Source organism: Chitinophaga eiseniae (genome assembly GCF_012641265.1).
Taxonomy (GTDB): Bacteria; Bacteroidota; Bacteroidia; order Chitinophagales; family Chitinophagaceae; genus Chitinophaga; species Chitinophaga eiseniae_A.
On the sequence record NZ_JABAHZ010000005.1, the window covers coordinates 173,015 to 403,700 of the forward strand.

Below are 230,686 nucleotides of genomic sequence, written 5' to 3' on the forward strand. Positions count from 1 at the left end.
GACCTGAAAAATATTAACCTGGGTATCAGCGGCGCCACGGAAAACGCCAGCTACCGCCTGGGAGTTGATTACTATAATGAAAAGGGCATCGTACTTGGTTCCGGATTTACCAGGTTTTCACTCACCTATAACGGTGTTTTTAAACCTACTTCCAAGCTCACCATCACCGGCCGGGCAAATTTAAGCCAGACCGATGCCAGCAAGAAAAGGGGCGACACCTATAATGCCGCAGTGGTAGGTAATAATTTTTCCTCCTCTTTCCGTCCCGGACCCGCCAGCGGCTTCTATGATGCTTTCCTCGCATCCTATAGCAAAGGTGTAAATATCGATCTGACCAGGAGAGCGTTGGCCCAACTGGAACTCAGCTACGATCTTACTCCATTTCTGAACCTTACTTCCAGGGCATCCGGTAACTATGAGTTTTATCGTACCCGTAGTTTCGAACCATCAGCCACCAGAACAGATCAGAAAGCGGCGGCTTCCTATTACTCACAGGAAAAGGTAAACCTCCTGAGTGAAACCTTCCTTCGTTTATACCACACGTTTGCATCGAAGCACTCTTTCGACCTGGTAGTAGGTAATACCATCAACACCAGCGAAAATAACAGCATATTCGGCGGTGCATATGGCGGTCCCAGTGATGCACAACAGGTGATCCTGGGATACCCACAGGCCAACCTGCAACTGGAAACACATAATATCAAGTATGGTCTGTTATCCTACTACTCAAGGTTGTCGTATAACTTCAATAAAAAATACCTGCTCCAGGGCGTAATACGTGCAGATGGATCTTCTAAATTTGGTAAAGACAATCAATGGGGTTATTTCCCGTCGATGTCTGCCGGATGGGTATTCACCGAAGAGAAGTTTATCCGTAACAACATAGGCCGCTGGCTGAACTTCGGAAAGATCCGGGCGAGCACCGGTAAATCGGGTACCCAATACGAAGACAACTATCTCGCCGTGGGCGCTTATCAAACCAAGAGTGGCGACAATGCCACCTATAACGGAGTACCACTGTTGGCCCCCAATTATGCCGGCGGTAACGGTATGGCATTACCCAACCTCACCTGGCAAACCACAAAAGACCAGGGCGTAGGGCTGGACCTCGAATTTTTTAACAGCCGCCTGACCATGGCGCTTGACTACTACAATAAAAATACAGATGGTTTCCTGTTTCCGGATGCACTGAATGGCACCAGCGGATATACTTCCCGTTATATTAACAGCGGCGCCGTACGCAATCATGGCTACGAAGCCGCCATTACCGGTTATATCACAAAGCCAGGTAAAAACTTTCAGTACTCCGTTACATTCATCGGCGCCATCAACCGTAATGAACTGACCAAGCTGCCCGATTTTGGCAGAAGCGTTTCCAGGAGCGGTTATGCAGTAGGACAGCCTTACCTGCAGATTGGTCGTCCGCTCAACGGCTTTTACCTGATGAAGTATCTCGGCGTATACCCGACAGATGAATCTGTTCCGGTAAATAAATACACCGGTAAACGACTTTACCCCAATACCAGTGGGTTCACGTCCCAGGATCCATACAGGGCTGGCGATATTATGCTGCTGGATGTAAACGGCGATGGCCGCATTGGCGTAATCGACAATACCGACAGGGTGTATTGCGGTGATCCTAATCCTAAATTTACCGGAAGTATTTCCCATTCCTTTAGCTACCGGTTTAAAAACAACGCTACACTACAATTGGACCTGTTCTTTAACTACTCCATTGGAAATAAGGTGATGAATAAAGTGCTGGCAGACCGTATCAAAGGTGTAAGCTGGACGGCCAGCGAAAATGTGAACTATCCCGGCGGACAAAGAAACCTCCTGGATGTATCTGACCTGGATTTCTGGACGCCAACACATACCAACGCCAAATACCCTGTGCTTAATCCATGGAGATATTACGGCACTTCCAGCTATGATTTTATTGGTAACTATGAAACCAATACAGATCTCTTCCTGGAAAATGGCAGCTTTATCAGGTTAAACAACGTGAACCTGAGTTACGATTTTTCACCGGCTGGACTTAACCGTTACCACATCAGGAAACTCAGGGTGTATGCAGGTATGAGTAATGTGTTTATCCTTACCAAATACACTGGTGTAGATCCCGAAAACGTGGACTCTTACGGTTATGACCTGGGTAATGGGTATCCCATCCCCTATAAATTTAACTGCGGCTTTAACTTTGAATTCTAAGATTATGAAGATAATAACTGATTGGAAAAGCAAAATGTGCCTCCTGCTGGTATGCAGTACATTATTATTTTCCTGTAAAAAAATACTGGATCCTGAAATTATTGAGCTGCCAACTGCTGATAATGCCTTCTCCACATCTGCCGACATAGAAAAAGGGGTGGCCGCTGCATACTCGTACCTGCGGGCAGTAGTGCCGGATAAAGTGTTCCTGATGGGAGATGTCCGGGCAGACGTGTTTTCCAGCTACTCCCAGAGCTCCAATGTTCGTCCTGAAACCCCTATTGCTACCAATACGGCGCCAGCATTGATCAGAAACGGAGGTGGCAACTGGAACCAGTTTTATACGGTTATCGCCCAGTGTAACCTGGTACTCGAAAAAATTCCATCTATTCCTAATTATGATGAAACGCTCAAAAAACGGCATATCGGGGAAGCCAGCTTTATCAGGGCGCTTACCTATTTTTACCTGGTGCGTTTCTGGGGTGATGTACCGATGAATTTGAAGAGCGTAAATATTGATAACCTGTCAAGGACACCACAGGCAGATGTTTTTAACCAGATTAAAGCCGACCTGGACGTAGCGATTGCAGATTTGCAAACAGATTACGGTGATGGCGACAAAGCGGTAAGAGCCACCAAAGGGGCGGCATGGGCTATCAAAGCGCATGTGTTAGGATGGCTACAGGATTACGCCGGATGCGAAAAATTGTGCGACAGCGTGATTACCCGTGGACCCTATAGTCTTGTTACAGATACTTTAAACCTTATCAGCATCTTTGTAGGAAAATCCAATGAAGGCATTTTTGAACTTAATTTTGATGCCAACTTAAGAGAAGTACAGAAGAACCTTGTTTATAACAGAACACTGGGCCGGCCCTGGTATAAAGACCAGTCAGACGGTGGCGGCGGTACAGAAAAGTTCTTAATGTGTCCTACCCGGCAACAGCTGAACAATATGTTTCCGCCAAGTGCCGTAGATGCCCGTTTGTTTACCTGGTTTGACCGCACCACCTATCTGAAGGGCGTATATGACGATCGTATCTACTTTGGGAAATACAAAACACTCCAGCTGAAAGGAGATACCTCTTCCCAGAATATCAATGAATCAAACATCATTATCACCCGTCTTGCAGATATCATGCTGCTAAGAGCAGAAGCATTGGCCAGTACTTCCGTAGGCAGAGCCGGAGAAGCAGCTGTATTACTAAACAAAGTAAGAGCACGTGCATTTGCCACTCCATATACCGGTGGCGGAAATATACAGGACACCATTTTACTTGAGCGTAGAAAAGAACTGATCGGGGAAGGACAATACTTCTTTGACCTGGTAAGAACCAGGAAACTGGACAAAGATTCAAAAATTACCCAGGCCGATTGGTATGAAAAAGGAGCATGGTTACTTCCAATAGACCAGGCTATTATCGCGAAAAGCAATTTCTTGATCACCCAGAATGAATACTGGAAATAATTTATTGTATGCGTAAGAATATTTCACTGAAGAATACAGCGCTCCTCGCAGCAGTTGGTATGCTGATATTTTCAGCCTGCAGGAAAAACGATTACTACATGGACGGCGGCCTGTCTAAACAATCAGAAGAGGAAAAAAGGATGACGGTATATGATTTCCTGAAGAGCAGGCCCAATCATATGTTCGACTCCCTGGTAAAGATCATTGACCTAACAAACACCCAAGCCGCTGTCAATGCCGCTAACATCACTTTCTTTGCAGCCCCGAATAATGCGGTACTGCGGCTCCAGATGAATTATAACCCGGATGACCGACAAACACCGAAGCCGCTGTCCGACATAGGAAAAGATACGCTGACAGCCCTGCTTAGTCGCTTTATAGTGCCCAATGCCAAAGTAGATCTGGAAACAGCGGTGAAGAATAAGCAACGGTACTACCCCGCTGCCAATGGCGATTCCCTGTTACTTAGTGGCGTAGACGGTGGTACCAGCGCAAGCAGCTCATTGCAAACATCTGCCTATAGAATGGTATATACACATTTAAAAATACCGGGAGTGGATACCGTAATGTATTCCGCCAGCATTCAGACACATAACCTGGTTACTGCCAACGCTATTGTGCACGTATTAACCAATGGCTCCAGTTTTGCAGCAGGGTTGAAACAAAAATATAACAGATAGTCTAAATCATTTTACCATGAAAAAAACATTGACCATAAAATGGATGTCATGGCTGTCCCTGACGCTGTTTATGTTTTCGTGTAAGAAAGACAGCACCGACGGCTTTTTAAGCCCGGCGCTCAAATATACCAATCCATCTATTAAGATAGCAGTGGGGGCTTCTCTGATCCAATCCGGTGCAATGGTAACCGATGAATCCACAAAACCATTGGTATTTACCATCGACGCCATACATTATGAAGATGGAAAAATCGCCGATAAGCTGATGAATTATAAGGTAGATACTTATTTCTGGAAGGCAGAATATACCGGAAAAGAAAAAACAGTAGAGGAACTTAACAAAAAACGCACAAAAGTAAATCGCCCGGCGGTTGATATCAATCCTGATAACGGGAATATAGTGATTTACCCGGAAGCTACTGACACCACCTTATTTACCAAGGGTAAATATATCATTGATGTAAGAGTAAAAAACAGTGGAGGCGAACGGGTGCTAAAGGGAGCATTGACTATTGACGTAAGTTATGCACTACCTTATACCTACAGACTTTCAGGTTTGGACGGCAATATAACGGGTATTGACGTAACCTTCGACAGGCAGGAAAATACCGGTAACAAGATCCTGGTATACGTACTGAAAAAAGATGGATCACCGGTAGATCCGAAAACACTGTTCGGATATGATTATTCCAATACACCCGGTGTGACCGATCTGAAAGACTGGCACAATCTCGGGCTGAACAACCCGACCAAGTATACCGAATTTCCTGACCACCTGGAACTGGAGATAGCCGGCTTCCCACTACCGTTTGTTTCCGGGCAGGTGCTGCGAATTGATATGTATAATAACGGGGATATTAATGGAGGCTACTTCAACTATTGGTTCGACATGTCGATTCTCAAAGAGGGTATCTGGAAAATTACCATCCAACTGAAATATAATTAGCCATAAGATTGGCTATATAAAACGTTTCAGGAAAAAAGGGAGGGCGTTTCATAAATGAAACGCCCTCCTTTGTATATTTTACGACTAGTTAATATCTAAATCAAACTCATCGCTGCCTTCATATAACCCAATGTATAAGCCATACCTGCATACCACGGGGCATCACAGCTCATTTGAGGAGTATGGTCCGGGATAAATACCCCGTCAAATTTCTTCTCTTTCAATATTCTCAAAATCCGTATCAAATCAATGTCCCCTTCATCTACAAACACCTCTTTATAATGGGGAACTTTGCCTTTTACATTCCTGAAATGTACATAAGCAATATCTGATGCGTATTGCTCCGTAGCCTCATAAACATCTCCTTCGGTCATTTCTGCTATAGAGCCAAGACAAAACTCCAGCATATTGCTCCTGCTGGGTTTAATATCCAGTAATTTCCGGTACAATTGAGGTTGATACACCAACCGGGGGGTCTTTCTTATAAACGGCATTGGCGGATCATCGGGATGCGCTGCGAGCTTTACCCCGGCTTGTTCTGCAACAGGAACTAATTCATTTAAAAACCATGTAAGCCTTTCCCACAACTGCTCGTGCGTAATTTCAGGAATAAATCCCGCCGGCGCATTTCTGTCATACACCATATTCCAAACCATACCATTCGCGATAGGTCTTTGGTCTACACCATCCATACCAACGGAGCGCGCCCCGCCACGGGCAAAATTGCCGGTAATACGACTGCTTACGCCGGCGAGACTAAAATTGTATCCAAAGACTGGAATCCCTGCTTCGCCAACATTGCGGATGATCTGTTTCAGCTTTTCAATCTGCGCTTCTTTTTGGGGACCGTCCAGTAATATATCGTGCCAGTGAGCCGGGTCAAAATTTTCAATGGCCTCCAGTTCTAAACCGGCCTCATTAATTTCCCTCTTCAATTGCACCAGTTCCTCCACCGTCCATATTTTTCCCGGGTCGCCTGCAAATCCCCACCCGGAGCCATCGCCGATGGGTTGATCATTTTTATTTTCCTGGTTCCCCTGGTTGAAATAATCGACCAGGTGCACTACCAGATGCGTACAACCACATTGCCTTGCAAAATCATAATGCTGCCTGTTGAGCATGTGACGGTAAAGCCCCAAACCTAATTTCATCTATATTAAATTTTACCTTTTTTAAAGAATGCCATATTTCTTAAACGCATCCGTACTACTCATACCATTTTCAATTTCCTTACGAACTACTTTTTCTCCCCTGGCTTTTTCAAGCGCTTTAATGATCACTTCCTCCTCATACTTTTTGGGAATCACTAAAACCCCATCCAAATCACCGAATACCAGGTCTCCCGGTTCTATCCAAACATCACCCACCTGTATGTCGCAACGGAAGTCGGCCACCTGCGTACGCACCGAAGAATCCTGACCATACCTACCCCTGCTGAATACTGGCCAATTTTGTGCAACTACCTGGTGGGTATCCCGGTGAAATCCATTGATTACCGCACCAGCTGCTCCTCTTACCCGCGCCGTTGCCGTAAGCAACTCCCCCCAATATGCACAGCGCATTTCTCCACCGCTGGCTATATACACTTCACCCTGCTGCAATTGGTCTAGTGCCTCTGTTAACAGGCCAAACGGTTTTTTCTGCGGCCCATACACATCTATCATTAATACCGGCATAGCTCTCCCCACAATAACATCAGATGTATGCATAGGCTGGATAGGATAAGGAAGGAACTGGTGGTAGCACCCAAATCCATCCAATATATCTCCCACAACCGGGGTGTATAGTTCTTTTCTAAAAAGATCAAAAAGCTCGATATCGTTCGCCCAGGATTTCATGAAAATATTTTTTATATGCTTTGATTTAAAGTATCCTGTATTTGCTTGTTCAATTCAGATTTTTCCTGCTGAGATAATGGCTTATATACAAAATCGCCAAGATGGGTATTGCTCTTTTCTACGATAATCACCTCCGCATCTTGCTTCATTGCGATGTTATGCCACATATTTACAGGGATATTGTAGGTAATGCCTGGCTTCATATCAATGCACTGAAATACGAAACCCGTTATCTGTTCCTCCGCGGCAATAAGCACTGCTGTACCTCTCAGCAGAATAAACACTTCATCCGTTTGCTCGTGTTTATCCATTTTTTCAATACCAAAAATATCCTGGTCAGGCATGTAGTTCAATTGCGCCACCTGCCAGCTATCTTTTATAAAGAATGGGTTATAGCCTTCCCCCGGATGCGTATAAATCTCTATTAATGATGGATTCATCTGTTTTATAGTTAAGAGCGTGGATCATAAGGAATGGTACTTTCTTTATAGGCGCCATCGATATATATTTCCGTTGCTGTGAGGTATGCTGCCATATCGCTGGCAAGGAACGCACAGGTCCAGGCCACATCATCAACAACACCGAGCCTTCCCGACGGAATCCATTTATCGAATTTCTCCCTCCCAAATTTTTCAATTTCCGACCTATTCATTTCTGTTTCAATGGCGCCGGGAGAGACCGTCATTACACGGATATTGTTTTCGGCAAGCTCCAATGCCAGGCATTTGGTCATCATATTCATCCCTGCTTTAGAAGCACAATAATGCACTAATCCTTTCCTGGGCACCTTATCATGAATAGAGGAAATATTAATGATGACGCCACTATTCTGTTTCACCATTCTTTTTCCTGCCTCCTGGGCGCAAATAAAAGCGCCTTTCAGGTTTACATTAAAGATTAGATCCCACTCTTCTAAGCTCAGGTTAATGGCATGCCCGATGGTTTCGCAACCGGCATTATTTACCAATATGTCTATTGAGCCGAGGCTGTTATCCATGAATTCAAACATTTGTATAACCGCCTTCTGGTCAGCGATATCTGCCTGAAATATCAGTACCTTAACACCGTATTCCCGTTGAAGATCAGCCGCCAATATTTCCGCACTTTGTTTATTATCAAGATAATTAACAACTACATTAGCGCCGCAGGAAGCCATTGCCCGGCATATAGCTGCCCCAATCCCCTGGCCTCCACCGGTAACCAATACGTTTTTATTTTTCAGATCGATAGAATTTTTCATAGCATGTCGATTTAGACTTCTTTAATGGTCAACAACCTGGGATAGTCGGATAGTATTTCAAATCCATCTTTCGTAATCAATATATTGTCTTCAATCCTGACTCCACAGCCGATTTCTTCACCATAAATCCCGGGCTCAACAGTTAACAGCATCCCCTCTTTCAGCACTCCTGCTGATCCCGGCGAAAGCGACGGCCCAATATCGTGGTACCTGAAACCCACATGATGACCCAATGCATGATTAAAATAGGGGCCCAATCCGGCATCTTCGATATGTTGCCGTGCAGCAGCATCAATATCTGCCATCAATGCGCCAGGTTTCATCATAGCGATGGCTTTCTGTTGCGCCTCCAGTACTGTATTGAAAATCCTGTTTTGTTGTTCAGGTACTTCGCTTGTTTGACCGGTACGTGTAATATCGGCCCAATAGCCGTTTACGCAAATGGCCATTTCCAGCATGACCATTTCACCCGCCTGCAATTTTTTCCCGGTCGACCTGTTATACTTTCCGCCTGCGATCGCATTTCTGCCCGATAAAATCATTGGCCATGCTTTTGAAAAATATATCTCTTCGCTGCCGGTCATGCACTGCACTGCGTATTCAATCAAACCGGCCAATGCTGCTTCGGAAATACCAGGCCTTAAATTTTCATAAAACGTTTCGACTGCAATGGCGGCTACTTTATGTGTACAACGGAGACATTGCACGTCTGCTTCCGTTTTGTAGGCGTACAGATGAAGAAGGTCCTGTGTGGCATCTTTAAACCCACTTTCCGTCAAGGCAGAAAGCCTGTCGATCAGATCAGCAGGCAAAGGAGGCTGCTCCCCCGACATCATACAAGGCGCTGTTCCTCCAATACTTTTAATAAATGAAACCGGAAGATGCTGAACATTTTTTTTGGCCAGCATTGTTTTTATCCTATTGACTAAAATCCCCCAGGGATCTGCACAGTCCATTAGCCCCCAGGGATATTTTTCCACCTTAATGTCCTTTGGCAAAATATCATCCGGCTCCAGCTCAGGTACGAATAGTACCGGTGCCTCATCTTCCGTGTAAACCAAAAACGACAGCCCCCATAAAGGAAAATAGCCACAAGTGATCACCAGCTCATCCGGCCGCCAGAAAACCAGTGCGCCCAGGTTATGTTGCCGGATAATATTTTTAAGCATTTGCTCCCGCTGTAAATTCATAGCCTATTTACTTTTTCCAGAAATGTTCAATTGCCTCCAGTGATTTGCCCTTTGTTTCGGGTACAAGCTTCCGGACAAAATAAGCAGCTGGCAACATCACGAATGCATATAATAAAAAAACATATCCTATTCCAATCGTTTCACGCAAAATGGGATACGTCTGTGTTACAAATGTAGAACCCAGGAATAAAGAAAGTGTTGCTACCGACATAGCCCTCCCTCTTATTTTTGTAGGGTAAATTTCAGAGATCACCACCCATACGCCAGGCCCCAGTGTGGAGGCAAATACGGCTATATAGTAGATAAATGAACCCAGTAAAAAGTTGCCGGTAGTATTTCCTTTTATGAACGCGATGCCGATAAGGAACAATGCAAGGCCAAGACCGGCAAACCCCCAGATCAATACCGGCTTTCTTCCCCATTTATCAATTTTCCAGATGGCCACAAACGTAAATATCATATTAAAGAAACCTATAACAGTAGCGCTCCCCATAGCTGATCCTGCTTGTCCCCCCGCCTGTTCAAAAATTGCAGGAGCGTAATACATTACTGTAGTAATTCCGGAGAGTTGGCTTAAAAAAGGCAGGGATATTCCAATGATCAGGGCCAGGCGGATCCCCGGGGCAAGCAATTGTCTGAAGCTTCCCGACTCTTCAGAAATACTCATTTCAATGGCGCTTAATTCAGATACTGCCATTTCTTTGCCATTAACGCGTTCAAGCACCCTTTCTGCTTCCGCTATATGGCCTTCCTTCACCAGCCATCTCGGGCTTTCCGGTACAAAAAGCAGGAAGATAAAAAAGAATAATGCCGGGATCATATTGGAGCCAAGCATACCACGCCATACTTCAGCGACCAGGTAATAATGCAGGAGGCCTGTTGAGTTACCCGTTATGTGATGATCAGCATATTGCAAAAGAAAAGCGTTGGAGAGATAAGAACATAAAATACCCAGCGTGATGGCCAGTTGATAAAATGAAACCAGCCTGCCCCTTAGGGCAGCAGGCGATAATTCGGAGATAAACATGGGAGCAACCATTGCCGCAAAACCAACGCCTACGCCCCCGATAATCCGCGCTCCAACAAGAATGGACGGCGTTTGCGCGATGGCACACCCAATGGCTGATACTATAAATAAAATGGCAGATAACAATAGTATTTTTCTACGGCCATATTTATCGGATAAATAACCGGCAATGGCGGCCCCGATTACACAGCCCAGCAATGCAGAGCTCATGAGCCAGCCTTCCATGGCGGGAGATAAATGAAACTGTACCCTTAGAAAATTTATAGCTCCTGATATTACCGCCGTATCGAAGCCAAATAAAAAGCCGCCGAAACCGGCCGTAAAGCAAATTAATATCACGTAAGCATTTCCATGCAATTTCATATAGCCGCTTTAATCGTTATAAATATTGATTGGTCTACATAAGCCGGAGCGTTGCGCCTAATGCATCAAGTCCTATAGATTGACAAACACCAATCCTTTGCTGTAGGTTCGATTTTGCTATATCCCATTTTAAGATATCATCTGCAAGTCCCCACTGGTTCCGGAATTGCTGAATATACAATTTATCATTTTCAGCACTTGTATATTCAGGCTGAAACTGGTTACTGGAGGTATCACGGGTTTGCCATATGGCGTTTGCAGTTGCTTTAATATTATTCCTGAAATCAACTCCTGTAATACTTTTATCAAGTGTTCCCAGGTAGCGCATCATGATCCCACGGCCGGCGAGATAATCGCTGCCAAACTCGGGGCCCATATTTGCCAGAAGGGGCGCTTCACGAATGATATGATCCTTGTCGCTAACCAACGTGGTTTTTATGCCCTTGCTTATTAATGATATATAATGATGCACCTTTCCAGTAAAAACATTGATATCGAAGTGCGCTTCTTTTTTATGCGCCGATATCCATGTAGCAAGATTATTTTTAATTGCCAGTATATCGGAAAGTGCGGCCAGTAACATCCCCTGATCGCCCGTCCACACCCACCCTTTATGCCAGGTTGGATGCGTGATTTCCGTATAATCAGATCCCTCAAAAAAAGCTGTTGGCCGCTCCTGCACCAGTGCGCCACCAGAAGCTGTTTTTTTCAGGTATTCATATTTATTTAATTGAAACCAGCTGTCAAACCATGTCCATTGGTTGTAAGCCATGTCAAGGTATTTTTCATTGTCACTGATGTGCTCTGCCAACGTTAAACGATAAATGCGGGTAGACAGCAGGAAGAACAAAACGTTGGTGACGGTATTCTTTGCACCTTTATGATTACCCCTGGCATCTCCATTTGTAAAACCATGTGGAACCGGGTTGGCCGATGATAAAGCGTCATAGGCATGATCTTTTGCCTGCTTCCAGCAGAAATCGGTGGAGAGTTGCAGGTATTTATCTGCTAATTCCTTATTACCTGTACGCAATAAATGCCTTCTTGCATTAAGCCCCATCAGGCCCCACCAGCCAAAATCATCTGTCCACATGCCGCTGGGGTCAATACTTTTGAAATAGGCAAAATCTCTCTCCAGCATCGTACTTACCTTTTGCTGTATAGATTTTATGTCCTTATCATCCGCCCATCTTTGGTGCAGTGCATCTGCAAAATTCAGACACGCATCGAAGGTGTTACCTCTCCTCCAGAAATCATTAAAATCCCAAACCTCCTCAAACCTGTTAAAAGCCGCGATACATTTCGTTTTAAGCTCAGTGTCCTTATCGAAATCAATATTGGCAAAAGATTTCATCAAGGGAAATAACAGGACATACCCTCCCGCCGTTTTTACAAAATTCCTTCTTTTCATGGGCGATTTCAGTGTGAGGTCAAAACTAATTTCAATCGGATATTATTCCTACAAGTCTATAAATCGTTACTTAAACTATTTTAACCGATTCAAGATTAAATACATAAATATGATTAATGTAGATAAAAAGACCGGAGCGCCTATATCGGGGAAGTGAGAAGGCGCCCACATTTAGTAAAACTCTATTAATTATTATTAAAACTTTTTTAATCAAAAAACAATCCACCTAGTAATAAAATTAGTAAAATTCTTTTATAAATACTAACTTTAGGTATACAAAATGAATGGCGATGAAGGCAAATCTAATTGAAGTAGGAGCCCTGAACATGCAGGCTATTTTTGTAAAAAAAGTCAACAAGAGTAATTTCAACTCTCTTTTTCATTTTCATGAAGTATGCGAATTAAATTATATCGTTGAAGGTACCGGGAAAAGCATTGTTGGCGACTGCATCAGGAATTATTCCGCCGGAGACCTGGTTTTGCTGGGTCCTAATCTTCCTCATATCTGGTACGGAGACCCTTCTGAATGTGACTCAGGCGGCAGCCAGACAGGGAAGGCAATTGTTGTTTATTTCCCTGCAAACTATATGAAGATGTTGGGCCTTGAAGAGCCTTTTATACAGAAAGTGGAAAGCCTCATCGAAAAATCAAAAGCGGGCGTCAATTTCCCGTTAAAAACAAGACAAAAAGTAACTGCTTTATTAGACGAGATGGTGAATGCTGCCGGCATCACAAAAATAATCCTGTTCCTGGAAATAATGAATGTCCTGATAAACACAAAAAAGTATCAACAGCTATCTTCCCTTGCATTCAGGTTTTCGTTAAATGAAAAAGATACAGAAAGAATGAATAATGTTTACCGGTACACTTTGGAGAATTTTAGAGAACCTATTGATTTGCCCACCATTGCAAAAATAGCGAACATGACTCCGCCTGCTTTCTGCGGCTTTTTCAAGAAACGAACAGGGAAATCCTTTACCGGGTTTCTAAATGAATTGCGAATAGGGCATGCCTGTAAATTATTGGGCAATCTGGATTTTACCATAGCAGATATCTGCTATAACTCAGGATATCGGAACTTCACCCATTTTAATGATTTCTTTAAAAAAATAACCGCAAAAACGCCTTCTGAATATAGAAAGGAATTGATGTCTATTGAGCAAACAGTACAGGCTCTTACATAAAGAGCCTGTACTGATTAATCAATGGGTATGACCTTCTGCTGAATGTTTATCGTATCCGTATCGTTTCAATGGAATAGGGTGGTACCGTTAACATAATTCCAGCCGCTGCCTTTTTCATAGGCTGATCCTCTTCTTCGATAATATTCGTCCTGGTCACACCATTAATGGCGCCGAACCAATCGATCTTTGCATCCGTCTTCTTCCCCTGCATATCTACCAACCGCATGACGATGCTGTTTTCATCTTCTGATTTTTTGATCGTCGTAATAAGTACATTATCTGAATTAGTGCCGGCGAAGCTATAACTCAACGGAAGACCACTGCGCGCCTGTGGCACATCTATAACCAGGGCGCGTAAGGGCTGGTTTTGCTGCTTGCCGGTGTTTGCAGTGGTTTTCCAATCCCCCGGTGAAGAAGTCAGGCTAAACTCGAAGTGATGGTTGCCCGGCTGGAGATAATAATTACCTTCCCCATGACAGCTTTTCCGGCTGGCAAATAAAATAGGTTGCAATACTGTTTGCCTGTTATTGGCGTCGGAGGCATCCACCCAGTCGAATACGGCTACAGAACTACTAACCGTGACTGAAACACTGTCTTTGCTGGCGTTAAACCAATCCTGCACTTCCCGGGGATGCACCTTGCTGCAGGTGGCTGAATAATCTTGTACACCGTAGGAAAAGCCTGCTGCACCCTTTATCTCGTCTTTGCCAACTTCCACCACTCCCATGGGCACCTCATAAGCGACCCTGGAATCCGTTTGATTCAGCGGGAAAGCCATCCTGTATTCCCGGTAACGCTCACCAGAAAACCCAAGAATGTCTGCTTTGAAATCTACCTGTTTCAACGATTCATATAAAGTGACGGTTTCCCGGATCGTCGCAAACTGTGTCTGCTGCACCAACTCCCAGGTTTTCCGGACAGGTCCGAATTCTATACAATTCCATTTAGGCGCATATTGGCTTACTTTTTCAAACCCCTCCATGGTCACCGGTTGTACATCGGTGAATTCACCGGCACCATTGCCTACAGATTGTAACTGAAAGATCTCGCCTCCCAACAGCTTATCTGTCTTCAGCAGTTCAGTATGCAGTTCCTTATCAAAGATGCTTTTCACTCCTCCAGCGCCCAATTCGATCTTATAAAACTTATTTTCATACACGGGGGCCGTCGCCTCTGCTGTTACCGGGGAGGGTTGTGTAGGCGCTACGGGCACGCCTTTACTGAAGCCTGCCACATAAGGTTGCAGGGTATAGGTTTTATAACCCAGGGAAGGAACTTTCTCTGCCACAAAACAAAGGGTGATAGTCTCGTCGGAGCCGCCGGCCGGGCGACTTTCTATGCGCTGGCTGGGCACCTCTTTACCTGAAACGGCATCGACTACTTTATAGGACAATGTATCCTGCCCATATACTTTAACGCTGACTTCCACTTTATCCGTCCTTTCTTTGGATAAGGGATTGAATATAACCAGCGATCTGCCTTTTTTATCGAAACCAATCTGTTGGACGATATCCTCCAGGCTGCGTTGTAATACTTTATCGGAAATACTGTAAGCCTCTTCAAACTTTGTTCTGAATGTCAGATCCGTCATATCCCCATGCTTACCACCCCAGCCATGATCGGCGTAGATGGCTTTTTCCCAGGCAGTGGTCAGCTCCGATTGGGGATAATGGGTAAAATCTTTTCGGAGGGTGGCATCCACTGCCGAAAAGATCTCTGCGGCAACGAGCGTCCGGTTGGCTTTGCGTGATGCTGTCAATGCCCGCTCGTGCGTTGGACCGTGTATATACAGCCAAACGTTGGGTCGTTCACCTCTCAAAGTTTCGTAGGTAGCGCGGGGCGCATCCAGCTTTTTGAATACATCTGCTGCAATCGCATATTTAAGGGAAGGCAGGCCCTGCGTCCCGGCTTTTTGGTTCCAGCCCTGGAAGAGCGCGCGATAATCACTGGGCTTATTCCAGTCTGCATCGATGAGGATCGGCAGCGCCGGCCGGAATTTATTAGCCCCGTAGTAAACACTCCAGGCCTTGATATAATCCAGCACCATTCGTTCTCTCGCAGTATCACTTTTAGTTGCCCGGAAATTGTAACTCGATGCATCATAATGCCCGGGTGTGAACATCAGTACATTACTGCCATCGGGACTATACCAGCGATAAATACCTGCCTCATGCCGGGAGATATAAAGATATTTTATACCCGCCTTCGACAGGATCTGGGACATCTGTAATGCCTTACCTGGCACGTCTTCGTTCCAGTCGGTGAGAAAATCGCAGCCAGGCAGGATCTTCTTTAACCATTTTTTCCCCAGGTAAGTTTGGCGGATGAGGGCTTCTCCATCATACATCGATTCATAGGGCATATTATAGGTTGCTCCCCATTCCAACCTGCCTTCTTTGGTATATTTCAGGATGTCGTCATACCGGTCCGGATGACGGGCCAGGTATTCGCGCAGGCTCAAGGCGTCTTCCACGCTGAAACAATAATCAGGATTGCTTTTCATCAACGCCAGCGCAGGTGTGATCATATTTTCGTCCCTCCACACCTCGCAGGCGCCGATGGAATCCATCCAGGCGATGTCCTGGTGACTTGAATTGATAAAATTGACAGTGCCGTTTTTAAAATAAGCAGTGCTGGTATTTTTCGAGCCATGCGGCCGGTAATTGGTCTGTGCATACAGAAAGCCGCTGTGGCACGAAAAAACCAGCAACAGGAATAAAAAGTTTCTTTTGAAAAATGACATGAAAATGAATTTATAAAAAACTACCTATAGACTTAATACCCGGGATTATTCGGCGCCAACTTCGGGTTGACATCCATCTCCGACTGGGGAATAGGGAACAACAGGTGTTTAGTCTGTAAGGTCCGTGTTCCGCCACTACCGGGAAAGCTATATCCTACCATCGGTACAAACTGATCGTTCTTCGTATCATACACCATCCGTGTGCGCACCATATCGAACCAGGTTTGGTTCTCAAAACAAAGCTCATGATTACGTTCTCTCCAAACGGCTATCCTGAACTGGTCGTGTGTAAGCCCCGACAGCGGCGCGAGACCGGCACGGGTCCGGATAGCGTTCAGGTAGGTATAAGCATCTGTACCGGGTGTTCCGTCGGCCTCATTCTGAGCTTCAGCATACAGCAAATAAATATCGGAAAGCCGGATAATAGGAAAACATTTACTCGAAGGAAGCCCGCTTTGCTGGGCAGCGTCATCAAAATATTTGAAGATATGCTGTCCATTCAAGAACACCACATTCGCCCCTGTTGCAAAATTAGGATAATGGGAATAAAAGAACTGTTTCTCCTGTATCCTTTTATCTCCGGGTGCATATGACTTATAAAAGGTGGTATCCGGCAGTAGTGCGCCAATCTCTCCCTGCCCATTAGAAATATAGCTAAAACTGGGCAATGTAAAGGAGAACATAGGACTGGAAGCGATAGCGGAAGAAAACTGTGCCATGAAGATGTTTTCCATTCTGTTATCGTTGGCCGGATCGCGGAATTGATCATAGTTCTGGTACAGTGTATATTTATTGGATGTGATCACTTCCAGCGCCTTCTGTTTGGCCAATGCATATTTATCGGCTTGTTGCAGGGGATAGCCGGCCATCGTTTCATACACCTTGGCCAGCAATGATTTTACGGCGCCGGTGGATACCCTTCCGGTATTATCTACAAAGGGAAGACCGCTCTTTTCGGCTGCCAGCAAATCGGGAATGATCTCCTTTTCATAAATATCCTTGACCGTCGCTCTGCTCACCAGGAGGTTGTCTGCCGTAACGGTTGGCTCGGTAACAAGTGGTACATCCCCAAAAATCCTTGTCAGGTTGAAATAAAACCAGGCCCTTAAAAATTGTGCCTGACCAAGCAATTGCGCCTTTTGCGCATCGGGTACAATAGCCGAAGACATGAGCGGAATATTCTTTATTGCCAGGTTAGCGGCGTCGATGCCTTTATAGGAGCTTCGCCACCATTGCGTGAAATATAGGTCAGTCGGAGTCATGGTCAGGTTCAACAGGTTAGCATTGTTGTTTGACTGGTTGATCTCCGTTCTTGCCTGGCCCGTAGGCATTTCCAGCATGAACATGGCGTCTTCACTATAGAGCCCGATGCTGGCATAAAAATCCCGTGTGAAGGCATAGATACCGTTGACTGCATTCTGCGCCTGTACCAGGCTGGTATAATAGTTATCCGGCGTATAAAAGCTTTTAGGATCTTCCTGCAGGAACTTCTTACAGGAGAAGTTCATCGAGAGAGAGAGGAGCAATATGCCGTGAAATATCTTTATTCTTTTCATAAAAGAAAATGGATTTAATAATTAAAAACCAACGTTTACACCAAAATTGAAGGTCCGGGCCTTGGGCAAGGCATAAAATTCGATACCATAGGCAAAAGCCTGCGGATAGGTGGACACTTCCGGATCGTAACCGTTCTTATATTTCGTGATCAGGAAAGCATTCTGGACACCAGCATATAGACGTAGGCTGTGGAGATGAATGCCTTCTACCAGCCTGCTGGAAAAGTTATAACCCAGCGATATATTCTTCCCCCTGATGAAAGATCCATCGTCCAGGTAGTGATCGTCCTGTCGCAAAGATGGCCCATCAGAGTTGAGTCGTACTTTGGCGATATAAGTATTCTCATTCGCCGGCGTCCAGGCATTGAGCACAGTTGTATAGCTATTGGCCAGTGTTTGCCGGTCTTCCGAAGTAGCATAAGCAAGGTTCAATACTTTATTGCCCTGGCTCACCTGCAGGTCAATCAGCAGATCAAGGTTTTTGTAAGAGAATTTATTAATCAGCTCCATGGTGTAAGTCGGATAGGCATATCCAAGGATTGTCCGGTCTTTGCCGTCGATTTTACCATCACCATTGAGATCTTTTTCTTTCAGGTCGCCCGGCTTAGCATTATAGGTAGCTGCTTTCGCCGCTTCCGCAGCGCTCCATACCCCTTCTCTTACCAGGCCGAAGAAAGTGCCCACCTGTTGACCTACCCGCAGAATATTTGTCTGGTCAAGGAAGCCCGGGCCAGGGAATATGTCTTCATTATGTGTTCCAAGCGCCAGGATCTTGTTGCGGTTCACGGTAAAATTAATGGTCGTATTCCATTTGAAAGCGCCTGTCAGGTTATTGGTCATTAGTCCCACCTCGATCCCCCTGTTACGCACGGAACCGATGTTCTTCAGGATATTATCAAAACCGGAAGTCAATGGAACCGGAGCTGATAGCAGGAGATTCTTCGTTACCTTGTCGTATATGTCTGCCACAATGTTGATTCGGTTGCCGAATAAACCCATATCCACACCGAAATCAAACTGGTTGGTCTTCTCCCATTGGAGGTCCGGGTTGGGCATGGTACCCTGCACTTCACCGGTGGCTCTCGCGCCGTTGAAGATGGCGGTATTCGAAGTCAATGAGCTGATAGACTGGTACTGCCCTATCTCGGAATTACCGGTGCTGCCGTAACTAACCCTTAATTTAAGATCATTGATTACCCGGCTTCCCTTCAGGAAAGGCTCTTCTGAAGCGCGCCATGCAAAAGCCGCCGATGGGAAGAAGGCGTATTTGTGATTGGCACCGAACTTTGAAGAACCGTCATACCTGCCGGTGGCAGTAAAAAGGTACTTGTCTTTCAGCGAATAAATTGCCCTGCCGAAATAAGAATTGATCTGCCAGTCATAGGCACTCGACGTAGGCGGATTGGGGACGGTAGCGGCGCCCAGGTTATTCCACAGGTAAAAATCACCATCAAAGTTGGACGCTGATGCACTCACAATTTCGTAGCTGTTTTTTGCCCATTCGGCGCCTAATACGAGATTCAGGTTATTGTCGCGATTGAACGCTTTTTTGTAAGTAAAATAACTGGAACTCTGCCAGTATACAGCTTTATCTGCATTGACGCCTGCGCTGATCCTTTGATAAAGCCCCCGCTGAACGGCCGACCCGCTGGCAGCATTATCATTCTTATTCGTATTGATCTGACCGGAAAAGCTGGTCCGGAAATCAAGGTCGTGGGTCAGATGGATATTGAAGTAGGTATTGCCAAGCACCACTGTCCTATTGTTGATATTGTATTTTGTCCGTAAGATATTCACGGGATTGTCGGCGCCTTCAGAGGCGAGATGCATCCAGTTACCTCCCCAGGTGCCGTCAGGCATTTTTACAGGGATCATCGGCAGCGCTTCCAGTACTTCACGGGTGGCAGTAAGGCCACCGACCCCGTCGTCCTGTATTCTTTCCTGGAAATAGGTACCAGACAGGTTCAATCCTGTGCTCAACCAATTATTGACTTTGCCATCAACATTGATCCGCATTGAATATTTTTTGTTATAGGTTAAAAGTAACAGGGCTTCATCATCCTGGTAGCCATAATTCATACTGTACCGGAGGTCTTCATTCCCTCCCGTCACCGACAAATTGTGGTTTTGAGAGAAGGTAGGCTTATATACTTCCTTCTGCCAGTCCGTGTTATACTTGGGTGTCCCATCAGGATTATATAAGGCTGGTTCCAGCTTTGCAAAATCCGGGTAAGCCCTGCCTGGTACAAATGCATATGCAGCCTTTTCAATAGCCTGGTATTCGGTGGAGTTAAGCACTGGTATTTCACGGGGCAACACGTTATAGCCACCTACAAAGCTATAGTTCACCGTCGGTTTGGCATTGAATCCGTGTTTTGTTGTAATGATGATAACGCCGCCGGAACCCCTCGCCCCGTAGATGGAAGTAGAAGACGCATCTTTCAATACATCGATACTTGCGATATCATTAGGATTGATCGTTGTATAATCAACGCCAATGACGCCATCTACTACAAACAAAGGATTATTGGAGGCATTGATAGAGTTGAACCCCCGGATATTAATGCGGTAGTCGCCGGGCCTTCCGGAATTGGTGGTAATATTCAACCCCGGCACCTGGCCTGCGAGTGCGCCCAGCGCATTGGGAGACGGGCGCTCCCTGATCACGGCGGTGTTGACGGAAGCCACCGATCCGGTTACATCCACCTTCCGTTGTGTTCCATAACCGATCACCACAACGTCTCCCAGCGATTTGCTGCTAAGCTTCATTTGTACAGTAAGAACGGTTTGATCCCCAACGGGTATCTCCAGGGATTGATAGCCGATATAGCTCACGAGCAGCACGGCCTGTGGCTGGACATGAATTTTGAAAAATCCTTTGTCGTTGGTAGTAACGGCATTCCGGGTCCCTTTTGCAAGAATAGTTACTCCGACAAGAGGCGCCTTGTTTTCATCCAGTACAGTTCCGGATATTTCTTTTGGTTGAGTCTGACCATATACAGTCGTAAATGAAATGAGAATAGTTAGACAACAACAGAAAAGTAGTTGTTTAAATTGAATTACATGTAAGAGCCGATTCATAAAGGGAATTAATTTAGTTGTGTAACGCGGAAAGGATAAGAATATAACGTGATCCAAAAATAGATATAGGTTGTGGGTTCTTCTACAATCGGTTTAATGGATACTTAAAGTATATTACTGTCTTTACACTGTTATCTGCCGTTTTTTTGGAAATTGCACCTTAACTATATAAACCATTGTCTGCCAAATATTCTTTTTTGCAACTGGAAGCGCGGCATAAGCCGCCATCATCGAACCTTACCTCTCATTATTAATTTTATTTAATAATTTTAAATAAATTGAATCAATTACTGTTATTTTGCTTTTTCAATGTTCGCATAAGAACGTGTATACCAGGACAGTGATCACCATGCCTCACTTTTTTGAGAAGATGCCATGAAGATGATTAAAACAACCAAAATCTACTGTTGCATTCATTCAGGGTACTGTATTATTATGCTGATGAAATGAATCGCAGGAAATATTAAATAAGCTCGAAGTGTCGCCAGAATCTTTACATACGGATGAAACTGCGCTCCTGCAACGTATAGCGGAAGGTGACGAGCAGGCTTTTTCCGCCTTATTTGTTACGTGGGCCACCCCGCTCGCGGCTATCGCCATGAAGATATTGAAGAACGAATATGCCCGGCAGGAAGTCGTGCAGGAAGTATTTATTAAAGTATGGCTTCATCGCGATAAGCTGGACAAAGTAACGCACCTGGGCGCCTGGCTTAGGAAAATCACTATCAACCAGAGCCTGCTGGCCCTGCAGCGGCACGCAGCAAATGATAAACGGCTGGAGGCGCTCCAAATAACATTGAATCCCGTTGATAACACCAGCACCCTGGAGCTGAAGGAAATCCACCGGCTGGTACATGAAGCCATTGAATCACTTCCTCCACAAAGGAAAACCATCTACCACCTGAATCGCGTGGAAGGAAAGACCACCCGGGAGATTGCAGAAAACCTGCAATTGTCCCATGGCTATGTACGCAATGCGCTCAGCGCGGCCCTGGCTCTCATCAGGGAGCGGCTCACCTCTTCCGGGTTCCTGATGCTGATGCTCTTACTGCACCGCTAAAAAAAAATTTTTTGTCCGATGATGACAAAACGTGCTTTACCCTGATCTTATATTATGAACACCATGAAAAATACCCGATTACATATACTGGCACAGGATTTCCTGGACAACAAGCTGGATACAGCTGGTCAGCAGGAATTTTATGCCCTGCTGGGTGATCCTGATCAACGGGAAGCCCTGACGGAAATATTCATGGAGCTGACCGGGGCGCCTGATATGGACCTCGAATTTGACCTATCCCTGCAACCCTTGCTGGACAAGGCGAAATCGGTAGACCTACCCCGTCACACACCAGTCAGACGTATGCACTACTGGCGCTGGGCGGCGGCTGCTGTAGCGCTGCTGCTGCTGGCAGGCAGTATCTACCGGGTAACGGAGCAGCATAAACGCACCCCACCAACGGTTGTTGCACACAATGGTGCGGTTGCGCCAGGAAAACAAGGCGCCGTACTCATGCTGGCAGACGGTTCCACCGTACTGCTGGATAGTATGAAGAACGGCGTGGTAGCCAGCCAGGCAGGGACCAATGTAGTACTCAACAACGGGCAGGTAGTATATGATGCTAAAACAACCAGCGCTGCTGCCACAGCATATAATACTATTTCGACACCAAGAGGCCGGCAGTTCAGCGTGGTGCTCCCCGATGGCACCAGGGTTTGGCTGAATGCCGCATCATCTTTACGATACCCGGTTGCTTTTTCGGGTAATACCCGCGAGGTAAGGATTACGGGAGAAGTATATTTCGAAGTGGCTGCAGACGCCGCCAAACCATTCTCCGTACACTTCAATGAAAAAGGTGTGGTGGAAGTGCTGGGCACTGCCTTTAACATCAACGCCTATACGGATGAACCAACGATAAAAACTACCCTGTTACAAGGCAGCATCCGGGTGAATAAACAACAGGTGCTTCAACCGGGAGAACAGGCAAATATTGATAACAATGGTAGCATCACGGTAGACAACAACGCGGAAACAGAAAATGCAATAGCATGGAAGAAAGGGCTGTTCGTGATGAGCAGTACAGATCTGCCGGCATTGTTCCGCCAGATATCAAGATGGTATGACATAGAAGTAGACATGAAGGGACAACTGCCTAAACGCTCCTTCGGCGGGACTATCGACAGGGACGTAAATCTCTCTGATATTATTGAGGCGCTAAATATATATGGCGTGAATTGTAAACTGGAAAATGGTAAACTGATCGTACAACCATAAAGACATTAGCCTGGAAAGCAAAAAACCGCCCCGTCTGACTCACGGAGCGGCTATTAAGGTCGGGCTAATAAACTAAATACAGGTTCTGTTTTATTTATCAACCAAAAACCACCCAAATGTATGCAATTAATTGCGTTTTTGGTCCGGCATTTCTATGCCCTTGCCGGACTATTGATGAAACTGCAAAAGCGCGCGAAAGCCGCTGCTATTCTTCTCTTGATCGTATATCTCCAGACCGGTACAGCCGCTGCACAAAAGATTAATCTCCACCTGAAACAGGCTTCCCTGAAAGAGATATTCGGGAAGCTGGAAGCACAAACAGGTTTGTCATTTATGTGGGATGAACATGTGCTGAAAATGGCCTCCCCACAGGACATACAGGTAACCAATGCCACGCTGCCGGAAACTATGGACATCGTGTTGAACAACCAACCACTCACCTACCGTATCGTCAACAAAATGGTGGTGATCAATGAAAAAACATTCACGCCCGTCAGAACAATTTTCCAGGAGATATCCGGCTACGTGCGTGATGAAGCAGGTGTGGCCATTCCTTTTGCCACCATACGCGTAAAAGGCGCTAACACCGGCGCGGTATCCTCGCCAGATGGAAGATTCAGATTAGCCGTCCAGGTATTCCCCGTCATGTTACAGGTAAGCTGCCAGGGATATGCGCCCAGGGAAATAAAAGTGGCAGGTGCCGGCACCCTGAATATCATGTTGGGCAAATCGCAACAACAGATTAATGAAGTAGTGGTGACCACTGGTATCTTTAACCGGAAAAAAGAAAGCTTTACCGGCGCTGTAACGACTGTTACCGCAGAGCAACTGGCTGCATTCGGCAACCGCAACCTGATCACTTCCCTGCGCAACATCGACCCTTCTTTTAATATTGTGGAGAGCAATACGTTTGGCTCCAATCCCAACAGGTTGCCGGAAATCCAGATCCGCGGCAATTCCAGCCTGCCTAATGTAAATGAACTGCAGGATGAAACACGCGTAGGTATGAATACACCGCTGGTGATCCTGGATGGATTTGAATCTTCGCTGCAAAAGCTGCTGGACATTAATCAGAACGAAGTAGCGTCCATCACCATGCTGAAGGATGCATCCGCCACCGCCATTTATGGTTCCCGCGGTGCTAATGGCGTAATCGTGATCACCACCAGGGCGCCACAACCAGGCAGGCTGCGGCTGTCGTACCGCGGCGATGTTAATATCGAAATGCCGGACCTCACCGCCTATCACGTACTCAACGCACGCGACAAACTGGAGCTGGAAAACAAAGTGGGACTATATGACAATGCCCGCGCGGAAAATGATGTACCACTCAAACAATATTACAACTACCTGATGAGTGAAGTGAACCGGGGCGTGGAAACAGATTGGCTGTCCAAGCCCGTCCGCACTGGCATCGGCCAACGCCATAACGTGCGAATGGAAGGTGGCGACAATGCATTCCGTTATTCTATTTCAGCCCAGGTAAATGATATACAGGGTGTCATGAAAGGCTCTTCCCGCCGCACGTTCAACGGTACCATCAATCTCAGTTATTACTACAAGAACATCCGTTTCACGAACAACCTGATGATCGGGTTGGGCGAAAGCGCAGAATCTCCCTACGGATCATTTTCCGATTATGTGAAGATGAACCCTTACTGGGCACCCTATGATGAAAATGGCCGTGTAATAAAGCTGCTGGGCAACCCTGGCTCCAATATTTACACGAACCGCTGGAATACTCTGCCCACTAACCCGCTGTATGATGCTACCCTGAATACTTTTCAGAAATATAAAACGACAGACATCACCAACAATCTTTCCGTAGAGTGGCGTATACAGCCTGATCTCCTCTTCCGGGCAAGACTGGGCCTTACCAAAATGAACTCCGATTCGGACTATTTCCGGCCGGCAGACCATACGGCATTTGCCACTACGGAAGACATTCTCCGCAGGGGGTCTTATCAATATGGGGTGAACAAAGGCTTTCGTTATGATGCGAGCGCCAACCTCAGCTATACCCGTCAATTTGGCGCCCATGCTATATTTGCGGGGTTAGACTATAACATCCGCGAGTCTAAAACCTCTGGCTACAGCTTCGTTGCGGAAGGCTTTACCAATCCTAAATTCGACTTCATTTCCATGGCGCTGCAATATGCGCAAGGTGGTAAACCGGGTGGTGCGGAAAGCCTTACCCGCTCCGTGGGCCTTACCGGAAGCGTGAACTATACCTATGATGAACGGTATTTCATGGACCTCTCCCTTCGCTCAGATGGCGCGTCCCAGTTTGGAAAGCTCAATCGCTTTGCACCTTTCTGGTCTGCCGGCCTCGGCTGGAACCTGCATAAGGAAGCCATGTTCAAACAGTTGACATTCATCAATAGGTTGAAATTACGTGGCTCCCTGGGCGTTACCGGTTCGCAGAACTTCAACGCCTACCAGGCTTTGTCGACCTACGGGTATTATACAGACGACCGTTATTACAGCTGGACAGGCGCCTACCTCCTGGGCCTCGGCAATGAGTCGCTGAAATGGCAACAGAAAATGAACTATGACGTAGGTTTGGAAGCCGACCTTTTCAACCGCCGCCTGAGCCTTGTTGCCGACTATTACATTGAGACTACCAACGGTCTTATATCATCTGTAGACCTTCCTGCCTCCAACGGCTTTGCCAACTATATCGAAAACATCGGTAAGCTGGAAAACCGCGGCATCGAGATAAAAGCCACCGCCTTTCTCGTACGCAACCTGCGGCAAGGGATCACCTGGAGTGTCAGCGGCGCATTGGTGCATAATAAGAACAAGATCCTGATGATTTCCGATGCGCTGAAAGCAGCACAGAAAAGCAGTGAGAATGCTACCGGCGCCGTACCTGGCATGCTTTACAAAGAAGGATATTCTACCAACACCATCTGGGTAGTGCCTTCACTGGGTATAGATCCCAGCACCGGCAAGGAGTTGTACTTAAACAGGAACGGGGAGCCTACCTATATCTGGAACTCGCTGGACCTGCGCGCCAGCGGTATCAGCGAACCTGCGTACTTCGGCAACTTCAGCACCTTGTTGCGGTATAAGAATCTCTCCATGAACCTGTCCTTCGGTTACCGCTTTGGCGGCCAGCTGTATAATCAAACACTGATCAACAAAGTGGAGAATGCAGACTACCGTTACAATGTGGATGCCCGCGTATACGACAACCGCTGGCAAAAGCCGGGCGACAATGCCGCTTTCAAAGGCTTGCTGGTAACAGCATCTACCAACAGGACTTCCCGCTTTGTGCAGGATGAAAAGACACTCACTATGCAGAATGCCAACTTCCAGTATGATGTAAAAAGCTCCTTCGCGAAAAAATTAAAAATGCAGGCGCTGTCTTTCTCCGCCAACATGGCCGATCTCTTTTACCTGTCTACCGTACGCCGGGAAAGAGGTACTACCTATCCTTTTTCCAGGCAGCTGTCGCTTACTGTAAACGCTTTATTCTAACCAGAAAATTAGTGTTCCATGACACCGATGAAATATATCATCACAGGGCTGCTGGGAATGGCCATCTGCACTACCTCCTGCAAAAAATGGCTCACCGTTCAGCCTAAAACCCAGATGCCATCCGACGTACTTTTCACCACGGAAAGCGGCTTCCAGGATGCGCTTACCGGGGTGTACATCCAGATGAAGTCTGCAAACGCCTATGGCCAGGATATGACCTTTGGTACCATAGAAAGGTTGACTTCTTCCTGGGATGTAACCACCAATACCACCGAGCAACGCCTCGGGCTGTTCAATTATGCCGATGATGGCGTGCAACGCGCGCTGTCGGCCATGTATGCACAGGAATACAAGATCATTGCCAGCATCAACGCTATTCTCGCAGAGGTGGATGTCCGCAAAGACGTGTTTCTTTCCACAGGTTCCTATGGCATGATGAAAGGCGAGTGCCTGGCGCTCCGTGCCTATTGCCACCTGGACCTGCTGCGGCTTTTTGGTCCCGTACCAGGCAATATACAGACCGGCACCGTGTTGCCCTATGTGAAAAAGATCTCCCGGGAACCAAACCAACACCTGGCCTACGATCAGTATAAAACGGAGCTGCTGAACGATCTTACCGAGGCAGCCGTTTTGCTGAAAGACGTAGATCCTTTCACCCGGTATTCACAAGCAGACCTCTCCAATCCCGGCAGCGTGAGCTCTCCTTTCAAGCCGGAGAATACTTACTCCGCTTTCCGCTTCCTTCGCATGAACTACTATGCGGTGAAAGCACTGCAGGCCCGCGCCTATCTCTGGTTCCAGGACAACAGGTCCGCTTATACCTGCGCCAAAGAAGTGATCGATGCGAAGAACCCTGACGGCAGTACGAAATTCCGCCTTGGAGTGCTAAGCGATATGTCTGGCGGTAATTTCAATCTCTCTATGGAACATATCTTCGGGCTCTATGATTTCCAGCTGGCCAAAAAATACGAGCAACAGTTTACCTCCGGTACGCTGAAAAAAGGCAGTGGCATAACTACCGTCAACAACCAGTTATACGGCAATACGGGCACGGATATACGGGAAACTAACCTCTGGACGCTGATCACGCTGGCTAATGGTTCCAAATGTAACATCCTGAAAAAATATATGGGGGCTACCACCACTACTGCCATCGCTCCTTTCCAGATACCTATGCTGCGTGTCAGCGAAATGTACCTGGTAGCCGCGGAAACGGCTCCGACAGGCGAAGGGCAGCCTTACTGGGAAGCTTTCCGTAACGCCCGCAATGTGGCCGTTACCACGCTACCCGCCGACCCCGCCCAGGTACAACTGGAACTGGTGAAGGAATACAGGAAAGAATTATTTGCAGAAGGACAGGCATTTTTTGCGTATAAACGCATCAACGCACCCAAGGCCAGCTTCCTATGGGCGCCTGCTGCGGCCACCATCAATTACCTGGTACCATTACCACTAAACGAATTTGTTCAATAACACAAGCGCAAAGAATGAAACAGATACTCACTGTAGCCATGCTGACCGCTTTACTGGCTGCCTGCAAAAAAGATCAGTATTATCTCTACAACGATATTGCCCGGCTTCAGTTTGGCCCTACGCCCGACCGGATCTATACGGCCTCCTTCGAAATGGCCGATACCGTAAAGCCGTTCACTTTTTATTACGAACCGGCTACGACCACGCAAGACACCGTGTTCTTCGATATCTATGCCATCGGTGGGATAAGTAGCAACGACCGCCCTTTTACCCTTGAACAGGTAAATCTCCCGGGAGAAGCCAACGCAATACCTGGCACTCATTACAAGGCTTTTTCCGACGCCTCCCTGAAAGATGCGTATGTGATCAAAGCGGGACAGGTACATGCCACTATACCGGTGATCGTGCTTCGCGATGCCTCGCTGAAAAAAGGAACCGTAAAGCTGCAGATACAGGTGAAGGCGAATGAACAATTCCAGCCAGGGGAAATTAAAAAATTGTGGAGAAGGGTAGAATTTACGGACATGCTTAGTCAGCCGGCCGCCTGGAATGCTTCTGCCGTGCAATACTATTGGGGCAAATACAGCCAGGTGAAACACTCGTTCATGATCAACCAAACGGGCGAAAAGTGGGACCAGGATTTCCTGACTTTCGTGAACACCGATTATGCGCTGCTCTCCTTCTGGCGACTGAAGCTAAAAACGTTGCTCACAGACTACAATAACGCTCATCCCGGCGCGCCGCTTACCGATGAGATGGGTGAAACAATCGTATTCCCTTAATCTTCAAAACAGCCTTTCATGAAATTGACCTATCAAATCCTGGTCGCCTGCAGCGTACTGCTAACGGCCTCCTGTTACAAGGACCAGGGTAATTATAATTATAAATCACCGGAAGACATCACCATCAGCGGCGTGGAAGCGGCTTATGATAAGGTGTCGCTGGTAGACAAGATTACCATCGATCCGAAAGTCAGCTCTACAGATCCTGAGGCGCAATTCTCCTACTGGTGGGGAATATATGAAACCAATGTGCAGGGCTCAGCGCCTAAAGTAGATACGATCGGCCACACTAAAACGCTGGATTACCTGGTAACACAACCGGCTAAAGGCTGGGTGCTGGTGTTCGGCGCAAAGAACGAACATACAGGATTCAGCAGGATAGTAACCGCCAACGTTAATGTGGTTACCCAGTTCACCCGGGGCTGGTATATCATGAAGAGCGATGGTGGTAAAACCGATGTAGACCTCTTCCTGACGCCCACAGGTATTGCTCCCCCATCCAGGATGGAAAATGTATTCTCGCTGGTAAACGGGAAAAAACTCGACGGCGACGCCAGCCTTTTCGGATTCTATACAAACTATAAATCCAATGTAACCGGCGCCTATGCCAACACCAGGGCGTTGTTCATCTTGTCGGACAAAGATGCCAGTGTTGTCAACGTCAATACTTTTAAAGAGATACATGGGCTCAATGATCTTTTCTATGAAACACCTTCCGTGAAAAGGCCTGGTAGTATCAGCGAAAGTTCACAGGCCAACTATTTTGTAAACGACGGGCACCTGCATAGTATTTATTCCATGTCGGCCAACATTGGCCTGTTTGGCGGCAAACAGCTGCGCGATGATAACAACAGTCCGTATAGTCTTTCAAAATATTTCATGGCATATCCCTTCGAAAACCCTTTCTTTTTCGATGAAACCACCAGCTCTTTTGTTTCCGCTACCGGTACAGGGTCCGTACTTTCGGCTACAACAGACGCGCCTGGAACAGAAATGCCTGCCAACAGGATGAACAAAGACCTGCTGTTCATGGGTGTAAAATCCACCAGTCCATACGTAGGTATCGCCCTGTTCAGGGATAAAACAGCTCCTGCCCTGAAGATAGTTTCCACCATCACCCCCTCCAACTATGCGTTGAAGATCGTGAATGATACCCTGGCGCCAACAGACAAGCTGAATCAGGCAGAACGTTTCGGGCTGATCGTGGCAGATGAAAACATCCTGTATTTTTCTGTCGGGCAGGAAGTATGGTCCTGGAACCTGAGCAATGGCGCTGAGCAGCTGCAATTCACCGTACCGGCAGGAGAGAAAATAACGTGTATCCGTCATCGTAAATACGCCGGCTCCACTAACGCTGAACAGCCTTTCTATCACAACTATATGCTGATAGGCACTACCAGTGGCGGCAACTATAAAGTGTACGCATTTCGGAAAACCTCCGGCAACCTCGCCAACACCCCCGACTTCACTATGGAAGGTAAGGGAAGCGTGGGAGATGTGATCTACATTGCGCCGCCGGTTAACAATTATACATATCCAAACAGCTATTAAACAACCTGACTACAAATGAAAAAATTACTTTTGGGTGTAACCGCCCTGCTTTGCCTGCCCGCCTCTATGAAAGCGCAGGTAACCATCTCCGGCGAATGGATGCGCCGGAACGACGGGAATGTACATCTCTACCGGGTAGAACATGGAAGACTGGAAGAAGTGGCTACGTCCAAACCAGGCGCCGATTCCTCTTTCGGATTTTATTTCCACCCGGAACGCGAAGGGTTTTATGTGATCGGTACCGGTAATAGCCAGACTCCCATAGACAAATACACCTTCTATTTTAAAAAGAATGACCAGCTGAACGTAAAGATCACGGATACTGCCTATGTGCTCACTGGTAAGAACTCTCCTGAGAACCAGGCCGTGGCCAAATGGCACCATACTATGCTGCCGCTGGAAAGGAAAGGTGTTTATTTCAGTACGTCCAGGAGTACGTACGTGGATTTCTTCCCGTTGCTGGAAACACTTCACAGACAGGCGTTGGAAACGAAATTCGCTTCCACCGGCAACAAGCAGTTTGACACTGAGTTTGCAAAGTTTCGTGAGCTGGATATGTTGCACTATGCCGCCGAATTGCTGAGCACTCCCCGCTCCGCCCATCCTTCCGAAAAAGACTACACGCCCTATTTCAAAAGCATCACTGTACCGTATTTCACGACGGATACACGCCTGCTTCGCTATCCTTACGGCATGCGTGTGATGAGCACCCTGCAAAGGCTGCCAGCCAGGATGGGTAACGGCGATGTAAAGGACTACAGCATCGAGGCCAGGATGAAAGGCATCGAAAACGATACCCTGAAAGGCGAAGTAGTACTGCAACAAGCTGCTTCCCTGAAAACATACCTCGGCTACCTTGACCTCGACAAGCAGTATGGCAAATACCTGCTTACTTCCGACCAGGCCCAGCGCGCCAGCAGCATAAAAACAGAACTGGCGAAGAAAGCCACTGCCGCCGGCGGCCAGGCAGTAAACTTCACCTACCCCGACTTGAACGGTAAACAGACATCGCTCACCGATTTCAAAGGTAAAGTGGTATTGGTAGATGTATGGGCCACCTGGTGCGGGCCCTGTAAAGGGGAACTTCCCTACCTTAAAAAACTGGAGGAAGAAATGCACGGACAGGATGTACTGTTCCTCAGCGTATCGGTAGACGAACAAAAAGATCATCAGAAATGGAAGGATTTTGTTGCCAGCGAGCAGCTGGGTGGCGTACAACTGTTTGCCAGCGGATGGAGCGACATTGCCAAATTCTATAACATTAAAGGAATACCGCGCTTTATGGTGTTTGATAAGAACGGAAATATCGTTTCCACAGACGCGCCAAGACCATCTAGTAAGGAGTTGAAGCTGTTGCTGGAGAGCGAGGCGAAGAAATAAGTTTTTCCAATAACCAACCATATATGCGAAGAGGCCGCCCAGGGGTGGCCTCTTCTTTATTACTACCGCGTATCATTATTAAAATTTAACGCCAACCCAATCCCGGCGCCACATGTTCTAAAATAGCAGACAATACATGCAGGTTGTAATCAACGCCCAATGTATTGGGTATGGTCAAAAGGATCGTATCTGCTTCCTGGATGGCTTCATCCTTAGCCAACTCCCTGATGAGCTGATCTGGCTCAGCAGCATAGCTCCTCCCGAAAATAGCGCGTTTGTCCGCTTCAATCATCCCGATTTTATCGACCCGGTTGGTTTCCTGTCCAAATAAATAGCGATCCTGGTCATTTACCAATGCGAAAATAGACCGGCTTACAGAAACCCTTGGTTCGCGGGTATGCCCTGCTTTTTTCCAGGCTTCTTTGTACAACCTGATCTGTTCGGCTTGCTGTATATGAAAAGGTTTACCGCTTTCGTCGTACTTCAGGGTAGAGCTTTGAAGATGCATACCGTTTTCGGCAGCCCACACAGCGGTAGCATTAGAAGCGGCACCCCACCAGATGCGTTCCCGCAGACCTTCTGAGTATGGCTCCAAACGCAGCAAGCCCGGTGGATTCGGAAACATCGGGTACGGGTTAGGCTCAGCAAAGCCGACACCTTTCAGTTTGTCCAGGAATTCCAATGCTTTACGGCGCCCCATATCGGCGTCCGTTTCTCCTTCGGCCGGCTCATATCCAAAGTAGCGCCATCCATCAATGACCTGCTCCGGCGATCCTCTGCTGATTCCCAACTGTAATCGCCCCTCTGAAATTAAATCCGCCGCCCCGGCATCTTCTATCATATACAGCGGGTTTTCGTAACGCATATCAATTACGCCCGTTCCAATCTCTATTTTGCTTGTTTTGGCGCCGATAGCCGAAAGCAACGGAAATGGGGATCCTAACTGGGCAGCAAAATGATGTACCCGAAAATAGGCGCCGTCTAAACCAATTTCTTCGGCAGCAACCGCCAGATCGATGGATTGAAGCAATGTGTCGCTGGCTGTACGGGTGTTATAGGCCGGATGGTTAGACCAGTGCCCGAACGATAAAAATCCTATTTTCTTCATAAATCTGGTTTCGCGGGAAAAATAACCCAATATTATCTCATTTTCATTTGTTGTAACAAATTCTTTCGTCCTACTTGCTCCCAAAGGAGTACCACGTCGGTACTGCTTTCATAGTATTGACAATAGTGTCATTATTTTGTGATCCTCCTGAGAGGATGTGTATTCTGATAATATAAGGAGTAATTGGCTTTAGTTGATTACCAAAAACCTCCGGATGCTCTCCTGCCCATGTATAGTATTCCATTTTCCCTTTAATCTTAGAATACCAAACCTTTCCAACAGCGTCGTAGGTGATGGTATCCGGCCTGGTTATCTTCCTGAAATGTTTCAGCTTCTCTGCATCTAACGCGATGACCGTCGTGTAAGGTATTTTCTGGTCACAGGCTACCGGCTCATAATGATCTTCATGCCAGTACATGCATCCTCCGGAGGTCAGCTTATCCTTCCACCACCACATGCCGCTTGTTCCCAATACCAGCGATACCATTACCGCAGCCGCCAGCGTTTTTGCTGACTTCCCTCCTAGCTGCTTTTGATTACTTTCCTTTTCCTGTCTGTTATCCATCAAGGTCTGAATTGTCGGTTTTTCAGGAATTATCGGATTTTCGACTGGTTTACCAGTTTCGACTACCGGTGGGTTGTCCTTGATATCCGGTACTCTAACCGGGGTTTCCCCTGTCTCGCTGGTATTATCTAACATCGGGACTTTCTTTGTACCGTCGCCGTTGGAAATCGTTTTCCATATTTCCCAGGGCCTGCCAGGAAAGTCAAGTAGCCAGGCCAGCAGCTCAATATTCTTCTCATCTGTCTTGTCAGACTTCCCTCTCAGATAGTTCACCAACGGCCTGAACTTATCCGTATCACATCGCTGAAGGATAACCTGACAGCTTTTCGATTCACTCAAATCCCCACAGAAATCCCTGATCACCTTTTGATCCCGCCTGCTCACCTCCCTGGTGCATTTTTTCACACATTCCTCTTTGAGGTTCCCAGGTGTAAGGTGCATCAAGCCGTGGGGTAGCGTATTGTTTGCCTGCTGTTGTTCATAGGCCTGCATGATCAGCCGCTGGTAGTCGATAAAAAACGTCTCCATAAATGAAAGTATAGAACTGAATAATCGGAATTAAACCCACATTCCCGGAATTATAAATGGAATACCAGGAATTACCGGAATTATCGGAATTGTTTGTAAATCAACCTCTTACCTCAACCTACCTTTGTTTTGCAATCGGGTAAATGCCTCCCTAGCTAAGAGGCTCTCTGTACAGAACCGATGCACCCCGGGCAAAGAAAGCGGAAGCCGGTTACCGGCTTGGGAAGCGATGATCAGCTTCCGTAATCCACGCCCACTCCTTCCCAAAAAGCAAGAAGCGCTTCTTCACTGACTCAAAACTCCGCTGCCGGCTGCCCGGCAACCGGCAGCCTATTTCCTAAACACTTAAAAAACTAAAACAATGTTTCACATTATATTAAGTTTCTTACTGGCACTCTTGAGCCCAAACCATTCCAACAACGGCAACCATAATAATGATCCACAGGTCACTGTTCTTGATGATACCGGTGGCGAAACAGGGACCATTCCTCCAAGAAAACCCTGATATATTATCTCCGTGAGGCAAGCAATGTCTTGCCTCACTTTTTTTAGTAGCGGTTAATAATAATTTCCCAAAATGCAGAAATTCAATACTTTTAAGAGAAATAATCCCTGGTGCGCCCCTCAAACATCATCCTGACCTTATTCCTTGGCTGTTTTTTAGCCTGTACCTCCAATCGGGAGGCCCCGCAACCGATTCCTACACCTACGTTGAAAAAAGGAGAAACCTTTTTCAACAAGAATAACGACTCTGCCTTCTATTATTTTAACCTGGTGGCAACAGGAGCTACCGACAGCCTGGATATTGCCATGGCCTATACTTATATGGGCATCATCCAGGCATATGAGGGCGACCATTACGGAGGACAGGAAAGCCTGCTGAAATCCCTTAATTATCTTGATGAATACAAAAAAGAAGACCAGGGATGCCTAAGCTCCGACTACCACGAACTAGGCAATGTTTGTCTTAATCTTAAAAATTATGATGCCGCGATCGACTACTACCGGAAAGCGCTTAAATACATAAAAGACCCGGACTTCGAAGCTGTTGCCCTCAACAGTATAGCCCTTACTTACCAGAAAAAAGGCGACTATGACCAGGCGATTGATTTATACAAATCCCTGCTGCTGAGGAGTAAGGACAAGCAAAAAGAATATGCCCGCGTACTTTCCAACTATGCCAGGACCAAATGGCTGAAAGATTCCGCTTATCCAGCCGGGACAGAGCTGCAACGCGCATTACAAATCCGTAAAGATTCCAACGATATCAGGGGGCTCAATGCCAGCTACGCCCATCTGTCGGACTATTATACCATCTCCTTACCCGATTCAGCACTCTATTATGCCGGGAAAAGGTATGAAATGGCCAGGGAAATGAAAAGTCCGGACGACGAAGTCGAGGCATTGTCAAAACTTATTACACTTAGCCCCACCAATTTGTTGAAATCTTATTTTGCCCGTTATCAATACCTGACAGATAGCATCCAAACGGCAAAGAACGCAGCCAAGAACCAATTTGCCTTAATCCGGTATGAAGCCGCAAAAAATAAGGCCGATAACCTTCAGCTGCAAAAGGACAATGCCCAAAAGAAAACCCAGCTCGTGGTACAGCGATTCATATTGGCACTAACTATCCTGTTCTTCATCATCGCCGGGATTGTGCTAATCCTTCGATACCGCAGGCGCCGGCAACAGATAGAATTTGCCTCCCGGCAGGCGATACAGGAACATCAGCTTAAAACCTCGCAGAAAGTGCACGACGTGGTGGCCAATGGCCTGTACCGCATCATGACAGACCTGGAGTATAAAGCGCCTGTAGACAAAGAGGAATTGATAGATAAGATTGAAGTACTGTATGAACGCTCCCGCGATATCTCGTACGAGAAACCCACCACCTCAAAGATTCCTTTTCATGCCAAGATTGATGATTTGCTGGAGTCCTTCGGCTCCGAACATATCAAGGTCCTGATCGTCGGCAACGGCCCGCTGCTCTGGAGCCGGACCAATGCGCAGATACAGCATGAGGTTGAACATATTCTACAGGAATTGATGATTAATATGAAAAAACATAGCCAGGCTAATTCCGTGATGATAAAATTTGGATCTCAGAATGACCAGGTTCAAATTCTCTATACCGATGATGGCATCGGTATTTCCCCGCAAGTTAAGTACGGGAACGGACTCCAGAATACGGGAAACCGTATTAAAAGAATTGGCGGGAAATATACATTTGAACATCCTGCTAAAGGATTAAAAATTCACATTTCCTTTCCAATAGCTCAACCCACATGATTACAAAAGTACTTATTGCTGAAGATCACCAAAGCGTCAATATTTCCGTACAGAAAATACTGGAAGAACTGGCCATCATGAATACCGCATATGCCTATTATTGCGATGACGCGTTGAATATGATAGCACAGGCGGTTAGAGCCAACAGCTCGTTCGATCTCCTTATTACAGATTTGTCTTTCCTTCCGGATGGTCATAAACAGGTACTGTCTGACGGCATGGAGCTGATTACGGCCGCCAGGGAAGTACAGCCTGACCTGAATATCCTGGTCTTCACGGCAGAAAACAGGCCAGCTATTATTGACCAGCTTTACAATAAGTATGACATAGACGGTTTTGTACCCAAAGCCCGGAACGACGCCCGGGCGCTGAAAGAGGCCATTAACGAAATAGCCCTCCACCGGCGCTATTTTCCCCGCCATATCAGGCAGCTGATCGATAAAAAGAACGCCTACTCTTTTTCAGAATTTGATATCACCATCATCACACTGCTGGCGCAGGGAATGCTGCAGAAAGACATACCTGCGCACCTGCAACGTAATGGTATAAAACCTTCCGGCCTAAGCAGCGTAGAAAAAAAACTCAACCAGATGAAAGATGCCCTCGGTTTTACCAAGAATGAGCAACTGGTGGCCCACTGCAAAGATTTAGGCGCTATATAAGCATCTCCAAAAAAATATACGATTACGGTTTCCCATAAAAAAAGGAGGTGGACGACATCTATTTTTGTTTCATAAAATAACCAACACCATGAAACGAAAATATTACGTAAACAACAACGTCCAGTATAACGGCGACTATGAAGTGCACGTTAGCACCTGTGAGTATTTTTCCATGATGTTTAACCGGACAGAGATCGGCGAATTTGACACCTGCCAGGAAGCCGTCCGTAAAGCAAAGAAACTATATCCAAAGGCGAATGGCTGTTTTACCTGTTGTAGACCCTGCCATACGAGTTAAACAACACCGCCAGTTCTTTTGTAACCCCTTGTCTCCGAATCCATCAATCCATGAAACGCTTATACGCCTGGCTGCTTATAAGCTGTGTTCACTGCAAACCAGTAAACGTGTATATCTGCGATAGCAAATATGCCACCAGGTATCATTATAATGCGAATTGCCGTGGACTAAGCAACTGTAAGCATCAAATCATCAGTATTCCCCTCGAGAAAGCAATGGCCTCCCGGACGCTTTGCAAGTGGGAACAATGACCTGGCCGCGACCGGAACTATATTTAAATACACTCCAATTGTTGTTATTATGACCACTCCAGGCAACGCACCGTATAGATATCTGCAGTTTAAAGGAGATCAATCGTATACCAGGTATATCCAGGAAGATATTCCTGCAACAGCTCCCCCGGCAAGACCTCCGGACCAGGGCTTCCTCAACGGAAAATCTCATGGCAGCTATGGCGCACTTTTATTTCACCCTAACTGGAAGGCGAAACGAAAGGAAATATTACAACGCGATATGCATCGTTGTGTGCACTGCCGTAGCGACAAAGACTTGCAGGTACACCACCGGCAATACCATTTTATAGCAAGCGAGCAACAATTCCGCCTTCCCTGGGAGTACCCCGGTCACCTGCTCATCACGCTTTGTGAATCCTGTCACAATAAAGGGCATAATAAATACAAAGTACCCACCATCACTATTTAATAACACAGATATGAGCTTATTTGATATTTTCAACCGGCAACGCCAGAATGGGCACACCCACACCATGGCCATTGAAACTGCTATACCGGATATCCCGGAAACAACTTTCATCGAGAAAGCACCACCGGAAAAAGAGCCTGCCGAAGAAAAAACCGTTGCGCCGTTTAACGGCGGCATACATCTCTTATACGATTTCCTCGACAAGAATTATGAATCTAAAGGGTATAACGACGCATTGATCAATCCGGATACAACGCACCTGGAGCAAAATGTGATTGCCTTGAAGAATGACCTGGAAAGATCCATCCGAAAAGTAAAAACGTTTTACGAAGACTTTATCCGGCAAATCAATTTCCACATTTCGAGCAGGAGCAGAAGTGGCATGATCGATACGGTGGAAGAGCTTACCATCAAGAAGGAAATTGCCGAAAGCCACATCGGCCAGGTCAAAGAAATTGAAGCCCAGGCAAAGCTCAACGAGGGCGTCGGGCATGGTATCATTATCAGCTATAGCCGGGGATTCAGGAATGGTCTTGCCGCCATTTCCAGTCACATTATCCTGAACAAAAACTTTTAAAATCGGACGTTATGAAACATCTATGGATTCGCTTCGGCTGCTTCATGACCGGATACAACTACAATATTTTGCGAAACTGCAGCGAAGCTGCTTTTAAATCCGTGAAGAAATATACGGCAGCCATACTGATTGTTTGCATCCTGTGGTTCTTTATTGGTTTTGCTTTTGCACACCGGTACCTGTCACTTAGCCTGCCAGGTTGCCTGCTGGCAGGCATGCTTTCCACCCTGATCATTGTACAGGTAGAAAAGCAGATTGTGCTATCCATCCATCCCAGTCGGTGGCTGCTTATCCTCAGGGGCTGCCTGGCCTTTATCATGTCTAACCTGGGCGCGGTAATCATCGACCAGATATTGTTCGAGAAAGATATTGAGATTGAAAAGATTTCCTACATCTCGGAAAAAGTAAACAAGATACTGCCCCTGAAAACAGAGGAACTACGTAAGCAGATGGCCGCACTGGATACGACAATCAGTAAAAAGGAGCAGGAAAAGGATAATTACGTCGAGGATATCAGTAAACATCCCACCACCACCGTCACCACTGTGCAAACTACCACCAGGCGGGTGCCTGTACAAACAGTGACGTCTTCAGGAAAGGATATGGAAACCTGGAAGACGCAAACTGATCGTACCGTTGCATCTATGCTGGTACCCAATCCCAAAATAGGATTGATTCCATCTCTCGACTCTACCATTAGCGCAATGCGGCAACAAAAAGCGCAGAAGGAAAACGAACTGCTCCACATCAGGCCCGCCCTTGAAGCGGAAATGAAAGCACATACGGGATTCCTGGATGATTTAACGATCATGATCCAAATGCTATCTGCCTCTCACGTTGCCCTGGCTTTCTGGTGCCTGTGGATCCTCTTTTTCCTGTTTATCGAGATGCTGGTACTATTCAGTAAGATGGGCGACAAGTCAAACGATTACGAAAAGGTGGTAATGCACCATATGACCTTGCAGATACGGCGGCTCGATGCCCTTGGAAAAGGATTTGAACAATAAAATTCCTGACAACATCAATATCGAAAAAAATTTACGATGGATTTTAAAGATGAAATCAAACTCTTCGGCGACAAAGTCGAAAAGCTTAAAAACCAGATTCAAACAGAAGAAGCTACCAAGAATGCTTTTATCATGCCCTTCATTAAGGTGCTCGGCTACGATGTGTTTGACCCGTTTGAAGTAATGCCTGAATTCATCGCGGATATCGGGATCAAAAAGGGGGAAAAAGTAGACTATGCGATCCTGAAAGAAGGAAAGCCTTCTATACTCATAGAATGTAAACACTGGGGAGAAAGCCTGGATCCTCACAATTCCCAGCTTTTCCGGTACTTCCATACTACCAGCGCCAAGTTCGGTCTCTTGTCCAATGGCATTATTTACCGGTTCTATACAGATCTTGCGGAGCAGAATAAAATGGATGACAAACCATTCTTTGAGTTTAATGTGACAGATATAAAAGACAACCAGATCGAAGAACTCAAAAAATTCCACAAATCGTATTTCAACCTGGAGAGCATTCAAACAACGGCGAGCGAGCTAAAATATATGAATGAACTCAAAACGCTGATCAATGCTGAATTCCAAAATCCGTCTGAGGGTCTGGTTAAATTCTTTGCCAAACAGATATACAGGGGGATGTTAACTTCTAAAGTGGTGGAGCAGTTGGGCGCTCTTACGAAGAAGTCGATACAGCAATACATCAATGACCTGATAACTGAAAGGCTTAAATCAGCGCTAAAAAAGGAAAATGATGTAGAGCCAGCTGAGGCCGAAAAGGAAATAACAACAGCAGCTACTGCCATCGAAGAGAAAGCGGCAGTGATTGAAACCACCGAAGAGGAAAAGGAAGGCTACATGATTGTGAAGACCATTCTCCGTCAAAAGACAAAGCCTGCCAGGATAGCCTACCGGGATGCACAGTCCTATTTTGCCATACTACTGGACGACAATAACCGGAAAACGATATGCCGATTGTATTTTAACAGCTCCCGAAAATATATCGGCACTTTTGACGAACAAAAGAAAGAGACAAAGACAGAACTTATGACGATCGATGACCTATTTAAATTCGAAGAGGTACTTCATAAGACGGTTGAATGGTATGACGCAGAAAAAGTTCCGGCAAGTTAATAACATCCGCCACATATAAAACCAAAAAAGGAGTTATTTCAATAAGAAATAGCTCCTTCAATTCCGATTTGCGTAGCGTCAGGGATTACAATCGAACCCCGGATTCCACCCTTATACTAATTAAAATTAATCAATGCTGATACTGTCTATTGCCTTCTCCATAGCATATTCCATTACGCCCGGCACTTTTAATCCTTCGGCACGAACTACCGTCAAATCTTTCATACCTAAAAAGCCAAGGAAAGCATTCAGGTAGGGAGCAACAAAGTCGTTGGCTTTACCCGGACCATCTGAATAAACGCCCCCGGAAGACATGGCGACGTACACTTTTTTCCCCGTTACCTTCCCAACAGGACCATTTTCACCATATCCAAAAGTGATGCCTGCTCTCGTGATATGATCAATCCAGGCCTTTAATGAGGAATGAATCGTAAAGTTGTAAAGCGGAGCGCCCATCACAATGATGTCTGCGGCCAACAACTGTGCAACCATCTCGTCAGAAAAACGTATAGATACTTTATCTTCTTCCGTGAGCTGGTCTCCGGGAATAAAGAACGTACGAAGAACAGCAGGATTAAGATGAGGAATGTCAATATCGACCAGGTTTAATTCTTCCAATATACTGCCTGGATACTTCTCCTGAATTCTTCCGACGATAGCCCGACCCAGCTGAATGCTATGCGATCCATTCTCTTGTATACTTGACATTAAATGAAGGATACGTTTCATAAAAATTTACCTGTTTAATAATTTTATCAATTTTAAATTCCGGGGTGGTCCGATTTCTTTTTTGTTTAAAGATGAAAGGACGATGTCCGAATTATCAACAACAAAATTACAGTTGCCAGGTAGGCAAAAGGGGCTACTTACACAAAGGAAAGCGGTTACATTTATGTAATACAATTACATTTGTGTTTATGAGAACGACTATAAACGAGCCTCTTCCAGACAAGGAAGAATGTACAAGTTCGCTTAAAAATGCCCTTGATGCACTGTCTGTCATTAACGGAAGATGGAAGCTGGCTTTGATCCTTTGTTTAATGCAATCCTCAAAGCGCTTCAGTGAGATTCAGCATGAAATGACGGGTATATCCTCCAGGATACTCGCTAAAGAGTTAAAAGACCTGGAATTGAATGACTTTATCAAACGTCATGTATATCCGACCACGCCGGTAACCATTATTTACGAAGCAACCGGGTATAGCCGGTCTTTAAAAAGTCTGATAGGAGAACTGAGTGCATGGGGTGGACAACACCGGGAAAAAATTAAAGAAAGTATACGGAACCAATCCTGATACACTTTTCAAGAATAGTTAACCAGCTCATTGCTATTCCATTATTTACATACGCATTTACATCTGTATGATACCCGTACCCGCATACCGGTTAACCAGTTAAAACGGTTTGTCCAGGGATATGGACCGAATGGCCAGGCCCAAAATCGCCCATCCTACGTCTTAAAAACGAAAATGTGATACAAAAATCCATCGCTGAATTTTGTATCACATTTTGCCGGCTGAAAGGGGCACAATCGACCCTCAAATTATCGGCTATACACGTTATTTCTGACCCTTTTTACCTTTAAAGTCAGTGATGGTGTTTCCATCATAACGATACGAGGATTTACGCTACCTGTAAGTATTTTCGGCATAAGGCATACAATACGTATTTCATAATTTATTTGCTCAGCAACCGCCTTTGCGAGGAACACGTTTAAAAATTAACTTACCATCTCGTTCTACATATTCGCCCGATACTATTGGGTATGCATACTTGGGTGCGTATGATACGTTATGGCTTCTTATAATTATCTTGTCGTCAACTTTCAGGCTATGCAATTGCTCAAGTTGCGGCTTTTCCGGCTCAAATTTTACAATGTAATCGACACCATTAATCCTGGCCATCACTCCGAAACCTAATCTTGATCCTGGCGGAAGAGAAAGAGAGGTTATAACAGCCTCCATATTAGTAAAATCACTTATATGCTTACTTATTTTAGCAATACCGTCAAGCACTTTTTTACCTGCGGGAGACGCTTCCCACTCTTTGAACTTTATACCTTCAGGGGTAGCCTCCCATTTTTTCCTTTCGGCTTCCCTTTCAGCAGCAGAGAGGGGTTTTGGGGCTGGCCTTTTAGAAGGTTCATTTTTAATCTGGAGATTAGCAAATACTAGTCCGCTTACCACAACCAGCGGTAAGATCAACGCATAAATAACTTTTTTCATATTTTTTATAGGTTTAATTAACATAGATCTATCTGCTGATAAATCAGATTCGTTTAAGGCATTTTTTTTATTTTTCATATCCTTTTAAAGTTTGTGTCACAAAAATACTGTGATACATTTCAGCCTGGGGAACTTGCATTGTAAATTAAAATGTAACCTTTGTAAATACATTGTAAATGGCATGTTTGACGGCCGAAATTTACTTTCCGGGGGAGAATTTCAGATTAGTTTTTAAAAAATAGCCTGCTAAAAACCAATGTTTTAGCAGGCTATTGTATGATAGGGCGGGGTGTCGGGGGACAACAATCGCCCCCCTGATACCGCTTTTAACCTTTTTCAGAGATATAGCAATATGGTCGTCATTGATAAACAGTCATTTCTTCGCACCTTACCATATCTTGATCCGCTTATCCTCATCCAGGAACATCCGCTCTCCGGGTCGTACATTAAACGCTGAGTAAAAAGCGGGGATGTTCATTAGTGGTCCATTTACACGCCATATTGGTGGAGAATGGGGATCGTTGTTAACCCAGTAGCGCAGGTATGCGTCTTTCATTTTCACCCGCCAGATCCTGGCCACTGAAAAGAAGAATCGCTGATCAGGCGTAAAGCCTCCGATTTTGGTTGTATCCTGTCCTTGTTTGGTCATTTTAAAAGCATCATATGCTACGGCGATTCCGCTGATATCCGCTGTGTTTTCTCCTACTGTAAGCGCGCCCTTTATATGAATGCTATCTAATACGGTGAACGTACTGTACAGGTCAATGACCTGCTGTGTTTTGGCCTTAAACTTTTTATAGTCCTCAGGTGTCCACCAATTTTTTACGTTACCATCTTTATCAAACTGGGCCCCCTGATCGTCAAACGTATGCGTCATTTCATGTCCGATCACCATGCCAATGCCGCCATAGTTAAGCGCGTCATCAGCGTTGTTGTCAAAGTAGGGAGGCTGCAGAATTCCGGCGGGGAACACAATCTCATTGGCGGAAGGATTGTTATAAGCTGTAACTGTGGAAGGCGTAGTGAACCACTCGGTCTTGTCAACTGGCTTCCCCAATTTGGCAAAGTTGTATTGGAAGTTGTTCGCCGCCGCCGATACCACATTCTCAAAATATTTATTCCTCACAATATTTACCTTACTGTATTCGCGCCACTTATCCGGGTATCCAATCTTTTTGGTGATAGCAAATAATTTCACCTTGGCTTTTTGCTTAGTGCTGTCACTCATCCAATCCAGCTTGTCCACCCTATTGGAGAACGCCTTCTGCAGGTTATTCACCAGCTCCAGCATCCGCGTTTTGGCCGACTCCGGGAAATATAGTTTCGTATATAATTGTCCCAATGCCTGACCAAGATAAGTATCTACCATGCCAGACATGGTTTCACCGCGTGTTTTTTGCATGGTCTGTCCCGTGAGGACTTTACTATATTCAAAGGATGAATTCACAAAAGGCTTGCTGAGGTAGTCTGCATAGGTACTAATATAATTTCCTCTCAGGTATACTTTCCAATCCTCGAGTGGGATCGATTTGAGGAGCGTGTTCAATTTATCATAATAACCCGGTTGGGCTATATCCAGTGAATCTATGGTAGCACCCAGGTGTTGGAAGAAAGTTGTCCAGCCTATATTGGGTTGTTGCTTATTCAAAGCGGCCAGCCCCACTTTATGGAAATTGGCTTTTACATCCCGTAGCTCAACATTGGTTTTATGTGATGCTGCCAGCTGCTTTTGGATATTGTAAACAAGTACTGCATTTTTTTGCGCTAACGCAGTATCGCTTCCTGTGAGCGTAAAAAGATCTGCGAGGTATTTTTTATATGCCTGCTGTATAGCGACGGTGGCCGTGTCGGTCTTGAAGTAATAATCTCTGTCAGGCATGCCGATACCACTTTGATAAATATGCCCCATATTCATGCTACTGTTTTCCTGATCAGGCGAAACTTGAAAATCAATAAGGGAAACGTTTGACAATTTGGTTTCTTCTGCCAGGAGTGTAAGCATATCAGCCGTACTAGTGATGGCATTGATGCGCTCCAACCCGGTTTTGAGTGGCTCAAATCCACGCTGATTGATCATATTGGTATCCATTCCGGAAGCATAGAAATCACCGATCTTTTGTTCAAGGCTGCCGGCGGGATTATTACTTTTTGACACGCTATCAAGGATACCCTGTAACTTGAGACGTTGCTGATAATTCATAAATCGGTATGCACCTACACCCGACTGACTGGGTGGTATTTGTGCGGTATCATACCATTTTAAATTTACATAATTATAAAAATTATCGCCCGGCTGAATAGTCGGGTCGAGTCCTTCAATAGCAATGAAGGGTTTTTCATTTGTTTGCTGTTGGCAGGCAACAAAAGCAACTAAGAAAACGGATAGTAAAAACCAGCTTTTCATATAGATTAGATTGGTTGCGAAATGATGTTGAATTAATTGAGCATTTGAATGAGCTAAAAGTGGCGACATTTATATGGACCCAAAAAACATGTTTGCAGTTCTTTTCTGAAAAAAAACCAGGTAAAAGCTACCAGATAAATAAAAACACCTGACATTTCCAGCAGTGACATATCCTCATAGATGCTTACCTTTAGTAAAATAGTTTCCAACAAAAGTAAGCCAACCCAGTATCCTGCATTAATCAGGTGCATCCCATCCCCTTTAAAGCGCTTCAAAAAGCAAACATAAGGCCAGGCAAAAAGCAACCCATTCAAAATAGTCAGTGGCAGGATATAAAATATGCCAGCAGCCAGCAAGGTTGATTTAAACAGATTTACAATATAGTCTATCAACGGCACTTCCCCCATTAATCCAAATACAACAAGCAGGAGGGGAATATCCCTAAGTAAGAAATAAACCAGGAACTTTTTTATGATTGCTTTATTCATTTTGGATCTCGTATTAAAACCTGGGTACGGGTCTGTTAAATAATGAATACGTTGCCCTGAATGAGGGTTGTTTATAATCAAATATAATGGTATTATTTATACTGAATCTGGGAGATGGGAATATATCTGTGAATATGGTCTCCTGGTACCAGGAAGTCCCTGAGCAGTAACCATATAGGTTTGCAACAACCCCAAAAGCAAAAAAGCCTCTGGTCTATAACCAAAGGCGTCTTTAATTTTTGCGGAGAGTCAGGGATTCGAACCCCGGGACCTGTTACAGTCAACAGTTTTCAAGACTGCCGCAATCGACCGCTCTGCCAACTCTCCATGCCGCGAAAGTATAAAACGTATTGATCCAAAAAAAATTTATTTTACTAAAAAAAATCGTTAAAATAGCCCACCCTGGCAGGTATACACCGGTGGCTGCTGCCAACGTATAGCCGTTATAGATAGCTATCCCCTCCTATCCTTTTTTTTCCGTAAATTTAAAGATGAATGTATTTTTTGAAGGACCCGTACTATGGTCACAGATTGATGCAAATATGCATCTGCGGCATTCGGCCTATGCCGATTTTGCGGCGCAAGCCCGGCTTAGGCTGTTGGAGTGGGCAGGACTGGATGCCCGTCAGTTCTTAAGCCTTGGAATAGGACCTATCCTTTTCCGGGAAGAATTACTGTATCACCGGGAAATAAATCCCAACGATACCGTGAAGGTTACCTGCGAAATGACCCGATGCAAATCTGACGCTTCGCGCTGGTCTATCAAACACGAAATTTTCAGGGGCGATGGTACCAAATCCGCTACGGTGCTGGTCGACGGCGCCTGGATAGATACCCGCAAACGTAAGCTGACAGGACTTACGTCAGATTTGCTCGAGAAATTTAATGCCATTCCGCGTAGTGAGGACTTCGTGGAAGAAAAAGTCTGATTTATCTCCTGGTAAACGGCTTGGCCTCATGTGTATACTCCTGCCGGTCGGACTCCAGCTCCTTGATAAAAGGCAGCTTGTGCTGCAGGTATACCCTCGATGATTGCTCCAGGTAGTTGTCCAACTGGAAGAAGGCCGCGGCACGGGTAGCTCCCAGCAGTTTGTTCATACGACGGAAATAGCGCATCTGCAAACGACCAAATTCCAGGTCGTTGTTAATCAACTGCTTGGTCAATGAATTCAATTTCTTTTCGTCCAGGGAAGCAAATTCTTCATTGTACATTTTTAACAACGCAATACGCTCCGATAACCAGGGACTCTTTTCTGTTTCATATTCCAGGAACGCCTCCTGGAAAGCCCGCTCTTCTACCGGAGAAATTTTGAGGAATTCGCTGAACAGTGATTCCTTGTTCTTACCAAAGATCTGTGTTACCAGGTCGTCTTCCTTTACCACGGCTGCTGTAGTAGTAACGGCGGTAGTAGTTTGAGCAGACAGCCCAACGCCCGCTGCCAGCAGCAGCAACAAACAAATAAAATTTTTCATGTGTCGAAGTTTTAGGATTAATGGCAGGTTCAGCCACTGGTCCCATGCATTAGAGGGTATAGAACACCAGCTCAAAAGGGCGGTGACGCTCGCGTAAAAACAGATCATTAAGCAGGTGTAGTGCCCACTACATAAATGGCAGTGAATCCACCGTAATCAATAAAACAATTTTATGCTTTAAATAGTTGCACTATTGAAAAAAATAGGCCCGGTACCGTAGTACCGGGCCTATCGCAACAATACGAAAGAATATTAATTCATCGTTTGTCCATTGGCACGCATAAAAATATCATAGGCTTCACTGGTCCAGTGCTGGTAGTCTTCCAATCCTATTCCTAAACGCTCGTCCCGTTCTACTTCTTTATACTCCCTGCTGTCCCAGTAGCCCCGGGCCAGCGATTGAATATTCTGCGAAACCGCTACCGGACCTGTCTCATAATCGGCAGGATAACTCTTGTAGTTGCCAATCGCTAATTCCTGGATCTCATGCTTTACTGCATCCTTGCTTTGTTTTGCCATGGTTAAAATTTTTTAGTTACCATCACCAAAACAAAAATGAGTCCCTTTTAGCCCAAGGCCAACCGATTTTAAGATTTCATTATCTTAAAGAAATGTTAACGAACTATGGCTGTGAATAAGTTACAATATCGATGCCTACGCCGTTAGGATCTGCAATAGCGAAATGCCGGTCGCCCCAGGGCTCATTACGGATGGGGATTTTAATCACCGCCCCCTTCGCTTTGATACGCTCATACACCTCATCTACCTTTTCCACTTCTATTGTCAAATACACACCTTTACCCTCAAAAGCCGGCCGGAATAAGGGTTGTTGAGACGCGTGTTCCGGCAATAAAAAACTGATCTCCGATTGCTTGTCCGGGGTATGCAACAACAGATAAAAATCGTTTTCAAAAGTCACCCCAAAGCCTAATATCTCTGTGTAAAACCGCTTACTCTCCGCTATTTTGGAAGTAATAATACCTGCATTCAATTTCATTTTTCCTGGTTTTGTCTGTGAATAAATGGGCCCTGCAAAGCAGCATAATAATACCCATAACAAGCCTTGCCTCATATCTCTTTAGCTAGATGACGGCAAAATTAGGCTACCCGGGAAGACAAACATTGTAAAAATCGGACAAATTAAAGCAGGACTTTCGAAGGAGTGAGACCGTATAATTGCTTAAACGATTTGATAAAATGAGCCTGATCATAATAACCGGCGTCCAGGTAAGCATGCTGTTTCCGACCATGCGTCATGCGCTGCAATGTTTTCTGGAACCGGATTACTTCGCTGAAAGCTTTAGGCGTATCGCCAACGTAAAATTGAAATAAACGACGCAACTGCCGCGGACTGATACCTACTGCTAACTCCTTTTCGATACCAATCATTCCTCTTGTGTCAAGGATCATCGCAATAGCCTCATATAAGCGGCTATCGGCGGTAACGATACCCTTACCCGCCAATCCAAGCAAATACACATCCAGCAAAGCTTTCATCTCTCCCAAAGTTAAACCGGGATGAAAACGCGCTGCCAAAAAAGTAGCCAGTGGACGGCAAATAGCATCCAGCGGCGCCGACTGGTCGGTCAGTTCTGCGGCATTTAACCGGTACAACAAAGGCAACATACCCGGCAAGAAACGGATGCCCACAAAATGGAAATCTCCATACAGCGGAAACGCTGTATAGGAATTGCTAAACCCCATCAGGTAACTTTCTGTTGGCTGATGGGGTTCAAAATAAATATCTATGCATCCATCTGCTATCACCCGGTAATGGTAAGGCGCCGTTAAACGCTCTGTGGATTTGAGTTCCCAGTAACAGTATACATATGCCAACAATCCGGTATGTGGCAATAATTCGCGATACAACACAGGCCCCTTTTCCCGTTCTGCTGCGGGCTGAACGGGCTGATAAAGCTGCCGGAAATGTTGTAATGCCTCCATAATACCAGTGGTTTGTACTGCAATTATAAAGAAATTGACCGTAGATAGAGCGGACCAAATCCGCCCCACTTCCCGATAGTTCTGTTAAGGCTTTCCCGCAGGGCTTTATTGTTCACCACCTTTCCCTTAGCGGGGGGCAACAGGGTGCCTTCCTTTATATCATCTACCAATACCTTGGTAGCAAACCAGGAAGTATGCTCATGAGGTAAAGCTACTCCCAATATCATTCCCGGTAAACCGGCAAAAGATTCCGGGCCTCCCGGCGTTACAATGGCATCGGTATAAAATGCCACCACGTATACAGAGTCCATGATGATGGCGTTGGCCCGGCGACAATCAAAACCGGCAATTTTGCGCGTTTCGTCGGTAATCTTCCAATGGACAGGCCGGATACTGTCTTTTACCAGGAATAGCTGCTCAAACACTTTCTTTTGCGATACCGACTGCATACTGTCCAGCTTCGAATACACCACATTCGCGCTCGCAGGCGCCTCCCCCATAAATGGGTTCTTATTTTCAGTATTTTCTCTCCCCGGTTTATATAAACTGGTATTACCCGCAAAGGAGTAGTCAAAATAAGTGACCTGGAACTGGGATGCACTCTTTTTAATGGATTCATACCAGGAATGATCCTGTTCCCCCTTTAAAGCCTCATCCATCTGGGCATGCAGGTTTACCCGCTTTTCAAATTCAATGCGCCCCTGCAACAGGAAAGGCGATACTTGCGCCTGCAATGACAAAGCGCATAATATCACTAAAACGGTTAAACGTAATTTTAATCGGATGTTATTCATGGTCACTTATTGTTTCGGGGCGCCCGGACCCAGTTTATTAAAATTCCAGATAAAAGACAATAACGCATACCGGCCAATAGTACTGTAGCGCGTTTGCGTAATGGTATTGGTTTGCACAGACCTGTCGAACCCTATATTCTGATTGAATATATCATTCATAGAAAAATTCACCTGCATCAGCTCTTTCTTTCCAAATTTCTTGGCAAGAAATGCATTCACGATCACCGCATTGTTATTACCGGTAAACACGGCCGTGCGCTGGCGGATCGCATAACTCATATCTCCATGCAGCTGCAGCTTCCAGGGCAGGTATACATCTGCATTGGGCTCTATATAATACGACCAGTAATCGGTACGGAAAGTGCTCTGCACAGAAGATACACCTACGTTATAGTTAGCGCTGGCAGTAAAATAAAACTGGTACTTCTTCTCTACTTCTTTTTGCATGTTAAAGCTGATAGAAGTACGGCTGGAGTTGGTAATATTCAACAGCGAGTTGACATAGTTCACATTCCGGGAAAAATCGCCTCCTATACTGCCACCAATCCTTAGGTCCCATGGGCTTATCTTCCAGCCCATGTCCAGGTCGTACCGGATGCTCCGGTTACCATTCACGTTCACTGCCTGCGACGTTCTTTTGCCGGAAGTATCCAGATCGCTCCGGCTGCTGATAGCATCCGAAACAAAATTATAACTGGCAGAAGCCCAGATACTCCGGCCACTCATTACCTTGAAATCTGAATAACCCAAGCGGAAGCTATTATTGAAAGATGGCTGCAGATTGGGATTTCCGATGACGATATTCAAAGGGTCATCGTTGGTGCGGATGGGTTGTAACTGGTTGATATCCGGTTGCTGCGTATACCCCTGGTAGAAAAAGTTAAGACGGCGCTGCTGGGTAAAGCTATACCGCACCGATGCGTTGGGATACCAATTCACAAAACTCCGCTCCTGCACGTGGTCCCGGAACATGTCCTTTTGATTAAAATTGGTGAATCCAACGTTACCGCCCAGGTTCATCCTCAATTTATTATTTAACGTATACGCGTAGCTGATACCACCCCGATGCGTGAGTATATTAAAGGCGTAGTCATTGCTGTATAGCGAATCCAGCAGGCTATATTTACCGCCATTGTTTTTATTAAACGAGTTACGGTTCGAATGACTATTGCTTACATTAATGCCATAATTAAAAACGAGCGACGATTTTTTTGAAAGCGGCTCTGTATAGGTAATATTCGTATTAATGTTGAGCTGCTCGTTATTAACGGTCTTCAGCTGATCAATACGCTGGGTAGAATCTACCTGTCCTTTCTGATAAAACTCGGTCAACGCATCCAGGGTACCTTCCCCATTGGTACGGCTGTAATTTTCAGCAATATTCAGGGAAACAGTACGTCCTTTCTTCTTTAATTTTTTACGCCAAAGCAAATTCGTATTGAGTTTGCCGGCATCAGACGTGTTGTTGGTAATACGATACCCGTTGTTAATCAGCATATCATTCTTCTGCATCTCAGAAGTATTGCGCATGCTGGTAATTTTATGATCGAGCCCTCCATCTACCAATAATTTAATGGATGAAGTAGAATCTACCTGCAATTCATAAAGACCATTGATCCGGTTTCTCATGATACTGTTTTTCGATTGCTCCGCTGAGTTACTGGAATAGATGGTATCTTTCAATATATTCTGGGTAGATACGGTTTTATCAGCATCTACATACAGCTTCATGAATTTATAGTTCATATTCAGGTTCTTCCGGTCCTGGTCCCACTTATCACCGTAGTGCAGTCCACCGGTCTGCACCAGCGGATACCCGTTATCTTCATACCGGCCACTCCAGTTATCGAGGTCATCACCGCCGGCGCCAAAAAACTCCATGTTACCCTGGTCGTCTACGGAAATGGAACTGGCACCAAACTTTTCCCGGTCCTCCCAGTTGAGGCCAATCTTTCCCGTATTAGACATAATGCCGTAGGCCGCAATTTTCTTCTTTCCCCGGAATAAATTAAATAGCCCTTCTGTGTTATGAAAGCCATGATCGCCGGCGCCTACAGCCAGTTTTCCGAAGTAGCCCCTTTTCTTGTCTTCCTTCAACTGGATATTAATGGTTTTTGATTTTTCGCCATCGTCTACTCCCGTAAAGGTGGCCTGGTCGCTCTTTTTATCGTATAGCTGTACTTTATCCACCATATCGGCGCGGAGATTTTTGGTCACCAGCGTCGGATCATCTCCAAAAAATTCTTCCCCATCTACCAGTACTTTCTTTACCGTTTCCCCCTGGGCGGTAATCTGGCCTTTACTATTGACCTGGATACCCGGTAATTTCTTCAACAGGTCTTCCACAGAGGCATTGGCCGCAGTTTTGAAACTTTCCGCATTGAACTCTGTAGTATCTCCCTTCATTTTGATGGCGGCTACTTTTTGTTGTATCACTACTTCTTTCAGGAGGCGGGATTTCTGTATCAGGATAATCTTGTTGAGATGAATATGAGAAGTATCCGTTAGCGTCAATGATTCCACATAATCGGCGTAGGTGGGGTAAGTGACCAGCAGGACATAGTTACCGGCAGGAATATTTTTAATGTCGAAGTGACCTTTATCATCGGCTCTGACAAATTTATATAATATGGAGTCTTTAGCGTGTAGCAATGCTACTACCGTGTTGGATAATTTGACGCCATTTAGTGTATCCGACACATTTCCGTTGATGGTAGCCTGTTGGGCAGCACAGCACAAACTCACAACAATGTACAGGACAGTGATTAGAATTTTTTTCATTGTAGGATTTACAGGTTGTTAATGACAGACGCAACAACGGCGAAATTCCATAATTTATTTTGAGCTTATATTACCGTGTGTGATAAACATCTGTTAAATAATAGCCTATTTATCATGTAGGGAAAGGAGATTATTTCACCTGATAATTTTAGGGTTGCATACCACTTCCAAAATCCGTAAATTTCAACATCTGTAACAAAGTACACTATATCCATTCCCGTTATGCAGCAGGAACATTCACTTAGAAGTAGTCACTGGTTTGCCCGTGGAGGCAAAGATGGTTTTATTTACCGCGCCTGGCTGAAGAAGCAGGGCATTCCTGCCTATGAGCTGGAAGGCAAGCCTATTATCGGCATTTGTAATACCTGGTCAGAACTTACGCCCTGCAACTCTCATTTCCGGGAATTGGCCGAAGCGGTAAAAAGGGGCATACTGGAGGCCGGCGGTTACCCGTTGGAATTCCCGGTGATGTCGTTGGGGGAAACCCTCATAAAGCCCACCGCTATGTTATACCGCAACCTGGTGAGTATGGATGTGGAAGAATCGATCCGCGCCAATCCACTGGATGGGGTGGTATTATTATGCGGGTGCGACAAAACCACGCCGGCGCTGGTCATGGGCGCCTGTAGCGTGAATATCCCCACCATTGTAGTATCGGGAGGCGCTATGCTCACCGGTAGGCATAAAGGCCGTGCCATTGGCACCAGCGATATATGGCGGTTCAGCGAAGAAGTAAGAGCAGGGCGCATGACACAGGAAGAGCTGGCCCTGGCCGAAGCAGGGATGTGCCGGAGCGACGGGCATTGCGCGGTAATGGGCACCGCTTCCACCATGGCTTGCATGGTAGAATCTCTGGGACTATCGCTGCCGCAAAACGCCGCCATTCCAGCACCTGATGCCGCCAGGAAAGTACTGGCGCAATTGTCCGGTACGGAGATCGTGAAAATGGTAAAGGAAAACAGGCGGTTGTCTGATATCCTCACCAGGGAAGCCTTTGAAAACGCCATCCGGGTAAATGCCGCCATTGGCGGGTCTACCAACTTCGTGATACACCTGCTGGCCATCGCCGGCCGCATAGGCGTTCCACTGAACCTGGAAGATATGGACACTTTTTCGGCGAATATCCCCCTGATCGCCAACCTGCAGCCTTCGGGCAGTCATTTTATGGAAGATCTTTATTATGCCGGAGGACTACCGGCAGTGATCAATGCTTTGCTCGGTCATTTACACAAGGACTGTATCACGGCCAATGGCAAATCCATCGGCGCCAACTACGCGCATGCTGTCAGCTATAACCCCGACGTGATCACTGGCATGGATACCCCCTTTAACCCGGTATCAGGTATCGTGGTGCTGAAAGGCAATATCTGTGAAAACGGCGCTGTGATCAAACCTTCTGCCGCCAGCCCCCATCTCATGCAGCATACCGGCAAAGCCGTAGTATTTGAAGATATTGACGACTATAAAAAACGTATCGATGACCCGGCGCTGGAAGTAGATGAAAACAGTATACTGGTGCTTAAAAACGCAGGCCCCATAGGATATCCCGGCATGCCGGAAGTAGGTAACCTGGGACTGCCGGCGAAGCTGCTGGCAAAAGGTATCACCGATATGGTGCGTATTTCCGACGGACGGATGAGCGGTACCGGCTTCGGCACCGTAGTGCTGCACGTATCGCCAGAAGCCGCTGCCGGCGGCACGCTGGCCATTCTCCGCGACGGCGACATCATTACCCTGGATGTGCATGAGCGCCGCCTGCATGCAGCACTCTCCGATGCGGAAATCGCTAAGCGAAAAGCTGCGTGGCAACCGGTATACACACAGTCGACCCGCGGATACGTACAACTATACCAGCAGCATGTGGAACAAGCCCATCTCGGCGCCGACCTCGACTTCCTCAAAGGCAGCTCCGGCAGCGAGGTAACCCGCGATTCTCATTAACTACGCTGATCACACTTAAAGAACTGTTATGAATTTCGAAAATAAAGTAGCCATCGTTACCGGAGCCGGCCAGGGTATTGGATTTGAAATATGCAAACAGCTGGTCACACGGGGCGCCATTGTTATACTCAATGATATCGATGATGCCCTGGCCCGCAGCGCCGCCGATGAAATTACGTCCGACAAAGGTATTTGCATTGCCATGCCTGGCGATTCCAGTGATGTAACCTTTCTTCAACAAATGGTCAACACGGTGGTAAGTCGCTACGGCAGCCTGGATATCGTGATTGCCAATGCCGGCATCACTTTGTTTGGCGATTTCTTTACGTATAGTCCCACGGCATTTAACCGGGTCATGCAGGTGAATTTGGGCGGTACCTTTTTCCTGGCCCAGGCGGCGGCCAATCAAATGAAGCGACAGGAACAGGGAGGCGCCATCCTGTTTACCTCCTCTGTAACCGGCCACCAGGCGCATAAAGACCTGGCAGCTTACGGCATGAGTAAAGCCGCCCTGGAAATGCTGGCTAAAAACCTGGTAATAGAACTGTCTCCTTTTAAAATTACGGTCAACACAATTGCTCCCGGCGCCACCCTCACCGAACGTACGCAAGACGATCCTTCCTACGAAAAAACCTGGTCGGCCATTACACCAATGGGACGGCCGGCCCACACGCTGGACATTGCCCAGGCAGCGCTATTCTTCGTATCAGATTACGCCCGGCATATCACCGGGCAAAGCCTGGTGATTGATGGAGGATGGACAAGTATCAGTCCTTCTCCTTTTTGAGCAAAGCGAAAAGCAGAAAGCTATTATCGCGATTCACTTATACCTCATGCTCCGCTGCAATCAACGCCAGCAGCTCTTTTGCAGTAAGACGGCCCGACTGGTCGCTGCCCTCCAGCAACTGGTCGGCCAGGTCTCTCTTACTATTGTGCAGGGCAATAATCTTTTCTTCAATAGTATGCTGCGTTACCAGGCGATAAATGGTAACGGGCCTGGTTTGCCCGATACGATAGGCCCTGTCGGAGGCCTGCTCTTCGATAGCCGGATTCCACCAGGGGTCCAGGTGAATCACGTAATCGGCCGCGGTAAGATTCAGTCCGAGCCCGCCTGCTTTGAGGCTGATCAGGAATAACTGGCCCTTACCCGACTGGAAATCTTTTACCAGTTTATCACGCTGTGAAATGGGCGTACTACCATCGAGGTACAGGTAAGTAATGCCTTGTGCCTGCAATGCTTCCCTCACCAGGTCGAGGTGTTTTACAAACTGGCTGAACACCAGCGCGCGGTGGTTGTTGGATACCAGCTCTTCCACTATTTCCTGGAATACCTGCAATTTGGAAGATGCGATATCAGTTTCTGCATCCACCAGCTGCGGACTACAGGCCGCCATGCGCAGACGGCTGATTTCAGCCAGCGCACGGATATGTTGCTGGGCCATACTTCCCTCCTGCGCTTTGATATTTTCCAGCGCCTTCCTGCGCACCGCTTCATAAAAGGCCGCTTCATCGGGCGATAAAGGCACCATTTTCAGGATCTCTGTTTTCTGTGGCAGCTCATCCAGCACCGCCGTTTTGGTACGCCGCAGGATAAAAGGTGCAATCAGTTTCTTCAGATGCAGCTTCACGGTGCTTTCCGGGTTACGGACAGAAGGGAATACAAATTGTTTATTGAAATGATCCAGGGTACCCAACAGGCCAGGGTTAAGGAAGTTAAAGAGGTTCCAGATCTCTCCCATATGATTTTGTATAGGCGTGCCCGTTAGCATCAGTTTAAATCCTGCCTGCAGCGACATGGCCGCTTTGGATGTTTTGGTCTGGAAGTTTTTAATGGTATGCGCTTCATCCAGTACAACGGTAGGCCATTTGACGGTCGACAGCAATTTCTCTTCCGCCTGTAGCAATCCATACGTAGTAATGACCACATCGAGTGGACCGGCTTTTTTGATCATGGCGCTACGGCGGCTGTTCGCCAACAACAGTATATTCAGGGAGGGTGCAAAGCGGCGGATTTCATTGCTCCAGTTGCTCACCACCGAGGCGGGGCAAATAACCAGTGCAGCCCCTTCCGTGGCCCGGTGCAGCAGCAGGGCGATGGCCTGGATGGTTTTACCGAGGCCCATATCGTCCGCCAGGCAGGCGCCGGCTCCCCAGGCCGCCAGGTGGGTCATCCAATGAAACCCCTCTTCCTGGTAGGGGCGCAGGGTAGTTTGCAGCGTAAGCGGCACAGGAACGCTAAGTTCCATCGCCGTTGCCCGTTTACGGGCAAAGTCTTTCCAGGCGGCATCGGTACTGACTTCCCCTGCCTGTTCCAGCCACTCCTCCAATACAGGTGCGGCAAAAGCAGGGACACTGATACCCTGGCGATCGATGCCGGCAAAACTCGACATTTCGTTTAGCCGTTTGCGTAAGTCGCCCGTCAATGCCAGGTATTCGCCATTCTGCAGTGCAATAAATCGCTTCTTCACGGTGAGCGACGTATCCAGCAAGTCTTTCAGCGACAATACGGTAGTTTCATCTACTTTCAGCTCACCTTCGCACATAAACCAGTGATTCTTTTCCCGGATACCGATGCTGAGTTGCGCAAATCCTGCCTGTTGTTTTATTTTATACCGCTCTCCTTCCGGCCATTCCGCCCTTACCAGATCAGGGTGTTGGCGGATCACCTCCAGCAGCTGGAGGCAGTCCAGCGGATCTTCAAAAATGATGGTATCATCGGAGATATCCGGTAGGATGGCTCCTTGCAGGAGGTTCATCAACGCGTGCAGGTTGGCCTGTTCCCGGGGCAGGTCCCGGATAGCCTGCCAGCGTTCACCATTGCTGACGCCGATGATATTGTGTGCGCCGGTGCCGGGTTTACAATAAGGCGGGTCCATTGTAAAGGGCTTTACATACAGGCCGGCTTTTAATCCTTCGCCCAGCGGTAGCAGCTGAATCACAATGCGGCTGTCGGCCGGCCGTTTGTTGATATTGGCCGTCATATCGCCCATATCGGCATGGATGGTGAGGTGCGCGCCTATTCCTTTCAGCACCTGTAGCAGCTTATCTTTCCCTGCATGGGGTACTATGCGTACCTGTTGCAGGGTTTGCAGCAGTCGCCGTTGCTGGGCAGTCAGGGAGATGACCTTCAGCCGGGTACTGGTTTCTTTTACAAACACCGTTTCGCTGACATAGTCCTCCATATTGGCGCTGAAGGTATATCCCTGGCGGGTATTGTTGATGCTCAGTTCCGGCGGCGCTTTTATGATTTCCACAGGGATAGTGGGATCATCGGCGGCAAACAGGTACGGGTGACCGGCAATTTCCTGCCAGACGGTTTCTGCGAAAGAGTAGGATTCCCCATCATAGTTATAGTAGTGATCCTTTTGAACGGTATTGCCTATACGAAAATCCTGGGGCGTCATGGCTTCGGCCTTTCCTTCTTTCAGCTTTTTCAGCGCCACATTCCTGCCGGCGCTCCAGCTATTATTTCCCTGGGAAGACTGAAGCACCGGCTGTATTTTGTAGTGGTCGAAGTCTACCAGGTAAATTAACCGGGAAGCCGTTACATTTTTCTCTTTTTTACTAAGATGACTATCTACGCCCAGCAAAGTGTTCAGCAACCGCTCCCAGTCGGGCGTTTGCTCCATTTGCGAAAATACCGGTGGGTAGCGGGTAATGGCGGCTATCTCCTGAAAAGTGCTTTCATATCCCTGGTAATCATCTCCTTTAAATAAGCTTAAATATTCGTAGGTCAGTAAACGATATTGCCGCTCTATGCCCAGGCTGAGCAGGCGTCCGATCTGCGGGCCAAAGGTGCGGAGCAACCGGCTATTGGGATGCAACAACTGCAAACACAATACCGACAGGTAGCTGAGCAGGGGGCTTTCTCCTCCTTCCAGTAAAATAAGCAGCAGGTTATCTCCTTTTTCCTTACGACCTGCATGAAAGTGCAGCAGGCAAATGGCCGGCGTAATGGCCGGGAATAGTTTCCGTTCGTACGTGGCCGTTATTTTACTGATTTTCGGATTTACCTGGTCCCCCGGCAGGAGTGCCAGCGTAAAAGCGTAATAGAATGCGTATACTGGCGACAGGGGCAGGATATTTTTTTTATCGTGCTGCCGTTGCCGTTTGATTCCTTTCTCAAACAGGGTCAGCGCTTTGCCGGGATCGTTGGCATAGAGCTGTACCACCGCCTGGGCATATATATCGTCTGCGTCATCATCGGTAGCGGGCGGATCGAGGTGTCCCTGCAGCAGGGCAAGCTCGGGGAAGCTCACGGCGTATTGTTGGCGGAACGCTTCCAATACCACCACCGACGGCATTTTTAAAACATTATACTTCAAGGCAAACCTGGCCATTTCCTGCAGGCTGTCCTGGCTAAAGAGTGCGAGCAGCGACGCATAGGCCGGGAAATACAGCAGGTACGACAGATAGGGCTGGTATTCTTCCAGCTCCTGTTCTATTTTCCGGATGGGAAGCGATAATAGTAACCGGTCGCCCGTAAAATAAGCGGTGAGTAATTGCTGCAGGTCTTGCAGGCGGGCGCTTATGCTATAAAAGGCATGTATGGCGCGCCTGGTGCCGGGCAGGAGTTGCTCAAAAGCCGGCCTGGTAATCGTTTGGGGGAACAGCCAAAAGTTCATTTCCGGCGTCAGCGAATAGCTGCCGGTCACATTTTTTATGGCCAGTCCCGCAGTAACCAGGTGTTGCAGGATATCACCGATCCGGGTGCCGTGCACTTCCATGATGCGGTTTACCGCATCTGTGATGGTAAAAGTTTCCAGGGGATACAGGTACACCGACATGACCTCCATCACCAGCCGGGTATCGCTTTCCTGTGATTCGTATTGTTGCAGGTAGTATTGTTCGTTTACCATGGCAACAAATTTAGCAGATTATAGGGAGCGGGACGCATTTTAATCATCGTATTAAACAAGCGCCCCGTAGAAAATATTTTTTCATCGTGGCAACCTTTTCATTGTTTCTTCCGAATAAGTATACGTACCGGATTGCGCTGCCTTGCTGGCCAGCGGCAGGCAGTTGCGTACGTATTTTATTCCCGAAAAAATTTTAATCAGCATGAACTGCGTAACAAACACCTTATTCTCATGGGTAGCTATAGCCGGTATTGTGGCCCTCAGCGCCTGCGGCAGCAAAAATAATAACCCTGATAAGCCTGCACCGAAGCCGGTAGTACAAATCAGCGCCAGCGCCACGGTGGGTAATCATATCACTGATGTAGACGGCAATTCGCTTTATTATTTTTCCAACGACTTTAACGGATCCAACAACTGCAGTGGTGGTTGCGCCGCAGTATGGCCTATTTATTATGCAGGCGACAACCTGGCACAGGCAGCACTGGGCACCGGTCTTGACATCAAGGATTTCGCTACCATTACTACTACCGATGGTAAAAAGCAAACTACCTATAAAGGATGGCCGCTGTATTATTTTGCGCCTAATGTAGGTGGTAGCAATGTGCGGGAAGCAGCAGGAGAAACCAAAGGAGAAGCGGTGAATAATGTATGGTTTGTGGCTAAAACAGACTACACTATACAACTGGTAAATGCGCAGCTGGTGGGCGCTGATGGTAAAAATTACCTGGCTGACCACACCGAAGGTACCGGTAAAACCCTGTACTTCACAGATGCCAAAGGTGTTACACTGTATGCTTTCGCGCCGGATAAGTTTAATGCGAATACTTTTACCAAAGCAGATTTTTCCAACAATGCCATCTGGCCTATCTATGAAACCGACCAGGTGGTAGTACCTTCTATACTGGATAAAACGCTGTTTGGCACCACCACGGTGTTTGGTAAAAAGCAGCTGACCTACAAGGGATGGCCGCTGTATTACTTTGGCCAGGATGCCGGGGTTAGAGGTTCCAACAAAGGCGTGAGTGTGCCAAAACCGGGCGTATGGCCGGTGGTGACCAAAGATGCAGCTGCTGCGCCGCAGCCTTAATACGATAGCGCCGTACCGGCTTATAAAGCTGGTACGGCGCTGTAATATGATCTGTTGATAAGTAGAGTAGTTAGTCTCTCCTGCTTTCCACCGTATATACGAAGCTATCGGCACGGTAGTAGCCAAGGTTATATTCAATAGGGCGCTCGCCCTGGTCGTATACGAAGCGTTTCCTGAACAGGATAGGACTTCCTGGTTCCAGTTCCAGTTTGGATGCAATAAATTTGTCGGCTGTTTTGGCGCTGATCTCTTCTTTGGAGAGCGTTGCCACTGTCATATATTCTTTCTCCAGTATTTCATAGAGCGGGCGTTTAAAATCTTCTTCCCCGGTTAATCCTACCCTGGGGTGGAAATAGGAAATAAAATATACAAAAGGCCCTTCTGCTTTACCTCTGAGGCGCTCCAGTTTCAATACTTTTCTATCGGGGCTGATTTCGAAGAAGTTGGCTACCGTTTCATCGGGTAATACCCAGGTAACATGTAATTCAAAGTTTTTGATGGTGATGCCGCGGGCATTCATTTCCTGCGTGAAGCTCAGCCAGTTCTTGGATTTAGAGCTGATGGCCGTTTCGGCCACTTTGGTACCTACCCCCTTCTTCCGGATGAGCAGTCCTTCGTATACCAGTTTATTGAGTGCATGGCGTAAGGTAGACCGGGAGATAGCCAGTTGCTTTGCCAGTTGGATTTCATTGGGTAAAAATTTTCCGCCGGCATACTGCGGATCCTTGATCATATTCCGTAACAGGTTTTCTGCCTGAACATGAAGGGGTAGTGGATTTTTATGATCTATGCTCAAATTCATGCCGCAAAAAAACTGGAAAATAACAAGAAAACCAATTTTCGACCGCTGATTCTGGCGTGCAGTGGTGGTTTTTCGTACCTGTAAAAGGGTGATCCGGTGTAAACATTAAAAATAACATCTATCCATAACGAGATAATTTAAAATAATTTATTAAAAATCAGCTGGTTAAGGTTTTGTTAAAAACTTTTCTTGCATTAATTCATTAATGTTTCTATGTTTGTACATAATAACCCGGAACCACATGATGAAAAACTTATTCATAGCTCCACTTTCTGCGGAAATCACCATTACAGCTTTCACACCGGAGAGCAGTCAGGTACAGTGTCATCCGAAAGCACAGGCAGCATCGATTCAGGGAAACAAGCCGCTGGCTACCGGCCACCGGTTGATTCTTTTTTTAGCCCTCAGTGATAAAACGATTTTGCAAAGCATGGAGTGGATCTGGAGCAGCCCTGCGTTTACCCGAACGCAGACGATTGAACGTGGTTGGGTATAAGAAGATACAAGCCCTCATTTAGCATGGATATATACCGGAAGTTGTTGCAGCACTAAACCCATGAACCATATCATTGCTCACAACAGCTTCTATGACGAGCACAATGTAAACAGAGAAGACCCGAAGGACCAGCAAATTTCAGGGAAGAAGCCGACCTGTTGTCAGATGCTATTGCCGTTTAAAAAATGGACAGCAAATCAGCACTAAAGCGTAAACAATTTCGGCTGTTCGGTTATTATTATTAATTCATCAACCGAATCTAACTTTCTAACTATGTAATTATCAAACTATCTAACTATGTAAAACTTGTTATTATCATGATTCAACAACACTAAATCGATTTTGTTGCAGTGGGAATCCACGTATGAAAATATTCCCACGTCGCTTATCAACTGGAAGAACAATTTACCGGCTATTATTCCATCATCTCTAAAGACTTGTTATGAAAACAACACTTGTTTATGTGCTTGCATGTATACTGCTCTCCATGCACGCGATGGCCCAAATTAAAGTTAGTGGCAAGGTCACCAATTCGGCAGACGGGACAGCGATCCCTAATACCACGGTGGCCATCAAAGGTACCTCGAGCGGTACCATTGCCAATGAAAATGGCGTGTATTCATTGACGGTACCCAACAGCAATGCAGTGTTGGTATTTTCCTTTACGGGGTTTGCCAACCAGGAAGTAAAGGTAGGTAACCGAACTGTGATCGATGTAGCGCTGGATGTACAGGTAAACACGCTGAACGACCTCGTGGTAATTGGTTATGGTTCCGTCAAGAAATCTGACCTCACCGGCGCCGTAGCTTCCCTGAAAGCGGAAAAGATTATGGACGCTCCTGTACCCAATATCTCCCAGGCCTTACAGGGCAAAATACCCGGCGTGGAAGTCAACATCAACAGCAGCGCACCCGGCCAGGCAGCCAAAGTGCGCATCCGTGGTATTGGCTCCATCAACTCGGCCATAGATCCACTGTATGTGGTAGATGGAATAGCCGGCGTAGATGGAAACGCCATCAACCCGAACGATATCGCCTCCCTGGAAGTATTGAAAGACGCCTCCTCTACCGCTATCTATGGAGCCAGGGGCGCCAACGGCGTTATTATGATCACCACCAAACGTGGTAAAGCCGGCCCTACCGAAGTAAGCTACCAGGGCGATGTGAACGTGAGTACTCTCTCCCGGCACCTGCCTACCCTCAACTCCGACGAGTTCGTAAAAGTATATAATGAAGCTTTTGTGAACGCCACCAAGTTCGACCCGCAACATGGCACCTGGGCGCCTCCAAAAGCACTGAATCATCAGAACTTTCCAAAATTGTTTGATGCCAATGATAAGCCATTGTATAATACCAACTGGGAAAAAGAAACGTATAAACCAGCCATCTCTACCAGTCATCAGCTCAACTTCCAGGGCGGTACCGATAAACTGGTATACAGCGCCTCCCTCGGCTTCCTCGATCAGAACGGTTTAATGACGCAGTCCTGGTTCAGAAGATATTCTGCCCGCCTGACTTTCGACAATGATGTGAAAAAATGGCTGAAAGTAGGTGGTAGCCTGAATATCATTTCCAGCAAACAAAGACTGGTATCTGATGGTAACGGTAGCTTAAACGTACCAAGGATGGTAACAGAAGAAGTGCCGATTGTACCGGTGAGATACCCCGATGGTACCTGGGCCGGCAACAACGACATTGCCGGTCTGGAAGGAGGCCCAAACCCGGTACATATTGCCCAGAGCCGTTATACGCTGAATAACTCCCAGCATACACTGGGTAATGTGTACCTGTTGTTCCATATCACCAAAGACCTCGACTTCAAAACAGACTTCGGTTACGACCTGGTAAGCAACAAGGCTAACTTCTATAGCGGCACCGACCTGCCTCACTTATCGCAGGACCAGGGCGGCGTAGCCAGGATTACAGATGATTACAACAAATATTGGCAGTCAGAAAGCTACCTGACCTATAACAAAGACCTGGGCAACAACAGTACCCTGAATGCCGTGGGCGGTATTTCCTTCCTCAAATATTCAGGAGAAAATGCACTGGTAGAAACACAGAACTTCGTAACCGATTATTTCCAATGGAATAACCTGGGCGCCGGTTCTGTGCGGTCGAACGCTACTTCCCTCACTTCTCCCTGGGATATGAATTCTTACTATGCACGCGTTAACTATAGCCTGCACAGTAAATACCTGTTTACCGCTACCGGCAGATATGATGGTTCTTCCAAGTTCAGCAAGGAAAAACAATTCGCGTTCTTCCCTTCCGTAGCGGCCGCCTGGCGTGTATCTGAAGAAGAATGGCTGAAACACAGCAAATTTGTGAATAACCTGAAAATACGCGCCAGCTATGGTCTCTCCGGTAACCAGGAAATCGGGCAGTTCCAGAACTTTGCCCAGTACAGACCAGATCAAACCGTTATTGGTGGCGCCAACCAGCCTACTTTGGTACCGGGCTATATTGGTAACCCGAACCTGAAATGGGAAAAATCTACCCAGGTAGATGCCGGCGTAGAACTCTCCGTGTTAGAAAGCCGTATCAACCTGACCGTTGACTACTACAACCGTAAAACTACCGACCTGCTGCTGGCAGCCCCCATTCCATGGTCTGCCGGTACCTATAACGGTAATGTGTACAAAAACGTAGGATCCATGAGAAACAAAGGATGGGAAATAGGACTGAGCACGACCAACATCCAAACACCTAATTTCACCTGGACTACCAACTTCCTCTTTACTTCCAACAAAAACACCATCCTGACACTCAACGATGGTAACGCCGATATCTTCCCGGGTCCTAACTTCCTCGGGCAAACGAATGTGCTGAGAGTAGGTGAGCCTATCGGCTCTTTCTATGGCATGACCAGGTTGGGTACTTACAGCACAAACGAAGCCGCCGAAGCCGCGAAACACTCACTGTTGCCGGGCGACAGAAAATATGTGTACGATGCTGCCGGCAACCCTGTGTATAGCATCATTGGCCGCGCCAACCCAAAATGGACAGGTACCTTCAGCACCACACTGAAATATAAAGGCTGGGATCTGACCGCCGATATCCGCTTTGTACAGGGTATGAACACCGCCGCAGCCTTCAAACACTCCACAGAAGACCGTCAAACACTGGCCAACAGTTTGAAAACTGTGCTGGATGGATGGACACCGGATCACCAGAATACTTCCATTGCACAGGTACGCAGCTACAAGTTCACACAGGATTCCCACTTCGATACCTGGTGGGTAGAAGATGGTTCTTATATCCGTGGTCAGAACTTTACACTGGGCTACACTTTCCCGGCTTCCTGGATGCAACGTAGTCACATTAACCGCTTCCGTATTTATGCCAGCGTACAAAACCTGTTCCTGATCACCAAATACACCGGTTATGATCCTGAAGTAGACACATTCAACTTCGGCTATGGTAACAATACAGGGTTTTCACAGGGTATTGACTTCTTCCCTTATCCCCGCCCCCGCGTGTGGAACCTGGGTGTAAACCTTAACTTTTAGGACCGTTTCGTGTAACCGTTGAAGTGACAATCTATTTAGTGAATTAAAAATTCAGAAAATGAAAACGACTAAACATATATTAATAGCGTTGATGGTGTTGCTCAGTTGTTCCTGTAAGAAGTTCCTGGACGAAAAGCCTACCAACTTCCTCACGCCGGATGCTGACCTTACCAGTCCGAAAGTAGCCCGGGCATTTGCCAACGGCTGTTATCAGAACCTGCAGGGCTTTCTGCAAGGCCAACCCTCTTCTTATGGCGGTAACGTGTATAACCTGCTGGAATTTATGACCGGCAAAGCCAATAGCGACCTGGGACAAACAGGCTTCATCAATTTCCAGAACCTGAGTTACAACTTTACTTCTTTTTATGTAGACACCTGGTGGCAACGGATGTACCTGGGTGTGGGCGCCTGTAACCTGGCTATCCAGAACATTCCAAAAGCGGTGCAGGATGCCACCACTACTACCAACGAGCTGGCGGAAGCACACGCATTGCGGGCATTGTTTTATTTTCAGCTGGTAAGATTATACGGTGCCATTCCCAAAGTTACAGAAGTGCCTACCGTTCCTACTGCGCCGAACCTGAATCTGCCGCGTACGCCTGCCAAAGCTATTTACGACAGCATCATCATTCCCGACCTGTTGACTGCGGCTAAATCCAGCCTGCCATGGTCTAACAATACCGGTAATGTAACCATGAGTATGATACAGAGCCTGCTGGCCGATGTATACCTCACGTATGCCGGCGCCGCCATCAATGGCGGTACCCAGTATTATGCACTGTCTGCCGCAGCTTCCAAAGCAGTGATCACCAACAGTGGCGCTTCCCTGTTTAAAAACTATACGGATATGAATAACCCGCTGAACAAAAATACCGGGGAATTCATTTTCCAGGTACAGTATGCCGCCTCTGTTCCGTCTACCAATCCGCTCACAGCACTCACTATTCCGAATTACGCGGGTATCTCCAAATACTCCGACGAGTATGGATCTGTATATCCTACACCACAGTTTATACAGTCATTCGACCCGAAAGATAAACGCATACAGGAACGGCAATTCTTTTATACCAAGTATAGAAAGATAAACAGTACAGATACCGTCACCTTCAGGAACACATATATCTACAAGTTCTTCGATTCGCTGGCCGTGGTAAATACCGCCAAATCTGACCTGAACTACACCTTATACCGGTTGGCCGATGTATACCTGATGTATGCAGAAGCTTCCAACCGTGCAGAAGGTGGCCCAAATGCCGATGCACTCAAATACGTAAAGGCTATCCGTGATCGCGCTACCCTGGGACCGTTACCGGCAGGCATGTCGCAAACAGCGTTTGAACAGGAAGTATGGTTGCAGCGTTACTATGAGCTGTGCTTTGAAAATAAAATGTGGTTTGATATGATCCGGACACGGAAAGTACATAACGATGTAACGGGTAACTGGGACAACTTTGTAGGTCATAAAACAGTGTTCAATGCTACGTTTGCAGAAAAGAACCTGTTGTTCCCTGTGCCGAAGCAGGAAATAGATGTAAACCCTAATCTTTTACCGAATAACCCGGGATTCTAGTTGTCAGCAACCATCCCGAAAAAGGGCGTCTCAAAATTTTGAGATGCCCTTTTTCATTTTCGGGTATTTCCCCTTTTGAAAAGACATTCCCCCTGTGAGTGAATGCCAATAAACTGTTAGTATTAGCCAATATAGTGGCAACACCGAAGGCATCAATAACGTATATTTAGCCGTTCATCATGCATCAAACAAACTAAAGTCATAAAATGAAAAAGCTATTGGGCGCTATTCTGTGTTGTATCTTCTTTTCCCTTTCTATAGTTGTTACAGCCCAGCATGTGAGTGTCGGTACTGGCCACAGTCACCAGCTATGGTATACCCAACCCGCCGAAAAATGGGATGCACAGGCTTTGCCTATCGGCAATGGAAGAATGGGCGCCATGTTATTCGGTGGTATCAAAACGGAAAAGGTACAGTACAACGAACAGAGTTTATGGGGTGGCGACAATAATTGGGATGGAGAATATGAAACAGGGGATCATGGCTTCGGCTCATACCGGAATTTCGGAACATTTGTAATAGATTTCAATCATACGGATACTGTAACAGGGTATTATCGCTCGCTAAATATTCAAACCGGGGTGCATACCACTGCTTTTGAAATAGGCGATACCCGCTATACCCGGGAGGCCTTTGCCAGTCACCCCGACCAGGTAATGGTTTTCCGGTATACTGCCAGTAAAAAGGGAGCTTTATCCGGCAAAATCTCCATGCAGTCTGCACAAGGAGCCATAAGTGTTGCCAACGTAGATGGATTGAGCTTTACGGGTGAAATGCCCAATCACCTGAAGTACGCGGCTAACATGCAAATCGCGCACGAAGGAGGTAATATTTCGGTAGAAGGGAATAACTGGGTATTTCAAAAATGCAATACCATTACCATTTACATTGATGCGCGGACAAACTATAAACCGGATTACCAATCAGGGTGGCGCGGGGCGGATCCGATGCCGCTGGTTAAACAGGAAATCAGTGCTGCCAGGAAAAGTGGTTATCAAACATTGATGAGCCGCCATACGAAAGACCTTACCCGTCTCACCGGGGCAGCGTCTATTGATATCGGGAAAACAGATGCCGACGTGTTACTGTTGCCTACCGATGTTCGTCTGAAAAAATATACAGGAGGCAGTGCGGATCCTGACCTGGAAGAAACCATATTCCAGTATGGCCGTTATTTGCTGGCCAGCTGTTCGCGTATAGGCGGGTTACCAGCTAACCTGCAAGGCTTATGGAATGACAGCAACACACCACCCTGGGCTGGCGATTATCATAATAATATCAACATCCAGATGAACTACTGGGGCGTAGAATCGACAAATTTATCTGAATGCCATTTGCCCCTGATAGACTTTATCAAGGCTGCGGAAGAGCCCTGCCGTATCGCTACCCGGAAGGCATTCGGGGCCAATGTACGCGGATGGACGGCCCGCACCAGCCAGAGTATTTTTGGCGGAAATGGCTGGGAATGGAATATTCCGGCCAGTGCGTGGTATGCACAACATGTTTTCGAACATTGGGCTTTTACCATGGATAAAACCTATTTGCGTACTACGGCCTACCCTATTTTGAAAGAGATCTGCCAGTTTTGGGAGGATCGTTTAAAGAAAACGTCCGATGGCAACCTGATGGTGCCAGATGGATGGTCGCCCGAGCATGGTCCCCGGGAAGATGGCGTCATGCACGATCAGCAATTGGTATGGGACCTTTTTCAAAACTACCTGGAAGCAGCGAAGGCACTGGGCATCGATTCAGCCTACCAGCTGAAAGTAGCAGATATGCAGGCACATCTTGCCCCTAACAAGATCGGTAAATGGGGACAATTACAAGAGTGGCAGGAAGACAGGGATGATCCGGATGATCAGCACCGGCACACTTCCCACCTGTTTGCCGTTTATCCCGGCCGCCAGATCAGTATGACCCTTAACCCGGATTTCGCCAAAGCCGCCGTCATTTCGTTGCGGAGCCGGAGTGGTAATTACGGAAAAAATGAAAACACGCCATTCACCGTCGAATCAACCATAGGCGATAGTCGCCGCTCCTGGACCTGGCCCTGGCGCTGTGCGCTTTGGGCACGCCTTGGCGAAGGTGAAAAGGCCGGCATTATGGTACGCGGGCTACTTACTTATAATACCCTGCCCAATCTTTTTACTACACACCCTCCATTCCAGATAGACGGCAACCTCGGTATCACTGGCGCCATAGCGGAGATGCTGTTGCAAAGCCATGCCGGTGAAATTCATTTGTTGCCGGGAATACCATCCGGCTGGGCGGCCAGCGGATCTTTTAAAGGTCTGAAGGCCCGGGGAGGATACACGGTGGATTGCACCTGGAAAAATGGGCAAGTGACCGGGTACCGCATCAGATCAGCTGAACAAAAGAAAGTATGGGTCCGGGTAAATGATAAGAAGATACAAGTGGTAACGCAGAAAGGTTAACGCGGCAGTCATATCAACTGGCCTGTTTTCCCTGCACCTGTTGTGATGCGGCTGCTTCGAAGTCGAGCATAGTAGTGTTCAATTTTTGCCGCATAAAGGTATATAAAGCGAAAATATTTAAGGGCTGCCTTGTTGCTGAAAGTAGACTTTCAAGCGAGGGAGCGCGAGCCAAACGCTTCGTTGTTGCGGCAGAACTGGCAGACGCTTCTTCCCAGCTACCGCAAAATAGTAATACCGTGACGGCCCTGCCGAATACCGGCATTTATCTGGTCGATTGCCTGCAGAATAGCAGTTCTGCAGGCAGGCGACTCCATCTCATACATACCTTTCAGCAAAGGCCTTGCTTCAGTTACCTGTAATTGTCCCAGGCAACTAATGATATGAATACGCAGTGTTTCTACTGACACCGGCAGTAAACGTAACATCACTTTTACGGCAGTACGTTGCTGGTAGTAGGTAGCCAGCCTGAGTGCGAAGCTAATCACCGTAGGATGGTACCTGGGATCGATCCATTTTTCGAACAGCGGTACGGGAATATCTTCCCTGGCCATGAGCATGCGGGATAACGTGAACTGCTGCCAGGGCAATAGGACTTCATTGGGTTCTTCCAAAAATTCCAGCGGGTGAGCCGGCGCACATTGTACCATATAGCTGCGTGCCAGCCAGCGGGTACGTTCGTTTTTACTTTTTGTGAGCCGGAGAATAAACGGTCCATCTATCCATACACCCATGCCCGATAACTCCCCCAGTGATGCCTGTACCCTGGCAGGTCGCCGGGAGTATAGCCCTGCCATTGCTTCGGTCTGTAATTCCAGCCGCAGGTATACCGTACGCAAAATTGCCGGGATATTGCCGGTAAAACTCTTCCGGTAGGCCATCAGCTGGCGAATGAAAAGTCGTTTGTGCTTCCCGTGCGGGTGCTTAAATAACGGCGCGTGTGCCAGTTGCTTTTCCGGTACAATTCCATAAACCACCGCCGGCCAGATCACCTGGTTCACCAGCCAGTTGTCTGTTGCTTCGCGGAAAATATAAGTTTGCTGTCGCCGCCACCTGTGCATCATCCATCCATAAATGGCTACTGCGCAGATAAGGGCCAACACACCTGTAACCATTGAAATTTTTACGGTTAGCGAAAAACATTCCCAATAACGGGCCGCGTCATCCAACCAGCGCCGGTATAACTGCATACACAACATCATGCGTAAATAATAAATAAAATCAAACAGATAGCTACTGCTTCTTCATAGCGTATGGACCCGGGTGCTTTACACAACAAAATATCCCCAAACACATGCCTGTGATGAGGGTACAAGGCTGAAAAAACACCGGATTAAATAAATGATACCAGGGCTATGCACGTGTGGTTAACACAACAATACTACTTGTTGGCCAATACCGAAAAAACTACTCCCGTCATTCAGATTTATATTGTTCTTCATTGGGTCACTCCTTTTGCCAGTTTGCATATACTATGCCAACCTTGCGGAATCAGCCTTGACAATGCCTATTACCACTACGGTTATACGAACTGTGTATTTCCTTCCACGGGGTGTTGCTATGGCGGCAGGCGAAATAAATGTACCTTGCGCAGGTATTCCCACTAACACCCAAAACATGCAGATACAGATACACGAACAAGGCAGTAAACGGATAGCAGAAATCATTTCCAACAATATTATCCTCCATAGTGCAGAGGATGGGCTGCAACTAATGGCGGACCTTTATTACCAGGATATCGAAAAAATCATTATGCACGAAAAGAACATTACGCCCGCCTTCTTTGACCTGAAAACCCGCCTGGCCGGTGAGGTGTTGCAAAAGTTTTCCAACTATAAAGTACAACTAGCGATAGTGGGCGACTTCAGTCAATACCCCGGGCAATCTATGAAGGATTTTATCTTTGAAAGTAACAAGGGCAGGTTGGTTAATTTTCTCCCTGACGTGGAGGTTGCGAAAGAGCGGCTGTTCCGCTGACGCGTTTTTTTGCTAAAAAAGGATATATAATTATAAATTTTACACATTAAATAATAAGATAATAATACTACGAAAAGTATTTACCACAGCCAATTTACGTAGGGACCCACTAACCTATAAACAGCTCTTTCTACAAAAAACTGAAAAGAAATTTTGCCAGAATGTTTTCGTTTTATACTTTTGCGTCCCTGGAGAGTTGGCAGAGCGGTCGATTGCGGCAGTCTTGAAAACTGTTGACTGTAACAGGTCCCGGGGTTCGAATCCCTGACTCTCCGCTAAGAAAGTCAAAACGCCTTCAAATTGTTGAATTTGAAGGCGTTTTTTTGTTTGAATGATTTTCATGCGATTCCCTCCTTCTTGAATTCAACTTTGACCATCAAATAATTAGTGTGTTCGAAGTATTATAAGTAATAAGCTTTTCTACCCGTCGGGATTTTCGTATCACTCCTGCCAATTATACGATACGACAGGATCATTCTCCGTCTGCCAGACTTTTGCCAATACCGCTGTTGGCGGTTCGTTGTTTTCTTTGCTGTCAGTTTTTATCGTTAAATAATTTTCTTGTTAAGTCAAGGTCGGTCGTGTTGTCGAATTTTATTGTTACGAAATATTTGGTCTGCCAACTTTGAGTTTTCTCTGCTTGTTTATTTGTCACAGTGTCCCATAAGGGATAAACCCTAATTCCACGTTTCCCGTCTTTTCCGTGTTTTGAGATAATTCCTTTGTCAACCAAAACTTCCTTTGGAAAAATAAACTGTCCGATGTTGTCGCCACTTTTTGATGTTATTACAACAAAATCAATGTCGTCCGAAATATCAAAAGGTTCTGTTATTCCATTTTTGTTTCGCTTCCAAATAGTTACAAATTGTCCTGTCTTTGTCGGCGTAATTTTTGAAACTCTATATTCAACTCTGTGTCCATTAAGTTCAAATGAACAAGCACCATATTCAACACTTTCTAAATTGAATTTTACATTTGTCAATTCGAAATCACATTTGTCATAAAGTAATTTTTTCACAATGTTCAGATTGGTATAAAGTGAGTTTTCAGTATTCATAGCTTTACCTCCATTTATTTCCCGTTTGATGTTGCTCCACAATGATCGCCAGCAATATATTTCCGCTATTATACACTACATTTAACTGAAAACAAATTTTTGTAAGATGTTATTTTAAACCTAGCAAAAAAAAAGATAGCAAGGTTAAATCATATATTAACACACCTTCTTCTTTCATTTTTAGATAGCCACGAGAGAAAATATCCATCAGAAAAAATAAAAAATCCGCAGTCTTTGTGCCTGGAAAATATTCCCAGGCACAAAGACTGCGGACAAATTCACCGGTTACCGTTTCTCGTTATAAACGCCAAACTCTGCAATAGCTGGCGTTTCGGAATAATCGTCTATCAGTATCCTTACTTTATTACCCCATACACGCGGAAAACGGTGAATACTCACGCGCCCCGCATGCTCGCCTTCCGATGGCAATGGCTTCCACTCCCCGTTCTCATTATATTCCAGCCGGTACTTTTTAATACGCGCTTTATCTTCGGTCATCACGATCATGTTAAAGCCCTGCTGCCGGTCAAACTCCACTTCAAACCAGGGTTGCTTCACCGCGGGGTTCGACTGCCACGTACTTCTGAAACTATCGTCGTTTGCAAAATCCATGATGTTCATATCATTGCTCCAGCTGGAATTGGCCGGTTGGTGCTTGGCAATGTCAGGTGAAATAATGGGAGATGCATACGCTGGTAATGCCGCTACTGGTCCGTCGTTTTTCCATTGCTTCCCAATCTGCTTTAAGGTTTCCAATGCGTTGTTGTCGATCAGCCCGTCGCGGTTAGGCGCCACGTTCAGAATGAAATTGCACCATGCCTTGTTAAACGGAACAATGTTTTCATTCACCAGCCTGTCCACGCTCTTTACCGGTGTAGCGGGGAAATCCGCTTTCCAGAACCAGGCCGTATTAATTGGCAAACAGGACAGCGCCGGCAAGTGATTATTCTCCGTGGAAATATGCTGCCCTGCACCCTGCTCATACGATTTTATATCTGTATAAAACAATGCCTCTGCGGGGTATTTCGCCGCGTTCAGGTCCATCACCAGGCAATTGGGCTGCAATCTTTTAATCAGGCCATAAATTTCCTCAAAAGGCACATCATCATATGAAATCCTTGACCAGGGAGCATCCCATCCATCGATGATAAGCGCGGTGATTTCGCCGTAGTTGGTAAGCAACTCGGTAAGCTGCGCTTTGATCATTTTAATGTCCTCTTTCGTAATCTGCCCGGGCCTGATCTTATGATGCGTGTCCAGGATAGAGTAATACAACATTACCTTCAGTCCTTTCGAGCGGAAAGCATTGACATACTCTTTCACCACGTCCCTTTTCAATGGGCTGTTCATCACGTTATAAGGAGTGGTTTTGGTATCCCAGATAGCAAAGCCACTATGATGTTTTGTAGTTAAACAACCATAAGCCATGTTCGCCGATTTGGCCGCTGCCGCCCACTGGTTGCAATCCAGTTTCTTCGGGTTGAAGATAGCCGGCGAGGCTTCCGGGTCGGCCCAGTCGTCGTCCATAAAAGTGGGAATATTGAAATGGATGAACATACCGAAACGCAGATCCACAAATTGCTGCTGCAATGTATGCAGCGATGGGTTTTGCTGCGCGCCGGTACTCCCCGTTATTAATAACAGTACTGCCGCCAGAATGCTGATAACCTGATTCTTTTTCACAAGCTGATGAGTTAAAATATAAAGAATAAAAAAATTTACTACTTCCATTCAGGCTGCTGCACCAATTTGCGGCCCTGGTCCAGTATGCCCTGTGGTATGGGCCATACATAGAATTTATCTGTACTGAAGTGACGGTCTTCCAGCTTTGTTTTCGGATACTTGTTGGTTTTTCCGCCGGTGGCAGGAATGTCTGTTAACCCGGCAGAAGCATCCATGGTATAAATAGGTCCGTTCAATACTTGCTGCCCGATCCTCCAGCGCAGGATATCGAAGTAACGGTGCCCTTCGCCCGCCAGCTCTATCCGGCGCTCATGACGGATAAAGGTACGCAGCGTTTCTTTGTTCATACTCCAGCCGTTAAGTGCAAACGTGGCTTCCACACCGGGCATGCCTGCACGGGTCCTGATTTCGTTCAGTGTATTGGTAATTTCTGCAGATGGACCGGTGGCCTCGTTGGCCGCTTCTGCATACGTAAGCAATACTTCTGCATAGCGGAGTATCTTCCAGTCGTTGCCACCATTATCACGGGCTTCCAGTTCTGTTTTATCAAACATCTTCTTAAAAGCATAACCCGTATACGTGGCTTTATCACCACCAATTTTATCCAGCGTGCTGTTAATAGGATCATACATCTTATCATTGGCCAGCATGCTGCCCGGATAGTAAATAGTAGCATTTAAGCGTGGGTCGCGGTTTTTCCATGGCGCATGCACATCATACGCGGGATCTTTGGTATATGGATAATAACCACTGGCACTTTCATAATCATCTACCAATGAAGGCAGAGGATTCAGGTACAATGTACCTCCTGAAACGGAGTTCACACCGGTAATATCACGCAATCCGTTGGCCCGCAATTCCTTTACATGAATATAGCTGATAATGCTTTCGGAGGAGTAATCCCCTTCTTGCTGGAACAGGTTATAATAATTTGCGTAAAGGGAATACACTTTACTGTCAATTACTTTCTTTGCTTCCGCAGCGGCGCCGGCATAATCGCCCGTATACAGCAGCACCCTGGCTTTCAGCCCCCAGGCGGCGCCCTGGGTGAAGCGTCCCTTATCATCGCCGGTGTAAGAAGGCGGCAGATCGGGCGCGGCTTCATCCAGCCATTTGATCACCTGGCTGATGACCACTGCTTTCTTATCCTGCGGCACATCCGATGCTGCCGGTGTGGCAAATACTTTCATCACCAAAGGCACATCCCTGAAAAGTGTAGCCATTATAAAATAGCGGTAAGCCAGCATCACTTTTACTTCTGCCTTTAATCTTTTCTTCAACCCTTCATTCATATCGGGCACTTTATCCACATGATCAAGAAATTCGAGGCAATGCCTTACCTGGCCGTATTGCCATTCATCGCCCAAGTTATCGGTGGTGGCTACAAAGGTGCTGTTGCCTATCAGCTGCGCATTGCGAAGGGTATTGCCCCAGGACGCTGTTTTGGAAAAAGCATTATCGCTCATCCCTTCATAGCAAACAAAAAAATCGGCGGAAGGAAGGAACTCATAAATCCGGGAAGCAAACTTCACGGCATCCGATTCCGTGGTCCAGTAGGTAGCATCAGAGTACTGATCCAGCGGGGCACGGTCCAGGAAGTTTTTTGAGCAGGCAGTTAAAATACTGCAGGCGCATAATATGAAGAAGATAGGTAGTCGTTTCATGTTGTTGTTGTTTTGCAGTGAGAGCGTGATCAGAATTTCAGGTTCAAGCCAAAGGTGTAAGTCTTCATTTGAGGAAAGTTCACACCTGATTGCCAGTTGTCGATTTCCGGATCAAAGCTTTTCGGGAAACGTTTTGATTTCAGTGTCAGCGCATTCTCCATCATGAAATAAAAACGGAGCTGGCCAATCTTCGTACGCTGCAAAATATTGTTGGGCACACTGTATCCCAGTTGCAGGTTCTTCAAACGCACGTATTTTGAGTCATACAACCACCAGTCGGAAAAATCGTAGTTCACGCTGAGGTCCTGCCGCATCAGGGGATAGCGGGCGCCTCTGTTTTCCGGCGTCCAGGAGTCCATCAGGTCGGTGGTGAAGGAACCGCCGTAGTTGAACGGGCTTACGGCATAACCGGTGAGATACGTTTTATTTTTCAGCACGCCCTGGAATAACATACTCAAATCGAACTGTTTCCAGGAGAAATTGGCGTTCACGCCAAACATTATATGCGGATCTGCATCACCCAGTATTACTCGGTCTTCCGGGGTAATCTGCCCATCGCCGTTGATATCCTGGTACTTAATGTCTCCTGCTTTGTTTTGTGGTTTATAAGTGGGTGATGATTTTACTTCTTCATCTGACTGGAACAGCCCAAGCGCTTTATAACCATACCACGTCCAGCGCGACTGCCCTACCATCACCGGGTTTTCCTGTAATACATCTGGCGTACCGCCCAGGTCGAGGATCTTGTTGCGTGAATCGAAGATATTTACCATTATGCCGTACTTCAGCCTATTATCGCGGTTTTGGTAGCCTGCGGATACTTCCCATCCCCAGTTGCTCATGCGGCCCAGGTTCATGACCGGCGCATCGCGGCCAAAGGTAGAGGGCACACTGGGCGTCAGCAATATACCGGTGGTCTTCTCTTTAAACACATCTGCGGTGAGCGTTAATTTCTCCTGGAAAAAGCCGACGTCCACACCAATATTCCCGGTTACTTTTTCTTCCCAGGTAAGATCCGGGTTAGCGGTATTGTTGTAATAGGTAGTGGTTTGCGCTTTATCATTGAAGTAAGAAGCGCCAGTACCAATCAAACTGGCCCAGGAATAAATACCGCGTGTATCCGTTCCCGTTGCATTCTGGTTGCCCACTTTTCCGTAAGAGGCGCGCAGCTTAAGATTGCTGATGGTGCCGGAGCTTTTCAGGAAATCTTCTTCCGAAATCCGCCACCCGGCAGAAACTGAGGGGAAGAATCCCCAGCGGTTGTTTTTGAAACGGGAAGATCCGTCGTACCGCCCGTTCACTTCCAGCAGGTAGCGGTCTTTAAAGCTGTAGGATAACCTTCCAAACATCGACTGGATGGCCCATTCATAAGCGCGGCCGCCGGTACTCCACTGGTCTTTTTTCACGCTGCCCCCGTTGATCACATGGATATCATTATTCAGGAAATCTTGCCGACCCAGGGAATAGGCGTCATACTTCATGCTTTCCTGGCTGTATCCCAGCAATGCTTTAAAATCATGCTGCTTTACCTGCAAGCCATAATTCACTGTACCGATGAACGTTTGGTTAATAGCAGTATTATAATCGTCGTTCAAAGAGTTGGGCGATTGCTGCGTAGTAACGAGGTTCTCCTCATCATCGTACAATTTGTAGGTAGCCCTGAAAATTTTGTGTTTGATATCACGGCTGTTATAGGAATATTGTCCTTTTACCGACAGGTTTTTGGTGATCCCGTAATCTAATGAGAGATTGGTGTTAAAGTAATTGTCCTTGTAGTTTTCAAACCCTCCATGATTGATAATGGCTACCGGCTGGGAACCGCCACGGTAGCTTCTGTCGCGCCCTTGTGGCGTATAAGCCCATTCAGTAGGGTTCAGGATATAGGCCCAGTGCATGGCGGTGGTATAAATACCGGCGCCGGCAAAACTTTTAGGCGCATTCATATACACCGTATTGATCCCGAACTTCAGGTTGTCCAGGATCTGCGTATTTACGTTCACCCGCGAGGTAAAGCGCTCATTCATCACCCCCTGTACCAGTCCTTCCTGTTTGAGGTAACCAAGTGATACAAAGTAATCTGTATTTTTTGTTCCGCCGGAGATGCCCACGTTATGTTGCATCTGGAGGGCGTTCTTTTTGAAGATGGCACTAATCCAGTCGGTGCTGGGCAATTCCCCGCTGGCGTATTTCTGGATATCGGCATCGGAAAAACGTACGGTGGCATCAGGATTATCGTTCAGCTGGGATTCATTCCATTTGCGCATAAAGGATACTGCGTCTACCAGTTTTGGGAGATAGGTAGGCTGTTGTGTGCCGGCGTAGGCATCATACGCCAGCGACGGCTTGCTGTTCAGTTTACCTTTACGGGTAGTTACAAGTATTACCCCGCCGGAGGCGCGGGCGCCATAAATAGCGGTGGCAGAGGCATCTTTCAGGATACTGATGTTATCGATGTCCTGCGGGTTCACTGTTTCCAGCTGACCGGCCACACCGTCTATCAGTACCAGCACCGGGTTGCTCGACAGGGTGCTGATACCGCGGATATTCAGTTTGTTGTTATTGGTTCCGGGCATACCGTCTGTTTGCTGTACAAACAGGCCGGGCACTTGACCCTGCAGGGCGTTCACTACGTTGGGCACGGGCCTTTCCGCTACCGCAGCGCCTTTCACGGAGGCTACCGCGCTGGTAAGACTTGCCTTTTTCTGGGAGCCATACCCTACCACTATAACTTCACCTAGCTTTTTGGTGTCTTCCGTGAGTACGATCCTCAGCTGGGTGTCTTTACCGCTGGCTATCTCCTGGGTATTATATCCCATAAAGGATACAATGAGCACCGCATTTTCAGGGATACCTTTCAGCAGGTACTCTCCTTTTCCATCGGTAACAGTGGCCATAGAAGCGTCTTTCACCCGTATAGACACACCGGGTAAAGGCTCATCTTTTTCATTCACCACTTTTCCGCGGATATCCTTGTACATGAGACCGGCATCTGCGTCCAGCAGCATATTTGCCAGCATTTCATTGCTGCGGCGGATGATCACTTTATCATCTGCTATAAAATATTCCAGGGAAAATGGCGCCAGTAGCTCTTTCAGTACATTGCCTACTTTCTGGTGCTTTGCCCGGATAGTGACTATGCTGTTAAAGATTTCCCGGTTAACGGCATAACTGAAAGAAAGATTGGCGCTGGCGCCTATCTCGTCCAGCGCATCATGCAATGCGCCGCCTTCCACTTTCAGCGTAATCCTTTTCTCAAGCAGCTGGGCTTCGGTGTGCTTGGCCAGCAGTGTTAGTGTGGTACTACATACAACGACTACAATACACAATGACATTTTCATTAACATGCCTATTACAGGTACACATTTTTTCATACTTTTACGTAGATTAAGGTTGAGTAAAAACTAGCTGCCATCGGTTACCAGGCCAGTGTGGCAAACTAGCGTTAGAACTTAACTTTCAGCCTCCCGCAAGGGAGGTTCTTTTTATGTAGGTGCCGCTTCCTTATGCATAGGCGGGTGGTTTATTTCATAACATTTAGCATTCCTTATCCATCCTGATGATATAGGTAGTACCGTTGCTTTCCAAAGTGGCGTTGAGCGACAAGCACAATTGCCGCAACGCTTTGTCTAAAGTGCCGTTGGTATTGAATTCCCCGAAATAGAAACAGTTGGAAATCTTTCCTTTGATCTCAATTTTTACATTGTAATAATACCCCAGTTCCGCCGCCACTTCCGGCAAACCGGCCCTGTCGTACTTCAGGATGCCCTCACGCCTGCTGAGCAGGTTGCCGGCAGCCACCTGGCCCTCCTTCGTGATAACACCCGTGGCCTTACTAAATACAGCCCGCTCACTGGGCGATACATGCACTGCGCTATCTGCATTGCCTACCGACACTTTACCGGTTAACACGGTCACCGATACATCCGGCTGTGCATCAAATGCCTGGATATTAAAAGAGGTGCCCAATACGCGGGTATCTACACGTCCGCTGTGAATAATGAACGGCTGCGCGGCATTAGTGGTTACATCAAAAAAGGCTTCCCCGCTCAGCGTAAGCTCGCGGTTTTCCCTTCCGAAGGCAGCTGTATATGCCAGTGTGGAAGCAGGACTGAGCCAAACGGTCGTGTTGTCGGGCAGCTGTATTTTTTTATGTTCCCCCGCCTTAGTAGCCACCAGCTGTTGCCGGGAATGAACAGGCGTTGGTGCAGCCGGGCGCTGGAAATACCACCAGCCGCTTACCGCCAGTACCAACAGCACCGCTGCCGCTGCGGCCATCTCTGGCCACCAGGTACGTTTTACCGGTACTGTTTCCGGTGCGGCAGTGCGGATGCGGGACAATAACTGTTGCTCCATTTCCGCCTCCAGCAAGGATTTGGCGCCCAGCTTCCTTTCATCCCACTCCTGCGTGGTTTTAAAGCTGTGATAATAGTTCATGAGCAGCTTCACCTCTTCCTCACTTGCCGATCCGTCCATCCATTTATCTATCAATGAATAAAACTCCTGTCTGTTCATACCGGGTATTTTATCACTAGTGACAAAAAAACAGCGCTACCCCCAAGGCAGGTCAAAAAAAAATTTTAGAGAGGGGTCTATTTGTCCATCAACAGGAGCAGCAGTAAGGCATAACCGAGGGCGGAGCGCAGTTTACGGAGGGCAATATTGATCTGGTTTTCAACGGTTTTCACCGAAACGTTCAATTGGGCAGCAATTTCTTTATAAGAGAGGTGTTGGTCCCGGCTCATCCGGAATATCACCCGGCATTTTTCCGGGAGGGTGTCTATCAGGGTATTCAGCAGGGATTGCAGTTCTTTTACGGCCAGCTCACTTTCCGGGGAGGCGGTTCCCATCCGTTCCAGCATATGATCAAACAGTTCTTCCCGCACAGGATTTTGCCTGATATAACGAAACACCTTATAACGGATGCTCGCAGCAAGATACGCCTTCAGGGAGCTATTCAGCCGGATACGATGGGATCGTTGCCACAGTTCTGTAAACAGTTCCTGTACCAGGTCCTTACAGGCTTCCTTGTCTTTCAGCACCTGGTAGGCTGAAAGGAACAGGGGTTCCCAATGCCGCTTGTACAACAGGCTTAAGGCCTTTTCATCACCCGACTGTAACAACAATAGCAATGCTTCATCTGTTTGCCCCTCAATGGCCGGCATGGTTGATTATAATTTTTTTTATAGTGAAGATGGAATACCAGGGGATAAATATAGGCGTTAAATTATTATAGTCGGGGCAAAAAAGATGAACGGTTCAAAGTTGATCCACAGCCACTTTAATTTATGTATACCGATCTACATTGTATCCCAAATGCATGGCGCGCCAAACGCAGGCGACGGCGTATATCCTGCTACGTTACCTGCCCTGGCAGCGGCCACCCAAATAAGCAACATAGCCTGTTATACCGGCTGACCCAGCCCTTCCTCAAAGCTCCGCTTCGTTTACACTTATCCCTCTGTATATGCTTATAACAATTAACAATTATAGTTAATACGAATTTATTTATTAAATAATAATATTTGTTACTAATTTATGCATCAGAATTGATGCCATTGCCTTTGGGAACCTGGCTTTTTTCTAGCCGTATAAATTATATTCCACGATATGATTTATATAAAAGAAGAAATATGAATATACTAGATGCCGAATTGGTAACGCGATTACAAAACCACGAAGTAAGTGCCTTCGATGCCTTGTACTGGAAATATCATCAGGCGGTGTACCGCAATATTTTCAAGTTTGTGAAAGATGAAGTGGTAACAGAAGATATCTTGCAGGACGTATTTGCACGCCTGTGGGAAAAACGACAGGATATACAATCGGACCAATCCGTTAGCGGATGGCTGTTTGTGATCAGCTTTAACATGTGTGTATCTTTTGTAAGAAAAAAGCTGCGTGAACAGGCTTTGCATAAAAACATCTTCCAGGCCGATGCTGATGACCCGGTAGCCATTGAGCGAAAGAACATCGACGAGGAACAGTATCATTTGCTGGAACAGGCCATTTCAAAATTATCTCCTAAAAAAAGAACGATAGTTACCCGCTGTAAACTGGAAGGTAAAACCTATGAAGAAGTAGCCCATGAACTCAATATCTCCCGGAATACAGTAAAAGAACATCTATCGGCCGCCATGATCAAACTAAATGATTATATGCAACGCAACGGGGACCATAAATATATTGTGCTGCTGCTCCTGTTTCTAAACTACCATGATTCCTAATCCAGCCAATGGATTTTATATTATGATTAAATTAATGTTTTTATTTTTAAAAAAAAGTCCGGAAAGGGCCCCCCCTTTTTTATCAACTGCGCGTATTTAGATTAAACCATCACGCTAGTGCCCAACAGAAAGGAATACCTCAAGCAACTGTTAAAGAAAGATATGTGGACTGCCGCAGAGCAGGAGTGGATGGCGGATTACCTGGAGACCAACGATCTTTCAGAGCTGGAAATGGCAGCCACCGAGTATTTTGAAGCCGACCTGCCAACAGTAAAGCAGATATTGGATAAACGCCTGTCTGAACGGATGTTGAAAAACATCCATCAGCGTATAGGCACCAACGATAGTTCTTTTAAAGGTATATTCCGTTTATATAAACAAAAAATTGCCGCAGCAGCCGTGGTATTGCTACTGGCTGGCGCCGCCTGGTATATGCTATGGCAGGAACGGGTGAAACAAAAGGTATTTGCCACAACCACAGAACGACAAACAGTGAAACTGCCGGACGGCTCCGTCGTTCATCTTGAAAAAGCCTCCAGCATCAGCTTTCCGAAGGAATTTGACAGCAGGAACCGGGAGGTAGTTTTAAAAGGAGAAGCCTTTTTTGAAATCAACCATGACGCGAAACACCCTTTTATTATTTCTTCTTCGCTGATAAATACCACCGTATTAGGCACCTCCTTTAATATGGAAGTACACGAGAAAAATATGGCCAGGGTGGTGGTAGTGTCCGGAATGGTACAGGTAAACACATACGGAAACCAGGCCCGCAAAAACGGACAACTGGTACTAACAGCCAACAAAGGCGCGGTGTATAACCCGGTATCGCAAGACTTGCGACTACAGGATGCCAGCGAAGACGCCAGGTTTTTTACGCAGAAAATGAGTGGTAAATTTATTTACAAAGGAGATCCTTTATCTAAAGTTGCCGCCGACCTGCAAAGATATTATAACGTACCCGTAGTAACAGACCAGAAGTCTGCACAGTGCAGGTTTTACGGTTCCTTTAACACAACAGATGATTTGGATAAAGCGCTTGCGCTAATTGCATTTTTATTAGATACCAAAGTCAGGAAAGACAGTGCTGGCAATGGATACATTATCGTTGGCGGTAACTGTAAATAGAAAAAACAACCGAAATATCGTTAACCAAACTATATTCAAGATGAACTGCTATCAACAAAACTGAACCCGATTCTAAGAAAGAAAATACTATAAGTCTGGTATACTATCCTGGTGGCCTTTAGCCTGAATGCACTTCATGCTGGTTAACTGATTGATCAAATGTAACACATTGGATCAGATGACTACCTGTTGCCCATACTTACCGTAGCTATAAACCGTAACATAATTTTCAACCAAAAAAACTACATCGCACATGATACCGATTACTTCTTTATTGTCCGGCTAACAACGGCCATCATATAATTGATTTAAAACACTCCTGCTCATGCAGCAGGCCGTCTATTGCCCGGTTTCAGCCAGAAGCCGGAACGGAGATCCTATGGCCCGAACGAAACCAATAAAACATACTTATGTTCCGCAAAAAAAATTCATTTATTTATTGCTTACTACTCCTGCTTGCAGTAACAAAAACCTATGCCAGAAATGGTTTGCAGGATGCACTTGACAAAAAGATCACCATTGAATTAAGGAATGTTATTCTTAAAGATGCACTGGAAAAAATCGGGAATCTCGCTGAAGTATCCTTTGTATTTGTCAGCAACGAGGTGTTGGATGTTAATAAGGTAAGTGTGAATGCACATAACGAAAAAGTAGGCGATCTGCTCGACAAACTACTTACTCCTTACTCCCTTTCCTATAGTGTGATGTACGACCGCGTAGTCATCAAGCATGACAACAGCAAAAAGCCCGCTTCTTTATCTGTAACAGGTACACCAATGCGTATATCCCTTCCTGTTACAGATGTAAAAGGTATAGTGACCAATGAAAAGAAAGAGCTCCTGCCAGGCGTAAGTATCATGATCAAAGGCACTTCCCGTGGTGTAACCACTAATGAAAAAGGCGTATTTGAACTAAAAAAAGTAGCCAACGACGCCGTCCTGGTATTTAACTATACCGGTTACAAGACAGAAGAAATCAGCGTTGCTTCTTTCAGAAGCGGCGCTCTTACCATTGTACTGAAAGAAAAACCCACCCGCCTCCAGGAAGTGGTAGTCACTGGTTTCCAGAGCATCGATAAAACAAAATTCTCTGGCGCCGCCACCCGGCTGAAAGGCGAAGACGTGAAAATAGACGGACTCACCGACGTAAGCCGCATGCTTGAGGGACGGGTTGCCGGCGTAGCCATCCAAAACGTTTCCGGCACCTTTGGTTCCGCACCTAAAGTACGTATCCGTGGAGCTACTTCTATCAATGGCGATAACAAGCCATTATGGGTAGTAGATGGGGTGGTGCTGGAAGATGTGGTCAATATCTCCAACGACCAGCTCTCCAGCGGAGACCCTACCACCCTGCTGGGCTCTGCAGTGGCCGGCCTTAACTCCAACGACATCGAAAGTTTTGATATCTTAAAAGACGCTGCAGCAGCGGCTTTGTACGGCGCCCGCGCCATGAACGGCGTGGTAGTGATCACTACCAAAAAAGGCCGCGCGGGCAAGCCCGTTATTAATTACAGCGGCAACTTCAGTACACAGCTGAAACCCAACTACAGCAACTTCAATATTATGAACTCCGGACAGCAGATGTCCGTACTGGCTGAACTGGAAAGAAAAGGGATCCTTAATTCGGATATACTCTCCCAGGGCGACATCGGCGTATTTGGTAAATTGTACGAAAAGCTCGACGCTGATAACAACGGAAATTTTCCCGTAGAAAACACCCCTGAACACCGCAAGGCATTTTTATTGCGCTACGCCAAAGCCAACACCGACTGGTTTCGCCTCCTCTTCCGGAATAACTTTGTACAGGAACACTCACTCAGCATTTCATCAGGAACCGATAAAGCGCAATCCTATTTCTCCACCAGCTTTTTTAGTGATAACGGATGGACGCTGGCCGATAAAGTTACCCGTTACACACTAAACTACCGGAACAGCTATAAACTGTCCGACAGACTCTCCGCCGGGTTCTCTACACTCGCCTCTGTTCGCCGCCAGAAAGCACCCGGCGCACTCACCCGCAGCAGTAACCCGGTAGAAGGTCAATACGACCGCGATTTCGATATCAACCCTTTCAGCTACTCCCTCAATACCAGCCGCACACTGACAGCGTATGATGAAAACGGAAAGCTGGAATACTTCAGGCGGAATTATGCGCCGTTCAATATCATCAACGAACTGGAAAATAATTACCTCGACCTTAATATGATGGACCTCCGCCTACAGGGAGACCTGTCGTGGAAACTGACAAAAAATATCCGCTACGAATTTACCGGCGCTATCCGGTATGTGAAATCTTCCAGGGAACACCAGATCACGGAAAATGCCAACATGGCCAACGCCTACCGCGCAGCCGGCAACGCCACTATCGCCGAAAGAAATAAATTTTTATACCGCGATCCGGATCACCCGGACGCTCTGCCGGTAATAGTATTACCCGCCGGCGGTTTCTACAACCGTACCGAAGACCAGCTGCTGAACTACGACTTCCGTAATGGCATCAATTACTCCGATACCTTCGCGCAAAAACATAATCTCAATATACTGGTAGGACAACAAGTAAAATATGCTGACCGTCAGAACGCATCGAACACCGGTTATGGCTATCAATACGACAACGGCGGCGCCACCTTTACCGACTACCGCATCCTCAAACAAACCATTGAAAGTAATTTCCCGTACTTCGGTATGGGCAGAGACTACGACCGTTTCGCCGCATTTTACGCCACCGGCACCTACGCCTACAATAACAAATACAATTTCACGGCTACCGGCCGTTACGATGGCTCCAACCGTCTCGGGCAATCCCGTAAAGCCCGCTGGCTCCCTACCTGGAGCGTGGCCGGCTCCTGGAATATAGACAGGGAAGCTTTTGCTGCAAACATCCGTCAGCTAGACTATCTGACCCTTCGCGCCAGCTACGGCTTAACCGCCAGTATGGGGCCTGCTACCAATTCCAACATAGTCTATCAAACCATTAATACCAACCGTCCGCATCTCACAGAAGTAGAATCTGTTATCCGGTTATCTCATTTACAAAATGATGATCTCACCTGGGAAAAATTATACACCACCAACATCGGGATCGACGGCGGATTTTTTAATAACCGCTTCAACTTCAGCATCGATGCCTATACACGTAAAAGCTTCGACCTGATCAGCCGCATCAAAACTTCCGGCATCGGTGGCGAAATGTTTAAAGCCGCCAACTATGCAGACATGGATTCTAAAGGACTGGAAGTAATGATAGGCGGAGATATCATCCGGGCTAAAGACTGGAACTGGAAATCCAGCGCTACTTTCGGTTACAGCACCAACAAAATTACCAATGCAAAAAATATCCCCGGCATCTTCGACCTCGTGGTAGCTGAAGGTGGTAACACAGAAGGATACCCGGTACACAGTCTTTTCTCCCTCCGATATACCGGTCTTGATCCAAAGTCAGGCGCCCCCTCATTTATTAACCAGAATGGCGCAAATAGTGCTGATGTAGACCTGCAATCACTAAACACCAGTCACCTGGTATACCAGGGACCGGTAGATCCACCCATCACAGGCGGGTTCTCCAATACCTTCCGCTATAAAGCTCTATCATTGAATATATTTTTTACTTACCAGTTTGGCAACAAGATCCGCTTGTATCCTGCCTTCAAAACCAGTTACTCCGACCTCGACGCCATGCCCAAGGAATTCTACGACCGCTGGCTAATGCCGGGTGATGAAGGCACCACACATGTTCCCTCTATACTGGATGCTTTTGAACAAATACTACTCAAAGGCGCCCATCCTTACAACAACTACAACTACTCTACAGAAAGAGTGGCTAAAGGCGATTTTATCCGCCTGAAAACAGTATCGCTGACTTATCAACTGCCCGGAGAGCTCACCAGGCGCGCCGGATTGAGCAACATAGCCGTAAGCGCTGCCGCCATCAATCCATGGCTGATCTATGCAGATAAAAGGCTGCAGGGCCAGGACCCTGAGTTCTTCAACGCCGGTGGTGTAGCCCAGCCTATTCAGAAGCAATTCACATTTTCATTAAAAGTTGGTATTTAAAAAAGTATATATGTCAATCTGCTATATAACGTCAACCACTCAGCGAAAAATAAAGCCCGCCCTTATCGGCATATTTGCGCTCACCACGCTTATCGCCGGCGGATGCAAAAAATACCTGGAACAGGTGCCCGACAGTACCTGGACGGATCTCAGCACACCCGCCAAAGTAAGTAAGCTACTGGGCACTGCGTACCCGCAGGCCAGCTATATCACTATGTGCGAGGCCATGTCTGACAATGTAGGGGATAAAGGCGTAGGCGTGTACTACCGCCCCAACCAGGATGCATATGTATTTAGTGATATCCAGTGGATCGAGGAAGACTCACCCGAGGCCTATTGGAAAGCCTGCTACACTGCAATCGCTGCCGCTAACCAGGCGCTGGCAGCCTGTGAAAAAGCAGCAGATCCCGCCGCCTATACACGTCAGCGGGGCGAAGCTTTGCTGGCAAGGGCCTACGCACATTTTATGCTGGTAAATATCTTTGCCAAAAGCTATGATGCTGCCACCGCCGCCAATGATCCAGGTATCCCCTATGTAACCGTACCCGAAACCGTAGTCATCAAACAGTATGAACGTAAAACGGTAGCCTATGTATACGACATGGTGGAAAAAGACCTGCTATCCGGCCTGCCGCTGATCAACGATGATGCGTATAGCGTTCCCCGTTATCATTTTAACCAGAGCGCAGCCTACGCATTTGCTACCCGTTTTTATCTCTTTAAAAAAGATTATCCTAAAGTAATAGCCTACGCCGACCATACCTTTTCCAATAACGATGTAGCCAACAACATGCGTCAGTGGAACAGCACCTATGGCAGCATGTCGCCCGCACAAATCTTCGACCTCTATGCCAACGCCAACGAAAAAGCCAACCTGCTGATTGCCGAAGCCCCCTCCCTCTGGGGCCGCAATGCAGGCAGGCTGCGGTACGATCTCGACTATGTACATGAGGCGCAGATACTGGGCCGCAATGTAACCGGTGGCGTTTGGTCGTACCCTTTATATTACTATGGCTCCCAGGATTATTTTGTTCCTAAACTATCGGAATACTTCGTTAAAAATTCCGTGAATGCCACCATCGGACAGCCCTATGTGATGACCCCCTTATTTACCACGGAAGAAGTATTGTTTAACCGCGCAGAAGCCAATGCCTGGCTTAACAACACCAACGCCGTACTGGCGGATCTCAACCTGTTTGCCAGCAAACGTATCCGGAATTACAACGCCGCGCAACATATCATCACACTATCGGCCATGCAGCAATTCTATGGTATCACCGATACCAGAAGCGCCTGTATCCGAACCATCCTGGATTTTAAGCGGGCAGAATATGTACAGGAAGGACAACGCTGGTTTGACCTGCAACGCTACAAAATGCCGGTGATACATACCACCAGGGAAGGACAAATACTGGAACTGAAAGCCGACGATAACCGCCGCCTGTTCCAGATCCCGGCTGCTGCCACTACCTCCGGAATAGCATTAAACCCAAGATAATAACATAGCGATACTACCAACATTAATACATCAACAAAATGAAAGCATTATTACTCATCATCCCCCTATGCTTGCTGTTAGCCTGCAGCAAGAAAGATGACCCGGGCCACGTGGAAAATATTCCCGGCCTTGGCGGCGATACCTGGGTGAACTCACCATTGGATAAATGGCTGCACGATACCCTGACGGTGCCTTTCAATATTGCGGTAAAATATAAATGGGACCAGTTCGAATTTGAACTGAACAAGACACTGGTACCGCCCAAAGAAGAAAAGATAATACCGGTAATGTCGGCCATTCAAAAAGTATGGATGAATACCTATATCGCCGAAGCCGGGGCCACCTTCTTCAAAAAATACTGCCCTAAGTATTTTATCCTGTCCGGCAGCGCAAGCTGGAACGAAAACGGCACCATTACCCTAGGAACAGCAGAAGGAGGCCGAAAAGTAGTGCTGTACCTAGTCAACGATTTTCAGATAAAAGGAATGGAAGGATACCGGCCTTCCGATTCTTCCAACGTAAAACAAATGTTCCATGTAATAGAGCATGAGTTTGGCCATATCCTGCATCAGACAGTAATGTACCCCGTTGCTTTTAAACGCATCTGCGCTGGATTTTACACCGGCAACTGGAATAACGTTTCTGACGAGGAGGCCCACCGCGATGGTTTTGTAACACCCTACTCCATGGCCAGTTTTGACGAAGATTTTGTAGAAATGGTATCCACTATGCTGGTAGAAGGAAAAAACGGGTTCGACGCCATCGTCAACAGTATCCCCAACGGTACCAGCATCAATGGTGTATCCAAAGCTGAGGCGCAGTCACGGCTACGGCAAAAGGAAGCGCTCGTGGTCAGCTATTTCTCCATTGTATGGCATATCGACTTCTACAGTCTCCAAACACGCACGCGAAGAGAAATCAATCAGTTACTCTATTAAAAGCAACGCTCCCCAGAGCGTAAAAATAACAGTATGAGAAACAACCTTATCTTTTTATTATTCATCCTGGCCGGTATCTGCTCCTGTAAAAAGGAAACAGATCCCGTTTTTGATAAATCACCGGATGAGCGTATCAATGATACATTGTCACATTACCAGCAGGTGCTCACCGGCGCCCCATACGGCTGGAAGGCATTGGTATACCCGGCAGGCGTTCCCGGAAGCGTATACAGCTTCTATTTCAGTTTCTCCGATGCCAACCGGGTACAAATGTTTTCCGATTTCGATGCTGCCAGTACCAACAACGTACATGAAAGCAGCTGGCGCCTGAAAGCATTACAACAGCCGTCCCTGCTATTCGATACCTATTCTTATCTGCATGTACTCTGTGATCCTGATGCCAGCCACAATGGCGGCGCGTATGGCAACGGTCTTGGCTCTGACTTTGAATTTGCCATCAACGGCGCACAAGGCGACTCCGTTTGGCTCACCGGCCGCTTCCATCGCAGCAAAGCTGTACTGATCAAGGCCACGCAGCAGGACCAGGAAAACTACCTGCAGCATAAGATCAACCGGTCGATCGATAGCATTGGTGCCCTGCTCACCTACTTTCACCGGCTGTCTACCAGCTCTGGCGACTATGATGTAAGCATTAACCAATATCTGCACTGGATCACCTTTACCTGGATAGCAGATGGGAAGCCACAACAGGTAACTACCGGCTACACCTATACGCCAACAGGTATTACCCTTATCCCCGCATTCAAAGCCAATAACACCACCATCAGCAGCCTGGACCAGGTAAAATGGGAAAACGGCGCCATCGCCTTTACCATCAACAGTAAGCCGGCTACCATCACCAATACGGCTACTCCATTGGCCATTGATCCATCAGCAGCCCAACAGTGGTACCGGTACGCCTTACAAAATGAAAAGTACTGGACAACCGTCAACGGGTTTCATGCAGATGGTAAAGATGACGCCTGTCATATCACCGGCTTACCCAACTATGCCTTTCTCACCTATTACCCGCAGATTAATGGCCCCGGCACCTCGCTGGATCTCCTCGGCTTTGTGATAAAGCAGGAGGATGGTAAGAACAGTATCGAGTTTGGTCCGGGTTACAGCGCTCCCTCTTTTACCACAGATGGACGGATCATTTTCAATGACGATGGTTTTTACGGAGATCCTGCCAACTATGTTCCTGCTGTGCAAAAAACAAGGGCACTGATGGCTGACCCGCAGGGCTTCTACCTGGTACAAACCAGCGCATCCACCTTTGATATGGTCAATGCCAGGGATGGCAAATCGTGGATCAACTGGCAGACTTTCTAATTACAACAACCAAAATCAAAATAGCCTCATATGAGAAATTGTACGGTTCGTTATTTATATAAAACAACATTACTTATAGGAGTACTACTAATGCTGGTAGCCCGGCTATCAGCACAAACAGATATCAGCATTGGTAACAGCACTTCGGGTAATACAGACCTGGGATATCCCTGCCCCATGCAGGACTATTACGAGGGCAGCCGCGCGCAGTTCCTTTACCGTGCATCCGAACTGCATAAAGCAGGTATGGCTCCCGGCGTAATCAGCGGCCTGAAATTTAATGTGCTTAATCTCAATGCCACAGATACCGTTGAGCAATACACGATTAAAATTGGCGTCACCAGCGATACCACGCTGAGCAGCACCACCTGGATCACCGTCAGCAACCAGGTGTATGGCCCGGTAGATTACCTGCCCAAAACAGGTATCAATATATTCACCTTCTCTTCTAATTTTTTCTGGAACGGAACTGACAATATCGTGGTAGAAATATGTAACGGCGCCCCCGATTCAGATACGCGCACTACGTATACACACAACCCCGAAATACCTTTTACAACAGGTCTTCCTTTTAATGGCTCGCATACCTACAGAACCGATGGGCTCAACTATTTATGCGGCACCACCAGTACCAGTAATTCCGGCAACATGACTACCCGTCCGGATATTAAATTTTCCTGGACACCTGCGGTTGCGTGCACCGGCACACCTACCCCAGGTACTGCCACTGCCAGCACTTCTACCGTTTGTATGAACGGACAAGTAGTTGTTACCTTATCCGGTACCACAATCGCCTCGGGGCTACATTATCAATGGCAGTCATCTCCCAATAACAGTACCTGGACAGATATCCCCAACGATACCACTAACAGGCTGGAGACCACGCAAATAGTTACCACCTATTACCGTTGTAAAGTAACCTGTACTACCACCAATGCCAGCGCAATTTCCAGCAGTGCAACCGTAACCTCACCACTGGCAGTATCCGGTACTTTTACCATTAATAAGGCATTGCCTACCGGCGGTACCAACTTTGCTTCCTTTAATGACGCCTACAACTCGATCAAATGCGGGATCAATGGTCCCGTTATATTCAACGTAGCGGCAGGCGGCAGCGCCTATAACGAACAACTGCTGATCAGCCCTGTTCCCGGCGCCTCCGCCACCAATACCATTACTTTTAACGGTAACGGGGATACGCTGACCTACAGCGGTACTTCTTCTTCACCGGCGGTCATTAAACTATCTGACGCAGATTACTTCACATTCAATAATCTCGTGATCAAACCCATCGGCACCAACAACGGATGGGGAGTACACCTGACCAATGATGCGGATTATAACAGCATCCGCAACTGTACGTTCTTACTGGATACCACCTCCAGTTCTACCAGCAACGCAGGTATCGTGATCAGCAACTCTACGTCCGCCACCTCTACCGGCGAGGCAAAATGCGATTTCAACACCTTTGCTGACAACAATATCAACGGCGGTTACTATGGCATCGTGTTAACCGGCAGCAATACATTTGCCAACGGTAACAATAAACTCATCAATAATAAAATCAGCAACTTCTACAGCTATGGTATTTATGTAACCGGCTCGTTTAACACACTGATTGAAAACAATATCATCAGCAGGCCTACACGCAGTAATGTTACTTCGTTCTATGGTATCTATTTTACGGACCTGAGTACGAAGGCAAACATTACCCGTAACATTATCCGTAACCCTTTTGGCGGCGCCCCGAACAGTACCAGCACCGCCCATGGCATCTATTTCTCCAGCACCGATGCGCTCTCCCAACTGGAGAATGTGGTAAGCAATAACCTGCTGCATAATTTTACAGGTAAGGGAGATGTGTATGGCATCTATAATTCAGGGTCAGACAACGTTTGGTATTATCACAATACCATTGCACTGGATGGCGCGTCTACGACCTCCGCGACTTATACCACCCGCGGATTTTACCAGACCTCCAAAGCAGATGGCGTTGAATTTGTAAACAACCTCATTTCGGTAACACGCACCGGTGGCGGCAGTAAATATTGTGTTTATTTCTCTGCTACCAATGGTACCATCCACGCCAACAGGAATGACTATTACCTGGCGGCCACCGGCGGCACCAATAACGTCGGTTACTATGGCGCCAACAACGCCAGCCTGCTTGACTGGCAAACTGCGTCCAAACAGGACAGCAACTCCGTAAGTTCCAATCCACTGTTTGTATCTGTTAGTAGCGGCAACTACCAACCTGCCAACGCCTCTATTGATAATAAGGGTACACCGGTAAATATCACGGTGGATATTAACAATGCGACCAGAAGTACTACCACACCGGACATCGGTGCGTATGAATTTACGCCCGGTCCCTGCGTAACGCCACCTTTGGGTGGTAACGCACAGGTGAGTCCCTCTGTGATTTGTGTGAACAGAAAAGTATCCTTAACGCTGACAGACAATACCATCGGGCTGGGACAAACCTACCAATGGCAAAAATCTGCTACGGCTACCGGCACTTATACACCGGTAGGTGGTTTGTTGACCAACCCGGATACTGTGATTACGGCTGTCACCACCTCCTGGTATCGTGTAGCCGTTACCTGCAGTGGCAATACAGCTTACTCACAGCCCATTCTGCTCACCGTAAACCAGGCTTTCCCGGCAGGATCTTATACCATTAATAAAAACATCCCTGCCAGCGCCACCAACTTTATCAGCTTCAATGCGGCTAAAGCAGCAATGGAATGCGGTATTCAGGGGCCCATTGTGTTGAATGTAGCGCCGGCCTCCGGTCCTTACCTCGAACAACTGGTACTGGATTCTATTGCGGGTACCTCTGCTGTCAATACCATTACTTTTAACGGTAACGGCAATACGATAAAATTTGCTCCTGCCGACGGCAATGAAAGAGCGGTCATCAAACTGCACAGCGCCGATCATATCGTATTCGACAGTCTTGTTATCGACGCCACCAACGGCGACTATGGATATGGCGTACAACTGCTGAACAACGCTGATAGCAACAAAATCACCCGTTGTACCATCCTGACAGATACCGAAGGTACCTACTACGAATATGCAGGTATTGTGGTAAATGGCAGTGAATCCAGTCCTAACAGTGGTACCAATAATGGTTGCGATGGTAATATCTTCTCAAAAAATACTATCACCGGTGGATACTATGGCATCACGATCTATGCTGAAACAGCCGCGCCAGCTACCCGCAACAGCATCAGCTACAATACCATCAAAGAGTTTTATGAAACTGGTATCTCTGTAAGCTATACTACGAACACCCTGGTAGATCACAACGATATTTCCAGGCCAGGACGTACCAATAACAGTTATTCTGTATACGGTATCAGCGTAGAAAGTAAATCGGCAGATGTAGTGGTAAGCAATAACCGCATCCACAACATGCTTGGTGGTTCGCCTACTTCCACCTCTTCTGTATACGGGATCGAGTTTTCGTATGCAGATGCCACCGCTACCAATCCTGCCAAAGTTTTCAATAACGTGGTGTATGATTTCCGCGGACAGGGTACACAGTACGGTTTCTCCAACTACAGCGCTGATTACATTTACTACTATCACAACACCATTGTGCTGAACGATAGTAAAAATACGTCTTCCAACACCACCACCGGTTTATATCAGTCAGGTACTGCTACCGGTATACAGTTCTTCGACAATATACTCGACATCAGCAGAGCCGGTAAAGGCAGCAGAACAGGTGTGAGCATTGCCGCCAGCACCGTGATGACCTCCAACTACAATGACATCTTTGTAAAAAGTGATTTCAATACCGCCTATACCGGTGTAGCAGGTTCCAACTATGCTACACTGGCGGCATGGACAGCCGGCACCAAACTGGATAGCAACTCACTGGCCGTTCCGCCTGTATTTGCAGATCCTGTTGCCGGCAACTTTGCCCCGGTAATATCTCCCCTTGACAACACCGGTAAATCAGTAGGCATTACCACAGATATCCTGGGTGCAAGCAGGAGTACTACCAAACCAGATATGGGCGCTTATGAAGTAAGCGTACCTAATTGCAGCAAACCGGTAGTACCGGGAACTTCTACGGTGTTCCCACTTACCCCGGTATGCATGGGCACCGACATTAAACTGGACCTGACAGGCAATAGTACCGGTGGTACCCAAACCTATCAGTGGCAACGTTCCGCATCGGCTTCCGGTCCATGGGTAAACGCCAGCGATACGCAGTATGTAAGTGTATTCAATACTACCATCAGTATCGAAAACTACTATCGCTGCCGGATTATATGCGGAGGTACAGACACGGCCTATTCCACTACGGTAAAGGCTAACCTGAATCCGCCATTGCTGGCTGGTGTGTATACCATTAACCCTGCGTTACCTACCAGTACTACCAACTTCCAGTCGTTCAGCAGCGCTGTTTCCAAACTGGAATGCGGTATAGCCGGTCCCGTTACCTTCCTCGCAAAAGCAGGTACCTATACCGAGCAAATTACCATGCATCATATCCCCGGTGCGTCTGCGGTGAACAGGGTTACCTTTAGCAGCGAAACCGGCAATGCCGCTGCTGTAACGCTGACCTACACCGGTACCAGCGCACTGAACTATGTGCTGAAGCTGGATAGTGTGGACTATGTTACCTGGAAAGCGATCACTGTAAAACCAGCAGGTACCACCAATGCAAGAGGCGTGGTGTATACCAACACGTCCTCCTATGACAGTATCAGCGCCTGTATCATTCCTTTACCGGCTACTACCAGCACAGGAACAACGGTGAGCGGTATATACGGCGACGAATGTACCGGTACGGGCAACGTGATCAGTGGTAATATCATCAGTAACGGATCTAATGGTATCTACTGGTCGGGCGCTTACAGCGCTGTTACGCCAGGCCTGGTACTGGACAGTAACAAACTGGACCAGTCGTATGTAAACGGCATCTATGCAGAATATACCGACAGCCTGATCATTCAGCGCAACCAGGTGAGTATGAGCGGCAACCTCGCGTCCGATGCTTATGGCATCCATGCGGATAACGCCAACGGTTATATTATTTCCGGCAACAAAGTTACTATCAACAATACCGCCGACGACATCCACGGCATCTACCTGGAAAATGCAAATGCTAATGCAGGTATAAAAGGACTGGTATCCGGCAACCGGATCATTACACGAGGAAATATTACCGGGGACGTACGCGGTCTGGAACTTTACCAGGTGGATGCTGCCACGATTTCCAACAACGTGATCAGCGTGAAAGCCAGTGGTACCAATGCCTATGGCATTTACAGCGGAAGCAGTTCCAATCTTAATTACTATAACAACTCGGTGCTGAACAGCGGTGTTACTACGGATGATAACTACGCTGCTTATTTCAGTCATACCTCCACCTATTATGGCAATGTGAAGATTAAGAACAACATCTTCGCATCAGATACCAGCGGTGTGGCGATGTATGTGGCCGACCCGCTTTACCTGAAAAGCGATTACAATACGCTATATACAAAAGGTACCGTACTCGTAAAACAGGAAACGCCCGCCGGCAGCTATGCCACACTGCATGAATATATCAGCGCAGATACCCTTGATATCAACTCGATTGTTTACAAACCTGCTTTTGTAAATGATACCACGCTGCAACCTGCCATTGCCGACCCTGAAGTATGGGCCATCCATGGTCGTGGTGTGCAGATAGAAGGTAACGACAAAGATATCAACGGCGCATTCAGACCGGTTAAGCTGACCGAAGGCGTACCGGATATGGGCGCTTATGAGTTCCTGCCAACAGCTGTACCACCGGTGTTACCCGCCTTCCCCGCCACACCGGCGCCGGGTGTTACACAGACATTTATGTTTGGTACAGATACGGTTACAAAAATCACCTGGAATCCGGGTACTGCTATCCCCACCAACATAGCAGTAAGACGTTACTCCGGTATTAAGCCGCCTAACCTGGCTAACGGTACCGCACATATGTATTTCTATACAGATGTGGATGTAACACCTGCCAACGGCCAATACAATTTTAATATCGATCAGTTCTATCTCGATCCATGGCAGGGATTTATCAGGCGTCAGAAAGACATCAGGATGGGCCGTACTGACAATGCCAATACCTGGATAGTGGATTCGGTGAGCCATGTATACGATATCCCGAACGTGATCAGGGATAGCTCGCTGCACTTCCTGGATAAATTTACCGGGTTGAACGGCGGCGACAACAATACGCAATTGTTACAACCGGCCGACAGTTCCAACAGGGGCACCCGGTTCTGGGTAGGCTATGGCCATCACCAGTTCTTCTCCGGCGATAACTCGCAGAACATGGTATTGTACCTCAATGCGCAGGATTCTGCCAATGTTACCGTTCGTATCAACGGCACCAGCTGGGAACGTGTATATCATATTCCGGCCAATAAAACCATCACTACGGAGATTATACCAAAGAACGGACTGAATGATGCCCGTCTCATAGAAGAAGGCTTGTCCGATAAAGGCATCAGTATAGAAAGTGATGTGCCCATTGTTGCCTATGCGCATATCTATGGCAGCGCTTCTTCCGGCGCCACCATGCTATTGCCGGTAGGCACCTATGGATATGAATATGCCACCATGTCGTCGAGACAGAATTACAGTACCGATACCTATTCCTGGTTCTATGTGATCGCCGACTATGACAACACCAAGGTAGAAATTACACCTTCGGTACCAACATTGGCCGGCAAGCCAGCCAATACAACGTTCACGGTTACACTGAATAAAGGTGAAGTGTACCAGGTACTGGGTGCTATGATGCCAGGCGGCGGCAGTGAAGGATATGATTTGTCGGGCAGCCGTGTAAGATCGGTGCTCAACGAAGATGGCAAATGTTACCCGATGGCCGTATTCTCCGGCAGCAGCCGTACCGGCATTGGTTGTGGCGGATCAACAGGCAGCTCGGGCGACAACCTGATCCAGCAAAACTTCCCATCACAGGCATGGGGTAAAAAGTACCTCACCGCCCCCACTTCCAACAGCAGCGGCGCCAGCTCCTTTATGACCAATATATACCGCGTGCTGGTGAAAGACCCTGCTACCCAGGTAAAAGTAAATGGTATGGTGTTAACAGGTTTGATCAATAACCGGTTCTACCAGTTTGAAAGCAACAGCGCTGACAATATCGAGGCTAATCAGCCTATTATGGTAGCCCAGTATATGTCGTCCAGCGGAGCCTGTACCAATACCAACGGTGATGGCGATCCGGAAATGATCTATCTGAGCCCGGTAGAACAGGGTATCAAAAAAGTAGGGCTGTACCGTAATACACAGGAAGCCATCAACATCAATTACCTGACCCTTATTATACCAACAGCAGGTGTGTCCTCCCTGCTCATCGATGGCAGCGCTACCTTCGACCATAGTTATCCGCATCCTAATGCCACAGGCTATACGGTAGTGGTGAAACGCTGGCCTGCCGCACCGGCACAGTGTACCGTTACCAGCGACTCTGCATTTACTGCTATCACCTATGGCCTCGGAAGCGTAGAAAGCTACGGCTACAACGCCGGTACTTTGGTGAAAAATCTGAACATCCTGCCTTCATTCAACAACGTAATGAATAACAGTGGTCAGAATAACACCTATACCTGTGCTAAAACACCATTCCGGTTCTCTATGCTGATACCGGTGAAACCAACCAGCATCACCTGGAAATTCAGCCAGGTAGCCAGCCTGTCTCCTAAAACAGATATCGTACAGAACAACCCGGTACCGGTAGATTCTATGATCAGCAATGAGCGTAAATACTATCGCTTCACCGTACCTGCAGATTACATTTTCAGTAAACCGGGTATGTACGATGTGCCTATCCTGATTTCACATCCCGATATAGAAAGCTGCAGCAATAGCTTTGAAAGCATCCTGCAGATTAAAGTGATTCCTGCGCCTGTGGTGAACTTCAGCGTTGACTACACCGGCTGCTTAAATGACGGCGCCCTGTTCAAAGGAACCGCCGCTACCAGTAACGGTGTGGCTATCAGTAGCTGGAATTGGAACTTCGGCGACTCTACTCTGGGTACCGCAAAAGACACCCTGAAACACTACAGGTATCCAGGCGTAAAACAGGTAAAACTGAGCATTGTAGCGGCTGAAGGCTGTGTAGGCGACACCACCAAAGAAGTGGAAGTATACGCTCCTGCTATTGCCCGGATCGAAAAAGACTCCATGACGGTTTGCAGTGGCACTAACGTGACCCTGTCTGCCAAAAACCCGGAACCGGGCGTACTGTACAACTGGTACGACGCACCAGTAGCAGGTAACCTGCTATATACCGGAAGCGACTATACGATTAATAATATCGCGGCCGATGGCACCTACTATCTCGAAACACTCACCCACGGATGTCCTGGTGCATTCCGCGCCAAAGCCGTCGTGCATGTGTTGCCGGTACTTGCTACCCCGGTGGTAACGGTAGACAGCGTAGGCGTGAATATGATCCGGTTTAAATGGAAGGCAATAGCCAACGCCACCGGTTATGAGGTATCTGTTGACGGTGGCACCACCTGGACCCTGCCTTCATCCGGCAGAGAAGGACTGGTACACATTATCAGCGGCTTACAACCGGTGCAGACCGTGAAACTGATCGTACGCGCAAAAGGCTGCGAAGATAAGGAATCACTGCCGGCAGAAGGTAAAACGTTACCTGACGGCATCTACATTCCAAATACGTTTACGCCAAACAACGATGGTAAAAATGACGTGCTGCTGGTATATGGCTATATCATCAAACAAATGCACATGGCCATTTTTGACCAGTGGGGCGAAAAAGTCTTCGAGTCCAACAACCAGACAACAGGATGGGATGGCCAATACAAAGGAAAAGCATTGCCTTCCGGCGTGTACATCTATGTATGTCATCTCACCCTTACCGATGGAAGTAAAACAGAAAAGAAAGGAGTTATTAACCTGATCCGTTAAAGCAGTTGTATGAAAAAAATCAGCATAGCAAAACTGTTATTGTTTGCCACCGGATATATGATGTTGCATTGGCCCTGCGCCAATGCAACTACCCCGGTCTTCCGGCAGGAACTGGACACTATATCCATGAACAGCCGGTCAGTACTGGTGTATCCTAACCCGGTGATGGCAGCCCTGAATATACAGTCGCGCAAACCTATTCAGCAACTAATACTCTACGCCATGGATGGCAGAACCATTAAAAAAGTTGCCACGCGCGGTAAACGCAACCAGCTGTATGTGCAGGATATAAAGAGTGGAGCATATATGCTGAACACCATCTTTGAAGATGGTACCAGGACGTCGAAGATGATCATCAAACAGTAGTCATTTCAATATGAAAAATTGAAGCAGATGTCAACCAAGCTAATATATTACAAAGCACATTTGATTGCCATATCCCTCATCCTGTTTGAGTTCGTAGCCAATGTTGCATACGCCCAGAATCTTTCCAACAAAGGGAAAGATTTCTGGGTGGGCTACGGACACCATCAGTTTATGGAAATGGGTCAGAGCAACAGCCAGGAAATGATCCTGTACCTCAGTGCTGAACAGCCGGCTACGGTTACCGTTAGCATCACCGGTACTACCTGGACGCGTACTTACAACATCCCGGCCAATACCGTGATTGCATCGGACCTGATTCCAAAATCAGGCGCCATTGATGCCAGGCTTTATTCCCTCCCGCCTTCTTTTGGCGGCACTGGCGGGGAAGGCATTTTTACCGGTAAGTCTATTCACATACAAAGCAATGTACCCATCGTAGCGTATGCGCATATCTATGGCAGCGCCTCTTCCGGCGCTACCATGCTTATGCCGGAAGAAACCTGGGGCTACTCCTATATTTCAGTCAACAGTATGCAGAACTATGCAGATGATTGTTTTTCCTGGATGTTTGTAATTGCCAACCAGAATAATACCGTGGTGGAAATTACCCCTTCGGTACTTACCCGTAATGGTCGCCCTGCTGGCGTACCTTTTACGGTTACGCTGAACCGTGGCGATATTTACCAGCTGGTAGGCGCCTCACTTGGCGGTGGCGTTGGGCGTCAGTTGACTGGTACCACTATCAAGTCTATCGGCAACCCTATGGGGCAATGTTACCCCGTAGCGGTATTCTCCGGCAGCAGCCGTACCGCCATCACCTGTAACAACACCAGTAGCAGCGGTGATAATAATATCCAGCAGATCTTTCCATTCCAGGCATGGGGTAAACACTATCTGACAGCACCGACTTCAGATGATGCTATACCCGCTACGCTGCAGTTTAACATTTATAAAGTAGCGGTAAAAGATCCTACTACTATTGTAAAACGAAATGGCGTCACTCTCACCGGCCTGATCGCCAATTCATACTATGAGTTTGTCAGCAATACGGCCGATTACATTGAATCTAACAAACCTGTGCTGGTAGCACAGTTCATGTCATCGTCGGGCGCCTGTGGCAATAACAGCGGACTTGGCGATCCGGAGATGGTATACTTAAGCCCGGTGGAACAGGCCATTAAAAGAATAGGCTTTTATCGCAACGACCGGGAGTTTATAGAAGTCAACTATCTCACCATGATCATCCCTACGGCTGGCCTTACCTCTCTGCGGATAGATGGCAGCCCCTTATATGACTTCGCTTATCCGCACCCTAACCTCAACGGGTATACGGTAGTGATAAAGCGATGGCCGGCCGCTCCCGCGCAATGTATTGTAAGCAGCGACTCCGCATTTACCGCCGTTACCTATGGTTTGGGCAGTGTGGAAAGCTACGGTTACAACGCCGGTACGCTGATCAACAACCTCAACGCGGTAGGATCTATCCATAACAGTTATGATACCTCTAAAACATCTAATGACTTCACCTGTACCAATACACCGGTAGAGCTGTCCATTTTAATGGCTTATAAACCCACCAAAATGGTGTGGAAGCTCAGCTCCCTTGGCACTGTTATTACACCGAATGCAGATGTAACGGTGAACGCACCGGTAAGTACCGGCACAGTGCTGATCAATGGTATCACCTACTATAAATACTCCTTGCCCGGCACTTACCAGTTCAGCACTATCGGAGAATATGATATCCCGGTAATGTCAACACATCCCAGCATAGAAAATTGTACGAACACCGAAAAAGTAGGCTTTACTATATTGGTGAAAGGCAAGCCCCGCGCCGTAATGACCTATGCGCATACCGGCTGTACGCTGGACACGGTATATTTTAAGGGAGATACCAGCCTGAAAGATCCGTTGATTGACCGCTGGAACTGGGAATTCCCGGGGGCGGTAAAAGATAGCGGCATAAAGGTAGGCAAAGTATTCCCCGTAGGCACTGCCGCCATAAAGTTGACCGTTATATCAAAAGATGGTTGTGTGGGAGACACCGCCTTCCAGGTGGCTACCGTAGCTAAGCCAGTAGCAACATTCACTACCGATGCAGCTTCGCTCTGCGAAGCCGGCGTGTTAAAAATTACCGACAACTCCACATACGGCGGCACCGCTGCACTGAAATCGTGGTACTGGAACTTTGGTAACGACTCTGTATTAACTGCCACTACCGGCGCCGCACAAACGATTACCTACAAAGATCACAATACCTACACCATAAAGCATGTAGTAAAAGTAAGTGACCTATGTGTAAGCGACACTGTGTCCAAAACCGTAACGGTATACGCCAAGCCCACACCGCTATTCAGCTATCCTGGCGATTGCCTGCCTGTTGGAGGTTTGGTACAGTTTACCAGCGGAGCCACGGTACCGGATGCGCAAACACTGACTGCACATGCATGGAATTTCGGGGACGCCAATGCCACGGGAACAAACCCGAATACGTCTGTACTGAAAGATCCTACGCATGCCTATACGAAGTTTGGCACTTATTCCATTAAATACAGTGTTACTACCGATAAAGGCTGTACGAAAGATACTATGGTAACGGCTATCTTTAAACTAAAACCACAGCTCGCGTACGCGGCACTGACCGGTGTTTGTGTAAATACGCCGGGCACAGTAGCCATTGGTAAAGCCACCATCCAGAACGGCGTAACCGGAAAGGGCTACTACCGCGGACCAGCCACCGATTCAAGTGGCACCTTTACTCCTTCCATGGCAGGCGCGGGTACGCATACCATCTGGTACATATTTAATACCGATAGTGGTTGCGCCGATTCCATCTCCACCACCATGGTAGTATATCCTAAACCTGCTGCGGCCTTTACCGCCGCCGCAGATCTATGCCTGGGTCAAAACACCACCTTCACCGACCAGTCAACTATTTCCACCGGTAGCATTACCAACTGGAAGTGGGACCTGGCAAACGGTACACAACAAAACAACACCAATAACAATCCGTTTACCATCACTTACCAGAAAGACAGCAACTACCTCGTGAAGCTGGTGGCGGTGAGTGATCATAACTGTATCAGTGATACTGCCAAAGTTGCGGTGCTGGTACATCCTTTACCAGTAGCAGATTTTAGCTTACCGGCCAAAGTATGTATGCCGGATGGCAATGCTGCTTTTGTTAATCTCACTACGATAAAAGATAAAACAAGCCTGGCCTATCAATGGAATTTTGGCGACGGCGGTGGCGGCACTGCCACCAAAGATCCTACCTGGCAGTACAAGGCCTTCGGACCGTTTGATGTAAAACTCGTAGCCACCAGTGCATATGGCTGCAAAGATTCAGCTACTAAAACGCTCACCGCTTTCTTCGGACAGCCAACCGCCTCCTTTAAAGTCGCGCCGGACACCCTTTGCCAGGGCACTGATAACGTATTCACAGATCAAAGTACCGACGCCACCGGCACTATCAACAAGTGGCAGTGGAACTTTGGCGATGGCACTGTTTCTACCGATCAAAACCCGGTAAAAAAGTATACGGCGCCCGGTGAATACAATGTACAGTTACAGGTATCCAACCAGTCGGGTTGTGGCTCCTCCGCCTATAGCAGCAAAGTTATTGTTTATCTGCAACCGGTAATTGATGCAGGGCCTTCATTTGTTGTACCACAAGGCACTATCATCAGTTTCAAACCGGTAGCCAACGATTCAGTAAACCTGCAATTCGCCTGGACCCCGGCAGCCGACTTCCCTGATCCAACAGTGTTGTCGCCGGTAATACCTGCTATGCACGATGCCACCTATACGCTGACCGCAATCGGCAAGCATGGTTGCATAGCGCGTGACGGCATGACGGTAAAAGTGCTGAAACCTGTTGCACCACCAAGTGCCTTCTCTCCCAATGGTGATAATATCAACGATACCTGGATCATCACCAACCTGGCTGATTATGCAGAAAGTACCGTGGAAGTATTCAACCGGTATGGAGAAAGAATATACCGTTCGACCGGCTATAACGTACCATGGGACGGCCGCTTCAAGGGCAACGTACTCCCAATGGCCACTTACTATTATGTAATCCGGCTCCGGGCAGGTATTGCACCTATAACAGGTTACGTAACAATTATCAGGTAAAGTAAATCATTCACATAAAATCATATTGTAAATGAGAACAATCATTGCAACCCTAGTCCTCCTTGTTGTGGCCACATGCACCGGCACCCGGCTGATAGCACAAACAGACCCTCACTTTTCGCAGTACTACGTGTACCCGTCCTGGTTAAATCCTGCATTAACCGGTGTATTTGACGGCGACTACCGGGTAGCGGCCATTTACCGCACCCAATGGGGTAACATCAGTCCGTTTAAGACCTATGGCGTGAGTGGCGAAATACCCACCAGCCGTAATATCAACATGGGCGCCAGCGTATTAAACCAAACCGCCGGCGATGGCGGATACAACTATACCACTGCCTATGTGAGCGCAGCTTATACCGGCGTAAAGCTGGATGCATCGCATTATCACCAGCTAAACTTTGGATTGCAGCTGGGTTTTATACAGCGCAGATTTGATCCCTCCAAGCTTACATATGGAGAGCAGTGGAATCCCGTAACCGGCTACAACCCCGGCAACCCGGTGTCCGATGCGCTGACGCGCACTTCGGCGGCTTCCTTTGATGCAGGCGCCGGCGCATTATATTATGATGCCACCCCCGGGAAAAAATTCAATATCTATGGTGGCTTTTCTGTCATGCATCTCACAAAACCACAGGATCAGTTCAGTGCGAAAGGTGATGCCCGTTTCCCGATGCGCTTTAATGTACACGGTGGCGTAAAACTAACGCTATCCGATATACTGAGTATTACGCCCAACTTCCTCTTTATGCAACAGGGACCCGCCCAGGAAAAAATGATCGGCGCCTACGGACAGCTGAATGCCGCTCCCGGAACCGATTTCCTGCTGGGCCTGAATTACAGGTATAAAGATGCCATCACCACGCATGCGGGATTTATTTATAAAAACATGATGCTGGGCGCCAGCTATGATATCAATACTTCTGATCTCAGCAAAATGGCGCATGGCTCCAACAGCTTTGAAATATCACTAACATTCATCGGCCGCAGATCGGTAAGAACACCTGATGTGGAATTCGTTTGTCCAAGATTGTAATCAACTTCTAAAGCAACAGTATCTCATGAAAAAAATATTCTTCACATCAGCAGTGTTGTTATCAGCAATGGTATCGTATGCACAGTTTACGTATAACTACCTTAAAGCAGCGGATCAATACTACAGCAAAGCCGATTATAATTCAGCGGCTACTTACTATGAAAAGTATCTCGGCTCCCGTAACAAAACCGTGAAGCCCGATACCTATAAACCCTATGCAGCCGTATCTGTTACCAAAAATAAAACAGTAAAAGTAAGCAGCGGGCAACAGGCCGTTTATAAGCTGGCCGAGAGTTACCGTAACCTCCATAATTATGGCAAGGCCGCGCCGCATTATGAATCGGTGATGGAATTGGATAAAACCAGTTTCCCGCTGGCCGCCTATTACTATGCCGTATCCCTGCGGGCGCTGGCTAAATATGAAGCAGCAGCCCAGGCATTCCGCAACTTCCTGAACGGTTACGGCGCCAATGATAAATTCAGTGAAGCGGCTAAAAGGGAATTACAAAACCTGGAATTTATCACCGCCCAATTAAATAAAAAAGATCTGTCGGAGTACAAAGTAACAAAAGCGCCGGCGGCTTTAAACACCACCGGCGCCAGTTACGCACCCTTGTGGAGCAACGGCAGCAACCTGATCTTTACTTCTACCCGGCCCGATAGCTCTTTCCAGAAAAATCATACGTATATCAACCGCCTATATACAGCCGATTATGACGCGGGACAGGTGTCCAATATCCGCCTGTTGCGGATGGATCAGCCGGAAGGACTGCACCAGGGCGCGGCCTGTTTGTCGCCCGACGGGCAAATGTTGTTCCTCACCCGCTGGCATATAGATCATGGCAAAAAAATATCATCCATCTACCTCTCCCGCAAAAACGGGGACCACTGGAATGACCCGGTCCCCATGGATGCCATGGTAAACACCACAGGTAATAATACCCAGCAACCATACCTTTTAGGAGATGGCAAAACACTATTGTACGCCAGCGACAGGGCCGATGGATACGGTGGTTTCGACCTGTGGTATGCCACCCTCGACGAAAGTGGCAAGCCACTGCAAACGGCTAACCTGGGCGATGTGATCAACACCGCCGGCAATGAACAGGCGCCATTCTACCACGCAGCCACCGGCACCCTGATCTTTTCGGCGGATAACCGTATCGGCATGGGGGGCTATGATTTCTTTGCTTCCAAAGGAAATATCGGTAGCTGGAAAGCGCCGGTGAACATGGGCTACCCGGTGAACTCAGTAAAAGACGATATCTATTTCACCAGCAGGAGCAATAATAAAAACCTGCTGGATGAAGTGTTGCTGGGTACCGACCGGGCCGCCGAATGCTGCCTGGAATTATTCTTTGTGCATAAAAACCGGCCGTTAAAACAACTTAGCGGCACGGTTGTATCCTGCGACAACCAAACACCGCTGGCCGGCGCTGCCGTTAATATTATAGATACCGTCAGCAATAAAGTGGTATCTACCCAACAAACTGGCCCAGACGGCAGCTACGCTTTCACCATCCCGGACTTTCTGCCCTTAAAAGCAGTGGCTAATGCCGACGGGTATACGACCAACTCACAGCAGATAACCCTTCCGGTTAATGAAGACACTACCGCTATGACGGTGCCGGTATTATGCCTCGCGAAACTCACGAAGCCAGAAGCGCCCGTTGTACTGGAAAATGTATACTACGATTTCAGCAAAGCCACTTTACAGGAAGCCTCCTATGCTTCACTGGATAAACTCGTAGAGCTCCTCAATGCCAATCCAGGGATGTACATAGAGCTGAGTGCGCATACCGACAGCAAAGGCTCTGCTACATTGAACCAACACCTCTCGGAAGCCCGTGCAAAGAGCTGTGTGGATTACCTGGTTAGCAAAGGCATCGACCGGAACAGGCTCACTTACATAGGCTATGGCGCTACACAACCCGTAGCACCTAACACATTGGAAGATGGCAGCGACAACCCGGAAGGAAGACAAAAGAACAGAAGAACTGCTTTTACCATTATCAAAAAGTAACAGCCATGGCTGTTTCACCCAAAATCACTGATCCATGAAAAAGATTGTGCTCTCAGGTTGGTTACTGCTGCTGCTGCATTTTGCGCAGGCACAACAACAGCCACATTATACGCAGTATATCATGAATCCATTTATTATCAATCCGGCTTTGGCAGGTATTGAAAATTACTGGGACCTGCGTTTAAGTCACCGGCATCAGTGGGTAGGCATGAAAGGCTCACCGGTAACTACCTACCTCACCCTCCAGGGGCCTTTGCATAAATCGGATTACAGTACCGCCTCTCCCACCGGCTTCGATCCTGACGGCAATAATCCACGGGGAAAGGCTTACTGGCGGGATTATACTACACCGCCGCCACATCCTGGCGTGGGGCTTACTGTACTGAACGACAGAACTGGACCGCTGAATCGTTTTTCTGTAACAGGCGCTTATGCGCATCATATCAACCTGTCTCCCAGAACCAGCGTGAGTGCCGGCATCGGAATAGGGATGCAGCAGGTTAGTCTTGATGCCAGCAAAGTAGAATTCTTTGATCCTTCCGACCCTGTGCTGGGCAGTAGTTCCGGCGTACTAAATAAATGGAAACCAGAAGTAAACGCCGGACTTTGGCTCTACTCTGCCGATTATTTCGCGGGCCTGTCTGTACAGAATATTATCCCACAGCAAATTGGTTTTGATAACGGCAAAGTAGTAGGCGATTCTGTTTACAGCGGCAAACTGGTGCCACATTTATTCTTTACAACGGGCTATCGCTTATGGTTAAACGACGATCTCAATGTGATGCCGTCCGTAATGCTGAAAATGATTACAGCGATGCCGCTGAGCATAGATATCAACGCCAGGTTTATGTACCGCGACCGGCTCTGGTTGGGTGCTTCCTACCGGCTGCACGATGGTGTGGCAGCTATGTTTGGCGTGAACATCAACTCACAGTTTAACATTGGCTACTCTTACGACTATACAGCGTCTTCGCTAAACACCGTTACAAAAGGCACACATGAAATCATGATCGGTTTCCTGTTGGGCAACAAGTACGGCGACACCTGCCCACGGAACGTATGGTAGCATTATTACTTTTTTTACTCTTTTCATTCATAAATAAAAAACAAACAATTGTCATTATGAAACAGGTTACACGCTTTATGCCCTATGCATTGATCACTGCTATTGTATTATTCTTTGCGGCCTGCTCCAAAGACGGAGCGCAGGGCCCCGCTGGTCCTGCCGGTCCTGCCGGCCCTTCTGGTATTCCCGGCTCCACCGGCCCCAAAGGTGATTCAGGTGTTCCGGGCAGCGCCAACGTTATTTATTCTGCCTGGCAGGATGTAAAGTTTGCGCCGGTAGATACCATCCGCAACCAGGATGGCAGTATTAATACCATCCTGTTCGGATACACGCTCACTGCAGCCAAGCTCAATGCATCAATGCTGGCCAACGCTTCTATCAACGTATATATCAACCTGGGTACAGCAGCCACTCCGTTCGTACAGCCGTTACCGTATGTAGATGAAAATGGCTATCTCGTGAGATTTGTGGCATCCGCCGGTAAAATTGACCTGATTGCCAACGCGCCTATCAGTACCACTGCCACGGATAAACGTTACCAGTACAGATATGTGATTATTCCCGGTGGCGTAAACGCCAGAACAGCGGCGGGGATCGACTGGAATGACTACAACCAGGTGAAAAAATATTTAAATCTTAAGGACTAGGTTGGCTAATACAACCTCCAGTATATACAGGGCTGCCTTATTAAAGGCGGCCCCTTCCCAAAATCTATTGACAACGTTATACGAAACCAGCATGAACCTATATAGTAACCTTACGGACCAGGAGTTAATCCGCCTGTATATTGCAGGAAATAACCCGGCGTTTACCACACTGGTACACCGCCATAAAAACAAGATCTTTACTACTATCGTATTATTGGTCAGAGACCGTAACCTGGCAGAGGATATTTTCCAGGAAGTATTTATAAAAATTGTAAATGCGCTGCAATCCGGTCAGTATACGGATAACAGCCGTTTCCTGGCCTGGGCGGTAAGAATTGCACACAACGCCTGTATCAGCCATTTCAGAAAAACACATACCCGGCCACAGATAGTGACGAGCTACAACGACGACCTGGGCAATAACATGGAACTGTCAGAGCATAGCCAGGAACACCGCATAATCAAAGCAGAGATCACCGAAGAAATCAACGTGATGCTGGATCGCCTGCCCCGCTTGCAACGTGAAGTATTGATACTGCGTTACTATGCCGACCTGAGCTATAAAGAAATAGCGCAAACCATTGGTATCAGCATCAATACAGCTTTGGGCAGGGTACGTTATGCATTAGGGAATTTAAGAAAACAGATGGGCGTAGAAAGCCTGGCATCCGCACAATAGAGAAGAATGCCTGCTTTTTCATTTTGATTTGGACAGCATAAATTTCTGTACATCTTCATCGTAACTATCACGTGGTTCGGAATGATACTTTGCCGGATCTTCTGCTGCTCGCATCTCCATCTCCGCAAAGTGAACATATCCTACCTTCCACACAGCAGGTTTATTAAATTCAGCCTGGGCTGCAGTATGGAATTCGGCTGATCGGTTCATTGATGTTGCGGAAACTAACATACCTGGATCGAGCGCGCGGAACCACTGATCCAGTTCTTGCGGAGGAACTTCACCGGTGAGCAGGAAATTTGCACGCCCCGCCAGGTCTCCTACCCGGGTATGCATATTGTCATCATATTGCGTTAATAATGCAGTCAATTCCTTGAATTGACTGGCGCTTGGGCGGGCCGAGCCCTCCAATCTCTGCTGAAGGTTACCTAAGGCATATCCAGCCAGGTAGGCCCATTTTTTAATGTCATCGCGTATTTTTTTAAAGCTTCCATCCTCCAGGCCAATGTCTTCATTGATTAAAATATACTGAACATCCCCAATGTTTTCTAAAGTCTCTTGTATTTGTATAATTACCTCTGCATCACCGGCAATATCATCCGGGCTATAACTTTTTTTGATTTGTTCGCTAAGAAAGTTTATCAGTTCGTATACTTTAGCAGCCGCAAAAACAACCCTCTTGACAGGATTATCAGCCGGTTTCACTTCCTCTGTCTTTGGATCTTTGTAATGAAATTGATATTCTTCAAAGTATTCCTCTCTGGGCAAACCTAATGATGCGTTGTAATCCTTTTCTTGCTCCCGGATGGGATCAGAGTGTTTATGGTCCTCCTCCACCACATTTAATTTATCACTAGCCAGTTTAAAGCTAATCACATCCTTTTGTGTACCATCCACGCGCTTCAACTGGGAAGTGGATCGATTAACTCCTTTGGTACCATGCCCATTTGAAATATTTTTCATTTCAAGGGCTTTTGTTCCCATCTCATCAGCTTCTTTTTCTAATCCAGCATCATCATTTACATTCACTCCTCGTTTCATCTGGATGGCTTTCCGTGCTTCATGTGCAGGATGATTATAAGCCATTGATTGCAATTGAGCAGCCTGCTTAATCCTTGGGCTATTGTTCGCTATGTGCTGTAGCTTTCTTTGAGCAATGGCTATAGGCCTGTTGTCCACGGACTTAAAGGCATCCCCAACCTTAGGTTGCTTTGGAGCAAACTCCTTTGCCGCCGGTTGGCTTTTACTTCCTTGTATTTTGTCAGCATGCATATTCATATTACCACAGGCCTATTTGACAGTAAAAAATGCTAAAAGTAGCGGGGTTATTAATTACTTTTCTCTCAATACCTTGATCCAGGTTTCAGCAGTCAAACCTTCTTCTTGTAATTCAGGTTCATACTCCTCCAGTTCTTCCGGTGTAATATGTAAATTATGCACCTGCTCCAGGAAGGCTATTTTCATTTTTTTACCACCTTCCCCTTCATTTATTGCTTCCATTGCTTTCAGGAGTGTTACAATCAGAGAAAACCTGGATGTCTTTTCTGCATGTTCGGCGTCCTCGCCGCCCATCATCAATGTGGTATGTTCAGCCAATTCCTGGTCTACATTTCCTTTTTCCTGTGGATCTTTTTCCTTTGCACGGGTCTTGATTAAAACATACATTTGGAGTGCTGGTTGAATATGTAACTCCCACTCGTGCGCAAAAGTGGTCATCATCGCTTCAAAACTTTTTGTCACGCCTTCAACCGGGTTTTGATAAATATTGACAACGATGTCCATCCCAGTTAAATTTTTGTAGTCTTTACTATCCATGGCAGCTTTTAAAAGTGTACCAGGATCGCTTCCCGGCCCCATGTAATAAGTATTACGTCCGCATTTCATAAAGGCTTGCGTCAAGCCATTACTTCCTTTTTCTTTTTCATTTTTAGCTACTCCTGTTTTTAAACTAACGGTTAGGTTAATTTCCGGATTAGTAACCACCATTTTAAAATAAGGGCTTCTCAAAGAGAAATTATCAATCAAATACGGCAGATGCTCAGCTCCCCCACCAGAAAAATGAATTTGACGTTGAATCGTTTTGTTATTCACGGATCTATTAACTACCTCAACATTCTTATTTCCATTCATTTGTTGGAGCACTTTTCCTCCCATCTCATCGGCTTCCTTTTCTAGTCCAGCATCATCATTCACATTAACCCCTTCTTTCATCTGGATGGTAGGCTTCACTCTACCTTGCTTCTGCTGCACAACATGCCATGATTCATGAGGCAGATGCTTTTCCTGCCCGGGTGCTAAATGAATATCCGTACCTTGAGCATAGGCAAGCGCTTGCAGCTGGGCAGGTTTTTCAGAGTTGTAATGGACTTTAACATCATCCATGGAATAACCAGATAAACGCTCAATACCAGACTTTAAGTTATCATGCAACCCGGTATTATTTTCTTTCTTCTGAATGGGAGGCTGTTGCGCCATTGACTGCATTGGAGCCGTTTGCCGGGACCTTGGGCTGTTATTGGCCATTTCCTGAAAGGCTATTAGCTGCGCAACACGAGGGCTATCATTTGCCATTCCCTGATAAGCTTTCGAACCCTCTATACGCGAGCTGCTATTTATAACGTGCTGTATTTTTTTCTGCACCATAACATTGGGGCTGTTATTAACAAATTCAAAAGCTGAAATATTGTAACTTTGCTTTTGAACAGCCGTGTTAGGGGATGCCTGGGTTTTGTTTAGTTGGGTTTTATCGACGTGTGTGTTCATCATGAAATGATAATTAAACAACTATGTACGGATAGTAAATTGTACTTACGTTCGTCATAGTAAATATAAGAAATTCAGACAGTTTTTGAAAGCTTTTTAATAGGTTCCCGGAGCTAATATTGGCTCCTCACATAATACAACAGCGATAGAAGTTCAGTGAGAACTTGTATCGCTGTTTTGTTTTTAGTGGGTTAACTCCCGGCGAAACCGGGCAACTGCGAACAAGACCCGGATAATATTTTAGTAAAAAAGAGATTTTGTTAATCATATCAATGCAAATTGTAAAACCATCATTATGTTAATCAACCAGTCTTTTATTACAGACATCAAATCAATCATTTCAGATGCAAGGGAAAAGGCCATTCGTGCGGTAGACCATCAGCGGACGCTGATGTACTGGCATATTGGTAAACGTATTTTTGAAGAAGAGCAAGCCGGGAAAGACCGGGCAGATTATGGTACCTACCTGATAAAGTATCTTTCTGAGAAAATTCAACCGGAATTTGGCAGCGGTTTTTCGGTCAGGCAACTGGAGCGGTATCGCAAGTTTTATCGCCTGTTCCCAATTGCGTCCGCAGTGCGGTCGCAATTGAGCTGGACCCAGTACAAACTATTATTAAGCGTTGGTAATGAGGACGCTAGAACATTTTATATTGCTGAAACGATCAAGAACAACTGGACTTCGCGACAATTAGAAAGGCAGGTTTACACCAGTTTATATGAGCGACTTTTACTGAGCAATGACAAAGAAAGTGTCCTTGCGGTGGCCAAAAAGGAAAAACTCCCTTCCGATGCCAAAGAAATCATTAAAGACCCTATGTTATTGGAATTCCTGGGCATGAAACGTGAAGCGTCGTATTATGAGAAAGACCTGGAAAGTGCCATTATTACTCACCTACAGGATTTCTTATTGGAATTAGGCAACGGCTTTTCATTTGTGGCAAGGCAAAAACGAATCCATCTTGATGGAGATGAGTTCTATGTAGATTTGGTATGCTATAACCGGTTACTGCAATGTTTTGTAATCATTGAATTAAAAACCAAGGGGCTTAGCCCCCAAGACATCGGACAACTACAGATGTATGTAAATTATTACGACCGGATAGAGAAACTGCCGCACGAAAACGCCACCATAGGTATTTTACTTTGCGTGGATAAAAACGACGCTGTGGTAAAATTTACATTACCGGAAGGACAGAAGCAAATCATTGCCAGTCAATATGAGCTATATCTTCCAACTGAAAAGCAATTGCTGGAGGAGGTAAATAAAGAACTGGTGAATTTCGGGGAGAAAGGAGAATAACGACGGTTTGGTCGCATACAGCTGTTAAAGCAGTCCCTGTAAACACGCAATAGCTATATTTACAGGGACTTATGCTTTCCTACCTAAAAACTTGTTCCAGCTGTGCTGTCAGCTCATTGCTTCCGTCTCCGTTACCGGTATAACGTCCCACGATATTCCCATCTTTATCCAAAAGAATCTTTGTAGGAAATGCATTTACCCTGAAGGCAGTTACTGCATCAAATTGCGTTTGTTGTTCGTTGTTCAGCAACTGGTACCAGGGAAGCTGATCCTGGGCAATAGCCTGCAACCATGTCTTGCGCTGCTGTGCAATGTCTTTGCCTGTTTCATTGGCTACACCTATAATGACCAGTCCTTTCGAATGGTATTTTTCATACAGTTCTTTCAGGTGTGGATGACTGGCCCTGCAGGGGTGGCACCAGCTTCCCCAGAAATCGATCAGCAAATATTTGCCCTGCCAGGCGCCAGGGGTTATCGTTTCGCCATTAGGTTGTTTTTTGCTTGCAGCAAGCATTTTTACCAGGCGGAAATTTTCCCCAATGGCTTCATTTCTCCACTGACGGTACAAAGCACGGCCTTTCGGGACAGTAACGCAAAGCCGGTCAATGTCCGATCGCAACAGGGTATCCTGTTCAACCCCAGCCAGTTCTAAGTTGGTGAGTACTTTCAAGGCCTCTTTTTTATTGCCCGTTGCTTCCAGCGCACAGGCATAGGTATAGGTAAGATTATCCGTTCTGAAGTCATAATGGCCACGGGTAATGTTGATGACAATCTTGTCTTCCGCATCTATGGGAAAGAACTTGCCGGATACAGCATACAACGGGCGCAGGCAGGCTACCACTTTATCGGGCTGCCTGTTGGCGTAAAGCGCCTTGCCCAATACAGATAACAGCTTACCGTATATAGTCAGTACCTGTTTATCGTTTTTATTTTTCAAAAACAGCCGCGAGATACTGTCTGCTTCCGGCTGGAGCAATTTTATAGCATAAGCGGGATTACCTTGCTGGTGCAGGATACCGGCGATATTTTCTGCCACATACAAATGGCCGTCTGGGCTGGTAATCCCGGAAAGCCAGTGGATCGATTTGTCCAGATTTCCGGCCGCAGCATATTCCCTCGCAATATCGCCCTGTAGTATTTCAGTATTGCCGTGAGCAGGGTATTGTTTTATCTGCTCCAGGATCACGATCTTTTTGTCTGGGTTACGTTCGGAAAAAAAGGCTTTGTTAAGCGCCTGTAGGCTAGTATCCATTTGAGCATGGACATTAGTTGCGTAAATAGTAAATAAACAGGCTGTCAGAAATATTTTCTTCATATTGCGTTGATTTATGGGTTATTAATCATGCCGGGGTTCTGGTTTATGACCACCTGTGGCAATCTTAAAGTGAGGCGTTCTGGTTTCAGGATATAACTAGCCACTACTTTCCCGGTGGCATCGTAATAATAGTGGCGGTAGGTGGCCTGGCTGAAGAGGGGATCCGTGGAGAGCCGGCGCATATCGAACCAGCGCTGCCCTTGCAGGGCAAATTCCCGGATACGTTCTTCGATTACAAACTGAATCATAGCAGCCTGGCCCATGCCGGGTGGAAGGGAGGCCTCCGCGGCGCTCATTCTTTTCGTACGCAACATTTCCACATCACTTTCCGCGCCAGGAAGGTCGTTGAGCCTTGCCCTGCATTCGGCGCGAAGCAAGTATAAATCAGGCAGCGTGATGCCGTTATAGCAGGCTATCATACCAAACTTACGTCTGCTTCCGGCAACCGGATACGGAGTGCCGGGAGAAGAAAATGCGGAAAGAAATTTCAGGCGTTGATCAGAGGAAGAATAGCGTTGCACTGTTTCAGGAGTGAGCGCAAACTCCGCACTGCTAAAGGTCCAATAGTTGATAAACTGCCGTGCAAACAGGCTTTCCGTGTTGTTTGATATACTGGGAATACCAAAGGAGAAAGGTGGGAAGGCCATATTATATCCCCATGGACCGCCATCTGCCATGGTAACATTCAGATCGTATAACGCCATATTGCTGGCATTAGTACCGGCGCTTGTAAGCGAAATATTATTCACTGCTGCATCCAACAAAGGAAGTGCCGCTTCAGGATTACCCATGAAAAGATACACTTTGCCAAGCAATGCCTGTGCTGCAGCCTGTCCCATGCGTATCCTGGAGGTGATTTTCACCGGTAGCAGCGGGATAGCATCACTGAGATCTTTGATGATAAAATTATACACGTCCTGTACATTAGCCCGGGTAAAATTGTGCTGCGTAACATCGGAAGTTGTTACTATCGGGAGACCGGGATCATTGGCTGCGGTAGCTTTCTGGTAGGGCTTACCGTAGAAATTGATCAATTGGAAATAACTCCATGCCCGCATCGCTTTAGCTTCTGCAATCAGCGATTGTTGTTGCTGTACTGTGCCATCCGCGGCGCTTCCTGCTTCGTTGATAATTTTGTTGTAAATGTAAATATCTGAGAAGTCCATTTCCGGGGCCTGTTCATTATCATTATAAATCACATCTTCCCAGCGGAAAAGTCTTTGTGCACGAAGGGTAGTGCCTGTAAACATATTATCTACCGCCAATATCTCATCTCCCATGGGTACTGTTACTTCATTGTTTCGCGTGAGTAGCGAAACATTGTTCAACAACAGGTCGTAGTCGTTAATACTGGAGGCGATCAGTTTACCCTTTGGGCGTATATCCAGGAAATCCTTATTACAGGCGCATTGCAGCAGTATCGGCAGCATGGCTATGCGGATCGTATTCTTAAAAGTAACTTTCATAATTGCATCTTTTTAACTACTCAGAACTTTACATGAGCACCTATGGAAAAACTATGCTGATTCACCGGAATGCTCCTGGTTCCCAGTATTACATCCTGAAATTCGGGATCAATACCATAGTGATTTGCTTTCCAGAGCATTACATTGGAGATGCCTGCTCTCAATGTAATATCAGAGGTATTGATCCGGGAAACCAGTGAGGCTGGCAGACTATAGGAGAGGTTAATATCCCTAATCTTGATATAATCTCCTTTGAAGAAATTGATATCTCCGTAGGTATAGTAATCAAGATTGCGCCGCCCATTACTGATAGCGTTGCTGCTCACATAGGAAGGAATATTGGTAAAAGCTTCGTCACCTGGCTTTTTCCAGCGGTTATCGAAGTCGGTGTAGATGTTGCCCTGGAACATGCCGGGATTCGGAATCATTCTTCCGCCAAGCGGCCCCGTAAGTTGCCCTATACCGGGTACGTCTCGCCGCAACACGGCGCCAAAGTTATAAACCATGTTGACGGAGAGCCAATAATTGCGATACCGGAAGCTATTCATAAATCCACCGGTTACGGTAGGCTGGTAGGAACCCATATACCGCATGTCTTTAACCATCGCTGCATCACGTGTTTTAGTAACCCGTTTATCATCCAGGTAGATCTGCGGATCACCGAGGTTGTCTAGTCCGGCAAATTGATAAGCAAATTGTGCAAAAGCTGGATATCCTTCCACAAATTTGGTGTCTTTCAGCATGGAACCAGTAGTGATCGGGTATTGGAGGTTTAGCCTGGTAATGCGGTTATGGTTCCATGCACCGGTTAATATAGTACTCCAGCTAAAATCCCTGTATTCCAGGTTAACGGTTGTTAAAGTGAGTTCTATTCCTTTATTTTTGATATCGCCCATGTTACCGATGATGCTGGAAGCTCCCGAAAAAATATTTACCGGCATGTTTCCTATCAGGTTGCTGGTGTTCCGGAAATAAACATCTATACTACCGTTGATACGGTTTTTGAGAAAGGCGTAATCCACTCCGAAGTTGATAGTTTTAGTGCTTTCCCAGCTGAGTTTCCGGTTGGCGTAAGAAGACAGGTAAAGTCCTGTTCCCCCGGGATAGGCGGTGCTGGTAGTGGCGCCCAGGATGTCAAAGGAAGCGGCAGTACCGGGAAGCGGCTGATTACCTGTGAGTCCATAAGTAGCACGGATAGCGAGGCGATCGAGCCAGGTAAACTGTTCAGCGAAGGATTCGCGATGCAGTAACCAGGCTACTCCAGCGCTCCAGATCGGTTTATTCTGAACAGATTTATCGTTTCCGAACAGGTTGGATTGGTCGTTCCGGAGACTGGCATTAACCGTGTATTTCCGGTTGTAGGTATAGGCGGCATTGCCGTACCAGGAAGTGGTACGTGTTTCAGCTTCATTTTCACTGTAACCATCGTAACCCAGCACGCTTCTGCCGAAACTGTTAGGCATGATCGTATTATAGAGGCCATTCCCCAGTAAAACATAATCCACTGGCAATGCGGTAAGCATATCGGGGTTATAGCCCCTGACGGTAGTGGCAGCGATGTTGAACCGGTTAGCACTGGCTTCTTGCCCTCCCAGCATAACCAGCTGATGGCGTTGATCTGCAGACGCCATGTCATATACAAGCTGATTGCGGACGGTCCAGTTTTGCTGGTTGGAATTACTGGTCGTGAGCCTGCCGCCTTTGCCGGGCAGGTAGTATACAGGCGAGCCTCCCGGTATAGGGGATGCGGCAGTGAACTGCACCAATTCATTCCGAACATCAAATGATGATTGATCGGCGAACGTAGTGTTTTTTCCTGCACCGCGGGTAAAGCCATAAATGCCTTCAAACCGTAGCCCTTTCACCAATTTAATGGTGATCCCTGATGTTAGCATGGCGGTGAAGTTATTTTGCCGTGTATAGCCGGCATTCCAGTCGTTCAGCGGATTATAATCCAGGTTTACACCGCTGAGGGCCTGGTAACGATTGGTGAGTGAATCGGTGCGGTATAACCAGGAAGCGGAGAGATTATTTCCCCTGGCATCCCGGAATAACTGGAAGGGAACAAACTGGTTGGTTACGTTCAGCGATCGTTTACCGGATGAAATGTTGTTGATAAGGTTGGTGATGAGAAAGGCCGTGATCCGCTTGTTGAAGGTAAAATCCTGTCGCACGTTTACTTTATACGTATTGTTCATATCCGGCGTACTGGCCTGGTTCCCTGTATACGCAAGCGAGCCGTAGAAGGCGTAGTTATTGGTACCTCCTCTTAGTGACAATGTATGACTGGAGAGCCAGGCATTCCGGTACAGGAGGTCTTTTATTTGCCCACGGTTATCGTTAGCAGCCAGGCTGTCTAGCTGTGCATTGGCCACACTCGCGGGTATCAGGCCCCGGTACTGATCGTACAATATTTTCTCCACAGGAGTAATTACTGCATTTCCATTTACTGGCGAAGATTGTGTACCATATGGGTTGCTAACAGGGTCAAAGATCTCCCGGATGGTGGCCACATATTGTTTGCTGTGCATGTATGGTATGTAATCCAGGTCAGGTTTCCCACGAAAACTGATAAAGCCATCGTACTCCATTTTCAGAGTTTCATGGCGATTACCTTTTTTAGTAGTGATCACTATCACACCGTTGGAAGCTTTGCTTCCCCATATAGAGGCGGCGGTGGCGTCTTTTAGCACTACTATATCCTGAACATCATTGGGGTTAACCGTAGAAAGATCTGTGATCGCAATACCATCCAGGACATATAACGGAGCTTTTCCCGCATTGATGGATGATAAGCCCCGGATGAGGATATTATTCCCGGAGGCAGGTCCGGATGTACTAAAGCCCGTGGGAGCATTGTTAAGTACCAGCCCCGGAATGAGCCCATCTAACCGTTGTACAATATCCATGCTGGTACTCCGGTTAGCTACTATATTCATATCTGCCCTGGCGAAACTGCCGGCACTCCGGTCTTTCGACAAGGTTTGGTAGCCGGTATTATATACTGTAATGCTTTGCAATGAACTGACAGCCGTGGAAAGCACCAATGAATCTACTACTAACGATTGGCTGGCATTTACAGCAATATATCTGCTGACAGGCAGGTAGCCCACATAAGAGATATCCAGCTGGTAGTAGCCGGGCGCAATACCGGAGAAGTTGAAGTCGCCGGTGGCATTGGTGGTGGTACCCTTGTTGCCAGGTTTCAGTCGCACCGACGCGCCGGCAACGGGCGCTCCGCTCTTATCTTTCACTTTCCCGCTTACAACTTGCAGCTGTTGAACGGGAATTGCGTCTGACCTTATCACCTGTTGCCTGATGAAAATGGTTTTTTCCTCGATGGAATATGCCAGCTGTCTGTCTTTCAGTAATACCTGAAGGAACAAGGGCAACGACATATTATGAGCATCGATGGTTACATTCCCTGCATTTTTTAATATTTCCGGCTCATAAAAAACGACATATCCTGTTTGTTTTTTTATAATGGAGAAAGCATCTTTTAAAGAGATGTTTTCAACAGAACAGGTGACAGTTTGCGACCATCCGCGTGCGCAGATGTGCAGGGAAAAAAAGAGCATAATAATGGCGGTTAATTTCATAACACGCAGTGTTTTGGTTGAGAACCGGCTCCTTACAAGTATATGCCTGATGTTCCGGATCAATATCCGGGCAAATGGCATGGGAATAGCGGACCGGTTACAAAGTGCCTCAAATTGCATACTTTCGTAACGGTTTGGTTGGTAAAAAGAATTGTCGTGCAAAGACTTTACATTTGATCCAACCGGATTACAATCGGGAGTGTGAGCGCACTCCCGGTTTTTTATTCCGGGTCGACCTGCATTCACTTCTAGGTGTTGTCCATTGTCTGTGGTAGCTTTTAGTTAGTTAAGGTAATATAACTACGGTGGTGTTATCGATCCGGTAATGCACTCCCATGGTAGACAATCCTTTTAATACCTGGGATAAATTGAGATCACGCTGCAGCTCTCCCGAGAAGGTTTTGTGGAGAGGAGCGCCTTTTTCGTATACGATATTCACATTGTACCACCTGGATAATTCCTGCATGACGGCACGCATATTCGTTTGTTCGAACCGGAATACGCCGTTCCTCCATGCCATTGCCTGATCGATATCTGCATTGGGAATAAAGTTGATGAAGCCACCGCTGGCGGGGATCTGTGCCTGCTGGCCGGGAGCCAGGCGTTGTTGGTGTTGTCCGGACATTACATTGACAGCGCCTTCCAAAAGGGTGGCCCGTATAGCTTCTTCTTCTCCATAAGCCTTTATATTAAACCGGGTACCTAATACCTGTACCAAGGTGTGTTTATTGACACTAACCTTGAAAGGCCTGCTGGCATCCGGGGCAATTTCAAAATAAGCTTCTCCCTGTAATTCCACCTCCCTGGAAGCATTGCCGAAGCGGGAGGGATAGCGAAGGGAGGAGGCTGTATTGAGCCAAACGGCAGACCCATCTTCCAGCACGAGATGGTATAACCTTCCCCTTGGAGTGGTCAGTGTATTGAAAGTGATCGCTGATGATTGGGCAGTGCTTTCATTGTAAACGAGTCCGCCATTTCCGGCATGTAGTACGTTCCCATTTCCGTCTTTTATGATGCTGTCCCGGAGCTGATCGAGTGCTATGGTGCTACCGTCGCCAAGCGTCAGGATAGCGCCTTCAGAGGCAGGTAATACTTCCTGCTGTGTTTTCGCCATTTGGTGCCTGTTGGAAGTACGGGACCAATTCCGCCACAGCAAGGATAATCCCATGATCAGCAGCACGCAAGCCGCCGCCCGGATCCATCCAGGCAAACGGATAATCAACGATTTTATCGGGTTAGCGCGAGGAGGGACAACACTCAGCCTCGATTGCAGTTCACTGAACAAAACATTAATATCAGTATCTTCTGCTATCGTTTCGCTATGTATGGCCATGAATTGCTGCATCAACCAGGCATCCACCTGTGCTGCATTTTCCGGATTCATCAGCAACTGCCTGAGCTGACTAATATCTTCCCGGGTCAGGGGCTGATCCTGCTGATAGCTTTTTAGTAAGTCCTTTAAAACGGTGTTCTCCATATTATGATACGCATAACAGGAATAAGACGAAGAAATAAACCAAAGGAGAGCATACCCGGCAAAATTATTTCAGGAAAATATAAGAAATCAGGTAAAGTCCCATATCATGGCCATGTTCGGCCATGTATTTACGAATGAACTGCAGGGCTCTTACCATATAATTTTTGGAAGTCATGCGGGTGATGTTCATCTTCTGCCCTATCTCTTCATGGGTAAGCCCCTCCACCCTACTCAGGTAATATACCTGGTAGAGTTGCGGCGGCAGCTGCCGGACAGCCTCCTGCACGGTATTTTCCAGCTCCTTATAGGCCGTCATTAAGTGAGGTGAGTAATTGGACTCATCAAAGTAAGTAACCAGGTATTCTTCGTTGGCAACGCTGAACACTTTTTTACGCAGGTGATCGAGAATCAGATTGCGGGAAACGGTATAGAGGAACGCTTTGAAGTTACGCACTTCCGGCAGGTGCTGTCGCATATCCCATAACCGGGCAAAAATATCCTGTGCGAGATCTTTCGCCTGATCAGGCGATTTGGTAAGCTTTAGTGAAAACAGGTAAATATCCCGCCAATAGTGGGTAAATATCACTTTAAAAGACGCATGGTCACCCGCAGCTACCTGTTCAAGTAAAGCATCCTCATTATTTAATCTATTTCCCAATTTGGAAAGTCTGTCTTTAGCCCCGGCAAATATAAGCAGTTTAGATGATCCCTGTGATTTATTCCCTGGAATCCCGGGCCCCTTGTTTTTTGGGCGCCAATAAAACATTAAACATTATTCAAATATAGGTAGACCAATATTTGATAAACGAAGGCGATGACTGCATGATAATATTACTATATCATTTGCAAAAAAAGAATGGCCTGAAACCCCATTGCACGCGAACACCTGGCGTTTAAGTTTACTTTCCCGGGATAAAAATTACAGAATTTATATATCTTATCAACACATCATTTATTTAGCTTTCCTACGTTATCATGTATATGAAGTCATTTTTCTTTTCTGTTGCTATTGCCCTGGTGAACATCATTAGCATTTCCTGTCCTGGTCAGAGTAAGCCGACCCTTTTTTCACCCGGCCAGCTAAAAGAAGATCTTAATTATCTCCGGCAGCTCATTACCACGGTACATGTGAATCCCAACAGCGAATTATCCCCGGCACAGTATGATCAGCTTTTTGACGACATAACTGCTTCCCTGCAGGATTCCACCAGCGCAACGGAATTCCTGAAAAAGGTCAGGCCAGCAATAGCCTACCTGTCAGATGAACATGCACAGATCAACCTGAAACCCGAATTACTGGACGCCAGGTATAGTAACGATTCTTTCTATCTTCCTTTTACATTGAAAAAGGAAGGCAATAACTATCGCATTGATCAATGCCTGGGCGCTGCGGCGGCCGGCTATAGCGGTCAGGCTATCAGCAGCATCAATGGTGTAACGGTAGATAAGTTGGTACAGGCATGTGCGTTATCCACCACCGGCTTTCCTTTTCAACGGACCGCTACTGCCTTGAGGCAATTTGGATATTTATATCCCTGGGCGAGCCCAACACTGAATAATAGCTTTATCATCCGGACAACCGCCCGCCAAACGATTGAGCTGCCAGGTATAGGCAGGAAAGACTGGGAAACATGGCTGGCGTCGCAGTTCGGCGTGAGTAGCTGCGCGGAGCGACTGTCCTATACCAGGTATGGGAATATTGGCTATATCAACGCCTGTTCATTTGATGTGAAGGCCACAGGAAAGTACTGCCTGGATTCTATTAAAGCGCAGGTAGATCATTTATTCAAAGAGGTACAAACCGACGGTGTTACGAAACTCGTGATTGATGTGAGCCACAATGAAGGTGGTAGCACGGCGGTGGGCGACTACCTGATCAGCTACGTATATCATCAACCCTATTTGGATTACCAGGTCAACTGGAAGAGAAGCGACGAATATTTAAAACTGCTGCGGTCCTGGGGATTCGACAATGCCACTTACGCCGAAGCGCCGGTAGGCAAAGTATTGCATTTCCCTTCGGAGGAGGTGGTTCCGGAGCAGGTGCCCTACCCCTTTAAGGGAAAAACGTTTGTGGTGATAGGTCCTCCTACTTTTTCCAGTGCGATGAACTTCGCTACGTTAATCAAAGATAACCATATGGCCACGTTGATCGGTCAAACACCTGTTAATGGGCATCCTACCGGCTTTGGCGAAATGTTTTATACCAACCTTCCTCATACACAGATCTTCGTGCGCTTTGGCGTAAAAGAGCATATACGGCCGGCGGGGAAGATGACAGACAACCTGTTGCGCCCGGATATTGTTTTAACCGATAAACAGATGAGCGATGTTAATAGGCTGCTCCAACAGGTAAAATAGTCCCTGTTTTCAACCCGACAACGTACCGTTGACCCTGTTATCATCTTTCTCCAAATTGTTTGGATATTGCGAATTTAATTTTATCTTAGCAACTAAGACATTTAGTTAATAAGATAAAAAATGAATACCGATTTAACCAGGCAGATAAGAAAGCTGAACCAGGCCCACGCTTACACCACCATCCACCTGCACGAGGCCGTGGGCCGCAAAGCAGGCCTACCCGGCACCGATCACAAATACCTGGGCTTTTTGCTACAGAAAGGCCCCATGACCGCGGGCGAGTTGTCGGCATTAAGCGGGCTCACCACCGGGGCAGTAACCGGTTTAATAGACCGGTTTGAGAAAAAGCACCTGGTGAAAAGACAGTTCGACAAAACCGACCGGCGGAAAGTGATCATAGCGCCCAACACCCAGAAAATAATGGCATTGCTGGAGCCGCTGTACAAAGAATACCGGCGCCAATCAGAACAGCTCATTGCTTCCTTCTCTGCCCAGGAACTTCACATCATAGAAATGTACCTGTCAAAATCCATTGACATCATGAACGAAACCATGCATACCCTCAACGATAAATAATACGTATATGAATGCTTATGCACTTGACTTGCACGACGTCGATACCAGCAGCCTGGCATTGGTGGGAGGTAAAGGCGCCAACCTGGGCGAGCTGACCGGGATGGGAGATATAGCCGTACCCCGGGGCTTTTGTGTCACCACAGCAGCTTACCAGGCCGTAGTGGAACAAAATAACGCTTTTAATGTATTGCTGCAGCAGTTAACCTACCTGGCTGCCGACCAACGAAAAGATATCAGCGAAGTAAGTAGCAACATCCGCCAACTCATTGCACAAATACCGATTCCCGCAGATATCGTTGCCTCCATCAGACAGCAGTTGACCACCTTTAGGGAAAATACCGCCTTTGCCGTACGTTCCAGCGCTACGGCGGAAGACCTGCCTACCGCCTCTTTTGCAGGCCAGCAGGATAGTTATTTAAACATTACCGGGGAAACAGCCGTTCTCCAACACATTAGCCTGTGCTGGGCATCCTTGTTTACTGAACGGGCCATTATTTACCGTATTCAAAATGGTTTCGATCACCGGAAAATCCAGCTGGCAGTAGTGGTACAACAGATGGTTTTTCCCCAGGCCGCCGGCATCTTATTTACGGCCCACCCGGTAAATGCCAATAGGAAAATATTGTCTATCGATGCCAGCTTTGGATTGGGAGAAGCCATGGTGGCAGGTGTGGTGAATACAGACAACTACCAGGTGAATAATGGCAAGGTTGTCCATCGGCAAATAGCTACCAAACAACAGGCGGTTTATGCAGCGAAAGGTGGCGGTACTGCGCTGCAGGAAATAACGCCGGCCCTACAGCAACAACAGGTGCTCACAGATGAACAGATATTAGCACTGGCGCGCCTGGGCAGAAAAATTGAAGCCCATTTCGGTTGCCCGCAAGACATTGAATGGTGCCTGGCGGATGGTACTTTTTATATTGTTCAAAGCAGACCTATCACTACGTTATACCCCATCCCAGTGGTGAATAACGCTAACAATCATGTATATGTATCCGTTGGCCACCAACAAATGATGACAGACCCCATTAAACCATTGGGGCTGTCATTTTTCCTGTTAACGACACCCCGGCCTATGTTTACTGCCGGCGGAAGATTGTTCGTCGATGTAGCTCCTCTCCTGGCTACCCCTGCAGGCAGGGATATGATGATTAACGTACTGGGACAATCTGATCCGCTGATCAAAGATGCGCTGCTCAACATCCTGGAGCGAAAGGATTTTGCGCTGTCGGTACCAGCCGACGATCCAGCCGCCGGCCAACCTACGATTCCTCCTCCCGGCGCCCGGCCGCCGGTCGACAACGATCCGGCTATTGTGGCTAACCTCGTGAAAGAGGCACAGGCATCCCTCGATACGTTGGCACAGGACATCCAAACAAAATCAGGACCTGCACTATTTGATTTCATACAGGAAGACCTCCATCAACAAAAAACAAGGGCATATGCACCGCAAAGCCTGGCGGTAATCCTGGCCGCGATGGATGCCTACTCCTGGCTTAATGAAAAAATAAATGAATGGCTGGGCGAAAAAAATGTAGCCGATATACTCACACAGTCGGTGCCCAACAATATCACCTCGGAAATGGGATTGGCATTATTGGAGGTAGCAGATGCGATTCGTCCTTATCCTGAAGTGGTAGAATACTTACAACAGGTAAGACATCCTCACTTCCTGGAGCACCTAAGCTCCCTAGAAGGCGGCCGGGAAAGCCGGGAGGCGATAGAAGATTTCCTTACCAAATATGGTATGCGCTGCCCCGGTGAAATTGATATTACGAAAACCCGCTGGAGCGAAAACCCGGCTATACTGATTCCGATTTTATTGAGTCATGTTAAAAACTTCACGCCCAATGCCAGCATCCAGATGTTTGAACAGGGACAACAGGAGGCATTTAAAAAAGCACAGGACCTGGCCGATCGGCTGAAACTGTTGCCTGACGGCGAACAAAAGGCGCTGGAAGTCCAGCAAAAGATTAGCCTGGTCCGTAACTTCATGGGGTACCGGGAGTATCCGAAATACGAAAAGATATGCCGTTACTTCCTGTATAAACAGGCAATTCTGAAAGAAATCGAACAATTGGTACAGGCCCATATCATCGCTGAAAAAGAAGATAGCTACTATCTCACTTTTGATGAGCTGCGGGAGGTGGTACGTACCCGTCAGCTGGACCGGCAGATCATTCCACAACGTAAAGCGGCATATACAGCCTATGAAAAACTGAGTCCCCCACGGGTAATGACTTCCGACGGAGAAATTATCAACGGTAAATATCAACGTGACCACCTGCCGGCCAACGCTATTATAGGACTCCCTGTTTCTGCTGGCATTATTGAAGGCCGCGCACGGGTTATTTTAAACATGGAAACCGCTGTCCTGGAAGAAGGAGATATATTGGTCACCGCCTTTACCGATCCCAGTTGGACGCCCTTATTTGTGTCTATAAAAGGACTGATTACAGAAGTGGGCGGGTTAATGACCCACGGAGCGGTGATCGCGCGTGAATATGGCTTACCCGCCATTGTTGGCATAGACAATGCCACCAGGCTGATTAAAGACGGACAACGTATCCGGTTAAACGGAACGGAAGGATATGTAGAAATACTGGGATAGGCTATTTCTTTTGTATCACTTTTTTCCGGTGATCCCTCCCCCAGTTAATCATTTCCTGGATGATTTTTCCGAAGGTGCGACAGTAAGGAGTGGGTTCATATTCTACCAATACCGGCGTATCGTTATATACCATGCGGGTTACCAGCTTATTCATTTCCATATCTTTGAGTTCTTTGGACAACATCCGCGTGGTGATACCGGGAATGCTCCGCTCTATTTCCCGGAAACGCCTGTTGCCATTACAAAGGGAGTTGATAACCGGTACCCGCCATTTGCCGCCGATAAAGTACAGCGTGTCTTGTAAGGCCCGCAGTTCTTCTGCCTGATCTCTTTCCATTGCCTGAAATTTTAACTGGTATACTCCAGTATACTGGTAACAAAAGTATATCATCTCCCCGATATCTTTGTATAAAATTTTCAAGCAATGAATTTAAGTAACAAAGTAGCGGTAGTAACCGGTGGTAATAGCGGCATTGGTTATGCTACAGCAAAGGAACTGATCAGCCAGGGAGCCAGGGTTATCATTACCGGCAGGCGGAAGGAAGCTATCGAACGGGCGGCACAGGAATTAGGGGCTATTCCGTTTGTGGCCGACCAGTCAAAACTGGAAGATATCCATACATTATATGAGGCTGTGCAGGGGCAATTTGGCCAGGTCGACATCCTGTTTATTAATGCTGGTATTACGGGAGAAAATACACTGATAGCCGAAGCTACCGAAGCAAACTTCGACAGCGTGATGGATATTAACTTCAAGGGCGCCTATTTCACCCTGAGCAAATTTACGCCGCTGCTGAAAGACGGTGCATCGGTAGTTTTCCTTTCTTCTATTGTGGCCTCCACACACCAGCCGAAGAGTTCTGTTTACCAGGCCAGCAAGGCGGCAGTGAATTCTGTGGCCAAAACAGCTGCTGCGGAACTGGCGCCCCGCAAGATCAGGGTGAATACCGTAAGTCCCGGCCCCACGAAGACCGCAGTTTTAAACAAACTAAATGACGACGCCACCGCCCAGCATATATGGGATCATCTCAGCACCCTGGTACCGCTGAAGAAAGTGGGTATCCCGGAAGATGTAGCAAAGCTGGTGGCGTACCTATGCCAGGATGCAGCTTCTTTTATCACAGGTGCTGATTTTGTGATTGATGGCGGCATCACCATATAGGGGTGGATTCATCGCCCTTTTTATTGCCCATCGCCAAAAAATCAATATATTCAGGTACTATTGAAATACTTCACCTGAATTTTTGTACTATGCTATCACAAAAAATGAAAGATGCCCTCAACAAGCAAATCCTGATGGAGGCGCAGTCATCGCAATCGTACCTGGCTATGGGCAGCTGGGCAGAAATCCAACCGGGGTTAAAAGGCGTGACAAAATTCTTCTTCCGGCACAGCGACGAGGAAAGAATGCACATGCTGAAACTGATTCATTATGTGAACGAGCGAGGTGGATTCGCCGTAGTACCTGCACTGGAACAACCGGTCATGACATTCGTATCCCTGAAAGCTGCTTTTGAGCAACTGCTGAAACATGAACTGAAAGTAAGTGAAGGCATCAACGATCTCGTGGAGATTGCCCTCGCTGAAAAGGATTACGCTACGCATAACTTCCTGCAATGGTACGTGATGGAACAAATGGAAGAAGAAAAACTGGCCAGGGATTGTAATGATAAGCTGGAACTGATTGGAGACGATAAAAGCGGATTGTATCTGTTTGACAGAGATATTATGACGATGGACCAGGAATAGTGCTGACTATTCTCTATTTTATACAACAAAGCGTTCCGCCATGGCGGAACGCTTTGTCTTTTGTACCCCGATGCGTTCCGGCAACAATTTAAATAAGTCCTGTACAATTTAATTTTTGTCCTACTACCGCACGTCCATGCAGGAATATCTTTGCGTTGTCTAAAATAATCACCCGATATGAAAATAAATACCAGGCTACAAACTGCGCTAAAAATATGGCTGGTCATCTATCCTTCACTGACCTTGCTGCTATACTTCCTCCGGGGAGCAATGGATAATATCCCGCTGTACGTAAAAACACTGATACTAACCATCCTGTTGGTCCCCTGGATGGTTTTCCTGGGACTCCCTTTGCTGGATTTCATTGCCCGCAATCTTTTTCCGGGCAGCAAAAACAAATCATAAGTACTTCACCAAACAATACAAATATGAAAATGATTATTGTGGGTGCATCAGGCACCATGGGAAAATATCTCACCGGAGCATTTGAAAAAGAACATGAGGTGATCTCCGTTAATAGCAAAGACGGTCATATACCCACCGATATTACCTCTCCGGAGGCTATAGAAAAGATGTTCAGTCAAGCAGGCCCATTTGATGCACTCATTTGTACCGCAGGCCCCTCCTTTGTTGGTCCCTGGAAAAATCTTAATGACCAGTCATTCAGAAAAGGCATTGAAGGTAAACTAATGGGGCAGATCAACCTGGTACTTATCGGGCAACACTATATCAATCCTGGAGGCTCATTCACACTCATTACTGGTGCATTAACGCATACTCCACAACGGGGTTTTGCCAACGCAGCTGCTGCCAATGGGGCGGTAGAGGCATTTGTACGCGCGGCGGCTATTGAACTTGGGCGCGGCATTCGTATCAATGCCGTCAGCCCTACCGTGATCGAAGATTCACCTCAGTACTTCCCTTTCTTTCCCGGCGAAATACCTACTACGATGAAGGCGCTGGAATATGGTTTTCGTAGAAGTATATTCGGCGCGGGAACGGGGCAGGTAATCCAACCCTAATACTTTTATACCAGGTGTGTCCACCATAAGTGCCGGCCGGGGCACTACCTGGTATTACTTTTCAATGCTGTATCAATCTGCTTCCATCAGCTGTTTCACTTGTTTATCTCCCATCTTGGCTATATTGTCCTTACCTATCTGCTTAATGGCCTCGATCGTACACGAAAAATATCACTATTGTAAACCCTTCATATAAAATACTGGCATTTTTGCTTTTGAATGTATACTTTACCGCCCGTTATTAACTATTCCATTAAATATGAAACACAAGCATAAGCATTCCTTCATGGTATGGCTGGTTGCCCTGCTTGCCACCATCAGCGCAGGCACCGCAAATAGCCAATCCAACACACACTACACGAAATATGTGAACCCGTTTATCGGTACCGCTCCTTTAACTGATCCGAAAATACTGGGGTATGAGTTGCCGAAAGGCTGGCGATCCTGGGCAGGACTGGTATTTCCCGGCAGCTCGTTACCCAATGCCATGGTGCAGTTGAGTCCCATTACAGAATATGGCTCCGGGGCCGGCTACGAATATGAAGACAATATCATCTACGGATTTACCCACACCAACAAAGGACATTGGAACCTATGCAATATTCCGCTGTTACCGGTATCCAACCCAGGTGAAAAATTTGGTTCTCACTTCTCCCACCAAAAAGAGAGCGCCGCTCCCGGCTTCTACCAGGTATACCTCGACGACTATAAAGTAAACGTAAGCCTTACCAGCACGCTGCGATGCGGTTATCACCGGTACGAATACGAACAACCTAACGACCGGCAGATATTGTTTGACCTGGCCAAAGCCAACAACAAGGTAAGCAGCTGGACGATTGAACAGGACAGCAACCGCGCCGTACAAGGCTACCAGGAAGTGGGAGAGGGAAAGATTTATTTCTACGCCACGCTGAATAGTGATATTTCCCGGATCGACAAGCAATCCACTTACGCCATGTTGCATATCGGCGACAATAGCAAAGGACCCGTAGAAGTAAAAATTGCCTTGTCGTTTGTCAGCACGGCCAACGCCAAAGAAAACCTGGCAAAGGAAATAGGGAATCAGTCTTTTGAGGCCGTACGTGCCGCTGCTCATGATACATGGGAAAGCACCTTATCGAAAATACAGGTGAAAGGCGGTACTGAAAAAGAGCGGCAGCTGTTTTACTCTTCCCTGTATAGGTCCCTGCTGTGGCCCGTATTACGCAGCGATGTAAACGGCGAATATACCGATACTAAACACCAGGTGATCAAGGCAGACTTTCAATATTATACGGTGCCGTCGCTCTGGGATACCTATCGTAATAAAGATGTATTATTAGGATTAATTTCTCCACAAGTAACGCTGGACGTCATTAAATCTATGAAAGACATTGGCGACAAAACAGGTTTCATTCCTACCTTTTTCCATGGCGATCATGCCGCGTCTTCCATTACCGGAGCGTACCTGAGAGGGATCGATAATTTTGATGTACGCGGTACCTACCAGCTGTTGCTGAAAAATGCCAACGTAGCAGGTGGCACCCGCCCTTTTATTACAGAGTATATCCAGAAGGGTTATATTTCAGATCCGGATGTTAAAAATCCCCACGTGGAAACCAAGGGAAAAGCAGGCGTATCTAAAACCCTGGAATATGCATACGACGACTACTCACTGGCCCAGCTGGCACAGCGCCTGGGTGATACGGCCAATTACCGCATCCTGATGGCCCGCTCTAAAAATTACCGGAACGTATTTGACCGCAGCATCCGGTTTATGAGAGGTCGACTGGACAATGGCGACTGGATCACGCCTTTCAACCCACAATATCCTTACTACGAGTATATGTTCCGGGAAGCTAATGCCTGGCAGGTATCCTTCTATGCTCCACATGATATGAAGGGCCTGGTAGACCTGTACGGTGGCCCTAAGCCCTTTGAAGCCAAGCTGGATTCCCTGTTCACCGTACCCTGGAATCCTTCCTATATTGCACGCAATGTAGAAACCATGGTGGGCCAGTATTGTCATGGCAACCAACCGGACCACGAAGCGCCTTTTGCCTATTATTTCATCAATAAACCAGAGAAATCACAAAAGATGATTGATTATATACTGGGTCATTTATATGGCATTGGCGACGACGGACTGGCGCTCTGCGGAATGGATGATGCCGGGGAAATGTCGTCGTGGTATGTGTTCAGCGCCCTGGGCCTGTATCCGTTTTCTGCTACCGATCCTAACTACCTGGTTACCGTACCGGTTTTTGATGAAGTAAGCTGGACGACGAGTAACGGAAAACAGCTCACTATCCGCAAACCCGGCGCTGGCAGGAACTTGAAGGCAATCAAAGTAAATGGAAAGGCGTTGAAAGGATACTTTGTATCGCACGACTTGTTTAAGCAAGGCGGCACTATTGAGGTGCTGACGAAATAAAGAGATAGTTGCAGGCGCCCAAGGGGCGCCTGTTTTTTTACTGTGGTTTCCATGCAAACCCATCGCCTTCCGGTATCACCCTCCCAAACCCCGGCGCTGGTAAATGATAGCCAAATACCAGTTGCCCGCTATCAGCCAGCTCCTGCAACGTGTTCCGGCGTGTTTGAGCAGCCTGTTCAAAATCGATATCGAAAATAGTTCCCCAGTCAGGATGACGAAACAATAATTCATCCTCGTGGCAGGTGTCCGCCATATGAATAAAGGGTTCTTCACCGGTGTTAATAGCAAACAGGGTATGCCCGGGTGTATGCCCTGGTGCAGCGAGGGGTCTTATTCCCTCCATCAAGGCATCGGTACTATTGAACAAATGTAACTGGTTGTCTAATAACCTTAATATCCCTTTGATATGCTGCTGTGTTTGCAGCAAGTTGGCCACAGTGTTTTTGCTCTTTGAAAAATCAGGGGCGTCTGACATCCAAAAATCATATTCGGCCTGCGACAAATGTATGCGGGCGCCCGGAAACATCAGCCGCTCCCCTGTACCTACAAGGCCATTAATGTGATCCGGATGTGCATGGGTTAATATAATATCCGTAATGGATTCGGGCGTAATGCCGGCAGCATGTAGATGATATTGGAGCTGGCCGGCTTCGGGAGCCGTGTAATAGCCATTTCCTGCGTCAAACATCACCACCCGGTTGCTGAAACGAAGTACCAGGATATTATGTGGCAAAATAAAATGACGGGGGCTGTTGCCCAATAAGGCCCGGGGGATGCCCGGTGCAAAGCAGCGGTCTTCGTATATGACTTCCCCGTCTGTAACGGAAAAAATCTCCATTTTCCCTGATCTGAAAACGGCAAATCCGGCCGGATGATTCATCATGAGTGGTAGCATAGCATTTAGTAAATTTGTCGCAAATACCCTCTTTTCGGTTAAATGAGCCTAATAGTCCGGCTTTATGGGCTTAGGCTAAAATTTTAGACTAATGACGAAGGCTAGTGTTAGAAAGAACAGGCATTTTAATCCGACCAACTGTTCGGTGACCTACTGTATGAACATTATTGGCGGTAAATGGAAGCCAGTAATTATACATCTCATCCGCAATAATACCAACCGGTACAGCTTAATGCAGAAAGCCATGCCGGAGGCCAGTAAACAAACGCTAACCAATCAGTTGCGGGAGCTGGAAGCAGATGGTGTTATCGAAAGAATGGTGTTTGCAGAAACCCCGCCCCGCGTGGAATATAAGATGACTGATCTGGGCAATACCCTGTTGCCCATTATTGATGCTATGAGGACATGGGGCAAAGACTACGTAAACCGATGACGAAGTATGCGAGTGAGATGATTCAGCGAATTTATGAGATGTTAACGCCACCGGGGATACCGATGAACTGTTATTTTTGCCGTTTCACGCGATGGTACCAAGACTGTTGCGCAGCTAAAATTTCCGGCAAAGATGAAATCTATCGTTATCATTTTCGTGCTGATGCTCTCCGGCATCACTCCAGTTCTGGCGCAGGAACGCTCAGCCAATATTCCCGGCGACTTTGCAGATCCTTCTATTCTCCGGCAGGGCGACCAATACTATGCTATTGGTACTTCCAGCGAATGGGGTCCGCAATTTCCGATATTCCATTCTACGAATCTGCGGCAATGGAAACAAACAGGATTCCTGTTTGATCAGGCGCCGGACTGGACTGTGGGATCTTTCTGGGCGCCTGAATATTTCTACCACCACAATACCTACTTCGTTTATTATACCGCCCGGAGAAAGAGCGATGGCGTATCCTGTATCGGCGTAGCCACTTCCGCTTACCCCGATCATGGTTTCAAAGACCATGGCATTCTCATTGAGTACGGTAAAGAAGCCATCGATGCTTTCGTGTTTGATGACAACGGGCAGCTGTACATTACCTGGAAAGCCTACGGTCTCGATAAACGCCCCATTGAAATACTGGGCAGCAAACTGGCCCCGGATGGGCTTTCCCTGGTAGGGCAACCGTTTACTCTGCTCAAGGACAACGAGGGAAAAGGAATGGAAGGACAGAGTATCCTGAAGAAGGGAAATTATTATTATCTCTTTTATTCCGCCGGCGGCTGCTGCGGCGCCGATTGCAGCTATCATGTAAATGTAGTCCGTTCCACCACTATCACCGGTCCTTATACCAACTATCACAACAACCCGGTGCTGACCGACAGCGGCAATTGGAAGTGCCCCGGTCACGGTACTTTCGTACAAGATACACAAGGTGCTACCTTCTACCTTTATCATGCCTATAATAAGCACAGCAATGTTTTCACAGGCAGGGAAGGGTTGATAACTGCTTTATCGTGGAATACAGACCAGTGGCCTGTATTCAGCGCGTCCACTGCGCTGAAGAACCAGTCGCCCCTCACAACCTACCATTATGATTTTGCCCGCGTCAACAACGACATTTTCTGGCAATGGGATTTCAGGAATATGCAACCGCTGTATCGCTACACCAATGGGAGGTTGTATTTATCGGGGAAATACAGCGCACAAAATCCTTCCGGTATTGCACTCACCCTGCGCCCCTACTCTGCGACCTATGATATCAGCACGGCGGTAGTCAATCACAATAGGGCTTCCAAAGGACTAGTGGTATATGGTGATGCCGGTGCTGCTGCCGGCATTGCTATCAGCGGTAATAAAGCAATATTTTGGATATCGAAAGATGGGAAACGCACGGTGCTGAACGAACAATCAATCATTGACACAAATTCACCGGTATACCTGAAGCTGTCGGTGTTTCCCGATTTCACCTGCCGGGTGTACTGGAGGCAAGGGCAGGATTGGAAAGAGCTTACTCCCGGGAAGCAGCCTTACGCGATTAGCTTCCTACCTCAATGGGACCGGGCGCCACGGCCGGGATTGAGTTTTATTGGGGAGGAGAAAGAAGAGGCGGAGTTTAGTTTTTTTGAGATAAGGTATAGGTAGCGACCAGCGGTTAATTTAAGAACAAGAAAAGGGATACTTTAGGGTATCCCTTTTCTTGTTCAATTCATCCATTTCGTTGTTCTCAGATTAATAAGGTTCCACAATCATCCACTCTACTGAGCCAGTCGAAGAGACTGCCTCTTTCGTCCAGAAAATGGTAAAGCTGGTTCCTGCAACCCTTGGCCCCAGGCAAGGAGCGGTCATCCCTGTAATAGGAGACGAAGAAGTAACCACAGGCGTTAGAAATATCCTGCTATTTGCGGTAACAGCCGTTGTATTAATAGTTACAGATGCTACTCCACTGCCGAAACTAGCTACTCCCATAGTAGCGTTAGCGGTACCTTCTTTCATCTTTATCGCGGTAGTGCTAACTCCTCCTGATGCAGTCAATGCTCCGGTCATATTGGTAGTGCCTGAAACACTTACGGTATTTAAAGTAGTTTGTCCTCCTACATTTAATGTGGTACCAATAACGCCTGCTCCGCTGATATTGAAATTAGAAGAGGCTTGTACACTAGTCCCATTCTGAATAAAAGCACCTGAGTTATCCACTAAATACCCAAGACCATCTGTCCCTAATATCTTGGTATTAGCTAGGTTCGTGAATTTATACCCCGTACCATCAATATCAAAATACCGTCCGGTAGCCGAGTTACCGCCGCCTAGCCTCAATGTTGTATACGCACCTGCGGTTCTGTCAAACCCATATAGTGCGGCTACACCACCACTAAAGCCTAGTTCCGCCGCAGGACCTGTACCATTTGCAGTATACCAGCCTCTAAACCTACCCTGGCCAACCAATTCCAGGCTACCTAAACCGTCCAATCTGGCTACCGGGGTTGTTCCTCCATACCACTTAAATCCAACCGTATTACTATTTATTGGAACGGAGTTCCAGATATGTGAAGTTTCTACTCCGGTGGCATAATCTACAGCAGCGGTAGATAGTGTAGAATAATAAACGAGTTTAGTTCCTGCACTCCTGGTGGTAAAAGTGGGCGCCACTACCCCAAAATTACTATAATTGATTAAGTTGGACGTGCCGTTGGTTAATTGGATACCTCCAGCAAAAGAAGCCAGGCTACCAAATGTGCCGTTGCCTGTAATGTTAAAGTTGGCAGTTTGCGCGGCGGTGCCATTTTGTATATAGTTGCCTGCACCGGATAATGGTGCTGCGCCTATATCTGCTAATGTTTGCGCCCCAGTTCTATATCTGAGTATTCCCCCATTTGAAACCAGGAATTTATCTACGTCTGTTGCCTCGTTATTAACTGTACCTAATGTTACCTCGCCGGTTGACCTATTAATACTTAGCGGATTGTCGATCAGCGCTCCCGCATCGGTATAACGTCCAATATTAAAATTGCTGCCTACGTTTCCGGTGCCCGTTTCCGTAGTACTTTTATAGAGAGTCCATCTTAAATTGGCGTTTGTAATACCTCCTCCGTTGAACAAGAGAATATCCCCCTGGCCAATTGGTGCGGTAGTTCTCAGGCTATTGGCAATCCCATTCCCAGCCGTCCAAAAACCTACGCCTGATTGTGCAGCTGTAGTTTGATTCTGGATGAAATTGCCCGCAGTATTAATCAAATACCCCGAAGCATTCGTACCAATTGCGCCATAATTCGGAATGGCCATAAACCCATATCCGGAGGCATCTATTCTAAAGTCTTTCCCCGTTGGGTCACTTGTACCGCTTCCTCCTCTTAGAATTGTTGGATAATAGGTAGCGGTTCCGGTTCTATCTATTCCTGCAAAAATTGCATAGCCACCGGGCACACCAATTTCCGCTGCGGGGCCGCTATTCGCGGGGCCGCCCCAACCGGTAAAACGGCCAGATTTTGCCCATATCTGTGAACCATCACCAAATAATTGAGATATTTCCGAAGTACCGGCAAAAAATCCAAATCGATAACTTAGGTTAGCTTGTGGTATACTGTTCCATAACACACCAGTCGCGATACCTGTTGCAAAATCCGCCTGCGTACCAGAAAGCGCGTTGTACCAGATTGTTTTTGTGCCGGTACTCCTGGTAGTAAAAGATGGAACATTAACCCCTGCAGTACCAAAGTTTTCAAGATTGGAAGTCGCATTGGTGTACTGTAATCCTCCGGCAAAAGAGGCCATACTGCCAAATGTGCCATTACCTGTAATATTAAAGTTCGCTGTTTGTGCGGTGGTACCATTTTGTATGTAGTTGCCCGCCCCGGATGACGGCGCCGCGCCTATATCTGCTAATGTCTGTGCACCTGTTCTATATCTGAGTACTCCACCATTTGATACCAGGAATTTATCCACATCTGTTGCCTCGTTATTAACTGTACCTAATGTTACCTCTCCAGTTGACCTGTTAATGCTTAGTGGGACGTCGATCTGTCCACCGGCATCCGAATATCGTGCAATATTAAAATTACTACCTACGTTTCCGGTACCCGTTTCTGTAATACTTTTATAGATACTCCACCTTCTATTACCTGCGCTTAAGCCTCCGTTATATAGCATGAGATCAGCCACCACATTTGTTGGTGCTGTTGAACTAAAAGCACCAGCGACTGCCCCTCCGGCAATCCAAAAGTTTGCTCCTGTTTGCGCAACCGTTTGCTGATTTTGAATGTAAAACATAGATCCGGAAGCGGGTGCGGCATCTCCAATACCATACCCGGCCAATGTACTGGGTGTGCCTCTTATTTTTGCCCAGGAAAGTATCGACAACCAGGTTGGGTCTACATAACTCCCGGTAAGTAAAGGGTACCGGGCATCTCCGCGTGCCGTAGTCCAGTATAGGTTTGAACCTTCTGGCATGCCAGATGTTGTAGTACCAATTGGTAACCACTTACCCGCTACCAATTTCAACTTTCCGTTTATATCTGTAGTGAGTACACTATCTTCAGTTATATTATTGCTGTACCCCGACAATACCACGCTATCGCCAATTTTGGCAGAACCATTGATCCAGAGGCTAGCTGCCTGCGCAACCAATTTCTGATTAACGATATAGCTTTTATCAGCATAATCTTTGAATAACAGCTCCCGCCATGGACTCCAGGCTGTTTTGGTATCATCCTTTATACGGATAAAAGCACCATTAGGCCCTGCCAGCTCTCCATTCCAGTTAACCGCGAAATCGAAACCGGTGGTAGCTGTTTTTACTACCAGGCCGTTATAGTAGCTCTTTCCTCCTACTCCATAGAACGCCTGCGCAGAAAGCGCCGGCATATCCGGTGAAGCATAGGCAAAATAACCTATGGCCTTATTAGCATACCACTGGCTCCACAGCATTGAGTCGCCCGACGGGATAGTCACAAAGTTGGTAGACAATAAATCATAGCGTCCATCGCTCCATGGCGAGAGCACATTAGGCAGGTTGACCGTATCTTGGCCCTGAATACCTAGTAACCCCAGGCCAGGTGAAGTAAACTTCAGTTGCTGGAACTCCGTTCTACCATTGCCTTTGTTGAATAAAAAGCCAGGCACCTTTTGGGTACGGTTTTCAAGAATTAATTCGGCCGTATCGCAGGTATTGTAGATACGCACGCTGTCGGCTTTAATCTGGTACACGTGTTGGGCATAACAAAACGTGCCGATGAATAGTAAAAAAATGATACTAAAAAATGATCTCATAGTATGGGGGTGTTAGGACTTCGTTTTTATAATGGATGTTCTTTTCCATTCGTGTTAATCGCTATTTCCTGGTATCTTTCAATTGTTTCCTGAGCATTTTCACTTCTTCCTTCAATGCTTTTACTTGCCCATTCATCTCCTGTATAGCTTTCACTAATACTGCTACCGTATTGGCCTGGTCAACGCCTACACGCTTAGGTGCAGCCATTTCTTCAGGCACATCTTCTGCGATAAAACCGATATGTAATAGTTCATTCTTATCTGACTTGTAGCGAAAAGTTTGTACAGATGCGTGGTCGATAATATCCAAAGCAGATTTATTGAATGGTGCAATATCTTTTTTTAACGCACGTTGCGATGACTGGTAAATAGCCTGAGCTTCAAGCTGGCCATTGAATATTGCAGTGCCATATTTGTCTATGGTAAATAGCGTATCTTTCGATGATGTAGTACTCTTGCTGAACCTGAGTCCAAGTGTATCCATTTCAAAATTAAGCTGATTACCACCACTATTTGGAGTACCGTCTAAATATGTCCATCTTATTCCGTTGCCATTGACATTATTTTCAAAATCGATCCACCCACGTTTATAATTAGTACCTACCCCATAACTATTAGCAAGAATATAAGAAGTAGTGTCAACTTTTGACCAGGTTATCCTGGAGCCATTAAACATATCAGTTGATAGCTCGGAAACGCCTCCTCCTACAAAACGATACATTAATGTCCCTAGTTTAATACCGCTATAGTTAAATAGCATGTAAGACGAATCTTTGCTAGTTGTAACGCCTTTAAAGGACAATGAACGCGCTCCGGCATTCAGTAGACGGTCTCCCATCAATGTTCCGTCTGTGGTGTAAATATTACCACTACCACTTCCCCCTGTCATTAATTTCAATTTCAGGTTACCAGACCCATCAGTTGTCAGCACACTGTCTCCAGTTGCGTTATTTTTATACCTCGTCAGTACTACACTGTCGCCAACTTTCGCGGCCCCACTAATCCATAAATTGGCTGCCTGCGCAGCTACCTTCTGGTTAAGGACATACGTTTTATCCGCGTAATCCTTAAATAACAGCTCCCGCCATTGGCTCCACTTCGTTTGCGTATCGTCCTTTATGCGTATAAAAGCACCATTAGGCCCAGTTAATTCTCCATTCCAATTAACTGAAAAATCGAACCCGGTAGTAGCTGTTTTTACCACCAACCCGTTGTAATAAGTATTTGATCCGGCGCCATTGAATGCCTGCTCCGAAAGCACAGGCATATCCGGTGCACTATAAGCGGAGTAACCAATCGGTTTATTGATATACCATTGCTCCCAACGCATTGTATCTGTTGCAGAAAGCGTTGTAAAGTTGGTCGACAATAAATCATAACGGACATCAGCCCATGGAGATAGCACATTAGGCAGGTTAATTGTATCTTGCCCCTGAATCCCCAGTAAACCTAACCCCGGAGAGGTGAAGCTCAGTTTCTGAAACTCTGTTCTACCATTGCCTTTATTGAATAAAAAACCGGGGACTTTCTGGGTGCGGTTTTCAAGAATTAATTCAGCAGTATCACAGGTGTTATATATACGTACACTGTCTGCTTTAATCTGGTAAACTTGTTGGGCATAACAAAATGAGCCAATGAATAGAAAAAAAATGATACTAAAAAAATATTTCATAGTATAGGGTGTTGTTAGGGCTTTCGTTTTGAATAATGGCTGTTCTATTGAAAGTGTTTAGAATTACTAGTTAATAGCATCTTTGCAATACGTGTACCTGTACTTTATCCAAATAATTGTTCAAGCATGCTGTCCCGACTATTCTAGCCTCACACAACAGCTGACATATAAAATATTAAAATATAGCTCTCTTTAAACTAATTACTCAACGGATAAATCTAAATGAATCGTATCCGATTTTACAATTCCATTATAAGAGTGGTCCACATATACTAACCAAGCGAATTTTCCTTTCTTCCGACATTCTTGCTCCACGGCTATTTTCTTAGAAAAATACAAATTGATTATATTATCCTGACCATATTCCTTCTGAAACAAAATATTTGATGCCCCCTCCCGTTCTTCCACCTTCACCTTTAAATCCGTTCCAGGAGGAATACCAATAAAACAATACAATTCAAAACGTTGATTCACCTTTAATCTACCCGCATTAAAGGCGCTATAAATCGGCGTCCCATCCCATTTTATTATCTTACCAGCAGAATCATAAGCAGCTGAGAATATCTTCTCACCACTTAAATTATTAAATGAATATTGCTCAATTCTTCCATTATCAAAGTAAACCTTTTGTTCACCAAACTCTTTCCCGTCAAACCATTTTCGTTCTTCTTTAATATTCCCGTTGCCGGAATAGTATGTCCAAACACTATCCTTTATACCATTTCTATAGAAACCTTTACACTTAGTTTGACCATTTGAAAAGAACTCCCTATATCTCCCGTCCGGAACCGAATCAACATTCAGTCTGACCTCTTCAATTAAAACACCTTTTTCATTAAATACCTTCTTAAGTAAGAAATACTGATCACCACCAGATATTCTCTCAATATAAGTTTTCTTGTTGCCCCAACATCCTGTTAATAAGGTCACGATGAAGCAATAGCCTAAAAATTGACGTTTAACAAATTTCATAGTTCATACTATTTTTCTTTCTTTTTCTCTTTAGTTTGGTCTGTCTGACCAGCTTCTCTTAATTTCCCAAATGTGCCACTACCATTAACCTGATCAATATGTGCGCTATCCCCTCTGTCTGAACATTTAGGACAAGTAGCGCTATCTGGTTTGTTTTCCTTCTTTTTCTCGGGTATTGTTGCATTAACAGCATCTTTTAAGTTCCCCTGCGCTCCGTTTACATACGACATACTTCTTATAAATTCAGCCAAGTCCACCGGGTTTTTGGGAGTTTGAATAAGACTTTGCCCAGATGCAGTTATAGATATGCTAATTACGTCCATCAATACATCAATATTTACAGGTTTATCGGGATTCAAAGAATATGCGTTAAAGCTTGAATTACTACCGGGCTGTCGTCTCGATGAAATGAAAGGAATACCTCCTGCTTTATCCCCTTCCCTTGTTGGAGCAAAATAGGAACTTATCTTCTCAAAAAATGTCTTTTGAGGCACAAAATCAACTCTGCTATCAATTAATACCTTCGATCCGTCACTCTGTAGCCGAAACACCCTATAGGAAAACTCAATTCCTTTTCCTTTGGGACCAAATCCATCATTCCACCTCACTCCTTCGAACGTTTCATGTAGTCCTCTAAATCTCGCATATGGATTCTCTACCTCTTTCGTTGTAACTGCTTTCAACAGTCCAAAATTTGTTAACACCAAATCAACATTAAAATATTTCTCTTCAGCTCCATCTAGATCGGTGGCCCAAATTGGTTTATTGCCTGCAAATTGATAAGGTGAATAATATGGGAAACTTCTCGTAAGGGGATCCACACTCAAAAACTTCCCTATCCTCGGGTCATACACCCTCATCCCATAATCCTGCTGGTTCCCCTCTCCCTTCACCTCATTATCATTCTCCTTCCCATTGAAACCCCAGCGATACCCACCACTATTCATCGATCTACCCAACAGCCCCATACCAAACGGCGCATAATCCTGTGCCGAAATAACACGGGCCTCATAATGATCTACCAGGCTACTATCCAGGGAAACACCCAGTTTATCATCTGACACGGTAGCGAGTACATTCCCCAGGTGGTTACTTAATTCAAAGACCTTATACCTACGCATAAAGTTAGTGAATTGTGCGTCTCCTACACCTGTTAATTTATATACTTCAGGGAAGGTATCTTGTTGTACGGCGGTAATCCGGGTATCTACTCCTAAACGGCTGCTGCCATAAACCGGCGTTTCTGTCTGACTTAATTGCCCGTTGTTAATAGCAGGGTCGCCGGATACGTAGATACTCATTACGTTACCGGTGGCATCGCGTACATAACGGGTAATGGTGTTCCCTACCTGTTTGCTGATACGATTGCCTGCTGCGTCATAGGTGTAAGTGATTAACGTGCCGTCTGCCTTCCGGATGCGGGCTATTTTTCCATATACCGTCCATACAACGCTATCCAGGTTGGCGCCTTTATCACTGATAAGATTACCTATGGAATCGTATTGATAATTACCTGCCAGCTGATCATCAATGTCGGTATCATATTGCCCTGCTGAAATGCTATCATTTATCCAAGACAGCTTGTTGGTGCCTGGCTGATAGTGGTAGGTCAGCTGGTCCATGGGCGACGGCTTATTACCATTCCGATGGTAGGTCTGGATATTGCCGTTAGCATCGTAGGTAATATCTTCTTTATAATCGTTGATGGCCAGTGGCGTCCAGGTGTTGGTGGTTTGTTCCAGGCCACGGTTGGCTTCCATGCCTACCAGGCGGTTCAGCGCATCGTATTTGTAAGCGTACAGCAAAGGCTCGCCGGCTTTTGGCAGGTTAACGCTCATAGCGCCAATGTTACCATTGTAGAGCGGCTTCAATACACCGGCTGCTCCTGCAAATGGATGTTTACCGGATACGGATACATAATCACTGTCACCAAAGTAGTGCAGACCAAATCCAAACACATCTTTCGCTGTGATGCCATTGGTGGCGCCATCCAGACCGATATCCTTACCGGTACCAATGGCACTGCTGTTAATACCTTTCAGCCAACCTTGTAACGTATAGGCGTAGTCGATACCCTGTACCTGCGCCTGGCCAATTACTGACCGGGCCAACGGACCATGCTTATAGTACTGGTAGTATGCATCATTTTCCCAGTATAGGCTGTCGCGACTCGTTTCTACGTTGGTTAACCGGTTTTCTGCGTCGTAGCTATACCGGTGATAGAAGGCGTCTGCCTTGCCTGGCTGATAGCTGACGGTATTTACTTTTCCACTTACCAGGTCGTAGGAATAATTGATTTTTTTGAAACGGTTGCTGGCATTTACTTCTGTACCAGGGTTATAATCCTGCAAGAGCGTACGTACGTTACCGTGAATATCATAACTGTAATAAGTAGCAGAAGCCTGACCGCCAGGGATAGTGTCTGCCACCTTATTGTATACAGCGCTCCAGGCCACGCGGTTGCGCAAGTTGGTAGCTTTCCAGTCTATTCCTTCAATAAATCCGTAAGGCTGATCATATATGGTCCTGGTAATTTGCGCACGGCTGCTGCCAGCGGCCTGTATCCAGGCGGATAATGCTACCGGATCACGACTGATCGCATCCGACATGGAAGCGCTGCTGTGAATTTCACCCACTTCGGTAATCCTGCCCAGGTTATCGTACAGGGTGTAGCTATAAGCTGCATTGGTCACCTGTTGGGCATTCTGCGATACCGCTACCCGGCCCAGGCGATCATACCAATAGCGGGATACTCCGGCATCCGGCGTTTTCTGTTCCACCATACCGTTGAGTGTATTGTAACGGTATTCTGTTGGCAGGCGATGCTGCACGGTTAATGCTACGCCTTGCTCACGGGCGGCTTTCACTCTTCTCAGCCAGTCGTCTGATCGGTCTTTCACCACGCCGGCCGGTGGTATGGTTTTCACCAGGTTGCCTGCCTGGTCGTAGTAATATAATGTATAGTGATACTCTGCGGAACTATGCGTTACGGCAAACCGCTCCCGGGCATCCAATGCTGTATTGATATAACTATTGTTGAAATCATTTGCCACAGAATCAACGATGGCATTGTAGATAATATTGGCAATATTATCTGCCATAGCCAGGCTATCTGCGCAAGAAGTGACTGGCGTCAACGGATCTTCGTCATATACAGGCATAGCGTTGCCGCATAACAGCCCGGTGTATATCATAAAACAGCTGTCTATGCCCAGGCAGGAAATTGTATTGGCAGTTGGTTGACAATTACTTTCCACTACCGCCACGGTATTGATGTTCCTGTCAGATAAGTACAGCGTGGCCTGAGTAGCCAGCGCAATCAAAGACGGGTTATCTGTTTGTGCAGCCAGGCTTTCGCTCTTATCTGAACAGCCGCTCTTTCCATCTTTGTTGGCCAACATCAGCATGGCCTGACCGTTGTATAGACCGGCGCCGGCCAAACGGCCATCAGAGGCTTCCGCTATCTTATATACTTTATCGTTGCCGGGTAATTGTACATGACTGGTTGTCTGTAAACTATTGTCTGCACCCCACTTGCTCCAATATACGTCTTGTGTGGAGGCGGCCGACATCACTCCTCCATCCGCGGTGGTAATGGCCGTCCAGCTTTGACTACCGGAGAGGTTTTTCAATTGTTTACCTGTTACAGAGAGGCCCGTATTGTCGACATCCAACAGCTCCCCTGCCACATTACTGCCGGCTACCACCATTTTATAGCCGGTAGCGGTTTTCAACAGGTTGTTTACAACACAATTGCCCATACCAGTTGGCTGGTATTGCATCATAAACAACTCCGTACCGGTGGCCAGGTTTTGTTTAAACAGTACCGGCGCCTGTTCACTGTTTTGCCCATTCATAGTGGTGGCAGCAATCAGTGTATCGTTGCTGGCTACCAGGCTGATCATGTCTTTGGGAGCAATAGTAGTATCGGAGCTGGAAGAAGATGCCATGCGGAGCATGCCTCCTGAACTGTTACCACCGGTTTGTTTCAGCCATAACAGGTCTCCTTCGGGTGTCAATACACCTGTAATCCATTCGGTACTAACGCCGGCGGTTGTACGTAACCCTGCAATGGCAAAATTGCCCGTGCTGGTTTCTACGATGTCACTGCCTATGGCGCCATTGGTATCTCCAAAATCGATGGTTTTATTCCATACCATGGTACCATCTGCAGCGGTTTTTACCACCAGCATGGCTCCTTGTGGGAAACAGAAAGAATAAGTGGTACCAATGCCGATATAGCCACTATCTGCGGTAGGTATCAACCTGCGGAAAACATCGTCTTCTGTTCCGCCATAAGTTTTAGACCATTGGAGATTACCCTGCAGGTCTGTTTTTATAATGTAAGCGTCTTTCCCGCCCGCACTGCAACCTGTTGTGCTACCTGCTAAAATAAATCCGCCAGCTACTGCCCGCACGTCGGTAATGCTGTCCTGTCCTCCGTTGGAATAGGTGTTGACCATCTTCCCAGTGCCAGCTACTTTAATACATACCGGCGTACCGCGGTTAGTTGATTGATGACAGCTATCCCGGAATTCGAGATAGGTACCGGCATTTTCATGGAAGCCAAGCCGGCCATTCATAAATGCAGCGAACAACACATTTTTCTTCCGCTGTATAGAATCCGTTTCATCATATGCTGGCGTTACACCCGGATAAGCTGTCACAAATGCGCTATACAGGCTATCCGTTACTGCGCAGTTCACGCAGGGCGCCGCTATGTTACATTGTATTAATGTAGGTATTTTTACCGGCTTAGGCAGGTAGTTACAATTGGCCGTGTTGCTGCCGCAGGCAGCCAGTAAATCATCCAGGTCAGTCTGCGCAATTTTCACACCGCGCTTGCGCAAGAGGTAGGCGGAGAAATTCGCATCAGCAGGCAATTTAAGCTGCTGGTATTCTGCATTCAGCGCATTCAGGTTATTACATTCACATTCCTGGGGCTTCTTAAAGCTAAAGTTGTTCGCGGTGGCTGGTTGTTTATCGTAAGGAGCTGGGAAGGTGATCATCTCTCCGTTACAAATTAACGGATCAGTGATCTGATGTCTATCATTATATTCAGCCAGTATAGCCTGGAAGCTGGTGTATGGATTGGAAGCACCTGGTTTCAAGGTACTGGCCCCGTACGGATGGTTGTTATCCGCACTGGCCTTACATAACGCCAGCAGCTTCATTTTTATCTCTCCTAAAGCACCTGCATCATACTTACAAGGCGCCAATTGCTTTAGCCATCTATCTGCCAGCGTATCTATCTGCTGGTAATAAACCTGGTTCATGGCATCCTGTGCTGCCTGGGTCTGGTTGGACGACTGCTGTATACTGTTGTTGATAGCATCGGCACCGGTTTGTTGCAATACATTGGAAGCTACCACAAACCTGGGGGCTTTGCCAATGGCCATCAAGGCACTGGCTTGTTGACTTCCGCCAGGGCAATTACTATTTATATAATTATCCACCCCACTCCGGTGAATGTTCAGGTATAACGACCGGAAGGTACGCCATATCATGTCCTGGTCCGGACCGCAAAAGCTGCTCTCCGCCTGGGTAGGCGTGTAAGCCCCATAAGTATTTGAGCAGCTGGCTGTCTGATCGCAGATAGTCGATACAATGGCCATTCCCAGCAACGTCATAGGCTGGTTAGACGCTGACTTGAACTTATTCATTTCAGTGTTCAGGTAATCCGGCATCAACGCCGTCAATGGATCGGCAGTACTGCCCGACAGCGGCGCCAGGTATCCTTTTTGTTTTGCGCCAGAGTAGGTATCCGTAGCCAGGAAATCCTTTTCCCACAACTGCGCCTTCTTTAGCTGGTCGCCCGACAAAAAGCTAAGTTTACAAAACTCCGGATGGTATTTTAACAATACTTCTGCCCAGGATGGCTGAAAAGCGTCGGCAAATTCCAGCGGAGGCAGCTCCTGTGGCTTTACCATTGTATTAGTCACCGCATTCAATATCATTGACGGGCTGCCATCTGCATTCAGATAGTTGATGTCGCTGCGTTTGTAAACCGGTGCCCCGTTATTACTAAATAATATCGAATAGGCAATGGCGCTACTATTACTGCTATCGGCCAACAATGCATATTGTCCGGATGGCGGGCTCATATCCTCCAGCATCATTGCCCGTATATCGTCGCCATCGGTGTGTAATGAATCTTCGCAACCAGCACAGGCAGGAGCGCATAGTAGCTTACGCTTTTCTGCCAGTTGCGCTTCCCTTATTTCCTCCAGCGTTGTACACACATTATGTTTCAGGAAGATGCTATCGCGGTAATAGTCCATCGCCACCTGGCTGATGGATAATGTCTTTGTTACTTCATAAGTACCTTTTACCAGGTAAAGGGAGAAGGAAAGTGATAGCTTTCCATCACTATTCACCTGGAGATCAGGTGTATAGTTATGCAGTACCGTATCAAACGGAGCGCCTCCCAGGTGAAGATTCCAGGCATCGTCTGTAATATGTACCTGCAAATCATATAGCCCCAGATAGCTGGTAGTATCGTTATTGCAACCCACTTTTTTCAAGGTGGGAGGATCCATTTCATAGGTAAAGGTGTAAGTACCATCCATCAATACAGGAATAGAACGATGAGTGATCAACGCCTGATCTTCTTTAGCCGTACTGCCTGCACCGGAGAGGGAATCCGTTTCTGTTTTCACTACTTTATCCGGCAAATCCGTAAGGCTTTTATTCCACGCCTCGCCGGCCAGCGCGGTAGCTACCGTGCGGCCATGCATGTCGATATAGCTTACCGAAACCTGGCCATTGGCATCTTCTACGGCATTTTTGCTATAGTGACTGCTTAATCCGGCTTCTGTACCAAACAGCGCATCCAGGTTTTCCTGCTCCGCATCGCCATAGTAGTATTTTGTTTCATGATTGCTGCCAATTTTAAATGCAGCTCCCACTCCTCCCTGGCGACTAACACGGCCGGTATTATCAGGCGTATAGATCGTTTCTGTAAAAGCATATCCCTGGGCATCCGGCAGGTATTGGTTGATACCAGTATTTTTTTCGGGGTTGGCCGGCGAATAATATTGGTTCGCGCCCGAGCCAGTACTCATAGCAGGTGCGCTGGCCGTCAGGATATCGGAAGGTTGATTAATACGGTCGTACTGATTTTTATCGTATTCACCTCCGTTGATGGCTCCATTGAGGTTACGGGTATACTTCATTACCTGGTTGAGCGTAGGCGCGGGTAATACCTGTATAACCGGGCGTCCCTGGTAATCGTATAAGCTCTCTGCCACCACCGTTTGGTTAGTGGTATTGTCCTTGGTAACCGTTTGACGGTTACGTAAACTACCATCATAATATTGCAGTACTACTTTTCGCTTGCCATCTTCGGCAAATGAAATACTGGACTGCCAGTTCAACTGATGCTGGTGCCCATCGAAGGTATAGCTGCCCATACCGCCCGGGAAATTGGAACTCCAGGCTGTTTCTATTCTCACATCATTATTCTTCTCCTGCACCGCTCTTACCCTGAAAAACAATACACCTACTTTATCATAGAGCAAAGGAATAGCATAACTATTTCCGGAGATGGTTACACGCGTGGTATTATTCTGAAAAACAAGTGCTGGCACAACGGGGCTGCCATACCTGTTGGCCTCCAGGGCGCTGGAATCTATATACGCCCATTCCAGGTCGTATACATCTGCTCCAGCTACTGCCGGCCAACTGACAGTAATTTCATCCGTAGAATCTGTATTTGCAGGCTGATTGGACGTAATGGTAGTAATAGCATTGGCCTGGCAATCCAGTTTATATACCGGGTGTACTTCCATTTCATTATCCAATACCAATGCAGGAATTACATTTCTGGATGCATTGGTGGCAACGCTCAATACCTGCACCTTTACCTGGTGGGCATTGCTAAACACAAAGCTATTGCGCAAACTATAAGGATGAGCGGTATCATAATTGATCGTCAGGCTACGATCGGTAGAATATGTACTCAGGTCCGGCGCAGTATAGAAAATACGGACGTTTACCGTGGCGCTGAAAGTATCCGGCAAGTATATCCCTGCGTACTCATTGATACGCAAGGTCACGCTATTGCGGACCAGGTAGGGCGTATCAAGGCGACTTTTGATAGCTGCATCAAAATAAATATCATCTTGTACGTTGATGGCAGAATCTTTTGCCAGCTGCCCTTTGGCGCCATCCAGGGTCCGTTTAATCAATACTCCCCGGCCCTGCTGTGCATAGCCGGCCAAACCAAGCAACAGGATACTGCTCAGGAGCAGCAACAGCGTACGGGATATTTTCAGCAAATAAGGTCTCATATATTTCTATAGGTTCGGCGATGCTTTAAAAATCTGATAGTCGCGGTATGTTGGTGTAACAATGAAATCATCTCCTTTCCTGGTGAAGTAGTTGCTTTCATTGAATCCATTATAACCGTTGGGGATAGGCTGATAGTTAACAAAACGGGAATATACTTCTACGGTGTGCAGGGTATCTTCTGCCAATACGTCCATCGTGATGCGGGTGCTCTTCAAATAGCCACTGCGGGCATCTATAGTAAAAACAGCCTGCTTATACTGCATTCCTGCAGGATAGGTAAGTTGTAATATCTTCTCTTTCCCTTCCGTTTTAAGGGACCATTCTTTTACATCTCCAACTACCTGGGAAAGGTTGGCCACGGCCACCATCTCTTGTTCTGGCGTAGCTACCGGCTTGTTCAGGTACATGGTTTTATCCTGGTGAAACAAGGTAACCGTATACCTTTCATTGGAGATGGTTTCCACACCGTCCATGAGGCAATGCAGTTGACGGCCGGCGATCTTCACCATGCCGGATACCGTGTCGGGAGCTGTACCGGGGGCATCCAGGCGGGTATAGCTGATCTTCACCTCGTAAGAAATGGGGCGGCTTATAAGGTCCTGCTGCATTTTTTTGAAAACAGCCAATAAGGCGGCCGTATCTTTCGATTGTGCCACTGTTTGCCAGCTACTGCTGATCATCACCAGCAACAAACACCATTTTGCTATTGACATACCGCTGTTATTCATTGTCTTCTTTTATAAAACCGTTCCTTGTTTCTTTAATAGTCTTAACGCCCCGTTCTGTCTCTTTCTTCACACGGGTAAGGGTACCATCATCATCATATTCATAGAAAGTGGCGTAATTATTTTCATCCAATTCGGCCATCAGGCGAAGGTTTTGCGGATCGTACACAAAAGATTTCATGTTGGCATGATAAGGATGGAAGCGCAGATCATCCAGGTACACCCGTGTGCCGCCGGTAGTTGCCATTACTACGCTGAGGCCAGTGCTTCCTACCGGGAGGTCAACTACCCGCTCATACCGCTGCCAGCCATCGATGATACTTCCTACTGGCGTTACATCTGCCGTGAGCCGGGTATCGCCGGCTACGAACAGGGTTATTTTACTATGCGTATAAGCAGTGCATTTACAATCCTGTTCCTCTTTTACCCACACACTGAAAAGCATACTATTGCCGGCCACCGGGGAAAATGGCGGTAGTAATATAGTGCTGTCTACCTTCACATTACTCAGCACCTGGTAAGGGGTACAGGCGCTGGATCCGAGGATAAAGCGGGGCGAGTTGATGGTAGTTTCTGTAGCTACTACCGGCACTTTCACCTGTACAGTATCATTGGCTTCCAGGCGCAGACTATAACGGCCGGTATGATGCTGTGTGGTATCCATTTTGGGGATATAGTTGCTGAAGTCCAACCGCCGGTCTACGGGGCAGGCGCCGTCATCGCACTTACCACTTATAAACGAATAATCCTCAAACCCATCGAAGGCGGCCTCCCGGTAGCGGCTATTCTGTACGGTAGCTACTGGGATGGCATTGTCGTACCCATAGAGCGCCGCGTTGTAGCGACCCAGCGGGTCTTTATTCTCCAGCTCAAATCCTTTCTTATTAAAAATGGTACTTTCCGCATTCCACACCCAGGCAGTGGTATCGTAGCTGGCGTCTTTTGCCCAGCCTTTGGTTTGTTGTTTCCAGAAACTGCTGAAGACATCAAATGCGCCATCTGAGCGAACATTGGTTGCCTGTGCAGTGCTCGACTGCGCCCGGGCGCCATAGTAAACATAAGAACGGGAAGGGCGCCAGTTACCTAGCATGCCGAATGTATAAGGATTCACACTGGTATCTGTCACCGCGCTATAACAATATGTTACATAAGGCGCCAAACGGATGTTTACACTGCCTTCTATAGGACGGCTACACATATCTGAACTGATAGATACATGGTATACGCCTTCGTCTTTAGGTTTCACCTGGTGCAAGGTTACTATCTGATCGGTGCTGGTAAAACTATTAGGCCCGGTCCAGCTATAATATTTGGCGGTAGTAGGCAGGTTAAACGCCCTGAGGTATACCTCATCGTTGATACAAAACAGTGGCTTATCAGTAGTGATCACCTGGAAATTGGCAAAGTCGAGAATGGTTACCCGCTGCACAATAGAGGCGTTACAATCGTCGATGATCTTCACCTGGTAACTGGCGTTTCTCATCAGCTGGTAATTACTGCTGCCATCGAAATTGCCGGTATAATTACTGTCCAGGTAAGGCCCTGTTTCCCCATTTCCATCTGCCGCCAGCTTGTACAGGTAATGGCTGGTGGTACTGTTGCCGAAGGCTGCGCGGATTTTAATATGGCCGGCGTTGTTGGGGTCGCCGGGGCATACCCAGCCGATAGTGCTGTCAGCACGAGTTCTCAGCGGAGAGTCCTCGAAGGTGATGGTTTTGACGTTACTTCCATAATTCCTTGCAGTACCACCTACCGACATCGCAATGGTATAGGTACCAGCGAAAGGCAATAAAAAATAGCCATTTTCACCAATATACCCCGAAGGATAGCTGGCAGTACCCGACAGAATGGAATAGCTGGAATTCCAAAATCCTGCTGGAAATCCCATTAATCCTTTGGGTTTTATCTTCACCCCTAAACAGGTCCTTTCCATTGTATAAGACCAATTATACCGGAAAACATCCTCTTCGCCTATGTAAACTGGCAAATCGTAAGTTTTCTTCTTGCAGGGATCTATTACTCTTACTATATAATAGCCAGGCGATAAAGGCAATCCATCAGGTGTCTCGAAAACATAATAGGTTCCTCCATTTACTGTCGTAAGGGAAGTCGTAAAAGGATGGATTATCTGCACTTGCGTTCCGGGTGGGAAGGAACCGTTATTGCTAAGAATCATCAACGCTCCGACTCCGCTTCTACCGTAAACCGCATCACTACTAATAATCGAAGATACCTGGTAAGGGTTTAGTGTATCTGCAGGTAACACATCGAATTGCGTATCTTGATAAAGTATTGCACTATCACCGGAAACAACTGTCAATACATATTTCCCCGTAGGATACTTCCTGGAATCAGCAATCGTGCTATTAAAAGTTGTATCCGCCAATACCTCTCCAGTTTCTCTATTCTTTAATGTTAAAATTATCGGATAACAAAACAAACCATTATTATAATAATAAGTTTCCAAACTAAATTGATTATCGCAATTTATGGAAGTAACATAGCTGAAGTCTGGTTTATTAATAGTACGGGTACTGGTCACTTCATCCGCGCAACGACCTTTTACATAGTACGTAATTTGTTTCCCATAATAGTCCTTGAGCGTTTTTCCAGAAGGAAGCAAAAAGGTGTCTAGATCTCCATAGCGATATGGCTTATAAGGCGACCGGGGACCTCCATCAAAAGAGATACTACAGTCCAAAGAAAGTTCTTCTACAGAATATCCCGGAAAACCAACAATTGTGATATAAGGCATACCTGCAAAGCGGTCACAGCTATTTAGAGAAATTACAATAGGGAATATATCGCCCCCGCTAAAGGCGCGTAGATTATTTATTAGTACACTTCCTATGGCCGGTGTAGTAGAACAGGCATCCGTAATGGATACAGTATAATTACCAGCCGGAAGGCTATCGATACGAAAAACAGTCTGACTGGTCACAAAATTTATGGGGCCTGTATAAGAAGGAGGATAAGAAGTGAGGGCAACTCGGTAAGGGAGCTTTCCCTTATTTATTTCTACCCGTAATTGTCCAGTATTACAACTATTTAATGCATCCCTTTGCAAAAAAACAGCTGCATTGAGTTCCTTATAATTGCCAGGCACCGTTACATCCAATATCTGTGAAACCGGCTGCTGACTGCACAATGCATCCACCGTAATCCGGTAAGCACCAGGCTTCAGGTTCTGCATTACCGGTGTAGTACTCTGATAGATTGAATTCCCTCCCGCAAACTGTGGCGTCAGGCTGTAATGAAAGCTATCGAGATTGGCAGCATCAACACCTTTAATGGATATGGTAATACGGCCATCTGCAGCACAGGTAGCACTGTCAATCACCGTTTCGATGCGCCAGTTACTGCATTGTGCATGCAAAAAGTTACCAGCCAGTATCAGCATCAGCAACCATATTCCTCCTGCTACTTTATTCCACTTTATAAATTGTCCCATCTTCTATTGGGTATAGGCTTAATAATATGTTTACAACCTGCTTAGTCTTTGATATAATGGCAGCTGTACAGTACCTTAACTGGTTTTCCACTGGCATCCATATACCCGATAGTAAAGGGTCCGGATGTTAACTGCCCTGTTTGATCGAACCGGTAAGGCCAGCGTAAGGGTTGTTGCTGTTGGGGATCGTTTGGCGCCTTCGCTGGTCCCAGGAGAAGCTGCTTAAATTCCAGCACCCCCGTATCTCTGCTGGTACAACTCCAGGTTTGCCTGCTGTAAGCTTGCTTTGCCGTACATTCATTGCCGGCAAATTCCAGGCGGAGGAATATGCTTCCACTAAGCAGCTGGATGGAATCAGATGCGGTAATTTCCTTCTGTTGCAATAAGGCGCCTGTTTGCATATGAGAATAGGTAGCCGTTACGCTTCTAATATGCCAGGTTCCCTGCAGGCGGGCATCTATTGATGTTGGCTGCTGCGCCCATACTTTTACACCGGTTAACATCAACAGTACAAATACAATTTTCAGGATCTTCATAACTTTCTTTATTATAACATTACTGGTATACGCAATTGGTAGCCGATTTCTTCGAATCCTCCACATGCCAGTTCTGCTTATATTCCACCATGGAGGCGTTAATAATATTTTTTCGTTTATCGATCACCAGTGAATAACCGGATGGTGTGCGTTCCAGCGGATTTTTCATCATGGTAACCGTACCAATGCTGGCGCCTATGTTCCTTCTGCCGGAACGGACAATTTTCATAGAGGTAATGAGCTCTCCCGTAACCGGTGCGCCCTCTTTTGTGACAAAGTAAATGCTCGGAGGATTCCCATTCAGGGCATTGGCATCTACCGCCCAGATCTTTGTGCTGCCCGGGAAGGAAGCCAATAACGTAGAACATGCCGCGGTATCAACCTGCACTTTGCTATACATCAGGATTTCATCACCGGAAGAAAAATAATCTTCTACTGTGTAAGGCCATAAACTGGTAATTAGCTTACCTGCCTTGATAGTTACATTTTTCAACGTAGTATTGATATTTTTATAAGCGCCGCTCATACCATCATATACCCAGGCTGCCGGGTAGTTAAACTGGTAAATAGAATCCCCGAATTCATTCCTGGTAGCGGTGAGTAACACACTGCCTGTCTCGCTGTCGTACAACAGGTTTTGAGTAGTAACCCTGCTGCCTTTATTGGTGGCAATAACACTATCCAGGATACCATGGCGGTAAATAACCTTGGTAGTAGCACAAGAGCGGAATTTCTTCTCTTCACTTTGCGGGTAAACATAAGAAAACGTCGGGGTAAACGGCCAGGGCCCCACAGTAAAGATGTCTACACCGGCATTCAATACCATCCCTTGTGTTTTGGATACCTGCTCCCGCATATCCACCATCAGTTCCGCATCTAAACCAATGATGGCACTGCTGTCTATCACACCATTTGCGTTCATAGACAGTACCCGGTTGTTCAGGTGCTTAAACTCCTGCTGCTGATTATCTACCCGGTAGTAATTCGTAGTCGATGAAATGGGCTCACTTCCTCCCTCCGCATACACCGCCTGCGATTTCATCTTACCATTCATGTCATTCAGCTCTACTACAAACCCTTGTGATTCCACCAGATGGCGCGCCGTATTGATCTTTAGAATACTTCCCAATCCTGGCGTATAACCCATGCGCGTTACACCTGGGTCAAGTGCGGAAAACGATACCAATGTGGGGAAGTCGTACGTTGTATAAAAACAGGTTTCTTCATACCCGTTCGCCGAGCGGGTATTCTTGGTGTTGATAGACCGGGACTGCACTTTACTATATCCTACTGATGGTGCAGGAAACAGCGACTCGCCCATAGGGGTTTCTACGTAGCTGGATACAGCAGGAATCAACTTCCCGATCCTGTCTTTATATACCAACGGTGTATGCCAGGAGTTTTCCTCCCCACCCAGGATAGGCTCGTAAGAAGCCACTCCACTGCTGATTTCCACTTTCCTGCCGTCTATTAACTTCGTGGTAGTATAGTTGTATACGGTACCATACATCGATTCTTTCTGCCCGGTCATGGCATTCCAGTGGTCGTAAATCAGGATGCTTTTTACCCGTAGGCCTCCTCCATACTTTTTATAGAAGGGCTCATTCAGTCGGGCAAAAGAACGACTGAGATCCAGATCTCTTGCAGCACCGCGTTTTCTACTCGCCTTCGGAAATCCTTCCAGCTCACTGTGTATAGAATATACCATGGTAGCCAGCATCTTGATAGCGCCCACCGGCGACATTTCCTCCATTTGGGTGCCAGGATAGGCTTTAAAGGGCAGGTTGACCTTCAGAAATTGAGTGGACGCATTGGCCAGCGGGCTGAATTTCCCTCCATCGTCGCCATCCAGCTCCACTGCACGCATTTTCACATAAATGGTATGTCCGTTGTTATAAAATCCATAATCAAGGCTGTCCAGGGTAGCATAGCAGGAAATGTATTCTGCCCCGTTATCTTCTTTATCTGGCTCATAGGGCATTTTCACATTGAGCCGGAAATACAGGGTATTATTTAATCCCTCCAGGTAGTCTTTAAACACTTCCTTCGTGGAAGTAACCGCTTTAGGCACATTCATAGATACATACAGGTAATCAGTTACCGGTACGCCGGAGTAAAGGCTGCCAGATAAATCTGACAGCGAAGCCGGCCGGTCTTTAGAAAGTCCGGCAATAGGTGTCATCCGTGCTGCCCGCTTATTTTGCACATAGGCATAATCATCGCTCTCGTAGTTAATTTTCATACGCCCGCCAGATGGCAACTGGATTGAATCCAGCGTCCAGGCAGCAGCATTGGCAGCCATTAATGTACTGTCCTGTAATGTGTAAGGATATTCCGCATTGGTAATAATCTGGGGAGAAGCAGAAGGAGGATTCTGTTGCGGATCTTTATAATTTCCCCAGCGGTCAAACGACTTACTATTGTAACCAGGGTTCTTACTGTTGTAGTAGAACACATAGCTGTTTTGCCGCGCGCGCTTGCTATTCCTGCTCTGGTTACCATTATAGGAGAACCAGATCCGCTTTAAGGTAAGTTTACCACTGTCGTTCACCGGGGCATTGATGCCACGACACAGCTCATAAGTATAATCAAAATGCACGGTTTTTACCGGTACCGCACTGCTGCCATATTTCAGGAAGTCAGCTTTTGTATAAAGATTAATCTCATCCAGCTTTTTCGGTAAACCACTACCAGTCGCTTTTCTACCGTCTTCAGTGATAGGAAGCAAGTCCGCGCGGTCGCTCACTTTAAAAGTAGCCACCATGTTCTTGGATACGACAGAGTTGAGGTACCACAATTCCTTCTCTCCATATACATAACTTCCTTTATCATCGTCGAAATCAGATTTGAGCCCTTCATTAAAAGTGGCTTTATTGTTATAAGGAGTACGCCACTTATACCTATAGGCACTTCCTGCTGTTTTTGAATAGTTAAACTTCACGGCATTCCCGGGATCGTCGTCAGAGATACCATTGCCTGTCAGGTCGACATAATCGGATGATACAATACCGGTGAGCAGGAATGTATGCGCATAGGCAGGGATTTCTTCCGTACTCAGGTAGTGATCTCTTCCCGACGTATTTTTCACCGTATTATCCTTTCCATCGGTATAATCGGTAGTCCCTTCTTCACTATTGCCCTGCTTATGATCTACGGAAAACGTGGCGTCCCTTTGTACAAGGTTGTATACCGGTAAACCATATACGTATTTTTGTCCATCGGGATTCAATACATCTATTTCGGAAATATGATGTTTCTTACGGACATTGTTAATCCTTCTTTCCAGCGACACTGCCCCCATGTTCAGCGTATCCGCTGGTTCAGGCAGGAAGAAATTTTCGAGCGGGATATGTGTACCATTACATACCCAGTCCATATTAAATTCTCCATCTGCCTCCTGGTTCATATAAGCCACGTATACCTTATACATCTTCCCCGCTTCCAGGTTTACGCTGGTGGTATAATTACCTACATCATGATCCCAGGCTTCCAGGAAAGGAACATCATTGATATAAAGTGCACCAATGTCGTTAAACCGTACACTGATATCATACTTACCCGATACAGGCGCTAATACTCTACACTCCCAATCGGCGTACAAGCGGAAAGCTTTATTATCTACCTCCGTAAACATGGGTGGCGTTGACCTCGCAAATAGCTGCTCTAACTTCCAGAAATTGATATCGCTGAAAGTGCCGTATCTGAATTGACTATCGTCTGAAGGGAAAGGCTTCACCCGCCCCTTGAAACCCCGCGCACTCTCCAGGTTCTCGGGCATCGTCATATCGCAGCTGTTAAGCGTATACTGGTTTACTTTATAGTTTTCTATAAACTTGTTAAGTCCCACCTTACTGGCTTCTTCTGCGGTGAGATAGGTGATTAGTTGTGTACGTTTGTCCCTATCGACTTTTCTTGCATTGGCAGTTGTAATGGGTGTTTTGTCAACAATTTTTCCGCCACGGTATCTCAACAGATTACCGGTAGTAGATATATGCCGGGTTTGGTGCCCGGTAAGTTCCGGCATGACTACGTCAGATTCTCCAATTGTTTTATAAAACGAGCCATTGTTAATGGCCATTTCGCCCGGGTTGCGGAAGTATACCGGTTCATAATTTTTATCTACATCAGTGAAGTTGATCAGCTGCGCCATTGGGTTCTCATCTCTCCAGGGGCCATTGGCAGACCATGCGTGCGACTGCGTATATTCCGCCCCGATATGAGCGGCATACCCAGACCCGAGATCTACTCCACCACTGATGGACTTATCCCTGGTTTTCATCGGGTGGTCAAACACATAACCGATGTCATTTCTGTATGCTCTGAACATGCCCCCTGTACCTTCGCCACTAATAGAAAATGCATCATAGGTGTAAAAAGGCATGGCAATAGCCGGGTTGTCCTCTCTTGCCGGGATATCCCGTTCCCGGTTATAATCCAATAAAGCATTGGTTTTAACACCTCCGTTGTAAAGATACAGGTAACCGTAGGCTGGTAGTTTCTGAAATTTATCCGGCTCCGCTATATATTGCGTAGTCACATATCCACTGATCCCATAATGCGGATAAAATCCAAAAAATTCGCCGCCTATGCTGAATTTGCCGGCATATGCTTCACTGGTATATGGCATGCTGATCGTGGGCGTATAGGTAGGCGCAGCAAAACTGAAGGAACTGGAAAGTCCTACCTTAAAATTTCCTTGTCGGTCACTATTGTGAATGACAGCCAATCGCTGTGTCCTGGTAACTCCGCCCGAAAATTCCAACGCTTTCATACCGGCTCTCGAATTGAAAGGTAAGCCCAGCGACAGATTTCCTGTCATCCCCCCTTTATCATTGGCGTCCCGTACATACAGATCTCCCGAAATGCCCGGTGTAAGCGTGATACCCCCTTGCGTATTCTGCGAAATGCTTAGCTCACCTGTTAGGGTACCCGCACTTTTATTGCCACTACGGATTTGTGCATTAATACCCTGCTCCATTCCCCAGCCAGTGTAATTATTATGATACAAACCCAAATGGGCGGTGAATTCTATGGGCGTACCGAAAATCTTGCCACTAAAAGATCCGGAACCACCAATAGTCTGGTTGGTTCTGATGCTCAGCGTCTTCTTTATAGAATCCTCTCCATTAAAATCGTCCGGTAATCCCCGCATATTCCGGTTGATGGCGCCTGGATTAATATTCCATCCAAGGCCCGTCCAACTGGCTTCCTGGTCCATGGTGATTCCACTGTTATAGCCAATGGTAATAGGATACCCTCCTACATCCATTAACGGAATACTATAGGAAAAATCACCACTGAAAAGGTCCACCATTTTGTCACTGTTCACAGAATGAAATGCTTCACTCTCTGGCTGTGTAGGGCCGCCGGTAGCTTTCTCCACTTTGTCTACCTTTTCCACTTTATCTGCCTTGCCGGTTTTTCTTTCCGGTATCGGCCTGTCAGCAAATATTGTTTTGTTCTTGGCAGGAAATATGTCTGAAGAGGAAACCCTGCTTATGGCAGGATTCCTGGGAGTACCCACCGCATAGGCAGGAACCACCACTTCCATATATATGAGCGACAGCATCACACCCGCTATCAGCTTCTTCCTCTTTGCAGCAAGCGCCAGTATCATTGCACGTTATTTTATAGGTATAAGGTGTTATCGGTTTTAATTCAATCAATCTTTCCTGGCACAGATGAACTTCATTTGCCAGTATTCATGCCGGCTGTTCAGCAGCCGGAAAAGGTATATTTTATTTCCATCCAGCCCTCTCCTGTAGCCCAATGGCACATCAAGGTGATTACTTCCTCTTTTCAATGACACCGTACCAGTAGCGATAGTTTTACTGGTATTGTCCAGCGCCAGCAACTCATAACGGGCGGTAGAATCGCCGGTTTCATTCACATAGCTCACCTGGATAGATTCACCACAGCGCACCACTGTTCCATCCAGCTCTTTACGCAACTGCACATAGGCGCCTTTTGCGGAATCGATAAGCTTATCAGCTCCTTTCACCCGGAAAGTCCAGGTTTCAGTTTGTGCCACAAACAGGTTGCCGTTACGGGCTGTAACCGACCAGGCATACGTGGTGCCTGTATCCAGTGAAACGCCGCCGGAAGGGTAGTTCATAAATATGTTGCGCAACCCGGGCGCCCGCAGCACCGGGATATTCTGCTGTATAGCTTCTTCTGGCGATTGATGGTCGTGCACCTCCGTCAAGGTCATATCATAATTCAGGTCGCTAAACATATTCAGTGGCGCCGGAGGCAGCCAAGTAAATTGTGGCAGGGAAAAAGGCAATTCACTTTTATCTGCCGGGCTATTTAACAGTGGAGGGCTTACCGGTTCCACCGTAAACGGCATACAGTCTTCTCCTGGCTGGGTACCCGATTTATCCCCTTCTATATACAAGCTATAACAAGCCAGGTAATTACCTGCGGGCAACAGACCATTCGCACTCCGGTCAATAGTGGCAGAAAAATATTCGTAATGCACCGGCATCAGGTCGGCTGCCTGCAATTGCCGGGCACCCTTATTGATCGTCAAACTACGACTAATGCCAGTGAGTACCGGCTGATTAGTATGCGCATCGGATAAACGCATCGTTACCCGCACATCCATTGACTTGCCGGCAGCAGATACCAACATGATATTCCATAGCTGGGATTTCAGCAATACACCGGCTGGTGGCAGTTGCACCGTCATGCTCACCTGGGCGGCTGTACGAAAACCGCTTAGTATCAACAACAGGCATAGGAATTTTTTCATAGTCATTACTTAAAATATTTTGGTATAGGTTAACCTCGCCGTTTTATTCGGCACCAGTTGTTTATTAACACCCGGAACAAATCCCTTATCGCCCGACACCATAATCTCTCCTATCTTCCGGATGTTCAGCCTCATGTTGGCCAGGTATCCCAGTTGTTTTATTTCATACACCGTTTGATAGTTATACTTTAGTCCGGCTCCCAGCTCCAGCCAGGACAACAGCCGGTATTGCGCACTGCCATCAGCGCCATACAGCGCGTAGTCTGTATTGGTGGCCATAGATCCGCCGCCGTTGAGCGTAAGCTTTCCAAGGAAAACAGTCTGATTCAACAATAAATTAGTGCTGTTGAAATACACAAAATTGCTATCGGCCTGGTGGTTATAAAACCTGGTAGCAGATACAATGCTGTTCATCTGGACATTCCGGACGTTGTAGTAATAGCTGCCTGTACCCACCAGGGTATAAAAAAGGTTTTCTACGTATTTGTCTTCACTCAACTTCATCAGCTGGGAAGACGGGAAATATCCCACCGATAGTACCGGCCATCGTTTGCGGCGAAATGTGGCCTGGATACTTTTAAAAATAGTGTTGCTTCTATAAGCCGAATTATCAAATACGCTGGTGTATACATTTTGTCGTACACTCCCGGTAAGAGTTAACTGCTGCTTAAAAAACGGCTGGGTTACCTGCAGCATCCAGGCATCCTGGGCTGAACCGGTGGCATACAAACTGAATGATTGAAAATTAGCCCCCATACGCTTATACATACCATTGATACGTGTGCCCGTTGCCGGTATGAATGAAAATGTACTCACCGCATACGCTTCATTGCTATGATCATTAAAGCCCAGCATACTTCCACCCAATCCCTGGTGAGCCACGCTCCGCGCGTAATATGGCAGCGATGACTTCGCCACTTCCCCTATCACGTAATTATTCCGGTTCAACTGCCAGCGCCCCTCAAGGGATAACCCCATGATCTTATAATCAGGTGGCTCAATCGTTCCGCCAGCAGGAGTGCCCGTGTTAAAATTATATACCTGTTTTTTGCCTGTATAAAATGATAGGATCAAATGGTTATCGTCTCTCTTACCTACCCCCACTCTAATCATATTCAGGTACTGTTGCACCCGGTTATCATTTACAATAAAGTCGCGGAACCGGTAGTCTACTTTCCCGGTGGCAAATGCCACGTACCAGGAAGGATTCACTTCTGCCTGTACCCCCATGATACTGATGTTCTTTGCAGTTAATTCCGAATAGTCGACCAGCGTCCGGCCCAGTCCCAGTGACTTCACCGCCAACATGGCCTTATATCCTTTAGGCAATATAGAATCCGGCAGGTTCATAGATTCCAGTTCCGATATCAACTCCCCTTCATTGCGGCTATGTTGTAAAGCATCCATCAATGATCCTTTACGGGCAACATATGATTTTTCTTTCTGTACAAATAAGCGTTCATTCCTTGTATATAAGGCCATCAGTGAATCCAGGAGCAATTTCTTTTCGTCATACATTTTTCTGAAGCCCAATAGGGAACTATCTTTACGGGAGATGTTTGCAGTCAGCGGGGTAGTAATACTATCCGTCCATCTCACCACCGTTTTCTTTAACGAATCTTCCAGCTGACGACGGTATTCATATTCCTTGAGTTCTGCCATCTTTTGTAGCTGCGCAGGAGCGGTAAACCAGGACTTTAACCGGTTAAGCTCATTCCAGTCTTTATCCAACTTATCCTTCCACTGCTCCAGGGCTATTTTCTGCTTTAACTTCCCTGCATCCCAGCGCTTTGCTTTTGCTAACAGCCGATTCTTGAAATCCTGGTTATAATACTGAAAATTAGCACCGGTGATATTCCGGAAAAACTGGGAATTACCCATGCTGGTGCTGAATGAAACATGCAAAGGATATTCCTCCTTTACCATAATATCCAGCGTAGTTTGTAACGTGTGCTGGTATAAATCCCGCTCCAGGAAAGGCGTATCCGCATTAGATTGGTAATAGCCATCATAAGTGATATTACCATGTATGGTGATCAACTTCGGATGCTGTACTACCGGGGGCAACGTTTCGATATGTTTTCGCCGGATGGTTTGGTATCGCGTATCTCCTACTGGTTGCTCATATTGTACGATCAATACCGGCAACATCATTTTACACCCTGTGTGTATATAGTAAAACCCGGTATCCAATAACCGGTTGTTACTGTTGGGTAAACGCAACTGGGCGCTACTTTCACAACACAGGACAAATAATACAATCGCTAGTATAGGGGCAAAATATTTCAATGGGATCGTTTATAACAATCTACAGTATGCCCTGGCCTTTCCCACCAGGTAAATACATATCAAACCAAAAAAGTAAAATGGACGTGTGTCAGGCCATTAAACAGGTAAAAAACAAAAATGACTGGAATACATATGGTGTGGGCATAAACTAGGGTATAAATTTAAATTCATGGTATAGGATTTTTATACTAATACTATTCTAACAATCAAAGGGGAATAACAATACTTTCTGACAGTTTGTAGATAATGAAAGTGTGTTGCTCTCATTTTTCACATTTCATTTTCCACTTGTCAGCAAATATATTACCTTAATTGAATTATTATCACTTTTCTCAAAAAAAATATTTCACAAACCCAACACATGAAAATAGCTTTAGCTGCACCTCCCTTCCCATCCTCCATCAGCGATGGTTTGCATTGGGTAGCGCAACTCGTTAAAGAAGCCGCTGGTCAAAATGCCGATATTATCTGTTTTCCGGAATCTTATCTACCTGGTTATCCGGGCATGAATACAGAAGAGCGCACGCCGGAAAAACTAGCGGCGGCACTGGATAAAGTATGTGCCATCGCTAAAGAAAATGGTGTAGCGATCATTATGCCGATGGATTGGTATCAGCCACAAGGCTTGGTCAACCTGGCCTGGGTGATATCAGCTGCCGGCGAAAAGCTGGGCTATCAAACCAAAAACCAGCTGGATCCTACGGAAGATAATATATGGGAGCCAGGTACGGAGCGTAGTATATTCGAAGTAAAAGGAGTAAAATTTGGTATTACCATTTGTCATGAAGGATTTCGCTATCCCGAGTCGGTAAGATGGGCAGCGAGGCAAGGCGCAGCAGTCGTATTCCATCCGCATTTTGGCGGTAGTAATACGGAAGGGCCCTCACCTACGGAATGGGGCCACAAAGACAATCCTTACTACGAAAAAGCGATGATGATGCGGGCACTGGAAAACACCATTTATTTTGCCAGCGTTAACTATGCCTCCCGCTATCCCGATTCAGCGAGTGCGGTCATTGCGCCGGATGGCAGCTGTGTTGCGCACGCCGCCTATGGGCAGGCGGGAATCACTGTAGCCAACATAGATCCGGCACTGGCTACCGGCCTGCTGGCTAACCGGTTTAAAGAAGCCCTTTACGCGTATAAAAAAAGCTGACCAGGAAACAAGTCCCGGCCAGCTTTACTTTTATCGGTAATATGCTTAATACGCATTCTTGATCGTCAGATCATATGTTTCCTGCGCAGAAGGAATTCCCCCATTTACCGCGATATCCTTTTTGAAAGTAACCGGCGTTGATACGCTAACATGATACTGACCTTTGCTGTCTTGCGTTACGCTGGCAGTGCCTCCGGTTCCCAGCACGGAATACAGCAGGGAGCCTGTATTTACAGCGGTGCCAATGGTACAATTAATCACAATAATACGGGCGGTAGGGCTGGCCACCATCGCTTCCGTTGTACCCAGGCGGTATTCTCCCTCTCCCAGGTTGCTGTAAAAAGTGAAGGTCAATGCGCTCCCGGAAAAAGCGCCAAAGTTTCCCCCATCTCCGGTAGTGCTTACAGCCATGGCCGTAATAGTTTTTCCACTGCTGGTAGTACTGGATTGCGAAGACGTACCTCTTACATAGGTGTATTGGCCGAGCTTCCAGCTGGCATCAGCGGAATTGGGACCGGTATTGTCGTCTTTCTTTTTACTGCAGGAAAATAGAAATGCTGTTCCTAATAAGAGCGTCAATATTCTCTTCATAAATTAAAGTGGTTAAAATTTGGCTATCACAGCCAGGCTAACACTGATTAACTGGTTTAACAATTGAACTCGTTGGCTCATTTTCACCACAATAATAAGGAAATTTCATTATTGACCAATATGGCGACGGCAGCAGGAGGTCCTGCTGCAATCCATTATTCTACTTAATCCTGCAAAAAGTCGATCACCAGCTTGTTGAACCTTTCGTCGCTCTCTACATTCGACAGGTGCACTACCGGGAGGATAGTCAGGCTGGCATTGGCGATGGTGGCGGCCAGCAACTCACTGTGTTCAGGAAGGGTAACCGTATCAAATTGTCCGCCTATAATGAGTGTTGCATGCGGGATCAGGGCCGCCGTTTTTCTCAGGTCTCCATCCCGCACAGCAGCGAAGGAACCGGCCAATCCCAGTGGTGGCGTGTTTAATACCATGTCGCGGAAGGGCGCTACCCGGCTGTCTCCACTGTTGATCATCGCGGCTGGAAACCAGTTATGAATAAACATATCGGCAAATCCATCCATTGTAGCGCCCTCGCGCAGGGATTTTATCTGTTTATCAAAGTACTCGCGGGGTCCCAGGTAAGAGGAAGTATTGGCCAATATTAATTTATCGATCCTTTCGGGCGTGTGTATGGCCAGGTACTGACCTATAAAACCGCCCAACGATAAACCCAGGAAATGCACCTTTTCGATATGCAGATGGTCTAGCAATTCAATTACATCCAGCGCCATCCGGTTAATGGAATAATCTCCTGCAGGAGCGCCGGAAGCGCCATTGCCCCGGGTATCAAACCGCAATACCTGGAAGTGACGGGTAAAAGCTGGCATTTGTATATCCCACATGTGGTAGTCGGTGGCAATAGAATTAGACAATACCAGCACGGGGTTTCCTATTTCGCCTTCCAGTTCATAGGCAATGTGCACACCATCACCGGTAGTAAAATATTGGGTAGTTGGCAGGGTGGCTATTATGTTTTCCATTTTGATCTGTTTTTATGATGATTGATAACACAAAAATAGACCACCCTATCAGCTCCCAACAGGTACAAGCCGGGGTTTGTTCTGTACATTTACAGGTTTAACGCACCAATGCTGGCACTTCCACGGCATAATGAACCGGGTACAGCTTCCTGAACATCAGGTAGGCGACAGACAGTACGCTAAACGCAATAATGGCATCTATAGTAGCGGGGAAGCCCAGTACGCTTATTTTGGAGAAGAAGGCGAAGATGATATCGAAAAACATACCCGCAAATACCCATTCTTTTAATCGCAGTAAGCGGTTGGGAATTAATAAGGTGATGATCCCTGAAATTTTAAAAACACCCAGGAGGTAGATAAAATGCGGCGGATAACCCAGCTGTTGCGTGATGCCCCATACGATCGGGTTCTTCGTTAATTCAAAGAAACCACTGGCGCCAAACCAAAGGGACATAAAAATAACGCCTGACCAATAGATGATTTTTGTGGTAGTAGTTTTCATTTTTTTATTTTTTAATGCTTGATAAAATGTGGTTGCTATTACGTTTGCTGTTTGTTTACTCAAAAGTAGACAGCCCCGTAATGAGAAATTTTATCAAACACCCCAGTTGGACAAATTGGCGGGCGAGTTCGTTTTTTTGAGGGGTGAAATAACAGGAGCTTTCTGATAACAACCCAATATGCCACGGGAGAAGGGGGCATAAATTACATGAAGGAGATGGCTAACAAACAAAAGAGCCTCCAGGTTTTCACCTGAAGGCTCTTACTATCTACCCTACCATTTTATCTTTAATTCGGAACGTCTGTTTTGTTTATATTCTTCTTCGCTACATGGCACCCCGTCTTTACAGCCATTTACAGGGTCTCGCTCCCCTTTATTGCTGTAGTAAAGGCGTTTGGGGTCAACGCCCTTGCCTGCCAGGTAATCTATTACGGCGTAGCAACGCAATGCCGACAGGTCGGTATTATACTGGTCTCCACCACGGCTATCCGCAAAGGACAGAATCACCACTTTCCAATCCGGATGACGCTTCAATACCGCCGCTACCTGGTCCAGGATCCTGCGGGACTCGGTGAGCAGGGAAGCACTGTTATAGTCATACAAAAACTTCAGTTCTTCCAGTTTTTGTCTATCAGTGATTTCTTCATCGGTATGTTTCTTTCCTCCCGGGTTAGGCGGTCCGCCCGTTACTGGTGTTGTCGTATGGTCTACAACCACAGGTGTTTCCGGCACAGGATTAACCCGGCTAAAATAATTGGGATCTGAGAAATAGTAAATATCATCTTTCCCCATACCACCCGGCCTGTTGGATGCCAGGTAACCTTCATAACCATTTCGTTTCAATACCAGTCCCATATCATCAGCCCCGGAATTGAACGGCAGTTTCATATTCTCCGGCACTTCCCAAGTGGACTTCGCCCCCTTTACACGATAGATATCGTAGCCGCCCATCCCCGCATAACCCTTGCTGGAAAAATAAAGAATACCTTCTTCGTTTACCGTGGGAAAGGTTTCTGCAGCCACCGTGTTTACCTGGCTGCCGCAGTTAACCGGCGCTCCCCAGGTACCATCCGCCTGCTTCTCTGCATACCAGATGTCTGTCTGCCCCAGGCCACCCGGGCGATCAGATACAAAATACAAGACATCACCATCGGAACTTAATACCGCATGGCTGGCCGAGTATCCTTCTACGTTAATACCAGGCATCAGTACCGGTGTTTCCCATTTACCATTCTTTTTTACAGACTGGTAGATCTGCAGCTGGCGAATGCCATTCACTGCACCTTTGCCGGTAACAGGTACTCCCTTGCCTTGTATATTAATGGTCGCGTAAAGTGTGTCTTCTGTACTATTCAAACATACAGGACCAATATGATAGTCATATTTACCCAACAGCGCAGGTACCAATTCTTCCAGGTATGCGTTGGAATTATCGCCCGCATATTGCTGGTAAACATATGCTTTGTAATAAGGTTGCTCTGTGCGTTTGTCGATGGCAGGGCTCGACTGCGAGCCGCTATTCAGCGCCATGGAGCGGTACCCGTTCGACATTACCAGCAAACCTTTTTGTACGGCCCCACTTACAAGATCAGAGCCATAGGTATTGAGTTCTTTGATAGGCTTCAATTCTATAGGCGCGCCCTGTTTACTCCATACGGCGGCACTGTCGCAGCCCACCAACGCAATGTCTTTTAACTTAAGACTGTCGGCATTGGACGTGCTGAACAAAGCATATTGCTTTTTTGCCGCATCATATTGCTCCAGCTGCCTGAGCACTTCTCCATAGGAAAAATAAGCAGACGCCGGGCAATCAGGGCGACCGGTAACTTCCTGGTAGATGTCGGCAGCCGACTTATAGTAACCAATTTCCTGGTAACTATGGGCCATTTTCAACAACTGGTCCACCGCTGTCTTACTTCCCTTATTACGGGCAATCCTGTAATAGAGCGAGCCCGCCTTTGCGTACTCCTGCCTGGCATAGGCTTCATCAGCCAATTGCGTCAAACTCTTCTGCTCCTGGCTGTACAACTGTGCCGTCATCAAAAACACCAGCGGAATGGTCATTATCGTGCAACGTATCATACGTGTAGTAACTAAAGGTTAAAAATACCTGGGGCTCTTTACCGTAAAATTCTTCGATGGAATCAAAAAGCCCAGTGATATCTCATGCGATCCTCCCTGGTAACCTGCCATTTTATTAATGGTCAGATCATAGGAATACCCAATACGCAATTTTTCAGTAGCATAAAACTCCACCATTATGCTGGCAGCATCTACTTCACTAAGGTCTTTCTGCAGGTTGGTTTTGTTCCATAATCCCACGCCGGTACGATACGAAGCACCCGTCCATAATTTGTCGCCAATCAGCAGGAAGGCATTAATATCTACGTTGGTAGGCCCTTTAAAGTCTTCCTTAATAAGGATTGAAGGTTTCAGCTTTAAATTGTCGCCCAACGGAAACATAGCACCTGTAGTAATATACAGGTGCTGTGTTTTACGGATGGTGGAATAGTTATTTCCTTTCCAGCTATAACGGGTAGCATCGGTATAGAGAGAAAACAGGTCCATGACGGAAGCGCCGGCATAAAAACGGGAAGTATAATAGTAAATCCCAAAGCGCGCATCCGGTACCCACACACTCTTTTTACCCAGCGGCAGGGCCACGTCGTCGTTATCAGTGTATTGCAGCGCATTACCGTCGATGGAATACTGGGTAACGCCACCGCCAAGACCAAAGCAAAGCCGGCGCGTACCTTCATCATCCAGCGGAATCCGGTAGGCATAAGAGCCATAGAGCGACAATGCCTCCTGCGGTCCCAGTTTATCAAACAACATTTGCAACCCCAATCCTACCTTGTTGTCACTCGCCGGCGTTACCCCATCTATTGATATGCCACCCGTACGGGGCGCACCAGGGAAACCACTCCATTGATGACGGTACACGGTATTCACATACAGGTCTTCCTTATAGCCTGCATAGGCAGGGTTAACGCTTAACCCGTTGAAGACATACTGGCTGAACTGTATGTTCTGCTGCGCTTCGCCGCGCATACTTATTGCCAGCAGCAAGACCATTATTCCTGCTCTAAGTACTGTTTGCATCTTTTACACTTTTTTTTGTAGCAGATAATATTGTTATCTCTTACCGTAATATGGTTACCCATCCTTTGTACTTCTTGATACCGCTTTCTTTCCTTACTTCCAGTATATAGTAGTAGGTACCTTCATTCAGGTTAGAACCATCCCAATCGTTATGGTAATCCTTCGACTGGTACACCTGTCCACCCCAACGGTTGAAGATAAAGATGGCCGCACCCGGATATTTTTCCAACCCGCCAATGATGAACCTTTCGTTCTTACCATCGCCGTTCGGTGTGATCACATTCGGGAATGACAGGTCTGACCCTTCTACCGCTATCGTTGATACGCCTATGTTATTGGTACTATCGGCATCCGGCATATTGGTACTGTAAGCGGTTGCTTCGTTGATCAGCTTACCGCCTTCAATTACGCGGGATGTCAGCGTCATCTGCACACTGGCTCCTACTGGCAGGTCACCGATATTCCATTCTACCAGTTTAGAAGCTTGTGTTACTACCACATCTCCCCGGTCTGCTGAAGTATGAGTTGGTATATCCAATTGTACCGGTAAGTGGTCTTCTGCCTTCACGCTGGTGACAGCGATATTACCCACGTTCTTCACCGTAATGCGGTAAGTGAGGTTTTGTCCCATACGGTAAGGTCCTGCTACCGGTGAAACGATTTCTTTGGTAACGATCAGATCGCCCGCCAGTTTATCATCGTCAGCAATCGTTACAGTGGCGTCGGTGACTGCACCCGTTGTGAAGGCGTAGTCGGCTGACTGACCGCCGGTGAGTTTGAACACCACTGTTTCAGGTCCTTCCACTTCGCGATCGTCCTGCACTATTACAGGAACAACTACACTGCTGGCGCCGGCCGGAATGGTGATCGTACCGCTGATGGCCGTGTAATCTGCATCCGGTGTAGCGCTACCGCTCATCATATACTGTATGGTGATAGGTGCTGCCGTACGCTTGCCGCTTGCCAGGCTAATGGTAAATGCACCGTCAACGTTAGGTTCTGCAGCGTTTGGCTTACTTGCAGTGATCAACAGACCCAGGTTAGTGTTGTCGTCATCTGCTATGTTTACGGTAGCTGTTTTATTAGCGCCTACTGTATAGTTAATGGAGCTTGATTTGCCGCCGGTAACAGTGAGTACTACGGTTTCAAGTGGTTCTATCAGGTCATCGTCTGTTACATTTACCGGCACTGTTACGCTGTTTTGACCTGCCGGAATCACTACCGTACCTGTAAGTGCCTGGTAGTCGGCGCCAGCCGTTGCACTGCCTGCAATGCTATAGGTAACGGTGATGTCTTCTGCCGGTATTTTACCACTGGCAAGCTTGATCGTGAATTCACCTGCTGTAGACGGTTCTGCGGCATTGGCCTTAGTAGCGCTGGCTTCCAGGTCCAGGTTGATATTGTCGTCATCAGCGATATTCACGGTAGCGGTGTTGCTGCTACCTGGTGTGAATACCAGGCTGCCGGCTTTACCACCTGTTCCGGTAATGATCACGGTTTCGTTTCCTTCTATCAACTGGTCGTCTATCACGGTTACCGGTATGGTAACACTGTTCTGACCTGCAGGAATTACCACCGTGCCGGTTAAGGCCGTGTAATCAGTTCCGCTCGCCGCGGTACCTGCTACCGTATAGGTGGCGGTGATATCCATCGCTGCACTAACGCCAGTTGGTAAGCTGATGATGAAGCTGCCGTTGGTAGATGGCTCTGCGCCATCGGTACCCTTGGTTACATTCAGTACCAGGTTCGCATCCACTACTTCATCATCGAGGATGTTAGCGGTGGCGCTACCAGCGTTGGTGAAAGTAAAGTGACCGGAGCTGGCGCTGGTTGGTGTCAGGATAACTGTTTCAGTACCTTCTATCACCTTGTCATCTTTTACTACTACTGGTATGGTGATACTGTTCTGACCTGCAGGAATAGTCACAGTACCTGTCAGCGCGGTGTAATCTGCGTTGGCGGTAGCCGTACCTGCTACGCTGTAATTTATGGTGATGTCTTCTGATGAAGTAACACCTGCCGGTAATCCGATAACAAAGCTACCGTTGGTGGACGGCTCTGCACCGTCTGTTCCTTTGGCGGTCAATACCAGCTTAGCCGGAGTGATACTTTCATCGTCGGCAATATTCACCGTAGCATTACCATTACCAGTGAAGGTAAAGTGAGCGGAAGTTCCGCCGCCCAGGGTGGCTACAACTGTTTCTGTAACTTCTATGATCTGGTCATCCATCACTACTACCGGGAGCGACACGCTATTCTGACCAGCCGGGATCACTACGGATCCTGTAAGGGCAGTATAATCTGCACCGGCAGTAGCGGTACCTGTTACCGTATAATTTACCGTAACATCTTCTGATGAAGTGATACCTGCAGGGAGACTCACTTTAAACCCGCCATTGGTAGATGGTTCTGCACCATCGGTGTCTTTGGCGATCGTCAGTGCCAGGCTGGCCGGTGTAATGCTTTCATCATCGGCGATGTTAACAGTGGCATTACCATTACCGGTAAACGTGAAGCTATTGGAAGTTCCTCCGTTTAAGGTCATGATCACCGTTTCGGTCACCTCAATTACCTGGTCGTCTTTCACCACCACTGGTATCGCTACACTGTTCTGGCCTGCAGGCAGGGTGATCGTTCCTGTGATGGCGGTGTAGTCTGTTCCGCTGGTAGCGGTGCCGCCAATACTGTAGTTAACAGTAATGTCTTCGGAAGAAGCAATGCCGGCTGGGAGGCTGATGCTGAATGCACCGTTTGTTCCCGGTTCTGCGGCATCGGCTGTTTTCACTACGCTCAATACGCGATTAGCCGGCGTGTCTTCATCATCGGTAATATTCACGGTAGCATTACCAGTACCGGTAAAGGTGAAGCTGGTGGATGTACCGCCATTTAAGGTCATGATCACGGTTTCGGTATTCTCGATGAGCTTATCATCTATTACCGTTACCGGTATGTTCACGCTATTCTGACCTGCAGGGATGATAATGGCTCCGGTAATAGCGGTATAGTCTGTGCCGGCAGTGGCGGTACCTGCAATGGTATAGTTCACCGTTACATCTTCGGAGGATGCAACACCTGCAGGCAGGCTGATGGTAAACGCGCCGTTGGTACCCGGTTCTGCGGCATCTGTGGTTTTAACTATGGTCAGCGTTCTGTTTCCGCCGTCATCGTCAGTGATATTTACGGTGGCATTACCAGTACCGGTGAAAGTAAAGCTGGTAGAGGTTCCGCCGTTCAGCGTCATCAACACGGTTTCAGTAGGTTCGATGAGCTTATCATCTATTACTGTTACCGGTATGTTCACGCTATTCTGACCTGCAGGGATCGTGATGGCGCCGGTGATAGCAGTATAGTCTGTACCGGCGGTAGCTGTGCCTGTAATTGTATAGTTTACGGTTACATCTTCAGAAGAAGCAATACCGGCAGGCAGGCTTACTTTAAATCCGCCATTGGTAGACGGTTCAGCAGCATCGGTTACCTTACTTACGGTCAGTACACGGTTAGCCGCTGTATTCTCATCATCTGTAATATTCACGGTAGCATTACCAGTACCGGTGAAAGTAAAGCTGGTAGAAGTACCGCCGTTCAGCGTCATCACTACGGTTTCTGTATTCTCGATCACTTGATCGTCTATTACAGTTACCGGTACGTTTACGCTGTTCTGGCCGGCAGGAATAGTGATAGTTCCGTTGATGGCCGCATAATCGGTGCCGCTGGTGGCCGTACCGCCGATGGTATAGTTAACCGTGATGGCTTCGGATGAAGCGATACCTGCTGGCAGACTAATTTTAAATCCGCCATTGGTAGCCGGTTCAGCAGCATCGGTTACCTTACTTACGGTCAGTACGCGGTTAGCCGCTGTGTTCTCATTATCTGTAATATTCACGGTAGCATTACCTGCACCGGCGAACGTAAAGCTGGTAGAAGTACCACCGCTCAGGGTCATAATCACCGTTTCTGTGTTCTCGATCAGCTGATCGTCTATTACAGCTACCGGAACGCTTACGCTGTTCTGACCTGCCGGGATGGTGATGGCCCCTGTGATGGCGGTATAATCTGTACCGCTGGTAGCTGTACCGGCAACTGTATAGTTTACGGTAATAGCTTCGGAAGAAGTGATGCCTGATGGCAGGCTGATTTTAAACGCGCCGTTAGTACCAGGTTCTGCGGCATCGGCTGTTTTCACGATGCTGAGCGTGCGGTTAGCCGCTGTATTCTCATCATCCGTGATGTTCACCGTAGCTGCACTGCCAGCAGTGAAAGTGAAGCTGGCGGAGGTACCGGTTGTAATGGTCATGCCCACCGTTTCTGTATTTTCCAGGATCTGGTCATTGATTACCTGTACAGGAACCGTTACACTGTGCTGGCCAGCAGGGATCACCACGGTGCCTGTGAGCGCAGTATAATCTACGCCGCTGGTAGCGGTACCATTAATGGTGTAGGTTACTGTGATAGGCTCTGATGAAGCTATCGTGCCTGGCAGACTAATGGTGAACTCACCATTGGTACCTGGTTCTGCAGCCTGCTTGGTAGCCGTTACGTTGAGTATACGGTTGGCCGCAACATCATCGTTGTCCAGTATGTTTACGGTAGCGTTGTTGTTACCCGTGAAGGTAAAGTTCGTAGAAGAACCACCGTTCAGCGTCATCACAACGGTTTCTGTATTTTCAATCAATTGATCGTCGATTACCGGTACCTGAACGGTAACACTGTTCTGACCTGCCGTGATCAGGGCGGAAGCGCTGAGCGTGGTGTAGTCAGTACCTGCGGTGGCCGTGCCACTGATAGTATAGTTTACGGTCACGTTCTCAGCAGCGGTAATACCTGCAGGCAGACTAATAATAAATGTACCGTTGGTAGATGGTTCAGCTGCATCGGCGCCTTTTACCACGGTGAGTACACGGTTAGCCGCAGTGTTATCATCATCTGTAATATTCACGGTAGCATTACCAGTACCGGTGAAAGTAAAGCTGGTAGAAGTACCGCCATTCAGCGTCATCACCACTGTTTCTGTCGTTTCAATCACCTTGTCGTCGATCACCGGCACGGTTACAAATACCGTGTCTTTACCGGCCGGGAAGGTTACGGTGCCACTCAGGGCGGTGTAATCCAGTCCGCTGGTAGCGGTACCACCGATAGCGTAATTCACGGTAATGTCTTCGGAGGCGGTGATGCCTGCCGGTAAGCTGATCGCAAACTGGCCGTTAGTGGCTGGTTCTGCGGCGTCGGCCTTTTTGGTGACAGACAGTACGCGGTTGGCCGTGGTATTGTCATCGTCTGCAATATTTACGGTAGCAGTACCGCTGGTTGCGCTGGGCGCAAAGGTAAAGCTGGCAGAGGTACCATTGGTCAGCGTCATGATCACCGTTTCGGTGTTTTCAATGATCTTGTCATCTGTTACCGTTACTGGTACGCTAACGCCGTTCTTACCAGCCAGGATAACTGCTGAACCGGTGAGACTGGCGTAATCGGTGCCATTCACGGCAGTTCCTGCGATCGTGTAATTAACGGTGATATCTTCGGCAGCGGTGATACCAGCAGGTAAACTGATATTGAAGTTGCCATTGGTGCCTGGTTCTGCAGCATCTGTGGTTTTAACTACTGTCAGCGTTCTGTTTCCGCCGTCATCGTCGGTGATGTTCACAGTGGCATTACCAGTACCGCTGAAGATGAAGCTGGCAGAGGTTCCGCCGTTCAACGTGAGGATCACGGTTTCTGTGCTTTCAATGATCTGGTCATTGATCACACTCACCGGAACGTCCACGCTATCTTTTCCTGCAGGGATCACCACGGTACCGCTGAGGGTATTATAGTCGGCGCCGCTGGTGGCCGTACCTGCAATGGTGTAATTCACCGTAATATCTTCTGACGAAGTTACTCCACCAGGCAAACTGATCGTAAACTTACCGTTTGTAGCCGGTTCCGCTGCGTCGCCTGCATTTTTTACACTCAGTACCCGGTTAGCTATAGTGTTATCGTCATCTGCGATATGCACGGTAGCATTGCCGGTTGTACCGCTTGCCACGAGCGTAAAGCTGGTGGATGTACCTCCTGTGGCCGTCAATACAACGGTTTCTGTATTTTCTATAATCTTATCGTCGATCACGCTAACGGTTACAGGCACATTTGTCTGACCCGCCGGGATCACCACCGTGCCGCTAAGCGCAGCGTAATCTGTACCACCGGTAGCAGTGCCACCTACGGTGTAGCTAACAGTGATGTCTTCCGATGCAGTATAACCTGCCGGTAATCCAACCGTAAACGTTCCGTTGGTAGCTGGTTCTGCACCGTCTACAGGATTGGTCACGTTGATCACCAGGTTGGCAGCCATGTTGTCATCATCCGCAATATTCACGGTGGCGTTACCGCTGGTAATGCTGGTAACGAAGTTGAAGCTGGTACTTGTGCCGCTGGTGAGGGTCATCACCACGGTTTCTGTAGTTTCGATCACCTTATCGTCGATCACCGGCACGGGTACAAATACGGTGTCCTTACCAGCCGGGATGACCACTGTACCGCTCAATGCGGTGTAATCTTTTCCACTGGTAGCGCTGCCGCCAATGGTATAGTTTACGGTGATGTTTTCGGAAGCAGTGATGCCAGCAGGCAGCGTGATGGCAAACTTGCCATCAGTACCCGGTTCTGCGGCATCGGTTATTTTGGTGACAGACAGTACGCGGTTAGCCGCGTTGTTGTTATCATCATCTGCAATATTCACGGTCGCGCTGCCATTACCTGTTAACGTGAAGGTAGTGGAGCTACCCCCGTTGAGGGTCATGATCACGGTTTCTGTATTCTCTATCACCTTATCATCTATTACAGGTACTGATACTACTACCCCGTCTTTACCAGCCAGGATCACAGCTGTACCAGCGAGTGCGGTATAGTCTGTGCCGCTGGTAGCGGTACCCGTAATGTTATAGTTCACCGTGATGTCTTCTGATGCAGTATATCCTGCAGGCAATGTAATATGGAAGGAACCAGGAACAGACGGTTCTGCCGCATCTCCCGCGTTGGCAACGCTCAGCACAAGGTTGGCTGCCACGTTGTCGTTGTCGGTGATGTTTACAGTGGCATTGCCGTTACCGGTGAAGGTAAAGCTGCTGGAAGTTCCTCCTGCCAGGGTGGCGATTACGGTTTCTGTAGGCTCTATGATCTTATCATCTGCCACTGTAACCGGAATATCTACGGTACCTGCTCCTGCCGGGATAACTACGGTGCCGGTTAAGGCGGTGTAGTCAGCACCTGGGGTGGCAGTACCCGCCACGGTATAGTTCACGGTGATGGCTTCAGCCGTGGTGATACCGGCAGGCAAACTGATCGTAAATGCCCCATTGGTAGATGGTTCCGCTGCATCGCTCTTCCGCACAATACTCAATGCAAGGTTAGCCGGTGTAAGCGATTCGTCATCAGTGATATTAACGGTAGCGGTACCTGCTGTGGCGCTCGGAACCAACGTGAAGTCGGTGCTGCTGCCGCCGGTGAGGGCTACCACCACAGTTTCTGTAGGCTCTATGATCTTATCATCTTTCACAATTACCGGCAGGTCAACGCTATCCTTACCAGCAGGCAGCACGATGCTGCCGCTGAGGGTATTGTAGTCATCGCCGCTGGTGGCTGTACCTGTTACGGTATAATTCACGGTAATATCCTGGGAAGCTGTGTAGCCGGCAGGCAACTTGATGGTAAAGGCGCCATTGGTAGATGGTTCTGCACCGTCGTTCTTCTTCTTGATGCTCAGCACAAGCGCCGTGGCGGTATTGTCGTTGTCCACGATGTTCACCGTATCAATGCCATGAGTGCCGCTGGCGGTAAAGTTAAAGTGAGTGCTGGCGCCGTTGTTCAGCTGCATGATCACAGTTTCAGTAGTTTCTATGATCTTATCATCGATCACTGTCACCGGCACTATTACCTTGTCGCTGTTAGCCGGGATCACCGCAGTACCGCTGAGGGTCGTATAGTCGGTGCCGTTAACCGCCGTACCGGTAATGGTGTAATGAACGGTAACGTCTTCTGCTACGGTTACGCCGTTAGGCAGATTAATGCTGAAGCTTCCGTTGGTACCCGGTTCTGCAGCATCGGCGGTCCTGGTTACCGTCAGCGCCGTGTTGGCAAGTGTATTATCATCATCCGTAATGTTCACGGTAGCGTTACCTTTAGCAGGGTCGGGGGTGTATGCTGCACCGCCGGTGCCACTAGTGATGGTCAGGGTCACGTCTTCTGTAGGCTCAATGATTTTATCATCTATCACATTAACGGCTACCGGCGCATTCGGATCTCCGGCTGGTATCACCACGGTATTGGTCAACGCGGTGTAGTCTGCGCCGGCAGTGGCGGTACCTCCTACGGTATAAGTCACAGTGATCGGCACAGCTGCGGTATAACCGGCAGGCAGGCTTATGAGGAACTGACCGTTGGTACCTGGTTCTGCGGCGTCGCCATTATTGATAACGCTCAGCATCCGGTTGGTTGGATTGTCATCATCATCGGCGATGTTCACCGTAGCGGTGGCAATGCCGGCGGTGAAGGTATAGTCCGGAGAAGCGCCACCTATAACGGTGAGGACTACAGTTTCTGTACCTTCTATGATCTTGTCGTCTTTCACGGTAACGGGCACGTCTACACTGTTCTGGTCGGCAGGTATTACCACCGTACCGGAAAGGGTGCCGTAATCTGTTCCGTTGATCGCGGTACCGGCAATGGTGTAATTCACAGTTACCGGTTTAGCCGATGTTATATTAGCAGGCAGGCTGATGGTAAACGCACCATTCGTACCGGGTTCTGCTGCATCTGCTTTCTTTGTGATGCTGATCACCTGGTTAGCCGGTGTATTGTCATCATCGGCGATGTTAACGGTCGCAGTACTGTTACCAGTAGCTGGCGTGAAGTTAAAGCTGGTGCTGGTGCCACCAGTCAGTGTCATCACCACTGTTTCTGTACCTTCTATGATGTCGTCGTTGGTTACAGGAACGGCCACTTTAACATTCGGTTGACCGGCAATGATCTTCGCGGTACCGGTGAGCGTAGTATAGTCAAATCCTGCACCTGGGGTGGCGGTACCACCAATGGTATAAGTTACATCGATGTCTTCAGACGCGGTGTAACCGGCAGGCAGACTGATGGTAAACTCACCAGGAGTGCCTGGCTCTGCACCATCGGCTGTTTTCGTCACAATCAATACGCGGTTAGCAGCGGTACTGTCATTGTCGATGATATTCAGGGTGGCATTGTTACCTGCCGGATCTGCGGTATAAGTGAACGCATTTGCGTCTGTACCACCAGTCAGGGTCAGTATAGCCGTTTCCGTAGGTTCTATAATCTTGTCATCGCTAACGATCAGCGGTATGGTAAAGCTGTTGGTATTAGCCGGCAGCGTAACGGCGCTGATGGTATAGTCGGTGTTACGGGCTGCGGTACCACTCATGTTGTAACTGAACGTGATATCGGCTGCAGAAGTATAACCGGCAGGCAGACTGATAGTATAAGCGCCATTGGTACCTGGTTCAGCCGCATCGTCTTTTTTCACCACTTTCAGCACCTGGTTCACCACAGTAGCATCGTCGTCTGCGATATTAATGGTAACACTTTTGTTAGCCGGATCTGGCGGGAAGATAAAGGAGTTGGGCGGAGTATTTCCGTCGCTTGCACTACCCGACAGTAGCGTAATGATCATGGTTTCAGTAGGCTCAATGATCTTGTCATCCAGTACTTTGAGCGGTACATCTACATCGTTTTGGAAAGCTGGAATCGTGATCGTACCAATCGCTTCATAGTCCTCACCGGAAGTAGCGGTGCCGGATATGCTATAGCCAATGGTAACAGGCCATGCCGAAGTAGCCGCACCCGCCAGCTTCACCTTGAAGCTTCCGTTATTGGACGGTTCAGAAGCGTTAACAGGCGCAACTACCTGTATAGGCGTGCTGGCAGCAGCGTTCACATCTATGATGTTCACCACAGCACCGTTGCCGGATGGATCTATTGTGAATGGTAAACCGGCAGAATTAGCAGTCAAAAGATTCATTACTACGGTTTCCGGTCCTTCAACGATACCGTCGTCAATAGCGGCTACATCAATGAACACGTCATTAGAGCCCGCCGGTATGGTGAAAGTATTGGAAGGTACGGTTGGTAAAGTGTAGTCAATCGGAGTGGTGGCCGGACTATTAGCGGTTCCCCCCAGGTTAAAGGTCACTACCACGTCATATTGGGCAGTAATGCCTGGTGGCAGGGAAACCCTGTAGCGGCCATTGGTACTGCCTTCTATCGCGTCAGACACTTTAGTAAGCAGCACTACGTTACTGTTGGCAGTGTAGTCGTCATCCGCAATATTCACAGTCGCAGCGCCACCTCCGGCAGCCACGGTATAAGTAAATTGCGTATCGCTGCCACCGGTAATCGTCATGTCCACGGTTTCAGTTGGCTCTATGATCTTGTCGTTGATCACATTCACAGGAACGATTACACTGTTTTGGCCAGCAGGGATGGTAATGGTACCAAGCGCCTGGTAGTCTGCGCCAACGGTAGCTGTACCGCTGGTGCTATAAGTTACGGTAATATCCCTCGCAGAAGTAATATTGGCAGGCAGGCTCACTTTGAAGCTGCCAGGAGTAGATGGTTCTGCACCATCGGCGTTTTTGGTCACTGTCAGTACCTGGTTGGCGGCAGTGTTGTCGTCATCATCCAGGGTCACCTGGGCGTTGCCATTGGTGCTGCTCACGGTATAAGTAAAGCTGCCGCTGGTACCACCGCTAAGCGTAAGGTCCACTGTTTCCTGACCTTCGATGATTTGATCATCAATTACGGTAACAGGAACGTCTACACTATTCTGACCGGCCAGGATGGTAGCCGTACCTGTCAGCGCCGTGTAGTCTTTACCACCGGTGGCAGTGCCGGCGATGGTATAAGTAACGGTAATATCTTCTGATGGGAAGACGTTGGCTGGCAGGCTGATTTTAAACTTGCCGTTGGTACCTGGTTCTGCGGCGTTGCCATTATTGGTAACGCTCAGTACACGGCTGGCGGCGGAGTTTTCGTCATCGGCAATATTAACGGTAGCCGCAGCATTGGTCGGGCTGGCCGTATAAGTCAGGCCTCCGCCGCTACCACCGGTAATCGTCATGATTACGGTTTCGGTATTCTCTATTAACTGGTCGTCTTTCACTAATACCGGCACCGATACATTAGGCTGGTTGGCCGGCAGGATCACCGTACCGGTAAGCGCGGTATAATCAGACCCACTGGTGGCTGTACCAGCTATGGTATAGTTGACGGTGATAGGCGCTGCTGCGGTATAACCAGCAGGCAGGCCAATGGTAAAGGCGCCATTGGTAGCCGGTTCTGCGGCATCGCCGCCATTGATCACACTTAATACCTGGTTGGCGGCAGTGTTATCATTGTCGGTGATATTAGCGGTGGCGCTGCCGTTGGTAGCGTCGGGTGTGAAGGTAAAGCTGGTGCTGGTGCCGCCTGTAAGCGTGAGTATCACGGTTTCTGTACCTTCTATGATCTTATCATCTATTACATTTACCGGTATAACTACACTGTTTTGTTTGGCAGGTAGTACGATACTGCCTGTCAGCGTTGTATAGTCGTTACCGTTAGTAGCGGTACCACTAATGGTATAATTAACCGTTACTGGTTCTGATGAAGACACGGTTCCAGGCAGACTTACCTTGAAGCTGCCGTTACCGGCAGGTTCTGCAAGGTCTGACTGTTTCACGATGCTGAGCATGCGGTTGGCGGCAGTATTGTCATCATCGGCAATGTTCATCGTTTCCTGGCCATTGGTAAGACTAGGCGTGAAAGTGAGCGTGCTGGTGCTACCACTGGTAAGCGTTACGATCACTGTTTCTGTATTCTCGATGAAGTCATCATTGATCACATTCACCGGCAATGTGGTGCCGTTTGAACCGCCAGGGATGATAACGGTACCACTCAGGGCGGCATAATCGGAGCCTCCGGTAGCAGTACCGCTCACAGTATAATTTACGGTGATCGGTTCAGGTACTGTTATACCTGCCGGCAGGTTAATTTTGAAAGTATTGTTTGTTCCCGGTTCAGCAGCATCGCCTGTTTTGGTGATGCTCAGCACGCGGTTAGCAGCGTTATCATCGTTATCGATAATGTTGCCTGTTGCGCTGCCTTCCACCGGATCTGGTGAGAAAGTGAAATTAGCAGACGCTGCATCTGTGATCGTGATTATTACGGTTTCTGTACCTTCTATAATCTGATCATCTACCACGTTGGCCACTATTGCTGTTGAGGTGCCACCAGCTGGAATGACAGCTGTTCCGCTGAAATGCGCCGGGTTGATACCATTATAATCAACACCTAAAGTAGCTGTACCACCTATGGTATAATGTATGGTTACCGGTTCTGAATAGGTAATACCCGGAGCCGGGAGGAAATTGAATCTCAGTGAGGCGCCGCCTTCTGCTCCATCGCGGGCCAACTGTACCCTTACCACACGGTTGGCTGGCGTATCATCATCATCTGCAATGTTAACCGTAGCAGTTTGGGCTGCTCCAGACGCAGTATAGGCAGACGTACCGTCAGTGCCGCCGGTGAGGGTCATCACCACCGTTTCTGTTACTTCAATGATTTTATCATCGTTCACAGTCACTGGTACGGTTACAAAAGGTTGGCCTGCCGGTATGGTAGCAGTGCCGCTTAATGCAACGTAATCGGCCGTGCTGGTAGCCGTTCCTCCTATTGTGTAATTCACAGTAATAGGAGCGGAAGAAGTGACGCCTGTAGGCAAGCTGATTTTAAATTCACCCGGCGTACCTGGTTCTGCACCATTGCCATTATTAACAACGCTCAGCACACGGTTGCCCGCAGTATTGTCGTCATCAGCAATATTCGCGGTGGCCGCACCATTAGTGCCGCTCACGGTATAAGTGAAGTTCGTAGAGCTGCCGGCCGTAAGTGTCAACGTTACTGTTTCTGTGCTTTCTATCACCTGGTCGTTGATAACGGCAACAGGCAGCGTAATGAAGTTCTGTCCTGCCGGAATGGTAGCAGTACCACTTAAGGTCGTATAATCTGTACCGTTAGTAGCCGTTCCGCCAATGGTATAATTCACCGTAATGTCCTCAGAAGGTGCAACGGTTCCAGGCAGACTGATCTTGAAGGTAGCGTTGGTAGCCGGTTCTGCGCCGTCGGCAGTTTTGGTGATACTCAGCACCCGGTTGACAGACGTGTTATCATCATCCAGGATATTCACGGTGGCATTACCGTTGGTACCACTGGCCGTAAAGGCAAAGCTGGTGCTCGTGCCGCTGGAGAGCGTCATGACTACCGTTTCAGTATTTTCCATCAGCTGGTCGTTGATCACGGTCACCGGTACGGTTACACTATTCTGACCTGCAGGTATGATGGCTGTATTGGTGATGGTGGTATAGTCGGTGCCATTAATCGCCGTACCGCTAATGGTGTAGGTTACGGTAATAGGCTCGGCAGCCACAATGTCGTCGGCTGCGGTAGCACCTTTAGGCAAACTGATTTTGAACCGGCTGTTGGTACTTGGCTCAGATGCGTCTCCTCCGTCGTTGGTCACACTGAGGATACGGTTGCCAGCGGTGTTATCATCATCAGTGATATTGGCAGTAGCGCTGCCATCCGTGCCGCTGATGGTGAAAGCAAAGCTGGTGCTGGTACCGCCAGTCACCGTTGCAATGACAGTTTCTGTATTTTCGATGATCTTGTCATCGACAACGGTGATGGGTAAAGGAATGCTGTTCTGTCCAGCAGGCAGCACGATAGAAGTTCCCAGGGCGGTATAGTCTGCGCCACTGGTAGCGGTACCGGAGGATGTATAGGCTATGGTTATATCTTCGGAAGAAGTGATATTGGCAGGGAGCCCGATCGTGAATTCCCCGTTGGTGGATGGCTCTGCAGCATCCGTTTTCTTCTTGATACTGATCACGCGGTTAGTCCCTGTATTGTCATCATCTGCAATGTTAACAGTGGCGCTACCGTTGGTAGGGCTGGCAGTATAGTTGAAGTTAGTGCTGCTGCCACTGGTGAGTTTTACTATTACCGTTTCAGTATTTTCAATCACCTGGTCGTCGATTACATTAACAGGCAGTACTACACTGTCTTTACCAGCCGGTATAGTTACAGTACCTGCAAGAGCGGTATAATCAGACCCACTTTGGGCTGTACCAGCTACAGTATAGTTGACAGTGATGTCTTCGGTAGGTATTACACCTGCCGGTAAATGGATCGTAAACTCACCATTGGTGGATGGTTCGGCGGCATCGGTTTTCTTGGTTATGCTCAGCACAAGATTGGTCGGTGTATTCTCATCATCAATAACATTTACGGTAGCGCTCACAGCGCCGGCAGCTGGTGTCAGCGTGAAGTTGGCAGAGCTGCCATTGGTTACGGTTACGATAACTGTTTCAGGTTTTTCCAGCAACTGATCGTCCAATACCAGCACCGGCAATGTTACGCCTGGCTGGCCCGCAGGAATCACGATCGACCCGCTCAGCGCCACATAATCTGCACCTGGAGTGGCGGTACCGCCAATTGCGTAGTTAACGGTGATGTCTTCAGATGAAGTAACACCAGCAGGCAAGCTGATATTGAAGGCGCCATTGGTAACAGGTTCTTTGGCATCCTTGATCCAGGTAACCCCTACGGTAGTTTTGGCAGGATCATTACTGTCGTTGTCCGCAATGTCTAAAGAAGCGGTTGATTGTGTAGTACTGATATTATAAGCGTTACCACTTACGCCGATAGCGCTGCTCAGGGTAACGTTCACATTTTCTGTTATTTCCAGGATATTATCATCGGTCACCGTTACAGGCAGGGATATACTATTGCTGCCGGATGGGAAAGTAACGGTACCTGTGAGCGTAGTATAGTCGCCGCCGTTATTGGCAGTACCACTCACGGTATAGCTTACGGTGATGTCTTCAGTAGATTTTACGGCTCCCGGCAGGCTGATTTTGAAGGAACCATTCTGCGCTCCTTCTTTACCATCCTGTACTTTGGTGATAGCCAGCGTTTGGTTAACAGCGGTCAGGCCACCGAAGGTGGAGAAGTTCTGTATACCGCTGAATTCAACGTAGTTCACACCATCTTGCTGACCGGTAGCTGAAGGATTGAGCTCTGTGATATTAGCCAGTCCTTCAGGGGCCAGATCAGCCAGGGTAGCGGTGATATCGCCGCTGTGTTTAAACCAGGTCCAGCGTTGCGTACCGGTTACACCACGGGTGCCGGAAAGCATATTTTCTGCGTTGGTCTTTTCTGCCGGGTTCCAGAACAGGCGAACGGTAACGCCGCCATTCTGTGTCAGGGCAGCACCAGTGTAGGTGATTTGCAAGAGTCTGCGCATCAGCTGCGTACCATAGTCGGTACCGCTGTTTTTGCCCAATGCGGTAGTCATATCCCTGTTCACATCTACCAGGGCAGACAGCTTGGAAAGATCCATGGTATTGCCGTTGAGGGCAATAGAAGCAATATATTTCTTCGCATCCGTAGGATCGTAGAAATACAGGGTATCGTTGCTGACACAGGTGGCAGTAACTGTTCTCACGGTAGCATCCGGTACCAGGTTAGCGGTACGTTGCAGGTGACTGGTAACGAGTGTAAACACTACGCCATCTTTCAGTCCGCTCACATTCTCAAAGCTCACAATATTGCCGGCAAAGTTGGTAGCCGGAATTTCACTGATGGTACCGGTAGCAAAGTTACCATCGCCATCTTCATCCACCATGATAGAGAAATCTTTCAAAGCGGTGCCCGTCGTGGTAATGCCGGTCAGATCAAACTGCATGCTGAGCGGCTGTGTGCTGATATCGTAGTTGGTAAACTGTGCTTTCCATTCCTGTGTGAGACGCTCAGGGATACAGCTGCCCACCGGCAGGTCTGTTCCCATTACGGTGAGGGCGTTGCTATTGCTGCCCAACAGGAGATAGCTTTTATCTGCGCCGAAAGTATTGGTATTATCAGCGTTGGTAGCGGTGATGGAGCGCATACCGATTGTCAGGATGGAACCTGTATGGATGCTGCGGGACTGTTTCTGCACCAGCGCTTCCCGGTCATCGCGACCAATACCGAAGATGTTGTTTTTATAAGTGTTGTTAGTTGTTGCGTTCCAGATCACGGAACCATCTGTAGCCAGGTAGTTCTGCGCCGCGGTGCTCTGGTCGAGCGTGATACCATATTTAACACCCAGGTACGATTCTACCTGTTGTGATTCGGTAGCGGTAAGAGCCGATTTGTATACGATTACTTCAGGGATTTTACCGTTGAAGATGCGGTTATCAACGGTGCTTTGATCGGTAGTACGTCCAGCTATTTCAAAGAAACTACCGTCCGTCTGCGTTCCAAGGATGCCGCCAATCGAGCCTTGCTTACCATTCAGCCAGGTGCTTCCACCCTGCGTATTGTTCGCACTGATATAAATACCCCTGGCGATGATAGGTCCGGTATAGAGAGGTGTGATTTGAGCCGCGGTACCTCCATTGCCATCCAGGCCAAAAGTACCCCCGTTTGTATAAATCAATCCCCTGCCGGAGGCGCCGGTTGTTGTCCAGTTGCCGTTAGAGGCGAAGACGCCGGCTATGTTACCTGCAGGAAGGCCTTCCGGTTTAGTTACAGAGAAGATAGATAAGTTGGTAGATGTATTCCAATTAACGCCAGCATCTCCTTTAAGAGATTTGCCTGTGGCCCCAGTGAAATCAACGGCCGGGTTGAAGTTGATGCCATTTGGTACCTGAACGATGTCTGCGGAAGCAGCAATAGGATCTGTATGGGCAACTGGCGCTGCACGCAGTTCAGTGGCCATAGAGCCTGCCTGGTTCAGCCATTGCTGCACCTGGTTGCTTCCATCCACCTGCACGTCTGCATCTGCTTTCACCCACAGCATTTCATTGGCAACGCCACCCGGCGCTGTTACGTAGCTGGCGAAAGTAAAGTATTGTCCGTTGGTCAGATCCAGGTTCGCTGTGTAGCTGGCCACGCCGTTCACATCGGTGGCAGACAGTTGTATAAACTGATCCGTGCCATCAAAGGTAGCGTCGTTGCTCACTACCAGGTAAGGCGTGGTAGCAATTTTCGGTAACTGGTCTTTCCGGACAGCAATATTCACAGTGCCTACGGTACCGGATTCCTGTATTTTCCACACTCTAGCCATGCGGGTAGTTACCGCCGGGTTGCCAGTAATGGTAGTCGTGAAAGTGGTGCTGGCACCATCGTCACCCCACACCATATATGATTTATCTGCGGAGAAAGTATTGGTATTGCTAAAGTTGTCTGCCGCAATACCGCCGAGGCCCACTATGGGCTGTAAGCCGGTATTGATGTTCTGGCTCTGCTTCTGTGTAAGGCCTTCTACATCATCGCGACCGATACCGGTGATATTATTTTTATAAGTGGCATTGGCGGTGGCATCCCATACTTTGGTAGTGCCATCGGTAGCCAGGTAATCTCTTGGGGTAGCCTGATCCATTGTATAACCATACTTGATGGCCAGGTAAGTGGATACCCGTTGCAGCTCGTTGGTGCTTAACGCAGTCGGATATACGATCACTTCACCAATGGTACCTTTCCAGGACTGTGCGATGTCCCAGGGAGCGCTACCAATTTGAGCGCCTCCGGTAGTGGTGTTCCAGGCCTTAGCCAGGGGGCCGCCTAACGTCTTCATCTTGCCATACAGGGTAGCATTACCCCCATTCCCGGTCCATACGCCCACCATTTCATTAAATACATTAGGTTGCCAATAGCCAGCTGCGCTGGTCACGTCGTTTGCCCAGCCCACAAAATCAGCGGTACCGTTACCGCCTATGGCTGCGAGGCCTACGCCCTGACTGGTGGTATTGCCGCCATATCCGATAACATAACTGTTACCGGTGAGGGAAGACAAACTACCCGCGCCGAAGAATGTTCTGGCGCTGATGCCCACTGGCAGTTTATTGATATCGAGATTCAGGAAATCTGCTCCGTCAAATTTCACCACCGGGTTAAAGTTGGCGTTAGTGGCCGCGTTGCTCATAAACAACGGTTGATTAACCGCTGTAGCCTGCGTACCGTTATTCAGGTCGGAAGCGTAATCAGTCCAGCCGCTGATAGCTGCATTATCGGTAGTGCTGGAAGTACCTGCATCGGCACGGAGCCAGAGGGAAGTGCCCACTACTCCACCCGGCGTTTTGATAGATGCACCATAGGTAAAGTATTGGCCACTGGTCAGATTAACGTTGGCAGCATAGTGTTTCACGCCATTGAGCGTCATGGCGGTTACCGGGATGAACGTGTCGCTGCCATCGAAAGTAGCGTCATTGCTGACAATAAGATAGGTTTGTGCGGCATTGGGCAGCACATTGAACGGTATGGCTACCTGTACAGCGCCTACTGTACCGGTTTTTTGCGCACGCCATACCCTTGCCATGCGGTAGTTGGCCACCGGGTGACCGGTCAGCGGCGTTTTAAACAAGCTGCTGTTACCATTATCGCCCCATACCATGTATGATTTATCGGCAGCGAATGTATTAGTATTGCTGAGATTTGTTTCAGTAAGATTATTCAGACCAATGGCCAGCTGCATACCGCCAGTTGTATTGCGGGATTGTTTCTGGTTCAGGTCTTCTGCGTCATCACGGCCAATACCAGTGATGTTGTTTCTATAGCCGCTGTTGGCGGTAGCATCCCATACGGTGTTGCCATTGGTAGCCAGGTAGTTGGTAGCGCCGTTGTTAAGCGTAATACCATACTTGATGGCCATGTAGCTGTTCACCTTCTGCTGTTCAACCGGCGTAAGCGGATTCGTATATATAATCAGGTCGCCTATGCGGCCATTGTAGGAGCTGGCGTTCGACCACCCCAGCTGGAATGGGCTGTTGTTACCCGTGAAATTACTGGTGTTATTACCATTGGCTACATTCAACCCATTCTTATAAATAGATTGCTTGTTAGCGCCCAGACTAATATCGTCGGTTGTTGTCCAGAGAACAACGGAGTCGTTAACGTTGCCTGCGCTATAAGTCAGACGGTTGCTGACATAAGGAGGATCCCAGTACACAACATTATCTCCCCAGGTAGCATGTAATGTAAACTGGGTACCTGTTCCGGCAGGTTCGGTAAATACAACCGTGTTAAGATTAGTGGCCTGGCTGCCCGCATAAAATGCCGCGGCAGCATTGTAGGTACCATTTTTCAGGAAAGAGCCACCTGTCATCGCATTAGGCGCACCGTTAAACCTTACCACCGGGTTAAAGTTGAGGTTTACAGCGGCATTATCCCTATAAGTAGGCTGATTAGCCGGTATAGCCTGCGTTACATTATTCCCGTTAGGACTATAATCATTCCAGCTGCTAATTTGCGCACTGTCGGCAGTAGCAGAAGTAGCGATATCAGCGCGTAACCATAACAGGTTACCGCTGGCTACGCCACCCGGATATTTCACCGGTGCGCCGAAGGTGAAGTAAATACCATCAGGCAACTGGCTGGAGTTGAGTGTAATGGTTTTGTCTGCATTCAGCGGCAGTTCCTGGCTGATCGTTGCAAAGGTAGGATCCGTACTGATCAGCATATATACTTTCGTGCCGGTTGCATTGGCTTTCAGCGTTATGTTCTGATCGGTCCAGCTGGTTTTACCCACCTTCCAAACGCGCGGCAGGCGGCGGGTAGCGTTGGTGCCGCTTACAACTGTAGTGTAAGAGGTAGCAGACTGGCCGTTATCTCCAAATACAAAGAAAGATTTATCGTTGGTAATAGTACTGCTGTTCTGTTCATTGGTCAGCGGAATATTAGTACCCAGCGAGAGGGTTACAAAACCGGTATCTACACTGAGCGATTGTTTTGTATTCAGTGCAGTGGCATCATCTCTACCAATACCAGTAATGCGGGATTTATAAATAGGGTTGGCTGTCCAGTATTTGGAGCCATCTGTAGCCAGGTAATCAGTAGTACCACCGTTGAGCGTGATACCATATTTAATACCAAGATACGATTCCACGGACTGACGTTCCGCATCTGACAACACCCGGTTATAGGCGATCACTTCTCCCATTTTTCCATTCCAGTAAAGCCCCCTGGCCGCAATGGTGCGGGAGCCTATGGAAATAAAATTGGCAGTGAGCGGCGTTAAATTAATAGTCCCCTGGTTGTCGAGCTTGTAGTTTTGAAATACACGTACCCCATTTGGCGTATTATTCGATTGGCTACCGCTAAAAATGTAAGGTTTGTCAGATTGGAAGGCGTTATTACCCGTTACAGCTACTACCGATGCGGCATTCTCCAGGTACTGCAGTTTCCCTGAGACAATCCTGAATTCCATCCCATGAGCTGATCCTACAGTTCCACTACCAATAAGATCACCCGCATAATCGTACACGGTACTACTACCTACCGCAAAAACGGTCGCGCTAGCTGGATCTATACGTGTGGTAGTAATGTCAAGATAGTCGTTCGTGCCGTCGAATACCAGGCCATAATTGAAGTTGAGTGCCTTTGCATCGGTGATAGCCTGGTAAGCCACTGTGTCTTGTGCCGCGTCATTACCTTTATTACTGTAGTCGCTCCATTTGCTGCCGCCCGAGATACCATCATCTGCACGCAACCAGAAGGATACGCCATTGGTGACTCCATTCGGACCGGTAACGTTTTTCGCAAAAGTAAAGTAAGCCCCATCGGCCAGCTGGCTGCTGTTAAGCGTAACAGTACCATCAGCATTCAGTGGGTACACCGTAGTACCCGCCCCAAAGGTATTATTGGCGCTGACTAACAGGTAGGTACGTGCATTTCCTCCGGATAACTGGAGGGTAATATTCTGGTCAACCCAATTATTTTTCTGTGCTTTGAAGACGCGGCCCATGCGGCTGTTGATCTTACTGATACCGGTAACCGGTGTCTGGTAAGTCGTTGCGCCGGCATCATCTCCGAACGTGAAGAAGGAAAGATCGTTAGTAATAGTGGTGGAATTGGCTTTGTTGGAAACCGCCACCGCTGTACCCGCTGCAATGGTCACAATACCGGTATCTGCAGCCACGGATTGTTTCTGCAGCAGCATGCCTTTATCGTCACGGCCAATACCGGTAATATGTTTGGCATAAGCGCCACCGGTAGCCGCCTTCCACATAGTAGTTGTTCCATCGCTGGCGAGATAATCCATTGAGGCATCTATTCCTAATGTGAGGCCATAACGCAACGCCATGTAGGACTGTACCTGCTGACGTTCGAGGGCGCTCAATTTGCGGGAGTATAAAATAACTTCGGGGATATCTCCATTAAATACGGAGTTATGACCGGCGCCAATATAATCTTTATTACCAGCAGGTGACAAGAAGCTCACTGCATTGGCATTGGCTGTCAGTAATACTTTACCATCAATACCTGTAGCCCAGTCATTGGTATCACTCCAACTGTTGAGCATATGGGCATTACGCACATTCACACTTGCCGGGTAAGCAAAGTTACGGCGTGCGGTGTTGGAACCGAAATACGTATATTGATTGTTGTTACTCCAGGTATATACAGATTGACCGCTGACATAAGTACCGCCAAATTCAAACGGATAGTTAGTCGTCGCCGAAGTATTATCGACATTAGATGTTTGTACGGTAAATACTTCACCAGCAGTAAAAGTATTCGCTATCTCTGGTTGTTGCATGAAATAATTACCACCAGCGTTAGTACCCACGAAGCCTATACCCGGGTTAAAGTTGATAGATGTTTCCTTCCACGGGAGCGTGCCCGCAAGCGCAAGTCCCCATGTACGACGGGCAGGACTCAGCTCTTTCCACTGGGTAACATTGTTACCACCCACTACCGCGCTATCGGCCCTGGTCCATACTTCCAGCCCTGCTCCCACACCAGCCGGAGCGGCCTGCGTAGTAGCGAAAGTGAAGTAGGCGCCATCTGGCAACTGGTCGCTATCCAGTGTTATCACACCATTTGCATCCAGCGCATATGATTTATCGCCTGCGCCAAAGGTATCGTCGTTGCTCACTAACAGGTAGGTGGTATTGTTTCCGCCGGTAAGTGATAAGGTAACAGGGCTTTTAACCCAGTTAGTGCGGTCTGTTTTATAGATACGCGACATGCGTACGTTGAGATTCCCCTGGCCGGTAACCGACTGGCTATAGGTAGCCGGTTGGCCGTTATCACTGAAAGTAAAGAAGGAAAGGTCATTGGCGATGTCAATGGCATTCTCAGCATTAGAGGCGGCGAGGCTGCTTCCTATGCCAATGGTTACATTAGCGCCATCGAGTTGGGAGCGGCTTTGCTTCTGCAACAAGGTACCATTATCATCTCTACCGATACCCGTGATGCGTTCGCCATAACCCGTGTTTTTGGTAACAGACCACATCCGGGTGGTACCATTGCTGGAGATATAATCGGTAGGGGCGCCAGCGGCAGTTTTCAAGGTAAGCGCATATTTCAGGCCCAGGTAACTATTTACCTGCGCACGCTCCGTGGCATTTAACTGCCTGTTGTAGAAGATCACTTCTGAAATACGGCCGTTGAAGATAGAGTTCTGACCTGCACCGATGGCATTGTTTAGCGATCCTCCTCTGGTGAAATTCACAGGAAAACTGGCACTGCTACCCATTGTTTTACCATCAAAATTCAATGACCAGCTGCCGGGGGCACTCCAGTTATTTAATAAATGTGGTAGTTGTATATTAATACCAGGCAACCCATAGCCAGGCCGTGTGGTGGTACCAAAGTGCGTATAGTGACTTCCGTTATACACATAAAACGGTGCGCCACCTGCTACCGTCGGATCACCACCAAATTCAAAAGGGAAACTCACCGCCGTAGAAGTACCCGGCAGGTTAGATAACTGTACAGAAAATATTTCACCGGCGGTATAACCTTCAGTGAATTTCGGCACGGTGAAGTAGTTATTCCCTGTGAAGCTGATCGCCGGATTATAGTTAATGGTATTCTTTTCCCAGCCTATGGGCAGATTAGACGCAAAAACCGGCCATTCACGTTGTACGGCCTGATCCTGCCACTTGAGAATGCTGCCGTCAACAACCGATGTACCTGCATCTGCTTTTACCCATGTCTGCAAGTTATTGGCTACACCACCCGGATACCGCTGCTGCTGTCCGAAAGTAAAGTAAACACCGTTGGCCAGGTCAGCACCGGAGAGTGTAACCGTTCCCGTGCTGCTCAGTTTCAGCTCTTTGGTAACAGTACCAAAAGCCGCGTCTGTACTGATGAGCAGGTAATTGTTCCCCGCACCGCCTGCGAGCTGCAGCGTAATCTGCTGGCTATTATCCCAGGAAGCGGTTTTCTGCACACGCCACACACGGCCCATACGCTGGTTAGCGTTGGTACTGGTAACTGCCGTAGCATAACCGGTGTTTCCACCATTATCACCAAAGGTGAAAAAGCCTTTATCCTGTGTAAAATTATTACTATTAGCAGCATTGGAAGCGGCGATCGCATTTCCCAACGCGATAGTCACTATACCGCTATCCTGGCTCAGGGATTGCTTCTGGCTCAGCATACTGCAATCCTCACGGCCTATACCGGTGATACGTGCGCCATAACCTGCGTTGGCAGCAGCTGTCCATATCTGTACGGTACCGTCGCTGTTAATATAATCTGTTGCGCCGGAATTGAGGGTGATGCCATATTTGAGCGCCATGTAAGATTCAATGCGCTGTATTTCGGCAGGTGTAAGATCACGGTTGTAGATGAATACTTCCGGGATAAATACTTTTGAATATTCAGAATAAGCGGCGCCCCCTACATCTAATGTCCATACGGTACCATCGGAAGTAGGACCGTTTTTCACCAACGTACCATTACTTTTAAAATCATAAGCGCCGCTGGCCCCTCTTTCAAAAGAATAGAGTTTGCCTTTGGCGGTGATGGCGTTACCGGTGTTCAACCATCCTTCTACGTATAAGCGATTTTCGAACCCTGCATGCCATCCCATTAATTTATTACTGTTAGAGCTGGTAAACACGCGGCCAGTTTGGCTACCTTCCAATACGCCCATACCCATTATCGAATAAGCACCGGATACGGCTGCGGAAGCGGGTACCAGGTGCGCATCATTACCATCATAATAAATAGCCGGGTTGAAGTTGACCATACCGGTAGTATTGTCCGGATCGCCGACCACTGTCATGTGGTTGGCATTACCGGAAATATCTCCCCAATTCACACCATTCACCGCCTGGTCTGCCCGGTACCAGGCTACTACGCCGTTACTCACGCAGGCAGGCCCTTTCGCCGCCATCGGAATGGCATTACTAAACTCGGATGTACCGCAGGTATTGGCGGGAATGCGCAAGGTGGCCGTCCAGAAACCCAGCCCGGTAGCGCCGGGGCCGGCATTGTAGGTAATTGTTTGTGTAGAAGTTCCTGCAGATAATCCTGTTAAAGTAGTAACATAATATTGCCCGCTCGTTTTGTTCGTAGCGGGATCGTTGGCATAAATATCAATGGTGTATTGCGCACCGGCTGTTATAGCAGGTATCGTAAGTTGCAGCTGGTACTGTCCTCCGCCCAGCGCCGATGACGATACCAGTACCGGCGTCTTGCCGGCTGCATTGGTATAGCTACAGTTACCTCCCGGTAGGGAAATGCCGGCAGCAGTATTATTATATATGGAGTTTTTGGAGATGAGTACATTAGTAGGAGCTACGTTAACAACGCCCGCACCACCATTATCATGAATCACGCAACCAGTCACTTCCGCGTCTGTAACGTTGGCGGCACCGTAAAACCAAACGGCGTGGTTGGCATTGTTCACGAGTGTGTCGCCCTTAATGTCCACATCTGTGGCCCCCGCAGCGCCGCTTACCACAATGCCCGAACGTGTCTGGTTATAAAACGCCGAATTAATGATGTCCACATTAGTCCGGGCCAGGCTACTATAAAATTCAATACCATCCTCGTTCCTGGTGAAGGTAGAGTTGCTCAGCTGAAAATTGGTGTTGGCGCCTCCCACATAGATGCCGTCTATATCAAATTCATTAAAAGAAACATTGTCAATCGTTACTCCTGTAGCGGCAGCATAAAAGCCAATACCCACATCCGCATCATCGGTATTGGCGGGCTTATCAGCGTCAAACATGGAATTGGTACAGGTAAAGCCATTGACCGTGCTCTCAAACCTAACACTGGTACTCCCTCCGTAGAGCCCCGGTATACGATTTTCTGTTGTCGTCTTATTGATGGTAATGTTGCTGGCAGCGCCATTAAACCAGATCGCGTAAATATCGTTTTCATCGATATCTACAGTATCCACCGTAATATTGCCCGCAGTATTGTCGAAGCGAATAGCATAATCCCCGTCGTCATCCCCACTTACCGCATTCATATCGATCGTGGTCCTGTTGATATCAAAATTAGTGGCAGGATAATCACAATAAACCCCCAGCGATACCCCACTCCACAAACTATCTATCGTCACATTCCTGAACAATACATTATTAGCCGTTTCCACGGGGCCGGTAGTATTATCAAACATCACCGCGTTCTGAAACCCGCTGATATTACTGTTAGTCAACGTAAACCCGTTCACCCCCGCGTCCCGGAACACAATACCTTCTCCTCCTCGGGTATTATTGGCAGTGCGGAGCTGGATGTTATCCATTGCCAGGTTGGTTTGCGTACCGCCGGTAAAATAAAAAGCCCGCCCGATATGCGCAGTACCGGCCGGCTCTACGTCGGTGGAAGTGATATTTCGTATCGTCAACCCTGTAGAGGCTCCCTGTACCCTCATAAATGAATTCAGGTTGTTTCCAACGGTACTGAAAGAACGTATATTCTCTACCGTTATCCCCGATGTATTGGGAAAGATGTCCACATCAATGTCCCCGTTGTTCTGCACGGTGAAATTCCGGATAGTCACGCTGTCTGCATTAATCACAAAAGGATTGATGATGGGATTAACACCGGTAGAATACAGCGTGATCCTGTTCTGCCCATCGATCGTCAGCTTTTTGACGGTAATGGTGGGCAGGGAGGTAGCCAGCGTGATCTGCCCGTGCACATTAAACACGATATCATGCGGACCAGCGCCAGCGGCATTGGCATCGAGGATAGCCTGCCGGAATGAGCCAGGCCCCGCATCATTCGTATTGGTGACCGGGAAAGTGTTAGCAGTGGCGGCAACAGTCATCGTCATGCCAACCAGGGCCAGTAACAATCGCTTGCAATGCTTGCTGAAAAACCTTACATCGGGATTCATAACATTATTTAAGAGGGACATCATGCAATCAACATTGGGTAATAAGGGTTCGGATCCACTGTATTATATACAGAGAACCGGGAAAGATTCCTTTAGAAATCTTTATATGCTCAGGGTACGATATGGTTGTTTGCTAAGACCTACAGGCAACTCTCTTCAGCCAGTACCGGTCAAACACAAACGGTATTTATTTTACGAATAATGAAATTTGAAACTGCGGGAAAAAATAGGGTCCGCATGTAATGACAATCGTGTAAAATTCCACATAGGAAAGCATTAAGATTAGATAAAATGGATACGGGCATTATCGGTACGTTCTACGATTCATCAACCTGTTCACACGACTCCACGGAACAAGTCTTGCAGCGAAAGTAATCAAACTACCTTTTCATGACTGTCGTTGTAGTTCGATATATTTGTAGTAGTTATACTACAAGATAATTAGGGCTACTCATTTTCAAACAGGATTTCCAAAGGCAGGATCTGTCGAATTCTATAAAAATTTACAATTAATTATATACATCCAAAGAAAAATATATTATTTTAGTGTTGACAAACATCCAATGCTACCCTTGGTCCCTAACCCGTAACGGAAATGATACATGTACTGATTGCAGACGACCATTCGATAGTAAGACTTGGCATAAAACAAATTATCTGCTCCCTGCCTGGCAATATGCTTGTAACTGAAGCAAGGACATTTGATGAAACCATTTCTCTTATTGAAGCCCGACATTTCGACCTGCTGATACTGGACATTAATATGCCCGGTGGCAACAACCGCCAGATGATAGATGCCGTAAAACTACGGCTCCCTGACATCAGGATACTGGTGTGTTCTGCCTATGAAGAAACCCTCTATGCACTCGACTATCTCCAGACCGGCGCAGATGGTTATATTGAGAAAAATTCCATCGATGAGGAATTTAAAGCTGCCATCAACGCGGTGCTTGGCGGAGAGAAGTACATCAGTAAAGCTGTACGGGATCAGCTGATCAGGAAATATACGAAACAGGAAGAGCATTCCCATAGCCCATTCTCCGGGCTTTCCAGCCGCGAAGTAGAAGTCATGAACCTGCTCACCAAAGGGCTTCCCCTGGTAAAAATCGCAGAAATACTTCACCTGCAACTCACTACCGTGAGCACCTATAAATCGCGCATCTTTGAGAAGACCGGCGTGAAAAATGTGATCGCTTTAGTGGAGAAAGTACAGATGCACCAGGTGGTTAGTCCTTACCGCGAAGCCGTAGTGAAAGTATAGTACCGCCGCCGGTGCGCGGGCTGGCCAATAAACGGGCATTGATCACCAACAACAGTTCTTTTACGAGCACCAGTCCGATACCCGTGCTATGGGAATGCCAGCTCCCGTCATTTCCTGGATGGTTAATCCATTCCATCACTGCTGGCGGCATCCCGGTGCCAGTATCTGATATGTGTATGATGACTCCTGCTGTTCCTCCTTCGGCAGTTATTTCTACACTGCCGCGGCTGGTGTACTTCACCGCATTGTCTAACAGGTTATGCAGCACTACCGCCAGTAACAATTTATTCACCGCTACGGTCATTTCAGGAGGAATATAACTAACGAGCTGTATGCCTTTAGAATCAGATAATGGGCGAAAAATTGCCATCTTTTCTTCTACTAACGGAAACAGACCTACGATTTCGTTTGAAAATTCACCGGTATGAAAAGTAGTCCGCATGTAATGTATCAGGTTGTCTACCAGGTGATGCATCCGGTAAAGACTTTCATAGGTAACCATCTTTACTTCATCCGTCTGTAAGGTGCCGGGTTCATCTTTATTCACCCGGAGCAGGAAGCGTAACGGCGTTTTAATATCATGCGTAATCGCAGTGAGCAGGTGCTTGTGCATGAGGCTCTGCTTACGTACCTGTTCATCCGACTCCTGCAAGATGGCCATCGTTTCCTGCAACTTCCGGGTACGGTTAAATACCTTTATTTCTAATTGCTTGTTCTGTTCCTGGATACGCCGGATACGTATCTTGTAGAGCAAAATTACCAGGCAGATGAGGGTAATCAATACAGCCAACCGGAACCATCCTTTTTCATAAAAAGCCTTCGCCACGCTGATAACGATCACCTTTTCCATATACTGGTCCCTTCCGAATCCTTTCAGCTTCCGTATGCAGATACGATAATTCCCAGATGGTAAAGATGATAAGGCAATCGTTCTGTCGCTGTTCACGGGTAGCCAAATCTTTTCCCCCCGCCTATCCTCTTCTTCCAGGCAATAGTAAAAATAAAGATTCCGCGGATCACCAAAATAAGGGGAACTGACATGTAAGCGGAAGGTTTTAAAATTATTCGGTAATTCAATACGCTCCCCTGCTTCAGTCAATTTCAGATCACGTTCCACCCAATCTATAAATATCCCTTTGTCGGGCATTTCCATCCTGACAGCAGCCGGCGTAAACTGTACAAGCCCATCCAGCGATGGCAACGAAATATCACCATCCTCATACTTCAGAGCGCAAGGTTCGCAACCACCGTTAAACTCGTTTGTGTTAAACCCCTGGTCCCTGCCGAAATAATAGTAAAATAAATCATCCTGTTTCCCATCTGCAAAATCCAGTGCATCCTGCCGGCGAACACTGAATAAACCTTTATTGGTAGTGAGCCAGAAATACCCCTGGTCATCTTCCATAATGCAATGCGTACTTGTCATATACCGCTGCCGGTCTAGTGGCAAGGCCGCCAGCCGTTCATTCCGGTAAAGAAAAACGCCGCGGTTATAAGTAGTAATCCAGGTTTCTCCCTGTTTGGGAATATAAATGCTTCTTATATTCGCTGTTTCCAAACCTTTGATGGTGTCGGTACGTCCTGACGGTAAATGAACCCGATACATCCCTCGACCAGTGCCTACCCATAAAATACCCGGCGTCTGTTCTTCCTGGATATAATTTACATCGTTGATAGCGGCCGGGAGAAATTGCAGTCCCCGGGCCGGATCAGCCATCTTTATATAATATAGCCCCGGATATTTCCCTCCTACCCACAAATTTCCGTCAACATCAACATAAACCTGTGTAATGAGATACGGCAACTGAATTTTGCATAACACCCTGCTGAAATCCGGCGATATGCAAATCAGCAAAAATCCATCTCTCCCCCAATATCTTCCCTCCTTGTCACGGGCCAACGTATATTTTTCCAACGGATTTTTTCTGCCGAATGATAACGGCAACCGGCTGTACCTGCCTTGTTGATCAAAGGCCAGACCAGAGGCTGTTACCACTGCATTCCCCGGGAAAGGAGCCTGTGCATAAAATACCTCCGCTTCCGAAGCCTCAGATTTATACGCCGTAAACTGCTGCCTGGTGCAAACATAGAGCCCCTTGGTAGAACTGCCCAGGAAAACCCGGTTATTAACCTGGTCGTAATAGATCGAATTAATGTAAGCGGTATGGAGATCGAAATCCCGCAATACCATCGTGCTATGTATGTTCCCGTCGGCTTCCCTTTGTAACAGATAGCAATTACCATCTGTATAAATAAAAACCTGGTGGGCTGCCAGGTTCCAGAACAATTCCATCCTGCACTTACCAAACGCGGAATCTGACAATAGATCTCCTGAAAGCGATACTTTCACCTGCCGGTCCTTGTTCCATCCACAGATGCGCCCATCCCGGTTAAGGTAAAAAAGTCGGTTACCGCATACGAATAAACGCAGCAGATCGAGCTGAGAATGTATAATGCGGTAAGCTTCCTTCCCGCTTTCCATAAAAGAAATGGTATCACGATTGACCGCGAAATAACTTTCAGTAGCATCCGGGATAACTATCGGGCGCATGGTTGCAAAATGTACCGCGTAGTCGTCCGGCCAGCCCCTGATAGGATAAAAGTCATCCTTTGTATCGAGGTATTGTTGATACTTATATCCCGGCAGGACTTTCCCCACCTGCTTTACCCTGCTCTCCGTTACTGTTAATATTTCTTTGATATCCGTTTCTACAGCAATAGCAGTATCACTGGGATAAATCCTGGCCATCCGGCTACTTTTCAATCCAGGTACATTATCACTGCCAAAATTGAAAAAATAATTGCCATCAAAACGACTTAACCCATTTTCTGTGGCCAACCATAAGAAGCCATTCTTATCCGGTACGATCCCCTTTACGCTGTTTTGCGGCAGGCCATCTTCATCCGTAAAATGCTTTACAAAATAATGCGGCATCGTATCCATTGAAGTAACGGATATAGGCGGGTTGAAGTGTAGTAAGGATAGACTAAGACAAAAAATAAGGTTCATTGCAGAAACAGGCACTAACTACATGACGGTACAATATCATCTGTCATACTTTTTTTATGACAACAACTTAATAAAGATATAAAAATTTCAATGGCAATTTTTTTTCTCTTAATAAGTGGTGTGTTTGGCAAATGATGCGGTCAGCAAACAAAAAGCCTTTGGCTATAACCAAAGGCTTCTAGTTTGCGGAGAGTCAGGGATTCGAACCCCGGGACCTGTTACAGTCAACAGTTTTCAAGACTGCCGCAATCGACCGCTCTGCCAACTCTCCAGGGACGCAAATGTATAAAACCAATTCTAAATAAAAAAGTTTTGCAGAAAAAACTGCAAAACTCTTTTCTATAAAGGATTTGATATCGAACTACGGACCTAAGCGACATAAATACCTGTCTGTTGAATCGAAAAATGAGCCTGTTAGTCCTCGCTTTGATCCGTAGTTCGCATCAACTATTTCCAGCCGCCACCTAAGGAACGGTATAAATCTACCATAGCACTCAGGCGTTGACGGTCAATATCCGCCTGCGATAATTCTGCCTGCAATGACCGGCCCTGGGCGGTAATTACCTCCAAGTAGTTGGCCATACCACTGCGAAACAGTTGCTGCGCCTGTTGTATTGCCAGCTGGGATGTGTTCACCTGGCGCACAGCGATTTCCTGCTGTGTTTTTACTTTATCCAGCTTCACCAGGGCATCGCTCACTTCTCCAATGGCATTCAGGGCCGATTGCTTAAACTGTATCACAGCCTGTTCACGTTGTATTTTGGCTACTTCCAGCTGTGTTTTCAAAGCACGGCGCTGGAAGATAGGTTGCGTAATACCACCGGCTACGGTTCCAAACAGGGAAGCTGGTAAATTAAACCAGGTGCTGGCCTTGAAGGCATTCACCCCTCCGCTGCCAGTAATGGTAAGCGAGGGATACATGCTTCCCTGTGCTGCGCCCACCTGGGCATTGGCCGCTACCAGGCCCATTTCGCTGGCCCGTACATCCGGACGGCGACTGATCATGGCAGCCGGGATACCGGTAGGCAGTGAATCCGCTACGTGGAAGTCGCTGAGCTTACCGGTGCGGGCAATCGCAGCTGGCAGCTCTCCCATTAAAATACGCAGGGCGTTTTCCTGTATGGCAATACCCTGTTCCAGTTGTGGTACCAGCAGTTCTGCTGTTTGCTGTTGAGAGATGGCCTGTTGCACACCCAGCTCTGTTACCTCTCCTGCGGCTTTCTGCAGTCGGAGCATCTTTACGATAGTATCGCTGAGCTGTACGTTCTTATGAGCAATCTCCAGTTGTTTGTCCAGCATCAGCAGGTTGAAATAGCTGTTGGCTACTGCAGCTACCAGACCGGTTTGTACGGCATGCTGTCCTTCATAGGTCTGCAGGTAAGTAGCCAGGGCTGCTTCCTTCTGACGGCGTATTTTGCCCCAAATATCTATTTCCCACGACATACTTACTCCCAGGTTGAAATCTTCCAGGTGATCCCCCAGGTTATTCACCGATAGGTTCAAACCAGTGAAACTGTTTTTGGAAGGGAAGTTGGTATTAGCAGAGGCGTTGGCAGTGAATGCCGGCAACCATGCCACCTTGGCCTGTTTCAGGTACTCCTGTGCAGAGGCCACCCTTTTTACTGCCAGCTGCAGATCATAGTTGCCGGTAATGGCGCTGTCGATCAGCTGCTGCAGGGCGGGGTCGGTGAAAAATTGCTTCCATTCTATGCTCGCAATACTACTGTCGGACGGGGCCACGTTGCCAAATTGCTGGGGCAGCGCCACCGGGGGCCGCTCATAATTGCGGCCTACCCGGCAAGCTGCTAACCCTACAACTAAGGACAACAGAATTAAAAATGAGCTATAACTTGTTTTCATTTGTCTTTTTTCTGATTCTGATAATAGATAATGCTAATCTTTTAGTGTACCAGCTTTGCCTCATGTTTTCCTTCCACTCCCACTATCGGCTTGCGGCTGATTTTCTCTTGCAGGAACTGGAAAATTACAAACAGCACAGGTATGATGAATACCCCCAGGACCACCCCGGTAAACATGCCACCTACAGTACTCCAACCGATCGAATGATTGCCTTTGGCAGATGCACCTTGTGTAAAGATTAATGGCAACATACCAACAATAAAGGCAAAGGAAGTCATCAATATTGGACGGAGACGAAGCTGCGCTGCTTCCAAAGCCGCCTGAACAAGCTTATAACCCGCTCTTCGCCGTTGTATGGCAAACTCCACAATCAGGATCGCATTTTTAGCCAATAATCCTATCAGCATGATCATACCTATTTGTACATAGATATTGCCCTCTATGCCGCTAAGGCCAATGAAACTATATACACCTAATATACCCGTAGGTACAGTAAGGATTACTGCTAGTGGCAGGATATAGCTTTCATACTGTGCAGCCAGCAGGAAGAACACGAACAATACACTCAATAAAAACACGAACGCAGTTTGGTTCCCTGCTCTTATCTCTTCCCTCGTAATACCTGTAAACTCATAGGCATATCCTTGTGGCAATGCCTTTTTCGATACTTCTCCAATGGCTTTAATTACATCACCGGTACTATAACCTGGTTTGGGTGTAGCATTAATGGTAACAGCAGTATACAGGTTGTTTCGTGTAACTGTTTCCGGGCCATATACACGTGTTAATTTGGCCACTGTACTTACCGGCACCATCGTACCCAGGTTGTTCTTTACATAAATAGCATCCAACGAACTTTTATCCATCCGGTATGAAATATCGGCCTGCGCCATTACACGGCTATATTTCCCGAAACGGTTAAAGTCTGAAACGAAACTACTACCATAATATGTTTGCAGTGTATTCAACAAATCACTAACAGATACACCCAACTGTTTCACTTTTACTTCATCTATATCAATGGTGTATTGTGGGTTACCCGTACTAAAAGTAGTGAACGCACTTGCCACTTCTGGCCGCTGACTTAATGCACCAACAAAACCCCATGCCGTTCCTGCTAGTTTATCCAGCGATCCGTTTGATCTGTCCTGCAACATCATTTCTACCCCGCTCACGTTACCAAAACCCTGTATTGTTGGAAAACCAACAAAAAAGGTTAAGGCATCATGTACTTGCATTGATTTCCCTAACAAACCGCCTGCAATAGCAGTCGGGTCTTTTACAACACCTCTCTCCTTACGATCTTTTAACCTTACAAATACCGCAGCATTAGGGGAAGCGTTCGCATTTGTTACAAAGTTCATCCCATTTGCGGCCCATACATCGCTCACACCATCATCTTTCAGCACAATTTTACTTATCTGGCTCGTTGCATTCTCCGTTCTGCTAAGTGAACTACCGGGAGGTGTTTGGGTAATACCAACTACGAACCCTTGATCCTCATCTGGAATAAACCCGGTAGGCGTTGTTTTGATCAGCCAAAATGTAGCCACCACTACAAGCAATAATCCGGTAATGGCCACCCATCTGTTCTTCAGCAGGAATTTGATGCTCCGTATATATCTTGCCGTCATGGCATTAAAAGCGGTATTAAAGGCGTCGAAGAAGCGGCTACCAAAACCTTTTTTCTTTCCACCTTCGCCTATATGCTGGTTCTTTAAGAATAAAGCACACAACGCCGGACTTAGCGTTAACGCATTCACCGCAGAAATAAAGATAGCAATGGCCAGTGTAAAGGCGAATTGTTTATAGAATACGCCTGCAGGACCTTGTACAAAGCTCACTGGTACAAACACTGCTGCCATTACCAATGTGATCGAAACAATCGCACCGGATATCTCACTCATCGTTTTAACGGTTGCCTCTCTTGCCGCTAAATGCTCACGTTCCATCGTTGAGTGTACGGCCTCTACCACCACAATGGCATCATCCACCACAATACCAATAGCCAGTACCAATGCGAACAATGTAAGCAGGTTAATGCTAAAGCCGAATAATTGTAAGAAGAAGAAGGTACCTATAATCGAAACAGGAACAGCAATTACCGGGATCAATGTAGAGCGCAGATCTTGCAGGAAAATGAAAACCACGATGGCCACAAGGATGAACGCAATGATCAGCGTTTCTTTAACCTGGTCGATAGATGCATCCAAAAATTCCTTCGAGTTGTACATTATCTTAAACTTCATACCACCGGGTAACCCCTTATCAAATTCTCTAATCTGTCGTTCCAGTTCGGTAAGAATTTCATTGGCATTGGAACCCGGCGTCTGCACAATACCAAAACCGGTAGCCGGTTTGCCATCAAGCAAATTCGAAGCAGTATAAGTATAGCCACCAAGTTCAACCCTGGCCAAATCTTTAAGGCGAAGAACAGAACCATCGTTATTTGCCTTAATCACCATATTTTCATACTCTTCAGGCTTATTTAACTTTCCCTTATACTTAATAATATACTCGAAAGATTCTTTACTACTTTGTCCCAAACGACCTGGCGCAGCTTCTACGTTCTGATCTCTGATTGCATTCATCACTTCTGTTGTAGAAAGATTATTAGCAACAAGTCTGTCGGGTTTCAACCAGATACGCATCGAATAGTCTTTTGAACCAAATGGCTGTACCTGTGCCACCCCTGGTATACGTTGTAACTGAGGGATGATATTAATTCTCGCATAGTTATTTAAGAACAGCTCGTTATACTTAACACTATCCTCGCTATATAACGCCACAAACATCAGGAAGCTGCTCTGTACTTTCTGTGTAGAAAGCCCAGCTTGTAATACTTCGGGAGGTAGCTGGCTATTAGCTTTGGATACGCGGTTTTGTACGTTTACCGCCGCAATATCAGGATCCGTTCCTTGTTTAAAAAAAACTGTCAAGATGTAGCTACCATCATTGTTGGAATTGGAAGTCATGTACGTCATGTTCTCCACACCATTTACCGATTCTTCTATCGGGGTAGCAACTGTACGGGCTATCACCTCCCCGTTGGCGCCAGGGTAATTGGCTATAACCTGTACAGATGGCGGCGCAATCTCAGGAAATAAAGCCGTAGGCAGGGAGAATAATGACAACCCTCCCAGTATAACCAATATGATAGAAATAACCGTAGATAACACCGGCCTTTCAATAAATCGTTTTAACATAAATAACAATTATGGGTTGCGGTATGTCCGCACGAACACAAACAGTGCATGTGTAACAACACTGCCTGCGTCGCAATTTGAATAATGTTTTGTGTAAACGCTCTTAACACTGGCGTGCTTTCACGCTTAATTATTTTAAAGCAGCGGCTTTGCTTTCAACAAACTATCTGTAGATACCATCTGTGGCTGAATAACAACACCATCTTTTAAACCACCCATCATCATGGTAGATTGAGAAGATAATACAATCTTATCTCCCTCCTTTACGCCATCAGTCACAAAATAATAATTAGACGTTTTGCCTGAAATGGTGAGTGGTTTTGTAACGATTTTATTACTATCGGCCACTGTATAAACAAACACTTTGTCCTGCAATTCAAACGTGGCTTCCTGGGGAATTACCAATGCAGCAGCATGTAAAGTAGGTACTCTGACTTTACCGGTGCTACCACTTCTAAGTATTCCCTGTGCATTAGGAAAGCTGGCACGTAAACTAATTGCACCAATAGTTTTGTCAAACTGCCCTTCCACTATTTCAACTTTTCCTTTTTCAGGATAAACACTTCCATCTGCCAGGATTAATTCAACCGCCGGCATTCCTTTTACTTTTTCAGCAACGCTGTTACCTGGATATTTTTCCTTGAATTTGAGGAAATCGGTTTCACTCAAAGAAAAATAAACACGCATGTCCTTTACTTCAGAAATAGTAGTCAATGCGCCTGTCATTCCTCTGCTAACAAGGCTTCCTGTTTTAAAGGGAATACTACCTACATAACCATCGCTGGGTGCGCTGATATTGGTGAACCCAAGATTGATACGGGCGGCTTCTACCTGGGCCTGCGCCTGGGCAACATTAGCTTTCGCCGAATTGTAACTTGCTTCGGCCGATTTTAATTGAACATCCGATACCACATTATTACTAAGTAGCGGCTTCAATTTATCAACGTTGATTTGTGCATTCTCTAATGCCGCTGTTGCAGCTTGTAAATTTGCAGTGGCATTGTTGAGCTGCTCTGCATAAGGCCTTCTGTCGATCGTGAAAAGTGTTTGACCTTTTCTAACGTAAGCACCTTCATCTACTGAAATATTCGTTAGATAGCCGTCTACCTGTGGTCTTATTTCCACATCACGGGTTCCTTCTACCGAAGCAGAGAAATCCTGAAACGTTGTAGCAGGTAATGTAACTGCTTTAATTACGGGTAAAGGCGGCGCGCCGCCCCCTTGCTCCTGATGTGCCTGTGATGTGCCACAGCCAGACATCACTGCGAGGATGATAGTGCTATAAATTAAGCCTGCCGGCAAATTTTCGAAAATAGTTCTCCTTAGTTTCATACTTGTTTTTTTAATCGTGCAACAATAAATCTCTCTCCGTAGCGAAGACAATACAACTCATATTGCTTCACAGCAGCAGTTTGGTAACAGCAGTCGGGAGTGAAAATACAGGTAGTTAACGTCGCGGCTTCGGGCAACGTATAATGTCACAGCATATTATACGTAAGCACGCAACTAAATGTTACTACTGTAAATAAAATTAATAGAAAGGTATTGCGGAATATCCGCTAAAAAATTCTCATTGGTTTTCAAATTTTGAATGATGCACGGGCGACATCATTATTTTAAACACACTGCAAAAATAGATATTTAATATTAACGGGCGTTTAAATTATTACGGGTTTAATTGTACTTTTCACGGATACTCTTTTGGAAAGAAGCGGGCGTAAACCCGGAATGTTTCTTAAAAAAGCGGTTAAAATAAGCGTCATCCTCGAAATTCAACTGCGCCGCGATCTGCTTAATGGAATGCTCACCCCAATACAGTAGCCGCTTTGCTTCCATAATCCGCTTTTCATCTATAATAAATTTTGCATTCCTTCCGAGCAAGGCTTTCACCGTGTCATTTAAATGTCCCGGTGAAACGTACAACATTTCTGCATAATCAGATACCTGCGCCTTCTCATGAAAATGCTGGTCGACCAACATCTTAAACTGCCGCGCCATATTATATTGCGAACTCTCCGCATTCATCCAGTTGCCCGATGGCTCAGAAATCCGCCCACAGGCAATCACAAACGCATTCAACAAATTCCGGATAATCGCTTCCTTCCGCAACTTATCCCCATTATACTCCTTGCGGATCAGGTCTGCATACGACAATACCTCCTCCAGCTGCTCTTCATTCAGGGGAATCATCCCGGAGCTGAATACACAGCGCCAGCAACTAACGACTCCCTGCATTTCGGGCACCAGGAAGTCGTTAGTAAAATAAATATTGATCAACTCAGCGTCCGGATCCATCTCATGCTGATGCACCTGGTTAGGCTCCATCAACATCAGTGCAGGCGCTTCCATTTCGTATTGCTTAAAATCGATCGACTGCCGTATACGGCCTTTGATCAATATATCAATGCTGTATCCGTTATGACGATGCGGGACGTTCATATCGCCTATACAGGCCTCAAACCCTTTCCACTCGCCCATAAAAAAATTAGCGCCATCTGCATAGTCACAGTTATAAACCTCAACAGGCGAATTACGTGTTATAACGCGTTCTAATACTTCCATTGGTTTAATATTTTAACGGTAACCATCATTCAAATTGATGAAGTAAAGGTAGCTGATTAGACATCCTTCTTCCAACTATACGCGGTATAGATATTTTCTATACTATCGATATTACTTCCCTTCTTCTATCTTTTCTGCCGGCTTTTCCTGCACTAATACCAGGTCGCTGAGCTTTACATTGATAGGGATGTTACCAATCTTCACAATGGCGCGCTTGTCGCGGATCTCCAGCACTTTACCTACCTGCCGGTTGGTAACAATTTTCACCAGCATACCTACTTCGATATCTCCACGTACTTCCTCAAACTTATCCTGCACTTTTTTCTGCTGCTGCTCATTATGCTGCTTTTCCCTGCGGCGGAATAACAGAATTTCAGCCTGCTTCATCACTTTCTCCTTGTCATCGGCACGCTTCCATTCTATCACAATCTGCTTCAGCTTACGCTCCATATCTTTCAGGTACTGCAGGTCATCTTCCTTAATCTGGTTCTGCAATTTCAACAGGGTATACTGTTGTTGCTTTCGTTCCTTGTCGGCCAGGATCTCGTACTCCTTCTTCAATCGCTCGTTTTCCTTCAGTAACTTCTGCAGTTCTTTCTCTTTATGTTCTACTTTCTGCAGATCCTGTTCGGCTTTGTTCAGCAGCTTATCCAGCTGGAAATGCCCTTCATCCACCAGCTTCTTGGCACGGGCAATCAACGAAGGATGCAACCCTATCCGCTCCGCAATGGAAAAAGTATAGGAACTACCGGGCTTACCCACCATCAATTTATACATGGGCAACAACGTTTGTTCGTCAAAGCCCATCGCGCCATTGATAATACCTTTTACCTTATTGGCCATTACCTTCAGGTTCAGGTAGTGCGTGGTTACTACGCCAAAAGCATGCTTCTTGGCCAGTTCCTCCATGATCACCTCCGCAAAAGCCCCTCCCAGGTTAGGATCAGAGCCGCTACCCAGTTCATCTATGAAGAACAACGTTTTGCCGTTGGCGTTCTCCATAAAATATTTCATGTTTTTGAGATGAGAACTGTAGGTACTCAGCTCAAATTCGAGCGACTGCGTATCCCCGATATGGATCATCAGTTGTTTAAAAATACCCAGCTGCGACGAAGGATGTACCGGTACCAGCAGGCCTGCCTGCAACATCAGCTGTATCAGCCCGATGGTTTTGAGGGTAACCGTCTTACCACCGGCATTGGGTCCGCTGATCACGAGGATGTGCGCATCCTTATCCAGGTTGATATTCACCGGGATAGTAGGCTTCTGATTTTTCCGGTTGTACAGCAACAACAACGGGTGATAGGCCTGTATCAGGTTCAACTGGGCATGTGGCAACAGCATGGGATAATTGGCATCCATATCCAGTGCCAGCCTGGCTTTCCCCCTGATAAAATCAAAGGTGCCCAGTACCTGGTGATAGCTGTTCAACAAACCGGAGTAGCTGCTCAGGGAAGCCGTCATGGCTTTGAGAATGCGGTACACCTCGCGGCCCTCCTCTCTTTCGAGCGACTGTATATCATTATTGAGCTGTATCGTTTCCTCAGGTTCCAGGAAAGCCGTTTTACGGGTATCCGATTCACCCAGGATGAGACCTTTCACCATCCGCTTATTTTCTGCATAGATGGCTACTACCCTGCGTCCATTGAGAAATGCCTCCTCCTGGTCGGCCAGGTAGTTGAGCTTTTGCAGTTTCTGAAGAATACGGTCAAATATCCGGCGTAATTCTGTACGCTTACGGAACAGCGACATACGGATTTTGGCCAGATCGGGCGAGGCATTATCTTTTACCTGTCCCAGTTCATCCAACACTTCGTCGATCGTGGCAGTAATCTTCTTCTCATAATGGGTGTCTTTGATCACATCAAACAAGCCAGCATACTGGATGCGGCGGTCGTGGTCAAAGAAACGGACAATACTATGCATACTTTCTGCGAGCTTACGCAGTTGCATGGCCTGTTCACCGGTTAATACGGCCCCCTGGATTTCCAGCAGCCGTAATTCCTTTTTCAGGTTCAGTATATAATCGTTGGGAAAATTCTCCTGCAACAGGGTGAGTTGTTTATATTCATGTGCCTGTTGAAGGGCTGTTTTAACATAATCTATGTGCGTGTGCAGGCGTAGTTCTGCGGCCATTTCCTTGCCCAGTTCTGTTTTACAATGCTCTTGCAGCAATGCCTGTACTTTATCGAATTCCAACTGCACCAACGCAGATTCTGGAAAATATTTCAAGTGTTATTTATTTAAAGTAAGAAGGCACAAACAATCCATACTTGTTCGTGTCTGCGTAAAAGGTTTACGATCATGCGCATGAAAGCGCGGCCAACGGGGTGGCGGGGAAAATACTATCCGGGAAAATGATTAATTCTTGTTCATCGTTATTGTCATTATGCTATCAAACGTATCCGGTTATGCCGGCTTTTTATATCGGTTCCTGCTGCTGCTGACGTATGTTTTTTGACGGCTTCCGGGGCGCCCTCGGGTTCCCACAAACTGCAAAAGAATGTTAAAGTTACTTAACTTGTTCTTTTCCTGCATCATTTATTACGTAAATTATTATAAAAACAGGGATGATAAAGGTGCTTAGACAGGCTGCAATGCGAATACAGTATTGAATTTGAGTCATATTTAAAAAAAGATGCATCTTTAAAATTTTATTTTTATGAGAAAATATTCCATCTTCATTTGTCTGATTGCACTGGCACTTTTTGCCTGTGCCCAAAATAAAAAAGATAAAGTACCGGGCGATATGGAAGTAAGTAACAATCAACAAACAGCCACCGCCACCTTTGGAGGCGGCTGCTTCTGGTGTACAGAAGCCCAGTTCCAGGAACTGGAAGGAGTGATCAAGGTAGAATCGGGCTATGCCGGCGGCACGGTAGCCAATCCAACCTACGAAGAGGTGTGTACCGGCAATACCGGCCATGCAGAAGTAATCCGGGTCACCTACGACCCCACTAAGGTCAGCTACGAAGAACTGTTGCAGGCATTCTGGCTCAGCCACGATCCCACCCAGTTAAACCGGCAGGGCAATGATGTAGGCACCCAGTACCGCAGTGTAATATTCTATAATAGCGAGGAACAAAAAGAGAAAGCGGAGCTTTATAAGAAGAAATTACAGGAATCAGGCGCCTACGATAAACCAATCGTAACCGAAATTGCTCCCCTGACTACCTTCTACAAGGCGGAAAACTACCACCAGAACTATTATAACGACAATGGTTCTCAGCCTTATTGCACTTTCGTGATCAAACCTAAACTCGAAAAATTTAAAAAAGCATTTGCAGGACACCTGAAAAAAGGACTATAGAAGAAGCTGAAAGCTTTCAGCTTTCAGCTTTTTTCACTATCTTATACAGCAGTTTTTAAAAAGTTCCACCATTAATGAGCACTGTACAAGAATGTCCCTGGTGTGGGAGCGACCAAACTATACGCACTATACCGGAAAAAGACCCTATTAACGTTATTATCGTCTGTAAACAATGCCAACGGATCATTTCCGACAGGGCTAGCAGCTCCGTTACCAGGAAGACCAATCCTGCCAGGCAAAGCGTGGAGGAAAAAGTGATCCAGCTCTCTATGAATGCCGGCAAACTCCCAGCTATCAAGTATTACCTCACTGAAATGAACAAAACACCCGGGATCCCTCCCATCGGGCTCCGGGAAGCCAAAGAAACAGTAGAAGCCCTCCTCTATACCCGCGGCCTCAGCAGTATGGTAAAAAAGCCTAATAAGAACGGCGGTGTCATCGCCCTGATCGTACTGGTACTCATCATTGCCTGTGTCGTCTACTTCTTTACCCACAGATAAATTTTTCCTTTCCACGGATAATCTTACCTTTGTACTGTAATAAAGTCAATTACAGAATGAACAACGGACGATTCCCCATATCACTGCATATTCTTACGCTGATGGCCAGCTCAGCCGGGGAATTACTGTCCTCCGACTATATTGCAGGTAGTATCAACATCAACCCCGTACTGGTACGCAAGGAAATCAGCAACCTGCGCAACTTCGGACTGATAGAAAGCAAGGAAGGCAAAAACGGCGGCTCCACCCTGGCTAAACCAGCCGATAAAATCCGGCTTTCAGAAGTTTACCACGCCGTACAACAAGCCTCCCTGCTGGGAAATAGCAAAAATAAACCTAACCCGGACTGCCCGATCGGCAAACAAATCAATCTCCACCTCGACCATCTTTACGAGGATATAGAAGGAGCTTTACTACATAGATTAGAGAAAATGAGCCTGGCCGATTTTTTACGCCAGTTCCAATAGTTTTTCATCAAAGGCAATGCTGCCACGAGGAGGAATAGCATGCAACTCAACGATCTCAGAAATATTACCAGCGAATTTAAAAGCACCAGCCAGATGCCCGTCATGTTCATCGGCCACGGTAACCCAATGAATGGCATCAGCGACAACGCCTTTACCCGTGCTCTGGGTAAAATGGGACAAGACCTCCCACATAAGCCTGCCGCCATCCTGGTTATCTCCGCCCACTGGCTCACCAAAGGCACCCACGTGCTGGTAGCGCCACAACCGGAAACCATACACGACTTTGGCGGATTCCCCGAAGCCCTCTACGCCGTACAATACCCGGCGCCCGGCGCTCCGGAACTGGCCAGGGAAACCAAACAGCTCATCACCTCCACCCAGGTGATAGAAGATGACCACTGGGGACTGGACCACGGCTCCTGGACGGTACTCAAACACATGTACCCCATGGCCGATGTTCCCGTATTTCAACTGAGCATCGACTATCACCAGCCACCGGAATATCACTTTAAGCTGGCAACCGAATTAAAAACACTACGGAACAAAGGCGTACTCATTATGGGTAGTGGGAATATTGTACATAATCTCCGCCAGGTAGTATTCAGCGATAATGCCAAACCGTACGACTGGGCCCTTTCCTTCGATAACACGGTAAAACAAAAACTGGAACAGGGCGCCTTCAACGACCTGGTCAACTACCGCAACCTGGGATTGGAAGCACAACTGTCTATCCCCACCAACGATCACTATTTACCCATGATCTACACCCTGGGATTGGTAGATAAAAATGAATCCATACAATTCACTTACGAAGAAATACAAAACGGGAGTATTAGTATGCGCTGTTTTAAAACAGCGTAAGGTAGCACACTATTAAAATGGACAACCGTTGTGGATTACATATCCACAACGGTTGTCCATTTTAATAATTTTATGCTTTACGCCTTCAATAACTCTCCTTCCTGCTGCACCCGGCGGCCTTCCACCTGGATATCAATAGCTTTGAGAATCTCTTCTCTCATCTCTTCTGTTACCCGGCTATAGCCAAACATCTTCGCAATACAGGGTACTGCATCTTCCCGTTGAATAGCCACGGCATCTTTCACCACTTTTTCCAGGGCCATCCCAATTTCTTCTACGGCAATGTAGTTGATCTTGCGGGCGGAAGCCGGCAACTGGCTGCGGTTACGCACTACCGGTGCAGGTAACGCAGTATTCCACAGGAATTGTCCTTTGATCTTAATCCGTTTGCTGGCATCTGAATGACGTACTGCATGCCGTAGAATTTCCCGGATACGCGGTCCTACCCGTGTAATACCCGCGGCTTCTATCATGCGCCGTGCTACTTCGTCGAAATGCACGGGGCTTTCCACTACCACTACCTGCTCTATCCAGTCGCACAACTTACCAATGGGCGACAGGTGGAATTCCTGTTCTTTTATTTCTTCCGGCAATACCGCTGTTTCATAAGCCGGCACCTCTTCTTCAACGATTTCGACGGCTTCCCTCGTAATCGTGGGTGGTGTATCATTCACCACTTCGATCGTATTAGGGTCCGACATCGCATAAGCCGCCTTCGCCTTCTCAATAGCAGCCACCAGGCGCTTCAGCTCCCGCTCCGGATCACGGAACCAATCGGTGCTCCACACGCGATGTATCTTCCAGCCCATAGCTTCCAACACCTGCTGCCGCAGGCGATCGCGGTCACGGGCCGAACGCGCCGAGTGATAGGCCGCACCATCGCATTCAATTCCCAGCACATAACGCCCGGGATATTCAGGATCTACAATGGCCATATCGATATAAAAACCTTTGGACCCCACCTGCTTACGCACTACATATCCCAGTGCTTCCAGCTTGGTAGCCACATTTTCTTCAAACGGGCTATCCGCCGGTAATCCTGTTTCCGCAGTCATATACAACCTGCCATGCTGTGCAAAATACAGGAAGTTTTTCAGCGATTGTATGCCGTAACTTTTTGATTTATTGAGATCGATATCATCCGCGGTGATATTGGTAAAGACTTCACACCTCGATTTGGCGCGGGTAATGAGTACGTTCAGCCGCCTTTCTCCTCCTTCATTGTTCAGCGGACCAAAAGACATAGCCACATACCCTTCCTCCGTACGTCCGTAGCCGATAGAGATAAAGATCACATCCCTTTCATCGCCCTGCACATTCTCCAGGTTCTTTACAAAAAATGGTTCATCGGCATGCCCGCTGAAAAAAGATTCCAACTCCGGCGATTGCCGGCGGCGTAGCTCCAGCGCGTCGCTGATGGCCTGGCGCTGCGAAGTACTGAAAGCTACTACACCCAGGCTCAGCGCCGGATGTTTACGCGCATGCTCCATCACCGCATCAGCCACAATTTCCGCCTCTTTGGGGTTGGTGCGGGTCTTTCCCCGGTCGTAAGCCGTATTTGCCAGGTGATGGAATACCAGTCCCTTTTGTTCTTTGGAACCCGGGCTGGGGAATATTACCAGTTTATTTTCGTAAAACTCATGATTAGATAAAGTAATCAACGACTCATGCCGGCTGCGGTAGTGCCAGCGCAGCATCCGCTGCGGCGCCCCCTGGGCATCGCAGAGCCCGAGAATACTCTGCATATCAGCCGTTACATTGTCCTCATCATCGGTTTCTTTGGTGAGCGAATCAAAGAAACTGGTAGGCGGCAACTGCTTATTGTCACCCACCACTACCAACTGCTTTCCGCGCAGGATAGCGCCCAGCGCTTCTACCGGCTTCACCTGGCTGGCTTCATCGAAAATTACCAGGTCGAATTCCAGTGTCGCTGGCGGCAGGAAATTAGCGATCGACAATGGACTCATCATAAATACCGGCTTCACCGCCTGTATCGCAAAACCCGCTTCCTGCATGAGTTTGCGGATAGGCATATGACGCGCCTTCTTATTAAATTCTGTCCGGAGAATATTTACCTGTCCCCCTGCATCCATACGGGGCATCTGCTCCCAATGCTGCAAAGCTGCCCGGGCACGGTTATACTGGAGATTCAGTACATCCAGCTCGCGAAACTGCTCTACCAGTTCCTCGTGGCCACCACGCTCAAACTTACGCAGTGCCGGCTGCGATTTTACCGCTGTTTCCACCAGGTACTCATACCAGTTTTTTTGCAAGGCGGTCTTCAGCCACTGGGAAGCCCCCGCCCATTCAACAGCCGGTCTAACCAGGCATTCCAGCTTTTCGCCTATAGCCGTTTCCGTAATATTATTCCAGGAAATCAGGTGATGAATTTCCGGCAACTGATCAGACCATTTTTGCAGCAGCGTTTGCTGCGCTTCAAATGCCACCGGGTAATGCTGCTCATCCATTTGCAGCTTTTGTAAGACAGTAGTGCACCGTGCCTGCTGCTCTTCCAGTAAGCGCAACAGGAGTGCTTTGTCTGCCAACGCTGCAGCCGCGTCTTTATGCTCGCGCAGGTAGGATATTACCACCGCCGGCCAGGTACCGGCAGCAATCCGTTGGTGCATATCCGTTATATAACGGGTAGCTTCCTCTAAAGCATTCCAGTCGGTATGTGATTTCTGCCAACGGCTGCCAAATAGTGTGCTGCCCAATGCGGCATGTTCTTTCAACACAGCGTCGTGTCGCCTGAATTCCATAATAGCAGCCACATAGCGCAGCTTCTCCTCATTATCCTTAGGCAGAGGACCTATACACAGCGCCGCCAGCTGGCGATTACTCCGTTTATAGGCGCCTATCAGGAACTTATACCATTTTTCGCCATGTGCCAGCAAATCCTGGCGGATTTCCATCACATTTTGCTCCCATGCTTCAGGGATCAATATCTCCTGGTATTGCTCCTGTACTTCGGTAGCAGCGGCGCCGGCAGCCAGCCAATCTGCTATATCCTGGCGTTGTTGCAGCCAGGCCCGGTCGTCTACGGCTATGTCCTGCAGGTCCGGTTGTTGCGACAATAACTCACAAATAGCGATCAAGGCATGAATGCCATTGTCATCTGCCGGAGTGGCCATCCCGATCTTTTCTGCAATGGCCGCAGCTGATTGCTGCAACGACGTTAAGGCCGTAATGGCCGTATGCAGTGCCTCCGCTAATGCCGCCTGTTCATGCGGCAATAATACCGTCAACCCACTGCCTTTAAATGCCAGGGAAGCCGGTACCCCGGTTTCCTGCAAACAGGCCTGTATACGCGCTGCCATAGCAGTAGCCCGGTTCATGGTCATGGCATCCCATTGGGCAATATCTGGTAAATCGAGCCGGGGAATAGTAATACCGGCTGTCATTTCGTTTAACCGTAACAGGTGGCCTATTACCTGGTGTACTGTCAGGCCACTTTTCTCAATGGCCCCATTCACCGACAGGCAATAGTCATTCAGTGTTTTCTTACAATCGGCCAGTAATAACACTTCCTCCTGTAGTTTTTGAATATTGGGACGCCCCAGTTCCAGCACACGCCGGAGTTCCTGGTGCAGTTCTTTCTTGTTGGCCTTGTGGCTATGTAACTCCAGGCAGGCTTCTCCCAGCTGAATATTATCCAGCCGGCGTTTTACCACTTCCAGGGCCGCCAGCTTTTCGGCAACGAACAGCACCTTCTTCCCCCGGCCAATGGCATCGGCAATAATATTGGTAATGGTTTGAGATTTACCGGTACCCGGAGGTCCCTGTATCACCAGGTTACGCCCCTCTTGTACGGCCAGCATAGCCATGATCTGCGAGCTATCTGCATCCACTACCTGGTACAGTTCATGCGCGGAAGTATCATTGTCTATAAATGCGTCTTCTGGTATGGGTGGTCTATCATCCGAAAAGCCGCTACCAAAAAGGCTTTGAATAATAGGATGGGTAAGTATATCGTTATCCTGCTGCCATTTGGCCGTGTCCAGGTCGTTATAGATCATGAATTTGCCAAAGGAGAAAAAGCCCAGCTCTATAGCATCCGGCGCTACTTTCCATCCTGGCATTCCTGCAATAGCAGCGGTAACAGCCGCGAAGTATGCATTTACGTCAAAATCTTCCGTGTCTGGCAAATCAGGAATATCGATATTGAAATCGGCCTTCATCTTTGCCTGCAGGGAAATATTGGCGCCTACCTCTTCCAGCGAATATTTCAACCGGAACCGTTCCCGCGCACTGGAACGGTCCAGCAACACCGGCACCATGACCAACGGCGCCTGTCTTACTTCTTCCCGCTCGGTTTCTTCGTACCAATGCAGCATACCCAGAGAAATATACAGGATGTTGGCACCTGTTTCCTCTATGCTCATTCGGGCTGCATAATACGTATTCAAAAGTTTGGTATGCAGATTTACCTGAGTTTCATTTGTCTGTAAACGGGTATCTGTATATGCGTCTTTCGACACCACCGGTTCGTTATATTCCACTGCTTCCTCCTCCTGCTTCTTTTCAGGGCGGCCGAGAAAGGACATGGTTTTATTCTCCCGCACCAATATCTCATAAATGGCAGCAGATTGCTCTTCTACAATATGTAATCCTTTACCACTCGTCTGTCGGTAATTCAACAATGGATTCCTGAGCCCCAAATCCAGCAACTCCTTACGGGATGACTCAAGCCTGGCTAATATGGATGCGATCATAATAACAATAATGATAAACGCTACAAATATAATTTTAATAAACGGTGAAGCAGGGAATGAAGTATATAAAACAAGGAAATTCCCTTTTTTCCGGGAAATCGCAGCCGGCCCATCCCCGATATATAATTATATTTACCTCCGAAACCAAACCCCGTCCTGCGGTTCAGGACATTACCTATATGAATACAAGATCAATCATTTCGCTTTCCTCTTTTGTACTGCTGGTCTTTGTCGGCATGGTCATCCTCGGATTATGGGGCTGTCCCCAGTACAAAGTATACTCCCAGCGCATGGAAGGAGAAGCCCTGCTGGCACATGCCCAGGCATCCAAGGAAGTAGCCGTGGCCGAAGCCCGCGCTAAAATGGAAAGTGCAGCAATGCTGGCTGCCGCCGATACCATCCGCGCACATGGCGTGGCCCGCTCCAACCAGATCATTGGCGAGTCATTGCGCAACAACGAAGCATACCTCCATTGGCTGTGGATTGATAATATCGATAAAAACCCGCAGGCGGTGATCTATGTACCTACGGAAGCTAACCTTCCTATCCTGGAAGCCGGGCGCAGACCATGGCTGAGGGATACTACCAGCAGATAATAAAAAAGGACCAGGTAAAACCTGGTCTTTTTTATTTTTTTCCAATGAGAAATAAAAAATCTACCCGCAAATCTGCCTTGAAATCCCGCGAATCTTATTCCAACCCGGACGAATACAAATAGCAACGTGCCTCCTCCCTATTTTGCTTATTTTCGGCAGACTATAACGCTCCGGATGAAATGAAAAGATCCATCTTATTATACACAATACTCATCTTGTCTATGACTGTATTTGCACAAAACAACAGCAAGGATACACGCTATAAACGTTATGCCGGGAAGTATGGCGACAATTCGGGCATCTGCCTCTTTGAAGACGGCCAGTTCCTGATGTATGGATACGCAACGATGGTATTTGGCACTTACAGATTTGAAAAAGATTACCTGCTTTTCACACCCGACAAACCTGATATCTTTGAGGTATATGCCCATCAGCATCCCAACTACGGCGATAGCGTACGGGTCAATTTTGTGGGCTTCCAGCAAGGCAAAACCTTTTTACAATTTGATAACGATATAGCCCACCCGGTGTTTAATGAAAATGCCAATTGCTTCAACCCGCCATATGTGTATGAAACAGCCAGGAGGCCGCGCACATTTACACTGGCGGCCATTCTTCCGGAGGCCCGTTGGAACAAGGAAGATGCAGGCATTTCATGGACCTACCAGGTAAATAAAGACTTCAATGATTTTATTTTTGTTCACAACGAACCTAAACGGCAATATGAAGATTTTAGCGGCATGGTGAGAAAAAACGAAGACGGCGAGACATTACTACTATCTAATTATGGAGGAAAAGAAGGATATCAGAAAAACGAACCGGCCGACAACAATGAATGGCAACGCGTTCTTGCTATGAAGCAGGAATACGAAGCATCAAAACAGGGAAATGCAGACACCGGTTATGCCAACAGGCATTATCACGCTTTCCCCGAAGTAGATTTGGCGAACTATACTTTCGATCCCGCTTCCAACCAATACATCAGCAAACAAGCGGCAGACAATGAACAATACTTCAGGAATAATCAATACAACGACGACCGTTACCTGCGCAAGTACGTAAAGATCCAGCCTGTGACAAAGCGCGATAATGAATTTGATGCCCGCAAAGCAGCCCCAGGAAGCATATTCTATACCGTTTGTGGCGAAGGATCAGAAAAATCCTATCACTATAATGGTTATACTAAATACGATGACCCGGCTGCGGATGTAGCACCGATTGTTACTACAGCGCCAGCTCCTGTATTACCACAAAAAAAATAATCTCATGTTACACGCTCACAGAGAAAGCTTGTGGAAACAATTTGGCGGCAGCATTGATATGCTGGTCAACGCCATTTCCGCATATCCTGAAAATCTTTGGTACCAGGAGAAAAAGTTTTTCTATATCTCCTATCATGTAGCTATTTTCCTGGATTATTACCTCACCATCCCCGCAGCACCGCTCTCCGCTCCGCTTCCATTCACGCTTAGCGAAGATATCCCGGCCGACGGTATCGACGATATTGTTCCAAATAAGATTTACAGTAAAAACGAAATATTGACCTGGCTACAGGCAAACAGAAAAAAATGCCATGACCTCATCCTTCACACGACGGAAATCGATTTCAATCAACCATGGGTAGAAGTAGACGGTGATAAAGTGATGCCGGTATTTGAACTATTCTTATACAATATGCGTCACGTACAACATCATGCCGCACAACTGAATATGCTGCTAAGAAAAGATACCGGCGATGCGCCCCATTGGGTAAGGGCTGCCAGGTAAAGAAAAGGGGGTGTTCTACAAGAATTTATTCCGTACATTACCAATAGTTTTTTCAACTATTGCAGATGGCTATCAGAAATTTTTTGTGGACGATTGTTACTCTGGCTATTTTTAATAGTTCCACGCGAGCAGATGATTTTCCGGGAGTATCCAGCCTTGGCATCGAACAAGGGCTTTCCAATAATTCCGTTACCTGTATTTTCCAGGACCACAAAGGGTTTATGTGGTTTGGTACCTACGATGGGCTGAACAGGTATGATGGTTACGAATTTACAACTTTCAGGAAACAACCTGGCAATCAAAATTCCCTGGTTTTTAACCGTATCACTTCCATTGAAGAAGATGCGCAATATAACTTATGGGTAGGAACGATCGGCGGATTGAGCATTTATAATGCTTTCACCTCCAGGTTCTCTACCGCCAGTTATATACCTGCCAACGCCCATCAACCCACCAACATATTGGAAAGGGTTAATGCTGTTAAATCTGATAAGCAGGGGAATATATTTGTGGCCACCAATAACACCGGATTACTGGTATATCGGAAAGGGAGCAAAGCCGCTTCCCAGGTGCCTTATGGACACCTTTCCCAATACGATGTAACGGCAATCGAATTCGACAAGGAGCAACGAGCCTGGTTGTTTATCCGTAATGAAGGATTATGTCAATATGACTATCATACCAACACCATTCAGCTGATCAATAATACCGTCCGGAATGGCAATTGCCTGAAAGCAGATAGCAACAGCAATATTTTTGTAGGCGCCAACAGCGGCGTTTTTGAGCTAAAGAAAAACACCAACGCGCTATCAACCATACTGCCCACCGCCGACAATGTTGTTCATCTCACACTTTTAAAAAACAATGACCTCTGGATCGCTACCGATGGAGGTGGTATATTTATATCACCCGCAACAGGTGGAAAAATAGTGCCTTTCCAGGAAGCGGGCGGGCAACCGGCACTATCAAGCCCCGCGGTGTATGACATCTTCCAGGATAAAGAAAACCGTATCTGGATCGGAACACTGAGAGGTGGCATCAATATGATAGACCCGGTGAAAGCCCGCTTTAAAATTATTCGCCATGATCCACTGAATAAAAACAGCCTTGTCCATAATTTCTCTTCCAACTTTAGCGAAGATGCCGGTCATAACCTCTGGATTGCCACCGATGGCGGCGGACTGAGTTATTGGATCAGGGAGCAAAATAAGTTCATTAATTATCAGCATGAAAAAGAAAATCCACATACTCCCTCCGGCAACCTGGTAACCAGTGTGCTCAGTGATGCCGACGGAAAAGTGTGGATGTCGTTCTGGAATAACGGGATCAACCGGTTTAATCAGCAATCGGGCACATTCGAAAAGTTCAGCTGTATTAATACCGTTACCGGTAAAGAAGAACGAAATGTATGGAGATTGTATATGGACAAACAGCAGCAGCTATGGGCCGCTACATTTGACCCTGGCAGCCTTTATCGCTTCAACCGGCAAAAAAATGCCTTCGAGTTATTCGACGATAAACTCATCAACCTGATGACCATCCAGGAAGACAGGGAGGGCGGCCTCTGGGCGGGAGAATATAATACGCTGATTAAAATTGATCCCATTCAAAAAAAACATACCCGGTATACTATTGGTAGCCGGGTGAGAGCCATCCATGAAGACAAAGACGGGCGCTTTTGGGTAGGCACGGAAGACAGCGGGCTATTGCTATTCGACAGGCGTAGCGGAACCTTTAAGCGGTTTACAGAAAAAGATGGCCTGTGTAGCAATGCTATCTTAAGTATACTAGAAGACGCCAGGGGCAACCTATGGCTCAGCACCTACAACGGTATATCCAAATTTGATCCTGTTTCTTTAAAATTTACCAATTACTCGGAATCCGACAATCTTCAAAGCAATCAATTCATCTATAATGCGGCGCTGGTACTGCAATCAGGTGAAATGGTATTCGGCGGAATAAGGGGATTCAATATCTTCAGGCCGGAACAGATTAATGCCAATGAAACCGCTCCCCCTGTTTTTATTTCCGGGATAAAGATTAATAATGTTCCCATAGAAGCAGATGATGCTTACATCAGCAGGCATTCGCAGGACCAGGTGCAGGAAATAAAATTGCCATTCAATAAAGCTACCCTGTCGCTTGACTTTGTGGCACTCGAATATACCTCACCCGATAAGATCAGCTACGCCTATCGTTTGGAAGGCAGGGACGATGAATGGATTTATACCCGGAGAAGCAGGTCTGTCAATTACACCAGCCTGCACGAAGGCAAATATATCTTTAAAGTGAAAGCCACTGATACCGATGGCGCCTGGACGGGTAAAGAGCAGCAATTGACCATCCTGGTGCTACCTCCCTGGTATAGAAGCTGGTGGGCATACCTCATGTATGCTATTGCCGGCGGAGCGCTGATCTACGCCTGGTTACGGTACCAGGCGCAAAAAACCCGGATGGCATTTGAAGTGGCCTGGGCCAAAAAAGAAACGGAAAGGGAGAAAGAAATGAACGAAAAAAAACTCAGCTTCTTCACCAACGTTTCCCACGAATTCCGGGCTCCTTTAACACTGATCATCAATCCTCTGAAGGAATTATTATATCATCCGGAAAAAGCATCCGGTACCGGCGACCTCAGCATCGTTTATCGCAATGCCCGCAGACTCCTCAGCCTCGTGGACCAGTTACTGCTGTTCCGGAAAGCAGATACAGAAGCGGATAAGCTGAAAATAGTCCGCCTGAATTTTTCCGCCCTTTGCCGGGAAGTGTATATCTGCTTCAGCCAACAGGCCAAAATGAAAGCTATTACCTACGACTTCCACTGCGATAATCCGGATATTGAATTGTTTGTTGACCGTGAAAAAATGGAAATCCTGCTGTTTAACCTGTTCTCTAATGCCTTGAAATTTACACCCGAAGGAGGAACGGTATCCATCCATATCGAAGAAGATGAACGGTCCCTGACGCTGAAAGTATGCGACAGCGGCTGTGGCATTGAAAGCCATGTGGGCCATAGGCTGTTTGAACGATTCTACCAGGAAAAAAACAAATATACTTCCTCACAATCCGGCTTCGGAATCGGGCTATACCTGGTGAAGCAGTTTGTGGAAGCGCATAAAGGAAAGATTTCTTATCAGAGCGAAATCAATAATGGCACGCAGTTCACCCTGGTACTGCAAAAAGGCACCGCTCATTTCGCCGGGCAATATATTCAGGAACAAATCATCGAAGCACCACAATTCCTGCACGAGTTAGTGGAAGATACTACACCCGCCCCTCCTGTTCCCTCCAAAGCAGACCTGGAGGAAATAATTACCGACAAGAAAGCAATCCTGGTTGTCGATGACAATGCAGAAATCCGTGGATATCTTTCCCAGATATTTAAAGAGCAATTTATTGTACATGAAGCGGCTAACGGAGAAACTGCGTGGCAGCTGGCATTGCAGCACCTCCCTGATCTCGTTATCAGCGATGTGGTCATGGGCGGCATGACAGGCGTAGAACTTTGCCGGAAGATTAAAGAAGAGCCTTCGCTGGTGCATACGCCGGTTATATTATTGACAGCTTCGTTGTCTTCTGAGGTAAAATTAACAGGACTTGAATGCGGGGCCGATGACTATATCACCAAACCTTTTGAAAAGGACTTGTTGATTGCACGGGTCAATAATATTCTCAGGAACCGGAACGTGTTACAACAATATTTTTTCGACCGGATTACACTAAAGAGAAATTATACCAAGATACCGGCTATATATAAGGAGTTTTTGGAGAAATGTATTACGGTAGTAGAAAAGAATATTGATAACGAGGAATTTTCTATAAAGATCCTGGTAAAAGAAATGAATATGAGCCATTCCAGTCTTTATAAAAAAGTAAAAGCAACTTCTGGTCAATCTATCAGTGCCTTTATCCGGCTCATCCGGCTGAGAAAAGCAGCCGTATTACTCCTGAGCACCAATATAAATGTCAGCGAAGCAGCCTTCCAGGTGGGCATATCTGATGTCCGGTATTTCCGGCGGCAGTTTGTGAAAGTGTTCGGCATAGCTCCTTCAGAATATATCAAGAAATACAAAGGATCCTTTGATGCCAACTATAATTTGAGCGAATGGAGGAGTTAAAAACCCGGCTGGTCTGCTTCAAAAAGGGACTTGATCTATAGAAAGGTTTTTTCAGCCATTATTTATGGTAATCAAGTACTTAGTTTACCAATTTGTCCCCCTTTTGTATGAATTACACCCCCTTGTATCGGCCAGCATCATCCTAATTTGGGAGCAAAACTGATACAAATGGTCATATCTAAAAAAGTCCTCCTACTCTTTGTAGGACTTGCCCTTTTTGTGACTTCCTTGGCCCAAACAAGGAAAATAACAGGAAAAGTCACAGGGCCTGACCAACAACCGTTGGAAGGGGCAACGGTCGTTGTAAAAGGCCTCGGGCATGGGACCTCCACGTTGAAAGATGGTTCTTTCGTTATTAATGTACCGGAAACCGGTAACACGTTGATTTTCTCTTTTACCGGGATGGAAGTTCAGGAAGTCCCCCTTGCCGACAAAACAACTGTACGCGTTCAGCTAAAAGGAAAAGTATCCAAGCTGGATGATGTAGTGGTAATCGGGTATGGTACGCAAAAACGGCGCGACCTTACCGGCGCTGTCTCCACCCTCTCGTCACAAGCCTACAAAGAACAGCCGGTACTAAATGCCTCATCTGCCATACAGGGCAGGGTGGCTGGTGTATCGGTCACCAACAACTCCGGCGCACCCGGCGGATCAGTGAAGCTCCGTATCCGCGGCCCAAATTCCATCAACGGCGGCAACGATCCATTATATGTAGTGGATGGAGTAGCCCTGGGAAGCACCGGCCTGGGCGATCTCAACGTGAGCGACATTGCTTCGATGGAAGTGCTCAAAGACGCTTCTGCTACTGCCGTTTACGGCTCCAGGGGCGCTAACGGCGTGGTACTCATCACCACCAAAAGCGGCTCTTCCGGCGTACCGCGGATCGAATACAATGGCTTCGTCAGCTTCAACAGGCCCATGAAAAAATACAGCCTCATGGATCCGGTAACCTATGCCAAGATGGCGAACCTTACCTCCGGGGTCAATACCTTCCCCGATCCCCAATCATACGCGGGTAAAGGAACAGATTGGCAAAACATGATCTTCAGCAACTCCGTCACCCAAAGCCACGAGCTGTCAGTAACAGGTGGAAAGGAAGGTGTAAAGTACTATGTGTCGGGATTTTATATCGACCAACAAGGGCTATTGGTCAACAGCAGCCAGAAAAGATTCGGCTTCAGGTCTAATCTCGACGTGAAGCTGAGCAGCCGCCTGGACTTTGGCGTCAACGTTTACCTTGCCCGGATCAATTCGCATAATAACGGCGACATGGGTAGTAAAGGTAATCCCGTAACGGGCGCACTCACCTGGGCTCCTACAGAAGCTGTGTATGACGCACCTGGACAATACAACCGCTTCGGTATATCGCCTATCTGGGCCAATCCTTATATGACAATTAAAGAAAGCGACAACGACAACTTTGGCAACATCGGCGTCTTTAATGCGCGACTAAAATATGCCATCACTGACTGGCTAACTTTTACCGTCAATGCCGCCTTAGATCTCAAAACAGCCAAATCCGCTTCCCTGAGAAATGACTGGATCAGTCCGGGTAACCCCGGCTCCTCACAGGGCTCCACGGAAAGCTATACCTTCCAGAACAGCAATATCCTTACTTTCCACAAGACCTTCGATAAGCATGATTTAACAGCTACCGCCCTGGTAGAAGAATCTTCCAATAAGTATAATTACTTCAATGCTTCCGGCTCTGGACTGGCTTCCCTGTCGAACGGATATCATAACCTGGGCTTAAACGCTTCCCAGTCCATCAACTCAGGCTATTCCAACTGGGCATTGTTGTCTTACATGGGACGCGTGGCCTATAGCTACAATGATAAATACCTGTTGACGGCCACCCTCCGCCGCGATGGATCTTCCAAGTTCCAGGGGAATAATAAATGGAGCAGCTTTCCCTCTTTCAGTGCAGGATGGAAGCTCTCCAATGAAAAATTCATAGACGACCTGGGCGTATTCTCCAATCTTAAATTAAGAGCAGGATGGGGTGTTACTGGTAATCAGGCCATAGATCCATATAGTACGCTCGGACTACTCAACAGTGTTATTTATTCCTATGGTACCCCCAACGGGTACCAGGGTTATACGCTGGGTAATCCTGCTACACCAAATGTAAAATGGGAAACGTCGAAACAAACAGACATCGGCCTGGATATGGGATTCCTGAACGGCAGGATCAATATCACGGCAGATTACTATAACAAGAACACCAGCGACCTGCTCCTGTTCACCCGCATCGCCAACTACGATGGCGGTGGATCCTACCTGAAAAATATAGGAAAGGTGAACAACAAAGGATGGGAGTTTATGATTGAAGGTACTCCTTATAAAGGCAGGGAACTGACCTGGAGCACCTCCCTCAATCTTTCGTTCAACAAAAATAAGGTGATCGATCTTGGTAAAGATAGCCTGCTGGAAAGGAATGTGATAGGTGGGGGATTAATCTCGGCCCCGATACAGGTGGTAAAAGTAGGGCAACCAATGGGCGCATTTTACCTGATCCCATGGGAAGGAGTATACCAGTCTGATAACGGCGCTTACAAAGCCGGTGATGCGAAGTACCGGGATGTAAACGGTAATGGATCCATCGGGTTTGAAGACAGGGTCATTGCCGGATCAGCTACTCCCACATTCATCTGGGGCTTTAATAACAGCTTCGCTTATAAAAATTTTGAATTAAATATTTTTATCCAGGGTTCACATGGCAATAAAATATTCAATGCCACTTACGCTGCTACCGCCATCCCTACAAGCGACGTGAAATTTATCAACCTCGCCGACGCTGCTAATTACTGGACTTCTTCCAACACCAATTCCACTTGGGCTAACCCGGCAAGTAAAAATAAAAGCTGGATAGAGTCCACCCAATTTTTGCAGGACGGCGGCTACGTGCGGTTAAAGAACGTAAGTCTTTCTTACACGCTGCCTAAAAATCTGCTCAAAGTAGCGGCAGCAAAGGTGTACGTTAGTGCACAAAATATTGCCACCCTCACTAAGTACAAAGGATTTGATCCCGAAGCAACTACCGTAGGAGGTGATGTGGATGCGGGTATCGACCTGGGTGCCTACCCTTCTCCGAAAACTGTGACAGTTGGACTGCAAGTGAAATTTTAATCATCTCACGAATGCTTAAAGCTATCGACATGAAAAAAGTAATTAACTATATAAATGGCCGTCCGATACGGATAACATTGGTCATGTGTTGCCTGGCGTTAGCCTCCTGCAGTAAATTCCTCGATGAAACACCTAAGGGGAGCATTACGCCGCAGAGCTTTTATAAAACAGCCAACGACCTGCAACTAGCAGAAACTGCGCTGGCATTGCAGTTCAACCTGGCGTTCAACCAGGTAACCGCACCTTACTATGCCGGTGATGATATTGCAGCGAAAAGAAACGGAAACAAAATAGATTTTTCCGACTTCGACGTATTCAACGCCAACTCCTCCAATAGCAGGATGACTACCTGGTGGAATGCTTTTTATGGCACCATCAAATCGGCAAATTCTCTGCTGGCAAATTATAATAACGCTACAGAAGCAACAGCAGATCAGAAAAATAATGCCGGCGGCTATGCATACTTCATGCGCGCCATCAGCTATTTCTACCTCACCAGAACCTGGGGAGAAGTGCCTATGCCCGTTGACAACAGCATCAACGATAACCGCCCCAATGCCAAAGTAGCCGATCTCTATAACCTGATCGTGGGCGATCTTCAGAAGGCAGAAACCATGCTGCCGGATCATTGGACAGGCCCTGCGAAACAGAACGGCGTAGATGTATTGCCAACGAAAGGTTCCGCAAAAGCCCTGCTGGCCAACGTATACCTGACTATGGCCGGCTGGCCGCTCAAACAGGCCGACAAATACTCACTGGCTGCCGCTAAGGCCAAAGAAGTGATCGATAATAAAGCTACCTGGGGCTATACACTGCTGACAAACTTCCCGGATCTATGGAAGTTCTCCAACCGGTTCAATACAGAAGCAGTATATGCCTGCTACTTCAACAAAACTACGCCCAATGCCACCTGGGGCAATGGAAATATGATGGCGCCCAATCCTTATGCTCCCGATTATGAAGAAGGAGGCTGGGAAGATGGATTCGGAGAAATTTCATTCTTCAACAGGTTCCCTGCTGGTCCCCGGAAGGACGCCACCTATCAGAAGGACTACTTTGTGAAGAATGACCCTGCCAATGTAGTCGACTGGCAGCATACCCTACAGAAACATCCTTATTTTTTGAAGTATAGGGAAGACGACCAATTCAACTGGAGCAACCATAAAGCGGGCGATTGGTGGAGCAGCGCTACCAGCTTCGTGATCCGTTATTCCGAAGTGCTGCTCACCTATGCAGAAGCGCAGGCTATGTCAGCTGGTCCTGATGCAAACGCATACCTGGCCATCAACCAAGTGCGGCAGAGAGCAGGTCTGACGCCACTCCCCGAAGGCCTATCCCAAACCGATTTCAGGAATGCCGTTGTTGCTGAAAGAGGTTGGGAGTTTGCAGGCGAATTCGGTATCCGCTGGTTTGACCTCGTAAGGACAGAAACGGTGCAGCAAGCCAACTCCCTGAGAGACGCAGGTGAAGTGGCGCTCATCAATCACCCTTCCGATGCCGGTCATACTTATTATTGGGCGCCGATACCATTTGTGAAATAATAGTGCAACCCTTCACTTAAATCTCACATATCATGACCCACACACAAAAAATGTCCACGGTTTGTCTGGCACTAACAAGTGCCGCACTTTTTTCATTTTGCAGTAAACAAGCGCTTACCCAAATCAATGGTCAGCAAAACATGCTGACTTCGAACAAAACAACCACCACGGCCCAGATACTGAGCAGCACCTGGGAAACGGTAACAGATGGCAGCTCGTTGACGAATTATACCAGTTTCGAATCAGAATGGAATTATCTCTATCCCTGGGGATCTGATCACAATGGAACGGCCCGCATGTACGGAAGCAGCACGGATCATAGCCAGATTTATCTGAACGGCGATGGCTCCCTGACCCTTAAGGCTACCTATCATCCGGACAGTACACTCAATAGTTTTGATCCGAAGATCCCGATTCACTATCATTCCGGCACCATCTATTCCAAACACCAGGTGCTGATCGATTCTATCTTCCCTTATTGGGAGATCAGTGTAGATCTTCAGGCGCCCACTGCTTTGGGCACCTGGCCTGCCTTCTGGATTACAGCGGTTAATAGCTGGCCGCCGGAAAGCGATATCGTGGAAGTGAAAGGCAGTACATCGATCTGGCAAAATACCTACGACGGCAACTGGCAGACCAAGTTAACTACCGTCAACAATGCAGCCACTACCTGGCATCATTATAAAGCGGTATACAACCGGTTAAAGAATACCAATGGGTCCTGGTCCAATAGCGTAGAATGCCAATACTTCATCGACGGAGCCATTACTTCCGTACAGGTGGGAAATAATTTTGCCAACGCTCCTTTCTGGCTGATCATCGATCTCCAGATGGAAGCAGCCAGTGGCAGTCCTGGTCCGCAAACAGATACCTATTTTAAAGTGAAGAACGTGGTGATGCGCAAAGGCAAAACACCCTTCGATCCCAACGCCTCATACAAACTGGTAAATGTAAACAGCGGGCAGGTGCTGGCAGTGCCAAGTGCTTCTACTACCCAGGGAGTAACCCTCATTCAATGGCCCTGGCTGGGAGGCACAGAGCAACAATGGCAGATCGGAGACCAGGGCAGCGGCTATTATGCATTAACCAATCGCAATAGCGGTCAGCTGGTGGATGTTAAAAATGCTTCCACCACACAGGGCACTGCAGTGATACAGTGGCCGTCTACCGGAGGCAACAACCAGATGTGGCAGATATCTAGAGTAGGAAATGGGATTTACAACTTCAAAAATCGCAACAGTGGATTAGCATTGGATATGGCTAATGCATCCAAAGCGCAGGGCGATACAGCCATTCAATGGCCTTATCAGTCTGGCGCCAATCAGCAATGGCAGATT

Annotated in this window: 130 protein-coding genes and 3 tRNA genes (2 of these 133 cut by a window edge); 68 read left to right on the forward strand and 65 right to left on the reverse strand. The window is 47.1% G+C overall.

The genetic code is table 11. From position 1 onward, the window contains the following. The 4 genes in view from HGH91_RS20920 to HGH91_RS20935 are tightly spaced (at most 16 nt apart) and all read left to right on the forward strand, a layout consistent with a single transcriptional unit that may run on beyond the window. Positions 1-2,211, forward strand: partial view of a SusC/RagA family TonB-linked outer membrane protein gene (locus HGH91_RS20920; protein ID WP_168740756.1) — the 3' portion only. 1,323 nt of this gene lie to the left of the window's left edge; 2,211 of the gene's 3,534 nt are visible here — the last part of the coding sequence; its start codon lies beyond the left edge, outside the window; its stop codon occupies positions 2,209-2,211. Between the two features lie 4 nt (positions 2,212-2,215). Further along, entirely contained in the window at positions 2,216-3,679 is a 1,464-nt protein-coding gene (locus HGH91_RS20925) for a RagB/SusD family nutrient uptake outer membrane protein (protein ID WP_168740757.1), read from the forward strand. 8 nt (positions 3,680-3,687) lie between these two features. Then, a complete protein-coding gene (locus tag HGH91_RS20930) occupies positions 3,688-4,359 on the forward strand; it encodes a fasciclin domain-containing protein (protein WP_168740758.1) in 672 nt (223 codons plus the stop codon). A 16-nt stretch (positions 4,360-4,375) separates the two neighbouring features. Then, entirely contained in the window at positions 4,376-5,305 is a 930-nt protein-coding gene (locus HGH91_RS20935) for a DUF5007 domain-containing protein (protein WP_168740759.1), read from the forward strand. A 95-nt stretch (positions 5,306-5,400) separates the two neighbouring features. Here HGH91_RS20935 and HGH91_RS20940 read toward each other — a convergent pair whose 3' ends face one another. The 7 genes from HGH91_RS20940 to HGH91_RS20970 are packed head-to-tail and all read right to left on the reverse strand — an operon-like array spanning position 5,401 to position 12,374. Next, a complete protein-coding gene (locus HGH91_RS20940) occupies positions 5,401-6,456 on the reverse strand; it encodes a mannonate dehydratase (protein WP_168740760.1) in 1,056 nt (351 codons plus the stop codon). 21 nt (positions 6,457-6,477) lie between these two features. Then, on the reverse strand, positions 6,478-7,143 hold the full coding sequence (locus HGH91_RS20945; RefSeq protein ID WP_168740761.1) for an RraA family protein: 666 nt from the start codon (positions 7,141-7,143) through the stop codon (positions 6,478-6,480). Positions 7,144-7,154: 11 nt separating this feature from the next. Continuing rightward, on the reverse strand, positions 7,155-7,583 hold the full coding sequence (locus tag HGH91_RS20950; RefSeq protein ID WP_168740762.1) for a cupin domain-containing protein: 429 nt from the start codon (positions 7,581-7,583) through the stop codon (positions 7,155-7,157). A gap of 11 nt (positions 7,584-7,594) precedes the next feature. After that, complete coding sequence (locus HGH91_RS20955) at positions 7,595-8,383, reverse strand: SDR family NAD(P)-dependent oxidoreductase (RefSeq protein WP_168740763.1); 789 nt, start codon at positions 8,381-8,383, stop codon at positions 7,595-7,597. 11 nt (positions 8,384-8,394) lie between these two features. Further along, entirely contained in the window at positions 8,395-9,573 is a 1,179-nt protein-coding gene (locus tag HGH91_RS20960) for a M24 family metallopeptidase (RefSeq protein ID WP_168740764.1), read from the reverse strand. Positions 9,574-9,580: 7 nt separating this feature from the next. After that, positions 9,581-10,963 carry a sugar porter family MFS transporter gene (locus tag HGH91_RS20965; protein ID WP_168740765.1) on the reverse strand — a complete coding sequence of 461 codons (1,383 nt, stop codon included), beginning with the start codon at positions 10,961-10,963 and terminating at the stop codon, positions 9,581-9,583. 34 nt (positions 10,964-10,997) lie between these two features. Further along, positions 10,998-12,374 (reverse strand): glycoside hydrolase family 76 protein, encoded by a 1,377-nt coding sequence (locus HGH91_RS20970; RefSeq protein ID WP_168740766.1) that lies wholly within the window; start codon positions 12,372-12,374, stop codon positions 10,998-11,000. 290 nt (positions 12,375-12,664) lie between these two features. Between HGH91_RS20970 and HGH91_RS20975 the strand changes: the two genes are divergently transcribed. After that, complete coding sequence (locus HGH91_RS20975; protein ID WP_168740767.1) at positions 12,665-13,558, forward strand: AraC family transcriptional regulator; 894 nt, start codon at positions 12,665-12,667, stop codon at positions 13,556-13,558. Between the two features lie 46 nt (positions 13,559-13,604). Here HGH91_RS20975 and HGH91_RS20980 read toward each other — a convergent pair whose 3' ends face one another. The 3 genes from HGH91_RS20980 to HGH91_RS20990 are packed head-to-tail and all read right to left on the reverse strand — an operon-like array spanning position 13,605 to position 20,938. Next, positions 13,605-16,301 (reverse strand): glycosyl hydrolase-related protein, encoded by a 2,697-nt coding sequence (locus tag HGH91_RS20980; RefSeq protein WP_168740768.1) that lies wholly within the window; start codon positions 16,299-16,301, stop codon positions 13,605-13,607. 32 nt (positions 16,302-16,333) lie between these two features. Beyond that, positions 16,334-17,857 carry a RagB/SusD family nutrient uptake outer membrane protein gene (locus tag HGH91_RS20985; protein WP_168740769.1) on the reverse strand — a complete coding sequence of 508 codons (1,524 nt, stop codon included), beginning with the start codon at positions 17,855-17,857 and terminating at the stop codon, positions 16,334-16,336. A gap of 21 nt (positions 17,858-17,878) precedes the next feature. Continuing rightward, entirely contained in the window at positions 17,879-20,938 is a 3,060-nt protein-coding gene (locus HGH91_RS20990; protein ID WP_168740770.1) for a SusC/RagA family TonB-linked outer membrane protein, read from the reverse strand. 478 nt (positions 20,939-21,416) lie between these two features. Between HGH91_RS20990 and HGH91_RS20995 the strand changes: the two genes are divergently transcribed. From HGH91_RS20995 to HGH91_RS21025, 7 genes are all read left to right on the forward strand, one after another. Beyond that, complete coding sequence (locus HGH91_RS20995; protein ID WP_168740771.1) at positions 21,417-21,998, forward strand: RNA polymerase sigma factor; 582 nt, start codon at positions 21,417-21,419, stop codon at positions 21,996-21,998. A 63-nt stretch (positions 21,999-22,061) separates the two neighbouring features. Further along, positions 22,062-23,213, forward strand: a complete 1,152-nt coding sequence (locus HGH91_RS21000; protein WP_168740772.1) for a FecR family protein — start codon at positions 22,062-22,064, stop codon at positions 23,211-23,213. Positions 23,214-23,333: 120 nt separating this feature from the next. Beyond that, complete coding sequence (locus tag HGH91_RS21005; protein ID WP_211092379.1) at positions 23,334-26,696, forward strand: SusC/RagA family TonB-linked outer membrane protein; 3,363 nt, start codon at positions 23,334-23,336, stop codon at positions 26,694-26,696. 18 nt (positions 26,697-26,714) lie between these two features. Beyond that, on the forward strand, positions 26,715-28,169 hold the full coding sequence (locus HGH91_RS21010; RefSeq protein WP_168740773.1) for a RagB/SusD family nutrient uptake outer membrane protein: 1,455 nt from the start codon (positions 26,715-26,717) through the stop codon (positions 28,167-28,169). A 14-nt stretch (positions 28,170-28,183) separates the two neighbouring features. Continuing rightward, on the forward strand, positions 28,184-28,951 hold the full coding sequence (locus tag HGH91_RS21015; protein WP_168740774.1) for a DUF4843 domain-containing protein: 768 nt from the start codon (positions 28,184-28,186) through the stop codon (positions 28,949-28,951). 18 nt (positions 28,952-28,969) lie between these two features. Further along, positions 28,970-30,502, forward strand: a complete 1,533-nt coding sequence (locus HGH91_RS21020; RefSeq protein ID WP_168740775.1) for a PKD-like family lipoprotein — start codon at positions 28,970-28,972, stop codon at positions 30,500-30,502. A 15-nt stretch (positions 30,503-30,517) separates the two neighbouring features. Further along, complete coding sequence (locus HGH91_RS21025) at positions 30,518-31,882, forward strand: TlpA family protein disulfide reductase (protein WP_168740776.1); 1,365 nt, start codon at positions 30,518-30,520, stop codon at positions 31,880-31,882. Between the two features lie 85 nt (positions 31,883-31,967). Here the strand turns inward: HGH91_RS21025 and HGH91_RS21030 are convergent, their stop codons facing one another. Further along, positions 31,968-32,990 carry an LLM class flavin-dependent oxidoreductase gene (locus HGH91_RS21030; protein ID WP_168740777.1) on the reverse strand — a complete coding sequence of 341 codons (1,023 nt, stop codon included), beginning with the start codon at positions 32,988-32,990 and terminating at the stop codon, positions 31,968-31,970. Positions 32,991-33,060: 70 nt separating this feature from the next. Continuing rightward, positions 33,061-34,083, reverse strand: a complete 1,023-nt coding sequence (locus HGH91_RS21035) for a hypothetical protein (protein WP_168740778.1) — start codon at positions 34,081-34,083, stop codon at positions 33,061-33,063. Between the two features lie 711 nt (positions 34,084-34,794). Here HGH91_RS21035 and HGH91_RS21040 point away from each other — a divergent pair. From HGH91_RS21040 to HGH91_RS21070, 7 genes are all read left to right on the forward strand, one after another. After that, positions 34,795-36,375: a tetratricopeptide repeat protein gene (locus tag HGH91_RS21040; protein ID WP_168740779.1), complete on the forward strand. Its 1,581-nt coding sequence runs from the start codon at positions 34,795-34,797 to the stop codon at positions 36,373-36,375. Continuing rightward, positions 36,372-37,037, forward strand: coding sequence for a response regulator (locus HGH91_RS21045; RefSeq protein WP_168740780.1), 666 nt, complete (start codon positions 36,372-36,374; stop codon positions 37,035-37,037). The genes HGH91_RS21040 and HGH91_RS21045 overlap by 4 nt, the downstream gene beginning before the upstream one ends. Before the next feature lie 88 nt (positions 37,038-37,125). Continuing rightward, positions 37,126-37,335: a hypothetical protein gene (locus HGH91_RS21050; RefSeq protein WP_211092380.1), complete on the forward strand. Its 210-nt coding sequence runs from the start codon at positions 37,126-37,128 to the stop codon at positions 37,333-37,335. A 300-nt stretch (positions 37,336-37,635) separates the two neighbouring features. Beyond that, positions 37,636-38,037 (forward strand): HNH endonuclease, encoded by a 402-nt coding sequence (locus HGH91_RS21055; RefSeq protein ID WP_211092381.1) that lies wholly within the window; start codon positions 37,636-37,638, stop codon positions 38,035-38,037. A 10-nt stretch (positions 38,038-38,047) separates the two neighbouring features. Continuing rightward, positions 38,048-38,614, forward strand: coding sequence for a hypothetical protein (locus HGH91_RS21060; protein WP_168740781.1), 567 nt, complete (start codon positions 38,048-38,050; stop codon positions 38,612-38,614). A gap of 11 nt (positions 38,615-38,625) precedes the next feature. Further along, entirely contained in the window at positions 38,626-39,621 is a 996-nt protein-coding gene (locus HGH91_RS21065; RefSeq protein WP_168740782.1) for a DUF4407 domain-containing protein, read from the forward strand. A gap of 36 nt (positions 39,622-39,657) precedes the next feature. Beyond that, positions 39,658-40,752 carry a type I restriction endonuclease gene (locus HGH91_RS21070; protein ID WP_168740783.1) on the forward strand — a complete coding sequence of 365 codons (1,095 nt, stop codon included), beginning with the start codon at positions 39,658-39,660 and terminating at the stop codon, positions 40,750-40,752. Positions 40,753-40,878: 126 nt separating this feature from the next. Here the strand turns inward: HGH91_RS21070 and HGH91_RS21075 are convergent, their stop codons facing one another. Then, positions 40,879-41,481, reverse strand: coding sequence for an FMN-dependent NADH-azoreductase (locus HGH91_RS21075; protein ID WP_168740784.1), 603 nt, complete (start codon positions 41,479-41,481; stop codon positions 40,879-40,881). 188 nt (positions 41,482-41,669) lie between these two features. On the opposite strand from HGH91_RS21075, the gene HGH91_RS21080 reads away from it, so the two are divergent. After that, the gene (locus tag HGH91_RS21080; RefSeq protein ID WP_168740785.1) at positions 41,670-42,047 is read left to right on the forward strand and encodes a winged helix-turn-helix transcriptional regulator; all 378 of its coding nucleotides are present in this window, start codon (positions 41,670-41,672) and stop codon (positions 42,045-42,047) included. 390 nt (positions 42,048-42,437) lie between these two features. Here the strand turns inward: HGH91_RS21080 and HGH91_RS21085 are convergent, their stop codons facing one another. The 4 genes from HGH91_RS21085 to HGH91_RS21100 form a co-directional block, all read right to left on the reverse strand. Then, a complete protein-coding gene (locus HGH91_RS21085) occupies positions 42,438-43,055 on the reverse strand; it encodes a hypothetical protein (RefSeq protein WP_247651800.1) in 618 nt (205 codons plus the stop codon). A gap of 310 nt (positions 43,056-43,365) precedes the next feature. Beyond that, on the reverse strand, positions 43,366-45,381 hold the full coding sequence (locus HGH91_RS21090; RefSeq protein ID WP_168740786.1) for a M13 family metallopeptidase: 2,016 nt from the start codon (positions 45,379-45,381) through the stop codon (positions 43,366-43,368). Between the two features lie 53 nt (positions 45,382-45,434). After that, positions 45,435-45,869, reverse strand: a complete 435-nt coding sequence (locus tag HGH91_RS21095; protein ID WP_168740787.1) for a hypothetical protein — start codon at positions 45,867-45,869, stop codon at positions 45,435-45,437. Positions 45,870-46,111: 242 nt separating this feature from the next. Then, a tRNA-Ser gene (locus HGH91_RS21100) sits at positions 46,112-46,196 on the reverse strand. A 164-nt stretch (positions 46,197-46,360) separates the two neighbouring features. Here HGH91_RS21100 and HGH91_RS21105 point away from each other — a divergent pair. Continuing rightward, positions 46,361-46,798 (forward strand): acyl-CoA thioesterase, encoded by a 438-nt coding sequence (locus HGH91_RS21105; RefSeq protein ID WP_168740788.1) that lies wholly within the window; start codon positions 46,361-46,363, stop codon positions 46,796-46,798. A 1-nt stretch (position 46,799) separates the two neighbouring features. Here the strand turns inward: HGH91_RS21105 and HGH91_RS21110 are convergent, their stop codons facing one another. The 6 genes from HGH91_RS21110 to HGH91_RS21135 form a co-directional block, all read right to left on the reverse strand. After that, positions 46,800-47,342: a hypothetical protein gene (locus HGH91_RS21110; RefSeq protein ID WP_168740789.1), complete on the reverse strand. Its 543-nt coding sequence runs from the start codon at positions 47,340-47,342 to the stop codon at positions 46,800-46,802. Between the two features lie 252 nt (positions 47,343-47,594). Continuing rightward, positions 47,595-47,861, reverse strand: a complete 267-nt coding sequence (locus HGH91_RS21115; RefSeq protein ID WP_168740790.1) for a hypothetical protein — start codon at positions 47,859-47,861, stop codon at positions 47,595-47,597. Between the two features lie 103 nt (positions 47,862-47,964). Next, positions 47,965-48,339 (reverse strand): VOC family protein, encoded by a 375-nt coding sequence (locus HGH91_RS21120; protein ID WP_168740791.1) that lies wholly within the window; start codon positions 48,337-48,339, stop codon positions 47,965-47,967. A 143-nt stretch (positions 48,340-48,482) separates the two neighbouring features. Then, positions 48,483-49,286, reverse strand: a complete 804-nt coding sequence (locus HGH91_RS21125; RefSeq protein ID WP_168740792.1) for a helix-turn-helix domain-containing protein — start codon at positions 49,284-49,286, stop codon at positions 48,483-48,485. A gap of 23 nt (positions 49,287-49,309) precedes the next feature. Continuing rightward, on the reverse strand, positions 49,310-50,080 hold the full coding sequence (locus tag HGH91_RS21130) for a GLPGLI family protein (RefSeq protein WP_168740793.1): 771 nt from the start codon (positions 50,078-50,080) through the stop codon (positions 49,310-49,312). 6 nt (positions 50,081-50,086) lie between these two features. Then, positions 50,087-52,861 (reverse strand): outer membrane beta-barrel family protein, encoded by a 2,775-nt coding sequence (locus tag HGH91_RS21135; RefSeq protein WP_168740794.1) that lies wholly within the window; start codon positions 52,859-52,861, stop codon positions 50,087-50,089. A gap of 222 nt (positions 52,862-53,083) precedes the next feature. Between HGH91_RS21135 and HGH91_RS21140 the strand changes: the two genes are divergently transcribed. Further along, positions 53,084-54,802 carry an IlvD/Edd family dehydratase gene (locus HGH91_RS21140; protein ID WP_168740795.1) on the forward strand — a complete coding sequence of 573 codons (1,719 nt, stop codon included), beginning with the start codon at positions 53,084-53,086 and terminating at the stop codon, positions 54,800-54,802. A 28-nt stretch (positions 54,803-54,830) separates the two neighbouring features. Next, positions 54,831-55,589, forward strand: coding sequence for an SDR family NAD(P)-dependent oxidoreductase (locus HGH91_RS21145; RefSeq protein ID WP_168740796.1), 759 nt, complete (start codon positions 54,831-54,833; stop codon positions 55,587-55,589). Positions 55,590-55,626: 37 nt separating this feature from the next. Here the strand turns inward: HGH91_RS21145 and HGH91_RS21150 are convergent, their stop codons facing one another. After that, positions 55,627-59,661 carry a DEAD/DEAH box helicase gene (locus tag HGH91_RS21150; protein WP_168740797.1) on the reverse strand — a complete coding sequence of 1,345 codons (4,035 nt, stop codon included), beginning with the start codon at positions 59,659-59,661 and terminating at the stop codon, positions 55,627-55,629. 202 nt (positions 59,662-59,863) lie between these two features. On the opposite strand from HGH91_RS21150, the gene HGH91_RS21155 reads away from it, so the two are divergent. Then, positions 59,864-60,748, forward strand: coding sequence for a hypothetical protein (locus HGH91_RS21155; RefSeq protein WP_168740798.1), 885 nt, complete (start codon positions 59,864-59,866; stop codon positions 60,746-60,748). 70 nt (positions 60,749-60,818) lie between these two features. On the opposite strand, the gene HGH91_RS21160 is transcribed toward HGH91_RS21155, so the two are convergent. Beyond that, entirely contained in the window at positions 60,819-61,550 is a 732-nt protein-coding gene (locus tag HGH91_RS21160; RefSeq protein WP_168740799.1) for a GntR family transcriptional regulator, read from the reverse strand. Between the two features lie 241 nt (positions 61,551-61,791). Between HGH91_RS21160 and HGH91_RS21165 the strand changes: the two genes are divergently transcribed. The 4 genes from HGH91_RS21165 to HGH91_RS21180 all read left to right on the forward strand — a co-directional run bounded on the left by HGH91_RS21165 (position 61,792) and on the right by HGH91_RS21180 (position 69,562). Beyond that, positions 61,792-62,046 carry a hypothetical protein gene (locus HGH91_RS21165; RefSeq protein WP_168740800.1) on the forward strand — a complete coding sequence of 85 codons (255 nt, stop codon included), beginning with the start codon at positions 61,792-61,794 and terminating at the stop codon, positions 62,044-62,046. Between the two features lie 442 nt (positions 62,047-62,488). After that, positions 62,489-65,557 carry a SusC/RagA family TonB-linked outer membrane protein gene (locus HGH91_RS21170; RefSeq protein ID WP_168740801.1) on the forward strand — a complete coding sequence of 1,023 codons (3,069 nt, stop codon included), beginning with the start codon at positions 62,489-62,491 and terminating at the stop codon, positions 65,555-65,557. 58 nt (positions 65,558-65,615) lie between these two features. Beyond that, the gene (locus tag HGH91_RS21175) at positions 65,616-67,127 is read left to right on the forward strand and encodes a RagB/SusD family nutrient uptake outer membrane protein (RefSeq protein ID WP_168740802.1); all 1,512 of its coding nucleotides are present in this window, start codon (positions 65,616-65,618) and stop codon (positions 67,125-67,127) included. A gap of 206 nt (positions 67,128-67,333) precedes the next feature. Further along, positions 67,334-69,562 carry a glycosyl hydrolase family 95 catalytic domain-containing protein gene (locus HGH91_RS21180; RefSeq protein WP_168740803.1) on the forward strand — a complete coding sequence of 743 codons (2,229 nt, stop codon included), beginning with the start codon at positions 67,334-67,336 and terminating at the stop codon, positions 69,560-69,562. Between the two features lie 215 nt (positions 69,563-69,777). On the opposite strand, the gene HGH91_RS21185 is transcribed toward HGH91_RS21180, so the two are convergent. Next, complete coding sequence (locus HGH91_RS21185) at positions 69,778-70,761, reverse strand: HEAT repeat domain-containing protein (RefSeq protein WP_168740804.1); 984 nt, start codon at positions 70,759-70,761, stop codon at positions 69,778-69,780. A 415-nt stretch (positions 70,762-71,176) separates the two neighbouring features. Here HGH91_RS21185 and HGH91_RS21190 point away from each other — a divergent pair, with 415 nt between their 5' ends. After that, entirely contained in the window at positions 71,177-71,536 is a 360-nt protein-coding gene (locus HGH91_RS21190; protein WP_168740805.1) for a DUF4180 domain-containing protein, read from the forward strand. 190 nt (positions 71,537-71,726) lie between these two features. Beyond that, a tRNA-Ser gene (locus HGH91_RS21195) sits at positions 71,727-71,811 on the forward strand. Between the two features lie 260 nt (positions 71,812-72,071). On the opposite strand, the gene HGH91_RS21200 is transcribed toward HGH91_RS21195, so the two are convergent. From HGH91_RS21200 to HGH91_RS21225, 6 genes are all read right to left on the reverse strand, one after another. Next, entirely contained in the window at positions 72,072-72,593 is a 522-nt protein-coding gene (locus tag HGH91_RS21200; RefSeq protein WP_168740806.1) for a MepB family protein, read from the reverse strand. Positions 72,594-72,878: 285 nt separating this feature from the next. Then, a complete protein-coding gene (locus tag HGH91_RS21205; protein WP_317166846.1) occupies positions 72,879-74,276 on the reverse strand; it encodes an alpha-L-fucosidase in 1,398 nt (465 codons plus the stop codon). Positions 74,277-74,314: 38 nt separating this feature from the next. Beyond that, positions 74,315-75,940: a RagB/SusD family nutrient uptake outer membrane protein gene (locus HGH91_RS21210; RefSeq protein WP_168740808.1), complete on the reverse strand. Its 1,626-nt coding sequence runs from the start codon at positions 75,938-75,940 to the stop codon at positions 74,315-74,317. 29 nt (positions 75,941-75,969) lie between these two features. Continuing rightward, the gene (locus HGH91_RS21215; RefSeq protein WP_168740809.1) at positions 75,970-79,311 is read right to left on the reverse strand and encodes a SusC/RagA family TonB-linked outer membrane protein; all 3,342 of its coding nucleotides are present in this window, start codon (positions 79,309-79,311) and stop codon (positions 75,970-75,972) included. 163 nt (positions 79,312-79,474) lie between these two features. Beyond that, a complete protein-coding gene (locus HGH91_RS21220) occupies positions 79,475-80,452 on the reverse strand; it encodes a FecR family protein (RefSeq protein ID WP_168740810.1) in 978 nt (325 codons plus the stop codon). 77 nt (positions 80,453-80,529) lie between these two features. Beyond that, complete coding sequence (locus HGH91_RS21225) at positions 80,530-81,102, reverse strand: RNA polymerase sigma-70 factor (protein ID WP_168740811.1); 573 nt, start codon at positions 81,100-81,102, stop codon at positions 80,530-80,532. Positions 81,103-81,570: 468 nt separating this feature from the next. On the opposite strand from HGH91_RS21225, the gene HGH91_RS21230 reads away from it, so the two are divergent. The 14 genes from HGH91_RS21230 to HGH91_RS21295 all read left to right on the forward strand — a co-directional run bounded on the left by HGH91_RS21230 (position 81,571) and on the right by HGH91_RS21295 (position 110,024). Next, a complete protein-coding gene (locus HGH91_RS21230; RefSeq protein WP_168740812.1) occupies positions 81,571-82,164 on the forward strand; it encodes an RNA polymerase sigma factor in 594 nt (197 codons plus the stop codon). A 117-nt stretch (positions 82,165-82,281) separates the two neighbouring features. Next, on the forward strand, positions 82,282-83,289 hold the full coding sequence (locus HGH91_RS21235; protein WP_168740813.1) for a FecR family protein: 1,008 nt from the start codon (positions 82,282-82,284) through the stop codon (positions 83,287-83,289). Between the two features lie 410 nt (positions 83,290-83,699). Next, entirely contained in the window at positions 83,700-87,341 is a 3,642-nt protein-coding gene (locus HGH91_RS21240) for a SusC/RagA family TonB-linked outer membrane protein (RefSeq protein ID WP_168740814.1), read from the forward strand. Positions 87,342-87,351: 10 nt separating this feature from the next. Next, positions 87,352-88,839, forward strand: coding sequence for a RagB/SusD family nutrient uptake outer membrane protein (locus HGH91_RS21245; protein WP_168740815.1), 1,488 nt, complete (start codon positions 87,352-87,354; stop codon positions 88,837-88,839). A gap of 38 nt (positions 88,840-88,877) precedes the next feature. After that, positions 88,878-89,777 carry a putative zinc-binding metallopeptidase gene (locus HGH91_RS21250; protein ID WP_168740816.1) on the forward strand — a complete coding sequence of 300 codons (900 nt, stop codon included), beginning with the start codon at positions 88,878-88,880 and terminating at the stop codon, positions 89,775-89,777. Between the two features lie 33 nt (positions 89,778-89,810). Then, complete coding sequence (locus HGH91_RS21255; protein WP_168740817.1) at positions 89,811-91,112, forward strand: DUF4302 domain-containing protein; 1,302 nt, start codon at positions 89,811-89,813, stop codon at positions 91,110-91,112. Between the two features lie 30 nt (positions 91,113-91,142). Beyond that, positions 91,143-100,070, forward strand: coding sequence for a gliding motility-associated C-terminal domain-containing protein (locus HGH91_RS21260; protein ID WP_168740818.1), 8,928 nt, complete (start codon positions 91,143-91,145; stop codon positions 100,068-100,070). A 9-nt stretch (positions 100,071-100,079) separates the two neighbouring features. Further along, on the forward strand, positions 100,080-100,436 hold the full coding sequence (locus HGH91_RS21265; protein WP_168740819.1) for a T9SS type A sorting domain-containing protein: 357 nt from the start codon (positions 100,080-100,082) through the stop codon (positions 100,434-100,436). Positions 100,437-100,463: 27 nt separating this feature from the next. Beyond that, on the forward strand, positions 100,464-104,573 hold the full coding sequence (locus HGH91_RS21270; RefSeq protein WP_168740820.1) for a PKD domain-containing protein: 4,110 nt from the start codon (positions 100,464-100,466) through the stop codon (positions 104,571-104,573). A gap of 31 nt (positions 104,574-104,604) precedes the next feature. Further along, entirely contained in the window at positions 104,605-105,609 is a 1,005-nt protein-coding gene (locus HGH91_RS21275; protein ID WP_168740821.1) for a PorP/SprF family type IX secretion system membrane protein, read from the forward strand. 25 nt (positions 105,610-105,634) lie between these two features. After that, complete coding sequence (locus HGH91_RS21280; RefSeq protein WP_168740822.1) at positions 105,635-107,632, forward strand: OmpA family protein; 1,998 nt, start codon at positions 105,635-105,637, stop codon at positions 107,630-107,632. A 34-nt stretch (positions 107,633-107,666) separates the two neighbouring features. Then, positions 107,667-108,698, forward strand: coding sequence for a type IX secretion system membrane protein PorP/SprF (locus tag HGH91_RS21285; protein WP_168740823.1), 1,032 nt, complete (start codon positions 107,667-107,669; stop codon positions 108,696-108,698). A 56-nt stretch (positions 108,699-108,754) separates the two neighbouring features. Beyond that, positions 108,755-109,345 carry a collagen-like protein gene (locus tag HGH91_RS21290; RefSeq protein WP_168740824.1) on the forward strand — a complete coding sequence of 197 codons (591 nt, stop codon included), beginning with the start codon at positions 108,755-108,757 and terminating at the stop codon, positions 109,343-109,345. 91 nt (positions 109,346-109,436) lie between these two features. Next, positions 109,437-110,024 carry an RNA polymerase sigma factor gene (locus tag HGH91_RS21295; protein ID WP_168740825.1) on the forward strand — a complete coding sequence of 196 codons (588 nt, stop codon included), beginning with the start codon at positions 109,437-109,439 and terminating at the stop codon, positions 110,022-110,024. 18 nt (positions 110,025-110,042) lie between these two features. Here the strand turns inward: HGH91_RS21295 and HGH91_RS21300 are convergent, their stop codons facing one another. Next, on the reverse strand, positions 110,043-111,302 hold the full coding sequence (locus HGH91_RS21300; RefSeq protein ID WP_168740826.1) for a hypothetical protein: 1,260 nt from the start codon (positions 111,300-111,302) through the stop codon (positions 110,043-110,045). A gap of 54 nt (positions 111,303-111,356) precedes the next feature. Next, on the reverse strand, positions 111,357-112,790 hold the full coding sequence (locus HGH91_RS21305) for a DUF4157 domain-containing protein (protein ID WP_247651802.1): 1,434 nt from the start codon (positions 112,788-112,790) through the stop codon (positions 111,357-111,359). Positions 112,791-113,082: 292 nt separating this feature from the next. Between HGH91_RS21305 and HGH91_RS21310 the strand changes: the two genes are divergently transcribed. Next, on the forward strand, positions 113,083-114,090 hold the full coding sequence (locus HGH91_RS21310) for a YhcG family protein (RefSeq protein WP_168740827.1): 1,008 nt from the start codon (positions 113,083-113,085) through the stop codon (positions 114,088-114,090). Between the two features lie 79 nt (positions 114,091-114,169). On the opposite strand, the gene HGH91_RS21315 is transcribed toward HGH91_RS21310, so the two are convergent. The 5 genes from HGH91_RS21315 to HGH91_RS21335 all read right to left on the reverse strand — a co-directional run bounded on the left by HGH91_RS21315 (position 114,170) and on the right by HGH91_RS21335 (position 122,605). Further along, positions 114,170-115,342 (reverse strand): TlpA disulfide reductase family protein, encoded by a 1,173-nt coding sequence (locus HGH91_RS21315; RefSeq protein ID WP_168740828.1) that lies wholly within the window; start codon positions 115,340-115,342, stop codon positions 114,170-114,172. 74 nt (positions 115,343-115,416) lie between these two features. Continuing rightward, positions 115,417-116,871: a RagB/SusD family nutrient uptake outer membrane protein gene (locus tag HGH91_RS21320; RefSeq protein WP_168740829.1), complete on the reverse strand. Its 1,455-nt coding sequence runs from the start codon at positions 116,869-116,871 to the stop codon at positions 115,417-115,419. Positions 116,872-116,891: 20 nt separating this feature from the next. After that, positions 116,892-120,470 (reverse strand): SusC/RagA family TonB-linked outer membrane protein, encoded by a 3,579-nt coding sequence (locus HGH91_RS21325; protein ID WP_168740830.1) that lies wholly within the window; start codon positions 120,468-120,470, stop codon positions 116,892-116,894. A gap of 286 nt (positions 120,471-120,756) precedes the next feature. Continuing rightward, entirely contained in the window at positions 120,757-121,947 is a 1,191-nt protein-coding gene (locus HGH91_RS21330; RefSeq protein ID WP_168740831.1) for a FecR family protein, read from the reverse strand. Positions 121,948-122,011: 64 nt separating this feature from the next. Further along, complete coding sequence (locus HGH91_RS21335; protein ID WP_168740832.1) at positions 122,012-122,605, reverse strand: RNA polymerase sigma factor; 594 nt, start codon at positions 122,603-122,605, stop codon at positions 122,012-122,014. 995 nt (positions 122,606-123,600) lie between these two features. Here HGH91_RS21335 and HGH91_RS31685 point away from each other — a divergent pair. The 3 genes from HGH91_RS31685 to ppsA all read left to right on the forward strand — a co-directional run bounded on the left by HGH91_RS31685 (position 123,601) and on the right by ppsA (position 127,498). Beyond that, the gene (locus tag HGH91_RS31685; RefSeq protein ID WP_410493811.1) at positions 123,601-124,308 is read left to right on the forward strand and encodes a S41 family peptidase; all 708 of its coding nucleotides are present in this window, start codon (positions 123,601-123,603) and stop codon (positions 124,306-124,308) included. Positions 124,309-124,428: 120 nt separating this feature from the next. After that, positions 124,429-124,884, forward strand: coding sequence for a MarR family winged helix-turn-helix transcriptional regulator (locus tag HGH91_RS21345; RefSeq protein WP_168740834.1), 456 nt, complete (start codon positions 124,429-124,431; stop codon positions 124,882-124,884). A 7-nt stretch (positions 124,885-124,891) separates the two neighbouring features. Continuing rightward, complete coding sequence (ppsA, locus tag HGH91_RS21350) at positions 124,892-127,498, forward strand: phosphoenolpyruvate synthase (RefSeq protein ID WP_168740835.1); 2,607 nt, start codon at positions 124,892-124,894, stop codon at positions 127,496-127,498. A 1-nt stretch (position 127,499) separates the two neighbouring features. Here ppsA and HGH91_RS21355 read toward each other — a convergent pair whose 3' ends face one another. After that, positions 127,500-127,835: a winged helix-turn-helix transcriptional regulator gene (locus HGH91_RS21355; RefSeq protein ID WP_145674803.1), complete on the reverse strand. Its 336-nt coding sequence runs from the start codon at positions 127,833-127,835 to the stop codon at positions 127,500-127,502. A gap of 87 nt (positions 127,836-127,922) precedes the next feature. On the opposite strand from HGH91_RS21355, the gene HGH91_RS21360 reads away from it, so the two are divergent. The 5 genes from HGH91_RS21360 to HGH91_RS21380 all read left to right on the forward strand — a co-directional run bounded on the left by HGH91_RS21360 (position 127,923) and on the right by HGH91_RS21380 (position 132,682). Beyond that, positions 127,923-128,660 carry an SDR family NAD(P)-dependent oxidoreductase gene (locus tag HGH91_RS21360; RefSeq protein WP_168740836.1) on the forward strand — a complete coding sequence of 246 codons (738 nt, stop codon included), beginning with the start codon at positions 127,923-127,925 and terminating at the stop codon, positions 128,658-128,660. Between the two features lie 89 nt (positions 128,661-128,749). Continuing rightward, complete coding sequence (locus HGH91_RS21365) at positions 128,750-129,247, forward strand: ferritin (protein WP_168740837.1); 498 nt, start codon at positions 128,750-128,752, stop codon at positions 129,245-129,247. 177 nt (positions 129,248-129,424) lie between these two features. Next, positions 129,425-129,652, forward strand: a complete 228-nt coding sequence (locus tag HGH91_RS21370; RefSeq protein ID WP_168740838.1) for a hypothetical protein — start codon at positions 129,425-129,427, stop codon at positions 129,650-129,652. 23 nt (positions 129,653-129,675) lie between these two features. Beyond that, positions 129,676-130,269, forward strand: coding sequence for a short chain dehydrogenase (locus HGH91_RS21375; protein ID WP_168740839.1), 594 nt, complete (start codon positions 129,676-129,678; stop codon positions 130,267-130,269). Positions 130,270-130,528: 259 nt separating this feature from the next. Further along, positions 130,529-132,682, forward strand: coding sequence for a GH92 family glycosyl hydrolase (locus HGH91_RS21380; RefSeq protein ID WP_247651803.1), 2,154 nt, complete (start codon positions 130,529-130,531; stop codon positions 132,680-132,682). Between the two features lie 37 nt (positions 132,683-132,719). Here the strand turns inward: HGH91_RS21380 and HGH91_RS21385 are convergent, their stop codons facing one another. Beyond that, the gene (locus tag HGH91_RS21385) at positions 132,720-133,577 is read right to left on the reverse strand and encodes an MBL fold metallo-hydrolase (protein ID WP_168740840.1); all 858 of its coding nucleotides are present in this window, start codon (positions 133,575-133,577) and stop codon (positions 132,720-132,722) included. 91 nt (positions 133,578-133,668) lie between these two features. Between HGH91_RS21385 and HGH91_RS21390 the strand changes: the two genes are divergently transcribed. Together HGH91_RS21390 and HGH91_RS21395 are read left to right on the forward strand one after the other, a co-directional pair. Next, positions 133,669-134,010, forward strand: a complete 342-nt coding sequence (locus HGH91_RS21390) for a winged helix-turn-helix transcriptional regulator (RefSeq protein ID WP_168740841.1) — start codon at positions 133,669-133,671, stop codon at positions 134,008-134,010. Positions 134,011-134,142: 132 nt separating this feature from the next. Then, entirely contained in the window at positions 134,143-135,645 is a 1,503-nt protein-coding gene (locus tag HGH91_RS21395) for a glycoside hydrolase family 43 protein (RefSeq protein ID WP_168740842.1), read from the forward strand. An 87-nt stretch (positions 135,646-135,732) separates the two neighbouring features. Here the strand turns inward: HGH91_RS21395 and HGH91_RS31295 are convergent, their stop codons facing one another. From HGH91_RS31295 to HGH91_RS21445, 10 genes are all read right to left on the reverse strand, one after another. Then, entirely contained in the window at positions 135,733-139,266 is a 3,534-nt protein-coding gene (locus HGH91_RS31295; RefSeq protein WP_247651804.1) for a beta strand repeat-containing protein, read from the reverse strand. Positions 139,267-139,327: 61 nt separating this feature from the next. Next, entirely contained in the window at positions 139,328-140,938 is a 1,611-nt protein-coding gene (locus HGH91_RS21405) for a tail fiber domain-containing protein (protein ID WP_168740843.1), read from the reverse strand. Positions 140,939-141,139: 201 nt separating this feature from the next. After that, complete coding sequence (locus tag HGH91_RS21410; protein ID WP_168740844.1) at positions 141,140-141,910, reverse strand: toxin-antitoxin system YwqK family antitoxin; 771 nt, start codon at positions 141,908-141,910, stop codon at positions 141,140-141,142. 8 nt (positions 141,911-141,918) lie between these two features. Continuing rightward, positions 141,919-150,201, reverse strand: coding sequence for an RHS repeat-associated core domain-containing protein (locus HGH91_RS21415; protein WP_168740845.1), 8,283 nt, complete (start codon positions 150,199-150,201; stop codon positions 141,919-141,921). Positions 150,202-150,207: 6 nt separating this feature from the next. Beyond that, complete coding sequence (locus tag HGH91_RS21420) at positions 150,208-150,915, reverse strand: hypothetical protein (protein ID WP_168740846.1); 708 nt, start codon at positions 150,913-150,915, stop codon at positions 150,208-150,210. A gap of 7 nt (positions 150,916-150,922) precedes the next feature. Next, complete coding sequence (locus HGH91_RS21425; RefSeq protein ID WP_168740847.1) at positions 150,923-154,378, reverse strand: hypothetical protein; 3,456 nt, start codon at positions 154,376-154,378, stop codon at positions 150,923-150,925. Between the two features lie 41 nt (positions 154,379-154,419). Then, on the reverse strand, positions 154,420-154,914 hold the full coding sequence (locus HGH91_RS21430; RefSeq protein WP_168740848.1) for a hypothetical protein: 495 nt from the start codon (positions 154,912-154,914) through the stop codon (positions 154,420-154,422). Positions 154,915-154,933: 19 nt separating this feature from the next. Further along, positions 154,934-160,531: a PA14 domain-containing protein gene (locus HGH91_RS21435; RefSeq protein WP_168740849.1), complete on the reverse strand. Its 5,598-nt coding sequence runs from the start codon at positions 160,529-160,531 to the stop codon at positions 154,934-154,936. Positions 160,532-160,576: 45 nt separating this feature from the next. Then, the gene (locus tag HGH91_RS21440) at positions 160,577-161,668 is read right to left on the reverse strand and encodes a hypothetical protein (protein WP_168740850.1); all 1,092 of its coding nucleotides are present in this window, start codon (positions 161,666-161,668) and stop codon (positions 160,577-160,579) included. A gap of 9 nt (positions 161,669-161,677) precedes the next feature. After that, positions 161,678-163,957, reverse strand: a complete 2,280-nt coding sequence (locus tag HGH91_RS21445; protein ID WP_168740851.1) for a hypothetical protein — start codon at positions 163,955-163,957, stop codon at positions 161,678-161,680. 361 nt (positions 163,958-164,318) lie between these two features. Between HGH91_RS21445 and HGH91_RS21450 the strand changes: the two genes are divergently transcribed. Next, positions 164,319-165,113, forward strand: a complete 795-nt coding sequence (locus HGH91_RS21450; protein ID WP_168740852.1) for a carbon-nitrogen hydrolase family protein — start codon at positions 164,319-164,321, stop codon at positions 165,111-165,113. A gap of 45 nt (positions 165,114-165,158) precedes the next feature. Here HGH91_RS21450 and HGH91_RS21455 read toward each other — a convergent pair whose 3' ends face one another. The 6 genes from HGH91_RS21455 to HGH91_RS21480 all read right to left on the reverse strand — a co-directional run bounded on the left by HGH91_RS21455 (position 165,159) and on the right by HGH91_RS21480 (position 196,452). Then, the gene (locus HGH91_RS21455) at positions 165,159-165,704 is read right to left on the reverse strand and encodes a hypothetical protein (protein WP_168740853.1); all 546 of its coding nucleotides are present in this window, start codon (positions 165,702-165,704) and stop codon (positions 165,159-165,161) included. A 164-nt stretch (positions 165,705-165,868) separates the two neighbouring features. Next, positions 165,869-166,684, reverse strand: a complete 816-nt coding sequence (locus HGH91_RS21460) for an alpha/beta fold hydrolase (RefSeq protein WP_168740854.1) — start codon at positions 166,682-166,684, stop codon at positions 165,869-165,871. Between the two features lie 97 nt (positions 166,685-166,781). Continuing rightward, a complete protein-coding gene (locus HGH91_RS21465; RefSeq protein WP_168740855.1) occupies positions 166,782-167,186 on the reverse strand; it encodes a DoxX family protein in 405 nt (134 codons plus the stop codon). A 273-nt stretch (positions 167,187-167,459) separates the two neighbouring features. After that, on the reverse strand, positions 167,460-169,268 hold the full coding sequence (locus HGH91_RS21470) for an OmpA family protein (protein ID WP_168740856.1): 1,809 nt from the start codon (positions 169,266-169,268) through the stop codon (positions 167,460-167,462). Positions 169,269-169,286: 18 nt separating this feature from the next. Continuing rightward, the gene (locus tag HGH91_RS21475; RefSeq protein WP_168740857.1) at positions 169,287-170,288 is read right to left on the reverse strand and encodes a type IX secretion system membrane protein PorP/SprF; all 1,002 of its coding nucleotides are present in this window, start codon (positions 170,286-170,288) and stop codon (positions 169,287-169,289) included. A 40-nt stretch (positions 170,289-170,328) separates the two neighbouring features. Continuing rightward, entirely contained in the window at positions 170,329-196,452 is a 26,124-nt protein-coding gene (locus HGH91_RS21480; protein WP_168740858.1) for a Calx-beta domain-containing protein, read from the reverse strand. Positions 196,453-197,047: 595 nt separating this feature from the next. Between HGH91_RS21480 and HGH91_RS21485 the strand changes: the two genes are divergently transcribed. Further along, positions 197,048-197,713, forward strand: a complete 666-nt coding sequence (locus HGH91_RS21485) for a response regulator transcription factor (RefSeq protein WP_168740859.1) — start codon at positions 197,048-197,050, stop codon at positions 197,711-197,713. Here HGH91_RS21485 and HGH91_RS21490 read toward each other — a convergent pair. From HGH91_RS21490 to HGH91_RS21520, 7 genes are all read right to left on the reverse strand, one after another. Continuing rightward, on the reverse strand, positions 197,679-200,657 hold the full coding sequence (locus tag HGH91_RS21490; RefSeq protein WP_168741005.1) for a sensor histidine kinase: 2,979 nt from the start codon (positions 200,655-200,657) through the stop codon (positions 197,679-197,681). The genes HGH91_RS21485 and HGH91_RS21490 overlap by 35 nt on opposite strands. Positions 200,658-200,909: 252 nt before the next feature. Further along, positions 200,910-200,994: transfer RNA gene (locus HGH91_RS21495), tRNA-Ser, on the reverse strand. 176 nt (positions 200,995-201,170) lie between these two features. After that, the gene (locus HGH91_RS21500) at positions 201,171-202,583 is read right to left on the reverse strand and encodes an efflux transporter outer membrane subunit (protein ID WP_168740860.1); all 1,413 of its coding nucleotides are present in this window, start codon (positions 202,581-202,583) and stop codon (positions 201,171-201,173) included. A 41-nt stretch (positions 202,584-202,624) separates the two neighbouring features. Next, positions 202,625-205,789 (reverse strand): efflux RND transporter permease subunit, encoded by a 3,165-nt coding sequence (locus HGH91_RS21505; RefSeq protein ID WP_168740861.1) that lies wholly within the window; start codon positions 205,787-205,789, stop codon positions 202,625-202,627. A 135-nt stretch (positions 205,790-205,924) separates the two neighbouring features. Then, positions 205,925-207,121 carry an efflux RND transporter periplasmic adaptor subunit gene (locus tag HGH91_RS21510; protein ID WP_211092383.1) on the reverse strand — a complete coding sequence of 399 codons (1,197 nt, stop codon included), beginning with the start codon at positions 207,119-207,121 and terminating at the stop codon, positions 205,925-205,927. A 342-nt stretch (positions 207,122-207,463) separates the two neighbouring features. Further along, positions 207,464-208,351 carry a helix-turn-helix domain-containing protein gene (locus HGH91_RS21515; RefSeq protein WP_168740862.1) on the reverse strand — a complete coding sequence of 296 codons (888 nt, stop codon included), beginning with the start codon at positions 208,349-208,351 and terminating at the stop codon, positions 207,464-207,466. 111 nt (positions 208,352-208,462) lie between these two features. Then, positions 208,463-210,583: an endonuclease MutS2 gene (locus tag HGH91_RS21520; protein ID WP_168740863.1), complete on the reverse strand. Its 2,121-nt coding sequence runs from the start codon at positions 210,581-210,583 to the stop codon at positions 208,463-208,465. A 430-nt stretch (positions 210,584-211,013) separates the two neighbouring features. Between HGH91_RS21520 and msrA the strand changes: the two genes are divergently transcribed. The 4 genes from msrA to ygiD all read left to right on the forward strand — a co-directional run bounded on the left by msrA (position 211,014) and on the right by ygiD (position 213,489). Next, the gene (gene msrA / locus HGH91_RS21525) at positions 211,014-211,661 is read left to right on the forward strand and encodes a peptide-methionine (S)-S-oxide reductase MsrA (protein WP_145674737.1); all 648 of its coding nucleotides are present in this window, start codon (positions 211,014-211,016) and stop codon (positions 211,659-211,661) included. A gap of 74 nt (positions 211,662-211,735) precedes the next feature. Further along, entirely contained in the window at positions 211,736-212,161 is a 426-nt protein-coding gene (locus HGH91_RS21530) for a hypothetical protein (protein WP_168740864.1), read from the forward strand. Between the two features lie 56 nt (positions 212,162-212,217). Next, entirely contained in the window at positions 212,218-212,628 is a 411-nt protein-coding gene (locus HGH91_RS21535; protein WP_168740865.1) for an Rrf2 family transcriptional regulator, read from the forward strand. A 39-nt stretch (positions 212,629-212,667) separates the two neighbouring features. Beyond that, the gene (gene ygiD, locus HGH91_RS21540) at positions 212,668-213,489 is read left to right on the forward strand and encodes a 4,5-DOPA dioxygenase extradiol (protein WP_168740866.1); all 822 of its coding nucleotides are present in this window, start codon (positions 212,668-212,670) and stop codon (positions 213,487-213,489) included. Positions 213,490-213,566: 77 nt separating this feature from the next. Here the strand turns inward: ygiD and HGH91_RS21545 are convergent, their stop codons facing one another. After that, positions 213,567-218,201 (reverse strand): DUF3320 domain-containing protein, encoded by a 4,635-nt coding sequence (locus HGH91_RS21545; RefSeq protein ID WP_168740867.1) that lies wholly within the window; start codon positions 218,199-218,201, stop codon positions 213,567-213,569. 179 nt (positions 218,202-218,380) lie between these two features. Here HGH91_RS21545 and HGH91_RS21550 point away from each other — a divergent pair, with 179 nt between their 5' ends. From HGH91_RS21550 to HGH91_RS21580, 7 genes are all read left to right on the forward strand, one after another. Continuing rightward, positions 218,381-218,797 (forward strand): hypothetical protein, encoded by a 417-nt coding sequence (locus tag HGH91_RS21550; RefSeq protein ID WP_168740868.1) that lies wholly within the window; start codon positions 218,381-218,383, stop codon positions 218,795-218,797. Between the two features lie 179 nt (positions 218,798-218,976). Continuing rightward, a complete protein-coding gene (locus HGH91_RS21555; RefSeq protein ID WP_168740869.1) occupies positions 218,977-220,059 on the forward strand; it encodes a hypothetical protein in 1,083 nt (360 codons plus the stop codon). A 4-nt stretch (positions 220,060-220,063) separates the two neighbouring features. Beyond that, positions 220,064-220,564: a DinB family protein gene (locus HGH91_RS21560; RefSeq protein ID WP_168740870.1), complete on the forward strand. Its 501-nt coding sequence runs from the start codon at positions 220,064-220,066 to the stop codon at positions 220,562-220,564. A 65-nt stretch (positions 220,565-220,629) separates the two neighbouring features. Continuing rightward, complete coding sequence (locus HGH91_RS21565; RefSeq protein ID WP_168740871.1) at positions 220,630-224,679, forward strand: two-component regulator propeller domain-containing protein; 4,050 nt, start codon at positions 220,630-220,632, stop codon at positions 224,677-224,679. Between the two features lie 168 nt (positions 224,680-224,847). After that, positions 224,848-227,808: a SusC/RagA family TonB-linked outer membrane protein gene (locus HGH91_RS21570; RefSeq protein ID WP_168740872.1), complete on the forward strand. Its 2,961-nt coding sequence runs from the start codon at positions 224,848-224,850 to the stop codon at positions 227,806-227,808. Between the two features lie 29 nt (positions 227,809-227,837). Then, positions 227,838-229,349, forward strand: a complete 1,512-nt coding sequence (locus HGH91_RS21575; RefSeq protein WP_168740873.1) for a RagB/SusD family nutrient uptake outer membrane protein — start codon at positions 227,838-227,840, stop codon at positions 229,347-229,349. A gap of 32 nt (positions 229,350-229,381) precedes the next feature. Next, positions 229,382-230,686, forward strand: partial view of an RICIN domain-containing protein gene (locus HGH91_RS21580; RefSeq protein ID WP_168740874.1) — the 5' portion only. 15 nt of this gene lie beyond the right edge of the window; 1,305 of the gene's 1,320 nt are visible here — the first part of the coding sequence; its start codon is at positions 229,382-229,384; the stop codon falls past the right edge of the window.

What these genes read in the sequence shown, in the direction of transcription:
- HGH91_RS21260 (WP_168740818.1), top strand. Translation starts at nt 91,143, where the DNA reads ATGAGAAATTGTACGGTTCGTTATTTATATAAAACAACATTACTTATA.
- HGH91_RS21395 (WP_168740842.1), top strand. Translation starts at nt 134,143, where the DNA reads ATGAAATCTATCGTTATCATTTTCGTGCTGATGCTCTCCGGCATCACT.
- HGH91_RS21265 (WP_168740819.1), top strand. Translation starts at nt 100,080, where the DNA reads ATGAAAAAAATCAGCATAGCAAAACTGTTATTGTTTGCCACCGGATAT.
- HGH91_RS21050 (WP_211092380.1), top strand. Translation starts at nt 37,126, where the DNA reads ATGAAACGAAAATATTACGTAAACAACAACGTCCAGTATAACGGCGAC.
- HGH91_RS21325 (WP_168740830.1), bottom strand. Translation starts at nt 120,470, where the DNA reads ATGAAATTAACCGCCATTATTATGCTCTTTTTTTCCCTGCACATCTGC.
- HGH91_RS21145 (WP_168740796.1), top strand. Translation starts at nt 54,831, where the DNA reads ATGAATTTCGAAAATAAAGTAGCCATCGTTACCGGAGCCGGCCAGGGT.
- HGH91_RS20945 (WP_168740761.1), bottom strand. Translation starts at nt 7,143, where the DNA reads ATGAAATCCTGGGCGAACGATATCGAGCTTTTTGATCTTTTTAGAAAA.
- HGH91_RS21535 (WP_168740865.1), top strand. Translation starts at nt 212,218, where the DNA reads ATGAACAACGGACGATTCCCCATATCACTGCATATTCTTACGCTGATG.
- HGH91_RS21240 (WP_168740814.1), top strand. Translation starts at nt 83,700, where the DNA reads ATGTTCCGCAAAAAAAATTCATTTATTTATTGCTTACTACTCCTGCTT.
- HGH91_RS21505 (WP_168740861.1), bottom strand. Translation starts at nt 205,789, where the DNA reads ATGTTAAAACGATTTATTGAAAGGCCGGTGTTATCTACGGTTATTTCT.
- HGH91_RS21315 (WP_168740828.1), bottom strand. Translation starts at nt 115,342, where the DNA reads ATGGATACTAGCCTACAGGCGCTTAACAAAGCCTTTTTTTCCGAACGT.
- HGH91_RS21210 (WP_168740808.1), bottom strand. Translation starts at nt 75,940, where the DNA reads ATGAAACGACTACCTATCTTCTTCATATTATGCGCCTGCAGTATTTTA.
- HGH91_RS21275 (WP_168740821.1), top strand. Translation starts at nt 104,605, where the DNA reads ATGAGAACAATCATTGCAACCCTAGTCCTCCTTGTTGTGGCCACATGC.
- HGH91_RS21030 (WP_168740777.1), bottom strand. Translation starts at nt 32,990, where the DNA reads ATGAAGAAAATAGGATTTTTATCGTTCGGGCACTGGTCTAACCATCCG.
- HGH91_RS21560 (WP_168740870.1), top strand. Translation starts at nt 220,064, where the DNA reads ATGTTACACGCTCACAGAGAAAGCTTGTGGAAACAATTTGGCGGCAGC.
- HGH91_RS21380 (WP_247651803.1), top strand. Translation starts at nt 130,529, where the DNA reads ATGAAACACAAGCATAAGCATTCCTTCATGGTATGGCTGGTTGCCCTG.
- HGH91_RS21185 (WP_168740804.1), bottom strand. Translation starts at nt 70,761, where the DNA reads ATGATGTTGTGTATGCAGTTATACCGGCGCTGGTTGGATGACGCGGCC.
- HGH91_RS21300 (WP_168740826.1), bottom strand. Translation starts at nt 111,302, where the DNA reads ATGAATATGCATGCTGACAAAATACAAGGAAGTAAAAGCCAACCGGCG.
- HGH91_RS21140 (WP_168740795.1), top strand. Translation starts at nt 53,084, where the DNA reads ATGCAGCAGGAACATTCACTTAGAAGTAGTCACTGGTTTGCCCGTGGA.
- HGH91_RS21515 (WP_168740862.1), bottom strand. Translation starts at nt 208,351, where the DNA reads ATGGAAGTATTAGAACGCGTTATAACACGTAATTCGCCTGTTGAGGTT.
- HGH91_RS21000 (WP_168740772.1), top strand. Translation starts at nt 22,062, where the DNA reads ATGAAAAATACCCGATTACATATACTGGCACAGGATTTCCTGGACAAC.
- HGH91_RS21330 (WP_168740831.1), bottom strand. Translation starts at nt 121,947, where the DNA reads ATGGAGAACACCGTTTTAAAGGACTTACTAAAAAGCTATCAGCAGGAT.
- HGH91_RS21305 (WP_247651802.1), bottom strand. Translation starts at nt 112,790, where the DNA reads ATGATGAACACACACGTCGATAAAACCCAACTAAACAAAACCCAGGCA.
- HGH91_RS21390 (WP_168740841.1), top strand. Translation starts at nt 133,669, where the DNA reads ATGACGAAGGCTAGTGTTAGAAAGAACAGGCATTTTAATCCGACCAAC.
- HGH91_RS21005 (WP_211092379.1), top strand. Translation starts at nt 23,334, where the DNA reads ATGCAATTAATTGCGTTTTTGGTCCGGCATTTCTATGCCCTTGCCGGA.
- HGH91_RS21120 (WP_168740791.1), bottom strand. Translation starts at nt 48,339, where the DNA reads ATGAAATTGAATGCAGGTATTATTACTTCCAAAATAGCGGAGAGTAAG.
- HGH91_RS21565 (WP_168740871.1), top strand. Translation starts at nt 220,630, where the DNA reads ATGGCTATCAGAAATTTTTTGTGGACGATTGTTACTCTGGCTATTTTT.
- HGH91_RS21215 (WP_168740809.1), bottom strand. Translation starts at nt 79,311, where the DNA reads ATGAAAAAATGTGTACCTGTAATAGGCATGTTAATGAAAATGTCATTG.
- HGH91_RS20925 (WP_168740757.1), top strand. Translation starts at nt 2,216, where the DNA reads ATGAAGATAATAACTGATTGGAAAAGCAAAATGTGCCTCCTGCTGGTA.
- HGH91_RS21310 (WP_168740827.1), top strand. Translation starts at nt 113,083, where the DNA reads ATGTTAATCAACCAGTCTTTTATTACAGACATCAAATCAATCATTTCA.
- HGH91_RS21230 (WP_168740812.1), top strand. Translation starts at nt 81,571, where the DNA reads ATGAATATACTAGATGCCGAATTGGTAACGCGATTACAAAACCACGAA.
- HGH91_RS20970 (WP_168740766.1), bottom strand. Translation starts at nt 12,374, where the DNA reads ATGAAAAGAAGGAATTTTGTAAAAACGGCGGGAGGGTATGTCCTGTTA.
- HGH91_RS21430 (WP_168740848.1), bottom strand. Translation starts at nt 154,914, where the DNA reads ATGAAGATCCTGAAAATTGTATTTGTACTGTTGATGTTAACCGGTGTA.
- HGH91_RS21225 (WP_168740811.1), bottom strand. Translation starts at nt 81,102, where the DNA reads ATGCCGGCCATTGAGGGGCAAACAGATGAAGCATTGCTATTGTTGTTA.
- HGH91_RS21485 (WP_168740859.1), top strand. Translation starts at nt 197,048, where the DNA reads ATGATACATGTACTGATTGCAGACGACCATTCGATAGTAAGACTTGGC.
- HGH91_RS21020 (WP_168740775.1), top strand. Translation starts at nt 28,970, where the DNA reads ATGAAATTGACCTATCAAATCCTGGTCGCCTGCAGCGTACTGCTAACG.
- HGH91_RS21200 (WP_168740806.1), bottom strand. Translation starts at nt 72,593, where the DNA reads ATGAATACTGAAAACTCACTTTATACCAATCTGAACATTGTGAAAAAA.
- HGH91_RS21405 (WP_168740843.1), bottom strand. Translation starts at nt 140,938, where the DNA reads ATGAAATATTTTTTTAGTATCATTTTTTTTCTATTCATTGGCTCATTT.
- HGH91_RS20930 (WP_168740758.1), top strand. Translation starts at nt 3,688, where the DNA reads ATGCGTAAGAATATTTCACTGAAGAATACAGCGCTCCTCGCAGCAGTT.
- HGH91_RS21250 (WP_168740816.1), top strand. Translation starts at nt 88,878, where the DNA reads ATGAAAGCATTATTACTCATCATCCCCCTATGCTTGCTGTTAGCCTGC.
- HGH91_RS21065 (WP_168740782.1), top strand. Translation starts at nt 38,626, where the DNA reads ATGAAACATCTATGGATTCGCTTCGGCTGCTTCATGACCGGATACAAC.
- HGH91_RS21060 (WP_168740781.1), top strand. Translation starts at nt 38,048, where the DNA reads ATGAGCTTATTTGATATTTTCAACCGGCAACGCCAGAATGGGCACACC.
- HGH91_RS21410 (WP_168740844.1), bottom strand. Translation starts at nt 141,910, where the DNA reads ATGAAATTTGTTAAACGTCAATTTTTAGGCTATTGCTTCATCGTGACC.
- HGH91_RS21510 (WP_211092383.1), bottom strand. Translation starts at nt 207,121, where the DNA reads ATGAAACTAAGGAGAACTATTTTCGAAAATTTGCCGGCAGGCTTAATT.
- HGH91_RS21130 (WP_168740793.1), bottom strand. Translation starts at nt 50,080, where the DNA reads ATGAATAACATCCGATTAAAATTACGTTTAACCGTTTTAGTGATATTA.
- HGH91_RS21435 (WP_168740849.1), bottom strand. Translation starts at nt 160,531, where the DNA reads ATGATACTGGCGCTTGCTGCAAAGAGGAAGAAGCTGATAGCGGGTGTG.
- HGH91_RS20960 (WP_168740764.1), bottom strand. Translation starts at nt 9,573, where the DNA reads ATGAATTTACAGCGGGAGCAAATGCTTAAAAATATTATCCGGCAACAT.
- HGH91_RS21115 (WP_168740790.1), bottom strand. Translation starts at nt 47,861, where the DNA reads ATGGCAAAACAAAGCAAGGATGCAGTAAAGCATGAGATCCAGGAATTA.
- HGH91_RS21290 (WP_168740824.1), top strand. Translation starts at nt 108,755, where the DNA reads ATGAAACAGGTTACACGCTTTATGCCCTATGCATTGATCACTGCTATT.
- HGH91_RS21280 (WP_168740822.1), top strand. Translation starts at nt 105,635, where the DNA reads ATGAAAAAAATATTCTTCACATCAGCAGTGTTGTTATCAGCAATGGTA.
- HGH91_RS21550 (WP_168740868.1), top strand. Translation starts at nt 218,381, where the DNA reads ATGAATACAAGATCAATCATTTCGCTTTCCTCTTTTGTACTGCTGGTC.
- HGH91_RS21160 (WP_168740799.1), bottom strand. Translation starts at nt 61,550, where the DNA reads ATGAATTTGAGCATAGATCATAAAAATCCACTACCCCTTCATGTTCAG.
- HGH91_RS21080 (WP_168740785.1), top strand. Translation starts at nt 41,670, where the DNA reads ATGAGAACGACTATAAACGAGCCTCTTCCAGACAAGGAAGAATGTACA.
- HGH91_RS20940 (WP_168740760.1), bottom strand. Translation starts at nt 6,456, where the DNA reads ATGAAATTAGGTTTGGGGCTTTACCGTCACATGCTCAACAGGCAGCAT.
- HGH91_RS20990 (WP_168740770.1), bottom strand. Translation starts at nt 20,938, where the DNA reads ATGAATCGGCTCTTACATGTAATTCAATTTAAACAACTACTTTTCTGT.
- HGH91_RS21470 (WP_168740856.1), bottom strand. Translation starts at nt 169,268, where the DNA reads ATGATACGTTGCACGATAATGACCATTCCGCTGGTGTTTTTGATGACG.
- HGH91_RS21420 (WP_168740846.1), bottom strand. Translation starts at nt 150,915, where the DNA reads ATGTCAATAGCAAAATGGTGTTTGTTGCTGGTGATGATCAGCAGTAGC.
- HGH91_RS20985 (WP_168740769.1), bottom strand. Translation starts at nt 17,857, where the DNA reads ATGAAAAGAATAAAGATATTTCACGGCATATTGCTCCTCTCTCTCTCG.
- HGH91_RS21150 (WP_168740797.1), bottom strand. Translation starts at nt 59,661, where the DNA reads ATGGTAAACGAACAATACTACCTGCAACAATACGAATCACAGGAAAGC.
- ppsA (WP_168740835.1), top strand. Translation starts at nt 124,892, where the DNA reads ATGAATGCTTATGCACTTGACTTGCACGACGTCGATACCAGCAGCCTG.
- HGH91_RS20935 (WP_168740759.1), top strand. Translation starts at nt 4,376, where the DNA reads ATGAAAAAAACATTGACCATAAAATGGATGTCATGGCTGTCCCTGACG.
- HGH91_RS21530 (WP_168740864.1), top strand. Translation starts at nt 211,736, where the DNA reads ATGAGCACTGTACAAGAATGTCCCTGGTGTGGGAGCGACCAAACTATA.
- HGH91_RS21545 (WP_168740867.1), bottom strand. Translation starts at nt 218,201, where the DNA reads ATGATCGCATCCATATTAGCCAGGCTTGAGTCATCCCGTAAGGAGTTG.
- HGH91_RS21055 (WP_211092381.1), top strand. Translation starts at nt 37,636, where the DNA reads ATGACCACTCCAGGCAACGCACCGTATAGATATCTGCAGTTTAAAGGA.
- HGH91_RS21285 (WP_168740823.1), top strand. Translation starts at nt 107,667, where the DNA reads ATGAAAAAGATTGTGCTCTCAGGTTGGTTACTGCTGCTGCTGCATTTT.
- HGH91_RS21105 (WP_168740788.1), top strand. Translation starts at nt 46,361, where the DNA reads ATGAATGTATTTTTTGAAGGACCCGTACTATGGTCACAGATTGATGCA.
- HGH91_RS21450 (WP_168740852.1), top strand. Translation starts at nt 164,319, where the DNA reads ATGAAAATAGCTTTAGCTGCACCTCCCTTCCCATCCTCCATCAGCGAT.
- HGH91_RS21270 (WP_168740820.1), top strand. Translation starts at nt 100,464, where the DNA reads ATGTCAACCAAGCTAATATATTACAAAGCACATTTGATTGCCATATCC.
- HGH91_RS21155 (WP_168740798.1), top strand. Translation starts at nt 59,864, where the DNA reads ATGAACTGCGTAACAAACACCTTATTCTCATGGGTAGCTATAGCCGGT.
- HGH91_RS20975 (WP_168740767.1), top strand. Translation starts at nt 12,665, where the DNA reads ATGAAGGCAAATCTAATTGAAGTAGGAGCCCTGAACATGCAGGCTATT.
- HGH91_RS21090 (WP_168740786.1), bottom strand. Translation starts at nt 45,381, where the DNA reads ATGAAAAGCTGGTTTTTACTATCCGTTTTCTTAGTTGCTTTTGTTGCC.
- HGH91_RS21425 (WP_168740847.1), bottom strand. Translation starts at nt 154,378, where the DNA reads ATGGGACAATTTATAAAGTGGAATAAAGTAGCAGGAGGAATATGGTTG.
- HGH91_RS31295 (WP_247651804.1), bottom strand. Translation starts at nt 139,266, where the DNA reads ATGAGATCATTTTTTAGTATCATTTTTTTACTATTCATCGGCACGTTT.
- HGH91_RS21355 (WP_145674803.1), bottom strand. Translation starts at nt 127,835, where the DNA reads ATGGAAAGAGATCAGGCAGAAGAACTGCGGGCCTTACAAGACACGCTG.
- HGH91_RS21180 (WP_168740803.1), top strand. Translation starts at nt 67,334, where the DNA reads ATGAAAAAGCTATTGGGCGCTATTCTGTGTTGTATCTTCTTTTCCCTT.
- HGH91_RS21465 (WP_168740855.1), bottom strand. Translation starts at nt 167,186, where the DNA reads ATGAAAACTACTACCACAAAAATCATCTATTGGTCAGGCGTTATTTTT.
- HGH91_RS21110 (WP_168740789.1), bottom strand. Translation starts at nt 47,342, where the DNA reads ATGAAAAATTTTATTTGTTTGTTGCTGCTGCTGGCAGCGGGCGTTGGG.
- HGH91_RS21370 (WP_168740838.1), top strand. Translation starts at nt 129,425, where the DNA reads ATGAAAATAAATACCAGGCTACAAACTGCGCTAAAAATATGGCTGGTC.
- HGH91_RS21095 (WP_168740787.1), bottom strand. Translation starts at nt 45,869, where the DNA reads ATGAATAAAGCAATCATAAAAAAGTTCCTGGTTTATTTCTTACTTAGG.
- HGH91_RS21075 (WP_168740784.1), bottom strand. Translation starts at nt 41,481, where the DNA reads ATGAAACGTATCCTTCATTTAATGTCAAGTATACAAGAGAATGGATCG.
- HGH91_RS21070 (WP_168740783.1), top strand. Translation starts at nt 39,658, where the DNA reads ATGGATTTTAAAGATGAAATCAAACTCTTCGGCGACAAAGTCGAAAAG.
- ygiD (WP_168740866.1), top strand. Translation starts at nt 212,668, where the DNA reads ATGCAACTCAACGATCTCAGAAATATTACCAGCGAATTTAAAAGCACC.
- HGH91_RS21190 (WP_168740805.1), top strand. Translation starts at nt 71,177, where the DNA reads ATGCAGATACAGATACACGAACAAGGCAGTAAACGGATAGCAGAAATC.
- HGH91_RS20980 (WP_168740768.1), bottom strand. Translation starts at nt 16,301, where the DNA reads ATGTCATTTTTCAAAAGAAACTTTTTATTCCTGTTGCTGGTTTTTTCG.
- HGH91_RS21035 (WP_168740778.1), bottom strand. Translation starts at nt 34,083, where the DNA reads ATGGAGACGTTTTTTATCGACTACCAGCGGCTGATCATGCAGGCCTAT.
- HGH91_RS21415 (WP_168740845.1), bottom strand. Translation starts at nt 150,201, where the DNA reads ATGAGACCTTATTTGCTGAAAATATCCCGTACGCTGTTGCTGCTCCTG.
- HGH91_RS21025 (WP_168740776.1), top strand. Translation starts at nt 30,518, where the DNA reads ATGAAAAAATTACTTTTGGGTGTAACCGCCCTGCTTTGCCTGCCCGCC.
- HGH91_RS21365 (WP_168740837.1), top strand. Translation starts at nt 128,750, where the DNA reads ATGCTATCACAAAAAATGAAAGATGCCCTCAACAAGCAAATCCTGATG.
- HGH91_RS21015 (WP_168740774.1), top strand. Translation starts at nt 28,184, where the DNA reads ATGAAACAGATACTCACTGTAGCCATGCTGACCGCTTTACTGGCTGCC.
- HGH91_RS21010 (WP_168740773.1), top strand. Translation starts at nt 26,715, where the DNA reads ATGACACCGATGAAATATATCATCACAGGGCTGCTGGGAATGGCCATC.
- HGH91_RS21375 (WP_168740839.1), top strand. Translation starts at nt 129,676, where the DNA reads ATGAAAATGATTATTGTGGGTGCATCAGGCACCATGGGAAAATATCTC.
- HGH91_RS21170 (WP_168740801.1), top strand. Translation starts at nt 62,489, where the DNA reads ATGAAAACAACACTTGTTTATGTGCTTGCATGTATACTGCTCTCCATG.
- HGH91_RS21500 (WP_168740860.1), bottom strand. Translation starts at nt 202,583, where the DNA reads ATGAAAACAAGTTATAGCTCATTTTTAATTCTGTTGTCCTTAGTTGTA.
- HGH91_RS21345 (WP_168740834.1), top strand. Translation starts at nt 124,429, where the DNA reads ATGAATACCGATTTAACCAGGCAGATAAGAAAGCTGAACCAGGCCCAC.
- HGH91_RS21045 (WP_168740780.1), top strand. Translation starts at nt 36,372, where the DNA reads ATGATTACAAAAGTACTTATTGCTGAAGATCACCAAAGCGTCAATATT.
- HGH91_RS21460 (WP_168740854.1), bottom strand. Translation starts at nt 166,684, where the DNA reads ATGGAAAACATAATAGCCACCCTGCCAACTACCCAATATTTTACTACC.
- HGH91_RS21440 (WP_168740850.1), bottom strand. Translation starts at nt 161,668, where the DNA reads ATGAAAAAATTCCTATGCCTGTTGTTGATACTAAGCGGTTTTCGTACA.
- HGH91_RS21575 (WP_168740873.1), top strand. Translation starts at nt 227,838, where the DNA reads ATGAAAAAAGTAATTAACTATATAAATGGCCGTCCGATACGGATAACA.
- HGH91_RS21125 (WP_168740792.1), bottom strand. Translation starts at nt 49,286, where the DNA reads ATGGAGGCATTACAACATTTCCGGCAGCTTTATCAGCCCGTTCAGCCC.
- HGH91_RS21295 (WP_168740825.1), top strand. Translation starts at nt 109,437, where the DNA reads ATGAACCTATATAGTAACCTTACGGACCAGGAGTTAATCCGCCTGTAT.
- HGH91_RS20955 (WP_168740763.1), bottom strand. Translation starts at nt 8,383, where the DNA reads ATGAAAAATTCTATCGATCTGAAAAATAAAAACGTATTGGTTACCGGT.
- HGH91_RS21320 (WP_168740829.1), bottom strand. Translation starts at nt 116,871, where the DNA reads ATGAAAGTTACTTTTAAGAATACGATCCGCATAGCCATGCTGCCGATA.
- HGH91_RS21360 (WP_168740836.1), top strand. Translation starts at nt 127,923, where the DNA reads ATGAATTTAAGTAACAAAGTAGCGGTAGTAACCGGTGGTAATAGCGGC.
- HGH91_RS21570 (WP_168740872.1), top strand. Translation starts at nt 224,848, where the DNA reads ATGGTCATATCTAAAAAAGTCCTCCTACTCTTTGTAGGACTTGCCCTT.
- HGH91_RS21385 (WP_168740840.1), bottom strand. Translation starts at nt 133,577, where the DNA reads ATGCTACCACTCATGATGAATCATCCGGCCGGATTTGCCGTTTTCAGA.
- HGH91_RS21135 (WP_168740794.1), bottom strand. Translation starts at nt 52,861, where the DNA reads ATGAAAAAAATTCTAATCACTGTCCTGTACATTGTTGTGAGTTTGTGC.
- HGH91_RS21475 (WP_168740857.1), bottom strand. Translation starts at nt 170,288, where the DNA reads ATGCAAACAGTACTTAGAGCAGGAATAATGGTCTTGCTGCTGGCAATA.
- HGH91_RS21220 (WP_168740810.1), bottom strand. Translation starts at nt 80,452, where the DNA reads ATGAACAGACAGGAGTTTTATTCATTGATAGATAAATGGATGGACGGA.
- HGH91_RS21245 (WP_168740815.1), top strand. Translation starts at nt 87,352, where the DNA reads ATGTCAATCTGCTATATAACGTCAACCACTCAGCGAAAAATAAAGCCC.
- HGH91_RS21480 (WP_168740858.1), bottom strand. Translation starts at nt 196,452, where the DNA reads ATGAATCCCGATGTAAGGTTTTTCAGCAAGCATTGCAAGCGATTGTTA.
- HGH91_RS21455 (WP_168740853.1), bottom strand. Translation starts at nt 165,704, where the DNA reads ATGAAGAGAATATTGACGCTCTTATTAGGAACAGCATTTCTATTTTCC.
- HGH91_RS21165 (WP_168740800.1), top strand. Translation starts at nt 61,792, where the DNA reads ATGATGAAAAACTTATTCATAGCTCCACTTTCTGCGGAAATCACCATT.
- msrA (WP_145674737.1), top strand. Translation starts at nt 211,014, where the DNA reads ATGAGAAAATATTCCATCTTCATTTGTCTGATTGCACTGGCACTTTTT.
- HGH91_RS20965 (WP_168740765.1), bottom strand. Translation starts at nt 10,963, where the DNA reads ATGAAATTGCATGGAAATGCTTACGTGATATTAATTTGCTTTACGGCC.
- HGH91_RS21490 (WP_168741005.1), bottom strand. Translation starts at nt 200,657, where the DNA reads ATGGATACGATGCCGCATTATTTTGTAAAGCATTTTACGGATGAAGAT.
- HGH91_RS21555 (WP_168740869.1), top strand. Translation starts at nt 218,977, where the DNA reads ATGAAAAGATCCATCTTATTATACACAATACTCATCTTGTCTATGACT.
- HGH91_RS21255 (WP_168740817.1), top strand. Translation starts at nt 89,811, where the DNA reads ATGAGAAACAACCTTATCTTTTTATTATTCATCCTGGCCGGTATCTGC.
- HGH91_RS21175 (WP_168740802.1), top strand. Translation starts at nt 65,616, where the DNA reads ATGAAAACGACTAAACATATATTAATAGCGTTGATGGTGTTGCTCAGT.
- HGH91_RS20950 (WP_168740762.1), bottom strand. Translation starts at nt 7,583, where the DNA reads ATGAATCCATCATTAATAGAGATTTATACGCATCCGGGGGAAGGCTAT.
- HGH91_RS21085 (WP_247651800.1), bottom strand. Translation starts at nt 43,055, where the DNA reads ATGAAAAATAAAAAAAATGCCTTAAACGAATCTGATTTATCAGCAGAT.